Below are 225,712 nucleotides of genomic sequence, written 5' to 3' on the forward strand. Positions count from 1 at the left end.
ATCACGATTGCTTTCATTTTTTTCTCCTTCTCCAGATGTAGGCACTGACTACAGCAATTTGCGTACCAGTTCGCCGAAGAGAGGAAAACCGCCCGCCAGAGGCACAGCGACAGGTCATGGCGCACCACCTCGGTGCAATGTGATGCATTGGTTGCCTTTTTATGAATCAAAAGTTTCTGTATGTTGCATTAAGAATCTATCGTTTCATAAGCCTGGTTCAGCAGCGGAGGGAAGTGATGCATCATTCGAGTAATTTAAGCTTATGATTTTAAAGTGTTAATAAATTTATTCGTGCGCTTTTGTCGTCTCTGGCCTGCTTTGTGCAGTAGCCCATGCACTTCTCTTTGCTACGGGATAACACCATGTCTGACGAACATCACAGCGGCCTGCTTTACGGCCTTGAACAGCGGATCCCACCGCTTCCGGCCTTTTTTAGCGCCCTCCAGCATGTGCTGGCGGGTCTGGTGGGGATCATCACGCCGCCGCTGATCATCGGCGCCACCCTCGGACTTGGCGACTGGCTGCCGTATCTCATCAGTATGTCGCTGCTGGCTTCGGGTATCGGTACCTTTCTGCAGTCCAACCGGGTCTGGGGCATTGGCGCCGGGATGATCTGCATGCAGGGCACCAGCTTCGCCTTTCTGGGCGTGGCGGTAGCCGGAGGGATGTGGGTGAAAGCGCAGGGCGGCGGGCCGCAGGATATTATGGCGATGCTGTTTGGCGTTAACTTTGTCGCCGCCCTGGTGCCGGTGATTGTCAGCCGCTTTATCGAACCGCTGAAGAAAATCTTTACCCCTATCATTACCGGCAGCGTGATTGCGCTGATCGGCATCAGCCTGATCAAGGTCAGCGTCATTAACTGGTGCGGTGGGGAAAAGGCGCAGGATTTCGCCAGCATGAGCAATATCGCGCTCGGGGCGGGTACCCTTGGCGTTATCGTCCTGCTGAGCTGCGCCAAAAACCGCTGGCTGCGGCTCTCCTCGGTGGTGGTGGGCATTGCCGTGGGCTGTGTGGCGGCAGGGCTGAGCGGTCAGTTCCATCTTCACAGCCTGGGCGATACCCTGTTTCGCCTGCCAACGCTGTTCCCGTTTGGCTTTCAGTTTAACAGCGCGATATTTCTGCCGGTGGCGCTGGTGTCGCTGGTGTGTATTCTGGAGGCGGTGGGCGATCTGACGGCCAACTCGCTGATTTCACAACAGTCTGTTGACGATCGCGCTTTCCGCAACCGGCTGAAGGGCGGTATCCTGGCGGATGGCGTCAGCTGCATGGTGGCCGCAATGCTCAGCGCCTTTCCAAACACGACTTTCGCGCAGAACAACGGCGTGATCCAGATGACCGGGGTGGCCAGCCGCTATGTCGGACGCTACATTGGCGTAATTCTGATCCTGCTCGGGCTGTTCCCGCCGGTGGGCGAACTGTTGCGGCAGATCCCGGCGCCGGTGCTGGGGGGCGCTACGATGGTGATGTTTGGCTGCGTGGTGGCGGCCGGGATCCGGATCATTACCCAGAACCCGCTCACCCGACGCGATGTGCTGATCGTGGGACTGGCGTTTGGTGCGGGTCTTGGCGTGGAGTCGGTGCCGGCGTTTCTCAGCCATTTTCCGCCGATGGTCGGCGATCTGTTCGGTTCCGCGGCCACCAGCGGTGGGCTGGTGGCGATAGCGCTGAACCTTGTTCTGCCGCAGGAGCAGGCGGCGACGAAAACGATAAGGAGTCAGGATGATCGCGCTGAGTCAGTTTAACAGCCTGAGTGGCGATGAGGCAGGGGAGCTGCTGGCTCCCTGTGTGGCGATCCCGGCCTGGAGCGATAAGCTGGTGAACTTGCGTCCCTTCGCCAACCGTGAAGCGCTGCTGCAGGTTGCCCGGGAAGCGATGGGCGACTGGGGAGAGAACGATCTGAACGCGGCGCTCAGCGCCCATCCGCGGATCGGCGAAAAACCGAGCGGCAGCCAGGCGCACGCGACGATGTCGCGCCAGGAGCAGTCGGCGGTGGACAGCGATAATGAAAGACTGGCGCAGGCCCTGCGGGAGGGGAATGCCCGCTACGAAGCCCGCTTTGGCCGGGTGTTTTTAATCCGCGCCAAAGGGCGCAGCGGCGAAGAGATTCTGCAGGCGCTGACGCGCCGGCTGCAGCATACCGCTGACGAAGAAGTGGCTGAGGCGCTTGCCCAGCTGCGGGAAATTACGATGTTAAGACTGGAAGGAGCGATTGGCGAATGAGCACCCTGAGCACCCATATTCTGGATATTTCCACCGGCACGCCGGCTGAAGGCGTCGCGGTCAGCCTGAGCCGGGAGGGCGAGACCCTGGCGAACCTGGTGACCAACGCCCAGGGGCGTATCGCCAGCTTCAGCTCCGCGCCGCTGCCGGCGGGGCGCTACCGTTTAACCGCGGAAACCGGGGCGTGGTTTGCCCGTGCCGGGCGCGATAGCGTTTTTACCCGGGCGCAGATTGATTTTGTCATTGGCGAGGCGGCAGAGGACCATTTCCATCTGCCGTTTCTGATCGCCCCGGGCGGGTGGTCGACCTACCGCGGCAGCTAAGCCCGGCTGCGCGTTGCCCGAGTGACAGCCATTGCCGAGCGGTGCTGCGCTTGCCCGGCCTGGATGATGATGAAACTGGTAGCGACAGCCCGTAGGCCCGGTAAGGCGCAGCCGCCACCGGGCAGACCACGTTGCTCCGGCTGCCATCCCTTCTGCTTTATCCCTACGTAAGGATAATCATTGACCTATCCCCACCAGGGGATAAACTTGACATTATCCCTTGCAGGGTATAAAACCAGTTTTATCCCGATAGGGGGATAAATGATGGTGAGGAACAAGGCGATGAATTCCCCGCAGATATACAGTCCGGTTCAGCTGGCCAATTACCTGAAACTGCTGCGCCAGCAAAATCACTGGACTCAGGAGGCGCTGGCCAGCCGGATCGGCATTAAACAGGCGACGCTGTCCAATTTTGAAAATCACCCCGACAAAACCACCTTAACCACCCTGTTTAAGATCCTCCAGTCGCTGGGGGTGGTGATGACCCTGAACGCCAAACCGGCAGAGACGGCGATGATTCCCGATAACACCACGGATCTTGACTGGTAATGGCGACGCTCACCACCTGGATGAACAATGCGCGCGTGGGAACCTTAACCCGCCAGGCCAACGGGGCGCACAGTTTCCGCTATGATGAGGAGTGGCTGCGCAGCCCGCGCGCCAGACCGCTCTCCCTCTCGCTGCCGCTGCAGTATGGCAATATTACCGCCGACGCGGTGTATCACTATTTTGATAACCTGCTGCCCGACAGCCCGCAGGTCCGCGAGCGGATCGTCAGGCGCTATCAGGCGCGTTCGAAACAGCCGTTCGATCTGCTGGCCGAGGTCGGGCGGGACAGCGTAGGGGCGGTGACTCTGCTGCCGCCGGGGGAAGAGGCGCATCTTGCCGCGTTGCGCTGGCAGACGCTGGATGAGGCGCAGCTGACCGCTTTGCTGACCGCCTACCAGTCGGATATTCCTCTCGGGATGGTGACCGGCCAGGACGATTTTCGGATCTCGGTGGCCGGCGCTCAGGAGAAAACCGCGCTGCTGCGAATGGGCGAGCACTGGTGTATTCCGCAGGGCACCACCCCGACCACCCATATCATTAAACTGCCCATCGGCGAGATAAAGCAGCCCAATGCGACGCTGGATCTGCGTGAAAGCGTGGATAACGAATATCTGTGCCTGGCGCTGGCCAGGGCGTTGGGCCTGGCGGTGCCGGAGGCGGAGATTATCAACACGCCGCGGATCCGTGCGCTGGCGGTGACCCGCTTCGACCGGCGCTGGGCGCAGGAGGGGCGCGTGCTGCTGCGTCTGCCGCAGGAGGATCTGTGTCAGGCATTCGGCATACCGTCGTCGATGAAATATGAGTCTGACGGCGGGCCGGGTATCGCCGCGATCATGACCTTTCTGCTGGGCTCCAGTGAGGCCCTGAAAGATCGCTATGACTTTATGAAGTTCATGGTGTTCCAGTGGCTGACCGGGGCAACGGACGGGCATGCGAAGAACTTCTCGCTCTTTTTGCTGCCCGGCGGCAGCTACCGGCTCACGCCGTTCTACGACATTATTTCGGCATTTCCGGTGCTGGGCGGGACGGGACTGCATCTGCGCGACCTGAAGCTGTCGATGGGGCTCAATGCCACAAAAGGGCGGAAAACGGAGATTAACGCTATCTATCCGCGTCATTTTCTGGCGACCGCCAAAGCGGTTAACTTCCCCTGGGAGCAGATGCTGGCGATCCTGGGCGAGTTTGCCGACCGCGTGCCGCAGGCCATCGAAAGCGCCCGCCGGACGCTGCCGTCGGACTTTTCCGCCCACGTCTGGCGGGCCATCACGGAGAACATGCTTAAACTGCACGCCCGCCTGCAGCAAGGGCTGCTGGCGGGATAGCGAAGCCGGTTGGCGGTTAGCTCTGCGGCGGCCCCCAGCGGCTGCGCAGGTAGTTAACCGCCTGGCGGGTCTGCGGCTGATTGAGGTTGTTTTCGCGGAACAGGATGGTGCCCTGGATCTGCGGCAGGGACTCATTGAGGTCGAGCTGTTTTTTCAGCTCCGGCACGCCGCCATCCACCGTCCAGTCAGGTTCATTTTTGGACGGTTCACCCACCTTGTACAAGGCCACGCCGATATACAGCCGGGTATGCGTCGGCTTGACCACCTCGGCCCACCAGTTGGCCAGCACATCGTAGCGCGCCGCATCGCGGGCAAACGGCCAGTAAATCTGCGGGGCGATGTAGTCGAGCAGCCCCTGCTGCACCCAGCTGCGGGTATCGGCATAGGATTCATCATAGGCGGCCGCGCCACGGGTATCAGACCCCGCCGGATCGTGGGAGCGGTTGCGCCACACCCCGGCCGGGCTCACGCCAAACTCGACGTTCGGATTGAGTTTTTTAATGGTCGCGGAGACCTGGGCAATAAGCTGCTGAGTGTTATGCCGCCGCCAGTCGCCCTTCGAGGCATAGCCCTGCCCGTAACGACGGAAGGTCTCGTTGTCGTTAAGCGGGGAAGAAGCGGTTTCGGTGTAGAAATAGTCATCGAACTGCACGCCGTCAATCGGGTAGTTCTGCACCACTTCAGCGACAATGCTGGTGATCCAGTCACGCGCTTCGGGAATACCCGGGTCGAGAACAAAGCGATCGCTGGCGGTGCGGATCCAGTTACGGTGCAGGACGAACACGCTGGCCGGCACCTGAGTGAGGGTGTTGTTCAGCTCGGCAATCGTCGACGGTTTGGTGTTGACCGAGACGCGGTAAGGGTTAAACCATGCGTGGACCTTCATGCCGCGCTTGTGCGCTTCATCCAGCATAAACTGCAGCGGATCGTAGCCGGGGTATTCGCCGATTTTGCCGGTCAGCATATCGGACCACGGCAGAATATCCGACCGCCAGAGCGCCGTACCGTCCGGTTTCACCTGGAAAAAGACGGTGTTGATCCCCAGGCGCTGCAGATTATCGAGTTTGGCGATCAGCGCCAGCTTCTGCTGGGTGATGCGGCTTTCCGGCGTACTGGCGATAATTGACCCGACCGGCGGCCAGTCAAGGCGCGAGACGGTGGTCAGCCAGACGCCGCGTACCGGCTCCCGGTGCGTCTGACCGGCTTTAACGGCCGCGCTCTTCGGCGGCGTGACGAGGGATTTGGGGGCCTTACTGGTGCAGCTGAACAGCATGCCGGCGGCGATGAGCGCCGCGCCTGCCAGCGCCACTTTGCTGGCTAGGGGGAATCGACGAGAATGGCTGATGATGAACTCCCGTGTAATCAGATCGTCGCGTGTAGGCGCTATTCTCTTACGATTCGCCGGCCAGAGCAATTCCTTGATAGGACTGTTGACATCAGGTGGGAGAGGTCAGTCGGGCTCCCACGCCAGAATATCGCCAGGCTGACACTCGAGCGCCTCGCAGATGCGCGACAGGGTATCAAAGCGGATGCCTTTGACTTTTCCCGACTTGAGCAGCGACAGGTTCTGTTCGGTAATGCCTACAAAGGCCGCCAGCGCCCTGGACGTCATCTTTTTTTCCACCAGCAGTTTGTCCAGATTCACCACCACAGCCATCGTTAAATAAACTCCTTATTCTCTTCTTCCGCACGGATCCCGTGGAGCATGGCGTGAAATGTCACAAACAGCAAGCTTCCTGTCAGAAGCAGCACCCCGTCGCTGAGCAGAAACACCACCTGGTAATAAGGCTGCGGCCACCAGGCGAGCAGCGGGATCAGAAAGCGGCACACCGGCAACAGGATCCCCATGCCCACCATGGCCAGAGCGATGTAACGAACGCTGTGCGCCAGGGAGAGGCTGAGCACGCTGCGCTGGCGGACGCTACGGGTTACCTTCATGCCCTGCCAGATAGCGAACGCGAACAGCCCGGCCGGAAGATACAGCAGGGCCAGCAGCAACAAACGTCTCGCCATCCCCGGCGTCCGGGCCGGGTTGTCGGTTAACGGCACTTCAGCAAAGTGCAGCAGGGTGGAAAGAAAATATCGTTCGCCGGTAAAGAAAATCCACAGCGGCACGATCAGGGCGAGCATAAAAAAGAGGGGCAGTATGCCGCTAATAATAGCCAGACTCAGCCGGGTTCTGGATTGCTTCACAATTTACCTTCCTGATTGATGAGAATAATTAAAGCACCAGCCGCGTCAAGCATGACATAAGGGCCACGGCGAAGACAACGCTCATCGCCCGGACGCCGCGTCGACGGCTGGCAAACCACGGACGGGTCCAGACGCGGTAGAGGCTGAGGGTGATGAACGATGCCTGGATGGTCCAGGTCAGCATCCGAAACAGGTAGCCCATTTTGCCGAGATTCTGCAGGGTCTGGAAAACCTCGGCGAGATAAATAACCCCGGTCACCAGCAAAACATAATTGAGCAGGCGTATTTTTCGCTGCGCCAGCCAGTCGCCGGAAATAAACAGGATCACCGACAACAGCGTTAACAGCGCCCAGAGGATGTCAATTCCGTTCATTACGCGCCTCCTGTTCATCAGGGGTGGCAGCCAGTAAGAGCTTGATGGCAGGCCCGATCACCGGCCAGGCGGTATCGGAGAGGATCACTACCGCGGTCTGTCGCTGTCGGTCGAAGGCCATCATTGCCGCAAAGCCGCCACTCTGCCCGTCATGCCAGACGATCTCCCGTCCGCGGACGCGGGTAGTGAACCAGGCATAACCCACCCGGGAATCGGGATCATCGGTGGCGAACAGGGGGGGCATGCCTTCACTGCCCGCCAGGTTTCCTGCCAGCAGCGCCTGGGCATATTTCGCCATATCGACAATCGTGGCGCGTACGCCGCCGGCGGGGGCGAAGGCATCCATCACCCATGGCTGCTGAGGAAAACCAGAGACAGACCAGCCCGCGGCAAACGACGGCGAGGCTGGGGTATTCTGCCGGGCCACTTCCGCGCCCTGCATTCCGGCGGGGGCAAAGACCCGTTGCGCCATCAGTGTGGCAAAATCGCGATGAGACGCCCGCTCCAGCGCCAGTCCGAGCAGGGCAAACCCGGCGTTGGAATAATCAAACCATTTCGTCGGCTGCAGAGTGGCCTGGTTCATCATCGCGATCAGCGCGGGTCGATCGTAGCGCCAGGGATTCTGCCGCCGGGCAATGTCGCTCAGAATAGCCAACCGCTGCCCAACCGACGCGGTAAGCGGTGGCAGTCCTGAACGGTGAGAAACCAGTTGCTCCAGGGTAACGTCCCGAACCGGGCTGACAATCTCCGGGACCAGCGCCGACACCGGCGTCTGCGCGGTGACTTCGCCGCGGCGAATAGCCTCCAGCAGCAGGCTGGCGGTCATGGTTTTGCTCAGGCTGGCGATCTCATACTGCGTCGTATACTCGCTCCCCCACAGGCCGTAACGCACCCCCTGAGGCGTAATCAGCGCTGCGGCGACCTGTCCGCGGGCGCCATTGAGCAGGGGCGTTAATATCGAGACCAGCTGTTTATCCCCCGTCGTCCGGGAGCTGGGGGGATGAAAGCCGGGCTGCAGGGCGATCCCCGCCGCCACAATGACGGTAAAAACCAGCACGGCGGCAATGATCTGTCTGTCCCGGCGATAGCGGTTCCAGCGCATGTTTTCTCCTTAACGCGGTACGACATCCAGGTGAGGGAATACCGTTTCTCCCTGGTGTTAAAGTGAGCGCAGGTTAGCCTGGTGTTTATCGTTTTACAATAAATTTTTATCGTTTTATGATTAACTTTATGAGGAGTAAAGCAGACACACCCGGCGCGGTGTGGAGAACGCGGGGGGCAATAGAGGCCAGGGCATAAAGTGCGCTGACGAAGGGCGGTACTCGCCAGCGAGAAATGTCGGCTATGCCGATATACCGGGAGAAGAAAACTTAGCGGATCCGCGACTGCTCGTCGTCGCGTAGCGTCAGCACCTCAAATCCGTTGGCGGTGACGGCCACGGTGTGTTCCCACTGCGCGGAGAGTTTTTTATCGCGGGTGACGACCGTCCAGCCATCCTTTTTGGTCTTGATACGACTGTCGCCCTGGTTCACCATCGGTTCAATAGTGAATACCATGCCTTCCCGCAGCACCGCGCCTTCACCGGGCCTGCCGTAGTGCAGCACCTGCGGCTCTTCATGCATTTCCTGACCGACGCCGTGACCGCAGTATTCTCTGACCACGCTGTAGCCATGGTCCTCGACCCAGCGCTGAATGGCATGGCCGATGTCGCCCAGCGTCGCGCCAGGTTTCACCACCTCAATGCCTTTCCACATGGCTTCATAGGTGGTCTTTACCAGCCGGCGAGCCAGCGGGGAAACGTCGCCTATCAGGTACATCTTACTGGAGTCAGCGATCATGCCCGCTTTCTCGAGGGTGATATCGACGTTAACGATCATCCCGGAGCGCAGATGCTCGGTCGCCTTCGGGATCCCATGGCAGACCACATCGTTAATTGAGGTGTTCAACACATAGGGAAAGTCGTATTGCCCCTTGCTGGCCGGGCGGGCGTCCAGCTGGTTGACGATAAAATCTTCCACTCGATCGTTGATTTCCATCGTCGTCACGCCGGGGACGATAAAGGTATCCAGCATGTCAAACACCGATGCCAGCAGCTGGCCGGCATGGCGCTGGCGCGCGAGCTCATCGGCGGTTTTAATGATTATTGATGGCATTGATCACCTCCAGCAGACGGTCAGAGCCGGATTTCAGCATCAGCAGTTTGATCTGCTGGTGGTTAAGCTCGGGGTAGAGTTCGCTCATCATGCCCAGGCGGATCCAGTATTCCGCCTGGGCATTAACGGAGCGGGACATGGCTTTGCTGGCATCACGAATGTCATCGTGCAGCAGATCGGAGATTTTGACGATTCCCATAGAAACAGACCATATATGATTCGTAGATGTATCGTATACAAACCAGCTCGGGATGTCCTTGGCATTTTGTGGCGTGGGTGACGAGCGTCATGCAAAAAAGCCCGACCAGCGGGCTTATTTACCGTATTTTTACAGGTTAAAAATTCGCGCGGCTCACCATGGCGAAAATTACCCATTAGGTTATTGGTATGCGGAATGAAAATAACATGATGACGACGCATCAATATATTTTATGCAGGTGTTAATTTTGCGTATGAATATTCTCCCGTCAGGCCGGGAATCCGGGAAATTTACAGCGCGTCAGTGAGTTTATCCACCACCACTTTACCCGCATTATCGAACTGCGTAATGCGGAAGCTGTCGCTCCAGGAGCGGCGAGTGGTGAAGCGGTCAAACAGGGATACCCGGCCTTTACGCTGGCCATCTTTACTTAAAATAACCCATTCAGTTACCGAAGAATAATGCTGACTATTGTCATGACGACTCTGTTGTTCAACCAACCGATCTTCTTTTTCCACTTTTAAATAATCACGCAACATATTTAACCTCCATAGAAAGTATTATTAACATTACTCCTTTTATTTATTCTTTCAATCAAACTTTTTAATCAATAAAAGTAACTATTAGTGGGCGACCTAAGTGCGAAAATCGCCGAGGTTATCCCCCCGAAGATGGTCTGGCCCACTACGCTTAAAAGGAGTATCCGCCGCGCGATCGGCGGTTGTCCGGGCCGGAAAGGCGACCATAAAACACCTTAACCTTGTATTCATTATGGGCGTGATTCTGTTATATCTAATGCGTTTTGCCACGACCGAGCCACAGAGAGCGCTGTACCATGAGTAACGATCACCTGACGGACATTGCCTATCGCCACTTTATTGAAAGTGTTAAAGATTATGCCATCTATATGCTGAGCGCCGACGGGACGGTCATTAGCTGGAATGAGGGCGCCCGCCGGGCAAAAGGGTACCTGAGCGATGAGATCATCGGTCGCTACTTTGGTCTCTTCTATAGCGAAGCCGAACAACTCTCCGGGGTGCCGGCGAATAATCTGCAAATTGCCCTGCGTAGCGGGCAGTTCGAAGGCGAAGGCTGGCGGTATCGTAAAGATGGCTCCCGGTTCTGGGCGCATGTCATGATCAATGCCATCCGCGATGAGCAAAATAACCTGCTGGGCTTTGCCAAAATTACCCGCGACATCAGCGAACAGAAGGCGATCAATGACCGCATCGCGTGGATGGCGCGTTACGATGCGCTGACCGGTTTACCCAATCGGGTGGAGTTCTTTGAGCGGGTGGAAAAGCTAATCACCGGGAATGACGCCCGCCGCTTTGCCGTTTTCACCATCGATTTAGATAAGTTTAAAGAGATTAACGATCTGCAGGGCCATCTTATTGGCGATCAGCTGCTGCAGCGCGTGGCAGGCGCCGTACTCAAAACGCTGCAGAAGGAGGAGATGGTCGCCCGCTTCGGTGGCGATGAGTTTGTGGCCGTCAAACCTTTTGCCGATGAAAGCGAGGTGGACGCCTTTGCCGCCCGTCTCTGGCACTGCTTCAGCGGTAAGCAGACGTTTGCCGCGACGGAAGTGATCCTTTCCGCCAGCATGGGTATCTCCGTCTACCCGGAGGACGGGACGGATATTAATACGGTTCTGAGCAATTCCGATCTGGCCATGTATCGGGCAAAGAGCAGTCTCGACCACAAAATTTGCTGGTACGAACGCGAGATGGACGACAAGACGCGGCAGCGGAATATGATGGCCGCCGACATCCGCCGCGGTATTCAGGCGGGGGAGTTTTCGCTTCACTATCAGGCGATCCGCAATATTAAAGATCGTCGCATCACCGGTTATGAAGCGCTGTTGCGCTGGCAGCATCCTCAGCTGGGCGCTATTCCGCCGGACGTGTTTATTCCCATTGCCGAAGAGAGCGGCGCCATCGTGCCGTTAGGCTACTGGGTGCTGGAGCAGGTGTGTAACGAAGCGCTGGAAAAGGGTCTCAACAGAAAAATTTCGGTCAATATCTCGCCGGTGCAGCTGCGTCATCGTAGCTTTATCGAAAAAGTCCGCGAGATCCTGATGCGTACCGCCTATCCGGTCAGCCTGCTGGAGTTTGAGGTCACCGAGACGGCGTTTATCGTGAACAAGCAGCTGGCATTCAGCGTCCTGCATCATCTGCAAAAGATGGGGATCAGTATCGCACTGGATGATTTCGGCACCGGCTACTCCTCCCTGAGCATGCTGCGCGATTTTCATTTCGACGTCATCAAGCTCGACCGCAGCTTTATGCTGGATGTGGAGAGCAATCCCCAGGTCCGCTCATTCGTGCGGGCCATTATTTCGCTGGGCAACTCGATCAATACGCCGCTTATCGCCGAGGGCGTGGAAACCGCAGGACAACTGCAGATCCTCGAAGAGGAGGGATGTGACGAAATGCAGGGGTTCCTGTTCGGCGAGCCGGTCGATATTAAACACCTGCCCGATCAGCGCTGAATCGCCCGCCGTCCGCTGGTGGGCGCAAGGTCATCACTGATGCGCAAGCGCTGCCTGCCCGGAAAGGTGCAGCAGCGCGGAGCGCAGGGAGACCTCAAACATCTGACCATGGGTCAGCCCAGGGTAGCGCCAGAAGGCCACCCGCAAGCCGTTGTCCGCCAGTTGCTGTTGGGTCTGACGCAAAACCGCCAGGGAAGCCACGTGCCCGGACGGCTCTCCAGGGGCTTTGCCATCCCCCTCCAGCAGATACAGCGATTTCCCGACGAAAGCCGCGGCATCGATGTTGTTGCTGTCTTTAAGCGGAGACTCGAGTGCCTGGCCGAGCGACGGGCTGGTGGAATAAAAGATATGGAACAGGTCGCTCTTACGCCACGCGTCGAGTACAAACAGTCCGCCATAGGAGTGACCCCAAATAGCGCGCTGGCGGGGATCGATTTTCAGCTTAGCTTCTGCTTGCGGAACCATCGTTTCGCTCAGCAGCTGGCGAAACAGGTCATTACCCCCGGTTTTTCGCGGCGGCAGCGCGGATTTTCCGGCGCGAGGTTGATGCGTCTTAAGCGGCGGAGTGTAATCCCAGGCCCGGGCTGCGGTATCGAAGGGCAGCGCCGTCTGGTAACCAATAGCGACGATGACCGGCGGGGAACCAGCGGAGAGCTGTTGCAGAAACGCGTCGTTGAGTTTATCCATCACCGCGTTGCCGTCCAGCATATACAGCACCGGATAACCGGCGGCCGGCGGCGCTTTATCCGGCACCGCGGTCCACACCCGGTAATGGCGTTCGCCATCGGCAGAGTCGTACTGGCGCTGGGTAAAATGGTAGAAAGCTGACCCTTTGTCCGCAATATTCGGCCCCAGCGGCTGCAGATCCGGCCGGGCGAAACTGCCGCTGCTGTAGAAGAGCGCGGCGCCTATCGCCAGCGTCAGCAATCCGTGCGCCTGCCGCGCTGTGATGATCCCTGAATCCTGCTTCACCTCGTCTGTCCCCCATTTTCTGTCATCTGGCGTTTTGCCTGGGCTGACACGTTAGCATAGCTTCATTGATAATGGTTCTCATTTCTTTTCATGCGCGCTGTAGCAGGCTGCATGCCGCTAAGGCTGGTGGCGGAATCAGTCTAACAGGAGGAGAGATGGCCGCCTGTCGGCGGCCGTGAGAGAAAAGTCAGGACCGATCGTGAAGGGTGCTAAGCAGTTTTTTGACCAGCGGGGTAAGCGCCATAAACAGCAGCGCAATAATGACAATCAATAAGATAGTCAGACCTTTATGGTGATTGATAAGCACCAACAGCATTGCCAGCGTCATGGGCATGCTCCTTTAATAACGGTATTCAGCGCCGCTGAGGTGAATGAAATTCAGCAGAATGGTCATCACCACCCAGGCCAGCAGCAGAAAGCGTCGTCTGTCGCGTCGCGCTTCCAGGGCGGCGAAATAATTAGCGCTATACCAAGTCGATATAATAATAGCCAGCGTGATGATGACCTGCCAGACCGCCTGACGATAGCCTGTCACGATGCTTATCCCGCGAAAGCAGAGGACGATCGCGATACCATTAAGCGCGTTACACATCAGCCATCCCCACAGGCTTGCGGGCCGGCTAAATAAATATCCAAATCGTAAAACCAATGTCGTATACACCTTTCCAAAATAATCGCGCTGTAAAATGCATTTTAACGCTGGAGGCAGTATTGATATAAATCAAAACTAATGGGATAGCGCAGGAATCACTGGCGCACGGCACTCACGGCCTGAACAGCAAAGCAAAGGATGCAAAGACTTTTAATGGTTAAAATGCTGTTTTTATTGGTCATTTTCCCATATTGAATAAGATCTGTCGCATAATAAATAGAGTTGATAGCCATTCGATATGCGTTAATTTCCCCGGTTATTATTGTGAGTGACGTGATAACGGAGAAAATTAGATTTTTCGTAATGCTTGCTTTCTGCGAGACCAATAAAATAAGGCGATGGCCGGGGGCAGAGCCCCGGCCGGTGGCGCACTTAACGCGGTAGCGCGTTATGCTGGAGGATCTTCAGGAAGTCATTTTTGTCGGAGATTAATGACAACGCATTCGCGATCAGCTCATCGCTGAATATCGAGGCAATTTCTTTGAGCACGTCAATATGCTCTTTCTCTTTCGCAATCACGCCAATGGCAATAAACATCACGTTGCCGCGATCCCAGATAACGCCATCAGGAAACTGATAGATCTCAATCCCGGTTTTAAGAATGATATCCGTCGCTGATTTCGGCAGATGCGGCAGGGTGATGCCATTGCCCAAAAAAGTGGAAACCTGATGTTCACGCTCCAGCAGAAAGTGAACGCACTCCTGATTGACATAGCCTTTGGCTTTACACTCTGCGCCAATCATGGCGATGACTTCCGCTTTATTACTGGCCTTGCAGCCGATGTGGAGATTATCCAGCGTGATGTTATCGATCATAGCCAACCTCCCTGGTGAGACGAGTAGATTTTTTATCCTCATGATTCGCTGACAGCTCCGCTTCTAACTGCTCCAGCGATTTATTGGAGGTCTCCGGCAGGGCGAACACCACGAACAGAATCGCCAAATAGTTGATGGCCGCGAAGATAAAGAAGACCGGCCCAAGGCCCAGTTTCGCCTGCAGCAGCGGGAACAGGTAGCTGACCACCGCGTTCATGATCCACATGAAAAATACCGAGATCCCCATCGACAATCCGCGGAATTTCAGCGGGAACAGCTCGGCTAACACCACCCAGGTGATAAAGCCCATCGAACCCTGCATCACGCCGACGAACAGCGCACCCAGCAGCCAGATAGCGGTGGCTTTGAGGTCGCCCACGAGGGTGTAGTCGACTGCGGCGATAATCAGGTGCAGCGTGGCCATAATGGCGAAGCCGTAGATAATGATCGTCTTACGCTTAAAACGATCGACGAGAAACAGCACGCCAATCAGCATACCGCCGACGGAGAAGACGCCGTTCAGCACGTTACAGATCAGCGAGGTACGCTCTGAGAAGCCGGCGGCACTCAGGATTTCCGTGCCGTAATACATAATCACGTTCACCCCGGTGGTTTGCTGCAGCGCGGCCCAGGTAATGCCCACCAGCAAAATTTTGAGGATCCATGGCGTTTTGAGGATAGTGGTGAAGGTGTTCTGGGTGCTGAACTTATTGCCGGCTTCAATTTTGATCAGGGTGGAGATGTCGTCGAATTCTTTCTGCGCGCGTTCCGCCGGGCGGATCTGTTTGAGAATATGCAGCGCTTCCTCGTGGCGGTTTTTGCTGATCAGCCAGCGCGGACTTTCCGGCGCGCGCCACATGCCAACAAACAGGCAGATAGCGGGGATCGCCTGCACCAGCAGCATATAGCGCCAGACGTCCGGCAGATGGCCCCAGATGATGCCAATGATCGCGTTAATGGCAAACGCCGCCAGCTGGCCGATAACGATGGCGACTTCATTCAGGCCGGTCAGCTTACCGCGCATCTCGGTGGGCGCCACTTCAGAAATAAAGGTGGGGGCGGTGACCGAGGCGCCGCCGACGGCGTAGCCCAGCAGGGCGCGGGCAATCAGCAGGGTAGTGATATCGGGAGCCGCGGCGGAAAGCAGGGCGCCGATAAGAAAAACAAAGGAGAGGAAGAGCAAGTATTTGCGCCGGCCGAAGTAGTCGGCGAACTTACCGCCAAACACGCTGCCCAGCGCGGCGCCGATCAGCAGGACACTCATTACCAGCCCTTCGGTGGTCGGGGTCAGCGCCATGTACTGCTTCAGTGAGGAAAAGGCGCCGTTGATAACGCCGGTGTCGTAACCGAAAAGCAGGCCGCCGAAGGTGGCCACTAAGGTGATCTGATGAAGTCGTTTTCTCTGTTGCTGGTTCAGGTTTGTTATAAATGACATGGTAGTCCCTTTATTTTGTTGAACGACACAAGATAAAAATACATCTCCCCAGTCAGGATTTATCACGCCTGTGTTGTCGTATCTAACTGAATTAAATGATTTTCTTCTTTGTGTAATTGCTCAGCACAAGGCAGGGTACGCTAAGCAATGGCGGTCAAAGAGGTTTACGGCTTGGTGTTGGCATGGATGTCGTCGATATCCGTTCTCCTTTTCGGGTTAGCGGTCTTCAGTGCGTCGGCAGCGCCGACGTTGGCCGCAGGACAGCGCCCTGGTGTGGCACGTTGCTGTCGTTCCGGCGATTTACCGTGCTAAGAATATGGCACAAAGAAATGGAATGAGCATGCTACAAGATCACATTATGAAAATTTAATTTCAAATCGGTGTTGCAGGAAGGTAAATACATGAAGCGAATCACAATGGCATGCGGCAGTATATCCCTATGAAATGCGGGTTAAATTTGCGAGCTAGTAATAATGATGTTGTTTTCAGTGGGTTAATGTAACGCAGAGAATACAACGCAGATCACATTTTTACGCCATAATATCGAAGAATAGAATTTATATTTCATTACTCTGTTCAGGGAAAATAGTGGCTGGCGATGCTGTGATGTCAGTCTGGCCTGGCGTCGCGCAGGCCATTGACGCGTTGGCGCTGAGGGAGGCTATGGAAGGAGGTATCGCGGGATGGATGCCGGCGATAACCCTGCCGAGAGGGGCTCTCACGGCAGGGTTGTGGCAAAAAATCAGTGCAGCGCGGGCCAGTAACCTTCGTTGGCGACGATCAGCTCATCGAGAATCGCTTTCGCCACCGCGGCGCTGGGCACCGTTTTTGACAGGGTGATGGCCTGCCACAGTTTCTGGTAGCTTTTCTCAATCCAGGCGTCAACGACCAGCTTCTCCACCGCCACCTGCTGCTCCATCAGTCCTTTCTGGAACGAAGGGATTTTTCCCATCGCCAGCGGTTCCGGGCCGTTGACGCCCACCAGGCAGGGGACTTCCACCATCGCCGTCTCGTCAAAGTTGGCGATCGCCCCGTTGTTTTCCACGATCAACAGCATCCGCTCCTGGGTGTTAAAGGCGATGGCGCAGGCGAGGTCGACGATGAAGGTGGCATGGGCCCCGGCATGGAAATGCGCGCCTTCCGCGGTGCCGCGACGAGTGATCTCCCGGGCCATATCGAAGACCTCTTTTTCACGTCCGGCCATCACTTCGTTAGCCCGCGTAAAGTCCGGGTCAGAGTGGGCTACCTCGTAGTCAGGATAGAGGTAGTATTTCAGATAAGTATTAGGCAACGTCAGGGGATCGAGGGCAAACACATCCTTCACTTTTTTAAAGGTTTCGATCCAGCTCGGCGCTTTATGCTGAAAATCTTCTTTTGGGCTACTGTAACCCTGCTCCGCCACGTGACGCTTGAGCGCCGGCATCAGATCGTTACCGGCTTTATCGGTGATGCTGGTCCACCAGCCAAAATGATTGAGGCCATAGTAGCGGACGTTCAGCGCCTTACGCGACGGCAGACCGAGGATATCGGCAAACAGCCCCTCGATGGCCACCGGCATATCGCAGATGTTGATGATGCGCGCGTCGGGCCGCAGGCGACGGGTCGCTTCCGCGACGATGGCCGCCGGGTTGGAGTAGTTAAGCATCCACGCCCCCGGGGCGTACTGCTGCATATAATCGACCAGCTCCAGCACGCCGGCAATCGAGCGCATACCGTAGGCGATCCCTCCCGGCCCACAGGTTTCCTGACCCGGCACGCCATATTTCAGCGGGATTTTTTCATCCTTTTCCCGCATCTCATACAGGCCAACGCGAATATGCGCCATCACAAAATCCACGTCGGTGAAGGCCGCCTGCGGATCGGTGGTATAGCTGAATTTTACCTGCGGGAAGCGTTCCGCCACCAGAATGGCGCAGGCGTCGCCGATGGTCTTCTGACGCTCGTGATGGTTATCGTACAGACGGATCTCCCGCAGGGGAAAGCGCGCCATATTTTCCAGCAGCATCATGACAATCCCCGGCGTATAGGTACTACCGCCGCCGGCAATCGTGACCACAAAGTTATCTTTCATTTACCACCTCGTTATTCAGTTACACCCAGACTGGCGTTGACCGCCGTTCGAATTTTGTTAACCCCCAGGCCGTAGATCACCTGAACATGATTGCCTTTAATCAGCACGCTGCTCCCGCCGCTCTCTTTTAACAGCGTCTGCTGGATGAGTGCGGGGTCGCGCACATCGACCCGCAGGCGGGTAAAACAGTTTTCCACCGCACAAACATTTTCTTTGCCGCCCAACCCCGCAATCACCATCGCGCCTTTGTCAGACTCGCCATTTGCCGGATCCGTCTGTGGGGAACGCACCGCATCGGCAGCGGCTTCGCGCCCCGGGGTAAGCATTCGCAGGCGGGTAATACAGAAGGTGCCGACCAGGTACATGGTGGCGGTCTCCAGCAGCCCGAGGGCGACAAACACCGGCCAGCGCGTCACGCTAGCGCCGGCGGGCAGGTTATAGACGACAAAATCGATAAGACCGTTGGTGGCGCAGACCCGCACGTGAAGCAGCCAGGCCAGCATCTGGAAAAAACCGTCCAGCAGGGAGTAGATAAGCCACAGCAGCGGGGCGGTGAAGATGAAGAGAAACTCAAAAGGTTCGGTGATCCCCACCAGCACGGAGGTGACAATTAAGGGGATCAGCGTGACTTTGAGCCGCTGTTTATTCTCCGGTTTCGCCGTGCGATAGAAAGCGAGCGCCATACCGGCGGTGCCGAAAATCTTCACCATCCCATAGGTCAAAAACCGGGCGGAATCACTGAGCGCGTCAACGGGATGACGGGCGATTTCGGCGAGAAAAATAGGCTTGGCGCCAATGACGGTCTGGCCATCAATCAGCAACTGACCGCCGATAGAGGTAAAGACGAACGGCGACCAGATCAAATGATGCAGCCCGGTGGGGATCAGGAACCGGTTGAGAAAGCCGTACAGGAAGACCCCGATGGCGCCAAAGGATTTCATAAAGCCGGTCAGCGCCGAGATACCCAGCTCCACCACCGGCCAGAGATAGACGGTGGCGATAGCAAACAGGCCCACCAGCGGCAGCATCACGATCAGCACCAGCTTGCTGTTGCCGTAGATCGACAGCGCGCCGCGAAACTCAATGCCAACCACGCGATTGTGAACAAAGGCGACGGCGCAGCCAAGGATAATACCGAGGAACACGCCCATATCGATGACCTGAAAACCGAAGATATAGGTTTGTCCGCTGCCATATAGTTGCGCGTTGGTGGCTCCGGTCGCCAGACGATGGGTCAGGGTCAGCCAGCTGTTGTTCGCCGCCAGATAGACCAGCCAGGTCATGGCCGCCACGAAAGCGGCTTCGGCTTTGCGGGTTTTCGCCAGACCGCTGGCCAGTCCGAGGCAGAACAGAAACCCGAGATTGTTCATCAGCGCCCAGAGCATGCTGGAGACGAATTTCCCCAACAGATAGATTCCGCTGCTTTCATCCACCCACAGCCGGTTGGTGGTCATGCTGAACAGGGCGATCAACAGGCCGATAGCCGGCAGATACAGCACCGGCCCGATCATCGCCTTGGAAAAGTCCTGAAGCTTTTTCACGCCAATCATGGTTGTCCTCTCGTCTTCATCGCCCGCTGTCATCACCTGATCAATAGGCTTATCAGACTAGGAGCAGACCACCGGGATCCCGAGCAGGAAAAAGGCCATCTGTGACGAAAGTCATATATATTGTTGCAGGAGAGATATATAAATATAGCCATTTTTATAGATGAGTTAACGCTGCTTATGGCGCGTGAAAATTAATTTTTATGAATAAATACAATGCATTAAATGCAGCTGCATTTGACGTCACTCCTCTCGGTGAGACATCTAAAAGTGATTTATAAAAAGATTGCCACAGAACTGAAGGCCCGCATCAACAGCGACGACTATGCCGTCGGCGATATGCTGCCCAGCGAAAAAGCGCTGGCTGCGGAGCTGCAGGTCTCGGTGATGACGCTGCGCAAAGCGCTGGCGCTACTCGAGGAGGAAAAGCTGATCGCCCGGCGGCACGGCAGCGGAACCTGCATTGTGCGTAAAAGTAACTATCATGGCGGAGAGCTGGAGGGGTTTAACTACCAGATGCAGGTGGTGGGGGTCACCAACTACCGCAATAAGGTTATTGAGTTCACCTTGCTTGACGCCCCGCCGGCCATTGCCCAGCAGTTAAAGATCCAGCCGGGAGAAAAAGTCTACTACGTCAGGCGGCTGCGGCTGATTGATGAGGTCCCGATCCTGGTGGAGAACAGCTACATTCCCTACGCCGCTTTTCCGTGGCTCAGCGTGGGTAACCTTGAGCAGTCTAAGTTCAACTATTTCAAAAAAGAGTGCCATATCACCATTATTGAGAGCCACCGCAGCTATACCCCGGTGCTGGCGACCCGCGAGCAGGCGGAGCTGCTGCAGGTGGCGCCTAACAGCCTCCTGCTACGGGTGCAGTCTGTCAGCTACGCCCAGAACCGGGCGATCGTTGATTTCTCAGAGATCTACCAGAACACCAGTAAATACAATGTGAAGCACATTACCCGCCGCTAGGATGATTCCGCCAGCAACCCCCGGAGGACAAGCTCCAGCCCCAGCGCCAGCAGGAACAACAGAAAGCCCTGACGAAAGCGCTGCGGGCTGAGACGCGAGCGGATCCGCTGTCCCAGCCACATGCCGAGCAGCGCGGGCGCCAGCGCCAGCGCCGACAGCAGCAGCGAATCTGCGCGCCAGCCAGCGTGCAGAGAGAGGCCGGCCGCCATCGCCAGAGTGGACAGGGTGAACGACAATCCCAGGGCCTGGACCAGCTCGTCGCGACGAAAGCCCAGCGCCTGCAGCCAGGGCACCGCCGGAATAACAAATACCCCGGTCGCCCCGGTGATCACTCCGGTCAGTCCGCCCATCAGCGGCGACAGGCGCTTTTCCATGCGTGCAGAAACCTGCACCGCCGGACCACGGAGTGCGTATCCGGCATAAGCTATCAGCACGGCGCCCAGCGCTAGCGCCGACCACCGCGGGTTAAGATGGATGAGCAGTGACGATCCCGCCAGCGTGCCGATAATCATCCCGGTCATCATTAACCAGAGGCGACGCGCAATCTGCGCCAGCGCGGGGCCGGCCAGCAGCTGCCAGAGATTGGTCAACAGCGAGGGGAGCACCAGCAGGGCCGCCGCGGCCGGTGGCGGCATCAGCAGGCCAAGCAGGCCCATCGCCACGGTGGGCAGCCCCATACCGGTTACCCCTTTGACCAGGCCGGCGGCGATAAAGATCAGCAGTAAACAGAGAGTGTGGAGATCAAACATCATGGCTCACTTATCGGCTCAGAGAAGGGCATTGAAACAGCTGGTCGCGGGGGGGACAATGCGGTATGTTGCCCACAGGCTACGGTAAAACCGAAGGGAAGGAGGGCGCCATGCGACTGGATCTCGCCGATCTGCGGCTGTTTATCGCCATCGTGGATAGCGGCAGCATTACCGGCGGAGCGGCGGCGGCCCATCTGGCGCTGGCCTCCGCCAGCGAAAGGCTGCGCAAAATGGAGGCGGAGGTCGGGGTACCGCTGCTGCACCGTCATGCCCGGGGAGTGACAACGACCGAGGCCGGGGAGGTGCTGGCGCGCCATGCTCGTCCGTTGTTAGAGCAGCAGCGGCGTCTGCGCCAGGCGATGCACGCCTTCGCCCGCGGTCAGCAGGGAACGCTGCGCCTGTTTGCCAATACCTCGGCGATGTCGGCTTTTCTGCCGGGCAAACTCGCCGCGTGGATGGCAGCGCATCCCGGGATACAGATCGACACCGAAGAGCGCACCAGCGCGGATATTGTCAGCAGCATTCTGGCGGGCTTAGCGCAGGCCGGGGTGGTGTCCGATGCGGTCGATCCCGGGCCGCTGCGCCTGGAGCCCGTCGCGGAGGATCCCCTGGTGCTGATCGTGCCGCCGGCCCATGCCTTGCGTGAAACCGCCGAAGTGGCTTTCGCGACGATTATCCATGAGCCGCTGGTCGCGCTCTATCAGACCAGCGCGCTGCAGCAGCATATTGAAGAGCAGGCCGCCGGACTCGGCCAGGCGCTGAACGTCCGCATCAGGATGAGCCATTTTGAAGGGCTTTGCGAGATGGTGGCTCACGGTGCCGGCGGGGCGATCCTGCCGCGCGTTATTGCCGAACGCTATCAGCCGCGCTACCGGTTCACCGTTATCACATTACAGGATCGCTGGGCGCTGCGTCGGCTGTGCCTGTGCTATCAGGATGACGACCGCCTGTCGCCAGCAATGCGCCGCTTGCTGGAGTGGCTCCGCCAGCCCTGAGCCGCTATAAACATGGCCACGACGTAGTGACAGTGTCACTTTTTATGGCGGTTATTGCTACTGACTTCCGTGCCAGAGATGCGATAGTAGACGTCCGCCATTTATTAATACGCGAATCAGGACAGACAAGATGAGTACATTACCAAAGGTCGCGGTGCTGGGACTCGGCGCCATGGGACACGCTTTTGCCAGCAATCTACTGAAGAAGGGCTTTACCGTCGCGGGCTGGAACCGTTCGCCAGCGCGCGGCGAGGATTTACAGGCGCAGGGATTATCTCTGCACGCCACGCCGCAGCAGGCGGTGGCCGATGCTGAAGTGATCATCAGTATGCTCGCCGACGGTCAGGCTACCCTGGAGGTACTGGCGCAAATTGCGCCTGCCTGTCAGCCGCAGGCGATCTATTGCCAGATGGGCACCATTGGCCTGCCGGAGACCCAGCAGGCTATCGCCTTGCTGCGGGAGCTTCAGCCGGCGATGACCTTCGTCGATGCTCCGGTTTCAGGGACCAAAGCCCCGGCGGAGAAGGCGCAGATCCTGGTGCTCGCCAGCGGGGAGCGTGAAAAATGTGGCGCGGCGGAGCAGATATTTGCCGCTATCTCACGTGGGACGCAGTGGTTTGGTGAGGCGGGCAACAGCCAGAAAATGAAGCTGGTCCTCAATGCCTGGCTGATTTCGATGATGCAGGGCATCGCGGAAAGCGCTCAGCTGGCGAAGACGCTGGGCTTTACTCCCGACCAGCTGTGGAGCGCCCTGGAAGGCGGCCCGCTGGCCGCACCGTATGTCAAAGTCAAACTGGACGCCATCGCCAATGAGCAATTCGTGCCGCAGATGCAGCTGGCGCATGCGCTGAAAGATGCCCGGCTGGCGCTTTCCCTGGCCGAGCCGCACACCATGCCGGGGCTGGATAACATCGCCGAACTGTGGCAGCAGGCGGCGGACGCAGGATATGCCGGGCAGGATTTGTCCTCGATATATCAGTGGCTGTCGACGTCGGCGAAAGCGTAGTACCGCATCCTCAGGAAAAAGTGGCCGTGGTGGCCACTTATCCAGAGAAGAGTTATTTCCCGGAGAGAGCCGGGCGAGTGTCGATCCCTTCGTCAATGCGCTTGATCATATAGGGAAAAAACGGATTGGAAGACTGGCGCATCAGCGAGTCCAGGCCCACTACCAGCACAGAACGCTCGCCGCGAGCTGCAAAAGTGCCGAGGCTGATCCCGTATTGATTCAGCGGATGGGGATAGCGTCCGTACAGCGAATCGCTCAAGGGGAAGGGAAGCGCGACATGAGAAAGCGAATACACGTCCGGTAAATAATGCAGTCCCTGTAGCTTCTCCACCGTAGTGTCTGTTTTCCCGGCAGGTGTTGTTCGGATCTCCATCTCTGTACTGGCGGAATTGGCGTTAGTGATGATCGTGGTTTGATAAGCTCGCGGCGCTGCGGGCAGCAACCGCGCCAGCGCGGTGTAAGACGTCCGGCGTAATAATGAATTAAACCTGACCGCATGATTTAAATCGAACAGGACAATTTCACTGCCATTATCCGGCAAGCGGTTATACAGCGCCGTCACGATCGCCCGCGTACTGACCGTTGAATCCATGACGGACTGAAAGGTCAATACCGGCGGTAAGCTGTTAAGTTTCTGATTCCTCGCGTCAGCCACTATCTGCTTTTGCAGCGCTTTGGTCAGCAGGAAGGACTGCCGGGCGGCGTTCGTCGGGAAGGAGTTATATTTAAACGGATTAAATTCGGGCATGATGTTTAACCATGCGGCTTTCGAGAAGGCGGGGAGAAACGCGGGCCAGCCCGCGAGGCCGGAAAAACGCGCGAAGCTAGTAATGCCGATCATCGGAGAAATCAGGATCACCCGCTGGGGTTTTGCCAGTTCGGCATTATCCAGCGCGTCCAGCGAATACTTCATTGCCAGCGCGCCGCCGTTGGAAAATCCGACGATATGCAGGGGCGCATCTTTACCCGTCAGTCGTTTCGCTTCTCTCACCGCCAGGCGCGTGGCGGCCAGCCAGTCCTGCCAGTCCACGTCGGTCAGCCCGGCGGGAACCGTCCCATGGCCCGGTAATCTGATACCGATGGCGACATAACCCTGTTGGCGGTAATTTTCGGCGATATGCCGCAGGCTGTAGGGGGTATCTGTCAGACCATGCAGCAACACCACAGCACCTTGCGGTTTACCATCCGGCATCATGATGTATGACCGATTCCAGTTGGTGGGAAACGAGTCCGGATAGATGGGGCTGTGGCTGTAGTAACGATTCAGTTCGGTTTGCTGCTCAGCGTCCAGCTTATCGGTAACCTGGCGTTTTACCTCACTGAAGAGCGCATTCTCTTTTTTGATGTAATCGTTCCAGTCAGCATTGTCGATTTCATCCGCGTCCATCTCATGCGGAACCCAGGTATGCCAGAGCTGCAGATCGGGCCCGCGCTGAATGTCATAAAGGCGTAGTCCCAGAGCGCCAACGATCAACAGCAGCAGGGACAACACGATACGTTTTAACCAGGTTAGCCATTTCAATGCGTAGCTTCCTTTCTTAATGACATGTTTTCTGAGTATAAATAAACATGGTCAGGGAGATTTACTTTTTATTAGGTTTCCTGTTACCCAGGCGTTGCAGCAGCAGGTGAGCAAGTTCTTTGACTTGCAGCGAATAACCTGGCAACCCCCTGAGACGAGGATACGACGGCACGCCACTCATTTTTCACAAGTCTCGCCTGAGGACGTCATTCTCAGGTGTAACAACAGGCTTAACGATGCAGGTAAAACGGTCAGTGTAACCAGCGTGGCAATCAGTAGCCCCCCAATAATCGCATAGGCCATCGGTCCCCAGAATACCTGATGGGAGATGGGGATCATCCCCAGAATGGCGGCACAGGCAGTCAGGCAGATGGGGCGCGCACGATGCTCTGCGGCCGCAATAATGGCGGCATCGCTTGCCATCCCCTGAGCAAGATTGCTGTCAACCTCGCTAATTAGTATGACGGCGTTACGAATGATCATGCCAGCGAGCGCAATCACGCCAAGCAGAGCGACAAATCCCATCGGTGTTCCGCCAGGTAACATAGCCAGTACGATACCCGGTAAACCAAACGGGGCCATCAGTATAGCCAACGCCATACGGGAATAGTTGCGCAACTGGAGCATCAACAGCAAGAGCATGATGACCATTGTCACCGGCAGAACCGCATAGACCGAACTATTACCTTTTTCCGATTCAGCAACCGCGCCTCCTTCTTCAATGCTGTAGCCTTCAGGCAGTTCCGCGCGCAACCTGTCTACCGCTGGTCGCAACGCTGCGGATACTGCTTCAGCGCGAAGTCCCGGTGCGAGGTCAGTTTGCACGGTGATGAAAGGCAAACGCTGTCGACGCCAGATCACCGGATCATCCACGCCCCAGACTGGTGTGGCAAAGGCGCTGAGGGGGATTTGTTTACCGTCATTCCCCTGAATAGTCAGCGAAGAGAAGGTGGCGAGGTTAAGACGCTCATTGTCCCTGGCCCGGAGCACTACATCGACAAGGCGGTCATTTTCGCGAACCGACGTGACTATACTGCCGGACCAGACGGTATTGAGCATCCGGGCCAGACTTTCTGACGACACACCCGCAGCCCGGGCGGCGGTCTGATTGACCTTGAGGGTCATGACTCTCTCCGGCTCGCCTGCCATCTGATTAACCTCGCGGGAAGAGGGAGACCGACCAATGACATCACTCAGGCGATTCGCGATCGACCTGACCTTCAGATAGTCAGGCCCACTCACCCGATATTTGACTGGCCACCCGACCGGGGGCCCAAGTTCCAGGGGCGATACGCGCGTGATGATGTCGCTAAAGCGCGTAGCCAGTATCCTGTTTAACTGTCGATGAAGACGATCCCGCGCTTTAAGATCTTTAGCCACCACCACCATCTGGGCGATATTTTCATTTGCCAGAAGCACATCCATAGGCAGGTAAAAACGGATCGCTCCCGACCCAACGTATGTCGAAAAGCGCTCAACGTTGCGGTTGCCTGCCAGGGCCTTCTCCAGCTTTTCAACCCTATTTTGCGCTTCCGACTGCGAGGCATTTGCCGGTAGCGTCAGGCTTACCAGCAATTCTGGCCTGTCGGAGGCGGGGAAAAACTCCCCCTGCATAAAGGTTGTTCCGTATACGGACAGACCAAGCACAATGAGGGCAATACACACGGTGGCGAAGCGGTGACGCAACGCCTTGCGCAGTAGCCACTGGTATCCGCGGGCCATCCATCCAGGACCTTTCGCCTTCTGTCTGATGTTGTCAGATAACAGCCACGTGCCGGTTAACGGTGAAAACAGGATCGCGACAACCCATGAGCACAGCAGGGCGATGAGCACCACGGCAAACAGGGAAAAGCAATATTCACCGGCGCTGGACGCAGCAAATCCCACGGGAATAAACCCGGCAATCATCACAAGGGTGCCCGTCAGCATCGGAAATGCGGTCGTTTTAAAAGCCCGGGTAGCCGCCTGCCGGCGGGAATCCCCGGCTTCCAGACCAGAGACCATGGTTTCCACGGTGATCATGGCGTCATCGACCAGCAGGCCCAGCGCGATAATCAATGCGCCGAGAGAAATACGCTGCAGACCTATTCCTGCCAGCATCATTCCCGTAAAGGTCATGGCCAGAACCAGGGGGATGGCCGCAGCCACGACCAGTCCAGCTCGTAAACCCAGTGAGACAAACGAAACGGCCAGGACGATCGCCACGGCTTCGATAAGCACCCGGATAAACCCGCTTACGGCGTCGCTGACCACCGCTGATTGATCGGCAACCTTGACCATCTCAATACCGTGCGGCAGCGTGACGCTGATGGCATGCATTTTTGCATTCAGCGCGGCGCCGAAACGCAGCATATTACCCGTCGGCGCCATCGAGATAGCCAGCCCGATGGCGGGTTTGCCGTTGACCCGATAAACCGGTTGGGGAGGCTCGCCGTTTTCCCGGCTAACGGTGGCAATATCCGTCAGAGGAAGGTAACGATCGTTAATATGCAGCGTGACGGCACGTAAGCTCGCTTCAGATGTCAGCTCCCCGCTGACCTTTATCGCCATATTTTCCTGTCCGGTGCGGATTATACCTGCCGGGACAACCGCATTTTGTGCTCTGAGGGCATCCGCTACCTGCTGGATGTTCAGCCCCATACCTGCCAGACGCGCTGGAGAAAAAGAGAGGACTATCTGTTCCTGCTGCTCACCCAGCAGAGTGGTTTTTCCGATCTCCGGTAACGACATGAGTTCCCGGCGAATGGTCTCAACTTGGTCCCGGACCTCCCGTAGGGTATAGCCCTCAGGTATAAAGCCATAAATCGTACCGAACGTGTCATCAAACTCGTCGTCGACGGCGGGGCCCTGAACGCCTTCTGGCAACGACGGGGCAATGTCCTGCATTTTCTTGCGTACCTGATACCAGATATCCGGCACCTTTTCCGGCGGGGTATCGTCACGAAGATTGACATAAATAACGGTTCTCCCGGCACGGGATTCACTTTCGAGATAATCAAGCCAGGGGGTTTCCTGCAGCTTTTTTTCCAGCGTATCGGTCAGCAGTCGGGTGGTATCCGTTACGGATGCCCCGGGCCATTGCGCGGAAACGACAGCCGTTTTAATCGTAAACGCCGGATCTTCATTACGTGGCAGCTTCTCATAACAGAACGCGCCCATAGCAATGATCAGTAGCATGAAAAAACTGACCATCTGTTGATTATTTAGCGCCCAGGCGGAGAGGTTAACTTTCTCATTCAATACTGGTTTCATGATTCGCACTCCCCGGCAATCACCGGCTCGCCGGAGCGTAATTTACTCACGCCGGCGGTAATTACCCGGTCGCCTGGTTCAAGGCCGCCGGAGATAATGACCGAGGTGGCGGTATAGTATGCTGGCACCACCACGCGAAGCTGTGCCTGCGACTGCGGATTAATTACATAAACTGCCGGTTTGTCGCCGACGCGACTCAGCGCTGAAGCGGGAAGGGCGTATCCATGCGGGCCGGTTGCGGGTAACGTGACGGTGACGCTGGCGCCCAACACCATTGCCAGCGGCGGGTTTTGCAGAGTAGCCCTGACGCGCCATGTGCGGGTCTGAGGATCGGCCTGCGGGCTGATATCTCTTAGCGCGGCGGACGCTTGCACCGACGGGTCGCTGAGGAGGGACACTCGCAAGCCAGCCTGTTCCTGTGGCGGGATCGCATCGGGTTTAGCGATATCAAACACCACATCGCGGGCTTCACCGGTCGCCAGCGTCAACACCGACTGACCACCACTGACCACCTGACCTGCAGAGGCGCTTACTTCGGTGATCACGCCGCTTTGCGGCGCCATCAAACGCGTCCAGCCAAGGCTTTCCCGGGCATTACGCAATGCGGACTCGCTGTTTTTTAAACGCGCGCGGGCGACAAGCCAGTCTGCGCGGGCGGTATCGAGCTGCGTGCGGGCAATCGCGCCTGTTGGCATGAGCTTTTGCATTCGGTTGAGGTTAAGTGCAGCAACCTGAGCAGCGGCTTTGGCTCCTTCATAATCAGCCTGTGCGCCATCGAGCTGATTCTGACTGGTTGTATTTTCAAGCGTGGCCAGCAGTTGCCCTGCATTGACCCGATCGCCAATATCGACGCTACGCGTCACTATCCGGCCGCCGGTACGAAAGCTGAGAATCGTTTCATCGTGCGCATGGATCTCTCCGGTTCTTTCCAGCGCGGGAAGGGTTTGCGCTGAGCCAACAACAACGTAGCGCACCGTTCGCACAGGATCAGTCGTATTACCATGGTTGTCCCCGCATCCGGGCAGCAGAAAAATCACCACCGAAAGAATGGTCAGGGGAAGAAAGTGCAGCCAGGAAAGGGTGCGCGCCACGTCGTACAAATGGTGCAGACTGTGGCGGAGGGAGAGTAAAAATTCATCTGACATAACGCCGCTCCATAAAGGTTACGGCGTTATTAAATGCGCGCTTAGTCGAGAAAGATTCGACGTTTTGTCAAGGTATTATCAAGAGCGGCTATTTTCCATCTCAGACGACGTCCAGGGTAACAAAATGCTGACTGCGAGTCCGCCGGTTTCAGGTAACGACGCGCTGATACTGCCTCCATGAGCCTGACAGATCGCGCTAGCGATGGATAAACCGAGACCGCTGCCTCCGGAGTGGCGGGCACGCGACTGCTCCTCCCGGCTAAAACGGTTGAACATTTCCGGCAGGAACTGGGAGGATACCCCCGGGCCGTCATCGCGAAATTCGAGGTAATATTGCCCATTGGCGTAGTGCAGCGTGACATCAAGATGGCCGCCATCACGCCCGTAACGGAGGGCATTTTCCATAAGGATAGTAAAAACCTGGCCCATACGGAACGTATCGCCTTTGAAGGGACACGCCTGAGAATGATGAAGTCTGATGGTAAAACGATGTGCATCAGCCTGGGGCATGATCCATGTTGCCCGTTCCTTAAGCAGCTCATCCAGATAAAAGGGTTCGTTTTCCAGAACCAGATTCCCGGCATCAGACAGCGAGAGCAGATGAAGTTCATCGGTCAGGCGATTCAGGTGCTGAAGCTGTTTCATTACCATGGCCAGTTGCTCCGGGCTGGCATCAAACACGCCATCCAGCATGCCCTGTAAACGTCCAATAGCGGCAGTCAGGGGGGAGCGAAGCTCATGCGCCATGGCCACATGAGAGGTACGTAACTCTTTTTCATAGCGGGCCAGTTTTACCGTCATGGTATTAAAGTCACTCGCAAAGCTGACCATTTCAGCCGGCGCATTCCTGATGAGCTCTGCCTGGCGGCCAAATTGTCCTTCGGCGACGTCCTTTGCCGCATCACGCAGCCGGCTGAACTGCAGCGCCAGTGGCCTGGCATATCTCAATCCCATCACCACAATAAAAGGGATCATGACCAGGACCAGTAACGCCACGGTGACCCAGTCCGCCGAGGCGATGGATGGGGTTGAATAACTCAACCCCCACCAGGTATCGACGATTTGATGGAAGCGCGCCGGGTTGGCCTGCGGGTTCTGGCTGAGCGCAAGAAACTCTTGCCGGACCGATACCGGCATTCTGCCCAGGTTCCAGTAATTCTGCACCGCATAACGTAGCCACATACAGGTCGCAATGACAATTACGCTTCCGATGGCCAGCGCTAATATACGTGCGCAAATCCAGCGCCACAGGGAGGAGTAGCGATTTTTTGTCATGGTTGTCTGAACCGGTAGCCTACGCCGCGAACGTTAACCAGCACGCCGGAAATACCCGCCGCCTCGAGTTTTTTACGCAGGTTATAAATATGGGTATCCACCACGCGCTCCAGGGCTTCACTTTCCGGCAAACAGTGCTCCAGTAAATGCTGGCGGGAAAAAGGTCGTGAAGGAGAGCGCATAAGCGTGGTCAGTAGTGAAAATTCGGTTGGGGTGAGGTCTAACGTCCGCGGTGTGTTGTTCCCGTCGACAATACTCGCCACGATGGCCGTGACATCCACTTCAAGTGATTGCCAGCGAAGGATCTCTTCCTTTGTTTCTTTTTTATTGCTACGGCGCAGTACCGCCTGTACCCGAGCAACAACTTCTCCCGGATGGTAAGGCTTAACAACATAATCATCAGCGCCATAGCGCAGAGCGCCAATACGATCGGGAGTATCGCCCATGGCGGTGACCATGATCACCGGAACATCATTTTTGCGACGCAGGCCAGCCAGGACTTCGGTGCCGTTAAGCCCCGGAAGCATCACATCCAGCAGAATCAGATCGGGTTTCCACCGGTGCGCCATATCCAGCCCGGAAAGTCCATCTCCGGTAATGACGACATCGTAATTTTCACGGCATAAATAGGCTTCGAGCACGCCAGCCGCATCGGCGTCATCTTCAATAATCAGCACTCTTCTGGACAACATCCATTCACCTTGACCGTTTCTTAACACTATCCCGACGATTCATTGATTTTGCCAAAGCATACTGCGCCAACATTTTGTGGCAGCTCCTGCTTCAGGAGAAGCCGGCATCTGTTAGGAGAACAGTATGATAGCGATAAAAAAAGCCCTGTATATGACCGTACCGCTTTTGACGGTCATCACATCCTGCGTACAGGCAAATGATAACGCCTCTTCCGGCTCTTTCACTATCGGGCTGGGAGGGCGCTACGCTCCGCGATATTCAGGTTCAGACAAGCAGGTATGGCAGGTGGTTCCTGTATTGCAGGGTCGTAACGGCGCTTTCTTTATTGATTCGCAGAAAGGGGTAGGGTATGACCTGCAAAACACCAGCGGCTGGTACTTCGAACATACGCTGGGGTACGATCTGGGAAGGAAGGATAAAAACGCCAGCTGGCGGGCAGGGGCAAATAATTTGAAAGGGATGGGAGATATTGATGTTTCCCTGAATACAGCTCTTGCCGTCGGCTGGCAGGCTTTTTCCTGGCTCAGTGTTGAAGGTAAAGCGACGCTGCCTTTAACGGACAGCCAGGGGGTAAGCTACCAGGCATCCTTCACGTTTATTCCCGTACAAACTGGCCAGGACACGTTCGCCTTTCAAACGGCGGCCCTGTTTGGCGACAAGCGTTACCTGAATACCTGGTATGGCGTGAATTTGCAGCAGAGCCAGCGCTCAGCTTATAGCCGCTATTCAGCACCGGGGGGATTTTATGGCATAGACAACAGTCTGGTCTGGAGCCACCAGTTTGATGCCCACTGGGGCACGGTTTTGAGTGCTGACTATACCTGGCTTGGGGAGCATGCTAATGAAAGCCCGATCGTGTTACGACGTAACGAGGCGGCACTGACAGCAGCTGTCACATGGACATTTTAGGTCGGAAAGTATGGCGTGCGTTTTGCCGGGAAAGGTCAAAATTGAGTGAGTCGGCATTGTCTGGCAGATAGGCAACCAGAAGCGAGACCTGATGTTAACCGCGCCGGAAAGCCGGGTGCGGTCAGCGTGTCGCCGTCGGGCGTTCGCCTAATGAACCCAACGACGATCGAGAGCGCCATATGCGTGCCGGAGGAGTTTATGAAAAACGCCATCGCTGGTCCGCGGGAAGTTGTTGGACACGTGGTGCACGGTCGGCATCAGAGTACCGTGAGTGAAAACAGCGCGAGTCATATACAAACGAGTAAGCAGCCGGTGGAGGACAAGATGGAGCCTATGAATTTCATGGGGTAGAGTTGTAACTATGGTTGGGTTACGCGTCCTGATATTCTATTTAACATAATATACATTATGCGCACTCATATTGTGGTGGCTAAGTTGTTAGGTTTTCTCCTGGATAAGTTACTCGTAGATTCAGCATCGATAGATTCTGATGACGGCTCATGCGGCGGAGTTTTTTGGTTTGACGTTTACTGCTCAGTTATATCGCAACGGCGTCTGCCCAACAGCTGATAACAATTGTCGAGTCCACGGGTGGCGTGGCGCCCGAAAAATTTGATCCACACTGCCGCTTTCGACTACCTCGCCGTCTTTCATCACCGCAATACGATGACTCATATGCTGCACCACGCCCAGATCATGAGAGATAAACAGCATTGACAGATGCAAACGGCGTTGCAGCGCTACCAGCAAATCCAACACTTGCGCCTGGGTGGTGACATCCAGCGCCGACACCGGCTCGTCGCAAATCAGAATATCCGGCTCGCAGGCCAGGGCCTGGGCGATGGCGATACGTTGCCGCTGCCCACCGGAAAGCGTGGCCGGACGTCGCGTCAGCAGATCAGGACTTAAACCAACCAGCGCCAGCAACGCCTGCGCACGTGACAACCGGTCCGCGGCTGTGAGCGTCGTATGCAGGCGGAGAGGCTGTTGCAGCAATTGCGCCACGTTATATTGCGGATTAAATGAACCCAGCGGATCCTGCACAATCGTCTGGATACGCGACCGCAACGGCTGCCGCTGACGTTCTGTCAGCCTGCTCCATGGTTGCCCAGCGAGAAGGATCTCGCCCTGTTGCGGTGCCTGCAGCGCCAGCGCCAGTTTGCCTAGCGTGGTCTTCCCGCTACCGGATTCGCCCACAATGCCCAGCGTTTCGCCCTGCGCGACCTCTAACGTCACCTGATTGACGGCCTGCAAGCGACGGCCATCCGGCAGAACATACGCCAGTGATACGTTATCGGCAGCCAGCACGGGTGTGGTGCTGTCAGTACTGATGTTCTCCCGCACTACCGTTTGACCCAGCGGATCGTTTCCTGTTAACCACGTCCCACGCGTACCGGCAGAGGGAATGGCCGCCAGCAGACGGCGGGTATAAGGGTGTTGCGGCGCATGCAGCACCTGTCGCACCTTGCCGCTCTCCACTGCTTTGCCCTGCCGCATCACCACCACACGGTCGGCAATATCCGCCACCACCGATAAATCATGGGTGATCAGCAGCACGCCATGCCCGGCATCCGCCAGGGCCCTGAATACATTCAAAACTTGTTTTTGTACGGTGGCGTCCAGCGCGGTAGTAGGTTCATCGGCAATGAGTAATCGCGGCCCCGCCGCCAGCGCCGACGCGATGAGCGCTCGTTGGCGCAAGCCACCGGAGAGTTCATGTGCGTACTGCGCCATCCGGTTATGCGGATCGGGGATGCCGGTTTGCATTAACAGCTCCGCCACGCGTTCGCGAACTGCCGCCCCCCGTTCCAGGCGGTGCGTCAACAACGGCTCCGCGACTTCCTGACCAATCCGGCGCAGCGGGTCAAGCGAGGTCAGTGCATCCTGCAAAACAAAACCAATTTCGCGCCCGCGTAGTTGCTGCCAACGGCGGGCATCGCACGCCAGTAAATTCTGCGACAGGCCATCGTGCCCATGCAATATCAGGGACTCGGCGCGAACAGCCGCCCCTGCCCCCGCCAGCCCGACTAGCGTCCGGGCCGTGACGGATTTACCCGAACCGGACTCGCCTACCAAAGCCAGGACTTCACCGGCATGCACGTCAAACGATAAGGCGTTAACCGCCTCAATCAGCCCCTGCGGCGAGGGGAAGCTGACGCTCAGTTGCGCCACCTGTAACAGCGGTTGCTGGAAGGTCTCTGAAGTCATGCGATCCCGCCTTTGGCAATAAGGGTTTGAACACGTCGGCCCAGCAGCGTAATGGCAATCACCGACAGCGCGACAACGCTGGCGGGCAGCAGGCTGACCCATGGGGCGCTATCGAGAAAATTACGTCCCTCAGAGAGCAATGCGCCCCACTCCGCCGTCGGCGGAGTCACCCCAAGTCCAAGGAAACTGAGGGCCGAGGCGGATAATATGGAATACCCTATCCCCACCGTTGCCAGTACCAGCAGCGGGCGCAGCGTATTGGGCACAATATGGCGCAAAATAATCACCATTGGCGGCTCTCCCAACGCCACCGCATGCTGCACATACCCCGATAACCTGACCTGCAACACTTGCGCGCGCACCAGCCTGGCATAGCCAGCAATGCCGGCCAGTCCGACCGCCAGCAGGGTATTCTCTGGCCCACGCCCCAACACCGTGATAGCCAGCAGCGCCAACAGCAAATCGGGGAACGCCAGCATAATGTCCAGTAGCCGTACGAGTAACTGCCGTACCGCCCTGGGCGCAAGACCTGCCAGTGTCCCCAGCACAATACCGCCCGCGCTGGCAATCAGGGTCGCGCCGACCCCAATGCTCAGCGACAGCGAGGTGCCATACACCACGCGGGTAAACACATCACGCCCCAACTGGTCAGTACCGAACCAGTGTCTGAGGTCCGGCGGCTGCAAAATCGCGCTGAAATCCATCTGTTCGGGGGTGTACGGCGTGAATAGCGATGGAAAAAACACCGCCACCACGAGCAGTAGCACCAGTAACAACGGAATGCTGGTACCCGGCGCCAGCCACGGGTTACGATAGCGCCCCCCGTCGCGGCGGGCCACCCGCAGTAAAAGATCACTCATCAGCATGCCCTCGCAGACGTAGACGGGGATCGATCAGTAAATAAAGGGTATCAATCAGCAGGTTAATCACCACAAACAACAGCGCGGAGAACATCACCACCCCCAGCACCAGGGGCATGTCTCGGTTCTCAATCGCACCGAGAGTGATTTGCCCCAGCCCCGCCCGACCAAATACTGTTTCGGTCAGAATTGAGCCGCCTAATACGCTGGCCAGCAGCGTCCCCGTCAGCGTCGACACCGCCAGCGAGGCATGGCGCAACGCATGCCGTAAGCGCAGCGCAGTTTCACTCACCCCTCGCGTACGCACGGTCATGGCGAACGGCTGCGAAAGCGCCTCCTCCAGCCCATCACGCAGCACCTGGCTGAGTGTCGCAGCCAGCGGCAGGCTGAGCGTCACCACCGGCAGCACAAGGGCGATCCAGCCATCGTTACCGGTCACCGGAAACCATTGCAGTTTGAAACTGAAAATGCTCAACAACACGATGCCGATCCAGTACACCGGTGTGCTAAGCAGCATCAGCTCCAACCCGGCAAGCAGAGACCGCAGACGCGGATGACGTCCGGCTGTCAGTAATGCGTTAAATACCGCCAGTACCAGTGCCAGCGCCAGGGCGCTGACGGCCAGCGGCACCGTCTCTTTCAACGCTGCGCTAATCACCTGCACAACAGGCTGGCGATACTGATAACTCACGCCAAGGTTGCCCGTCAGCGCCTCGCCACAGTAGCGCAAATATTGCCACCACAGTGGCTTATCCAGGCCGAACTGGCGGGTCAGTGTCTCGCGAAAACTATCATCCACAACGCTGTTGGCGCTGCCTATCAGAATTGCCACAGGATCGCCGGGGATCAGTTTTACCGCAACAAAGGTCAGCGTTGCCGCACCCCACAGCACGGCGAAAATGGTCAGCAGGCGCTTGCCTGCTGCCAGCAGCTTAGCGTTGGATCCAGACATCATAGAAATTCGGCTTCGCGTTCGTGGCCCAGCTAATGCCCTGCACCTGTTTGGCTTTCCCTAACTGATATGCCGGGATGTAAATTGGCACCGCCCAGGCCTGATCGATAATCTGGTGCTGGATGGCATAGTAGATGCGTTTACGCTCGGCTTCGCTGGCACCGACAGCGGTTTCCAGTTGGCTATCCAGCGCTTTAACGCGGCTGAAGTTGTTCCCCTTCGGCGGAATATAATTGGAATGGAAAACGGTACGCAGGATGTCCGGCTCCGGGCGAACAAAATAGTTCGAGATAATGTCGTACTGGTTAGCCGCCGTGCGGCTGCTGAGAATGCCTGAATCCACCGGATCGAGTTTCAGTTCAAAACCGGCTTGTTTTACCTGGTATTGAATTGCCTGGAACAGCGTCACGTCAGCGGCTTCGACATCGTTTGAAGAATAGGTAAATTGCACAGTAAGGCGTTTACCCTCCTTGACCCGGTAGCCTTCGCTATCGGTTTGCTGCCAGCCGGCTTCATCCAGAAGACGGCGGGCTTTTTGCAGATCAAACCCCCACTGGCTCGCAATGGCCGGATCGTAATCCAGCGTAGCGGGTCCAAGAATATTGTCGGCAGGTTTCAGGATGCCAAAGAACGCGGCTTTAACGGCAGTAGTGCGATCGATGGCGCTCTGGAAGGCCTGCCGCACTTTCAGGTCGCTGAAGATCCCTGTGTCGCTATTCAAATAAAGGACGCGCGGAACGCCGGGGTTTTCCCTGGTGATCACATCCAGCTTCGGGTTATTTTTTACCTGCGCATAATTCACCGGCGGAATGGCATCGATCACCTGTACCTGCCCGCTATTCAGCGCGCCAAGACGTACCGCTGACTCCGGCAGGTACTTAAATTCGATCTTATCCAGCCATGCCGGGCCTTTATGGGTGGCATAGCCCGGACCCCAGTTGTAATCGGCGCGCTTGCTGAGTTTACTCCCGCTGCCTTTGACAAACGATTCGAGGATAAAGGGACCGGAACCGACCACGGTATTGCTGGTATTCGCCGTTTTCTGCAGATAAGCCGGTGACTGAATACCGAGATACGGCAAGCTCAGCCCCTGCAGCAGCGGTGCGAAAGGCGTTTTATAGCGGATCACCACGGTGTACTCATCTGGCGTAGTGATCGCGTCAATCGGCCCCAACAACGATTTGGAGTAACTGGAGGTGGTTTTCGGATCGAGTATGCGTTCAAAGTTATATTTTACCGCCGCAGCATCCAGTTTCGTGCCATCACTAAAAGTCACATCCTTGCGAAGATGGAAGGTGTATTCGCGGTTATTGTTTTTAATTTCCCAGCGTTCCGCCAGCCATGGTGTAAAGCTGTTATCTTCCGCCTGGCCGACCAAAGAATCCACCACGTTACGCGTAACCAGAGCGGTGACGGAATAAGCGGTAATAGAGGGGTCAATAATCGGGGTATCGCTGCCCAGAGCGACCGTCAGCACCCCCCCCGCGACAGGTTTATCCTGTGCGTGAGTGGTGAAGCTGGCAGTAAGCGTTAGCGCGGAAAGCAGACTGATGCGCAATAAACTGTTCTGTGAATAAATGCTTCGTTTCATCCCTTTTCCTTGGCCTGGTTTTTGTTAAATATCTGGCAATTAAAGTCCATTGTAGGGGGAGAGCCGCCGTCGAGTAACGATGGATAATTTATATCTATTTCTGAAAATAGCTTTTTCTTCAGGTGGGAAGAAAAGAAAAAAGAGAGCCCCGAGCTACAGGCCCGAATAAAATAACATAAATGCTCGCCCTCTATAATTTCTCTCAAAAGAGTCAGAAGGCAGCTAAATTAACCCTCCGACTTTATTAAGATAAAAATGTGAAATAAGAATCGGCATTAACGGTAATGGTAAGTTTCGCCAACAAGACGCAGAACGTCAAGATATAACCCGTATTCAGGAGACGCCGCGTCCGGCGCCCCCTGTGATCCACCTCGCGGCTACTCCTCGTACGCCGCGTGATGGAAATCAATTTCCCACTGCAGCACCTCGCCGTAAAGCGCCGATAACGCCTGCTTTTCGTCTTCACTCAGCGCCATGGCGCAGCGGTCGAGTTCGTTTTTTAGCCAGAGAGCCTGCTGATAAAATTCGTCCTCCGCGTGCATTTCCACCCAGCGTCGTAAATCAGCATCGCTCTGATAATGTTCGCTCGCCCGTCGGCACCAGAAATAGTACATCCATTCCGCACCGAACATCAGGGTCACAATCTGCTCATAGCTGCCCTCGTGGGCGGTCCGCAGCATACAGTCGCGAAAGCGCCGTACCCCGGGCAAATCATCCGGGTACTCAGCGGGATCGATCTGCCGCGCTGACAACACCTGTTCAAACCACGCGATCTGTATATCAACCAGGGCATTCAGCACGCCAATCAGCCAGCGCTGCTGTTGAATACCCGGCGCTTTGCTGACCCCGAGGGCAAAAATCGCGATCGCCGTCGCGACAAAGTTGCCCTCAAACACCAGATAGCGGTTGAAGACGACTGTCGGCAGACGATCCTGTTCGATATCAGTCACAAACGGGTGCTGCTGCATCGCCTGCCACGCCGGTTGATGTTCGCGCAGCAGGCGTTCGCTAAACGCTTCCATTAAGCTTCCTCCAGCGCGGCCTGCGCGACCGACATAAAATGTTTCACCCGGGCCAGCTCAACATCGTTCCACCAGACGCCATCGACCTTCATTGTACTGGCCACAATGACCCCCTGAGTCCGCCCGAGGATCTGCATCACGTTAGCCGGTGTCACCCCGGAGCCCACCAGGAGCGGTAGTTCCGTCGCCGCGCGGATCTCGTCAATTTCCGCCATCGTGGCGCTATCGCCCGTACGCTGGCCGGTGGCGATCACCGCGTCAGCCTCGAAGAAATCGACATCGCGCGTCAGTTCCTGAATCGAACGATCGGCGACAATGGCATGGCTACCGTGCTTAACGTGGCTATCGGCAAAAACGCGAATATGTTCAGCGCGCAGCATACTGCGGTAGCGCAGCGCCTTAGCGGCCGCCCCTTCTATAAATCCTTCGTTGGCGATATAGGCGTTGGCCCACTGGTTGACGCGGACGAAATCGGCGCCTCCCGCCAGGGCGATCGCCATTGCCGGGATCGCCGCGTTAGCCAGAACGTTAATGCCCAGCGGCACAGCAAAACGTTCACGAACTTTCTCGGTAATGACCGCCATCAGCGCTGAGGTTTCATGGCCGATATCCTCAGGTTTAGAGAAAGGAATATCGCCATGGTTTTCAATAATCAGACCATGAACACCGCCTGAAATATAATTTTCAGCATCACGAAGCGCACGTTCAACAATATCCGAGACTGATTTTCCTCGATATTTTGGCGAGCCAGGAAATGGGTCGCAATGAATAACACCAATAACAGCCTTGCTTCGTGAAAAAATAGCTTGTATTGCATTCGTTTTTTCTGCTGAGATAGCAACCATCTTATCCATCCTGTTAAGGGAACACTATGCGTGTTTACGTTACTGGTAATATTACCGTAGATGAAACCTGGTCCATTCCGGATATACCGAAAAAAGGAGCCTCCATTCACGGCGTTAAAGTGTCGCAGGATATCGGCGGTAAAGGCGCGAACCAGGCGATTATATTATCCCGCTGCGGAATAGAGACGCGTTTAATTGCCGCCACGGGAAATGACAGCAACGGCGCGTGGATCCGCCAGCAGATAAAAAATGAACCACTGACGCTACTACCCGACGGCCATTTCAATCAACATAGCGATACCTCGATTATTTTAAATAGCGCTGATGGCGACAACGCCATCATTACCACTACGGCGGCGGCCGATACATTCAGCCTGGATGAAATTATTCCGCATATGGCGGATGCCGTCGCTGGCGATATTCTGCTACAGCAGGGCAATTTCTCCCTCGATAAAACGCGGGCGCTGTTCCAGTACGCCAGAAGCCGCGGCATGACGACGGTATTCAACCCCTCACCTGTCAATCCTGACTTTTGCCATCTGTGGCCACTCATCGACATCGCTGTGGTCAATGAATCCGAGGCCGAGCTGCTCCAGCCATACGGGGTGAAAACCTTAGTGATTACCCAGGGTGCCGCAGGCGCCTGGCTGGTCCAGGAGGGCCAGCGTCAGTTTTGTCCCGCCGTGCCCGCCGAGGCGCTTGATACTACCGGCGCGGGCGACACGTTCCTCGCCGTCATGTTGGCTTCCGCCCTGCTGCGCGGCGTCGCGCCGGATGCGCTGGCGCTGGCGCACGCCAGTCGCGCTGCCGCCATTACCGTTAGCCGCCGGGGAACGCTCAGCGCGTTTCCCGGCAGCCATGAGCTCGCCGCCCTGTTAACCACGGGCGGCGCGCGCTGACCTACTTAAACAGTGGACGGTATGAATCGACGTTCGCTTTGGTTACCACCGTCGCCGGAACCAGAATGGTTTTCGGCACGGTTTTACCCGACGTGATGCTGTTCAGCGCATTCAGGGCTTCTGCGCCCATCTTTTCCGGGTCCTGCTGCAGTACGGCGGTGACGTAGCCGCCGTCAATACCGGAAATCGCCTTCGCCGTCAGATCCCAGCCAAAGACTTTAATATCCTTCTGCCGCCCCTGGTTTTCCACGGCGGCGATAGCGCCGAGCAGCGCGGGTTCGCCGGTGGCATAAATCGCTGTCAGATCCGGATTACCGGTGATCAGGTTTTCCGCCGCGGTCATCGCTTTATCCTGCACATTCTGCCCGTCGACCACGTTAGCGATAGTAATCTTCGGATTGCTTTTCAGCGTATCTTCGAACCCTTTCTGCCGCTGGTTCTGAATGGCCGAATTCAGCGCACCGACAATACCCAGTCGCGCCTGGCCGCCCATCTCTTTCTGCACGTAGTCTACGAAGTATTGACCAATAATTCTGCCGCCTTCAATATTATCAACGCCGACCTGAGCTGCCTGTGGCCCGGCCGGTAATACGGCATCAATCGCAATCACCGGAATGTTTGCGGCGGCGGCTTCTTTAACCGCTGGCATGATCCCGTTAACGTCGATAGCAGCAACCAGAATGCCTTTAACGCCTTGCTGAATATAGTTTTCTATCGCGTCGTTTTGCGCCACGGGATTATCGTTAGAGTTAAAAATAACTAAATCCTTGCCACTGGCTTTGGCCGCATCCTGTGCGCCTTTATTCATCAGATTAAAGAACAGCGCCTGTTGGTTGATTTGTACCAGCGCATAAGTCGGACCGGCAGCGCTGGCGGCAGAAATAAAACTCATTGATGCCAGCATGGTCGTGGCGACAGCAAGGAAACGCAGTTTTCCGGTGTGAAATAACATCATCAGTATCCTCGTCGGGAATAGTTGATAGCCAGCAGAGTTCCGCGCCGCATGCGAACGCAGAAGGATTATTTTTTTGGCGGGCAAATATCGTCTATATCGCCAGAACAATCATTGAACGTTCGGCGGATACCTGCTTAATGTCATCCCGGCAACCGGTCCGTGTCGGTGCGCGACTGGAATAACTTAAACGGGGTTGGGAATGACTTCCCGGATGATGCGGTAAACTGCCTATACAATTCTCTGCTGATTAAAATTTGTCAAGCATTTATTTTTGGTGATTGTTCGCAGAGAAATTGCTGTATCCACCGCGCTTAACTATGTTACAGATAGCCGATTCTGGCAGAAATGGCGCAGGAAATGAGTATAAAACGCGTATTGTTATCCGATGTGGCAAAGCTGGCGGGGCTGTCGAAGGCGACCCTGTCGCGCTATATGAACAACAGTATTGTGCTGCCGCAGGACACCATCGACCGCATCGAAACCGCCATTCGCGAACTGGACTATCGCGGCAATAGCCTGGCACGTCGTCTTAGCAAAGGCGGCAGCGAAACGCTTGGCCTGGTGCTTCCCGATATTACCAACCCCTTCTTTGCCGAACTGGCCGACGCTGCCGAAGAGGCTGCTTCTGCCAGCGGCTACAGCCTGGTGCTGTGTATCACCCGCAACAACCCGGAAAAAGAGTGCCAGTTCATTCGCTGGCTGGATACCTGCCAGGTCGACGGTCTGCTGTTCACCACCAACCGCCCCGATAATGGCCTGCTGCGCAAGGAAGTCCAGCGTCACGAACGCATTGTCCTGCTGGATGAAGATATTCCCGGCAGTAAGGTACCGAAAGTGTTTGCCGATAACGTCCAGGGCGGGCGGATCGCCACCGAAAAACTGATCGCCGCCGGGCATCGCCATATCGCTTTCGTCGGTGGCCCGGACAAGCTGATGAGCGTCCGTGAGCGCTATCAGGGCTTTTGCACCGCGATGGAGCAAGCGGGCCTGAGCTGGCCGCCCGAATGGGTGATGTATGGCGACTACCAGCGCGAGTTTGGCCAGCAGGCGCTGCGGTACCTGTTCAGCCAACCGGTTCGCCCCACCGCCGTCTTCGCGGCCAGCGACTATCTGGTGCTCGGCCTGCTCGATGGCTTGCGCGCCAGCGGGCTCCAGGCGCCGGAGGCGCTTTCGTTAGTCGGCTTCGATGACGCCAACTACGCCGATTTTACCCAGCCGCGGATCTCCACTATCCGTCAGCCCGCCCGCGAACTGGGCCGTACCGCGGTGAACATCATGATGCGCCTGCTAAACGACGATCCGGATATCCCTGCGGAAACCCGCCTGCCGGTTGAATGGATTGGCCGCGACTCGATCAAGATCTGTTAAGCCCGTTCCAAAATGGCGCAAAAGCGCCCGCTTTTGGCGCAAAAAACGATCAATTAACAATTTATTCACTATAATCAGTAAACCGGTTTACCGGATTTTATTCAATTAAGTGTATTGAATACATAAGGTTAAGTTACAGGGCTGCTGTGTGGTTCCTGCCCTGGCACGGATGCTGCAACGTTCTTACTGGCGAACAAATATCTTACATAGCGTTTGTCCTGACTGTACTGGCGAGGGCTCTATTCCGCAGGTAAACCGGTTTACTAGATTGTAAACCGTGTCGGATAGAGTCCCTCCCGCAGGATGGCGAACATTTTCCCGGCCACAGCGATGGGAGTTATCAGATGCAGCAGTCACAAACTACCCCGCCAAGGGTAGAGATGATCAATATCACCAAGACCTACGGGTCGATACGCTCATTGCGCGGAGTCAACCTTGAGCTGGCCCCGGGCGAAGTGCTGGGCTTAGTGGGCGATAACGGTGCGGGGAAATCCACCCTGACCAAAGTGCTCTCTGGCGCGGTGATCCCCTCCAGCGGCACGATTCGTATCGACGGTGAACAGCAACAGTTTACGAATCCGGCCGATTCGCGCCGTTGCCATATCGAGATGGTCTACCAGGATCTGTCGCTCTGCGACACGGTCGACGTCGCGGGCAATCTGTTTATGGGCCGTGAGCCGATGAAATCGGTCCTCGGCATCCCCTTTCTCGACGAGGCCAAAATGCACGCCGATGCCAGAGAGATGCTTAAAGGGCTCGGGATCTCCATTCCGGATACTCACCTGCTGGTGCGAAATCTCTCCGGCGGCCAGCGCCAGGCTATAGCCATCGCCCGCGCCGCGGCCTTTGACCCGAAAGTGCTGATTATGGATGAACCCACCGCCGCGCTGGCCGTCGCGGAAGTTGAAGCGGTTCTGGAGCTCATTCGCCGCGTTTCCGCTCGCGGGGTGAGCGTGATTCTGATTACCCACCGCCTGCAGGACCTGTTCCTGGTCTGCGACCGGATCATGGTGATGTATGAGGGTACGAACGTCGCCGACAGACGGGTGTCCGACACCAGCCTGAGCGATATCGTTAACCTGATTGTGGGCGAAAAATTCACCGCCCGCTCTGCGGCAGCACATTGAGGTAACAGGATGAGTATCATGAACTTAAGCAGCTCCCGCATGATCCAGCATTCGCTGCCGCGCCGCCTGCTGCATAACCACTCAGGCGTGGTCAGCATCGCGCTCTTTTTCGTCTTCTGCTGCGTGGTGTTTTCGCTGATCACCAGCAACTTTCTCACCGGCACCAACTGGCTCAACATTATCCGTCAGAGCGCCCCACTGCTGATCGTCGCGACGGCTATGACTCTGGTCATTACCACCGGCGGTATCGATCTGTCGGTAGGCTCCACCCTGGCGCTGGTCGGCGCACTCTCCGCTATCGCTCTGAATAACTGGGGGCTGCCGTGGCCGGTGGTACTCCTCGGCGGCCTGCTGCTCGGCGGATTCGTTGGCGCCATCAACGGCTTCTTTATTGCCTATGAAGGCATTCCGGCGTTCATCGTCACGCTCGCCACCCTGGCCGTAGTTCGCGGCATCGCGCTGCTGGTCACCCAGGGCTACTCGATTCCGGTACCGGCTGACAGCCTGTTTACCTTTATCGGACGCGCGTGGGTAGTTGGTATCCCCATGCCCGCGCTGATCGGCATGATGATACTGGTGATCGGGCATATCGTTCTCAACCATATGCGCTTTGGCCGCTACGTGACCGCTATCGGCGCCAACGCCGAAGGCGCGCGGCGCAGCGGCATTAACACCAAAGCGGTGACCATGAAGGTCTATATCATCAGCGGAATGGCCGCCGCGCTGGCGGGGATGATCATTACCGCACGCCTCGGCAGCGGCTCTTCCAACCAGGGCGAAGGCTTTGAACTGCAGGTCATTGCTGCCGTTGTGCTAGGCAGCACCAGTCTGTTTGGCGGCTTCGGGACTATTATTGGCACGCTGCTGGGCGCGCTGTCGATTGCGGTCATTCAGAACGGGCTGATCCTGTCGCATATTTCGCCGTTTTACACCCAGATAGCCACCGGCACCATTATCCTGCTGGCTATCTGGCTGAACACCCGCATTCTCAACCCGACGCGCTCCGCGGCAAAAGGATAGCTGATGAAAGGATCAATTTTTCGCCATCCCTCCCCGCTGCCGGTTGGCGTCAGCAGCGGTTATGTAATGACTGTGCTTGGCCCACTACCGATTAACGAAATGGGCGTTACTCTGATGCATGAGCATATTCTGCTGGATGCCTCCGGCAAATGGGTGCCACCCTGCTGCTGCAGCGATCGCCATCTTGCCGAAATGCCGGTGAAAATGGAAAACCTTGGCGAACTGTCGCTTAACCCGCTGATGAGCCGCGATAACTGTCAGCTGTTTGATGTCGACGTTGCGATTGACGAGCTGACTAAATATCGAGCCCTTGGCGGAGAAACGGTGGTCGACCCGACCAATATCGGCATTGGCCGCGATCCGAAAGCGCTGGCGCGCATCGCGCGTCTGACCGGTCTGAACATCATTATGGGTACCGGGCTCTATCTGGAAGCTTCGCACCCTGAGTGGGTAAAAATCAGCAGCGTCGAACAGCTGACCGAACGGCTGATTTACGATCTTGGCGGCGCGGAGGAGAAACCGGAGGTGCTCGCCGGGCTCATCGGCGAAATCGGTATCTCCAGCCGCTTTACGCCGGATGAGGAGAAATCCCTGCGCGCTGCGGGTCGGGCCAGCGCCGCGACCGGCGTGCCGATCGAGGTCCATCTGCCCGGCTGGGAGCGGCTGGGCCATCGGGTGCTGGATATTCTCGAGCAGGAAGGCGCCGATTTACGCCATACCGTGCTGTGCCATATGAATCCCAGCTTTGCCGATAAGCGCTACCAGCGCGAACTGGCACAGCGCGGGGCGTTTCTCGAATACGACATGATCGGCATGAGCTATTACTACGCCGACGAGTCGGCGCAGTCGCCCTCCGACGAGGAGAACGCCCGCGCGATCCGCGAGCTGATTGACGACGGCTACATCCAGCAAATTCTGCTGTCGCAGGACGTCTTCCTGAAAACCATGCTCACCCGCTACGGCGGCCACGGTTATGGCTACATACTCAAGCATTTTGTTCCGCGTCTGCGGCGCCACGGCGTCAGCGGCGAACAACTTGAAACCTTAATGATTGGAAACCCCCAGCGGGTCTTTGGCGGATAAAAGGAAACGTCATCATGCAGAAAAAAATCTTACTGGTCGGTGAGTCCTGGACCAGCACGTCAACGCACGTTAAAGGCTTCGACCAGTTTGCCACCGCCACCTGGCACACCGGCGCAACGGACTTTCTGGCCGCGCTCGCCGACAGTCCCTATGCCATTACCTATATGCCCGCCCACGCGGCGGCGACCGACTTTCCGCTGACGCTGGAAGCGCTGCAGGAGTGGGATGCGATTATTCTCTCGGACATTGGCGCCAATACGCTGCTGCTGCATCCGGACACCTGGCTGAAGAGCCGCCGAACCGCCAACCGTTTAACGCTCCTGCATGATTACGTGGCCGGCGGGGGGGCGCTGATGATGATCGGCGGCTATTACAGCTTCCAGGGAATCAACGGCGGCGCGCGCTACCGCCATACCGCGGTGGAGAAAGTGCTGCCGGTACGCTGCCTGGCCTGGGACGACCGCATTGAAACCCCGGAAGGCTGCTATGCCGAAGTGACGGAGTCTCACCCCCTGTTTAACGATATTCCGGGCGAATGGCCGTGGCTGCTGGGCTATAACGAAGTTGAAATGCACCCGGAAGGCAAACTGCTGGCGAGCGTGGCCGGTACCGGTCATCCGCTGTTGGCTGTTCGCGAATATCAGCAGGGTCGTTCGCTGGTGTGGACCAGCGACATGTCGGCGCACTGGCTGCCGGAAGAGTTTGCCAAATGGCCCGGCTATCGCCAGCTATGGATTAACTGCCTCGACTGGCTGACGGAACGCCGCTGATGACCACGACCCTTGAGCTCGCCCGGCAGCTGCTGGGCTTTAACACCATTAACCCGCCGGGCAGCGAAGCTGACTGCATGCGGTTCTTCGCCGACTGGCTTGACGATAGCGGTTTTGAGGTTTCGCTGTCGTCGTTCGGCGAGGGACGCTGCAATCTTATCGCCAGCCTTCCCGGGGCGAAGAGCGGTAAACCGCTGGCCTTTACCGGACATCTGGATACCGTCCCGCTGGGAAATGCCCGCTGGCAGTACGATCCTTTTGGCTCGCAGATGGAAGACGGGCGTCTTTATGGCCGCGGATCCAGCGATATGAAAGCGGCGATAGCGGCGTTTGCCGTCGCCTGCGTTCATCAGCGGGAAGCGATCCTCGCCGGACGCGGCGCGGTATTGCTGATAACCGGCGGAGAAGAGACCGGCTGCGACGGCGCGCGGGCGCTGATCGCCTCCGCAACGTTGCCGGAGGTGGGCGCGCTGATCGTCGGTGAACCCACCGCCAACTATCCGGTTATCGGCCATAAAGGCGCGCTCTGGCTGCGCTGCGAAACGCGGGGGAAAACCGCCCACGGCGCGATGCCGGAGCTGGGGATCAATGCTATCTATCTTGCGGCGGATGCGTTGGGTAAGATTCAGCATTTTTCGCCAGGCGCGCCGCATCCGCTAATGAAGCAACCCACCCTCAACGTCGGACGCATAGAAGGCGGACTCAATATTAATTCCGTACCGGACCGCACGCGTTTTGATGTCGATATCCGCAGCGCGCCCAATTTACAGCACGCCACTATCCGGGAGCGCTTGACGACGCTGCTTGGCGAAAGCGTCACCGTCTCCACGCTGGTCGACCTGCCCGCCGTCCTCAGCCGGGAGGATCACGCGTGGATTAAGCAGGTTTACCAACGCTGTCAGCCGCTGCACGCTGAGCCGATTGCGCCGCGCGTGGTGCCCTACTTTACCGACGCCTCGCTGCTGCTGCCTGCATTGGGCGATCCGCCCTGTATTATTCTCGGCCCCGGCGAGCCGTCGATGGCGCATCAAACCGACGAGTACTGCCTGCTCAGCCGACTGGCGGAGGCAGAACAGCTATACGGTGACATTATTCGCGACTGGATGGCATCACCGCCCGCGACGAAAGTAAAAAATGAGTGACACTGTCACTGAAAGCGCGTGCCATGCATTCAGCGTTTGAATAATTTCGCGGAATAACAGAGGATAACCGCCTCGTACACGACGGTATCCCCACCAGCAAGGAGGCTTAGCATGTCCGTGAAAACCAACGCTGTGCTCGTTTGCACCCTCTCTTTACTTCTTTCCGCCTGCTCGGGTGGTGCTTCTGCGCCGGACAGCGCCGAAGACGCTAAAATATCGGCTGAAGTGGATAAGATACTTCGCGATTATCAAACGGGTTCCGATACTTCACCCCAGGCCAATGCCTCACGCTATCTGGCGCGGATCCAGGCGGCTATATTCGCTAACATAGACCAGCCGGCCTCCTGGCAAGGGCAAAAATGCTCGGTGCGCTTTACGCTACAGCGTGACGGGACAGTGCAGGATCCGACGGTCGAGAGCGGCGATCGGCCATTCTGCGCGCAGGTGATGTCCGCGCTGAAAGTCGCCAAAATTCCGCCTACCCCCGATGAAAAAACTTATCAAACATTCAGCCATGTCGTTCTGGACTTGAAGGCCTGAGCTTGCCCTAGAAAGCGCCCCGGCCATCGCCAGGGCAATGGCTAAAAAGATAAGCTGACAGCCTCCTTAACAGACGCTTTTTGGCGATCGGCGAGGAGTGATTCAATGGTGCTTGAGTCGAGGTGATGAGCGGCAAGAGCGCCGGCTGAACGGGACAGCGCATCCAGGTGCGCTGATGATGGCCTCTTATTCATGACTCAATCTCTGATACATGAAATCAATAAGCCCTCTTGTTTTTGCCGGCAAATAACGCCGATCGGAATACAGGGCGAACAATTGCAAGGGGGCCGCCGATTGTTCAAATTCAATTTCGATTAACCGGCCATCGTCAATATAGGGCTGGCAGGCTTGTTTCGACAGGATGGCATAACCGACGCCTGAGATGGCCGCTCGCCCTGCCATCTCCCCGCTGTTGACCCGATAACGACCGTTAACTTTAATCGTCTCGAATCCGCCCTTTTTATTCACAAACTGCCAGGGAGCGCCTTTAAGCGCATTTACCGTTGTAATACAGGGCAATTCTTCAAATTGCTGTATACGAGAAGGCGTGCCATAACGCTGGATAACGGAGGGGGCCGCAACGATGGTGCAAGGGATGGTCACCAGATGACGGGCTATGTAGTCACTGTCATCCATCTGACCACGACTCACAATGACAGCGAGATCCAGATCATCGCGCAGGGATTCATAACCAGACAAATTGGTGACGCAACTTATCTCCAGGTCCGGATGCTGACAGGCGAAATCGGCAACAATAGCGCCCAGCAGTGCAGGACCGATTTCATTGGGAATACAGATACGTAGTGGCCCCTTGAATTGCATTTGCCGCAACGTTAATTCGGTTTCAGTTTGCTCAAGCGCTTCCAGTAATGGCTTCGCCCGGGTATAGAGTAGATGCCCCGCCTGAGTGAGTTTCATATGTCGGGTACTGCGTTCAATAAGCTGAAGATTCAGTTTGTCTTCTAGCTGAGCAATGCAACGGCTCACATTTGATGCCGGCATTTCAAGGGCTTTCGAAGCCCCAACAAAACTGTCTCTTTCAACTACAGCGATGAAGACTTTCAGCGCATTAAAATCAAGAACTGGCCGCATCAACTATCCCACATATGATAATAATGAGTGCCATTTTTACTATCTAATCGATAAGTTTGATAGTAGTTAAGCTAGGTTATCTTTCATCAACAGGTCGCTTGCTATGCCACGGGTCACCACAACATTTAATCAAAAGGCGCTGATACGGATAGCGCTGGTCATCGCTTTTGTGCAGTTTACTAACGCGCTGGAATATATGATATTCAGTCCTGTTTTTACATTTATGGCCGCGGATTTCGCTGTTCCCGTCTCCTTCTCAGGCTATGTATCCGGTATGTACACCTCTGGAGCCGTCCTGTCGGGAATTATCGCCTTTTACTGGGTTGACCGTTGCAATAAGAAGCGTTTTCTTATCGCTAATATGGTGCTGCTAGCCATAGCGACACTGTTGACAACATTCATAACCCGTTTTCCTCTTCTTCTTACCTTGCGATTCTTCGCAGGGCTGGTTGGAGGGACGACAATGGGTGTGGGGATCGGTATTTTGATAAACCACACGCCGGCTGACTTGCGCGGAAAAATGTTGGCGACGGTGATTGCGTCATTTTCGCTGGTAAGCGTTGTGGGGATGCCCGCTATATTATTTTTGTGTACTCATTACGGTTGGCATGTCGCGTTGTGGTTAATCAGCACGCTCTGTTTGTTGGCATTGCCATTCATCGTCACTGTCATCCCTCAGGACCCCGTCACTTTCGACACGTCTTACGCGCTGCCCCTCGATGTTGATACTTTACTGTTTGCTTCCGGTAATGCGCTGGTACAGTTTAGTCCAATGCTGATCATTCCTGTTCTGGCGCCGTTAATGACGCAGCTGTTGGGGGCTTCTGAAGGCCTGCTGCCCTGGCTGTTCTTCGGCGGGGGACTGGCGGGGTATCTGTCTACAAGAATGACAGGGGCATTAACCTCTCGTTTTTCTGCCTTGAGTTTGGCGACCGGGTCAACCCTCGTTTTTATTCTGAGCTTGCTGATACCCTTCCTGGGCTATCCGCATCCGGCGCTGTTTATGACGTTATTTCTCGGGGCAGATTACAGTCGTCTGGTTTCATCTTCGGCGGTTACGATTCAGTTTCCTGATAACAACCAACGAGCGGGATTCTCTTCATTACAGACGTCCATGATGTATCTGATGACGACTGCCGCATTTTTCCTGTCCGCTTTTCTGTTACCTGACCATCGCATGGCGCTCCAGAATATGGACACGTTGCTGGCGCTATGTGCAATTTCCGCATCAGGATCCCCAATTATTATCATCATTTTGCAAAAAAAACTGGCTAAGCGGACGATCCCGCCCGATCGGCACACCACTGGGTAGAACATGGCGCGCCCTGCCCTGGGCATTAAAAATTATCATTGACCCTGGTGTGGTCGCTAAATGGAGATGAGGGGCGTTTTTTTGTCTGACGGGGTCTGAATTTAGTACCTGGCGGGAAGCTTATGGATTTTAATGAGTCTTCCCTCTTCCATTTCGATAAAACCACCCGTTTTTAAATCTGCAAGTATGCGCATGACGCCGCTGCGAGAAAGATGGGTTTTCTCGCGGATATAGAGTTCCGCTGTGACTGCGGCGCGATAACTCTCATCTTCTTCAATTAAATTGAGCAACTGCTGGCGGATCATCTCGTACGCCGTCGGTGCGCCCTGCGGCATCACATTGTTGTAAAGTCGGCCATACACAAACATCAGTTGCTTTGAGAGCAGCCCCCATAACGACTTTTCTTTAATAATGTCATGAACACGAGCGGTGGAGATCTCGCCAATCACGCAGGAGTTGATAGTTTTAATGTAATCATCGAAGTAAATATCCGTCAGATTGGCAAGACCAAACACGGCGGGACTGCGCGCAGTGGACAGCATCATATTATCGTTTCGGCGATAAACCGCTACGGTTCCCTCAAGGATCAGGTAACACATCCCCTGGCCATTCACCTTGAAATCCAGTTGCTCCCCTCTTTCAGTTTTACGTGGCGTGCAATATGGCTGTAAGTGAGAAATCAGCTCTTGCGCGTAGGGTGAACCTTTGTGAGGTTTTGCTGAAGAGGACATAACCGATAACCTTAAGATTGACCTGTCTGATTATAGCCTGACTTCCTGTTGCGGGTATCCTCATCGTCAGTATTTTCGAGGCAGATGGTTGATATCAAGGAGTATACCCCGTTCCATCGTGATGTACTTCCCGGTTCGCAGCTCTGCCAGAATCCGCATAATCCCGCTCCGTGAAAGATAGGTTCGGCTTTTAATATAGGTTGCAGCCGTAATTTGTTGCCGTATCGCATCCGGCTCTTGCATAAGCTCAACCAGCTGAAAGCGGATGATGTCATAAGCCGACATCTGCGAGATTTGTGCGCAATGTTCATACACCCGGGAGGCCGTGTAAATCAGGAGTTTCGAAAAATGCTCCCATAGATCCAGTTGCGCCACGATGTGATTAAAACAATCCAGTGACACCCGGGCGATCTCTGACGTCTCCAGCGCTCTCACATAAAGATGCTCTGAGGAAAACTGACTACTCACGCCCAGAATAAACGGTGATGATTCAGAATTTAATACAATGCCATCGCCGCGACGGTGCAGCGCGACGCTACCTTGCAATAGTAAAAAACATTGCCGGATATCATCTTTATAATAATGCACGACCTCACCTCTGCCGATCACTACTCTTTCTGCTGCTGGCAACACATGTTTTATCAGAGTCTCGATGTGCCGGAATGGCTTTAATTCCAGGGTAATTGATTTATCTTGGTTTTCCGGGGTGGTTAAGCGCGTGTTCATATGCAGCCTCAATTCCTCAACTGTGATCGCTTTATTGATCGACCGAAGAATTATCTTAAAAATTAAGAAGCCGCGAAATATTGGCCTGGGGTCTAAAAGTAGACCGCTCAAAAGATGCATTCTAAGTTATTGATTTTGTGTCCCATGATCTTTGAGTCTAAAAATAGACCGGACCTTAATAAGCATGATAAAAAAGAAGAAATGTTGCTTATTCGTTAAGTGGGAGTCTACTTATAGACCCACAAAACATTTGAGTTTAAGAAAATGATTAGATAAATTTTAGCCAGTCAGCAGAACAGTTCATGGTCTTACCGTAATTATTTATGGCTGCCATGCTGCACAGTGAAAATTAAGGCACTGGTACAAAAAGAGTGTAACGCTCATCGGCACCCTATTGCCTGAATATAAATGGCAAACAAAGTTAATAAGGAAACAAAGTAATGAAAAAAAGTCTTGTTTTAGTTGCCTTGACCGCAACTGCAGCGCTGTCTATGTCTCACGCTTTTGCTGCCGCTGGCACCGTGAATTTCGTCGGCAATATTCTGGATACTGCCTGTGAAGTCGATGTGGCATCGCAAAACCAGCAGGTCAATCTCGGTAACTTTTATAAAACTGAATTTGCGAGCAGTGGCACAAAAGCGGCTGCAAAGGATTTTAATATCGTACTTAAAAACTGCCCAACCACGGTGACTTCGACCAAAGTACGCTTTGATGGCACCCCCGATCTGACCAACCCTAACCTGCTGGCTATTGATACATCAACCTCCAGTGCGGCGTCAGGGGTGGCGATTAACCTGATGACCGCCGATAAAGTCGACCTGCCTTTGCACGGTGAGAACAGCTATAACTACATACTTAGCAGTACCCAGGACAATACGCTGAAATTCTATGCGCAATATATCTCCACCACGGCATCAGTAACGCCGGGTACGGCCAACTCTGTTGCTAACTTCTCCATTGTATATAACTAATTTTCTTTCAAGAAATGCTGATGGGGTCGATACGGCCCCATATTTCAGAGGTCTAAAATGAATGTTCTTGGCAGTATCTTGCTTACCATCACGATATTGAGTATTGGCGTATCCGTTGCTCAGGCCGGTGTCGTTATTGGTGGTACGCGCGTCATTTTTGATGGTAATAAAAAAGAAGCCTCGATTGGCATAAATAACCCTGATAAAACCCCTTACCTTATCCAGTCGTGGATCGAAACACCTGGGGGGGGTGGCGAAAAGGCGCCTTTTATCATTACGCCACCACTATATCGACTAAATAATGGCCAACAAAACGTCGAGCGCATTGTTGCCACCGGAGCCTTACCTCAGGATAAAGAGAGCTTGTTTTGGCTTAATATAAAAGCCATCCCCTCCGCAGCTAAGGTTGACAATACGTTGCAAATTGCCATTAAAACCAGAATTAAACTTATCTACCGTCCGGCGGCGATGAAAGGCGCCTCCCCTGAAGAACAGGTCGATAAACTACGCTGGCAACGTGTTGGTAATAAGATACAGGTAAACAATCCGACTCAGCATGTCATGAATTTTAACGAGATTTCACTATCAGGTAAAAAATTACCAGATGTCAGTTATGTATTACCCGGCAGTACCGCGATGTTCGATTTACCCTCCGGCGTAACGGGCGGGCCAGTGACATTCAAAATTATTAATGATTATGGCAGTCCCGGGGCAGAACACAAAGCCAGTCTGTAGACCGGCGCAAAGACACTGAGTGGGATTTATGATGATGGCAATGGATTATATAAAAGCACGGTCTCCACGGTTGGCATTATTGATAACCATCGCGCTCTTCGGTAATACACAAAATAGCTATAGTCGCGATTTTTTTAACCCAGAACTGGTTGAACTGGATAATCCAGGGACAGAAAAAGTCGATCTTTCTGGTTTTGAATCTGGCGCGCAAGCCCCCGGGAATTATCATGTCGATGTCGTCCTGGACGATCGGTTAGTCGATACCCGCGATATCAGGTTTGTGTTGCTGAAAGAGCCTGGCGGTGATGATAAATTAGTCCCCTGTTTATCCATTGAGCAATTAGAAAGCTGGGGAGTCAAGACGGGCCTTTTTCCCGCGTTAAAGGGTGAAACATCCTGTGCGAACCTGTCCGCGATTCCCAAGGCTAGTACGGATTTCCAGTTTGCCATGCAACGTCTGGTATTGAGCATTCCGCAAGCGGCACTTTCAGCGCAAGCGCGCGGATCGGTGCCACCGGATCGCTGGGATCAAGGCATTAACGCCGCCCTGCTCAACTACAGTCTGAGTGGGGCGAATAACTGGGCCAAAAATAACAACAGCAGCACCAGCGATAATCAGTATGCCAACCTGCGTCCTGGTCTGAACATTGGCCCCTGGCGGTTAAGAAACTACACCACCTGGTCGCGAGATTCACAGGGTCATGATGCGTGGAAGACGGTTTATACCTATGCTCAACGTACGATAATCCCGTTAAAGTCTCAGCTCACGCTGGGTGACAGCTCTGCCCCGGCAGATGTGTTCGACAGTATGCCTTTCCGGGGAGGACAACTTGCTTCCGATGATGACATGCTGCCCGACTCCCTCAAGGGCTATGCCCCAGTGGTGCGTGGGATCGCCCGGACTAATGCCCAGGTGATAATTCGCCAGAATGGCTATCAGATATACCAGAGCTTTGTGGCACCGGGCGCTTTTGAAATCACGGACATGTATCCTACCGGAGGCGCCGGCGATCTTGATGTCACTATTAAAGAGGCTGATGGCAGCGAGCAGCACTTTAGCGTGCCATTTGCCTCCCTTCCCGTATTACAGCGTGAAGGCCGAATAAAATATGCGTTAACGGGCGGCCAATATCGTTCGTACAACGGCAGCGTGGACAAAACGCCCTTTGCTCAGATGAGCGTTATTCTCGGCTTGCCCTACGGCTTTACGTTTTACGGCGGATTGCAGGAGTCGAGTAAGTACCAGTCGCTCGCCGCGGGCGTCGGTAAAAACATGGGTGACTTTGGCGCTATCTCCAGCGACATCACCCAGGGCTGGTCCACGCCGCAAAATATGCCGAAAACCAGGGGGCAATCATGGCGGGCTCGATACAGTAAAAATTTTGCCGCAACGGGCACCAACTTCGCGATTGCCGGCTACCGCTATTCGACCAGCGGCTACTATGGCATGCAAGAGGTCCTGGATTCTTACGGTGACAGTCATGCGCTTCAGGACCGACGCCGCAACCGTGCTGAGCTGACGCTGAGCCAGGGGCTGGGAGACCGTCTGGGATCGTTGATGCTGAACGCCGCACGTGAAGATTACTGGAACTCAGGTAAGGCGATGGAATCATGGAGCGTTGGGTATAACAACTACTGGCACAGTATTAGTTATGGCCTGACCTGGACTCTGAGTAAGAATGGGGGCGCGGGAACGTACAGCGCACCCCAGAGCGACGATAAAAACCAGATGCTGGCGCTGAATATCAGTATTCCACTGGAAAAACTGTTGCCGCAGACATGGGCAAACTATGGCATGAATGCCAGCAAGAATAACGGTACGACACACAGCGCTGGGTTAAATGGTGTTGCTCTGCCGAATAATGCGCTCAACTGGAATATTCAACAGGGTTACGGCACTCACGACGTGGCCTATACCGGCAACATGAATGGTGATTATCGCGGCACCTATGGTGAAATCACCGCCGGGTACAGCTATGACAAAAATACCGATCGTCTGAACTATGGGATTCAGGGAGGCGTGGTTGCGCATGCCAATGGCGTGACGTTCTCTCAACCATTGGGCGAAACCAACGTGCTGATTGCCGCCCCCGGGGCTGCCGGCGTAGGCATCCAGAATATGACTGGAGCGACAACCGATTATCGCGGATATACGGTTGCCTCTAACTTAATGCCTTATCGCAAAAATGATGTGTCATTAATCACTGAAACATTACCGGCTAACGTTGAGTTAGAACAAACGGTCAAAACCGTGGTCCCTACGCGTGGCGCGATTGTCAGGGCGAACTATCGGGCAAGCGTCGGTGTTCGCATGTTGATGACCTTGACCCAGCGAAACGGCCAGTTAGTGCCGTTTGGCGCAATGGCCAGCATTGAAGGAGCAGAACCAAGCAGCTTTATCGTTGGTGATAGCGGACAGGTGTATTTGACGGGGCTCGATCCCCAGGTAAACCTGATCGTGAAATGGGGAAATCAATCCGCAAACACCTGCAGGGTCTATTACGCGATAAACATGACGAAGCAGAATAACGATGTGATTATCGATAATGCTGTTTGCCGTTAACGTTGAACCAAATTTTTAAATCAGGTGCATAGATATGCGACTTTTCCGATCTGCATTATTAATGCTGGCTTTGTTGTTTCCATTGACGGGCTTCTGTTGTGATTATACTTACATCGGCTCTCCCTATACCGTGGATTATGGCAATATTATTGTTCAGCGCGATGTTCCCGTTGGGCAAGCAATAAGCAATGAGATATATGGTTCCTTAGCACATGCTTATACCTGCGTCACCACCGGCAATGAAGGGTCAAGCTCAGGAATGAAAAGCGCTATTTTACCCTATGTCGCGACGTACGGCGCGCGGCGCGTTTATCAAACCAATGTGCCTGGGGTGGGTATTTCTTTTGGCTTTTACATGAACTCCAAAGCAGGCGCGTCGACGTTTAGCGGCACCGATTATATTGACCGCGGTAACGCTTCAATGTCCAGTTGGTCATCAAACCCTGGAGAACTGGTTATTCACGATTATCAGCCAGTTATACAATTCTGGAAGATTGGTGATATTACCTCTGGCTCAGTAACGGGGCAACTGGCATCGTTTGTCGCCTTTACGATGCAATATCTCGGCGGAGAACAAGCGCCTGAGATTCCCGTGAATGCGGGGGCCGGATCTATTACCCAGGTGGCATGTGCGGTGACAACATCGAATATTGTATTTGAACTGGGTGACGTTTTGGTCACTGAGTTTGGTTCTACGGTGGGATTAACCCCCGCTAATGCGCAGAAAACGCAGAATCTCATTCTGGACTGTGATGCCGGAGCCAATATTAACGTCATGCTCTCCGGCGCACAGAATCCTGACGTCAGTGATAATACCGTGCTGGCGTTAACCGGTCAGGGAAGCGCAGGCGTCGCACAGGGGGTTGGCGTGCAGCTGGTTTATAACAATACCCCTCTAATCCTTGGCAATAATCTTGTTCTGAAGAGAACCAATGGCGGCCAGGAGATGTTCCCGTTAACCGCACGCTACTATCAGACCAATACAACGGTAACCACCGGCATCGCAAATGCGTCCGCAACGCTGAGTCTTACCTATCAATAAAGGCTGTTAAATGAAGATGAATAAACTAATCTTGCTGATGGCATGCGCAATGGTATTACCTGCAATGTCCGCAGACAATGTAGATATCAAAGTCACCGGGCGTATTATCGCTGCGCCCTGCGTCTTTAACGGTGGTAGTGAAAATATGAATGTTGATCTTGGCAATATCCAAGCAACAAACATGTTCACCCCCGGGTCTTCTTCCGATCCGGTTACTTTTCATCTCCTGTTTACCCGCTGTCCGCCGGGCACGCTGAGCGTGACGACCCGTTTTAGCGGAACGCCTGACCCGGAAGCGGGCGTGAATTATTACCAAAACAGCGGCACGGCAACCCGCGTGGCCATTGCGATGTCTGATGCCACAACGGGTCTGTTGATGGGCAGCGGATCCAGCATCACGCAAAATATAGCTGAAGACAGAACGGCGACGATACCGATGAAAGCCATGGTGACCTCCGTGGCGGGAAGGCCGACACCAGGTTCCATTCGCGCCGTCGTCGTTTTAACAATGCAATACAACTGATGGGGCGCTGGCTATAGAGGGTCATAGGCGCGTTAGTCATCATCCCCTTCAGGAAGCTAACAGGGTGAAATAATGTGCTGCGTCTATCATTACCCGAATGCAGGAGCGCTTAATAAATATGTTTCGGTATGGTAAATGGTTAATATTGTAATAAAAGAGTCGGATACCCTCTTCCAATGTGGCCTGACCTTTTTTTTTAGTGATTTCTTTTCCCAACACAATACTACAGTTGATTTCAATTTTAACTTTACGTCAGAAAGCGTTCAGCTAGCAGACGTCATTGTGCTGGCATTATGTCCAGGCGAATGTTTTATTTGCTGCCCTGAACTACAGAAGCGAAAAAAAGGCATTGTGATTGGTTTTGTTGATGATGATATGCGAGCCTCTGCGCTCCCCTCTTGCTTTCAGGATATTATCTTTATCTCTCGCCGGCATTCCGTGAGACAGTTACGTAGAGCAGTACATACGGCCTGGCACCGGCTGCAGCAGACAAATTATCGACAGTCACCCGCGTCATGTTTTGACTGTCAGCCGACCAAATTGTCACCGCAGCAAATCCGCATCATGATCTGTTTATATGAGGGGATGTCGGTAACGCAAATTGCCGATGAGCTTATGATCAGTGAGAAAACGGTCTATGCGCATAAATATATGGTCATGAGTAAATTTAACTTACGCAACGATTATGAGCTAATGCTTCTGCTCAATAAACTGACAAAAAATAACGACTGGCCAAATGGCTTTATAAAAGTTAGCCAGTGATACCAATGCGCTGAGAAGGCAACTGACACAGGGGCGCGAGCCCCTGCATGGTTACCGCCGGCTCATGGCCAGCTTCGCGGCAAATACCAGAAACAGGCAGCCGGTCGTTCGATCCATCCATTTCACCACGGCTGGTTTTTTCAGGATATCGGCGGCATAGCGAGTGGCGGTAATCAGCGTTAACGACCGCAGCGTCCCAATCAATACATGGATAGTGACCAGCAGAAAGGTCCAACTGACGGGTGAATGCCCGGCGGGGATAAACTGAGGTAAAAACGAAACGTAGAAGACGCCCATTTTGGGATTAAGCACATTCCCCAACATCCCGCGCAGGAACCAGTTACTCGTGGAATTGGATTCGGTCGGGTGGGTGTTAAATTGCTGGCGTGGGCGCAGGAGCAGCTGGATGCCCAGCCAACAAAGGTAGCCCGCGCCGCACCATTTCAATAAGGTGTAAGCCAGTTCAGAAACCGCCAGTAGCGCGCCCAAACCAAAGGCCACCAGCGCGCCCCAGATAAAGCACCCGAGATCGATGCCTAACGCGGCATGCAAGGCTTTGCGTCCCCCTTCCGCGGTCGCCGTGCGCAGGATAAGAGCAGTATCCAGACCTGGCGTCAGGGTAAGCAGCGTGGCAGCGAGAGTGTAAGCAAGAAGTGAATCAGTGACGAGCATTTCCTGTCTCCGAAAGAGACAAGGCTACTGAAGCGTTCCCATTTTTGCAACAAGAATGATGAGCCATTCAACGTGGATGGCGTTCCGCCTGGATAACGGCAAGTCCCCTATGAGGCTCTCTATCCAACGCATACAACAACCGGACCTGTTGCTACCAATGGATCCGGTTGCCATCTGCCAGAGCGGAGAAGGCAACTTAACTGATGCTTGCCCTTTTGGCATTTAAAATTCTGTTCGCGCCATCAACAAACCCTTCACCACCTGGAAATTGACTTATCCAGCGCGGCAATGATGGTATAACTTGCGCTATGTCGTTGATCGTGTTCATTCCCAACGTTTTGCTGTAGTAGCTGAACATGGGGGCGTCATTGAGCGAATCACCACTGTAGAAAACCGATGCCTGTTCATCTGATTCTTCCAGTGCGTAAAAATGCTTTAACACCTTTCTGCTCATGACGAGTTTGTCATACCCCCCTAACCACCCCAGTACCCATAGATTATTAATGGTATAGCTGCATTTATTTTCCGCTAATTCGTCAATGAGCTGTCTGGTCTGCTCATGATTTTTGGGAAGTTTGAAAGCAATACTCGTCAGGCGAAAATCCTGATCGTCAGACACTTCAACCCAGGGGTATTTCTGGCGAATCTTGAGAAGAATGTGGCTGATTTTTTCTCGATTGAGAAGATATTTGTCTTCATGCCAGAAGTACCTGTTAATGCCATGTTCGATGGTATTTCTGGTAAGAAATAATCCTCCATTTTCAGCGATGACTCCATCAACAGGCCACATTCTCGCCATCTGATCGGCCCAGCCGGCAGAGGCCGCCGTTACCGGAATCACCTTAATGCCCGCATGTTGTAGCATTTCCAGACTCTGATAGGTTCTGGCCTGCAGCCTGCCTTTATAAGTCAGCGTTTCATCCATATCAGTTAAAACAAAACGAATATTCTGTAGCTCTTCACTCTTAACGTTATCAATTAAATTCATAATTCCTCCATGCTGGCGATATTAATGGCTTTTTTGATAAACGTTAATATCAATTTAGTATTTGTTATTCTTTATTAACTCGAGAGATTTGAACCTTCTTACTGCACGAAGAAAGTCAGCAGGGGCATTATCTGGCCGAAGATTAATTTATTGTTCCGTACTACTTCGAAGCCTTGTGCTTCCCCGCGCCATCGGCAACCCCTGCTTATCGCTTCAACTCGCCCTGCCACAGCGGGGATGACGCCAGCTGTTGGCATACCGTGTCGATAAATACCCGGGTATGCCGCCATCAAAGCGGTCTCTGCGCGGATGGCCGCGCGTGGACAAGGCGCGATCCTGCTAGCTGGCGGCATGAGCCATTGCCCGGACGTGTGGAAAAGACATCATCCATCGCTTGCTTTCCCTGTCACCTCGGATCAGGATACGTCGATATTCATGGAGGCTATGTGATGAAATATTTTATCGGTATGGCGGTGACGTTATTGTTGAGCACGCCGGGGCTGGCGGCGGGCGAGCTTGAGATTAACCAGTCTCCCCTGACGCTGGTACTGAGCGATCAGAATCAGGCACGGGTCTCCTCCTGTGCCGATTTCATTGCGCTGCGTAAAGCGGGAGAGACCGTCGACGCGCTGCCCGGACTTTCCGATCCGGATGGCCGTGCGGCGGAAGCGGCGTTATTTTCATGCTGGCTACAGGCCTACACCATCGATCACACGTTATTCCCCTCTGCCGCGCCGAAACCAACCCTGGCTGACGTGGTTCAGCACTTTCCTGCCAGCGCGGCGTTTATCGTCAGCGATGACGAAAAGCAGGACGTCGCCAAAAACTTTGTGGGGAAAACCATCGCCGATTATACCCCGGACCTGAAAGCAAGGGACGATCGTCTGGAATCAGCGGCCAGCGCCAGCGGCTATGTGCTGGATGAATATTATGCGTTTACCGATAAGCAAGGGCATCAGCTCAACATCGTCGCTCTGGTGGGCTACGCCATCGGCGGTACGGCAAGCGTGAAAAGCTACTATCGCATCAATGACACGCACGCCCGCGTCTGGAGCGTCACCCTGCTCGATGAGAACAGCCCGTTATAAGCGAGGGTTCCCTCTGCGGCGCTACCGCAGAGGGTTTCCCGTTTACCTGGCCAGCCACTGACGCCAGCCGCCCCAGGCGGTGATCTCTGTGGCCGCGCCCAGCCCTCCGGCTTCGCAAATAAAGCCTGTCACCCAGCGGCCGTCGGCCAGCTCAATCTGTCCCAGCCCCAGCGGCGCGGGGATGGCGACCAGCAGCGACCCCACCTCGGCGCTGGGGATCTCCCAGACTTCCACGGCTATCGCGTCCCCCTCTGGCTCGTCACGCACCATCGCCGGGCGCTTGCCATCCGGAAGGACATACAACCGATAGCGCGGCGCGCTGTGGGTCGCCTGCAGCAGCCTGCCGCCCCGCGCCAGCAATTGACCGTTCAGCGGCTGGCCGGACAGATGTGCGCCGCATACCGCGAGAGCCATCCGATCATGGCCCGCGGGATGCGCAGGCGGCGGGCTTTCCAGCCGCGCGCCGCCTGCCAGCGGTAGCCGCTCCGCGCGCTGGAAGGCGTCGGCCAGGCTCAGCAAATACTGATCGGTAAAGGCCCGGCCAAACAACGTGACGCCGGAGGGAAGTCCGTCGGGCATAAACCCGCACGGCACGCTCACCGCCGCATAGTCCAGCAGGTTCATAAAGTTGGTGTAGTAGCCCAGGTCGGCATTGCGGGCGATGGGCTCCACCGCCAGCTCGTCGAGCGTTACCGGGCGCGGAACGGTTGGCGTCAGCACGCAGTCCAGCGTCTCGAGAATGGCATCGCACTGCGCTTTATACCCCTGCAGCTGATACATCGCCTTAAAAGTCGCCGTCGCGTCGATATCAGGCGCTTTCGCCAGCACATCGCGAATGACCGGCAGCACGGCATCCGGCTGCTGCTCAATCAGCGGGCCAGCCACCGCATAGCGTTCAGCAACCCATGGTCCGTCATATAGCAGGCGGGCGGCGGCCAGAAATGGCGCGAAATCGATCGCTACCGGCACGCCGCCGAGCGCCGTCAGCCGCTGCACGGCCTCGGCGAACAGCGCTTCGCTGACGCGGCAGCCGAGGAAGTTAAGCTCCCGCGGGACGCCAAAGCGAAACCCGGCGGACGGCCTGCCGAAGGCCTGACGGCTGTTCCACTGGGGATTGCGGCGGCTGTAGCTATCCTGCTGATCGGATCGGGCAACCAGGGCCAGCAGCTGGCTGGCCTCGTCGGCGGTGGCGCTGAAAAAGGTCACGCAGTCCAGCGTCCGGCAGGCAGGTACCACTCCAGCGGTAGAGATCACCCCTTTCGTCGCTTTCAGCCCCACCAGGTTATTCAGCCCGGCCGGGACGCGACCGCTGCCGGCGGTGTCGGTCCCCAGCGCGAAGCTTGCCACGCCCAGCGCTACCGCCAGCGCGGAGCCGGCGCTGGAGCCGCCGGAGGGATAAGCGGGATGGTACGCGTTGCGGCAGCGGCCATACGGCGAACGGGTCCCGTTCAGGCCGGTGGCAAACTGGTCGAGATTGGTTTTGCCCACCGGCACCGCCCCCAGGGCAATCAGCTGAGCGACAATGGTCGCGCTTTGCGTCGGCCGGTAAGCAAACGCCGGACAGGCAGCGGTGGTGACGATCTCCGCAAGGTCAATATTATCTTTGATCGCGAACGGCACCCCGTACAGCGGGAGCGTCTCTGGCGAATGGCCTTCCAGCGCCGCCAGAAACGGCGCCTGCTCCGCTTCGCTCAGGAGATGAATAAACAGATTAAACTCGGGATTCAGCGCTTCCGCCCGCTGGCGGATCGCCGCCAGCAGGGCGCGCGGGGTGGTGTTGCCGATACGATAGTTCGCCGCCAGGGTCGCCAGGCGTAAATCAAACGTCTGCTGCATCATGCCTTCTCCTCAAAAATCACTGCCACCCGCTGCCCGGCACGCACCGCGCTGCCTGGCTGCACATTGACTTGCTGAACCCTGCCATCGCATGGCGCCAGCAGCGGGATCTCCATTTTCATCGACTCAAGCACCACCAGCACATCGCCGGCACGTACCTGGCGGCCCACCGCGGTCTGCACCTGCCACAGATTGCCGGATACCGGGCTTTCCACCCCCTGTTCCCCCGGCTGCAGCGGCGCATCGCCCGCCTCTTCTGTCGCGCTCTCCTGACTGTCGAAATGAGCCTGGCCGCTGGCGATCCAGCGCTCGCGCTCGTCGTTAAACGCCCGCTGCTGATGGTCGCGAAATGCGCTAATGCTCTGCGCCTCGCGAGCGAGAAACTGCTGGTACTCCGCCAGCCGCAGCGTGCTGTGCTCGATGCGCAGCGGGTAGCGTCCGAGCGGGAAATCGCGGCGAATCTCCAGCAGTTCCTCCGCCGAGACCGGATAGAAACGCAACTGGTCGAAAAAGCGCAGCAGCCAGGGCTTGCCAGCAAAATCAGCCACCTCGTGATAGCGACTCCACATCTGCAGGGTGCGGCCGACAAACTGATAGCCACCCGGGCCTTCCATGCCGTAAACGCACAGATACGCTCCGCCGATGCCCACCGAGTTTTCCGCCGTCCAGGTTCGCGCCGGGTTGTATTTGGTGGTGACCAGCCGATGGCGCGGATCAAGGGGGGTAGCCACCGGTGCGCCGAGATAGACATCGCCGAGCCCCATCACCAGATAGCTGGCGTCAAACACCGTTTGCCACACCGCCTGCTCATCCGGGAGATCGTTTATCCGGCGAATAAACTCGAGGTTGCTTGGGCACCAGGGGGCGTCCGGGCGGACGGTGGTCATATATTTGTCGATCGCCTTGCGGCAGGCGGGATCGTCCCAGGAGAGCGGGAGATGCACCACCCGTGTAGGCACCTGCAGATCGTCGCTCATGCAGACCGTGGCCCACTCCTCGCGGACCCACGCCAGCAGGGTCTCCAGCGCCAGCGTTTCCGGCTGGTAATGCAGCTGCAGGGAGCGGATCCCCGGCGTGATATCAATGATCCCTTCCCGGGCTTGCTCCTCAAGGGCCTGCATCAGGGCATGGATGCGAAAGCGCAGCACCAGATCCAGCTCCGCCTCACCGGCCTCCAGCAGCAGATGGGTATCGCCGGAGAGGCGCGCCACCAGGCGTTTGTCAGCGTCGCCGCAGGTCATCACCACCGGCGAGGTAAGCGGCACAGGCTGCCAGGCAACGTCCTGCGCCTGCAGGGTCGCCAGCTCCGCGCGACGGCCTGCCGCCAGCCGCCGGGCGGTGGGGACGTCCACCGCCACAAAGCGCACTTTATCCCCCGCCTTAAGCTGGCCCAGTTGCCAGAGATCGGCTTCGATCACCGTCACCGGGCAGACGAAGCCCCCGAGGCTTGGGCCGTCCGGCCCGAGGATCACCGGCATATCGCCGGTAAAATCCACGGCCCCCACGGCATAGGGGTTGTCATGAATATTCGACGGATGCAGCCCGGCTTCGCCGCCGCTGTCGCGGGCCCAGACCGGCTTGGGCCCGATCAGGCGCACGCCGGTGCGGCTGGAGTTAAAATGCACCTCCCAGTCGGTGGCAAAAAAGGTCGCCATATACGCCGGGGCAAAGAACTCCGGCGCGCCGTGGGGACCATAGATCACCCGCAGCGTTCGCACTGCCGCAAGCTCAGTGCGCAACCCTGCAGGAAGCGCCGCGCTTTCCGTGGTCTCAGCCGGAGGTGCAAGATGCAGCACGTCGCCGGCGCGCAGCGCCCGTCCGCCGTGGCCGCCAAACTGACCGAGGGTAAAGGTGCTTTTACTGCCCAAATAATCCGGCACCTGAATGCCGCCGCGCAGGCAGAGATAGCTTCTGACCCCTGGCCCGCTTATCGCCCCCAGCCTGAGGGTCGCACCCGCCGGAATAGTGAATACGCAGTCCATCTCCTGGTCGACGCCGTCGAGCGTTACGGCCAGCGGCGCGCCGCAGACCACCGCCTGTACGGCGGTATTAAATTTCAGGGTGGGTCCGCTAAGGGTGATCTCCAGCGCAGCGTCGCCCTCGGCATTGCCCAGCAGACGGTTGCCCAGGCGCAGCGCCCGGTCATCCATCGGTCCCGAGGGCGGTACACCCACCGCCCAGTACCCCAGACGTCCCGGGTAGTCCTGGACGCTGGTCTGGGTGCCGGCGCTCAGAACCTCCACGGTATCGGCCCGGTAGCGCAACTGCTCCAGACAGCGAGTCCAGGGTTCTCCGGCAGTAAACGGCGCAAAGCTGAGGATCTGCTGCAGGTACTGGCGGTTGGTTTCGACGCCGTACAGGCGGGTCTCTGCCAGAGCCTGCGCCAGGCCGGCGATCGCCTCATCGCGGCTGGGGCGCCAGACGATAGCTTTCGCCAACAGCGGGTCGAAAAACGGCGGCACCTCACACCCGGCCTCCACCCAGCGATCGATGCGCAGGGTGGCGCCGTCCGCCGGTGGAAACCAGACGTCGGTTAACAGTCCGGGAGAAGGCTGAAACTGGCGGCCAGGATCTTCGGCGTAAATTCGCGCCTGAATAGCATGGCCCCGGGGCTGTAGCCCGGCGGCCAGCTCGCTCAGCGGCGGTAAATCCCCTGCCGCCAGGGCGATCATCCAGTGCACCAGGTCCACGCCCCACACCTGCTCCGTCACGCCGTGCTCCACCTGCAGTCGGGTATTGACCTCGAGGAAATAGAAACGCTGCGCCGCGCTGTCGTAGACAAACTCCACCGTCCCGGCGCTGCGGTAGTTCACTGCTTTTCCAAGGGCAATGGCCGCGCTACACAGCGCCTGCGCCATCCCGTCCGGCAGATTTGGCGCCGGGGTCTCTTCAATCACTTTCTGGTTACGTCGCTGCAGCGAGCAGTCGCGCACGCCGAGGGCGATAACTTCCCCCTTCCCGTCGCCGAAGATTTGCACCTCCAGATGGCGGGCGCGTTCGATATATTTTTCGAGAAACACCCCGGCGTCGCTGAAGTTGTTTTGCCCCAACCGCTGTACCGTGGCAAACGCCTCGCTCAGTTCGCGGGCGTCGCGGCAGACGCGCATGCCAATCCCTCCGCCGCCCGCCGTGCTCTTGAGCATCACCGGGTAGCCCACCGCCTCAGCCGCCCGGCAGGCTTCCTCACTGTCGGCCAGCAGTTCGCTGCCTTCCAGCAGCGGAACGCCCTCCGCCTTCGCCAGGGCGCGGGCGGTATGCTTCAGGCCGAAGGTTCGCAGCTGTTGCGGAGTCGGGCCAACAAACGCCAGTCCCGCCGCCTCACAGGCTTCGGCGAAGGCGGCGTTTTCCGACAGAAAGCCGTAACCGGGATGGATAGCGCGGGCGCCGCTCTGCAGCGCGGCGGCAATGATCTTCTCTACCATCAGATAGGTTTGCGCTGCCGGCCCCTCGCCAAGGCTGAGCGCCTCTTCCGCTTCGCGGACGTGCAGACTGCTCAGGTCGGCTTCGGCGTAAACGGCGACGCCCTTCACCTGCATGGCGCGCAGGGTGCGCAGAATGCGGCAGGCAATCGCCCCGCGGTTAGCAATCAGTAAGGTATCAAACATAAGCGGAACTCACAGCGAAGCGGGTCGTCCCGCAATAATTCGTCTTCCCCTGAGGTCGTCCCCGGGAGAGCCAGCGCTTAAAGGTGGCGCGTCGGCGTGTGGTTCAGGCGGTCGGCGCGAACGGCGAACAGCCGAAAGGCCAGCAAACGCCAGCGCTGCCAGCGGGTCAGTTCCATACCAGCACCTCGGCGGGGGTCGGGTTCCAGCCGTTGCAGGGATTGTTGAGCTGCGGGCAGTTGGAGATCAGCACCATGGCGTTACACTCCGCGCGCAGTTCCACGTATTTTCCCGCCGCCGAGATGCCATCCTCGAAGGTCAGACCCCCCTCCGGCGTCACCGGCACGTTCATAAAGAAGTTAATGTTGGCGCCGATATCGCGTTTATGCAGACGGCCATCGTGCAGACAGGCGCAGAGAAAATTGTCCCGGCAGCTGTGCATATAGCGCTTGTCGAGAGCGTAGCGCACGGTGTTGCTCTCCTGGGCGCAGGCGCCGCCGAGGGTATCGTGCCGCCCGCAGGTATCGGCCACGATGGTCATCAGCGGATGCCCAAGGTTGGAATAGAGCACGCTGCCGGCGGTCAGGTAGGCGTTACCCTGGCGGCGCAGCGTGCGCTGCGCATCGTAGCGCTCGCGCGGGTTGTCGGCGTTGTAAAACAGAGTATCAATCGCCTGGTTGCCTTCAAGATCGAGCAGGCGCAGGGTTTGCCCTTTTTTTACCTCAAACAGCCACGGCTCCCCGGCGGGGATCACATGGCGATAGACGGCCTCTTCCGGGCGTCGGTTACTGGTGATAAGGGTCATAAACGCCTCCTTACAGGGCAAAAAGTTGGGTATTGCGGAACGCGCGCTGGTTCTCATCGCGGGTCAGGAGCGCCTGGGTGGCTGCGTCTTCATCGTCGGCCTGATACCAGCTCAGCTGCACCGGACGGGGGGCATACTCGGTGGCCGGATCCTGGGGATGCGGCAGCGCGGTGAGCACCAGCAGGACGTCCATCGGGGCATACAGTTCCACGTAATCCCCGGCGCGGCTGTTGCCGGAGACAAAGTGAAAGCGCCCCTCGTCATCGACGGTGACTTTGCTGAAGAAGTTGACCACCATCAGCAGATCTTCCAGACCGAGATCCCATTTCCCCATCTCCACCAGCAGGTTATCGACGCCGTTGCGGTAGAAGCCATTGCGTAATTCCTGGTAGCGTCCGGCGCCATATTTGTCGCGCGTCTCTTCGGCGTTAAGGACCCCGCCGAACGGATCGTGCCAGCCGCAGCTGTCGGCGACGATCCCGGCGAGCACCCGGCCCATATCGGAGTAGAAACAGTGCCCGGCAGTCAGACGCGCGGTATGCTGCCCCTTGAGGGTATCCGGCAGGTTCAGGCGCTCACTTTTCTCATGGGGGTTGAGCATCATCATGCTGACGTTCGCCCCGCCGTCGATATCGGTCAGGCGCAGGATCTGCCCTTTGCGCAAAATCAGCGAGGTGTGCGCCCCGCCGGGAAGCTGCTCTTCGCGCAGGCTGGGGGTGGAGTGAAGCAGTTCAGTCATCAATTTATCTCCTTAATGCGTAAACGTTGGTGTCGCTACCGGCGGCCAGCTGCGCCATCCGCGCTTCATTGAGCGGGATGTCGTAGGTAATACGCGCTCCCCAGGCGTTGGGCGCCTGCGGGTCGATGCGCACTTTGTCGAACACCAGCAGCCTCGTGCCGAGGTTGAAGCCTTCCGCCAGGTCGTGGGTGACCATAAACACCGTCATGCGCGTTTCGCTCCACAGCTGGAGCAGCAGCGCATGCATATCCTTGCGAATGCCGGGATCCAGCGCGCCGAAGGGCTCGTCCAGCAGCAGCACCCGCGGCTGCATCACGAACGCCTGGGCAATGGCCAGCCGCTGCTGCATCCCGCCCGAGAGCTGCGCCGGGTATTTATCCAGGGCGTGTCCCAGGCCCACTTTCTCCAGCATCCGCTGGGCCTGTTGCCGGGCCTCGCGCTTTCTGCCGCCAAACAGGCGCCCCAGCAGCGGGGACGCCGGCAGCTCCAGGCCGATGGCGACGTTATCCAGCACGTTGAGATGCGGAAACACCGAATAGCGCTGGAAGACCACACCACGACTGCGGTCCGGCTCCGCCGCCAGCGGCTGGCCGTCGAGCAGGATGGCACCACGGGTCGGTTTTTCCTGACCGAGCAGCAGGCGCAGAAAGGTCGATTTACCACAGCCGGACGCGCCGACCATCGAGCAAAACTCGCCCTCTTTCACCTGCAGATTGATGCGCTCCAGCACCACGTGGTCGCCGTACTCCTGCCAGATGTTTTTGATGTCGATAAAACTCATCCCCGACCTCCTTCCGCCCACGGGAAACAGGCCTTGTGCAGCTGGCGCAGCGCCAGATCCATCAGCCATGCCAGCAAAGTGATCCAGATGACATAGGGAATAATCACGTCCATCGCCATATAGCGCCGCACCAGGAAAATGCGGTACCCCAGCCCGGCGGTGGCGGAGATGGCCTCGGCGGAGATGAGGAACAGCCATGCCGAGCCCAGCAGCAGGCGCAGGGAGGTGATCAGCCGCGACAGCAGCTGGGGAAGCACCACCCGCAGCACCAGGGTCCAGCTATTGGCGCCGAGGGTCTGCGCCTTAATAAACAGCTCCGCCGGGATCTCCTGCGCCCGCTGCTCCAGGTCGCGCGCCAGCATCGGCGTAATACCGATGACGATCAGCATCACTTTCGACAGCTCATCCAGGCCAAAGACGATAAACAGCACCGGCAGGATCGCCAGCGGCGGGATCATTGACACCACCGTCAGCAGCGGCGACAGCGCCGCGCGGTACATCGGGAAGACGCCGGCGGCGATGCCGATGACGAGGCCGATCAGCGACGAGACGGCCAGGCCCGTCAGCAGACGGCTCAGGCTGATCAGCGTATCGGCCCACAGCAGATACTCGCCGCTGCGTTTGTCCGGGGTGAACGCCATCCGGTCAATGGCTGCCACCATCTGCGACAGGCCTGGCAGCAACTTGTCCTGCGGATTGGCTTCCAGCCGCACCGCCGATCCCATAAACCAGGCGGCGATCAGCACGACAAAAGGCAGCAGCATCAGCGTCAGGCGCATCCCCTTTTGGGGATAACGGTTAATGTGGCGCATGGCGTGGTCTCCCGGCGGCAATCATTAGAGCTGGCCCGCGGCGGCCAGCTTCAGGTAGCTGTCGTCAAAGCGCAGTTTGCGGTTGGCGGCATCGCCGAGGGTGACATTTCCCGGAAAGGTCATGCCGATAAAGTCCGCGCTCTGCGCCCCTTCACCCAGCAGGCCTTTATCGAACGAGAACTGCGCCACTCGCTGCATGGTTTTCGCCAGATCCGGCGAGGAGATAAACGCCAGGGTGTCGGCAGGCGTCCAGAACAGATGGGTGGTTTTCAGCTGCGCCTGATAGCCGGCGAGATCGGTACCGGCGTCGGCGGCCATGGCGCTCAGCACCTGGCTATCCCCGGCCTTCATTTTGGCCATCATTTCAAACCAGGCGCCGGTCAGGGCTTTGCCCAGCGCGGGGTTATCTTTCAGGGTCTGGGTATTCACCACCATCATGTCGATAAGCTCGCCGGGCACCTGCGAGGAGCTAAACACTTCGCTGGTTTGCGGGGTCTTTTTGATAACCGACAGCTGCGGATTCCAGGCCACCGCCGCCCGCACGCCGCTGGTGCCGAAGGCCGAGACGATATCGGCATCGGAGGTATTCACCACCTTGACGTCTTTTTCCTGCAGCCCGGCTTTTTCCAGGCCGCGCACCAGCAGATAGTGGGATACCGACAGCTCCGGGAGATACACCGACATTCCTTTCAGGTCGCTGAGCTTTTTATCCGCCCCTTTGAGGACCACCCCGTCGTTACCGTCGGAGTAGCTGCCGGTGATCAGCGCCGTACTGTCGACACCGCCCGCCGCCGGGATCGTCAACGCGTCCATGTTGGTCATCGTGCAGCCGTCAAACTGCCCGGCGGTGTACTGGTTGATGGATTCGATGTAATCGTTGAGCTGAACGATATTGATTTTGATGCCGTATTTGCTGGCCCATTTATCAATGATCTTTTCATTGCTGATGGCGCCCCAGGGCATCCAGCCGGCGTAGATGGTCCAGCAGACGTTGAACTCTTTTTTGACGGCGGCAAAGGACGGGACGCTGGTCAGCAGCGTCAGCGACAGGACGAGTGAGCGGAGGAGCGGCGATGTTTTCATGGTGGACCTCTGGTTAGCACGAGAAACGGAGCAGCGCGACACCCAACGGTGCTGCTGTCTCCCGGGCTTTTATCCCGCCGTGTAACCTCGCCGAGGTCGCCAGCTCTCGGACCAGACGTTCACCGCGGTGAACCGGAACCCTAGCCAGCTATTGTGTGATCTGAATTGTCTGTTGCGCTGCTTTCTGCCGATGTTCTTGCAAGCACCATGCCAGGAGCCAAATAGCCGTTCCATCAGCGATTTACCGCCAACCGGGGCATCGCCTCCCAAAAATGGGGAGTAAAAGTGGGGCATTGCATGGCTTTGGTGCAGAGGGAAAGCCAACCGCGTCCTGGCAAACAACCGGCCGTTGGTCATGGGGGATGAGTCCTGTAACTCATGATCATTGCGCGGGTAAATGTTTGCCATTACGCCGCTTCGATATTTGGGAAGTAGCAGGGACTTCTCCGCTGCCCCGTCGCCAGGGGGCGTTATCCTTATTTTTCCGCCTGTACGACCCGCCTGACGGTAAAGCATTTAAATGTTGAATACCTACTAACGCTAAATTTCCTGGTTGTGCGTTTTAACGCACGATGATAATATTGCGCCACGTTAAGGAGAGGGGAGGAATGAAATCACCATTCGTTAATCCAGCATGATTAGCCTGTTAAATACAAGTTAAAATCACGCCAATGTTATTTAACACAGAGAGGTTCCATGAAAATATTGCTGATGTTCCCCCCCCTTATTCTGTTAAGTGGTTGTGTGGATCTCGGGGATGTAGGCATACATCCGGAAGAAAAAACTTACTATGTTAATCAGGGAAAAAGCCAGGTGGTTGATTGCCTTCATTATGCAGCCACTAAAGAGAATTTATCACTGGAATATGATGACACTCTCCCTGAAAATGTTTATAAGTACAATCTAATAAATACTGAACCCACGGCTGTCGCGTGGGTTGAAATCAGCAAATTCAACAGCAGGCAGACTTCGGTAGAATTTTATTATGCGCCGCATGCGCCGGATATACATCGGTCGGTCACTGCCATTGCTGAACGGTGCACATAATGCGCAGATAAATAGCAACAGAATTAAGCTATCAGAGAACGAATGATGAAAAGATCTCTCCTTTTGCTAATAACAGTGCTGATGATATCTGGCGAGTTACACGCTGATACTGTTTTGTATCAGGATAGCATTTTTGTCGAGCGATCCCTTTTTTCAGGTGCAGTAAGCAAACCGAAGCACCCTAATAAATTTGCTATGAGTTTTGGCATATGCCAACTGAGAAAAATCATCAGGAGCGTCACGGATAGCGGAGCAAAAAAGACGCGTAAGATTGTCCAATAACTGGCCAGTGCATCCCCCTCCCGGCAGACGTATCTCCTCCGCGTAAAACCGAAATACGAGTGACCCTCTTCAGGTGAGCACGGTGCTTGTCACCACTGGTCTCTGCCTCGCACGCATCCTCATCATTCAGTTGGAATGTTCAGGTAAATAATAAGGTCTCGTAACACCTGACTGACGCCCGGTGTTACGCTAACATCATATAAGGCAGATCATCCACACTCTGGATGGTGGTTATTTTGTTAAGCACTCTTTACCGAAAGCAAGACGAACAAAAGGTATATTCAATATTTCAGGATCGGCGCTGCTGAATAACACGCTTCCGGTTCGGCTTTCAATGGGTTTGTATTTTTTCAGCATCTCCATTTGAATTCCGGTGCTCATAAATGATTTGCCATTTTTATCATACAAAAAGAAGCACATTTTGTTATCTTTGCCAGGTTCAATGCTTTTATTAGAATAATTATCAAGCGTAACTTTATAGAATATCAGATACTTCGCTTCGCCGGTAACGCTATCCCATTCACTTCCGGTGGACTCCTTTTGCGCAAAAATCTTGACCCCCGAAAAATAAGGATCATGATTCTTTTTCTCATCAGCCTGCACCATTCCTGAGGCAGCGATAGCTACAGCCAGCGCAATACCTTTCGTAATATAGTTATGCATTTCAACCTCATTAAATTCACTATTAAGCATGCGCTACCATAGATCATGATATTGGTATTATCAATGATATTATCCATGTTCACTCACTGATCAAAATTCAGCCTTCAAATATATTTAAACCTATAAATCAGCACATTGAGAAAATAACCATTAAAACAATTCTAATTTGAATTTAAAAAATTGTTACCAGTAACTTGTTGTTCACTTTTTTCTGCGTCATGTTTATGCACGGTTTATCTTTACTTTACCAGGATGCTATTTAAAGCCGTTCGCACCGGCCAGGTTAGCGCCCCCAGTATCCATGGCGTGAATATCATCAGCGATCCTGAACAGGATAAGCAGGAGAGTTCCTGTCCCCCGCTTGAATGCCATGTCTATTTTTCCATCAGACCTACCATCGACCTGGTGCCAGTCAGCAAGTGAAGCGCACAGCGATGACCCATTTGCACCGACTCAGTGCCGGCTGTTCACCATACTGAAGCCCATCAAATCCCGCATCGCCATGTTAACTGCATGTATATAAAGCACTATTTTAACTGGCACGTTTAATGCTGTGCGCTTGTATACCGCGATGTGGACAAGATCGTATGCCGTATGGCCACAACACGTCGTCACTCTGCGGTCGCCACCTTCCCCTTTCCGTGAGGCATCCAGGGTGAATGCGTTTCACGAAAGTCTGTTAACTGAAAACGGAGAACAACATGACGACACTCAGCGAACCGTTGGTTACCCCGAAATATGGCAAATGGCGCCAGCTGGTGCTGGGCTTGATCTGTATGGCCGCCATCTCCAGCCCGCAATATGTCTGGACGCTGCTGACGAAACCCCTGGCCGCCAGGCTGGGCGTCGGTCTGCCCGAGCTGCAGGTCACCTTCTCGCTGTTGATCATCCTCCAGACCTTCTTTTCGCCCTTCCAGGGGCGGTTAGTGGAAAAATTTGGCCCACGGCGGCTGATCGCTATCGGCACGGTGATGGCCGGAATGAGCTGGGTGCTTTCTGCGCAGGTGAAGAGCCTGGCGACGCTGTGGCTGGTTTATGGCTGCATGGGCGGCCTCGGGACCGGGATCGTCTATATCGGCGTTGTCGGCCTGATGGTTAAATGGTTCCCAAGGCAGCGGGGTTTTGCCGCCGGCGCGGTGGCGGCGGGCTACGGGATGGGGGCGATCATAACCACTTTCCCCATCTCCCTGTCGCTGACCACTAACGGCCTTGAACACACGCTGACAACTTTCGGGATCCTTTTCGCCCTCATCGGCTTCCTCGCCAGTCAGGGGCTGAAGCTGCCGCCGCCTGCTGTCTCCCTGCCCGTCAGCCAGACGGTGGCGCAGAGCAGCAGATCGTTTACCTCCCGGGAAATGCTGCGCCAGCCGCTGTTCTGGCTGATGTTTGCCATGATGGCAATGATGTCGACTTCCGGGCTGATGGTCACCTCGCAGATGGCGGTGTTCGCCGAGGACTTCGGCATTAGCCAGGCGGTGGTGTTTGGCATGGCGGCGCTGCCGCTGGCGTTAACGATAGACCGCTTCACCAACGGCTTAACCCGGCCGCTGTTTGGTTTTATTTCCGACCGCTTCGGCCGCGAGCAAACCATGTTTATCGCCTTTGCGCTGGAGGGAGTGGCGATGACGCTCTGGCTGGCGTGCCGGGAAGATCCGCTGCTGTTTGTCCTGCTCTCCGGGGTGGTGTTCTTTGGCTGGGGGGAGATCTTCTCGCTCTTTCCGTCGACGCTCACTGATACCTTTGGCAGCGAAAATGCCGCCAGCAACTATGGCTGGCTGTATATTTCGCAGGGCATCGGGTCAATCTTCGGCGGCCCGCTGGCGGCGCTGCTCTATCAGTACACCCACGGCTGGCATGTGGTTTTCAGCTGCGCGATTGGTCTGGATTTTATCACCGCCGCCCTCGCGCTGTGGGTGCTAAAACCGTGGCGCGCGCGCTTTATCCGCCAGCATAGCTGATCGCCCGGCCGGACAGAAGTGACGGCCATGCCGTCACTTCACTGATATTCGCTGCGCAGCAGCGCGTACAGATACTCATCGCCCCACTCGCCTTTAAAAAAGATATTCTGCCGGTAATGCGCCTCGCGACGAAAGCCCAGCCCTTCGAGGAGTTTGATCGCCCCGGTATTGCGAGTGTCTACCACCGCTATCAGCCGGTGATGGGCTAACTGCTCAAAGAGTAAGGCTATCACCGCCCGCATGGCTTCCCGGGCATACCCCTGATGCTGATATGCCGGGGAAAAGGTCATCCCCAGCTCGGCCTGTCTGCCCTGATCGAAAAAGTGGATCCCCACATCTCCCGCCAGCGCACCGTTGGCCTGGATCGCTACGGCAAGCTGGAACCAGCTTTCATCCTCAGCAAAGGCCAGCGAACGCTGTTGTTCATAGAAGGCTGTCGCCTCTGCCATGCTGTAGTGGGTCCAGCTCTGAAAGCGGGCCACCTCCGGCAGGTTGCGATAATGGCTGAAAGACGGCAGATCTTCCGTTCTGAACCGGCGCAGCAGCAGCCGGGGCGTGGTCAGGGGTAACATCATCTCTTCTCTTCTTCCTGGTGAGACGGGCAATCGCGCGCCATCTTAACCTGCGTAGCCTGGCGCTGCCAGGCTCATGGCGGAGCCTCATCCCAGCGATAGATTTTGGTGGTGGCCAGCGCCAGCATGGCGAAATCTTCCGGCGTATCGCCGTAGGCGAAGATCTCCTCGTAATCGGCCAGGGAGTAGTTCGCCAGGATACGCGCCTTTTTGGCCAGGCCGCTGCAGTCTCCCCCCTGATACTTTCCGGTCGCTGCCCCGTTTTGAAATTCCACTTCGCTGCACAGCAGCTCAAGATTATGCTGCTGGCACCACGGTCGAAGATAGACATCCAGCGAGGCTGAAACCACCACCACGGTGTCCCCTCGCGCCTGATGCCAGGCTATGCGCTGCATCGCGTTCTCCCGCAGTGTATAGGGAATAAATACCTGGCTATGATCGTTCCCGCGCTGCAGGATCTCAGGTTGCGATTTCCCGGCAAAAGCATAATGAAATACTTTTTGCCGGATGGCAGAGGCGGAAAGCCAGCCCATTTTCCAGGCGAGAATATACGGCAACAGCCGCAATTTGCCCTGACGAATGGCTTTCGCATCGAGGGACTGATAAATAAAAGGGGTAAACGTATCTTCGTGGGTGATCGTGCCATCGAAGTCAAAAAAGGCAATGTTCTTCTTCATCCTTGTAACCTTATACAGACACACCGGCGCCGCAAAGGTGCGGCTGATTTACTTTTTACCCGCCTGGCGGCAAGATCCGGCATAATGCACCGCTGTCGCAGGACGGCCGAGTCTCCGGCCGTCGTGACAGCGAACCAGTCGACAGGAAAACGCATGAAGCCAAAACAAGCGGACATTCTCCGCCACGCCAGCGCGCTGTTTAATCGCGAAGGATATCAGTCCCCCAGCATCGAGCGGATTGCTGAGCATGCCGGCATCTCCAAAATGACCTTCTACCGCTACTATGCCGATAAAGAGGCGCTCATTCTGGCTATCCTCCGGCAAAAAGAGAGCGAGTTTATGCAGGATCTGACGCAGATCACCGCGGATAAAGCCACCGCGCGGGAGAAGCTGTTCGCCGTGTTCGACTACTATCAGTGCTGGTTGACCTGCGAAACGTTCCACGGCTGCATGTTCACCCGCGCGCTATTCGAATATGGCGCGTCATCGCCGGCGATCCGGGAGCAGTGCTCCCGCTTCAAGTCGCGCCTGTGGCAGTTTTTCCGCGAAATCCTGACTCTGGTATTAAAACCAGAGCCTGCCGAACGGGTCGCTATGATGATGGTGATGCTCATCGATGGCGCCATCGCCGCCCAGCAGGCCGAGTCCGCCGAATGCCGGGAGATCCCGCCGGGGACGACCGCCTGGAGCGCGGCCAAAGCGCTTATTTACTCAGAAGGCGGTACGCTGTGAGATGATGCGCTGCCGTCCAGCGACTGCAGCGCCGCCAGCAGGCCATCATAGTAATCGTTGCAGGTTTGCAGGCGCAGCGCGGCGCCAAAGTAGACCTCCTCCATCGCCGCCGGATGTTTTTTGCCAATCGGCATAATGACATTATTCAGCCAACCGTCCGCATGGCCGATATCGACCGTGATATGTTCGGCATAGTAATGCACGTCGCGATCGGAAAGCCCAATCCGCCGACAGCCCGCCACCAGTTTTTCATACTGCGGCGGGTCGAGCAGTTCGGTCATCGCCATCACTCCCAGCGATTTGTAGTAATGCTGACGATTTACGCCGCCGACCATAAAGGCGTTATACCCGGCCAGCCCCTGCCACTCGTACAGATGGGCAAAATGGTTGTCCGGTAAGGCGATATTCCGCCGCTTCAGTAAATCCTTATACAGATTGACGTGGGTGATCTCAGTGCTGCCCTGACCTATCTCATCCCACAAATTCTGCGCAATCTCGGCGCGGGTTTCCGGCAACGAGCCCACCAGCCCCATCGCCACCAGATCGAAGAAAAGCAGATTCAGCGCGCTGTCGCTTTTGAAGAAATAGTCGATCTGCGCGGCGGAGGCCTCGCTGGCAAGGAAATCGAACAGCGGATGATGAGACGCCGGGTGCTGCTGGCATAGAGCGCGCAGTTCGTCGACGATATTGCCGGCATTGAGCACCGGTCGCTGGCGGTGGAAACGTTTGCTTTCCGCCCGCAGCCACTCAGACTCAATGTAATTTCGGATCCCGGAGAGCAGTGGATGAAACTGATTGGCAGCCGCCGGCGAGAGCGGGTCGGCAAGCCAGGACTGATAGAGGATGAACAGCGCATGGTGCGCGCGCTTTTTGGCCTGCGGGTCGTCAGCGGAGAAGGCGCGGATGCAGATATTCTCAGCCAGATGCCAGGCTCTGTCGGCGACCTGCGGATTGGCCGTCAACTTCAGCGACAGCGCGTTACTGTGCAGAAGCTGGTCAATTAACTCATCCAGCGCCAGCCTGGCCATCACCGCGGTTTGGTCACGACCAATGACCCCATTGTCGGTATTACGCATGAATTTATCCCTGTGAAATGCATGGCGACTATACGGTATAGTACCGCTCACAATGCGGCAACGTAAATTTCATTCATATTGATAACGTGCTGTTTTTTAGAGAATTTAAACTAAGAAAACAAAAACCACTAAAATATTATTGATATTATAAAAATAATAAAGTTACCATCAAGTACAGTGACAAACGACACAAGGAATCACTATGCCCTATCTGTTACTGACGCTGGCCGCTCTGTTCTGGGGCGGGAATTACGTTGTCGGTCACGTGCTGGTTCAGGGCGTGGATCCGATCCTGATGACCGAAGCGCGGTGGGCGCTGACGGCGCTGCTGCTGGGCCTGCTCTACCGCCGGCAGATTGCCGACAGTCGTCACCTGCTGCGGGAAAACGCCCCGGCGGTGCTGGTGCTCACCCTGTGCGGTCAGGTCAGTTTCCCGCTCACGCTCTATATCGGTCTGCAAACTACCTCCGCCCTCAACGCCGCCATCTATATGTCCGCCACGCCGAGCATGGTGCTGCTGATTAACCGGCTGATTTTTCGCGACCCGGTATCGGCCCGCAACTGGCTGGGGGTGGTCTTCAGCACTCTTGGGGTGATGATCCTCTTATTCCAGGGGAATCCGCTGCATGCCGCCTCGCTGCATACTTTTTCCGTCGGCGATTTGTGGGCGATGGGTTCGGCGCTGAGCTGGGCGCTCTATTGTTCGCTGTTACGTCTGAAGGACCGCCGCATCCCGGCGAATGGCTTTGTCGCCGTCAGCTCGCTGCTCGGCGCCCTGCTCCTGCTACCAATCGTCGCCTTCTGGCTGATGCGCCACCCGGCGCAGGACTGGACCGCCTGGCGCGAGCCGTTTTTCCTCAGCGGTCTGGCTTATCTGGTGATTTTCCCGTCGTGGCTGGCCTATCTTTTCTGGAATAAAGGTATCGCTACGATTGGCGCCACGCGGGGGGAAATTTACACCCATATCATCCCGCTCTCCGGCGGGGTGTTGAGCATCCTCTTCCTGCATACCCAGCCGCATGCCTGGCACCTGTTCAGCGCGCTGTTCATTATGCTGGGGATTGGCATCTGCTCGCTGGAGAAACGCCAGACGGCGACGGTTCGCCTGCGCGGTTAGCTTGTCTGCCGGGCGTCTGACAACGCCCGGCGTTAGCGCTTAACGGCTGGTGGAGAGCGGCTGGTGAGGCGCCGTCCCGGCGGGTTGCGTCATCCGGCCCTCACGGCCAAAGAAGGTCAGAATGGTAATGACGATCGCCACCGTCCCGGCCACCAGGGCCATCGCCAGGCCGTAGTTATGCCCGTGGTGCTGGGCAATGGAGGCCTGCAGGGTGGCATTCACCGAGGCCAGCAGGTTACCCAGCTGATAGACGAAGCCGGGCAGCACTGCCCGGGTGTTGGCCGGAACCAGTTCGTTGAGCCAGGTAGGGATCACCCCCCAGGCGCCCTGCACCATAAACTGCATCAGAAACGCCCCGGCCCCCAGCGCCAGCGAGCCGCTGGCGAATGCCCACAGCGGGATCACCGGCAGCGCCAGCAGGGCGGCGCTCATAATCGCTTTGCGCCGGCCAATCTTCTCCGACAGCGAGCCGAAGAAAACCCCGCCGATGATCGAGGCGATGTTGTAGCACACCGCGATAATGCTGACCGTTTTAGGCTCGAAGCCGTGCTGGACTTTCAAAAAGACCGGGTAGAGATCCTGCGTCCCGTGGGAGAAGAAGTTAAAGGCCGCCATCAGCACCACCAGGTACAGGCACAGCTTCCAGTGGCTACGCAACACCGGCAGCAGAGCCGTGCTCGCTTTACTCTGCCGTGCCGCCAGCCAGACCGGGGACTCCTCGACGCAGAAATAGATAAACGGCAACAGCAGCACCGGGGCGGCGCCAATGACAAACATCCCGCGCCAGCCGAGCTGAGTAAACAACAGCCCGTAGGCCACGGCCGCCAGCAGATAGCCGAAGGGATACCCCGCCTGGAACAGACCGGACATCAGGCCGCGCGAGCGGTCAGGGATCGTCTCCATCGCCAGCGACGAAGCCACGCCCCAGATCCCGCCCATCGCCACGCCGTACAGTACCCGCAGCAGAAAAAACAGCATCAACGACGGCGCCGCGGCGGAGAGCAGCTCAAAGGCGGAGAAGAAAACGATGTTGAGCATCAGGATCGGTTTGCGGCCAAACTTCTCCGCCGCCCGGCCGAAGATCAGCGCGCCAACGGGCCGCACGGCCAGGGTCAGCAGAATCGCCAGGGTGACCTCTTCAAGGTCGACGTGAAACGAGTGGGCGATATCGCTCAGTAAAAAAACCAACAGGAAAAAGTCGAAAGCATCGAGCGTCCAGCTTAAAAAACTGGCGATCGCCGCGTTGCGCTGTCGTGAAGTCCAGCCGTGCATCTTGTCATCCCTATCCCGACGGCGTTGCCGGGAGCTTGCGCGGCGTCCGGCAGAGCAGGCTGGTGCCACCGCTTGTGTAAATTGTTTGTATAGAAAGTTGCTCTTTTGTTAATTACACCCCTTTTCTGGCCGTCGGCAAGTTTATTAGCACGCTAATTTGTTTCAAATTGCGTGCGACGGCCCACCGGTTCGCTAATTTTCGACCAGAATTAAGGACAGGCTGGCTTCAGTGCACTGCCCCAGATGCCGCATCCACCCACAGGAAGGGAGAGAATCATGAAGAGAATCGCCATCGTCGGCGCCGGGCCGACGGGGATTTACACCTTGTATGAACTGGTGAAGCGCGGTGAGCCGCTATCGATCGCGCTGTTTGAAAAAGAGGCGCAGGCCGGGGTGGGTATGCCCTATAGCGACGATAATACCGCGGCGCAGATGCTGGCCAATATTGCCAGCATTGAGATCCCCCCTATTGACCTGACCTATCTGCAATGGCTGCAGCAGCAGAGCGACGACTGGCTGGCGGCGCGCGGTCTTGAACGGCAGGCTCTGCATGAGCGCCAGTTTCTGCCGCGGGTGATCCTCGGCGAGTACTACCGCGACCGCTTTCTATATCTTGTGCAACGGGCCAGAGACGCCGGCTTCGTGGTGAGCGTCTGCGAGTCCTGTGAGGTCACAGATATTGCGGTGCAGCCCGTCGGGATCGCCATCCACACCGACGGCGCGGCACAGCCGGTAATGGTCGATCTGGTGGTGATTGCCACCGGCCATTTGTGGCCTGAAGAAGAACGCGCCAGCCGGCAGTACTTCCCCAGTCCGTGGACCGGCCTGATGGAGGCCCGCATCGCCCCCTGTCGGGTCGGGATCCTCGGGACCTCCTTAAGCGCGATTGATGCCGCCGTGGCGGTGGTGGCCCGCCACGGCGTTTTCCATACTGAGCATGACAAAACCACCCATTTTTCCCTGCATCCCGGCAGCGACGCGCTGGAGATCACGCTGATGTCACGCAACGGCGTGCTGCCGGAGGCCGATTTTTACTGCCCGATCCCGTGGGAGCCGCTGGAGATCGCCACCCCCGCCGCCCTTGAGGCGGCCGTCGCTGAGGGCAGCGACGGCCTGCTGGATCGGGTGTTCCAGCTGATCGTCCATGAGCTGGAATATGCCGCCCCGGCCTGGTGCGAGGCGACGGGGCTGCGCCAGCTGACGCCTGACAGCATCGCCGACGCCTGGTTTGCCGACCGTCTCACCCATGACCCCTTCCAGTGGGCGCAGCACAATCTGCAGGAGGTGGAGCGCAATAAGCGCGAGCGCCACACGGTGCCCTGGCGCTATGCCATTCTCCGCCTGCACGAGGCGATTGAAACCGTGGTGCCGCAGCTCAACGACGAGGACAGCCGTCGCTTCCGCCAGGGGCTCGCCCGCGTGTTTATTGATAACTACGCTGCGATCCCGCCGGAGTCCATTCGCCGGTTGCTGGCCCTGCATCAGGCGGGCATTCTGCGAATTGTGGCGCTGGGTGAGGATTACGAGCTGCAGCGCGAGTCTGACCGGACGCTGATTGTCCATCATCAGCAGCGCTGTGAATTCGATGTCTTTATCGATGCCCGCGGACAGAAAGCATTGAAAACCCGGGATCTGCCCTTTCCTTCACTGCGCCAGCAGCTGCTGGCCTGCGGCGACGCTATTCCTGACGTTGGCGATGACTACACGCTGCAGGCGCCGGAGGCCGTGCGCGGCCGGGTCGCCTTCGGCGCTCTACCCTGGCTGATGCACGATCGCCCCTTTGTCCAGGGGCTGACGGCCAGCGCCGAGATTGGCAGCGCAATGGCCCGCGCGGTCTCCCAGCAGGCAACTGGCCGGCGGCGTCGTCTCTGGTTTATCGAATAGCAGGACGTTTAAACGCAATATCCGAATAAAGGGGGGCCAGCAGGCGTGCTATAAACAGTGGCTGTTCGCCCCCGTGCAAGACCACGTCTAACATTTACGAGGTACTCATGAGTCATCTTTTTAGCGCGACGCGTATTGGTCAGTTGACGCTGGATAACCGTATCGTTATCGCCCCCATGTGTCAGTATTCTGCCGACGAGGGGAAGGCAACCTCCTGGCACCGGATCCACCTCGGGCAGCTGGCGTTCTCCGGCGCCGGCCTGTTAATTCTGGAAGCCACGGCAGTAGAGCCGGCGGGACGTATCTCGCCTGGGGATCTGGGGCTGTGGGATGATGAAACCGAAAACGCCCTGCGTGCCGTGGTGGAGGATATCCGGGCCTGGTCACCGATCCCTCTGGGGATCCAGCTGGGGCATGCCGGGCGCAAGGCCTCCTGCGCGGCCCCCTGGCAGGGTGGCCATCAGCTGGCGCTCAACCAGGGCGGCTGGCAGACCGTCGCCCCCTCCGCGGTGGCGTTTCACGACGGCGACCGCGCCCCGGCCGAGCTGAGCCATGCCGATCTGGCACGCATCAAAGCGGCCTTTGTCGCCAGCGCGTTGCGCGCCCAACGCCTGGGCTTTGAGCTGATTGAGCTGCACGCCGCTCACGGCTATCTGCTGCACCAGTTTCTTTCACCGCTCAGCAATCAGCGCCGTGACGAGTATGGCGGTTCGCTGGAAAACCGAATGCGCTATCCGCTGGAAGTGTTTAAGGCAATCCGCGAGGCGGTGGGCAACGCCATGGCGGTGGGCGTCAGGTTGTCGGCGACCGACTGGGTTGAAGGCGGCTGGGACGGCGAGCAGTCCATTCAGTTCAGCCAGCAGCTGGAAGCGCTGGGCAGCGACTATATCCATGTCTCCAGCGGCGGTTTGTCGCCGCAGCAGGCCATCACCGTCGGTCCGGGCTACCAGTTGCCTTTCGCCCGCGACATTCGCGAGCAGGTAGCCATCCCGGTGATTGGCGTAGGGCTGATCACCGACCCGCAGCAGGCGGAAGCGGCGCTGGAGAATGGCGATGCCGACCTGATCGCCCTCGCCCGCGCGGTGCTCTACGATCCGCACTGGCCATGGCACGCTGCCGCCAGCCTCGGCGCCCAGGTTCGTGTTCCTTCGCAATATCTGCGCTCCGAGCCACACGGCCTGAAAGGCACCCTGCTGCCAAACCGTTGAACCCGCGGCGGGCATAAAAAAGGGGTATCGTAAGATACCCCTCAGCAGGATGTTATTGCGGTCCATATGCCGGGCGGCGTCGTCTTGCCCGGCCTACAAAAGGGTGATGCCCGGTCATTGCGCAGCCAACCCGCCCCCTGCGTAGGCCCGCGCAAGCGCAGCGCCGCCGGGCAATCTATCAGGCTCCGCTCCCTATATTTCCGGGCGACGGCCCGGCAAACACCGCGAGTTACTGCTGGGCGGGCGGTGGCGTGGTGTTCTGTTTATCCTTCGCGATACTGTCCTGAATGGCTTTGGTTTTGCTCGCCGCTTCCGCCGAAAGCTGATTGGCGTCACCGATGGCGTTGTCTTTAATCTGACCCGCCTCTTTGACTATGCGGTCACTTTCCTGCTTTGCGTTCTGCTTCACCGCATCGGCCTGGGCTTTCGCCTGCTGGGCGATGGCATCCGCTTTCTTGTCCGCCTCCGCCTTGATGGCGCTGGCCTGATCCTTCAGACGATCGGCCTCGGCGTCGGCCTGGCTTTTCAGCGTATCAATTTGCTTATCCGCATCCTGCTTAATCGCCTGGGCTTTGTCCGCCGCGGCATCCTTCATCTGCTCCGCATTATCTTTGGCCTTATCCAGTTTGTTATCCACTTTCGACGCATCGTCGCAGCCAAACAGGGTCAGGCAAAGGGCGGAAGCAAGCAGTGTTTTATTCCAGAGTTTCATCAGCATTCCCTTACAGGTTGAGTCATTATCCAGCCTTGTGATTTATTGCCTTAATAGCATTCACATTTTATATATAAACGCTCAGCCACCAGAGTCAAGGCGACACCGGTCGATCCAGCGTCGCCACCAGCCCCTGCAGCCACTCGGCAAACACCCGCACCTTATGCGAGAGATGCCGGTGCGGATAGAGCAGCGACAGTGGCCGACGCGGCGCCGGGAAGTCCGGCAGAATTTCTACCAGCTCCCCACTGTCGATATAGGGTTGTAGAAAGAATCGCATTCCCTGCAGCATGCCCAGCCCTGCCAGCCCGGCGGCGGTAAAAACTTCTGAGTTGTCCAGCACCAGTTTACCGGGGATGGCGATCTGCCTGATGCCCTCCGGGGTCTGGAATCGCCAGGGCATAATCTGTCGGCTGCTGCTGTTTACCCAGTTCACCGCCAGGTGCGACTGCAGTTCCTCCAGCGTGGCGGGCGCTCCATAGCGAGCCAGATACGCAGGACTCGCGCAGGTGGTTAACGCCACCTCCCCCAGCGAGCGCGCCACATAGTCGCCATCCTCCAGATCCCCCACCCGCAGCAGACAATCCAGGCCATCGCGCAGCATATCCCGGCGCACATCGGAGCTACTGAGGACAATTTCCACTTCCGGATGGGCCTGATAAAAATCCGCCAGATGCGGGATCACCAGCAGCCGCGCAAAAGCGATTGGCATATCGACGCGTAGCTGGCCGCGGATCGGCCGGTCCGGCGCGAACGACTCCAGCAGATCGTCGGCCTGGGAGAGCAGCGGTTTACTGCGCCGATAAAACTCTTCTCCTTCCGGCGTGAGATACAGGCGGCGGGTAGTGCGCTGCAGCAACCTGACACCGCTCTCCCGCTCCAGCTGCTGCAGCGCTTTGGTCACCGCCGGCCGGTGGATCTGCAAATTTTCCGCCGCCTGGGCAAAGCTACCGGCGTCGACGATTTCAATAAAGATTTTAATATTTTCAAACAGATTCATCTGCATAACGGCTCGCTCCCCGTCTCTTCGCCTGCCTCAATTATTACCAATTTAATAACAGTGATGAAAGTTTTTGCTCATTTTTTAAAACAATAAAGGCGCCTACACTGCCCTCATTGCCGCATCGCTGGGGCGAAGAAATTGATAACTCATTAACGTACAAGGAAAAATATCATGCAAACTAACCGTGTGGCCCGCATTTTGGGTATTGAAAAACCGGTAGTCCAGGGCCCGCTCTCCTGGCTGACCGATGCTCGTCTGGTGGCGGCCGTCGGCAACGCCGGTGGTCTCGGGGTGCTGGGCCCGAACGCCGGCCTGACGGCGGCAACCGCCGTCTCCACGCCGGAGGCGACGGCAGAGAAAATGCGCGAAGAGATCCGCAAAACCAAACAGCTGACTGAGAAACCCTTTGGCGTCAACCTGATCCCGACGGCGGAAAACGACATCTGGACGCCGGCGATCCTGCCGGTGATCAAAGAGGAAGGTGTTAAGGTGGTGGTCTACACCGGCTACGGAGACGGTTCGTTAAAACCGGCGCTGTTCGATGAGCTGAAAACCGCCGGGATCACCATTATCTACCGCGATATTAACCCGACGCCGGAGAACAGCCGTCGCGCGGAGCAGGCCGGAGCGGACATCATCGTCGCCACCGGCTTTGACGAAGGCGGCACGCTGCCGGCTACCGCAATGGGGACCTTCACTATCGTCCCGCTGATCGTTGACGCTGTTCAGCGGGTTCCGGTGATGGGCGCGGGGGGCATCACCGACGCCCGGGGAGCGCGCGCTGCTCACGCCCTCGGCGCGGAAGGCGTCTTCGCCGGTTCGGTATTCATCAGCACCGTCGAAAGTCGCGTTCCCGACTCGGTGAAAGCGAAAATTCTCGCCGCCAACGGCCTGGATCTGCGGCTGTTTCGTACGCTGCCGGACTACTACCGCGCCCTGCCTGGCAAACTGAGCGACAAGCTGGTGGCCATGGACCGGGCCGGAGCCTCAAAGGCCGAGCTGGCCCAGGCGATGGGCGGTCTGCGCGGAATGCGGCTGGGCATGCTGGAGGGGAATACCGATGAGGGGTATATCTCGCTGGGGGCGGGGATCGGCAACATCCATGCCATCGCCTCCGTCGCCGAGGTAGTCAACCAGCTGGCGGTGTGAAACCGCCAGCCGGGGCTCGGCAACCGGCGCGATCAGGCGTCAGCTACCTTCTCTACCGCCCGGGAGAACGCGTCGATAGCCAGCCCGACGTCGGCGGCGGTGACCGACTCCGCCGGGTGATGGCTGACGCCCCCCAGGCAGCGCACAAACAGCATGGCCGATGGCCAGCGCTCGGCGATGGCGATGGCGTCATGCCCTGCGCCGCTCGGCAGCGTCAGTGAACGCCCCTGCACCGCCGTCACCGCCTCGCTCAGAACCGCCTGCAGTTGACTGTCGCAGGCGGTGGCGGCGATACGGTAATACTCCTCGGCGGTGAAGCTCAGCTGGCGGCGCCCGGCAATGGCCTGCGCCTGCGCCAGCAGCTCTTCCAGCAGCGCCGCCAGCGGTGCATCCTGCGGGCCGCGAATATCCAGCGTCAGCTGCACCTCGCCCGGAATCACGTTCACCGCGCCCGGCGCACAGCGCAGGGTGCCGACCGTCGCCACCAGGTTGCCGCCGCGCTGCCGGGTCAGGCTTTCCACCTGCACCATCCATTCCGCCGCCGCGGCGAGCGCGTCCTTACGATGGAGCATCGGCACCGTGCCGGCATGGCCGGCTTCGCCGGTAAAGCGGCAGGTCAGGCGGCGGGCGCCGTTAATCGCCTCCACCACGCCGAGCGCCAGACCCGCCTGCTCCAGGCACGGCCCCTGCTCGATATGCAGTTCGAGATAGGCGGCGATATCCTGCGGGTTGCGGGCGGCATGGGCGATCCGCGCCGGATCGAGTCCGGCATTCACCAGCGCCTGGGCGACGCTCACCCCGTCGGCATCGCACTGTGACAGCCAGCTTTCGGGCCAGGTGCCGGTGACGCCGCGGCTACCCAACAGGGTGATGCCGAAGCGGGTACCCTCTTCATCGCCAAAGCCGACGATCTCGATAGCCTTCGCCAGCCGTCGCCCCTGCTGGTGCAGACGCTGAACCACCTCAATCGCCGCCAGTACGCCGAGCATGCCGTCGTAGCGCCCGGCGTTGCGCACGGTGTCGAGATGAGAGCCCAGCAGCACCGCCGGCGCGCCCTCCTGCACGCCTTCATAGCGACCGCAGATATTACCGACGCTGTCCTGCCACACCATCATGCCGGCGGCCTGCATCCACTGGCCCACCAGCTGGTTGGCCTGCAGATGCTCCGGCGACAGATAGACCCGGGTCAGGGCGTCGGCGGTTTCGCTGAGGGCGGCCAGCTGGTCGGCGCGCGCCATCACCCGGCTGGCGGCCGCCTCTCTCTCCGCCTGCTGGCGGACGGTATCACTCATAGGGTGGCCTCGGTGCGGTAGTGATCCCAGGCCGCCTGCATCGCCGCGCCCTGGGTGGTGGTGAACTTGAGGTAGTTCAGGACCGCCTCCAGCGCGCTGAGGGTCTGCATCACACAGTCTTTACGCGCGTTATAGCCCATGGTGCCAATGCGCCAGACTTTACCGTGCAGCGGGCCGAACGAGGTGCCAATCTCAATGCCGAAATCTTCCAGCATCAGCTTACGCACCTGATCGCCGTTGATCCCGTTGGGGATCACCACCCCCAGCACGTTATTCATTTTGTGCCGCAGGTCGCCAAAGGTCTCGAGCCCCATCGCCTGGATCCCTTTCAGCAGCGCATCGCCGTGCAGCTTGTGGCGGGCGATGCCGTTGTCGAGTCCCTCCTGAAGGATCAGGCGCGCGCACTCCCGGGCGGCGAACAGCGCTGAGGTCGCTTCGGTATGGTGGTTCAGGCGCTCCGGCCCCCAGTAATCCATCACCATGCCGAGATCGAAATAGTTGGAGTAGATCATCTCGTCGACGCCATCGTGGTGGGCATCGGTGCGGATCCCCTGCTCAATGCAGCGGCGGCGGCGGATGACCTCTTCCATCCGTGGGCTGAGGGTGATGGGCGAGGTGCCGGAGGGGCCGCCCAGGCACTTCTGCATCCCGGCGGACACCGCGTCCAGCTGCCAGGCGTCGGTTTCCAGCGGGTTGCCGCCGAGCGACGCGGTGGCGTCGGTATAGAACAGCACGTCGTGGCGACGACAAATCTCTCCCAGCTCCGCCAGCGGCTGCAGCATGGTGGTCGAGGTATCGCCCTGCACGGTGAGCAGCAGGCGCGGGCGCACGCGCTTGATCGCGTCTTCAACCTGGTCCGGGGTAAAGACTTCCCCCCACGGCACCTCGATGGTGTGTACTTCTGCCCGGCAGCGGCGCGCAATCTCGCACAGCAGATGACCAAACCGGCCGAACACCGGCACCAGCACCTTGTCACCCGGCCGGATCGCCGACACCAGAATCGCTTCGATACCGGCGCGGGAGGTGCCGTCCACCAGCATCGTCCAGCGGTTTTCGGTGCGAAATACGCCGCGGTACAACGCCATCACTTCATTCATGTAGTGGGTCATCGCCGGATCGTACTGACCAACCAGCTGGCTCGCCATGGCCCGCAGCACGCGCGGGTCGGCGTTGATCGGCCCCGGTCCCATCAGCAGGCGCTGCGGCGGGTTAATTTGCGAAAACTGAGTGATATCCATCTGCCATTCCTTACGTTAGTTAAGACCGCGCACCGAGGAGATAAACTGTTTCAGTTCGGTTGTCTGCGGACTGGCGAACAGCGTTTTGCTGTCGCCCTGCTCCCAGACGCGCCCCTGATGCATAAACACCACGCGGTCGCCCACTTCGCGGGCAAAATTCATTTCATGGGTGACGAGGATCAGCGTCATGCCTTCCGCCGCCAGCTGCTCCAGTACTTTCAGCACTTCGCCCACCAGTTCCGGGTCAAGCGCCGAAGTGATTTCGTCACAGAGTAAAACTTTTGGCGACATGGCCAGCGCCCGGGCGATGGCCACGCGCTGCTGCTGGCCGCCGGAGAGGTTGGCCGGATAGTAATCCAGACGATCGCCAAGACCGACCTTCTCCAGCATCCGCTGCGCCAGCTCGCGACATTCGGCCTGGGACTTCTTCAGCACCCGCCGCGGGGCCAGCATGACGTTCTCCAGCGCCGTCATGTGCGGAAAGAGATTGAAGTTCTGGAACACCATGCCGATAGAACGGCTGATCTCCCGGGCCTGGGAATCGCGGTCGGTGATGGTCATGCCCCCGAGCTTGATGCTCCCCTCCTGGTACCCCTCCAGACCATTGATGCAGCGCAGCAGGGTGCTTTTGCCCGAGCCGCTGCGGCCGATAATCGAGATCACTTCCCCCATGTCGATATCCAGATCGACGCCCTTCAGCACATGGTTGTCGCCGTAGTACTTCTGCATCTGATTAATGGTGATGAGAGGCATTGAATTTGTTCTCCAGATAACGGCTGTAGCGGGACAGCGGATAGCACAGAATGAAATAGCCCAGCGCCACCAGGGCAAACACTTTAAACGGCTGGTAAGTGACGTTGGTCAGCATGGTTCCCGCCTTGGTCAGCTCCACAAAGCCAATAATCGACGCCAGCGCCGTGCCTTTGATCACCTGCACGGCGAACCCCACCGTCGGCGCGATGGCGATGCGCAGCGCCTGCGGCGCCACTACCCGGTACAGGGTCTGGCCGAAGCTCAGCCCGAGACAGCGCGAGGCTTCCCACTGGCCTTTCGGCAGCGCGCGAATGCTGCCGAACCAGATATCCAGCAGAAAGGCGCTGGTATAAAGCGTCAGAGCCACCGACGCCGCGGTCCATGCCGAGACGTCGATGCCGAACAGCGCTACGCCGAAAAATGCCAGAAACAGCTGCATCAGCAGCGGCGTCCCCTGAAACAGTTCGACGTAGCCGCGGATCAGCCGTTTCACCTGCCGTCCGCCAGTCAGGCGCAGCAGCAGCAGCGGTAAGGTCACCAGCGCCCCGCCGGTGAACGCGACCAGCGACAGCAGCACCGTCCAGCGACCGGCCAGCAGCAGGTTGCGGATAATGTCCCAGTCGGTAAAGGTGGTCATCATGCCTGCACCCCCAGCCATTTACGCCCCGCCGCCATCAGCAGCTGGCGCATCGCTATCGATAACGCTAAGTAGATCCCGGTGGTCACCAGATAGACCTCAAAGCTCAAAAACGTCCGCGACTGGATCAGGTTGGCGGCGAAGGTCAGCTCCTCATAGGAGACCTGCGACACCACCGACGAGCCGAGCATCACGATGATGCACTGGCTGACCAGCGCCGGATAAATCCGCTGCAGCGCCGGGGGCAGCACCACGCGAACGAAAGTTTGCGTCCGGCTGAGCCCGAGCACGCGTCCGGCCTCCCACTGGCCTTTCGGCGTCACCTGGATGCCGGCGCGCACGATCTCGGTGCTGTAAGCCCCAAGGTTAACCACCATCGCCAGCAGCGCCGCTTCGCCGGCGGTCATCTTCAGTCCCAGGTTCGGTAAACCAAAAACGATAAAAAAGAGCTGCACCACGAACGGCGTGTTACGGATGATTTCCACATATCCGCCCCAGATCCGGCTGAGGACGCCCGGGCGGCCGCTGCGGATCGCCGCCCCGAGGATCCCAATCGCCAGTCCGCCGATCGTCGCCAGCACCGTCAGCTGCACCGTCACCCACAGACCGGCCAGCAGCTCCGGCCAGTGCGGCCAGAGCTCAGAAAAATGAAGTTGCTCCGTCATCCACAGACCTTACGCGCCGAGGCTGGCAGGCAGCGGCGCTTTCAGCCACTTCTCAGACAAACCGTTGAGGGTGCCGTCCTTAATGCCCTGCTCGATCAGGGTATCCACTTTCGCCTTCAGCGCCGGTTCGTTCTTTTTCAGCCCGATAAAGCACGGCGAGTCCTTCAGCATAAAGCTCGGCACCGGCGCTTTGTCAGCGTTCTGCCGGGAGATGGCCGCCACCACCAGGTTACCGGTGGCGACATACTGCACCTGGCCCGACAGATAGGCCGACAGCGTGGTGTTATTGTCCTCGTAGCGCTTAATCTGCGCCGCCTGCGGCGCCACGCTGGTCAGCACCATATCTTCCACCGCCCCACGGGTCACGCCGACGCTTTTACCGCTCAGCGCGGCCGCGTCCTTCAGCTCCGCCCCTTTCGGGCCAAACACCCCGAGGAAGAACGGGGCGTAGGCGCGGCTGAAGTCGATCACTTTCTCTCGCTCGGCGTTTTTGCCGAGGCTTGAGATCACCAGGTCCACCTTATCGGTCTGCAGATACGGCACGCGGTTGGCGCTGGTCACCGGGACCAGCTGCAGCTTGAGCTTCATCGACTTCGCCAGATAGCGCGCCATATCGATGTCATACCCCTGCGGCTGCAGGTCAGTCCCCACCGAGCCGAACGGCGGAAAATCCTGGGGCACGGCAATGCGGATGACGCCGCGTTTTTCAATATCCTGGAGCTGGTCAGCCTGCGCGGCAGAAACAGACGAAAGGAGACAAGCGGCCCCGGCCAGTGCGATCAACAGTTTCTTCATGATGTTTACCCGTTACGTTAGCATGAAACAAAAGATTCTTTGAATCTGTTTTTGCAACTAATGTGCCAGATACGGTCGATGCGCGGGTTGGCGAGGAATTTAAGCTAAAAGTGAGAAAGGACAGGCAGTAAGGAGCCGAAGAACAAAAAACGACGGCGCCAGAACGCGGAACAATATGCACCATATTGATGCACAGCACCACGCTGGCGCCCCATCAGCGTTGTTCCAGCTCGTCCAGCTGATGGTAAAGCGTAGCGATATCGTGAATGCGTGGACGACCGCTATCGAGCGTTTCGTGCAGAAAGGCATTGGCCAGCAGATTGATCAGGCTGTTGACCGAGGCATAGCTGTCGTAAGCCGAGACGCTGTCCAGCGGCGCGCAGAGCTGCCAGCGGGAGAGCGGGAACAGACTGTGGGCCTGCGGCTCGCACATTAACAGGACCGGCACACCATCGCGCTGCAGCTGCTGCAGGAGCGGGCGGACGATCCGCGGCCGCCGGCGAAATGCCATCATCACCACCAGATCATCGGCGGTCAGATCGACCAGCTCTTCGCTGAGACTCTGCCCAGGCTGGGGCAGCACCAGCACCTGACCGCGGGCCTGCAGCAGCTGCTGGCGCAGGTGCAGCGCCGCCGGATAGGCATTGCGCATGCCAATCACCACAATACGACGCGCGGCCACCATCGCCGTCAGCGCCTCGGCGAACTGGCGCGCGTCAAGGGCGTTGACCCATTGGGTGAGGTTCGCCATCTCCTGCTTATAATGACGCGCCAGCAGCGTGTTACCCTGCACCGCGTCGCGCTGATCAGTCAGCGGCATCCCGCTCTGGCGCAGGGTTCGCAGCTCATCGCGCATGTCCTTATATTTGTCATAGCCCAGGCGCTTGAACAGCCGGCTGACGGTGGCTTTCGATACACCGCTCAGCTGCGCCAGCTCGGCGCTGTTGTAGCTTATCAGGTCGTCAAAGTGGTCAAAGATGAAATCCGCCACCCGCTGTTCCTGCGGCGACAGCGAGGCGTATTGCCCTTTCAGTCGTTCATCGAGTTGTTGCATAGCGCCCCTGTAACTTTCGTTTCATCGTCCATCCCTCATCATACTGTATCTGCTATGCCTTACACATAGCGTGCCAGCGGGAAAATTCCGGTCATTGTTTTTATCAATGAAACGAAACGTTCAGAGCTGGAACAGCTTTTGCAGTGTTCTGCGGGTGATTCGTTCAGAAAGGATAATTTATGCACAGTAGCAACGTTTCGACCCACGGCATGGCGGTCGCTCCCCACCACCTCGCCAGCCAGAGCGCGCTGGCCATCTTGCGCGAGGGCGGCAGCGCCATTGAAGCGATGGTGGCTGCCGCGGCGGCCATCGCCGTCGTCTATCCCCATATGAATGGCCTGGGTGGGGATGGTTTCTGGCTGATCGTGCCGCCTGAGGGAGACCCCATCGCCATTGACGCCAGCGGGGCCGCCGGGTCGCTGGCGACCCTCGAGGCCTACGCCGGACAGCAGCATATTCCCCACCGGGGACCGCAGGCCGCGCTGACCGTCGCCGGCACCGTCAGCGGCTGGGACGAGGCGCTGCGTATTTCTCGGGACTTAACCGGCCGCGCGCTGCCGGTGGCCCGCCTGCTGGCCGATGCTATCGGTTATGCCGAAGACGGCATTCCGGTCACCGCCTCGCAGGCCCACGCCACCGCCAGCAAACTGGAAGAGCTGCGCCATCAGCCAGGCTTCAGCGAAACCTGGCTGATGGCGGGCGAGCCCCCCCGGACCGGCAGCCGCTTTCGCCAGTCCGCCCTCGCCGGAACGCTGCGCATGCTGGCCAGCGACGGTCTCGACAGTTTCTATCGCGGCCCGCTGGCTGAACGTCTAGCCCAGGGGATGGCCGCGCTGGGGATGCCCGTCACCCTCGGCGACCTGCAGGCCCACCGCGCCCGGCGTCCGGCGCCGCTGACCCTTCAGCACCGGCAGGGCACGCTGTGGAACCTCGCCCCGCCCACACAGGGGCTGGTGTCGCTGGCGATCCTCGGCATCACCGACCGTCTGAACATGGCCGACGCCGACGAGGCGCAAACGGTGCACCGTATCGTCGAAGCCACCAAGCGGGCGTTTGCCCTGCGCGATGCACATATCACCGATCCGCGCCATCTGGATGTGGATGTTCAGGCGTTGCTCACCCCGGAAGCCCTGCAGCCGCTGGCCGACAGCATCGACGACGCCAGCGCTTCTCCCTGGGGCGGCGGCAAAGGACCGGGCGATACCGTCTGGATGGGCGTCGTGGATAACAGCGGACTGGCAGTGTCGTTTATTCAGAGCATCTATCACGAGTTTGGCAGCGGCGTGGTGATCCCGGACACCGGGATCGTCTGGCAAAACCGCGGGGCGGCCTTCAGCCTCGATCCGCAGCATCTCCTGGCGCTGGCCCCTGGCAAACAGCCGTTCCATACCCTCAACCCCGCCGCGGCGCGCCTGAACGATGGCCGGGTGATGGTCTATGGCTCGATGGGCGGCGACGGTCAGCCGCAGACCCAGGCCGCGCTGTTTACCCGCTATATCCTGCAGGGGGCGCCGCTGCAGGAGAGCATCTCCCGTCCGCGCTGGCTGCTGGGCCGCACCTGGGGCCAGTCCTCGGATTCACTGAAGCTGGAGGGACGCTTTGCCCCCGCCTGCATCGCGCGTCTGCGCGATCTGGGGCACGAGGTGGAAGTGCTGGCCGATTTCAGCGAGGCGATGGGCCACGCCGGGGCCATTGTCCGCCATCCCAATGGCCTGCTTGAAGGGGCTACCGATCCACGCAGCAACGGCGCCGCCGCCGGATACTAAGGAGCAGACCATGACCACACAGCCTGACTGGAGCGAGTATCTGACGCAGATGACTCACCTTTTTGATATGGAGCTGGAGGCGCCGCGCCGTGAGGAGCTGGAGCGCCAGTTTTCCCGCATCGCCGCCATGGCGCAGCCGCTGATGGACTATCCCCTCGGGCCGCGCGACGACATTGCGGGGGTGTATAAAGCATGACACTTCACCATTTCACCATCGCCGAGATCCAGCGTGCGCTGCACGATGGCGAACTGAGCGCCCGGGAGATCGCCTGCCAGACGCTGGACGATATCGCCCGCGTGAATCCGCAGATCAACGCCTGGACCGAGGTCACCGCCCAGCGCATGCTGGCGGAGGCCGACAGCATCGACGCCCTGCGCCGGGAAAAGCGCCCCCTGCCGCCGCTGGCAGGCATTCCCTATGCGGTGAAAAATCTGTTTGATGTCGCCGGGTATACCACCCTCGCCGGGGCGGAGCTGCTGAGCGACCGGCCGCCGGCCGCCAGCGACAGCTGGGCGGTGCGCCAGCTGCACAGCGCCGGCGCCCTGCTCAGCGGGATGCTCAATATGGATGCCTACGCCTACGGCTTCACCACCGAAAACAGCCACTATGGCGCGACGCGTAACCCGCACGATCTGACGCGGATCGCCGGCGGTTCCTCCGGCGGTTCGGCCGCAGCGGTGGCCGCCGGACTGGTCCATTTCAGCCTCGGCAGCGACACCAACGGCTCGATTCGCGTCCCCGCGTCGCTGTGCGGGATCTTTGGCCTGAAACCCACCTTCGGCCGCCTCTCCCGCTCCGGCAGCCATCCGTTTGTCGCCAGTCTGGATCATATTGGTCCCTTTGCCCGCCGGGTGGCCGACCTCGCCGCGGTGTATGACGCCCTGCAGGGGCGCGACCCGGCCGATGACTTTCAGGCCGATAAAGCCAGCGAGCGCACCGGCAACCTGCTGGAGCGCGGACTGGAGGGGCTGCGCTGCGCGCGGCTGGGGGGCTATTTCACCACCTGGTGCGATGACGACGCCCGGGCGGCCGTGGATCGGGTCGCCCACGCGCTGGGCGCCGACAGCGAGCTGCAGTTCGCGGATGCCGCCCTGGCCCGCTCGGCAGCCTTTATCATCAGCGCCAGCGAAGGCGGCAATCAGTATCTGCCGGATCTTCGCCACTCGCCCGAGCGCTTTGAACCCCACTCCCGCGAGCGGCTGCTGGCCGGGGCGATGATCCCCTCGGCGTGGTATCTGCAGGCCCAGCGCTTCCGCCGTCATGCCCGTCTGGCGATCAAATCCCTGTTCAGTCAGGCCGACGTGCTGATTGCCCCGGCCACCCCATGCAGCGCCACGTCGATAGGCGCCGAGGAGATGGTGATTAACGGCCAGCCGCTGCCGGTGCGCGCCAGCATGGGCATGCTGACCCAGCCGATCTCCTTCCTCGGGCTGCCGGTGGTGACCGTGCCCCTGCGTACCGCCAGCGGCAAGCCGATTGGCCTGCAGCTGATAGCCGCGCCGTTTAACGAACAAGCCTGTCTTCGCGCCGCGCGGGCGCTGGAAGCGATGGGCGTTACCGATGCCCGAGTGGCGGAGAGTGCAGCATGATCAATCTGGACAATGTAGACCGCCCGGCGATCCTCGCCGAGGTGACGGCGGCGTTTTATCAGTATGAAGAGGCGCTGGTCAGCAATAACATCGAGGCGCTGGACGCGTTGTTCTGGCACGATCCGCGCACCGTGCGGCTGGGGGCCGGCGAAAATCTGTATGGCATTGAGGCGATCCGCGCCTTTCGCGCCGCCCGCCCCGCCGCCGGTCTGGCCCGCGACCTGCGCCATACCACCATCACCACCTTTGGCGCGGACATGGCGGTATGCAGCACCGAGTTTACCCGCGAAGGCAGCGCGCGCCTTGGGCGTCAGCAGCAAACGTGGGTGCGCTTTCCCTACGGCTGGCGGATTGTCGCCGCCCAGGTCAGTCTGATGGACTGAGAGGCATACACTGACGCGGGCCGGGGGAATGTGGCTATCCACCGGCCCGCACCCGCCCGGTATCAATACGTGAGGAGACGATGGTCATGGTGTTAATCAGGGCTGCTGAATCAAAAGATATCCCCGCGCTGAAAACGCTATTTCTGCAGCTGGGCTATCAGACGGAGACGGCGATCTTAGCGCAACGCATTACTGAACCCCAAAGTATGATGCATACGCTGGTGGCTGAAGCAGAAAACACCGTGTGTGGCGTGGTCGTTATCAATTTTATCTTACCGGTACATGAAAACCGATTGTGGGCATTAATTTCCGCGCTGGTGATAGAGGAATCGTCACGGGGTTCAGGGATAGGCCACCAGCTTCTCCATGCCGCAGAGCGCCTCGCCCACGATAAACAATGCGCTCATATTGAGCTTTCAAGCAGTGAAAAAAGAATCAGAGCGCATCAATTTTATGAAAATAACGGCTACAAGGAGGTTCGCAAACGCTTCGTTAAACATTTGTCTTAACCGCCTGCGCGCGAGGGCTTTCCCCGGATGACCGTAACTATATTTTGCCCAGCAGGATATTTAACATGCGGCGCAGGGGTTCCGCCGCGCCCCATAATAGCTGATCGCCAACCGTTAACACCGAATAGACGGGTTCATTATTTAGCGACATTTTCTTGTAGCGGCCAATTCCTACCTGCAACGAACCACTAATAGCAGCCGGGGTCAATTTACTGACACTCTCTTGCTTATTATTGGGGATATAGTTTACCCACGGATGGGAATGGGTCACTAATTCAGCGAATTCCGCTTCGCTGACCTCACGTTTCAGTTTAAGGGTAATGGCAGCGCTGTGGCAGCGGATTACGCCGACCCGAATGCATAAGCCATTGACCGGGATGGTGCCGGGTGCAAGGCCAAGAATTTTATTGGTTTCCGCCTCGCCCTTCCATTCTTCGCGGCTATTTCCATCGCCAAGATCGCTGTCGATCCACGGAATGATGCTGCCCATCAGTGGGACGCCAAAATTCTCCACCGGCATGCCGGCGCTATTAATCAACTCACTCACTTTATTGACTAAAGGCAGCACGGAACCTGATGCCGTCAGTTCATCCGCAGATAAATGCTGACTGATATACGCGCTTTGCGCGATGAATTCCCGCACCTGTTTGGCGCCCGCCCCGGAGGCAGACTGATAGGTCATCACGCTCATCCATTCAATCAGGTCAGCCTTGATCAGCCCGGCCAGCCCCATCAGGCTCAGCGTGATGGAGCAGTTGCCGCCGACAAACAGTTTCATTCCCGCTTTCACCGCGCGATCGATATTATCGCGGTTGACCGGGTCGAGAATAATGCAGGCGTTGTCATCCATCCGCAGCGCCGAAGCGGCGTCAATCCAGTACCCTTGCCAGCCAGAGTTAATTAACGCAGGATAGATGGCTTTGGTATAATCCCCGCCCTGACAGGTTATAATAATATCCATTTCGGCGAGGGCGCTAAGGGAATTCGCATCTTTCAGTTTGTCGCTTTTACCTTTAATAACCGGACCAGCGGCACCCGCACTGGAGGTACTAAAAAAATGCGCTGAAATATCGTCGAAATCATTTTCTTCGATCATGCGCTGCAACAATACTGAGCCAACCATGCCCCGCCAGCCAACAATACCCACCTGCTTCATTTATTTAACCTTAAAAAGTTATGAGAATTTTAATTTGAGTGTCGCCATACCTTATATCGTATCCCCCAATAAAGGTCATTACCCAGCACATCGATTTTTATCATTATTAAAATGTTTCATCTGCCATCAGCGATAGTTATCTCTTATTACGGTCAGGCAGATATAAGGCGGCGGAGACTGTTCAAAGGGAGAAACGACGTAGCGGAACGGCAGCGGCTTCTCCCCTGGCTGCCATGAATAGTCACTTGCATTTTGATAGTGACTATGTCAATTTGCTGGCAAAAGCCACCTGCTACCTGGACCGCCCATGAAAAATGAACCGCTTTGCCACGCTCCCTGCCCCATCGCCCGCAGCCTGGGCCGCATCGGCGACAGCTGGAGCATCATGATCTTGCGCGACGCCTTTGCGGGCTTTACCCGCTTCGACGAATTTCAGAAAAGCAGCAACGTCGCGCCCAATATTCTGTCGCGCCGCCTGAAGGCGCTGGTCGACGACGGCCTGCTGGAGAAGGTGTGCTACAGCAGCACGCCGCCGCGCTACGAATACCACCTCACCCCGCGCGGCCGCGATTTCCGCATGGTGCTGCTGGCGCTGGCGGAATGGGGTAACCGCCACTTCGCTCCAGAAGGCCGTCAGATGCAGCTGGTGGAAACCGCCACCCAGCGCCGGGTGGAGCCAGTCATGGTGGATAAAGCGACCGGGGAAGAGATTATCCCGGGTAAATACGCCATGGTGCCGGGCCCCGCCGCCTCGCCGCTGATGCAATATCGTCATGAATATCTGCTGCGCAAACGCGAAGGCGATAGCGGGCAAAAATTCCAGCCTGAACCCTACAGAGATGCCAACCATGAAGCTGGCCAATAAGAAAAGCGTCCTCGTCCTGGCGGCCCTCTCCGCCGTTCTGGCGGCAGCGAGCTACGGCGCGTACTGGTGGCATACCGGACGTTTTCTGCAGACCACCGATGACGCCTATGTTGGCGGCGACATTAGCGCCATCTCCAGCAAAGTCTCCGGCTATATCCAGCAGCTGGCGGTGCAGGACAATATGGCGGTGAAAAAAGGTGACCTGTTGATCCGCATTGACGACCGCGATTACCGCGCCGCCCTTGCGAAAGCCGCCGGAGAAGTGGCGGCGCAGCAGGCCGCGCTGGCCGATATCCAGGCTACCCGCCAGCTACAGCAGGCGACCATTGCCGGCTCTACGGCCTCGTTACTGGCCGCCACGGCGGCAACCGAAAAACTGGCTAACGACAACCGACGCTATAACGCCCTGGCCGCGTCGAGCGCGATTTCCGCACAGATCCGCGATAACGCCTCCGCCGATTATCGCCGGGCGCATGCCGAGCAGGAGAAAGCCAAAGCGGATAAAACCGTGGCCGAACGTCAGCTGACGGTGCTGGATGCTCGCCAGCAGCAAACCCTGGCTGCCCTGGCGCAGGCCCAGGCTAACCTCGAGATGGCGAGGCTGAACCTCAGCTATACCGACATTCGCGCGCCGTTCGCTGGGGTGATTGGCAACCGCCGCGCGTGGTCCGGCTCCTTCGTCAGCAGCGGCACGCAGCTGCTCTCCCTGGTGCCCGCGCACGGCCTGTGGATCGACGCCAACTTTAAGGAAAACCAGCTGGCGCATATGCGCGCCGGCCAGGCGGTGACCATCGTCGCCGATGTGCTGCCGAACCATACCTTTAAGGGCCATGTCGCCAGCCTGGCGCCGGCGACCGGCTCACGCTTCAGCATTCTGCCGGCGGAGAACGCGACCGGGAATTTCACTAAAATCGTGCAGCGGGTGCCGGTCCGCATTGCGCTGGAAGGTGACGGGGCAAAGCTTGACGTCCTGCGCCCGGGACTGTCGGTGATCGTCACCGTGAATGAAAAGAGCCCTCGATGAGCACCGCTCAGGCGCTGTCCGCCCCGCAAAGTCTGTCGATGCCGACGGCGAAGAAAATCTTTGCCTTCGCCAGCATGTGCGTGGGGATGTTTATCGCCCTTATCGACATCCAGATTGTCTCCGCCTCGCTGCGGGATATCGGCGGTGGCCTGTCGGCGGGCGACGATGAGACCGTCTGGGTACAAACCAGCTACCTGATCGCCGAGATCATTATTATCCCGCTTTCCGGCTGGCTGGCCCGGGTCATGTCGACCCGCTGGCTGTTTGCCGCCTCCGCGGCGGGCTTCACGCTGATGAGCCTGCTGTGCGGCTGGGCGTGGAACATCCAGAGTATGATCGCCTTCCGCGCCCTGCAGGGGCTGGCGGGCGGGTCGATGATCCCCCTGGTGTTCACCACCGCTTTCGCCTTTTTTCAGGGCAAACAGCGGGTCATTGCCGCGGCGACAATCGGCGGCCTGGCCTCCCTCGCCCCGACGCTGGGCCCGACGGTGGGCGGCTGGATCACCGAAAACTACAACTGGCACTGGCTGTTCTTTATCAACGTTGTTCCGGGGATTTACATCGCGGTGGCAGTGCCGCTGCTGGTGAAAGTAGACAGCGCCGACCCCACTCTGCTGCGCGGCGCCGACTATCTCAGTATTCTGCTGCTGGCCGTGTCCCTCGGCTGCCTGGAATATACCCTCGAAGAAGGTCCTCGCTGGGGCTGGTTTGATGACGCGACCCTGACGACCACCGCCTGGGTCGCCCTGCTCTGCGGCGTGGCTTTTGTTATCCGCACCCTCCGCCATCCGCAGCCGGTGATGGATCTGCGGGCCCTGCAGGACCGAACTTTCAGCCTCGGCTGCTATTTCTCGTTTATGGCAGGCGTCGGCATCTTCGCCACCATCTATTTAACTCCGCTGTATCTCGGTAGCGTGCGCGGTTTCAGCGCGCTGGAGATCGGCCTGGCGGTATTTTCCACCGGCTTGTTCCAGGTCATGTCTATTCCGTTTTATTCGTGGCTGGCCAACCGCGTTGACCTGCGCTGGCTGCTGATGGCCGGGCTGATCGGCTTTGCGGTGTCGATGTACAGCTTCGTCCCGATAACCCATGACTGGGGGGCGGACCAGTTGCTGCTCCCTCAGGCGTTTCGCGGACTGGCGCAGCAGTTTGCCGTCGCGCCAACGGTGACCCTGACGCTGGGCAGCCTGCCGCCCGCGCGCCTGAAGCTGGCCTCCGGGCTGTTTAATCTCATGCGCAACCTCGGAGGCGCCATCGGCATCGCCCTGTGCGGCACAGTGCTTAACGACAGAACCAATTTGCACTACAACCGCCTGGCGGACCATCTGAATAACGCCAACCTGGCAATGAGCGATTTTGTTCAGCGCAGCGCGGCAAACTTCACCGTCCAGGGGATCTCGCCGGATGCCGCGCAGACGGCGGCGCTGAAAAATCTTTCCGCGCTGGCGCTGCGGGAGGCGCGAACCCAGGCCTTTTCCGATGCTTTCTACCTCATCATGATGGGTTTTTTGCTTGCCGCGCTGCTGGTTCCCTTGATGAAAAAGCCGCCGGCACACTGATACTACAGGAGAGTAAACTATGGGCGTTTCCGTTAAACGCATTGTCGTCACCGGGATGGGGATTGTCAGCCCGCTGGGCTGCGGCGTACAGCACGTCTGGCAGTCGCTGCTGGCAGGAAAGTCAGGGATCACCCGACTCAGCGAGCAGCTGGTCGCGGATATTCCCTGCAAAGTGGCCGGCCAGGTGCCGTCCATTGAAAGCGATCCGCTGCACGGCTTCGACCCGCTGGCGACCATCCCGGCGAAAGAGCGCAAAAAGATGGATCGCTTTATCGAGTTTGCGCTGGTCGCCGCCCGTGAAGCGCTGACCCAGGCCGGCTGGTCGCCAGCATCTGCGGCCGAACAGGAACGTACCGCCACGGTGATCGCCACCGGGATCGGCGGCTTCAGCGAGATCGCCAATGCGGTACATACCACCGATGAACGCGGGCCGCGTCGCCTCTCGCCGTTCACTATCCCCTCTTTTCTGGCCAACCTGGCCGCCGGGCATGTGTCTATCGCTCACGGCTTCCGGGGCCCCATCGGCGCGCCGGTCACCGCCTGCGCAGCGGGTGCCCAGGCCATTGGCGATGCGGCGCGGATTATCCGCAGCGGCGAGGCGGATATTGCCCTCTGCGGCGGCGCGGAAGCGGCAATTCATCGCGTTAGCCTGGCCGGGTTTGCCGCGGCAAGGGCGCTCTCCAGCGCCTCCAACGACCAGCCGGAAGCCGCTTCCCGCCCCTTTGACCGCGGCCGCGATGGATTTGTGATGGGAGAAGGCGCGGGGCTTATCGTGATCGAGTCGCTGGAGCACGCGCTGGCGCGCGGCGCCACGCCGCTGGCCGAGCTGGTCGGCTACGGCACCAGCGCAGATGCTTATCACCTGACCGCAGGCCCGGAAGACGGGAACGGCGCGCGTCGGGCCATGGAGACCGCTATTCGCCAGGCCGGGGTGACCGTCGACGAGATTGACCATATCAACGCCCACGCCACCTCGACGCAGGTCGGTGATAAAGGTGAGCTGGCGGCGATTAAAACGCTGTTTGGCGCGCATCCGGTCGCCATTACCTCGACGAAATCCGCCACCGGCCATCTGTTAGGCGCGGCCGGCGGGATTGAGGCCATCTTCACCATTCAGGCGCTGCGTGATCAGGTGGTGCCGCCGACGCTGAACCTGCATCACCCCGATGAAGAGGCGGCAGGCATGAACCTGGTGGCGCTGCAGGCCCGCCCGCAGAAGATGCGCTATGCGCTGTCGAACGGTTTTGGCTTCGGCGGGGTTAATGCCAGTCTGCTGCTGAAACGCTGGGAATAATCGTCAACTCCCCCCCGGCGATGGCTGGCGGGGGATTTTCGCCGTGGCAGCTTTTGCCCTGCTGCTGGAGTAAATGAAGAACAGCGCGATACCCAGGCAGACAATGGCGCCGATTCGGCTCATCGAGAATGGAATCGACGCATTGCCCAGCCAGCCGAAGTTATCGATCAGCATGCTCATGGTTAACTGGCCAAAAATGACAGCGACCGTAGCCACTGCCGCGCCAATACGCTGGACGGCCAGTACCATAATAACGATATAAGGCACACCAAACATTGCGCCCAGCAGTTGCCATTTAGGCACGTCCATCAGCGTCAGGGTGTGTTTGGGTTCGAAGAAAAAGATCAGCAGCCCCGTCACCAGGGCGCCGACAGAAAATGTCAGGAACGCGCTTTTGAATACGCCGACCTTGCTGCCCAGCTGGCCATTGATAGCCGCCTGGATACTCAGCATGGCGCCACCGGCGACGGCGAGCAGAATCATGATAATAGTCATAATGTTACTTTACCCCTGTGCAACCATAACCAGCGCTGCAATAATGAAAATCAGCGCAATGATACGTTTACTGTCAATTTTCCTGCGTGACGTACCGAGCAGACCGAAGTGATCAATAATCAGGCTCTTGAACACCTGGCCTGCCAGGATGCCGATCATCGTCATGGCGATGCCGATTGCCGGCGTTACCACGGTCAGGATGATGACGTAAATCGGCCCAAGCACGCCGCCAAGCAGCTGCCACGCAGGTTGCGCAAAGAACGACGGGCTGTTGCGCGGGCTGAAAAAAAGCATCAGCAGAAAGGTCAGCGCCGCACCCACGCCGAATATGCTAAAGGTAGCCCAGAGGTCACCGACCTCCCCACCCAGTGGCCCGAGCAATCCTGCCTCTATGGACAGTCCCATGCCTCCGGCAATGACGATAAAAATCAATATTAGCTGCATAACAATCATCTCCAGTAGTCCAGGCGGAGGAGATTACGGCTTAATATGGATGAGAAAAATGCCATAATGAGATAAACACCTGTGCAGGATATGCATTAATGAATGAGCTTGGGAACATCAGTATTCGCGCCCTGCTGATTTTTATAGACGTCTATGAGACGCAGAATTTCTCTGTGGTGGCCCGGCGGGAAGGGATATCGGCCTCTCAGGTATCGCGGGTCATCCATCAGATGGAGGATGTGCTCGGCCAGCAGCTTTTTTACCGCAATACCCGGGCGATAATCCCGACCGAAAGCGGCCATCTTTTTATCCGCTATGCACGAGCCATGACTGGCAGCATGGAGGAGGCGCGGCGGGAACTCAACGAGAGAACCCTTGAGCCTTCCGGAATGGTCCGCATAAACGCACCCGTATTCTTTGGACAGCGCCATGTCGCACCCGCGTTACCGGGCCTGACGGAGCGATATCCGAAGCTCAGCATTGAGCTTACGTTGACTGATGATTACATCGATCCGCACCGTGAGCCGGCTGACGTGATTTTCCGGATTGGCGTGCTGACGGATTCCGCATTTCATGCGCGCGTGTTTGGCCAGCAGTGCTATCATCTTGCCGCGTCACCGGATTATATCCGCCGGCACGGCATGCTGGGATCGCCCGAAGAGCTCGCCCGGCATAAATGCCTGGTCTACCGCGGTTCGTCAGGACCAAACCAATGGCTGCTGCGCCGGCACGGAGAGGAATGGGTGCACTACCCTGTCTCACCCCTGATGTCATCGAATAATGCTGAAACCCTGCTGATTGCCGCACTCGGAGGGATGGGGATTGTGCTGTTTCCTGACTGGCTGATTGGAGACCGGCTAAAGAGCGGCGAACTTATCGAACTGCTGCCGGAGCTGGATAGGTCCATAAAAACGGAGCCACAGCATATCGCGGCAATCTATCCGAATGCCCGCCACCCTCCGCTGAACGTGCGGGCGATTATCGATTACTACATCGACGCGTTCGGTTCACCGCTTTACTGGCAGTCTGAATAAGACAGGCGACTTTATGGTTCGTCTTGAAGTTAACTGCCGTTTCTGGCGCAGAGCAAACGCGTTCAATGCCCTTAAGGTCCGTTTTGAGCGAAAAACGGACCACACTATCTAAAGAAAGATATCGCTGATAATGTTGGGACCGCTCATGTTAAAAAGGTATGCCATTTCTTTTCATTGACGATAACGAAGGGATTTTCATGGTTGAGGTTGAGGAAATAAAAAAGAAGTATCCCGGCGCAGATGCCTGGCAAATGGGTGACAGTCCGGAGCTGGCTAACGAGCTTGCTGACCTGATCAAAAAAGGGATAAAAACGGCCTCTTGCGGATCTTTTGCCTCTTACCAGCAGGAAAAAGCTGCCCCGAGGATAGGGAGTTATCACATTATTCTTGATGGCAAGAATGTTCCAGTTTGCGTGATCAGACTGATTTCGATGCAGCTGGTTCGTTTTTGTGATGTGACTGAAGCATTCGCCCGCAAAGAAGGTGAAGGCGATTTAAGCCTTGAATACTGGAAGAAAGAGCATCAGAGATTTTTCAGCTCCGAAGGCCATTTTTCTGAGGATATGGAGTTGATCGCAGAAGAATTTGAAGTGGTTGAGGTGCTGTGAGACAAGGTCAACGGGCTGACGTTTTATCAATCGCCACTGATAACACTGTTCGCTTCTGGCGCGGAGCGGACAAGCTATCGAGCTAAAGGTCCGCATTGAGCAAGGAGCGGACGTGCCAGCTATAATTGGTAATAAAATGAGAGTAGAGCTATTCTAATTTGTTTATAAAGAACATTTTTACATCCAAGGGCGAAATATTTTTTATGCTATCTTACATGCTATCTCAATATGCCAGGCTACCTGTGCCTGAATTTACCCTACGTTCATGGCTAAAACAATGGTTGTCAGAGCAGGAATCGATGTGTACAGACAGAAGTTTCTCGGCGCGATTTCCCTGGAGAGAAACTGGATTATGTCAGGAATATTTTTTACAACGAAAACTCAAAATTGATGGAAAGCAATTTCTTACTGGCCCCCGTTATCAGGGCGGAAATATTAACAAACCTTTTATTGATATTGTAGGTATGGATTCTGACCTAAATCATACTGCATTAGAACTCATTAGTAAGGAATGGTCACAACTCAGAGCTCAGTATGTTCGCATTCTTGTACCCGGCCAGTCCTTCCCGCAGGGTATTCCCGACCAGTATATATACGCCACCTCTTTTTCTGAACCCCCTGAATTCAATGATAAATCTCTTACTTTGCAAGTGGCGACATACGAAGATTTTGACTGGTGTTGTCAGGCTCTGGGCGATGCCTATAAGCATACATGGCAGACAGTTCGCGAACTTTCTGCAAACAATTTGGTAGCAGTTGATGACGAAGAGTTGTGTAACCATATTTCTGAGAGAGAAGTATATATTATCTATGAAAACGACGTTCGCGCCGGGTTGCTAATATGCCAGAAAGGAAACATCGCTTTTCTGCGAGGATATCGTATTACTGACAAAGTAATACTTCCTGCTTTTCGTGGTCGATCATTGTCAGCCCGAGCGCAACGCCTGCTGTATCGATTATTAACTCATTCCGATTCTGAACTATCTTTGTATATGGGCACAATTATTCCGGAGAATATCCCCTCGATGAAAACTGCAGAAAGAGCGGGACGAACTTGCATCCTAAGTTATCAATTTCTACCCATCTGCAGAACCCACGACTAACAGCAATGCGAATTTATCTTCAGCCTACTTCCGCTTTTGGCACAGAGCGGACGAACCAACTGAGGTTAAGTTCCAGTCTGAACGAGAAGAGGACAGCGGGTTTACAGGTTGTATATACCTTAACGGGCTGATGTCGATACTATGCCGGCCCGCTAAACATCATGCGGATGACAACGCCTGTACACCGTTCCTGCCATTTGATATCGCCCGGGTGTTAAGAGCCGTTTCCAAACGTCCTTGATGCCATCGCGACTGAACCCAGGGAAACCATTCCAGCCCGCTTTTTTGATACTCCCCAGAACAAGCAATTGCAACCAGACCGGACCCGCGACGGGAACGACAAACTGAGGAAGAACAGCAAACATGAACAGCAGGAATCTGGGGTAAGTCAGACTGTTTAATCCAGGTGACGTAAATGCGTCGCGATCCCCCATTTTAGGGCGGTACATCTTCCATTAATCAGTTCGAACACGGAGTAACTCGCGTTGGGTTGTGCATACCGGTGAAAATCATCCACAGCACCACTTTTTAGCATCGCAAGCACGCCCTGAATGACCTGTCCGTGAGACACAATACATATTGTTCGATGATGACGTTTTTTTTCCAGATTGGTTAAAAAATGCATAATTCGCTGCGAAGCATGTGAGAGAGACTCACCCTCTGGCGGACAATACTCTGCATCAAGGTTGAATAACGCTTCTGCGGCGTCTGGATTATTCTGCAGGAGCTCTATGGTTGTCATACCTTCAAACTGACCAAAAGCCTGTTCTTTCAGCGCTGGTTCAGATATCACTGAACAATAAAAACGCTCAGCCAGGCGCTGTCCCATTTGCCAGGCCCGGCCAAGCGGAGAAGCGTAAACACATTCTACCCGGTAATCACTCGCTACAAACGCTGCCAGCAAGGCTGCTGTTTGACGCTCCCCACGGAGCGTCAAGGCGCTATCACTGTGTCCCTGAATAATACCTTTTACATTCCACTCTGTTTCCGCGTGTCGAACCAGTATTACTTGCATCATTGAAGAGTCACATATGCTGTTGTTTAAAATGTTACAAACTACAAACACCCCGTTTATATGCTGGCAAGTTCTCAGCTCTCAACGAAAAACAGGAACACGTGTCGCTGACACGGATTATGTTCAGTAGCCCCTGCCGGCGGCCTCTATCTCAGTAAAACCTGAATCAGCTGTACGAAGATATACACTCCCGCTACCACTTGTATGATCCGAAAACCCCATCTGAAATAACGCCATTGATAACGTTCTCTGGCATCAGCCGCTTCAATGGCAGGATCAAAACGTTTTCTTTTCCTGGTTCTGAATGTATCGAATACCCACAGGACGAGAATGAAGATGATGATGACTTTTTCAAAGATTAGATGGTTCACAAAGAGAGATTCCGGTCTTCTCATGGTTACAGGCAGAATAGATAAACCGCATCGAGGTAGCCACCACTAAATGTTGGGGTACCTGAAGACGCAAGCCAGGTGTCTGTCTTATGGCTGCGTTAATGCATAGCAACGCCATGAAAGTGACATTCATTGCCGACACATGCTGCCGGGAGCCCCCTTCCCCTGAGCATCAGGCTGGATGATAAAACGACGGCGGTTGCCCGGTCACGCGGCGGAACATGGTGGCGAAAGAGGACGCATTGTCGTATCCAAGGGATAAGGCCACTTCGTTCACCGGTTTCCCTGCTATCAACCATGCCAGGGCGCTCACCACGCAGGCTCGCTGTCGCCAGGCGGAAAATGACAGGCCCAGCTGCTTCAGGAAATGGCGACGAAAGGTACTAGGACTCATAAACAGCGCCCCGGCCCAGCGCGCCGCAGGATCATGGATAGTGGGGTTAAGCAAAAAAGCCTGACAAAGCGCCAGCAGCGCCGGATGCTGCGGCAACGGAATATCAAATTCGCGGACCGGCATGCCGGCCAGTTCCAGCAACATCAACTGTATCAGCATGCGATCGCGTGGGCTGTCGTACAACGGTGGTAAATCCACAGCCTCCAGCAGTAGCTGGCGCAACAGCGGCGAGACGCTGATCACTTCGCAACGCCGGTGTTTAATGCAAGCGGCCACACAATCTGGCTCAATATACAAGCTGCGCGTGGTCACCCCCGCAAATCTGACGGCGTGCACGGTTTCAGGGGGGATCCAGACAGCGTGTTGCGGAGGAACCACCCATTCTCCGTCCTGCGTGGTGACATACATCAGTCCGGTCGCGCCGTACAGCAGCTGTGCGCGACGATGCTGGTGCGGGGGCAGAATATACCCTTGCGCATAGTCATTGCCTAACGCCACCACTTCGCGATCGAGCCGATCGACCTCGTCAATTTTTACGTTGCGCACACCTGTCTCCCTTTGACCGATTTACAAAGGTAATTGAGCGCTGTGCAAATGGGAAGCTGTACGCGACCGGTATAAGCTGCTCGCTCATTTTCAGGGCGGGGATATTCTGTTGAATGATATCGTTATTATTGCACTGGCAGGCTTGACTACCGGCATTACCACGGTGCTGTTCGGCTTCGGGGGCGGCTTTGTGGTGGTGCCATTTGTCTATCAACTGATGCTCCGCCAGCCGGAACTCACGGAAAACGCTATGCACGTCGCGGTGGCTACCTCAACGGCGGTGATGATATTTAACGCCGGCTGGATCAGCTATCGTAACTGGCGGGCGGGCAAGCTTGCCGCACAGACGCTATTTCCGTTGATATGGTTTATTGCCATTGGGGCAGTAGCAGGCTCCTGTCTGGCGGGGATATTTAGCGAGAATATCGTTCGCGCGCTGTTTATTCTCTATATGCTGGCAACCATCAGCGATTGTTTGTTGCGCAAGGGATTTTTCACGGGCAGCGCTCGGCGTCGGCTGTCACTGCCAATGGTCACCGGCGGCGGTGTGGTTATCGGTACGATTGCCGCATTGCTGGGCGTGGGCGGCAGCGTCATGACGGTGCCCCTGCTACGGCGACACGGGTATGCGATGCAGGAGTGCGTTAGCGCATCCAACCCGCTTTCTTTGCCCGTGGCGCTATGCGGCGCTGTGACCTATGCCATCATTGGCTGGCACACCATTCCGTTGAGCGGATTTCTGGGTTTTATCAGCCTGAAAATTCTAGGCCTGCTCGTCCTGACCGGCTGGGCCGGGATAGCGTTTAGCCGCCGGGCTATCCCTGCGGTACCGGATGTATGGTATGCACGCATCTATGTCCTGCTACTGTTCCTGGTACTCCTCGCCATGCTGATTCAATAATCACGATTCATCACGGCGTCTTTCAGGGTTTATCGGTGCAAGAGTCGCGATCGGGTGATGCCCTCTCCCCGGGGAGAGGGCCAGGAAAAGGGGCAGCAGGCTACCCGCGATACGGATGAACCTCGCGCCAGTGGTCGGCGATCTGCTGCCGGGTGCAGACCCACACCTTGTCGTGCTGCTGGATATAGTCGAGGAATCGCTGCAGCGCGCGGAAACGCCCCGGACGCCCAAGCAGCCGGCAGTGCATCCCCACGGACATCATCTTCGGCGCGGTTTCTCCCTCGGCGTACAGTACGTCAAAGCTGTCTTTCAGATAGGTATAAAACTGCTCCGCGGTGTTGAACCCCTGGGCGGTGGCAAAGCGCATGTCGTTGGCGTCGAGGGTATAAGGCACGATCAGGTGCGGTCGGCGGCTGCCGTCGCTGCAGGCCACTTCGCTCCAGAAGGGTAAATCATCACCGTAATAATCACTGTCATAGTCAAAGCCGCCGTGCTCCACCACCAGCTGGCGGGTGTTGGGACTGTCGCGGCCGGTATACCAGCCGGTGGGCGGCTTGCCGAACAGGTCGGTCAGCACCTGCACCGCTTTGTGCAGATGCTCGCGCTCCTCGGCGATATCCATGTGCTGATAGTGGATCCAGCGCCAGCCGTGGCTGACCACATCGTAATCCGCCGCCTTGATCGCCGCCACAATCTCCGGATGACGCGCTAGCGCCATCGCCACGCCGAAAACCGTCAGCGGCAGCCCTCGCTGGCTGAATTCGCGATGGATCCGCCAGAACCCGGCCCGACTGCCGTACTCATAGAGCGAGTCCATCGACATATGACGCGCCGGATAGCTGGCGGCGCCGATGATATCTGACAGGAACTGTTCCGAACCCGCATCGCCATGCAGGACGTGATTCTCCGCGCCTTCCTCATAGTTGAGGACGAACTGCACCGCGATCCGCGCCCCGCCCGGCCAGCGCGCGTGCGGCGGCTGCCCTGCATAACCTCGCAGATCGCGAGGATAGTGTTCCTGGTTCTCAACCATCTTCTGCCCCTTTTAAAATGGATTTAACGACTGAAATTGCCCGCTTAACGCCTTTTTCTCCGGGAACGCTAAGTCCCCGTGCTTGCTGGTCGCCAGGCCCAGCGCGACCAGCGACTCCACCATCTTCACCGCCGCGCTGACGCCATCGATCACCGGCACCCGCAGCTCGCGGGTCAGCTCCTGCGCCAGGGTCGCCATCCCGCCGCAGCCAAGGACTATCGCCCCGCTGCCATCCTCTTTCAGCGCGCGAATGCAGCGCTCGCGCACTTTCTCCTGCGCCAGGCCACTGCCGTCTTCCAGCGCCAGTACCGGCAAATCAATGGCGTGCAGCGCCGCGCAGTGTTGATGAAATCCGTACTGGTGCAGTAAATGACGGGCGATGATCAGCGTGCGCGGCAGCGTGGTCACAATGGAGAAACGGGTGGCGACCATCGTCGCCATATGCATCGCCGCTTCCGCAATGCCGATCACCGGCCCCTGGGCCAGTTCGCGCGCTGCCAGCAGCCCCGGGTCGCCGAAGCAGGCGATCACATGTCCATCCACCCCCTGCTCGCGTCCGGCCCTGATCTGCTCCAGCACACCGACCGCTGCGATGGCTTCGTCAAAATGGCCCTCAATTGACGGCACGCCGGCGCGAGGACAGACCGCAAGGATCTCGGTGCCCGGCGCGGCGACCGCGCGCGCGGCGGCGCCTATCGTTTCGGTCATCGCCAGGCTGGTGTTGGGGTTTATCACTTGTATACAAACAGAAGACATCACGACTCCTTGTGACCGGCGAACAGCCGGGAAAAATCGGGCAGGCTGACGCCATCGCGCTCGAAGAACAGGCTGGCGACAATATGATCAAAATGGTGCATCAGCGCCTCGCTGAGCGGCTGCAGGGCTTTATCCCGCAGCAAACCGACCAGCTGCTGGTGATCGTCGCAGCGACAGCCCTGGCGCCAGGGTGCGCCCCAGGCGGCAATCACTAACGAGGAGCGCTGGCTGAGGCGGGTCACCATCTCAGTGAGCACCGGGTTGCCGGAGATAGCCTGCAGCTGAATGTGAAAGTCAGCGGAGTGGCGGATGGCCGCCGGGCCGTCGTGCGCCTCATGAGCCTGCTGCTCACGCTGAATAATGTTCTCCAGCGCCGCCAGATGCGGCGGCTGACAGCGCGCGATCACATCGGGCAGATTCGCGACCTCAAGCAGCGCCCGGGTGCGAAAGATCGCCTGGGACTCTTCCACGCTCGGGCTGGCGACGTGTGCACCACGTTTGGGCGTTAATGTGACCAGTTGCACAGCGGCGAGTCGTTGCAGCACTTTTCTGATGCCGGTGCGGCTCACGGCGAATACTTCCGCCAGCGCCTCTTCCGGCAGTTTGCTGCCCGGCGGCAGCTGATGTTCGACGATAGCCGTCATCAGCGCCTGGTAAATGCTTTCGTCCTTATCCTGCAGCGCTGGCGCGGCCTGGAGGCGATGTTCATTATTCATTAACCCACTCCGGTTTCACTTATCGATAGCAGATCGTATACATAAAATTTATTTTTTGTATACAAGATTCATCATTCTGGCCTGGATCCTGCAATAGCCTCAGCAATCCATATAAAAAGGGTTTTCATTCAGAGGAGCAGGTTTCATGCCACATTCATCCCACACGCAGCAGACGAAGACTCACGAGGCGGCCGCCAGCTACAGTCCGCGGCTATGTAATGACGATCTGGCGCCCACCCGCGACCAGAACTGGAGCTGGTACAATATCTTTTCATTCTGGATGTCGGACGTGCACAGCATGGGCGGCTACGTGGTGGCGGCAAGCTTTTTTACGCTTGGCCTGGCCAGCTGGCAGGTTCTGCTCTGCCTGCTGGTGGGCATCTGTATTGTGCAGCTGTGCGCTAACCTGGTGGCGAAGCCCAGCCAGATGGCCGGGGTGCCTTACGCGGTGATCTGTCGTCAGGCGTTCGGTGTCTTCGGCGCCAATATCCCCGCGGTGATCCGCGGGCTAATCGCCTTCGCCTGGTACGGTATTCAAACCTATCTGGCGGCGAACGCCCTGATGCTGGTCCTGCTCAAGTTCTGGCCCTCCCTTGCCGCGCTGACCAGCAGCAGTTTCCTCGGGCTGTCGACGCTCGGCTGGCTCTGCTTCGCCACCATGTGGCTGCTGCAGGCGATGGTGTTCTGGCACGGCATGAACGCCATCAAGCGTTTTATCGATATCGCCGGTCCGGCGGTGTATGTGGTGATGTTGGCCCTGGCCGGCTGGATTGTATACAAGACCGGTCTGGATGGGATCTCCTTTACCCTCGCCAGCAAATCCCTCAGCGCTGGCGAGCAGACCTGGCAGATGATCACCGCCACGGCGCTGGTCGTCTCTTACTTCTCCGGGCCGCTGCTCAACTTCGGCGACTTTTCCCGCTACGGCAAAAGCATGGGCGAGATCCGCCGCGGCAACCGCTGGGGGCTGCCGTTCAACTTCCTGCTGTTCTCGGTGGTCACCGTGGTGATAGTCTCCGGCACCCAGTCGCTGTTCGGCAAAATGATCACCGATCCAATTGAAACCGTCAGCCGCGTTGGGAACGATCTGGCGGTGGCCATCGGCCTGCTGACCATGATCACCGCCACTATCGGTATCAATATCGTGGCTAACTTCGTCTCGCCAGCCTTCGATTTTTCCAACTGCGCGCCGCAGAAAATCAGCTTCCGCGCCGGCGGGATGATCGCCGCGGTGGGCTCGATACTCCTGACGCCGTGGAACCTGTTTAACTCACCGGAGCTGATCCACTATACCCTCGACGTGCTGGGTGCCTTTATTGGCCCGCTGTTTGGCATCCTGATCGCCGACTTCTACCTGATCAAACGCGGCCGGGTGTCGGTGGACGACCTGTTTGACGATACGCCGAAGGGTAAATACTGGTACCGCAACGGCTTTAACCCGAAAGCCATTGCCGCCCTGCTGCCGTCGGTGGGCCTGGGGCTGATTATCAGCTTTATTCCGGCCCTGCATGAAGTGGCGAACTTCAGCTGGTTTATCGGCGTCTTCCTCGGCGCGACCACCTACCGCTGGCTGGCTCGCGACGAGCGCGAAGTGCAGGCGAAAGCCGCCTTCCGCTCCGGCGCGGTGGCGCAAAAAGAGTAACCTTCCCCCTTCTGCCGCGGCGTCTGGCCGCGGCAGGCTGCAAACTGGCACCAATCTTGCTGTTTATCACTATTCCCAGAGCGTTAAGAGAAGGCAGGTTCGATGATGGATTACCAGACCGCGGTGCGCGGTGCATTTTTTGATATCGCCGGCGTGGCGGAGACCCCGGATGAGGTGGCCGCCCAGGCCCGCTATCTCGATGATGGCCTGTTGTTCTTGCAGGACGGAAAAATTGTCGCGCTGCTGCCATGGCAGGAGGGTGAAGCCTTTCTGCATCCGCTGAAGGGCTATGTTGACCTGCGGGGTAAACTGCTGTTGCCGGGGTTCGTCGATGCCCACGTCCACTATCCGCAGACCGAGATGATCGGCGCCTTTGGCGAACAGCTGCTGGAGTGGCTTACCACTTACACCTTCCCGGTGGAGAGCCAGTTTGCCGATGCGGAGTATGCCCAGGAGATAGCGCAGTTTTTTGTAAATCAATTGATAAGCCATGGAACCACCACCGCGCTGGTGTTTTGTACCCTGCATCCGGCCTCGGTGGAGGCGTTATTCAGCGAAGCGCTGCGCCTCAATATGCGCCTGATCGCCGGGAAAGTGATGATGGATCGCCATGTGCCCGACTACCTGTGCGAAACCGCCGGGGAGAGCTACGAGCAGACCCGGGGGCTGATCCGCCGCTGGCATCAGCGCGGCAGGCTGGGGTATGCCATTACCCCGCGCTTTGCTCCCACCTCGACGCCGGCGTTGCTGGAGGCGGTGCAGCGTCTGCGGGCCGAGTTTCCCGATACCTGGCTGCAGACGCATCTCAGTGAAAACCGCGAGGAGATCGCCTGGGTTAAGCAGCTGTGGCCGGAGCATGCGCGCTATCTGGATGTCTATCATCACTATCAGCTCACCGGCGAACGCAGCGTATTTGCTCACGGGATCCATCTTGATGATGCCGAGTGGCAGTGCCTGCATGACACCGGTTCCGCAGTCGCCTTCTGTCCGACCTCGAATCTGTTTCTCGGCAGCGGGTTGTTTCGCCTGCCCGCCTGCTGGCAGCACAAGGTGCGGATGGGTATCGGCAGCGACGTCGGGGCCGGGACCACCTTCAGCATGCTGCGGACGCTGGGCGAGGCCTACAAGGTAGGACAACTGCAAAGCTATCGCCTGCGCGCCAGCGAGGCCTTCTATCACGCCACCCTCGGCGGCGCGCGCGCCCTGCGGCTGGAAGAGAAGATTGGCAATTTTCAGCCGGGCAAAGAGGCCGATTTTGTGGTGATTGACCCGGCGGTCACTCCGCTGCAGCGTCTGCGGATGGGCCGCTGCCATGATATTTATGAGCAGCTGTTCGTACTGATGACCCTGGGTGATGAGCGTAATATCAGCGAGACGTGGGTGAACGGCGAGCGGGTGTGGTGTCAGGATTAACCCTCACCCTGGCCCTCACACTGGGGGGAGAGGAAACCGTCTGGCTGCGGAGACGGTTATGGACCCCCTTCGCCCTGGTCTCTCCCGGGGGTAAGAAGGCGCTGGCCGGCGGCAGCTGGGTTAATGGCCTTCAAAAACTCATCGCCAGTCCAACGCCATAGCCCGTGGTGTTATTGCCGAACATATAGCGCGCCACCAGCCGGGTGCGGGTGATAAAGACCGGGTATTTACTGCTGTCCAGCTCGAGTCCAATCCCCAGCGACGTTAAACCGGAGAAGCCCAGCGCCCCTCGCTGTTCGCCCAGATATGCAGTATGCGCCCCTTCCAGCACGTAGCGCAGCGGGTTGCCCAGCAGCGTCCAGTCAGCGATCGGCGCGCGGCGGCGCAGATACAGACCGAGATTCTCCGCGCTGGCCTCCCCCTGCACCACCTCAGCGCTGCTGCCGAAACTTTGCAGATGCATATAGGAGTAACGCAGCTCGGCATCAATATCCTGGGTGGCGGAGAAGCGTTCATAATCCAGCATCAGCGCTCCGCCGAGCCCCCATGCATTGAACCGACCGCCGTCGAGGAACTGCAGTTCGGCGTTGGTTTTTCGCTCAATTACCCAGCTGCCGAGGCGCGCATCGCTGGCCAGGGTGCCGAGCATCACATTGACGATCGGCCGCAGCACCAGGTTGCCGCCAAAGCGATCCCGGTGCAGCGAAAAATCCCAGCCGACGCCGCCGGTGGTGGTCAGGCTGTTCCACTTGGTGGGCACATTCCGCGTCTGTTCGCCATTGCTGACCACAAAACGCGGGTCGTAACGGCTGTAGCCCATCGTTCCTTCGAGATAGAGAGGAAACGACTCGCTCAGGGTCGCCCCGCCGCCAAACTGGGTAATGGCCAGGTTGTGTTTGTCGTTGCTCCCGGAGCCAATATTGAGATCGCTGGCGGTCACGTCGGGGACCACGGTATAGCTCATCAGGGTCAGAACAGCATCGGCACGCTGCTTGATGGCGTGACCGTTCGCCGCCAGCGTCGCCGGCGCAGAAAGAGAAACTACCGACAGGACAACGAGAAAACGCACCATGAGTCGCATGCCACCTCAGCCGCAGGCAAACAAGATTACCGCCCGAATCAGCAGGCAGGACTCTCCTGAGTATAGCCGGCGAGTCTGCCTGCGCATCAGACGGCGATAAATAGCGCCACCTCTATTCTGACCGCCCGGAATGGGCCGCTACGTTTTCCGACGGCAAGCGCGTTACCCGGTTGCGCCCGTCATTTTTCGCCGCATATAGCGCTTTATCGACGCGGTAAAACAGCTGATCAATCGCTTCGCCATCATGATGCTCGGCAACGCCAATGCTGACGGTGACCGACAGCGTCTGATATTCGCTGATCGCCTGACGGATAGCCTCCGCCACCATCAGCGCGCGGGCGATCGGCGAATGAGGCAAAAAGAGCAGAAACTCCTCGCCTCCCCAGCGATATATCTTATCTTCGCGGTCCACCGAGGTTTCCAGAATGCGGGAGATCACCAACAGGACTTCATCGCCTTTTTGATGACCGTGAATATCATTAATACTTTTGAAATGATCGATATCGATTAACAGCAGACAAAAGCCATGGCCGATAAACGACGGCGCATCGACGAGCCGGTAAAATTCGCGGCGATTGAGCAGTCCGGTTAAGGGATCGTGGGCGGCGGAAAATTCCAGCTCTTTTTTCAGAAGCACTTCTTCGGTGATATCGTGAATGATGCATAACATCAGCCGAATATTATATAGCACCACCGGCCCGGCATAGGTTTGAACATGGCGCAGCGAGCCGTCAGCCAGAATATGAGTAAAATTAAGCGGCTTATGCCCGCCGGGCATATTGGCAATGTTATTCATAATAGGGATCACATCCCGGCCCAGGGTATTAATTTGCCAGGTATGTTTATTGCGCATTTCCTCATCGGAATAATGATAAAAGCGCAGTGCGGCAATATTGGCATCGACAATCAGGCCCTCTTTCTGAGGATCGATCAACAGCATTGGCGCGGTATTGGTCATAAAAAAACGGGCAAAAAAACCATTGTTACGCCGCTGGTAGCGGCGGGAGCCGGTATGAATCGACTGATTTTGCGCGAGCAGCTTCACCGCTTCAAATAACAGTAAGGGGCCGCAGTCCTCGGTCTCGACCAGGGTGGTTTTACAATATACCGACTGCAACCCTTTGGCGGTCTGCAGCGTCCAGACTTCAAATATCTCAGTCATCGCGTCGAGATAGCGCAGATAATGCTGCAGCTGCGTTTCCGGGCAGGTGGAATAGATACCGTTGCGCATCTCATTCAGCGACATATCGCCGCTCAGCGTCCGGGAAGCCTGATTGGCATAGACCACACACTCTGTAAAAGGATGGACTACCCAGATCGGCGTGCTTAATACATCAAAAACAGCCAGCTCTTTTAATAACATACAGGCCCCAAACCGACCCACTCCCGGCGCGGAACGGCACATTATTCAGTGCAGCCCTGACGCTGGCATAAAGTGATAGCAAAAAGTCATCGAGTAAACGTCATTACGCGCGTGCGCGGCAAGTATAGTCGGTTACAGGCCCAGCGACGCCCATCCGGAGCGACTTTGCGCACGGTTTAACCGACAAAGACGACACTGCCTTTATTATTAATTTTATTTCAATAGCATAGCAGCAATGCCAGAACAGGTAGTCGCTTTTGATCACAGACTGTGTATACCCGTCACACTTTACGCGGCAGGAGCGCAGGCTTGTCCTGTGGCACGCAGATTGTCGCTGTTCTGCGCAGGGTTACCGTGATAGTTTCTATCATAACGCTCATTTTTAATGGTCATCACAGTGAAAAAATCCACCAGCAAAATCACGCTTTCCGACATTGCGCGTGAAGCTAACGTCGGCGTGGCCACCGTCGACCGGGTACTCAACAAGCGCGCGGCGGTGAAGGAATCGACCGCGTACCGCGTGCTGGAGGCCGCCCGGCGGCTGGGGTTTACGCTCGAACAGCCGCACTATCGCCTGGCCGCCGGCAAAGCGCCGGTTACCGTCAGAATGGGCTTTATTCTGCTGCAGGAGACCCACTCCTTCTACCTGCCGCTGGCAAGGGCGCTGGCAAGAGAGGCCGCGCCGTGGCTACCGGCAGGCGAGACACCGGCGATCCTGCATTTTGCCATTGATGCGGTGGAAGCAATGGCCCAGGCCATTCACCGGCTCAGCGATGAGGTGGAGGTGCTCGGCCTGGTGGCGCTGGATCACCCGCTGATTCGCCATGCGGTGGGCCGGGCCGCCGCCCGCGGCGTTCGCGTATTCACTCTACTTTCAGATCTGTCGGTTCCCCAGCGCAGCGGCTATATCGGCCTCGATAACCAAAAAGCCGGGCGCACCGCCGCCTGGTTTATCGACCGCTTATGCCGTGGCGAAGGCGAAATAGCCATTATCATTGGCGATAATCGTTTTACCTGTCAGGAAAGCTGTGAGATCAGCTTCCGCTCCTGCCTGCGTGAGCAGGGTAAAGGGCAGCAGATCCTCGAGCCGGTTCGCAGCCACGAACGGGCGGATGTCGCCAGAAGCGTAACGGAAAAGCTGCTCAGCCAGTACCCGGCCCTGCAGGCGATCTATGCTCCCTGCGGCGGCGTCGAAGGAATTGTCGGGGCGCTGCGCGACAGCGGCCGCCAGCAGGCCGTCACCCTGGTCTGCCATGGCCCGCTAAGCGGCAGTGAACTGGCGCTGATCGACGGCACCATCGATGTCATTCTCAACCACCGGCTGGATGACCTGGCCGCCGCCACCCTGCGCGCCATGACGGAAGCCGTTTCGCGGCCGCCCAGCGACGTGATTTCGCACCCTCAGCCTTTCGATATCATCACCAAAGAAAATATGTAAACGCTCGCCCCGTCGCCAACGGGGCTGCCTCACGCCTGAACCACGCCTCGCCTCATTTTGATAAATAACTATCAAAAATAACCTCAATACAAATCATGATGGCCATCATAAAATCATCATTCCAATATTGTTGGCTATGAAATTTTCATTCAATACTCTGCGGCATCCCCTGTGAAAAAAGGAAGCCGACATGACACATCCTATCGCCAACGCCCCCTGCAGCTGGGGTGTGGATGACCCGAAAAACCCTGACCTTCCCGCCTGGGCTACCGTGCTGAAGGAGGCGGCGCAGGCCGGGTATCGCAGCATCGAGCTCGGCCCGTGGGGCTACCTGCCCACCGACCCGTCCAGCCTGCGCGCGGCGCTGGACCAGCATCAGCTGTCGCTGGTCGCCGGGACGATCTTTGACGATCTGGTGAGCGAGGCCCATTACCCCACTCTGGAGGCGCTGACCCATCAAATATGCCGCAATCTGTCTCAGGTTCCGGCCGCCGAACCTATCCCGGGGCACCCTTTCCAGCCGCCCTATCTGGTGATTATCGACTTCGGCAACCCCGAGCGGGCGCGATTTGCCGGACGCAGCGCGCTGGCTCCGCGCCTCAATGACCAGGACTGGCAGCGGATGATGGCGCACATTACCGCCCTCAGCACCCTCGCCTGGCGGGAGTACGGTGTGCGGGCGGTTATTCATCCCCACGCCGGGGGCTGCATCGAATTTGCCGATGAAATCGAGCGGCTGGCCAACGATATCCCGCACGACGTGGCGGGGTTGTGTCTGGATACCGGGCATCTCTACTACGCCGGAATGGATCCGCTCACCTGGCTGGATCGCTATTACGCGCGGCTCGACTACCTGCACTTCAAGGATGTGGATCCGCAGGTTTACCAGCGCGCCATCGCCGAAGGCATCGACTTTTTCACCGCCTGCGCCGAAGGGGTGATGTGCCCGCTCGGCAGCGGCGCCATTGACTACCCGGCCATTAACGATTTCCTTGCCCGCCGCGGCTATCAGGGCTGGATAACCATTGAACAAGAGCGTGATCCGCGCCATGCCGCAGGCAGCCTGCAGGCGGTCACGGAGAGCCTGCGCTATCTGCGCGACGTTGGATTCTGACAGGAGACGCAACATGATTAACGGTTTAAGACCTCTCGATCGCACCCTGCGCTGGGGCATGGTCGGCGGCGGCTGCAGCAGCCAGATCGGCTATATTCACCGCTCTGCCGCCCTGCGCGATAACACCTTTGCGCTGCTGGCAGGCGCCTTTGATATTAATGCCGAACGCGGGCGCCAGTTCGGCCAACAGCTGGGGGTGGATCCCGATCGCTGTTACGCCGACTACCAGAGTCTGTTTCGCGGCGAGGCTGCCCGCCCGGACGGTATTCAGGCCGTGTCGATTGCCACGCCGAATAACACCCATTATGCCATCTGCCGGGCGGCGCTGGAGGCCGGGCTGCACGTGGTGTGCGAAAAGCCGCTGTGCTTCAGCAGCGAAGAGGCGGACGACCTGGTGGCCCTCAGCCAGCGGCAGCACAAAATCATCGGCGTGACCTACGGCTATGCCGGTCATCAGCTTATCCTCCAGGCCCGGCAGATGATCGCCGACGGACTGCTGGGCGACATCCGTATCGTCAATATGCAGTTTGCTCATGGCTTCCACGCCCAGCCGGTGGAGCAGGAAAACGCCAGTACCCGCTGGCGGGTCGATCCCCGCTTCGTCGGCCCCAGCTATGTGCTGGGGGATTTAGCCACCCACCCGCTGTTTCTGGTCGAAACCATGGCCCCGCAGCTGAAGATCGCCCGGCTGATGTGCGCCAGACAAAGCTTCGTCAAAAGCCGCGCGCCGCTGGAGGATAACGCGCAGGTGCTGATGGAGTATGACAACGGCGCCATCGGCTCGCTGTGGAGCTCCGCCGTTAACTGCGGCTCCATGCACGGGCAAAAGGTGCGCATCGTGGGAGAAAAGGCCAGTCTCGAATGGTGGGATGAACAGCCCAACCAGCTGCGTTACGAGGTGCAGGGCGAACCAGCGCGCATTCTGGAGCGCGGCATGGATTATCTTGATCCGCTGGCGCGTCAGGATGATCGCATCGGCGGTGGTCACCCGGAGGGGCTGTTCGAGGCCTGGTCGAATCTCTATCGCCGCTTCGCCATTGCTATGGACGCTGCGGACCGGCGCGACGAAGCGCTGCTGGCCGACTTCTGGTATCCGGACGCCCGCGCCGGGGCGTTCGGCGTCCGCTGGGTGGAAAACTGCGTGCGCTCGGCCGACAACGGCGCCTGCTGGGTCGACTTCCGCTAACTCGCCGGCTCAGGGCCTCGCCCTGAGCCTTCCACGTTACTTTTCAATGCGCGCCAGCTGGGTTTTATCGGCCTCGCGGGCGCGATCGGCCAGCCCCTGAAACGCTGCGGCGCCATAGTATTGCTCGGGCGCCGGTAGAGCCTGCATATCGTGCCCCGGGTAGATCTGCAGCTCGCCGAGGTCGCGCAAGCGGAACCCCGCCACCTGCGAGGGCATGGTCAGGCGATATGGCGGCATGGTTTCGAAAGGGACCGGCGTCGGCAGCCGGTTTTCCTGCAGGTCGTAATTACGCTTCAGCACCAGAAATTTATCCGGCACCCGTCGGCGACTGTTCCACCAGTCGCCATCTATCCGCTGGAACATCGCTTCCGTCTCCCCTCGCGTGGCCACCATCAGCCGGGTCAGCGCCTTTTTCAGCGCCGCCTCCATGGCCTGGTTATACGCTTCCACTGACCCGCCATGGCCGCTAAGGATGACGTTAATCGCCAGCCTGGCGCCCAGTAAATTGGAATAGAGATCTTCCGGCGAAAACGCGGAGATCTCCTCAGAAAACCCCGGCACCGACTGGAAGCCATACCACTGGGCGATCTCATGCCACTGGGCGATTTCGAAGGCCAGATGCCCGGCGAGCCAGGCCGCCAGCTGATAGCGCTGCCTGACGCCCGGCGGCGGCGTAAAGGCATTCAGCTGAACGCGGCGCACCCCCAGCTCTTCGCTGTAGAATATGCGCCCCGCCTGGCCCAGCGTCGGCGAAATGCGATTGAACAGATAAAAGGTGTAATCCGCCGTGTCGCGCACATGGGCAATATCGATAAACCCGCCGCGACGGGTATAAATAAGCCCGTTTTGCTCCTCGCTCAGTCCCAGCAGATTTTTCACCGCCCCGAGCGCGCTGTCGTTGTAATGGTGCTTGCCCAGAGAATCCAGAGTCAGCACGTTACCAATCTGGTACACCGGGATGGGGATGCCCACCGCCCGCACGTGCAGGTCGTAACCAAAGGCGCAGCATGGCCGCAGCGATTCCGGCGGCGACAGCTCGCCCAGGGTGGGAACCGGATGGATCGCCGTCACCGCGGGCAATACCGGGTCCTGCGCCAGCGCCGGCAGCGCCAGCGCGAATAACAGCCATAAGGCTTTACGCATCAACAGCCTCTCCACAGCAACAAAAGAACGCGCATCTTACCGGCAGACGGCGCCTGCAGGTTTAGTTAAAAGCGGTATTCACCGGAGACAAAGAAGCTATTGCGGTCGTTAAAACCGAATTCAGTCAGCACGTTAAAGTTTTTGGTGACTTCATACTGGGCGCCAATCAGCATATTCCACGGCGAGGTCAGCTTTTGCTTAACGTCGAATTTGCCCTCGCCGTCTTTATTGACCGCGGCAATTAGGGGCTGCAGCTCTGGCGGCATGTGCAGGTCGGCGAGATCGCCCTTAAACTCCTGCTGCACGTCCTGATACATGCTGCCGACCCACAGGCTGAGATGGGACGGCCCGTCGATCCCCTGAAAACTGAAGCGGTAGCCGACGCGCGGCGAGACGGTGACCGCCGAAATGCTGCCGTCGAGGATATCGAAGTCGGTGCGGGTGTAGTTAGTATCCACCAACCCAAACCAGTTGCCGTAGCCGCCGGCGAGCGTAAAGCCGGTCCCCCAGGTGGTGCCTTTAAAATCAAGCGTAAAATCAATATTCTGCAGTTTTCCGCTTTGATAAAGCTGATGAACCGCGCCGGCGATGACCCGGTCCAGACCGCGAAACTGCGACGGATCGGAATCCACTGAGACCTGGGAGACGGACGACCCGCGGGTATGCCCCACCAGTCCGTATACGTTGAGGAACGGAAAGACCCACATATCAAGGCGCAGGTTTTCGGTTTTGCTCTTCTCGCGGGTGTGCCCGGCATCGATGGCGAACATATCGCTGGGAATGGGATGGTTGCCGAGCTTAAGCCCGGAAAAGGTAATACTGTCGACCATGATATCCTGTCGGATATTCATATAGCTCAGGTTGACGCCGTAAGGTAACGGAATGGAATATCCCCTGGCGCGAGCCTCCTCGCCCCAGATCGGAAAATAGCTGTCGCTCTGGTCCGGCTCCGCAGCCGACGTGCCCCAGGCCGCTAACAGCAGCGTTAACACCGCGCCGGATGATCTCATTTTTGTTCTCATGTGTAGTTATAAACCCGAACCGACATTGAAATAGACCGCCTGTTCATGCTCGCTGAACGCCATGTCAATCCCGGTACGTAAACCGTACTGTCGCGCGATCAGGTATCGAAAACCGGCCCCCCATGCCACCTCTGACTCTTCCCATAGCGTATCCGCCGCGTCAGCGGCGCTCCCGGCGCCAACGAATCCCTGCAGGATCCAGCGCGGAGTAACCGCCCAGGCCAGCTGGGTTTGCGCCGTGGCCACGTAGTCGCCCTGATAGCGGTAGCGCGAAATCCCGCGCAACGCGATATAAGGACGCGCCATCGGCATCAGATGCTTATCATGGTGGGTTAAGGACTGATAATTGCCCGCGACCGCCAGGGTCAGCGTCTGGCTGAGCGGAATAAACACCTTTCCGTCCAGCGAAAAAGTGTTGTAGTGATAATCGCCCCCGAGCAGCGAACGGAAAAACCGATATTCACCCTTCAGCGCTAACCCACTCTGAGGATAGAAAATATTATCGGTAGTGTCATATTCCGCCACCACCCCCAGCGCCGAAGAGGTGCTGTTTTGCCCGAGCACCTGCTGCCACACCCGGTTGAGCCGTGGATTATCGGTAGAGACATCCGCCCGGGCATACACCTGGGAGGCCCCGAGGAACACCGGCGTGTCGCCCAGGCGAAACAGCAGCTTTTGCAGCGCGGCGACGCCTTTGGTCTGCGTCTGCACCGGTTTAGCATGGCTGAAGCCGCCGGTGTCGCCGGAATAGATATCCAGATTGACGTTAGCGTAGCCGGCGCCCGCCAGGTAACGAATGCGATCATGCTGCCAGGTGTGACGATGACCGCCGCCAATAAACCAGGTGCCATTCTGCGTGGCGGCCCCGCCAAAAGCGGTGAGCGGCGGAGGAATAAACTGCCCGCCCTCCCGGCTACCTTTGCCGTGTAAAAACAGGCCAAACAGTCCGCCACCATAGCCGATGGCCGGCTCGGTTATCGCCAGCGGCACCGGCAGAAAACCGTAACGGTTTTCCGCCAGATACTGACTCATGTCGAGCATGCCATCTTCCGCATCGAAGAGATCGGCGGCATCGCCAGGCGGGCACAACAGGAACAGAAGCGCCAGCGTGGACAGCGGGAATTTCATGCTCACTCCAGGGCGTTGGGGCGCGCACGACACGCGTGGCGAACAGGATTATTACAACGGAATAAGGAAAATATAACGTAACCGGAGAACCCTCACCAACGCGCAGTGGCCTGTTTTTTGGGTATTTTTGGATAAAAAAGAGCTGGCCGTCACAGAAAGCCGCCTTCGCTCCGCCGGACGGCGCGATGATTGTATTCATAAGGTGAATGTCGTATAACATAGCGCTACCGAGGGGTGTCCCGTGAGGGCTGAGATGGCGCAAGCCGAACCCTTTGAACCTGATCTGGGTCATGCCAGCGAAGGGACGGGTCGGCAATTTTGCCAGCATTACCGCCATTGCCTGTTCACACCCCTGCACGCCCGGATCTCCCCTGCACAACTGGAGGTCCTGTGATTGTTCCCGCGTTTAGCCAAGGTCTTTATGGCCGTTTACGCCAGCTGGCCGCCGCTGACTGGCAGCACTATGTGGCGCACCCTTTCGTCCGGCAGCTCGCCGAAGGTACCCTTGCTGAAAGCGCATTTCGTCGCTATCTGACCCAGGATTATCTGTTTCTGATCCATTTCGCCCGCAGCTACGCGCTGCTGGTGAGTAAACTGCGCACGCTGCCAGAGATGCGCGCCGCGGCCGCCTCCATGAACGCCATTCTTAACGAAGTGCCGCTGCACGTCGGCTACTGTGCCCAGTGGGGCATTAGCGAACCGGAGATGGCCGCCCAGCCCGAAGCGCCGGAAACCATCAACTATACCCGCTACGTGCTGGATATCGGCCATGCAGGCGACGCGCTGGATCTGCTGGTCGCTCTAATGCCCTGCGTAGCGGGTTACGCCGAAATCGGTCTGGGCCTGCTGCATCACCCCACCACCCGACTGGACGACAATCCTTACGCCTCATGGATCCGCAACTACGGCGATGAAGGCTATCTGCAGGGCGTCAGCGCCGCGCTGGCGCTGCTGGAGACCGTGTGGCAACAGCGTGGAAGCGAGACCCGTATCACTGAACTGAGCGACATCTTCACCACCGCCACCCGCCTTGAGGCGCAGTTCTGGCAGATGGGGCTCAACGCCGCGGTGGAGTCCCGGGCGTGACGGCGCCAGGTATCGAGGTCCGCAATCTGAGCCTCCATTTCGGCGACCGCCGCCTGTTCGACAATCTGTCGCTGACGGTCCCCGGCGGCCAGTGGGTGTCGCTGCTCGGCGCCAGCGGGGCCGGAAAAACCAGCCTGCTGCGGGTCATGGCCGGCCTGGCCCCCGCCACCTGCGGGGAAGTGGTCGCCAGCGACGGCAAGCCGATACCCGGCCGCCTGGCGTGGATGGGGCAGAAAGATCTGCTTTATCCCTGGCTGAGCGTTCGGGAGAACGTCGCCCTCGGCGCGCGGCTGCGCGGTGAGAAAGTGGATCACGCCCGGGTCGCCACCCTGCTGGAACAGGTGGAGCTCGCCTCGTGCGCCGACGCCCGGCCGGCGACGCTCTCCGGCGGGATGCGTCAGCGCGCCGCGCTGGCCCGCACCCTGTATGAGGACCGGCCCATCGTGCTAATGGATGAGCCTTTCTCGGCGCTGGACACCCTCACCCGCACGCGCATTCAGACCCTCGCGGCCACTCTGCTGGCGGGGCGGACGGTGGTGCTGATCACCCACGATCCGCTGGAAGCCTGCCGGCTGAGCCACCGTCTGCTGGTCCTCTCGGCCGCCGACGGGGAGATCGACGACAGCCATCACCTCACCGGCGCGCCACCGCGCGCGCCGGACGCGCCCGAGCTGTTGAACGCCCAGGCGGCGCTGCTGCAGCAGTTGATGAGGGCCCACTCATGAGCGGACGTCTCTGGCGCGGCGGCATGGTGTTCTGCGGACTGATGCTTCTCTGGGGGCTGGCCAGCCGCAGCGGCATTCCGCGCTTTCTTTTACCTTCCCCGGCGGCGGTCGCCGAGGCGCTGTGGGTCAACCGCGCCTATCTCGGCTGGCACACGCTGATTACCCTCAGCGAGATCCTCAGCGGCCTGGCGCTGGGGGTGGCGCTCGGCGTCACGCTGGCGCTGGGCATGATCCTCTCCCCGCGCCTGCAGCGCTGGCTGATGCCGCTGGTGCTCACCAGCCAGGCGATCCCGGTCTTTGCCCTCGCCCCGCTGCTGGTGCTGTGGCTGGGGTTTGGCATGAGCGCCAAAGTGGCGATGGCGGTGCTGGTGATTTTCTTTCCCGTCACTTCCGCCTTCTTTGACGGCTTGCGACGGGTCAACCACGACTATCTCGATCTGGCGCGCAGCATGAACGCCTCCTTTGGCGCTCAGCTACGGCATGTCCGCCTGATGGCCGCCCTGCCGGCGCTGGGCTCGGGCCTGCGCATGGCGGCGGCGGTGGCCCCCATCGGCGCCATTATCGGCGAATGGGTCGGCTCGGCCGAGGGACTGGGCTACGTCATGCTCAATGCCAACGCGCGGCTGCAAACCGATATCTGCTTCGCCGCGCTGTTTATTTTAGTGCTGCTGACCCTCTTCCTGTGGCTGGCGGTAGACACCCTGCTGCACCGGCTGATCGACTGGTCGCCGGAATAATCATGAAGTAATAAAGGAAAACAGATGAAAACGTCGCTTTTCGCCGGGGCAACCCTGACGGCGCTGCTCAGCGGTCACGCGCTGGCCAATGAACCGCTCACCCTGGTGCTGGACTGGTATATTAACCCCGACCATGCGCCGATTATGGTGGCCGAGCAGATCGGCGCCTTTAAGGCCCAGGGTCTGGACGTCAAGATTGTCCCTCCGTCGGATCCGGCGCTGCCGCCCCGTATGGTGGCCGCCCGTCAGGCAGACCTGGCCATCACATATCAGCCGCAGGTGCACTTCTTCGCTGACGAAGGATTACCGCTGGTGCGCGTGGGCACCCTGATCAACTCGCCGCTGAATACGGTGATCGCCCTCGATAAGCAGATCAAAACCCCGGCGGATCTGCAAGGCAGGAAGGTGGGTTACTCGGTCAGCGGCATTGAGCAGGCCACCCTGGCGACCATGGCACAGCATTCGGGGATCGATCCGGCCAGTATCAAGCTGGTCAACGTCAATTTTCAGCTGACCAGCGCTCTGCTGGCAGGCCAGGTGGACGCGGTCATCGGCGGCTACCGTAATATAGAAGCGCAGGAGCTGAAGCTGCAGGGCAAAACGCCGGTAGTGATGAACGTCGAAGATTACGGCGTGCCGGCCTATGACGAGCTGGTGATTGTCGCCCACCGCGACGCGATTCATGAGGCGAAAATCCGTAAATTCCTCACCGCCCTGCAGGCCGGGGTCAGCTACCTGCGCGCCCATCCGCAGGAGAGCTGGGAGGCGTTCGCCGCCGCCCACCCGGAGCTGAAGACCGAGCTTAACCATCAGGCGTGGCTGCAAACCGTGCCGCTGTTCGCCACCGATCCGGCGGCGCTGGATAAAGCGCGCTATGACACTTACGAACAGTTTTTATATAACAATAAGTTGGTGAAAAAAGTTACACCTTTAACAAATTATGCGGTTGAGCTGCATTGACTCTTGCTATCGCTGACGGAAGGCTTTCCGTCAGCGCTTTAACGCAGCGGCAATAAAAATATAGAGACTTTCTCACTAATAATTACACTTTAAAGGGTTATCGTTACCTTGGGTTGTTTTATTATAATTCAGCAGGTTATGTTAATTTTTACCCCGGTAAGAATAGCGTCAAAATAACGCAATCAATAAAACGTTGAATGCGGATTTAAAAAGCCATATATTGTGCGCGCTTTATGAATGCCAATTCAATTCCTTACACCAATTATTCAACCAGCGTTCAACCGCAATGCTGGTTGTGGGAGTGATATGATGACGGATAAAGTCCGTATTGATACTTTACGTGCTGATTTATTAGACGCAAACAACGAAACCTTTTTGGCCCGTCAGGCCGAATTTGAATCGAATGTCAGGAGTTACCCGCGTAAGTTACCGCTGGCTATCACTAAAGCTGAAGGCGTGTGGCTGACGGATGCGGATAACAAACAGTACCTGGACTGCCTCGCCGGCGCCGGTACTCTCGCTCTGGGCCACAACCACCCTGATGTATTGCAGAGCATCCAAAGTGTCATTACCAGCGGCTTGCCGTTACATACTCTCGATCTGACTACCCCGTTAAAAGATCGTTTCTCCGAATACCTGCTCTCTTGCCTGCCGGGCGAAGGGAAAGAGTATTGCCTGCAGTTCACCGGTCCTTCCGGCGCTGACGCCGTGGAAGCGGCGCTGAAGCTGGCGAAAAAATACACCGGCCGTTCCGCGGTGATCAGCTTCTCCGGCGGCTATCACGGGATGACCCACGGCGCACTGTCGGTCACCGGCAACCTGTCGCCGAAAGCGGCGGTCAACGGCATGATGCCGGAAGTCCAGTTTATGCCTTACCCGCACCTGTACCGCTGCCCGCTGGGCATCGGCGGCGAAGCCGGCGTCAAAGCGCTAACCTACTACTTCGAAAACCTGATCAACGACGTGGAGAGCGGCGTCCGTAAACCGGCGGCGGTTATCCTCGAAGCCGTTCAGGGCGAAGGCGGCGTGAACCCGGCGCCGGTCGAGTGGCTGCAGCGCATCCGCAAAGTGACCGAAGAGCACGGCATTCTGCTGATCGTCGATGAAGTGCAGGCTGGCTTTGCCCGTACCGGTAAATTCTTCGCCTTCGAACACGCCGGTATTCAGCCGGACATCATCGTGATGTCGAAAGCGGTTGGCGGCGGTCTGCCGCTGGCGGTGCTGGGCATTAAAAAGCAGTTCGACGCCTGGGAACCGGGTCACCACACCGGCACCTTCCGCGGCAACCAGCTGGCGATGGCTACCGGCCTGACCACCCTGCGTCATCTGCGCGACAACAAGATTGCCGACAAAGTCGCCGCCCAGGGCGAGTGGCTGAAAGGCAAACTGGCGGAGCTGCAGAAACGCTACCCGGTCATTGGCCACGTACGCGGTCTCGGTCTGATGATCGGTATCGAAATCGTCAAGCCGAACGAAGCGCAGGATCACATGGGTTGCTACCCGGCTGACGGCGAACTCTCTGCCCTGCTGCAGAAGAAATGCTTTGAAGCGGGCCTGATTCTGGAGCGCGGTGGTCGTCACGGCTGCGTGCTGCGTCTGCTGCCGTCCCTGCTGATCAGCAACGCGGAACTGGATGTGTTCCTCGACAAATTCGAACAGGCCCTGCTGGCCGCCGGCGTAAAACCGGTCTGAGTGGAGTAAGTGACCACCATGTCCACATTGAATCCGATTCTTGCTGGTTCGGCGCAGAGCGTTGAGGCCTATCAGCAGGTTATCGAGCAGACCAGTCAGGCCGTTGTGCAGTGGCTGAAGCAACCTGAGATGTATCAGGGGAAAAGCGTTGACGAACTGCGTGAGCGTATCTCCCTTGAGTTTAACGAACAGGGTTTGGGTAACCAGGCGGCGATTGACCGTGCAATCGAGTACTTCCTGAAAGACAGCCTGTCGGTGCATCACCCACAGTGCGTGGCGCACCTGCACTGCCCGAGCCTGGTGATTAGCCAGGCGGCGGAAGTGTTGATCAACGCCACCAACCAGAGCATGGACTCCTGGGACCAGAGCCCGTCGGCGACCATCATTGAGATGAAGCTGATCGAGTGGCTGCGCGCCCGGGTCGGCTATCCGGCAGGCGATGCCGGCGTCTTCACCAGCGGCGGCACCCAGAGCAACCTGATGGGGCTGATGTTGGCGCGCGACGCCTTCTTCGCCCTTCAGGGACACTCCATCCAGCAGGATGGGCTGCCGGGGGATATCCGCAAGTACAAAGTACTGTGCTCCGAAAACGCCCACTTCTCGGTGCAGAAGAACATGGCGCTGATGGGGCTTGGCTACCGCTCAGTCACGCTGGTGAAAACCGACGAATTCGCGCGGATGGACGTGGCCGATCTGCAGGCGAAGATTGCGCAGGCGCAGGCTAACGGCGAGCAGATCATGGCGATCGTCGCCACCGCCGGGACCACCGACGCGGGGGCTATCGACCCGCTGCGCGACATCGCCGGTATCGCCGCGGAGCATCAGATCTGGCTGCACGTTGACGCAGCATGGGGCGGCGCGCTGCTGCTGTCTGAGCAGTATCGCGACTATCTTGACGGTCTGGAGCTGGTGGATTCCGTTACTCTGGACTTCCACAAGCAGTTCTTCCAGACCATCAGCTGCGGTGCCTTCCTGCTGAAGGATGCCCGCCATTACGAGCTGATGCGTTATCAGGCGGCCTATCTCAACTCCGAGTTCGATGAAGAACACGGCGTGCCGAACCTGGTGTCCAAATCGCTGCAGACCACCCGCCGCTTCGATGCGCTGAAGCTGTGGATGGGCCTCGAAGCGCTGGGCCAGAAGCAGTATGCGGCGATCATCGATCACGGCGTCACCATGGCGAAAAACGTCGCGGAGTACGTGAAGTCTCAGCCGACGCTGGAGCTGGTGATGCAGCCGCAGCTGGCGAGCGTGCTGTTCCGTTCCCGTCCGGCGCAGATGGCGCAGAGCGACGCGGCGGCAATTGCCCTGCTCAACCAGCGCGTCGGCGACGCCCTGCTGGCTTCCGGCCGCGCTAACGTCGGCGTGACCGAGCACAACGGCGTTACCTGCCTGAAGCTGACCCTGCTGAACCCGGTGGTGACGCTGGATGATGTGAAGGTCCTGCTGAGCCTGGTAGAGCGCACCGCTCAGGAGCTGCTGGCGCAATAATCTGCCTGAGCGAGGCGGCGCCTGTCGCCCCGCTCAGCGGCCAGCCCAGCCTGCACTAAGCCGATAAGTTCTCTTATCGGCTTTTTTTATGCCTGCCTGCGCTACCGACGCGCTTCTACTCTTCTCGCCGTAGGTCCGTTGACGCCTGCCCGCCGCGATGCCACAGTATGGTCCCGATAATGGCAATCGCCAGAATCTAACGTCCCGGTAATAAGGATGATAATGGAGAAACGCTTACCCGGCCTCGATCTCGACGCCCTGCGCAGCTTTGTGACCGGCATGGAGTGCGGCAGCTTCGCCCTGGCGGCGCAGCGTCTGGCGCGCTCCACCTCCGCCGTCAGCGCCCAGCTTAAAAAGCTGGAGGGCCAGTGCGGCGCAGCGCTGGTGGTTAAGCAGGGGCGGCACCTGGCGCTGACCGCGGAAGGCGAAAAGTTAATGAGCTACGCCAGACGGCTGCTGGCGCTCAATGATGAAACCCTGCGCGCGCTGCAGGGCGAGCGGCTCACCGGCGAAATTCACCTTGGCATGCAGGAAGATTTTGGCGAATCGCTGATGCCGGGGATCCTTGGGCAGTTTACCCGCCACCATCCGCAGGTGCGGATGGTCGCGAGGGTGGATCGCAATGGCCCGCTGCGCCAGGCGCTGGCGGAGGAGACGCTGGATCTGGCGCTGCTGTGGCAAACCGAAGATCAGGGTCCGGGGCTGGGCCGCTGTTCGCTGGCGTGGATTGCGCATCCTGACTTTGACGTTCGCGCGCTGCTGGCGTCCGGCGAGCCGCTGCCGCTGGTGATGTTCGACAGCCCGTGCCTGATGCGTTCCCGCGCCATTGCCTGTCTCGATGCCGCTGGGATCCCCTGGCAGGTGGTGTTCGTCAGCCACAGCCTGAGCGGCATCTGGGCGGCGGTGCAGGCTGGCCTGGGGCTGACGGTTCGCACCCGCATCGGCATGCCCGGCAATCTGCGCCCCGCCGGCGGACTGCTGCCATCCCCTGGCAGTCTGGCCGTCAGTCTGCAACAAACCCCGCGTCAGGAACCCCATTCCGCCGCGGTCGCGCTGCTCGGCAAACTGATGACCGAGGCCCTACAGGAGTGGGTTGAAAGGTGACAGTGTCACGTAAATTTCCCTCACCCTAGCCCTCTCCCGGAGGGAGAGGGAACCGTTCGGCAGTCACCGGCAATGGATATTTTGCGCCGTTCCCGCTTCGATGCCCGGTGGCGGCTGCGCCTTACCGGGCCTACACGCGGCTCCGTAACCCCGTAGGCCGGGCAAGCGCAGCGCCGCCCGGCATCAGGTATAAGGCCTGGAGGGATCCATCCGCCAGAGGCCTGCGCCGCGGGTCAGGCTTTGCTCTCCTGCAACAGCTGCTGGATCACCTGCTCCTGGCGGGCATAATCCCCTTCGCCGAAGGCGGTATAGCGAAGCTGCCCGCGAGCGTCGAAAATGTAATGCGCCGGCCAGTATTGATTGCCGAAGGCGTTCCAGATGCTGTACTCATTATCCGCTACCACCGGGTAGGTTATTCGCCACTCCTTCACCGCCTGGCGCAGCAGCGGCAGCGAACGCTCCCAGGGATATTCAGGGGTATGGACGCCAATCACCACCAGCCCGGCCGCGCGGTATTTGTTCGCCCAGTCGCGCACGTAAGGCAGGGTATGCTGGCAGTTGATGCACTCCCGGGTCCAGAAATCCACCAGCACCACTTTGCCCTTCAGACGCTCCGGGGTTAACGCCGGGCTATTGAGCCATGCGCTGCCCCCCACCAGCGAAGGCATGGCGCTGCTGGGCTTGGGCATAGCGATCGGTTGCAGAACCGTTTTCTGCGTCGGCTGCGGCAGACGGGCGGCCAGCCGCTGCTCCAGCGCCTGACTCCACCCTCCCGCGCTTTGCAAATAGCGGTCGCCGCCGCTGGCGATCAGCGCCACCGAGGCCAGCATCGCCACCCCCGCCAGCCGGCGCAGCCGTTCGCCGAACGCCAGCCCGCGACGCAGACGGGCAATCAACGCCGCGCCGCACCACCCGAGCAGGAATAACATCACCGCCCCGCCGCTGCCGTAGGCCAGCAGCAACCCGCCGGTGGTCGCCTGGCCCGGATGCACAAAGCCCAGGCTCAGTATTGCCCCCAGTACCGGCCCGGCGCACGGCGCCCACAGCAGACCCACCGCCAGCCCGGCCAGCAACGAACCGATCCAGCCGCGCTGGCGTGAGCTGGCGTCGTTAAGCTGATTCCCCAGCGCCACCAGCGGTGAAGTCAGCCGCTGTGCGATGCGCTGCGAAAGCAGACTCAGCCCGACAAGGGCGAAGAACGCCAGCGCCAGGCCGCGCCCAACCAGAGTCAGATTGACCACCCAGCCGCTGGCGACCGTCACCAGCCACGAGACAGCGCCAAACATCAGCGCCATTCCCGCCAGCATGATCGCCAGCTGCCCCCGGCGGCCCCGGACGCTGGCGAACAGCAGCGGGATCACCGGCAGCGTACAGGGGCTCAGCAGGGTTAACATCCCGCCGAAAAATGCAATGAATATCGACATCGCCTTCTCCTCATTGTGTCGTCGCTGCCGGGAGTGGCAGCCACGACATTACAGCAAGGAGATGTAGGGCGGATGTGTCAGGAAAGCGGGAGAATTGTCGGCTTAGTTTTCCAACTGCGCCGGAGATACAGCAGGATACAATCCCTGCGCGGCGAGACGCACGCTGGCGTCCAGGCCGCCCTGCGGGCGGTTGGCCAGGCGCAGCGTGCCGTTTATCTGGCTGACAAGCTGCGCGGCGATCGCCAGTCCCAGACCGGTGCCGCCGGTATCGCGATTGCGCGAGTCCTCCAGGCGAAAAAAGGGCTGCAGCACCGCCTGCAGCGACGCCTCAGGGATCCCCGGCCCCTCATCCAGCACATGGATAGTGATATCCCCGGCGGCGTCGCGGGTCAGGGTTACCGTTACCGTGGCGCCGAATTTCAGCCCGTTATCGATAAGGTTAGTCATCACCCGGCGCAGGGCCTGCGGTGGGATCCACACCACCCCGGCGCTCTCCTCGGGGCAAAACCGCACCGGCCGGCCAACGTCGGCATAATCGCAGGCGATACTGTCGAGAAAGGCGTCAAGGTTCAGCCGCTGGCGCGCCTCCGCCAGCGGCTGCGAGGTGCGGGCGAAGGCGATACCTTCGCGCACCAGGCGGGTCATATTGTCGAGATCCTGCAGCAGTTTGTCGCGCAGTTCCGGCTGGTCGGCCATCTCCACCCGCAGCTTCATCCTGGTGATCGGCGTTTGCAGATCGTGGGAGATGGCGGCGAGGATCCGCGCCCGCTCCTGCAGATGATCGTGGATGCGGGTCTGCATCGCATTAAACGCGCGGGCGGCACGGCGCACCTCCTCCGGCCCCTGCTCGGCCATGGTTCCCGCCGTGTCGCTGGCCGGCTCAAGCGCATTCACCGCATGGGTAAAACGGGTGATGGGCAGCAGTACCTGGCGAACCGCGTACCAGGCGCAGGCCAGCAGGAGGACAAACTGAGCGATCAGCACCACCGGTAGCCAGCGGGCGATGGGCGGTAGCTTTGGCCACAGGTCGAGGGTCAAGGGGGCGCCATCGTGGAGGGTAATATGGGCCTGGATATGCTGACGCGGACCGGAGATCGCCACAATACTCACCGGATATTGCGCGCTCAGCGCCTCCTGCAGGGAGCGCGCCGCGTCCCGGGCGCGCCAGCTGTCCGGGTAGTCGCCGCGTTCGCCGGCGTCCAGCTGATAGCGGTAGTTGCCGCGCGCCAGCTTCGGCAGCCATTGCGGGCGTTCAGCGGGCGGCAGACGGTCGAGGATCGCCACGCTGGTGGCGACATCAGACGCCAGATTGCCCAGCATCACACTGCGGGCGCTGCTCATTCGCTCATAAAACAGCAGCGACAGGGTTAAGGTGTTCGCCAGCAGCAGCGCCAGAAACAGCAGCGCCATCAGCCTCGACTGCAGCGAGACGGGCCAGAACCTCATTCATGCCTCTCGCGGATGGAGACCGGGACCGACAGCACATAGCCTTCGCTGCGCACCGTCTTAATATAGGCCGGCTCCCGGGCATCCTCCCGCAGGCGCTGACGCAGTCGGCTCACCAGCAGGTCGATTGACCGTTCGAACAGTTCGGCGTCGCGTCCCTGGGTCAGATTAAGCAGCTGATCGCGGTTCAGCACCCGCTGGGGATGGTCGAGAAACACCCGCAGCAGTCGATATTCCGCCCCGCTGAGGGCGACAATCGCCCCGCTGTCGTCCAGCAGATGGCGGGCGGCGGTATCGAGCAGCCAGTCGCCAAACGCGATCAGCCTGCCCGCCTCGGTGATCTGCAGGTTGGGCGGCAGCGCCCGGGTGCGGCGTAAAATGGCCTTGATGCGCGCCAGCAGTTCGCGGGCCACAAAGGGCTTCACCAGATAGTCGTCCGCCCCCATCTCGAGGCCGAGGATCCGGTCGCTGTCGTCGGTGCGGGCAGTGAGCATCAGCACCGGAATGTCCTGCTGCGGGTTAGCGCGCAGCTGGCGACAGAGCGTTAAGCCATCCTCGCCCGGCATCATGATATCCAGCACAATCAGGTCGATTTGATGGTTTTTGAGCACCGACCACATGGCTTTGTCGTTCGCCGCGCCGCTGGCGCGATATCCCGATTTTTCCAGATAGTCGACAATCAGTTCCCGGATGTCGCGGTCGTCATCGACGACCAGGATGTGGTCAACACGCTCCAAAGGCTGCTCCTGCGGCAAAATAAACTCTTCACAAGCATAAGCCGTGTTGCCGGAAGCGCAACGTCGCGCCGCCGGCAAGTCGCGGGTTACAACCGATCGGCGTCCACCACCGCCTGCACAAACGCCGTCGGATCCTCCTGCGGCGGGTTATGGCCTACCGCCCCCGGCAGCTCCCGGTGCTCATATTTACCGGTAAATTTGGCCCGGTAGCTGGCCGGAGCCGGATGCGGCGCGCCGTTATTCGCCCCTTCCAGAGTGATGGTGGGCACGGTTATCGGCGGCAGCGCCGCCAGCCGTTGTTCATAGCCGGCATACTTCGCTTCCCCCTTCTCCAGCCCCAGGCGCCATCGGTAGTTGCTGATGGTGATCGCCACGTGGTCCGGGTTATCCAGCGCCCGGGCGGTTTTGGCAAAGGTCGCGTCGCTGAATTGCCACTGCGGAGACGCCTGATGCCAGATAAATTTCGCAAAGTCGTGGGTGTTCTGCCGGTAACCGGCTTCGCCGCGCGGGGTGGCAAAATAGAACTGATACCACCACGACAGCTCCGCCTGCGGCGGCTGCGGTTTTTCGCCAATCTGCTGACTGCTGATCAGATACCCGCTCACCGAGACCAGGGATTTCACCCGCTGCGGCCACAGCGCGGCGACGATATCCGCCGTGCGCGCCCCCCAGTCAAAGCCGGCCAGATCTGCCTGCCTGATGTTCAGGGCGTCCATCAAATGGACAATATCGGCCGCCATCGCCGACGGCTGACCATTACGCGGCGTTTTCGCCGACAGGAAACGGGTGGCGCCGTAGCCGCGCAGATACGGCACAATCACCCGGTAACCCTTCTGCGCTAAAGCCGGCGCCACCTGGGCATAGCTCTGAATATCGTAGGGCCAGCCGTGCAGCAGAATCACCGGCTGGCCGTCCCGCGGACCGATATCCACGTAGCCAATATTCAGATCGCCAGCGTGGATCTGGTGGATGTTGTCGAACGCCCCCGCGTCTTCAGCGGCGCAAACGGCGGCGGACCACAGGGTGGATAACCCCAGCGCCGCGGCGCTGGTATACCGGATCAGGGATAATCTGTTCATCGCTTTCTCACCTTTTATCTTCGTCAAGAGAGTACGTGACCAGTTAAGCGGAAATTTGTATCCGCCATGTGCCCGACCGGGGCCATTTTTATCTCTTAATGTCAGGGACCCGCCGCGGGATACAGTGTGATACACAGTTCACGTTGGCAATTGTTGCGGGCTTGTGAATTTCTGCTTGCCCCCGGGCATAAATCCGCTACCGTGTCAGCCATTTTTACCACCTGATAACCCAGGAGCCCGCTATGGCGATTTTTGATGGTCACAATGACCTGCTGCTGAATCTCTGGCTTCACCATCGCGAGGATCCGGTGACCGCCTTCTTTGCCGGGATAGAGAACGGCCACCTCGATTATCCGCGTATTCTCCAGGGTGGTCTGGCCGGCGGCCTGTTCGCCCTCTTTGTGCCGCCGCAGGAGTACATCGCCCGTATGGCGCCGCAGTACGCCAGCCAGGCGTGGGATCCCTTAACGATCCTCTGGCAGCAGCTGGCTATTCTCAAGGCGATTTGCGCCCATGACGCCAGCCGCGCCCGGCTGTGCCTGAGCGCGGCGGATATCGAACGCTGTCGTCAGGATAAGGCGCTGGCGATGGTGGCGCACATCGAAGGCGCCGGCGGGTTCGACGCGCAAGGCGACGATCTGCAGGACTTTTATCGCGCCGGGGTGCGCAGCATCGGTCCGTTCTGGAATATCGCTAATCGCTTCGGCTGCGGGGTCACCGGCGCCTTTCCCGGCAGCCCGGACAGCGGGCCGGGTCTTACCGGCGAGGGCATCGCGCTCATCGCCCAGGCCAACGCCCTGAAGATGCAGATCGATGTTTCGCACATGAATGAACAGGCTTTTTGGGATACCGCCCACCATTCCACCGCCCCGCTGGTGGCCACCCACTCCAATGCCCACGCCCTGTGCCCGCAGCCGCGCAACCTGACCGATCGGCAACTGCGGGCGATCCGCGACAGCGGCGGCGTAGTGGGCGTCAATTTCGGCAACGCCTTCCTGCGCGCCGACGGACGGCGCGATAGCGACACGCCCATCGCCACCATCGTACGGCATATCGACTATCTTATTAACATAATGGGTGAGGATCATGTGGCCCTCGGTTCGGATTTTGACGGCGTCACCCTGCCGGACGCGCTGGGGGATGTGGCCGGCTTACCGCTGCTAATCAATGCCTTGCGTGACAGCGGCTATGATCAATTGGTGCTGGATAAGCTGCTGTGGCGTAACTGGCTGCGGGTATTAAAACATGTTTGGCAACAATAGGTTATATTGTAAACATAAAGTTAAATCCTTACAGATTCCGGGTTGATCTCTCACCCTGTGAAGCGCAATATGCGGCGGCCGTCACAGATCCTGCATTATCCGTGAGGCCTGTGGTCATTTTTAAGAGGAACAAAACATGTGGAAGAAACCTGCTTTTATCGATTTACGTCTCGGTCTGGAAGTGACGCTGTACATTTCTAACCGCTAATCGCCCCGCCCGCCGTTCGCGCGGGCATCTTTTTACATTACCCGGTCCGTCTTCATGTTCATTAAAGTCCTCGGTTCCGCCGCCGGCGGCGGTTTCCCGCAATGGAACTGCAACTGCGCCAACTGCCAGGGTCTGCGCGACGGCACGATCCAAGCCAGCGCCCGCACCCAGTCGTCGATCATCGTCAGCGATAACGGTCAGGAGTGGGTGCTGTGCAACGCCTCGCCGGATATCAGTCAGCAGATCGCCCACACGCCCGAGTTAAATAAAGCCGGCGTGCTGCGCGGAACGCATATCGGCGGCATTATTCTCACCGACAGCCAGATCGACCACACCACCGGGTTACTGAGCCTGCGCGAAGGCTGCCCGCACCAGGTGTGGTGCACCCCGGAGGTCCATGAGGATCTCTCCACCGGTTTCCCGGTGTTTACCATGCTTCGACACTGGAACGGCGGCCTGGTGCATCACCCCATCGCGCCGCAGCAGCCTTTTACCGTTGACGTCTGTCCTGATTTGCAGTTTACCGCGGTGCCTATCGCCAGCAACGCGCCGCCCTATTCACCGTATCGCGACCGGCCGCTGCCGGGCCATAACGTGGCGCTGTTTATCGAAAACCGCCGCAACGGGCAGACGCTGTTCTACGCACCGGGGCTCGGTGAACCGGATAAGACCATTCTGCCATGGCTGCAAAAAGCGGATTGTCTGCTGATCGATGGCACCGTCTGGCAGGATGACGAACTGCAGGCCGCCGGCGTTGGGCGCAATACCGGCCGCGATATGGGCCACCTGGCGCTCGGTGATGAGCACGGGATGATGGCCCTGCTGGCCTCCCTGTCGGCAAAACGTAAAATTCTTATTCATATCAATAACACCAACCCGATCCTTAACGAGCGGTCTCCCCAGCGCCAGGCGCTGACGCAACAGGGGATTGAAGTGAGCTGGGACGGGATGGCTATCACCCTTCAGGATACCGCATGCTGATCACCGACACGCTGTCGCCGCAGGCCTTTGAAGAGGCCCTGCGGGCCAAAGGCGCCTTCTACCATATTCACCACCCTTACCACATTGCCATGCATAACGGCGACGCGACCCGCGAGCAAATTCAGGGCTGGGTGGCGAACCGGTTCTACTACCAGACCACCATTCCGCTGAAAGACGCGGCGATCATGGCCAACTGCCCGGACGCGCAGACCCGGCGCAAATGGGTACAGCGGATCCTCGACCATGATGGCAGCCATGGCGAGGACGGCGGGATTGAAGCCTGGCTGCGGCTGGGAGAAGCGGTCGGTCTGAGCCGCGACGATCTGCTCAGCGAGCGCCACGTCTTGCCCGGCGTGCGCTTCGCGGTGGATGCCTATCTTAACTTCGCCCGTCGCACCTGCTGGCAGGAGGCGGCCTGCAGCTCTCTGACCGAGCTGTTCGCCCCGCAGATCCATCAGTCGCGCCTCGACAGCTGGCCGCAGCACTACCCGTGGATCAAAGAGGAAGGCTATTTTTACTTCCGCAGCCGTCTGAGCCAGGCCAACCGCGACGTGGAGCATGGCCTGGCGCTGGCGAAGGCCTACTGCGACAGCGCTGAAAAACAGAACCGGATGCTGGAGATCCTGCAGTTTAAGCTCGACATTTTATGGTCGATGCTTGACGCCATGACCATGGCCTATGCCCTGCAGCGCCCGCCCTATCATACGGTCACCGACAAGGCGGCCTGGCACACGACCCGACTGGTGTAACCATGCAAAAAACCTCCATCGTCGCCTTTCGCCGCGGCTACCGTCTGCAGTGGGAAGCTGCCCAGGAGAGCCATGTGATCCTCTATCCGGAGGGAATGGCCAAACTCAATGAGACCGCCGCGGCGATCCTCGAGCTGGTGGACGGCCGGCGCGACGTCGCGGCAATTATCGCCGTGCTCAACGAACGCTTTCCGGAAGCCGGAGGCGTCGATGACGACGTCATCGAGTTCCTGCAGATAGCCTGTCAACAGAAGTGGATCACCTGCCGTGAGCCAGAGTAAACCCGCCGTCAATCCGCCGCTGTGGCTGCTGGCGGAGCTAACCTACCGCTGCCCGCTGCAGTGCCCCTACTGTTCGAATCCGCTGGACTTCGCCCAGCAGGACAAGGAGCTGACCACCGAACAATGGATCGAGGTCTTTCGCCAGGCGCGGGCGATGGGCAGCGTACAGCTGGGCTTTTCCGGCGGCGAGCCGCTGACCCGTAAAGATCTGCCAGAGCTGATCCGCGCCGCGCGCGACCTCGGATTCTATACCAACCTGATCACCTCCGGCATAGGGCTGACGGAGAGCAAACTCGACGCCTTCAGCGAGGCCGGGCTGGACCATATCCAGATTAGCTTCCAGGCCAGCGATGAGGTGCTCAACGCTGCGCTGGCCGGTAACAAAAAAGCCTTCCAGCAGAAGCTGGCGATGGCCAGGGCGGTAAAAGCGCGCGACTACCCGATGGTGCTCAACTTCGTTCTTCACCGGCACAACATCGATCAGCTGGATAAAATTATCGCGCTGTGCATTGAGCTGGAAGCGGATGACGTTGAGCTGGCCACCTGTCAGTTCTACGGTTGGGCGTTCCTCAATCGCGAGGGGCTGCTGCCGACCCGGGAACAGATCGCCCGCGCCGAGCAAGTGGTCGCCGACTACCGGCAGAAAATGGCCGCCAGCGGCAATCTCACCAACCTGCTGTTTGTCACCCCGGACTATTACGAAGAGCGGCCGAAAGGCTGCATGGGCGGCTGGGGATCGATTTTCCTCAGCGTTACCCCGGAAGGCACCGCCCTACCGTGCCACAGCGCGCGTCAGCTGCCGGTGGCGTTTCCGTCGGTGCTGGAGCAGAGCCTGGAGTCGATCTGGTATGACTCGTTCGGCTTCAATCGCTACCGCGGGTATGACTGGATGCCGGAGCCGTGCCGCTCCTGTGATGAAAAAGAGAAAGACTTCGGCGGCTGCCGCTGCCAGGCCTTTATGCTGACCGGCAGCGCCGATAACGCCGACCCGGTGTGCAGCAAATCGCCGCATCATCACAAAATCCTCGACGCCCGGCGCGAAGCGGCCTGCAGCGACATAAAAGTTAGCCAGCTGCAGTTCCGCAACCGTACCCGCTCGCAGCTGATCTACAAAACCCGGGACCTGTAATGACGCTGGCGACCCGCACCGTCACGTTGCCGGGCGGCCTGCAGGCCACTCTGGTCCATCAGCCGCAGGCCGATCGCGCCGCGGCCCTGGCGCGGGTCGCCGCCGGCAGCCACCACGAACCATCGCGCTTTCCCGGTCTGGCGCACCTGCTGGAGCATCTGCTGTTTTACGGCGGCGAGCGCTACCGGGATGATGACCGGCTGATGGGCTGGGTGCAGCGCCAGGGCGGAAGCGTGAATGCCACCACCCTGGCCCGCCACAGCGCGTTCTTTTTCGAGGTCGCCGCCGGGGATCTGGCTGACGGTGTCGCGCGTCTACAGGAGATGCTGCAGGCGCCGCGGCTGCTCAGGGAAGATATTCAGCGCGAAGTGGCGGTGATTGACGCCGAGTACCGCCTGATCCAGCAGCATGAGCCGTCGCGCCGGGAAGCCGCCGTGCGCCACGCCGCCAGCGCGCCCGCGGCCTTTCGCCGCTTTCAGGTAGGCAGCGCCGACGCGCTGGCGGGCGATCTCCCTGCACTGCAGGCGGCGTTACGTGATTTTCACCGCACCCATTACGTCGCCCGGCGGATGCAGCTCTGGCTGCAAGGGCCGCAGTCGCTGGAGGCGCTCGGCGAGCTGGCGGCCCGTTTCGCCACCGGGCTTGACGCAGGCGAGGCTCCGCCGCCGGCGCCACCGCTGCGCCTGGGCGAATCCACTGCACTGCAGCTGGCGGTCTCCAGCCAGCCCGCGCTGTGGCGCTGCCCGCTGATCGCCTTAAGTGACAACGTCACGTTAGTGCGCGAGTTTTTGCTTGATGAAGCCCCTGGCAGCCTGATGTCCGGGCTGCGCCAGCGTGGCCAGGCGCAAGAGGTGGCGCTGAGCTGGCTGTATCAGGATCGGCACGTCGGCTGGCTGGCGCTGGTCTTCGCCAGCGACCGGCCGGAACAGGTCGACCAGCAGATAACCCACTGGCTGCAGGCGCTACGGCAGACGACGCCAGACCAGCAGCAACACTACTATCAGCTGTCCTGGCGCCGTTTTCAAACGCTGTCGCCCCTCGATCAGCTGCGCCAGCGGGCATTCGGCTTTGCCCCCGGCGGGCCGCCCGTCGGGTTCACCGATTTTTGCGCCGCCCTGCAGGCCGCCCCCACGGTCAGCCTGGCCTGCCAGACCATTTCCCCAGGGGAGCCTGTTGCCACCCAGGGCTTTAGCCTGCCGCTTAGCCGGTGGTGGCGCCGCCCGGTCTCTGACCCGGCGCTGGAATTCGCTTTTTATCCGCAAGCCGCTGGCGGCCTCGCCGCGGAAAACCCGGAGAAAGCTGCGCCGCTGCTCCATCTCCCGTCACCGGGCGAGCCGCCGAGGCTCCTGCTCCGACCGCCCTTCTACTGCTCGTCCGATCTGGCCGAAGGGCTGGCGCGCGGGGAACAGCTGCGCCCGCTGCTCGCCGCGCTCCGCCACGCCGGGGGCCGCGGCGAGTGGCATCGCGTCGACGGCAGCTGGCAGTTGCTCCTGCAGTGGCCAGCGTCCGGCCAACGGCCGGCGGCGATTCTGCAGGCCATTGTGCGGCAGCTCGCACTCCCGGTCGCCCCGCTGGCCCCGCCGCCGGAGAGTATTGCTATCCGTCATCTCATGGCTTTGCTCCCCGATCGGTTGGGCGCATCAGGGCTTCAGGAAGGTTGGCTGGCGGCCCTGACCGGCGGCAGCGCAGAGGATGCGCAGTGGATCGCGCGCCAGCTGAGCCTGCTTAGCGCCCGGGTTAACCCGCCGGGCAACCTCCCCGTCCCCTGCCGCCGCGGCGTCGAACGGCTGACTTTCCCCGGGGGCGATACAGCGCTGCTGGTCTTTATTCCGCTGCCGGAAGGCGCCTCGCTGGCGGCCCTGCGGGTGCTGGCGCAGCGCTGTGAGCCACTCTTTTTCCAGCGCCTGCGGGTGGAGCAGCAGATCGGCTATGTGGTGAGCTGCCGCTATCAGCGCGTCGCCGATCGCGACGGGCTGCTGATGGCGCTCCAGTCCCCGGATCGCCGCGCCGTGGCGCTGCTGCGCTGTTGCAACACCTTTCTGCGCCAGCTGCCGCCGCTGGATGAAGCGACCTTCAGGCCGCTACAGCAGCGCCTGGCCGCACAGGTTCGCACCCGGACGCCGCCCGAGGCGCAAGCGCTGGCCGTCCTGCGTCAGAAGTATGGTTTAGCGGAGCTGACGCCGCAGGCGGCTGACGCGCTGCGCGTTGAAGAGGTCGACGACCTGGCCTACGAGATGTCCCGCCGTCGTCGCCGCTGGCGGGTACTGTTCACTGCCGGGGATTAATGGCCGGGGGCATCAGGGGGCAGATAGGCACTGACGAAGCGCGAGAGGATCGCCGCGGCCTGCGGGCTCTCCTGCACTTCATCGTGTAATCGTTTCGCGTCGATGCCCTCCGCCTGCAGCACCGCCTCCCGGTAGCGGATCAGCGAGCGGGCAATCGGCGCGGTGAATTCCGGGTGAAACTGCGTGGAGACCGCGTGCGGCCCGTAGCGCACGATCTGGTGGGGATCGTGGGAGGTTGCGGCCAGCACCGTGGCCCCCTCCGGCAGACGGGTCACGGTTTGCAAATGGCTCAGATGCGCGGGAAATGCGGCCGGCAGGCCCCGCAGCAGCGGGTCGTCGACACCCCACGGCGATAGCGAAACAGTCTGGCTGCCGCTTTCCCGTCCGGCGGGATGATACGCCACCTCGCCCCCCAGGGCATGAGCCATCAGCTGATGGCCATAGCAAACGCCGAACAGCGGCATGCCGATAGCCACCGCCTGACGGATCCAGTCGGCGGTCCGTTCGCTCCATGCCAGACGGTCGGTCACCATCGCCCAGGAGCCGGTCAGCACCGCCACCGTCTGGCGATCCGGCGCCGGCAGCGGCTCGTCCTCAAACACCCGTACCGCGGTGAGCTGCGCCTGCCACGGCGCCAACAGCGTGCGGAACCAGCGCGGCAGATCGCCATGCTCCTCACGGATGGCTGCCGGCGGCGTCCCGGTCTGAACCAGCAATAATCGGTTACGTGTCACCCTTCCTCCTCGTTCGTCATGTTCCCTAAAATACTATGCCGCCGGGAAGATGATGGGACAAATAACCAATTTCTATGAACGATGCGCCTGCGGAATAAGTCCAGCCGCTTACTGGGCGTCCGAGCTCTCCCGCTGCGGCACGTCGGCTGCAGCCGCCGGCGCCTGCTGCGGGACAAATATATGGTCCAGAATGGCGCGCGCCGTCGGTCCGGCCACCACCCCATCCCCGCCGCCGTTCTCCAGGATTAGCGCCATCGCCACCTTCGGATGCTGATAAGGGGCAAACAGGGTATAGAAGATGTGATCCCGCAGACGCACCGGGATCATTTTGGCGTTATAGGTCTGGTTTTGCTTCAGACTGAACACCTGCGAAGTCCCGGACTTCGCCGCAATCTGGTACGGCGCGGTATGGAACAGCTTGTAGCCGGTGCCGTTGGGCAGATTCGCCATCCCATACATGCCGTTGCGCACAATGCCCCAGTACGGGGATTTTGGATCGCCCACCTGCGGCAGGTTCGCCGGCTGCTGATAGCGTTCCACATGATTGCCCTGCTTCATCGAATAGAGCAGATGCGGGTCCTGCACCTTACCGTTGTTCAGGAGCGTGGTGAGCGCTTTCACCATCTGGATGGGGGTGGCGATCCAGTATCCCTGGCCAATACCGACGGAGATGGTATCCCCCTGGTACCAGGGCTTTTTATGCACTCGCTGTTTCCACTCCCGGCTGGGCAGCACCCCGCTATACTCCTCATTGAGATCGATGCCGGTGGACTGGCCGTAGCCGAACTTGCTCAGCCATTCATGGATCCGGTCAATGCCCATCTCGAAGGCGACCTGATAGAAAAAGGTGTCCGCTGACTCTTCGATGGCTTTAGTCACGTTGAGCATGCCGTGGCCGGTTTTCAGCCAGTCGCGGTAGCGGCGTTGCGTGCCCGGCAGCGTCCACGTCGGCGCCCCGAAGAAGGTGGTGTTCGGGGTGATGACCCCAGCGGAGAGCGCCGACAGCGCCATATAGGGTTTGACCGTCGAAGCCGGAGGATATAGCCCCTGGGTGACGCGGTTGATCAGCGGCCGGTCCGGATTCTCCAGCAGCGATTTATAGGCCTGATAGCCGATACCTTTGACGAACGGATTAGGATCGTAGCTGGGACTGGAGACCATCGCCAGCACCCCGCCATCCCGGGGATCGACCACCACCACCGCCGCGCGCTGCCCCTTCAGCACCGACTCAATATACTGCTGCAGGTGCAGGTCAAGGGTCAGATAGAGGTTTTTCCCGGCCACCGGCGGTACTTCTTTCAACAGACGCACCACCCGGCCGTGGTTGTCCACCTCCACCTCCTGGTAGCCGGTGGTGCCGTGGAGCGCTTTTTCGTAATAGCCCTCGATCCCCTGCTTGCCGATATTGTGGTCGGCAGCATAGTTCTCCTCTTCGCCATCTTTCGCCAGCCGCTGCAGGTCGCTGTCGTTGATTTTCGACACATAGCCCACCACGTGCGCCAGCTCTGCGCCGTAGGGGTATTCACGCTGCTGATAGCTCTCCACCGTCACCCCGGGGAAACGGAATTCGTTGACCGCGAAGCGGGCCACCTCCACGTCGCTGAGGTCGGATTTGAGGGTAACCGCTTTATAGCGGCTGCTGTGGTGCATATCGTCGCGGAAGCTGGCGATGTCGTCCGGCGTCAGGTCGACAATCGGCGTCAGGGTTTGCAGCAGCGCGGCCATATCGGGAATTTTGCTCGGGATCACCTGCAGGCGATACAGGGTAATATTCTGCACCAGCGGTATGCCGTTGCGATCGAATATCAGCCCGCGGCTGGGGGCGATGGGCAGCATTTTAATATCGTTTTGGTTGGAGCGGGTCTGGTAGAAATCGTGCTGCTCCACCTGCAGATGGTAGAGGTTGAAAATCAGCACGCCAAAGCAGACCACCACCAGCAGAAAGGCGATTGCGGCCCGGCGGATAAACAGCATCTCTTCCGCGGAGTGGTCGCGAATTTCATCTCTCAAAAGGGGCATTAGCGGTACATCACCTGGATCACGGGAAAAGCCAACGGCGTAACGGCCGGGAAGCATAGCCTTATCGCGGCGTTAGCCCTACTGAAAGGTTGCTAATGATCTGGCAGAAATGTTTCAGCATGTTAGAGCCTGGAGAGCCTTTCTCTGTGGCAGAAAGGCGTCAGGGTGCGAGGTTAGCCAGCGACGGATATCGCTGGCCTCCCTTTTCCCGACAAACCCGGTTATTTTCTGGCCTCAAAAGCGATCTTAACCGCCATTCCGGCCAGTACCGTCGCCATCAGCCAGCGTTGAAATTGTTGCCAGCCCGGCCGCCGGCTAAGAAATAACGCCACCTGCCCGGCCAGCAAGATAATCAGGCCGTTCACCGCCACACTGATTAATACCTGAGTACAGCCTAACATTAACGACTGGCTGAGCACGCTACCGAGTCCGGGGGTGACAAACTGCGGCAGCAGGGACAAATAGAGGATAGCAACCTTGGGGTTCGCCAGGCTGGTGATAAATCCCATCAGAAACAGCTTACGCCCACTGTCCGCAGGTAATTCACGCACCGCGAATATCGGCCTCCCTCCTGGTTTTATCGCCTGCCACGCCAGATAGAGCAAATAAGCGACCCCGCATAAACGCAAGGCATCGTAGGCATAAGGGACCGCGAAAACCAACGCGGTAATGCCGAAAGCGGCACACAGCATATAGAAGAAAAAGCCCACGGCAACCCCGGCAAGGGAGATAAAGCCAGCGCGTTTTCCCTGGCAAATCGAACGCGAAGTGAGATACATCATATTGGGGCCGGGGGTTAACACTAATCCCAGCGCCACCGCGGCAAAGGCCATTAATGAAGCGAATTCAGGCATAACTTATCTCCAGATAGCGGTAATGCCCAGGCGCGCGGCGACGTCGACCATGCTCCCCAACAGTATTCTGTCTTTAGCGCCAGTCACATGGTGTCTAAGTATTAGCTTATTCTGTGTCCGCCAACAACCCCTGCGCCGGGCATTCGTTACGCTCGCTCAGCGGAAAACCCTCATCCTTTTCTCATAGTAAAATTGTCATATCTCAAACAATTAGCATTCCTTCGGCCCGATTGACGCAGATCGTTTCCTTTGCCGTCTCGTTACGTCTATGGTTAATGGTGAGGTGTATTTTTTACCCCTGGATCCGCCAGGTCATATAAGAGGGTGTTTCGCCCTTCGTTGAACGGAATTAGCTATTAAATCCGTAGACTCATTCAAATATCGCTTATTGGTAGCAGTGTATATCGTAACGGCATTCACAAAAGCAAACGGAGCCTGATATGAGCACGTCTAACGACCCATCCAACAACGCATCCGCCGGAAAGTGCCCTTTCCACGCCGAGACGCCCAAGCAGAGCGCCGGCAGCGGCACCGGCAACCGCGACTGGTGGCCTAACCAGCTGCGTGTCGATCTGCTGAACCAGCACTCCAGTCGTTCCAACCCGTTGGGTGAGGATTTTAACTACAGGGAAGAGTTTAAAAAGCTCGATTACTCCGCGCTGAAGGCTGACCTCAGAGCGCTGCTGACCGATTCGCAAGAGTGGTGGCCAGCAGACTGGGGCAGCTATATCGGTCTGTTTATTCGTATGGCCTGGCACGGCGCCGGCACCTACCGCACCGTTGACGGTCGCGGCGGCGCGGGTCGTGGGCAGCAGCGCTTTGCGCCGCTGAACTCCTGGCCTGACAACGTCAGCCTAGATAAGGCCCGCCGTCTGCTGTGGCCGGTGAAACAGAAATATGGCCAGAAAATCTCCTGGGCCGACCTTTACATGCTGGCGGGTAACGTGGCGCTGGAAAACGCCGGCTTCCGCACCTTCGGTTTTGGCGCCGGTCGTGAAGATGTCTGGGAACCGGATCTGGACGTTGACTGGGGCGATGAGAAAGAGTGGCTGGCCCACCGTCACCCGGAAAGCCTGGCGAAACAGGCCATCGGCGCCACCGAAATGGGGCTGATTTACGTTAACCCGGAAGGACCGAACGCCAGCGGCGAGCCGCTGTCCGCCGCCGCGGCCATTCGCGCCACCTTCGGCAATATGGCGATGGACGATGAAGAAATAGTCGCGCTGATCGCCGGCGGCCACACGCTGGGTAAAACCCATGGCGCCGCAGAAACCAGCCACGTCGGCGCCGAGCCGGAAGCCGCGCCGCTGGAAGCACAGGGCCTGGGCTGGCACTCCAGCTACGGCAGCGGCGCAGGCGCGGATGCCATTACCTCCGGTCTGGAAGTGGTCTGGACGCAGACGCCCACCCAGTGGAGCAACTATTTTTTCGAGAACCTGTTCAAATACGAATGGGTGCAGACCCGCAGCCCGGCGGGCGCTATCCAGTTCGAAGCCAAAGACGCCCCGGAAATTATCCCGGATCCGTTTAACCCGGGGAAAAAGCGCAAACCGACCATGCTGGTCACCGACCTGACCCTGCGCTTCGACCCGGAGTTTGAGAAGATCTCCCGTCGCTTCCTCAACGACCCGCAGGCTTTTAACGAGGCCTTCGCCCGGGCGTGGTTCAAGCTGACCCACCGCGATATGGGGCCGAAATCCCGTTACCTCGGGCCGGAAGTGCCAAAAGAAGATCTGATTTGGCAGGATCCGCTGCCGGCGGCCACCCATCAGCCGAGCGCGGAAGACATCGCCAGCCTGAAAACCGCCATCGCCGGCGCCGGCCTGTCGGTGAGTGAGCTGGTATCGGTGGCCTGGGCCTCTGCCTCCACCTTCCGCGGCGGCGATAAGCGCGGCGGCGCCAACGGCGCGCGTCTGGCGCTGGCCCCGCAGAAAGACTGGCCGGTCAATGCTATCGCCAGCCGGGTGCTGCCGACCCTGCAGGCGATCCAGCGCGCTTCCGGCAAAGCGTCGCTGGCCGATATCATCGTGCTGGCTGGCGTGGTCGGCGTTGAGCAGGCTGCGGCGGCGGCCGGCGTCAGCGTCAACGTGCCGTTTACCCCTGGTCGCGTCGACGCCCTGCCTGAGCAGACCGACGTCGAGTCGTTTGACCTGCTGCAGCCGCTGGCGGATGGCTTCCGCAACTACCGTCGCATCGAGGGCGGTGTGTCGACGGAAACGCTGCTGATCGATAAAGCGCAGCAGCTGACCTTAACCGCTCCGGAGATGACGGTTCTGGTGGGTGGACTGCGCGTGCTGGGCGCCAACTACGACGGCAGCAAACACGGGGTGTTTACCGACCGCGTCGGCGTGCTCAGCAATGACTTCTTCGTCAACCTGCTGGATATGGCCACCGTCTGGAAACCGGCCGATGATCGGGCGGAGCTGTTTACCGGCAGCGACCGTAAAACCGGCGAAGCGAAGTACAGCGCCACCCGCGTGGATCTGGTGTTTGGCTCCAACTCGGTCCTTCGCGCCCTGGCGGAAGTGTACGCCTGCGCCGACGGGCAGCAGAAGCTGGTGCATGACTTTGTCGCCGCCTGGACCAAGGTGATGAACCTCGACCGTTTCGACCTGTGATCCCCTCGCCCCGGCACCCGCCGGGGCTTTTTTTTATACCGCCCGCGGCAGCTGTTGCAGGCGGCTCCGCGTTCGCTGAATATCCTCCAGTTCCACCCCGGCCACCAGCGTCTCCAGGTCGCAGCGGGTCACCAGCAGCAGGCGGATCTGCTTTTCATACAACACATCAATCACGTTGATAAAGCGCTGCTGGGCCGCCGGCCCAACCGTGGCTAGCGGCGGCACCTCGTCCAGCAACCAGACGGCATAACGTTCGCTGAGCGCCAGATAGTCCATCACCGCCGTGGCGGCCTGGCAGAGCTGGGCAAAAGAGAAATGGAGCAAGGCGGGTGACGCCGCGGCCGCCTGCAGCGTGCGGTAGCCTACCTCCAGCGGGACCGGTTCGGCAGGCAGCGAGGGCAGCTCGTACAGCTGACGCTGTGATTCGCCCGGGTTAACCCACAGCCGCCCGCTGCAGAAGGCGTTATCCTGGCTCAGATGCCGTTCGCGATAATCCTCCTCGCCGTTAAGCGCGACGACCGCCAGGTGGGCGCGGATCAGCGCGATCGACGGTAAAAAGCGATCGTGATACAGCGGATTAGGCAGCAGCATCTCCGGCGGGTAGTTAGAGGTAGCCAGCAGCACGATGCCCCGTTGAAAAAGGTGTTCCAGCAGCGCCTTCATCAGCATGGCGTCGCCGGGGTCGTGAAGATGAAATTCGTCGAAACACAGCAGGCGGCAGCCGGAGGTCATCTGCATCATCACCGTCTGCAGGCCAGGCGCGCCGGGGGCATTCAGCCGCTGGTGCAGTTCGCGGAAGAAGTGATGAAAATGGACCCGACGCCGGGCGGCAAGCGGCAGGCTGGCAAAAAAGTGGTCGAGAATATAGCTTTTCCCTCGCCCGGTGCGTCCCCAGACGTACAGTCCCTGCGGCGTGCCGAGCGCGGACAACAACTGCTGGCCCAGGGCGTCCAGGCGAGCGATGAGCGACAGCTGATCGTTGTCCAGCGTCAGACGGGCACGCGCCGCCTGCTCGGCCATCACGCGGGTAAAGCGAAAATCAGCCGTCGTCATAGTCTGGCCAGATTCCGACGGCACACATCCATTATTTAACATTCTTATAACCTCCGGCAGGAGGCCATTCTAGCCGCTTTCCCACGGGTTGGCGAATCGCGCGGCCAGCGGCCGTTTCCGCTGCCCCGCCGCCTGTCTCTATGCTTCTCCGACGCGCCAGTGTACCGAGGTGACGTTCTGCTGAACGCCAACCTGCGCCATAATCTGCGCCAGCGTTTTCTGATGCTGCTTATGGCTAATCAGCTCCGCGCAAATCTCCAGCTGATCAGCCGTGTCTGCTGCCGCCGACTGTAATCCCTGCAGGGTGAACCTCTGCTGCTGAGCAATATTCAGCAGCAGCTGACGCACGGCCTTTTCATGCTCGCGCAAACAGGTGACGCGTAAGATATAGCGTTTTTCTTCGTCACCGGCGCCCGGCAAGGCATGAATACGCTGCGCCGCTTCGCGGAGCAGGATGTTGGCGCACAGAATAATCAGCGTCGCCGCCGTCGCGTTCCAGAACTGCCCCAGGCCGCAAAGGACACCGATACCGGCCGAGCACCACAGGGTAGCGGCGGTATTGAGGCCGCGAACGTTCATGCCATCGCGCATAATCACTCCCGCCCCCAGGAAGCCGATACCGGAGACGATCTGCGCCGCAATGCGCCCCGGGCTGTCCGGCGAGGCCGACATCGCGCTAAGAATAAACACCGCCGCGCCGGTGGCCACCAGCGCATTGGTCCGCAAACCGGCCATACGTTGCCGCCATTGTCTTTCCGCGCCGATCAGCGCTCCCAGCAGCATTGCCGCGAGTAAATGTGTCATATAAGGAAATACCATCGCGCCTTCCTCCAGATAACAGAAAGCAATAAAAATGTATTGATGTCGCGCTCAGCCGCGCCGGGCAATTAGCGGGCGGATGATGGTGGAGGAAATAAGGTGGTGGGAAACAGAAACATAACGATGCCTCTCGCGTTCGGTCGCGAATCACTACATTCAGGGAGGCAATCCGGTAATCAAAGATTGCTGCCCGCCGGTTCGGCAAGCAGCGAAAATAGTCGCGTTAACTTGCCGGAGAATAACAATAAGGATGACTGTCCAACGCATGACTCCTGTATGAAAGTGGGCACATTATAGCCCGGCGCAATAGCGGGTAAAGCGGGAAAACGCCGCCAGTGAGGATTCGTTTACTCTGTCTGGCCCTGGGCCTGGCCCTGCGCAGCGCGACATCGCCTGGCGGAGAACATTGCCGCCCACGGTGATTTACTTCAATTCTTCCCTTAGCGTGCGGCGAAAAGCAGCAGGAATATCATCTTTTACCCTGCATGGCGCGATCTTGCGCTAAAGATTGCCGTTAACGCTAAAGATTAAAAATTTAAAACTATTAACAATCACTTAACATTAGCAGGCAAACCATTCTTCCTGAGGAACACAACACCATGTCTACCACCCAGGTTCTCGGCGAATCGCCCTATGCATCGCCAGGACAACCGCACGCCAGCTTAACCGGACGCATTGACGCGCTGCCCGCCTCCTTCGGGTTATGGTCGTTTATCACCCTACTCTCCCTCGGCGGCTTCTTTGAGCTCTACGATTTGTTCCAGACCGGGTACATCAGCGCGGGCCTGCTGGCGGAGGGTATTTTCCACACCGGCGCGGCGGGGATCTTTGGCATCGCCGATCAGGCGGCCTTTGCCTCCGCCACCTTTATGGGGCTGTTTATCGGCGCGAGTCTGCTGGCGCCGCTGGCGGACAAGCTAGGGCGCCGCCTGACCTTTATGGTGGCGCTCGCCTGGTACGGCTTTTTCTCGCTGCTGATGGCGACCCAGAGCAGTGCGGAAGGGGTGATCTTCTTCCGCTTTCTGGTGGGAATCGGCCTCGGCATTGAGCTGGTGACCATTGACACCTACCTCAGCGAATGGGTACCTACCCACCTGCGCAATAAAGCCTTCGCCTTTGCCTTCTTTATTCAGTTCTTGTCGGTTCCGGCGGTAGCGCTGATGTCCTGGATATTGGTGCCAACCACCCTCTTCGGCCTCAGCGGCTGGCGCTGGGTGATCATCTTCGGTGCGCTGTTCTCGCTGGCGATCTGGTTTATCCGCAAAAAGCTGCCGGAGTCAGCCCGCTGGCTGGAAACCAAAGGGCGGCATGATGAAGCGCATGCGGTGATGTGCGCCATGGAAGCCCGCTGCGGCCTGACGCCGTCGCCGAAGCATGCGCAGGCGGCACAGAGCGTCGTCAAACGCGGCACCTTCGGCGAAATCTGGGCGCCGCAGTATCGGCAGCGCACCCTGATGCTGATGGTGATGAATTTCTTCCAGGCGATCGGTTTCTTCGGCTTTGGCAACTGGCTGCCGGCGCTGCTCTCCGGTCAGGGGGCCAGTATCACCCACAGTCTGCTGTACGCCTTCTTTATCACTCTCGCCTATCCGCTGGGCTGCCTGTTCTGCACCCGCTTCGTGCATCGCTTTGAGAACAAGTGGCAGATCGTACTCTCCGCGCTGATGACCGTCATCTTCGGCACCCTGTTTGCGCTGCAAAACAATCCTATCCTGCTGGTGATCTGCGGGTTTATGATCACCTGGTCCAACGCCTGGCTGACCATCAGCTACCACGCCTACCAGGCCGAGGTCTTCCCGACCCATATTCGCGCCCGCGCCGTCGGCTTCTGCTACTCGTTCAGTCGTCTCTCGACCGCGGTGACCAGCATCCTGATCGGCATTATTCTGCAATATGCCGGCACGCCGGGGGTGATTAGCTTTATCGTCGTCAGTATGCTGATGGTGATGCTGTCGGTGGGGATCTTCGGCCCGAGAACCCGGGGCATTCGACTGGAGAATATCTGAGGCTGGCCTCAGCCAAAAATCCCCTGCGCCTCGGCGAAGCATTTTTCCGCCAGGGACGAGACCGGCTCCTGCTGGCGCATAATCAGCGCCAGCTGCGAATCGACCTGGCTTTCGGCGATGGGCAGGATCTCAAGATTATCGCTTAGCGCTTCGAGGCCGTTGTTAAGCGGCATAATGGCGCAGCAGATCCCCGCCTGCACCGCCTGGATAATCTGAAACGTTGAATCGCTTTCAAAGACAGACGTCGGGGTTAGCCCTTTGGCCTTAAAGCTGATTTCAATGGATTCCCGGTAGTACATTCCCTTGGTCAGAAAGCCAAGGGGCAGCGCCGCCAGCGTATCCCAGCCCGGCGTCCCGGCGCTGAAGTCGAAATGGCGTTTATCGTGCAGCAGTCCCATCCGGGTTTGCGGCAGCCGGGCGATCTTAAACAGGCGTTCATCCAGATGCTGCAGGTAACAGATCCCCAGGTCCAGCTGGTTGCGGCTAACGCCATCGATAATCTGCTCCGAGGTCATTGACAGCAGGCTGAACTGCAGCGCCGGGTACTTCTCCGCGAGGGGTTTAATCAGCTGCATCGGGTTGAGGCTCGCCAGTGGCACCATACCAACCCGCAGCTGGCCGACCATCTGCCCGCGACAGATGGCCGCCTCCGCCGCCAGGCCGTCATGGGCGGCAAGCACCGCTCGCGCCCAGGCGAGGATCCGCTCCCCCTCCGGGGTAAAACCTTCAAAGCGCTGCCCGCGCTGGATAAGGGTCAGGTTCAGCTCCTCTTCCAGATTACGAATGCGCATGGAGAGGGTCGGCTGGGTAATATGGCAGGCTGCCGCCGCCTGGCCAAAATGGCGCGTCTGATCGAGCGCGATCAAATACTTGAGTTGCTTAATATCCATTCTCTTTCCCGTTTGAACCCCGCCGTTCACCCCCGGGGCCGCGCACAGGTTACCAGAATGTTAGTTTCATCACCGATAAATTCAAGCGAGGACAGGAGGGGCGACGGGGCGCAGGACGGCGCAACGCCGCCCAACGCCCTGCTTCTTTAACGCACGCCAGCCAGCGGGCGGATCTCTTTCGAGCGCAGCGTCAGGCGGACAGGAACTGACTTATAGGAGGGCGTACCGCTCTCTTCATCCAGATAGTTCAAGGGCACCAGCACGTTGGCTTCCGGATAATAGGCGCCGACGGTGCCGGGCGCGATGCCGTAGGCCACCACGGTGATATCTCTGAGCGTCAATGCGCTGCCCGGCAGCGCGGTGTGGATATCCACCCGATCGCCATGCTCCAGGCCCTGGGCGGCCATATCCTGCTCGTTCATAAACAGCACGTCGCGACGGCCAAAAACGCCGCGGTAACGGTCATCCATAGCGTAGATGGTGGTGTTGTACTGGTCGTGGCTGCGCAGGGTCACTAAGCGCATCACATCCTCGCCCTCCACCACCACGTTCTCATGCACGCCTTTGAAAACCGAGAACATGGCTTTGCCGGTGGCGGTAGGCCAGATGCGCTCGGTCGGCGGCAGCGGCATGCGAAAGCCCCCTGGGTGACGAATGCGCTGGTTGTAATCCTCGAACCCCGGAATGGTCTGTTCGATCAGATCGCGAATGCGGTCGTAATCTTCCACCAGATACAGCCAGTCGACTTTGCTGGCCGGCAGTGTGGCCTTCGCCAGACCGGCGACAATCGCCGGCTCCGAGCGCAGCGTCGGCGAGGCGGGCTTAAGCTTGCCTGAGGAGGCATGTACCATCGACATCGAATCCTCGACGGTGATCGACTGTCGGCCGCTGGCCTGCAGGTCAAGCTCGGTGCGGCCCAGACACGGCAGAATAAAGGTCTCTTTCGCCGTCAGCAGGTGCGAGCGGTTGAGCTTGGTGCCGACGTGAACGCTGAGCTCAAGGTTGCGCATCGCCGGGAAAGCGCGTTCGTGATCCGGCATCGCCACGGCGAAGTTGCCCCCGAGGCAGATCAGGGCTTTGGCGTCGCCAGCGATCATGGCCTCCAGCGCCTTCACCGCATCGTGACCATGATGCCGCGGCGGCACGATCCCCATCACCCGCTGCAGGCTGTCGAGGAAGGCCGCAGTGGGTTTTTCGCTGATCCCGACGGTGCGGTTTCCCTGCACGTTTGAATGGCCGCGTAATGGGCAGATCCCGGCTCCTGGCTTGCCGATATTGCCGCGCATCAGCAGCAGGTCGGCAATCAGCCGGACGTTGGAGGTGCCTTTATTATGCTGGGTGATGCCCATGCCGTAGGTGACGATGGTGGCCGTGGATTTGGCGTAGGCCACGGCGACCTGGGTTAGCGACTCGCGCGTCAGACCGGACTCCTGCTCAATATCCTGCCAGCGGGTGGCGTGCAGATCCTCGGCGAAGGCGGCGAACCCCTGGGTATGTTGCGCAATAAACGCGTGGTCGAGCACCTGGCCCTGCTCCTCCTCCAGCTGCAGCAGCGCTTTGGCGATCCCTTTCAGCGCCGCCGCGTCGCCGCCGGCCCGTACCTGGTAGTAGGTCGACGCGATCGGCGTCGAGCGATATGTCGCCATCTCCATCACGTTCTGCGGGTCGGCAAAACGCTCCAGCGCCCGCTCACGCAATGGGTTAAAAACGATAATCGGCACACCCCGGCGGGAAAGCTCATGCAGAGTGCCCATCATCCGCGGATGGTTGGTGCCCGGATTATGGCCGATGGAGATCACCAGCTCGGTCTGGTCAAAATCGTCGAGGGAGACGGTGCCTTTGCCAATGCCGATCGACTGCGGCAGGCCCACGCTGGTGGATTCATGGCACATGTTAGAGCAGTCGGGAAAGTTATTGGTGCCGTACTCGCGGGCAAACAGCTGAAACAGCCACGCCGCTTCATTGGAGGCCCGTCCGGAGGTGTAGAATTCAACTTCATCTGGCTGCAGGCCGCGAAGGATCTCGCCGATACGGGCGAAGGCCGCCTCCCACGCCACCGGTCGCAGGGTATCGCTGGCGCGGTCGTAGACCAAAGGATGGGTTAAGCGGCCATAGCCCTCCAGTTCAAAATCGCTTTTCGCCAGCAGGGAGGTCACGGTGTTAGCCGCGAGGAACGCTGGCGTCACCCGTTTGGTGGTCGCCTCCCAGGTAACGGCTTTGGCGCCATTTTCGCAAAACTGAAAAGTGGATTTATGCTCTTTATCCGGCCAGGCGCAGCCCGGGCAGTCAAACCCATCCGGCTGGTTAGTTCGCAGCAGCGTGGCGGGCGCCTCGAAGGCATCCATCTGGGTACGCACGGCAATGGCCGTGGCCTTCAGCGCGCCCCACCCGCCTGCCGGACCGTCATAGGGGTGAACACCGGGAACCGCGCGTCTTTTATTGGTCATCTTTTTACTCCTGCTGCTCTGTTCTGGCCGCCGCCGGCCGAAAAAAAGCGTGCGACGACCCCGGCGACGAGGCGTGGTGTGCGCGGCGTCACCTGATAAGAATGCTGTTTCTCAAGGATAGTACGATGGGAAAGCGTAGGTACTGCGTTTGTTAACCGAATAATAACATACGCCACAAATCTGTATAATTGATGTTATCTATCGGGTGTTAAATTTAACTTATTTGCAAATTTTGCCTTTATCGCCGCCCTCTGCGCGGCGGGTCACGCGGGGACGGGAAAGTGATGACCGGGCAGCGGAAACTGCCCGGCGCGCAGGGGTTCAGGTCAGGTTGAAGTAACGGTCCGGACGCAGCGTCTCCGGCAGCGGATGTTGACCGGTCATGTCGAGCAGATTGCGCTCAATGGTGTTGCACATCGCGTTCAGCGGCAGGTCGTTGGCGGCGGTGCCGAAAGGATCCTCCAGCTCTTCCGCCAGCGAATCCCAGGATAAAAAGGTGTAGGAGATAAAGACCGAGACAAACGGCGTCATGTAGTGAAGATCCCCGACCAGGGCGAACGGCAGCAGCGTGCAGAACAGGTACACGGTGCGCTGCAGGATCAGGGTATAGGCGAACGGCACCGGGGTGGTGGCCAGCCTTTCGCAGCCGCCCAGCACGTGCGCCAGCTCATCAAGCTTATTGTCCATCAGCCCGTAGGTGATGTCGCTCAGCTTGCCCGCCTCGCGCAGCTGGCCAATTTCGTTACCGGCCAGCAGCAGGATCCGGTTGGTGGGCATCGAACTGGCGAGGATCTCCATCACCCTCTCCTCGGGCAGCAGCCGCCGCAGGTCAGCCGTCGGATCGGTTTTGCGCAGCTGGTGCTTCAGGCTCCAGCTGAAGGCCACCAGATAGCTGACGATGCGCTGATGGGCATCGTGTTCCGCCGGCAGGATATTGCGCAGCTGGCGCACCAGGGTACGTTCGGCGATAAGCACCGTCCCCCACAGATTGCGCGCCTCGACGAAGCGGCTATAGCTGGCGCTGTTGCGAAAGCCGAGGAAAATCGCTATCGCGATGCCCAGCAGACTGAACGGCGCCACCGTTAAGTGGATCCCCAGCTGCGCGTACCATTGATAGCTGATAATGGCGATGATGGACATCAGCACATTAAGCAGCAGACGAAAGATGATTTTTGACAGCACGGAGCCGTGCCAGTCAAATAGGCGAAGAAACCAGTGTTGTTCTGGCCGAATGATCATTGTCTGACTTCCTGAATTACCGCTCTGGTCATTATCTCGAAATAAAGAATAGAGATTATCTATGAACCGATTGGTTTATTTTATCGTTAACTGCAACGGGCAGATCTGCGCCATTATTTAGCGATGGTAATGGCCGGCTCAGTATGAGCCTTATTTATCGTTCAGGCAATCAATGCGCGGGCGGAAGGCGCGAGGAATAATGGCTCAGGGATAAAATAACCGCTGAGCCAGTCTATTTTCCGCTTATGACGTCAGGCAGTTTGCCTCCTCCGGCGAACTGGCAACCGCCGCGCAGGGATCGAGATGCACCATCACATTAAGCACCGGATGCTGCGCCATGACCCGCTCCCGCGCCTGCCGGGCAATCTGATGCCCTTCAGCGACCGACAGCTCTCCGGCTACCTCGAGATGGACATCCACCAGCACCAGATCCCCCGCCTTACGGGTTTTCAAATCGTGCAGACCCGCCACGCCCGGCGTGGCCCGCAGCGTGCCGGCGATTGCCCGCTGCGTCTCTTCATCGACAGCGCGGTCCATTAAATCGTGCAGCGCGGTGGCGGCGAAACGATAGCCCATCCGCGTAATCACCAGCCCTACCGCCAGCGCGGCGAGCGGGTCGAACCAGGCGAACCCGGCCAGATTACCGATAATCCCCAGCGCCACCACCAGTGATGACGCGGCGTCGGAGCGGGCATGCCAGGCGTTGGCGATGAGCAGCGAGGAGTTCAGCCGCCTGGCGGCCGCCAGCATATAGCGAAACAGCCCCTCTTTGACCACCAGCGCCGTCAGCGCCATCCACAGCGCCACGCTGTGCACCGGCGGAATCGTCTGCGGTTGCGCGAGATGACCCGCGGCAGACCACAGCATACCGACCCCGACCAGCACCAGAATCGCGCCGAGGACCAGAGAGGCGCCGTTCTCATAACGCCAGTGGCCATAATGGTGATCGTGGTCAGACGGTCGGCGACTCTTTTTATTCGCCACCAGCACGACGCCATCGGCGAGCAGATCGGAAAAAGAGTGCATGCCATCGGCAATTAACCCCTGGGAACCAGAATATATTCCCACCGCAATCTGCAACGCGGAGAGAAAAATATTGACCACCACGCTAACCAGGGTACTCCTTCGCGCCTGCTCAGAACGCTGATGATATTTATTATCATTTTCAAAATTATGTTGTGCCATTATTTCTCTCCCTCAGTGAGCGGGAAGAATAAACTGACAAGCTGAGTTTATGCTTAACAATATAAAAGCCATTGCCTTGCTGTTTAACGAAATCGCTGCGGTCGTTAATTACTGTATTCTGAAAGTGTGGCCCCGGAGGTACAACCGCGCGCGGATGGACTATCTTTTCACTGGCGACCAACAGGTCGGGCCACCTTCTCTTAGCCACCACAGGAGTCAGCGATGTCAGCAATCACACCATCCCGGCTGCGTTTTGCCATTAATCTGGGCAATGCGGTACTGGCCCATCCTGGAGAAAACGGCGAGCCGACAGGCATTACCCCCGAGCTCAGCCATCGACTGGCGCAGCGCTGGGGCGTCGTCGCCGAGTTCGTCACCTATCCTGCCGCCGGTAAAGTGGTGGCCGACGCCGGCGGCGAACGCTGGGATATCGCCTTTCTGGCCATCGACCCGGCGAGGGAGGCGACCCTGCGCTTTACTTCTCCCTATATCACCATTCAGGGGACCGCGCTGGTGAGAGCCGGTTCGCCCTGCCAGAGCGTGGCCGATATGGATCGCCCGGCAACCACGATTAACGTCGGGCAAAACGCCGCCTACGATCTGTGGCTCACCCGCCATCTGCAGCACGCCAGCCTGAATCGTCTCCCCTCCTCGCAGGAGGCCATCGACGCCTTCCTCGCCGGTGAAGGGGATATGGTCGCTGGCATCCGTCAGCCGCTGGAGGCGACAGCGCGCCGCCATCCGGGGGTGCGGGTCTTAGCGGATAATTTTACCGAGATCCAGCAGGCCATCTGCGTCGCCCGGGATGATGTGGTCCGCTTTAGCGCGGTGAATGACGCGTTGGACGAATGGCGGGCGGACGGTAGCCTGGAGGCGCTGATTGCCCGGCACCTGGGCAAGGCGGGCTGAATCACGCCTCCGCCATCCGGCGCATGGCGCAATGCCAGGCGCCGTTACGTACCGAGGCGCGCAGCACGCGGGCGATGGCCAGTACCATCAGACGCGTCGTGCGCCGCTGCAGCGGCGTCAGCGACAGTCCCAGCATCTCCTGCGCCCATGGCGGCAGAAGATCGATCCCGGCCCGCATCATCACCTGGCCAACCGGCTGACTCAGGCGACCCGGCAGACGGGTGGTGAGCAGCACCTCGGCTACCTCCCGGGTACGTTCGTCACAGCGCAGCTGCGGCCGCATCGCCTCAAGATAGTCCGCGACCTCATTCGGCGTCTGGGGAATATCTTTGGCTCCCAGCCGACGAGCGATCTCCGCCGACTCGCGAAAATAGTCCTCCTGGCGCTGGACGCTGACCACCGTCCGCTTGTAGCGCAGGTGGGAGGCCATAAAGCGGCTGCACTCAGCGACATGCACCCAGGTCAACAGCGCCGGGTCGCTTGCCTGATACGGCGTGCCGTCCTTGTCCACCCCGGCGATCCGCTGATGGATCCCCTGCACTTTGGCGATCAACCGCTCGGCGTCGGGGGTGGCGGCGAAGGTGGTAGCGGAGATAAACTGACTGGTGCGACGCAGGCGGCCAAAGATATCCTCGCGGAAACGGGAGTGGTCCCAGACGCCGGCCAGCGCCAGGGGGTGCAGCATCTGCAGCAACAGCGCGCTAATGCCGCCGCACAGCATTGAGGTAAAATCGCCATGCACCTGCCAGATGGCTGATTGCGGACCAAAAAGCCCCGGCTCCCCTTTGGGCTGTTCAAAATCAATCTCTTTTAGCGCCATGCCGGTCAGGCCGAGCACCTGCGCCTCGATCATTCCGCGAATGCCGATCATTCTGGAGTCCCTTACGTTTACCAAAGGACCAAAGATACCACTATTGCGCAACGTGGGCAGTGACAGGGAGAGAGATCGCGGGAACGGTGCCCGCAGAGTGCGGGCACAACAGCTTATGGATTTAGCTGGTAGTCAAGGGTGATATTGGCTTTCAGCACCTGTGATACCGGGCAGCCGGCCTTCGCTTTCTGGATGATCTTATCGAACGCCGCCGGCGCAACGCCGGGCAGGACAATCTGGCTTTGCAACGCGATGTCGGTTATTGCAAACCCACCGTCGGTTTTATTAAGGGTGACCACTGCGGTGGTGTCGATGGACGTCGCGGTATAGCCCTCTTCGCTGAGCATCAACGATAGGGCCATCGAGAAGCAGGCGGCATGTGCGGCGCCGATCAGCTCTTCGGGGTTGGTGCCTTTCACCCCTTCAAAACGGGTATTAAAGCCGTAGGGCTGCTGGCTCAGCGCCCCGCTCTCCGTCGACACGGTGCCTTTGCCATGCTTGAGATCGCCTTCCCAGTGCGCCAGCCCTTTCTTATGAATCGCCATATGACTCCTCCTGTGATGATGTCGAACAAAAAGTATAGTGCCTGATGCTGAACCTGCTTCTATTCTGCGGCCCGCCGCATCAGCGTTCCCAAAAGGTTCCCGTTGCGGATGACGCTAACGGCCATCGTGAGGATGGTAAGGATCGGTTTTGTCATCCTCGCTGTCGTCCCGTTTACGCGGCACTTCGCCATGTTCGTCAGGCGCCTCGCGCGCAGGGTGTTTCCCGCGCTCCTCGTCATGCGGGTGGGATGTTGTGCTCATACCGGTAAGCTCCCCTTACTTAGGCGACTGTTTGAGCAGGCGATCGATACGTACTACCGGCGGCGTCATTTTGCGATCAAGGCTGCCGTTAATACTGACCAGATCGTCAGGCTCTACGTGCTGTTCATTAAACGCGGCAACCGGAATAATGGCGGTGATGGTGCCGCTTTTATCGCGAAACTGATAACGGTCATCCCCCTGTCGGGTGAGCAGATTGCCGCGCAGGGAAACCGTGGCGCCGTCGTGCATGGTTTTCGCCTGCTCAACGGTCATGATCCGCCCCTCCTCGACGCCGCGATAGCCGTCATCGAGTTTGTGCGGCGGCGGCGGCGCGGCATCCTGGCTAAAACCGCCTTTATCGTCCGCCTGCGCGACCGCGGCGGCAAACAAACAGGCCATGGCCAAGGCTAATTTTTTCATCATGCCTCCTTGTTTTTGCTGATGAACAGATTAAAGCCTGGCTGAGGCTGGCCATTTTTACAAAGTCAATTGTTCTGATATCGTCTAATATAAGAATGTCCTTATCGTTACGCTGATGGCGAAACGAAACGCGGGGAAATAATAATGACTGAGAATCAACAACCTTGTCACATCGTCGACGAGAATGAACAGGCCCTCCGCTTTGAATATCGCTTCAGGCGCTATGGGATAATTGTTCTCAGCCTCATCATTCTTACCGCATTAAGCGGCCTGTGGTCCTCCGGATATTTCAGTGAGGCGCACCGGGAAAGCCCTGAAGGTGAATTACGCGTCGATTACCAGCGTTATGCCAGACTGATGAGTGAAACCGAACTGAATATTCAAATCAAACCCACGCAGGAAAATGATACGACGATCAGTTTCGCCGCCACGTTATTAACCCGTTACCAGGTTGGCGATATCCGCCCGCAGCCGGATAAGATGTACAGTGCCGACGGGAAATTACATCTGGTGTATCAGCGGACAACCAGCCGCTCGCCGCAATCGGTATGGTTATCTATTACCCCCAAAACGATAGGCAATATTTCCCTGCAGGCGGCAGTCAACGATCGCCCTGCCGTCAGCTGGCAACAGTTTGTCTATCCGTAGGAGTCGCGATGGAAATGGTCCTCAGAGCCGCAGCAATCTATCTGATCCTGCTGATTATTTTCAAGATTGCCGGTAGACGAACCCTGATGCAGTTAACCAATTTTGACCTGATACTGCTGCTGATTATCAGTGAAGCGACCCAGCAGGCGATGCTCAGCACAGACTATTCCGTTACCGGTTCGATGCTGACTATCGTCACCCTGGTCAGTATTGATATTTTATTCGGCTATATTAAGAAAAAATTTGCCCAGGCGGAAAATTTTCTGGATGGCACGCCGGTTATCGTAGTGGAAAATGGTGCTGTCATCGATGAGAAAATGAAGCTCGTCAATATTTCTGTCGATGATATTCTGCTGGCGGCCAGGCAGCACCATGGGATTTATGAACTGAAAGCGATAAAATTCGCTATTCTCGAACGTAACGGCCAGATATCCATTATTCCGGAACAGGAATAACACCGGCTTAGCTATTTATCGCGCTCCGGTTGTTTATCCCCCGATTCCGGGGCGCGGGTGGCGTCGTCCTCTTCTTTTTCAACGCTACGCGTGTTTACTGTCAACATTTTTCCTCCTCGCGGGTTGTCAAGTATCTTACAGATTATAGAACCTTAACGTCTGCTTATGCAGAAACAGGCCAGAGTCATCAGGATATGTCGCCTGATTCACACTGCGCTTATTCCAGGATATTTCCCACCTCACCGTCGTTATTTATGCTTAATAATGATTAGATCCGTGCAGCTTAAATTTACGATAGCGAAACAATTAATGAGGTCACTATGTCCGTGATGGTTATTACCGGCGGAACCGCCGGGGCAGGAAAAGCCACCGCGCTGCGTTTCGCCCGCGCAGGGTATCACGTGGCGCTGATCGCCCGCGATGAAACGGGTCTGCAGGAGACGCAGCAGGCTTGTGAACGTTTCGGCGTCAAAACGCTGGCGATTAGCGCCGATGTCGCCGATGCCGGGGCCGTGCAGCGCGCCGCCGCCGAGGTGGAAGCCACCCTCGGCGCCATAGACGTCTGGATCAATAACGCCATGACCACCGTGCTGGCGCCCTTTCGGCAGATGAGCGACGACGAATTTCGCCGGGTGACGGAGGTGACCTATCTCGGCTATGTCAACGGCACCCGCGCGGCGCTCGAGGTCATGACGCCCCGGGATCGGGGGGTGATTATTCAGGCTGGATCGGCGCTGGCCTGGCGCTCGATCCCCCTGCAGTCGGCCTATTGCGGCGCGAAAGCGGCGATCCGCGGCTTCACCGATGCCGTGCGCACCGAGCTAATGCATGAGGAAAACCACATCCAGTTGACCATGGTCCAGCTGCCGGGGATGAACACTGCTCAGTTTGGCTGGGCGCGCAACAAAATGGAGCAGGCCATGCAGCCGGTACCGCCGGTCTATCAGCCGGAGGTCGCCGCTGAGGCCATCTACAGCGTGATCCAGCGGCCGGTGAACGAGCTGTGGGTGGGGAAAAGCACCATCCAGTCGATCCTCGGCCAGATCTTCTTCCCCCGTCTGCTTGATCGGCTGATGGTGAAAAAAGCGTGGGAGGAACAGTTTACCGGCCAGCCGAAGCCGGCAGAACATCAGGACGACCTGTTCACGCCAGTGCGCGGCAATCATCCCGGACACGGCCCCTTTAACGATGGCGCGCGGCGTAAAGCGGTGACCATCAGCGCCGATCTTCCGGGTAAAGTGGCTGCCGGCGTCGGTGTGGCGGTGGCGACGATGGCCCTGCGGGCATTGTTCCGCCGACCAGGAAGACGGCGCTAAAGCAGGCTGCGGCTGAACCAGCGGTAACCATAGCCGGAGAGCGCCAGCCGCGCCTTTTCTCCGCCGTATAGCCCGTCCTGGTAGAACTTATCTTCCAGGATCGGGCTCCAGTAACCCTCGGCCAGCGGCGGGAGCTGGACCTCCACCGCCTGCTGGCTGCAGTTCGCCAGCATCAGCACCTCCCGCGATTCGCTGCGATAGCACAAGCCCAGCACCGCGGCTGGCTTCACCGTAATAAGGGTAAAAGGGATGGATCCCGGTTCAGTATATTCCGTGCGCGCCAGCACCATATTGCGTACCCGATGCAGTAGCGACCGGGGGTGGCGCAACGCCGCTTCGACATTGATCCGCTGGTAGCGAAACCGTCCACTGGCCACCGGTTTCACCGGCAAATCATCCGGCGCCGCCCGGGAAAAGCCGCCGTTGGGCGCGCCCGACCACTGCATCGGCGTTCGGACCGCGTAGCGCTCCGGTAAGCGCAGATCGTCGCCCATACCAATCTCGTCGCCATAGCGCATCACCGGCACGCCAGGCAGCCCGAGCAGGATGGCATGAGCCAGCGCGATGCGTCGGGTATCGCCATCCAGCATCGGCGCCAGCCGCCGGCGCACGCCGCGCTGGTAAACGGACATCGATTTATCAGGGGCAAAGGTGCGGATAACCTGGCGTTTGTTGCGTTCGCCAATCCCCTCAAGGTCCAGTTCATCATGGTTACGCAGCCAGTTGACGAAGCAGCATCCGTCCGGCGGGGCCACCATTGCCTGCAACGCCTTCACTACCGGGGTGGCGCGCTGCTGCGCCAGGCTGACATAGAGATATTTATTAAGCCAAAAATTGAGCACCATCTGCAGCCGATCGCCGCGGCCGAAATAATGGCGATAATCTTCCACTTCCACGTCCACTTCACCCAACAGTATCGCGTCGGGATTGAGGCGCTGCACGACCTGCCGGAGATGCGTCAACAGCGGGTAGCCCCGCGCCTCGTCGCCCTTCCCGGCCTGCTTCACCAGATGTGACGCCGCATCGAGGCGAAATCCTGACACCCCGGCCTGCAGCCAGAAGGTGATGATGTTTTCAATTTCAGCGATCACCGGCGGATGAGCGAGATTCAGGTCGGGCTCATGGCGATAAAACATATGTCGATAGTATTGTCCGGCCTGGTCGTCCCAGCTCCAGACGCTCTCCTCGACGCCGGGAAACATGGGAGGATCGTCGTTCTCCGGGGGCCGATCGGCCCAAAGATAGTATGGCCGCCACGGCGACCGGGGATCGCGTCGCGCCGCCTGAAACCACGGGTGCTGGGCAGAAGTATGCTGGATAACCAGCTCAACAATCACCCGCAGCCCCAGCTCCCGGGCGCGGGCAATCAGCTCAATCACGTCGGCGATGGTCCCGAAACGGGGATCGGGCTGCAAATGGTCGCTGATATCATAGCCATCATCCTGCAGTGGGGTAAGATAGAAAGGGGTCAGCCAGAGCACCGTCGCCCCCAGGCTACGAATGTAGTGCAGCTTTTGGCGTATACCGGCAAGATCGCCAAACCCATCGCCGTTGGCGTCGTAAAACAGAGCACTGTCAACCTGATAGATGACCGCTCTGTGAAACCACTCTTCCTGTTGCATCACTATCACCTTGCGTTCTGCCCGCCACTGTCAGCGTCCTCAGCGCGCCCTGCTGGTTTTCGTGCGCGTTTTGTCGACTGGCGATACGGGGTCGTGCTCTGCAGGTGGCACCCTGTTCGCCACCGCGTCCACCAGCGCCTGCTGCCTGGCGGTTAATTTCAGCGGAACCGCTTTGTCTGTGGCGAGGATCGCGATGGTGTGGCGCTTAACCATGATTGACTCCGGCGGCTTATTGTCCGGACTCAACGCCGGGCAGAGAGTTATGCATCAGATATTGTCCGGTCAGCGCCGGCAGATGATGCAGCAGCCAGTCAGCCATCCCTCTCTCTTCGGCAAGGATCCCTTCCAGAGTCGGCATCGCGCTATGGTCCCCCACGCGCTTCGCCGCCGTTAATAAAGCGGTATAGCAGGCGACCTCAAAATGGGCAAAAACGTAGGCGGTGATAATGAGTTTAATGAGCTCATCGCCGGGTAGCATGATGCCGATAGTCTGGCCCAGGGCTGCGACCCGGCTCATCGCATCCTTCAGCGCCGAGCGGGAAATATGGTTGCGGGCGATAAGGTCCTGCAGAGCGGACAGTTGCCGACGAGTTTCATAAAGATGTTGTTCAAGGCGGGTTCGCAGTTGCGGTTCATTATCGAGGCGTCTGATGGTGGCCATAAGCAGTGACTCGGCCTGTTTTTCCATGGCATGGGCATCGCGAAGCCAGTTGTGGTAATTTTCACTATCCGTCATATACACCTCTGATCGTTAATTATTTATTTTGACGGGGAATCTTCATTCTCTTCCGCCGCCTGGTCAGCTCGCGCTGCGCTATATCCGGATAAATGTCCAACAATATTGGCATAAATACTGATGAGAATGACCCACAGGACGCTGTCTTTCCACCAGATTAACGAGGGTATCGCCAGGCCCACCCACATAACGGCGGCCACAAGATGACAGCGCTTAATAAATACCGGCGTCAGTTTCATTTTATTACCTTAGATCTGAACAATATTTAGCAAGCGGATGTGTTGCTACCCGCCCCTGGCGTCCGACGATTGACACCAGGCTTAAAATAGCTTACTTATGCACAGCGATAAAAAGCAGTACTGTTACGGATTGCTCCGAACCGTTATTTACTCACTCTTAGCGCTTCGCCGGCACAATGCCGTTGCGGTAATCAGTATTTAATTGTTAAGATGGCTGTAATTAAATTATTCTGCACCTCTTTTCCCGTCGCGGAGAATAGACAATAGCTGAGGGAAGCGTTTGCAAATAAACAGAAACCTGCGGACCCACAGGCCCACAGGTTTCTTTCCCGACACCGTCATAACGGCGTCACGGGTCATCAGTCATCAGCTGTCGCCGGATTTACGGCCGCCGCCATGGCTGTTCTTACCACCCTTTTTACCGGCTTCGGATGCACGCTCAGGATCATTTTTGAAGTTCCCGCCGCTGTGCTGCCCACCTTTACGCCCGGCTTCGGATGCTTTTTCACGATCTTCTGCAAAATTACCTGAACCGCCTCTATGCTCTGCCATAATTTTCACCTTTGGTTTGATCAATATCGGTTGGTAAATGGAAAATGACCCTGTTACAAATCATCGCCCTCGATATCTAACACTAGAGGAATACCCGCAGGAGTCAAATTAATTTTGGCCATCACCCAGCGCATCGACAAAATAAATTAACCACAGCGAAGCGGCAATAAAAATTAATTTTTACGCAACTCCCTTATTCGCTTTGGGTTATATGTACCTTGTGAACTGTACTGTGGACATTGGTTCACGTTTGTAAACTAATGAAAATAATCTGATGAATAAATGTTTCTACTAATCCCGGGCTGCCACCCTTCCAAAAATTAACACCAAAGAGGTATACCATTATTATCCATGCGTAGCGGATTACCCTATTATTCCCCTTTTCACTTTGTCTCCCTCTCTGCCTTTAAAAAATCTCCGCCGCGCAGCAAATAAAATAGCCAGCCCGCATTAAGTCATGATGGAATAATCCTAATTTAACCCCGGCAATGATAACGCAGCGCTATTTGCTTAAATACGCCGGGGATCAGTCGGTTAAGGAATAACAATGCGTCTTTTCGCGGCCATTCACTGGCCCTGGGTGAGTCATCCGGGGTCTGGCGATGGGGGAACCTGACCTATCCTTACAGCTGGCCCGTTCTGTCTGAAGGAGATGACTATGCAAGATGAAAAACCGCCCATGAAGAAACTACCCACCTCCATGTTGCCAGAAGAGACGGCTCCACGTCCGGAGTTCCCGGAGCAAGAACAGAACCCGCCGGGTCTGGATGCGGAAATGGAGCCGTCACCGGACCATGGGGAAACCAGCTACACCGGCACCGGGCGGCTGGCCGGTAAGAAAGCGCTAATTACCGGCGGCGACTCCGGCATTGGCCGCGCGGTGGCGATCGCCTTTGCCCGCGAAGGGGCCGATGTCGCCATAAGCTATCTGCCGGAGGAGCAAGAGGACGCCGATGAAGTCATCGCTCTGATCAAAGCCGAAGGCCGCACCGCGGTGGCCCTGCCGGGGGATATTCGCTCCGAGTCCTTCTGTCAGTCGCTGGTGGCCGACGCGGTGCAACAGCTGGGTGGCCTGAGCATCCTGGTCAATAACGCCGGACGTCAGCAATATTGTGAGACCCTTGAGGAGCTGACCACTGAAGACTTTGACGCCACCTTTAAGACCAATGTCTACGCGCCGTTCTGGATCACCCGCGCCGCGCTGCCCCATCTCCAGGCCGGGAGCGCGATCATCAACACCACCTCGGTGCAGGCCTATAAACCCAGTCCGATCCTCCTCGATTACGCCCAGACCAAAGCCTGCCTGGCGATCTTCACCAAATCGCTGGCCAAACAGGTGGCAAAACGCGGCATTCGCGTTAACGCCGTAGCCCCCGGCCCTTACTGGACGGTGCTGCAGTCCAGCGGCGGTCAGCCGGACGAGAAAGTGAAACAGTTCGGGAAAGACACGCCGATGGGGCGCCCGGGGCAGCCGGTCGAGATCGCCCCGCTGTACGTCACCCTGGCATCCGATGCCTGCTCATATACCTCCGGCCAGGTGTGGTGCTCTGACGGTGGAGACGGGGTAGTCTAAGCCTCCTGGCAGACCGGCGTGCGGCATCGCGCGCCGGTTTTACCCTCCGTCCCCCGGGGAGCGATATCTGCCCTCTCGCCTCGCCGCCGCAGCGATTTTTCCTCTCCTGCAGCCGACCGGCTGCGTGCTATGATACTCGCCCGCCGCTGTGCGCTAACCCCGGCCCTGACGCCAATCCTGAGGACGACAGATGAGTAACGACATTCCCCTGAAATTTTATGACATCGTGGACGAATACGAGACCGAAGCGGCTGCCCCGGTTAAGGATGAGGAACGCGATGCGCTGGCGCGCTATTTTCAGCTGCTGATTGCGCGATTAACCAACAACGAAGAGATCGATGAAGAAGCGCAGCAGGAGATGGCCCGCGAGGCGGCCATTGACGAACGCCGTATTGACGATATCGCCAACTTCCTTAATCAGTGGGGCAATGAGTAAGGTTGATCCTTGGCTTTCCGGCAGGGCAACCGCCCGCCGGCGCTGCCGCTGAAGGCGGCGCCGTTGCTCAGGCATCGGCGAGCGTCTCCCCCAGCCGTCGCTGCAGCTCATCCAGAAACAGCGGCAGCCCATCGGGCTGATAGTCGCGGGAAAGATAGATGCCGTAAACGCTCAGCGCCTTCGGCGTCCAGTCAGGAAGCACCACCTCCAGCGCGCCGCTGGCAATCGCGCTCCGCGCCTCCAGTTCGGGGAGCATCGCGATGCCGCACCCCGCGACCGCCGCCTCCAGCAGTAAGGAAGAGATCCCGGCGCTCAGATTACCGTTCACTGCCACCGACGCCTCCTGACCCTGTGCATCGCTGAATTGCCAGCGCTGGCCGGCAAAATGACTGTATAACAGGCAGTTATGCTGTTGCAGATCGTCAAGGGTCGTCAGCGGACCATGCTGGCGGAGCCAGCGCGGCGCAGCGCAGAGTAGCGACCGGCACACGCCGAGGCGGCGAGCGATAGCCCCCGCCTCCGGATTATCGGTAATGCGAATAGCCACGTCGATGCGCTCGCCGATCAGGCTGACCGGATGGTTATTGATATCCAGCTCCAGACGCAACAGCGGATAACGGGCAAGAAAATCCGGCAGCAGCGGGGAGATCAGCTGCATCGCGGTAAAATGCGCGCACGCCACCCGCAGCGTGCCGCTGGGGTCGGCACGCTGGCGTTCGCCGGCGATTTCATCGGCGATCCGCGTCAGGCCGCGGGTCTTGAGCAATACCTTCTCCCCGGCCGGGGTCAGCGTCAGCCGCCGGGTTGAGCGATGGATCAGCCGGGCGCCGGCCCAGCTCTCCATCTGTTCCAGATAGCGGCTGACCATCGGGCGCGACATCCCCAGCGCGCGCGCCGCGGCGCTGAGGCTTCCCAGCTCGCAAATTCGCAGATACACCTGCGCCGCAATTACCCTGTCCATCACGCCCCCTTTATCTGCACGATTTATGAAACTCAGCATCTCTTATTTCAGGAATTCTATCAAATGGCGAAATCCGTACAATGCTACGCATTCCCCTGTCATTGAGAATGAATCATGAAATTATCTGCTCTTGCTATTGCCACCGCCCTGTTCAGCGGCGCGGTCTTCGCGGCGCCGCTGACGCTGCAGACTTACAACCCTCAGGAGAAAGGTCTTTTTGCCGTCAACTCCACCCTCGTTTCCGGCCCGCATGAAGCGGTGCTGTTTGACGCCCAGTTCAGCGTCAAAGACGGCGAAAAGCTGGTAGACATGATCAAGAAAAACGGCAAACCGCTGTCGCGGATTGTGATCACCTCCGGCGATCCTGACTTCTATTTTGGCCTTGAGCCGCTGGTGAAAGCCTTCCCGCAGGCGGAAGTGGTCGCCACGCCGGAAGTGGTTAAACATATTGCAGCCACCAAAGCGGCAAAGCTGGCGTACTGGGGACCACAGATGAAAGACGGTGCGCCGACGCAGGTATACGTCCCGCAGGCGCTGAAAGCCAACAGCTTTACCATCGATGGCGAAAAAGTGACGATTATGCAGCCCCATGACTACGCGGCGTTCGTTTGGATCCGGGCGAACAAAACGATCCTCGGCGGCACCGGCGTGGCCTGGGGCATGCATCTCTGGACCGCCGACACCCAGACGCCGGCCAGTCGACAGCAGTGGCGCACTACGCTGGACCAGATGATTGCTCTGCACCCGCAGCTGGTGATCCCGGGACATTACCTCGGCACGCCGCCGGAGGGTGACAGCGCGGTGCGCTTTACCAAAACCTACCTCCAGCAGTTTGAGCAAGCGCTGAAGACACATAAGGACTCCGCCGGGGTGATCAAGGCAATGGAGACACAGTGGCCAGGGCTGGCGGAAACCAGCTCGCTGGAGCTCAGCGCCAAAGTTAATACCGGCGAGATGAAGTGGTAACGCCGGCGCTGCGCGAGGGAGACTGTTCTTAATCTGGCGCACTGAGGTTGCTATTGCCCTGAAAATGGACCACCCTACCTGTGGCCGCATAAAAAACGTGCGGCCAACTTTGGGTTACATTTCATCCGGTCACCACCGGGTTTGCCCTTGAAACCAGAACAGGATAAAGGAGTCAGAATGAAATCGAACCATCAGGCACGTCATCTTCTCGGTCTGAACTACAAGCTTTCCCAGCAGAAAAAAGTGGTGCTGGAAGGCGATGAAGCAACCACCCTCAACCATATCCATGCTACCGGCCGCAAACGCCGCGGTGGTTAATTTTCAGCCTGAGTGATGATAAACAACACCGTCCTGTTGCCAGGATGGTGTTTTTTTATGGCAATTGACGGCTTGTTTACCCGCTTGAAGACCTTCTGCTCTATACTCTGCCCGCTGCTTTTCCACCCGCCCTTCGCTTATCGCCGCGCCGGGACTGTGGACACGATCAAGGAGTTAGTGCGATGCAATTTACCCATAAGAAAAACCGTTCCCTGTACATCCCCTACGCGGGTCCCGTTCTGCTTGAATTCCCCCTGCTCAACAAGGGCAGCGCCTTCAGTATGGAAGAGCGCAGCAGTTTCAACCTTCTTGGCCTGCTGCCGGAAGTGGTTGAAACCATTGAAGAGCAAGCGGAACGCGCGTGGATCCAGTATCAGGGATTCAAAACAGAAATCGACAAACACATTTACCTGCGTAACATCCAGGACACCAACGAGACCCTTTTCTATCGCCTGATTGGCAACCATCTCGAAGAGATGATGCCGGTTATCTATACCCCGACGGTAGGCGCCGCCTGCGAACGTTTCTCCGAGATTTACCGTCGCGCCCGCGGCGTCTTTATCTCCTACCAGAATCGCCATAATCTTGACGACATTCTGCAGAACGTACCGAACCATAACGTCAAAGTGATTGTGGTGACCGATGGCGAGCGTATCCTCGGCCTCGGCGACCAGGGCATCGGCGGGATGGGGATCCCGATCGGCAAACTGTCGCTGTACACCACTTGCGGCGGCATCAGCCCGGCTTACACCCTGCCCATCGTGCTGGACGTCGGAACAAACAACCAGCAGTTGCTGGACGATCCGCTGTATATGGGCTGGCGCCACCCGCGTATTACCGATGACGAGTACTACCAGTTCGTTGACGACGTGATCCAGGCGATTAAGGCCCGCTGGCCGGACGTGCTGCTGCAGTTTGAAGACTTTGCGCAGAAGAACGCTATGCCGCTGCTCAACCGCTACCGCAATGAGATCTGCTCCTTTAACGACGATATCCAGGGTACCGCGGCGGTGACCGTCGGGACGCTGATCGCCGCCAGTCGCGGCGCCGGCAGCCAGCTGAGCGAACAGAAAATTGTCTTCCTCGGGGCGGGCTCCGCCGGCTGCGGCATCGCCGAGCAAATTATCGCCCAGATCGTCCGCGAAGGACTCAGTGAAGAAGAGGCCCGCCAGCGTGTGTTCATGGTTGACCGCTTTGGCCTGTTAACCGACGGCATGCCTAATCTGCTGCCGTTCCAGAACAAGCTGGTGCAGAAGCGCGAACATCTGCAGGGCTGGGATACCACTAACGATGTGCTCTCCCTGCTCGACGTGGTGCGCAACGTGAAACCGAACATCCTGATCGGCGTTTCCGGTCAGCCGGGGCTGTTCACGGAAGAGATTATCCGCGAGATGCACAAGCATTGCCCGCGGCCAATCGTGATGCCGCTCTCCAACCCAACGTCACGGGTGGAAGCCACGCCGCAGAATATCCTGAGCTGGACCGACGGCGAGGCGCTGGTCGCCACCGGCAGTCCGTTTGCCCCGGTTACCGTCAAAGGCAAACAGTACCCCATCGCCCAGTGCAACAACTCCTATATCTTCCCGGGCATTGGTCTGGGGGTGATCGCCTCCGGCGCGTCGCGGGTCACCGACGAGATGCTGATGGCCGCCAGCGAAACCCTGGCGAAACACTCGCCGCTGGTGAACAACGGTGAAGGTCCGGTGCTGCCGGAGCTGAAGGATATCCAGACCGTCTCGCGGGCGATCGCCTTCGCGGTCGGTAAGGTGGCTCAGGAGCAGGGCGTGGCGGTGAAAACCTCCGCAGAAGCGCTGCTGCAGTCCATCAGCGATAATTTCTGGCTGCCGGAATATCGTAATTACCGCCGCACCTCAATTTAATCGCGCTCACCGGGCCGAACGATCGGCCCGGTTATTAATAGCGTCCGGATAATATTTCCCACCACAGAAACGCCTTTTCCGCCCATATTCATTTATCGTAAAAATAGAAAACGGATAGCATTTGCCGCGCGCCCTCCGCTGTGCAAAATAGTTGTTTCTCACCCCCTCACAACGGAATGTGAAATGCAAAAATTAACCCCTGACGCGAATAAAGCGAAGGCTATTCTGATCCGGATTGTCTTACTCCTCACGGGTAGTATCGCCATCATCGCCGGCCTGTGCCTCTCTGGCGGCGATATGTGGATGCTCACCCCGCGCGCTGAGCAGTATCAGCCCGCTACCGGCGATCTGGTGGACATCGTCATCTATACGCCGAGTAAATTCTTCTTCGCCCTGCTCTACGTGTTGTTTCTGACTCTGGTCTGGCTGTTGGCGGTGCGTAATATTCCCTGGCGGCCGATACAGCATCCGCTATTCCCGCTGATGGTACTGATTGCCGCCGGGATCTTTATTTTCCTCCATCCGGAGGTCACCCCCGGACGGGATGCCAGTATTCAGTACGGGAAACACAACGTTTATTACACTGCCATTTTCTGGATGAAGACAAATTCTAACCAACGTATCACTCAGCCCTCTAAATATGAGATTTTTGTTGAAGCGAAAGATCCGCGCTGGCCTGTCGACAGGGATAATCTTCATCGCGCCTGGCGCTGTGAAGTGCAGCGGCACAGCCAGTTTTACACCCTGTCATTCAATGAGGGCTGGTTTCCGAACGGCGATCCGCAGGTCATGGCTCGCCAGTGCGCTCCGGTAAACGATCTTAACGCACTCAGCGACACGGCAATCATGATTGCCCGCCCGATCGCCCCTCTCCCTGGTGAGGTAGCCTAAATGAGCCAGCAAAAAATCGTTCTGCAACCGCTATTACGGGTCTGGTTGGGGCTCTTTAGCGGGCTGCTGCTGGTGAGCGCCATCAGCGCCTTTCACGGCGAGTACTGGTATTTCGGCGATAAGCAGGCGCTTTACGCGGCAAAAGCCGGCGAGGTGTCGGTGCATGAACTCTACACGCCGGCGAAAATCCTCTTCGCTGTTATCGTCAGCCTGATCCCGCCGCTGCTCTGGCTGCTGCTGGTTAACCGTCGGGCGCCGCGGCCGCTGACCCACCTTCTCCCGCCATTGCTACTGCTGCTGGCGGGACTGGCTTTTTTCTTCCTGAGACCCGACGTGATTCCCGGCGGGGAGACCACCGTCTATCGCTACGGCGAGCGGGAGCGCTACTACCAGACGGTCCGCTGGCAGAAACCGGAGCCGGGCGCGTGGCGGGGTACCCGTTCTGAGTACAAAGTGTATATCGAATATCGCGATCCCAAGGGATATCGCAAAGCCGACAATATTAAAAACGCCTATACCTGTGAAACCCACCGGGAGTCTCGCTTTTTTACCTTAACCACCGAGGAAGATTGGTATCCGGATGCGTATCCGAATATTCTCGACGCCCCCTGCCAGGCGATAAAGGATCCCCAGGCGATGACGGAATATACCCGCGACCACGCCCGCTGGTTTCCTATCATGTTCTAGCAAACACATAAGACCTCTGCGCCAACCCGGCTTCGTAGGCAAAAGTGGCGCCGGCGAAAGCTGGCGGGGACGCCCCCTGCCAGTTTTGTCACTGGCGCGCTTTTCCTTTCCCCACTACACTGCCATCACCCATTCACTAACTGAATATAAAAGGAGGCCCCCCATGCTGTATTGTGAAATGTTTATTGTTTCACATGCCTTAGGCAATGGCGCCAGCTCAAGCGTTATCGGTATCGTGCTGCGATAACTTTGGCTTGAGCGAAGACCCTTCACAGAATCCCTTCTCTCCGGCTTACCGGGTTATCGTCAGCGAGTTTTGACGAGGCATTCGCATGCCTGTAACTCTTGAGTAAGTTGACTATGAGTACATTACTAACTGCCCATGCGCTCCACGTGGAGACGGCTTTTGGGCCGCTGTTTAACACCCTCTCCTTCACCCTGAAGAAAGGCGACCGTATCGGTCTCATTGGCCATAACGGTTGCGGCAAAAGCACCCTGCTGCAGGTGCTGGATGGCACTCTCGCGCCCACCTCGGGCAGCGTCTCGCTCGCCGGTCAGTGTCTGATGGCCCGCGTTGAACAGCATCTGCCGGAGGCGCTGCGTTCGCAGTCACTGCTGCAGGCGGTGCTGGCCCCGTTACCCGCCGACGCCCGGGAAGCACAGCGCTGGCTGGCCGAACGCCTGCTGGCGCAGATGGGCTTCACGCCGGCGGTGATGGCGCAGCAAACCAGCACCCTAAGCGGCGGGCAGCACACGCGCCTGCTGCTGGCCCGGGCGCTGATCCGCCAGCCTGACCTGCTGCTGCTGGATGAGCCCGGCAACCATCTCGATCTACCCACCCTGTTGTGGCTGGAAAGCTTCCTGCAAACCTGGCAGGGGAGCTTCGTGCTGGTGTCACATGACAACACCTTACTGGATGCTGTAACTAATGCCAGTTGGATCCTTCGCGACCAGACGCTGCACAGCTTCGCCTTGCCCTGCAGCGCTGCCCGTCAGGCACTGCAGGAGCAGGATGAAAGCGCCGCATTACGTCATAAGGCCGAGCAAAAAGAGATCGACCGGGTCAGCGCCAGCGCCCGGCGGCTGGCCACCTGGGGTCGGGTGTATGACAACGAAGATCTCGCCCGCAAAGCCAAACAGATGGAGAAGCAGGTCGCCCGCCTGAAAGACGAGCAGACTGAGCTCAGCGTCGGCCCGCCGTGGCGCCTGGTGTTGCAAGGGGACGCCCTGCCGGCGGACCGCCTGCTGGAGATGGACAGGCTGCCGGTGGCCCCCGCGCCGGGACTGCCGGCCCTGTTTACCACCGGCGTGGCGCGACTGCGCAGCGGAGATCGCGTGGCCATCATGGGGCGCAACGGCGGCGGTAAATCGTCCTTGCTGCGCCTGCTGTGGCAGCAGATGAACGACGCATCGCCTCTTCCGGGGCTGCGTCTGCACCCCCGGCTTCACCCCGGGTATTACGACCAGACGCTGGCGCAGTTGCCGGACGATGCCAGCCTGCTCGACGCCCTGACGCCGTTCGCCCCGTCGGCGGACACCCGGAAACGGGCGCTGATCGCCGCTGGATTTGGCTGGGCGAGGCATGGTCAGAAGGTCAGCACTCTCAGCGGCGGTGAGCGGTCGCGGCTGCTGTTCGTCGGCCTGTCGCTGGCGCGCTACAGCCTGCTGCTGCTGGATGAACCCACCAACCATCTTGATATGGAGGGCAAAGCGGCGCTGGCGCAGACGCTCCGCGACTACCCCGGCAGCGTGCTGCTGGTTAGTCATGACCGCCAGCTTATTAGCGAAAGCTGTAACCGCTTCTGGCTGATCGACCGCGCCGGGCTAACGGAGTGGCACAGTCTGGAAGAGGTTTATGCCCGTCTGCAGGCGCAGCCCTCCACCCCGACGGTGGCCTACTCACCTCAGGAGCCGTCACTCGCGGCTGATGATGAAGAGGCGCTGCTGGCGCGCCTGATCGCTCTGGAGCAATGGCTGGCGGACGACATGGCCCGTAAGCCGAAACATCAAAAGCCTGCGCTGCAGGCGCAGTGGCGAGAGGAGATCGCCCGGCTGCTTAATCAACTGGGGTAATCTTCGCCCCCCGCCGGCTAAGGCACCCCGCCCTTAGCCGGCGTTGCCTGGCCGGGTAAACTGCTGCTCGGTCATCACCTTTCCCCACTGTTCCCCCTGCCATTCGCAGGTTAACGTGAAGCCAAAGGACTCATACAGTTTGCGGGCCGCGTCCAGACCTTTAAACGTCCACAGCTGAACGGCGCTGAACTGACGACTATCGCAGAAAGCCATCGCCTCACTGAGGAGCCGCCTGCCAATGCCGGTTCCCCGACAGCTGTCATCGAGAATGAACCAGCGTAGATGCGCCTGCTGCTGGCCGAGATCCTCGCCATCGATCGCCACCGAACCGACAATCTTCCCCTCGCGCATCGCCAGCCAGATCTGGTTGGCCGGCGAGGAAAGCCGGGTGGCAAATTCCGCCACGCCGCTGGCGACCTTGCCTTCAAAAAAAGCGCCGAAGTCATGGTGCCGGGCGTAATACTCCCCGTGCATCTGGGCTATCCGGCCGATCATCCCCGGCTGATAGCCGGTCACCAGCGAAATCTGCGGGGTCGTATCCGCCAGCGCGATATCCCGACACTGCGCCAGCGCCTGCGCATAGGCCGCCAGTCCGCTGGCGACGGTCCGCTGCTGCGGCTCATCCAGATGGCCTAACGCCTCCACCACCCGGCGGGTAGCCCACGCGTTGATCATCGCCACCGTATCGTGCCCCTTGGCGGTCAGCGCCAGCGATTTAGACCGCGCATCCTCCGCGCAGGGACGTTCCTCCAGCTCCCCGGCCGCCAGCAGACGGGCAACCATCCGGCTGACGCTCGATTTTTCCAGGCCCAGCAAAGTCACCAGCTGGGCGGCGGTCATCGCCCCTCTCACCGACACTTCGAGCAGGGTATGCACCGCCGACGGCGAATAGTGGGTGGCGGCCAGCGTGGTGTTCATAAAACCCAGCTCGCGCACCATTAACCGTGAGGCGGTACGGATCTGTTGGATTAAGGAGGTGTCAGCCATAGCGATGCGTCCAGATCAAGATATAGTTGTATTATACAACCATCTATCGCAGGACGCGTCAAGAGGATAACCCCTCCAGTACGGCTGGGTAGCGTATCGGATGATGGAATGCTGCGGGCGCCGGACTCCGCCCGCGATAAATATTATTGCGGGTTCTTCCCCTTCCAGGCTTCCCAGGCCGATTTGATCTCCTGCTTCGCGGCGGCGGCATCATTAAACCCAGCTAGCTCGACCTTTTTCCGCCCCTCCGGCAGTTCTTTATAGACCCGGAAGAAGGCCTCCAGCCGCTGCTGCTCGATTTTCGGCAGATCGGCGATGGTCTTGATATCGTCATAGGTGGGATCAATTTTGCTGGCCGGCACGGCGATGATTTTGTCGTCTTTCTCACCGCCGTCTACCATCTTAAGGACGCCGATCGGCCGCAGCTTAATCAGCGTGCCCGGGGCCATTGGCGCGCGGGTGTAAAACACCACGTCCAGCGGGTCGCCATCCCCGGCCAGCGACTGGGTTAATGAACCGTAGTTTGCCGGGTAAGCCACCGGCATCGACTGAAAGCGGTCGGCGATGATAAATCCTGTTTTGGCGTCGGTTTCATACTTAATGATCCCGCCAGCCGGGATCTCGGTAACCGCGTAAAACTCTTCGGGATTGTTTTCCGGCTGCGGGAATTCCAGCACATTGTGAGCCTGTGCGGCGGCGGAAAAAAGCAGACCGGCAGTGAGGAGCGTTTTGACCAGATGCATTGTTGTATCACTCTGTTGTTATAAGAAATTGATGCGCAAAACAATAGTGTTGAGTGATGAAGAAAACATGACCATTCAGTGACGCTATTATTACCTACCAAAATTAGAGGTATTGTCTGAATTTTGTGCTATCGTTGTAGCAAAAAACCACATCCTGTACTAAAGCGCCTTGTTTTTTTCCCCATAGCGTCTAATCCTTATTAGGTAGTATTGCATTAATAAAATTAATCATTCCCCTCACAAGGAGACAGGCATGAAGGCAGCTGTTGTTACCCACGACCATCAGGTTAACGTTACGGAAAAAACGCTGCGCCCGCTGGAATACGGCGAAGCGCTGTTGAAAATGGAATGCTGCGGCGTGTGTCATACTGACCTGCACGTGAAAAACGGCGATTTTGGCGATAAAACCGGCGTTATTCTTGGTCATGAAGGGATCGGGGTAGTACAAAAAGTCGGCCCTGGCGTCACCTCCCTGAAGCCGGGCGATCGCGCCAGCGTGGCGTGGTTCTTCGAAGGCTGCGGCCACTGCGAATACTGTAACAGCGGCAACGAGACGCTGTGCCGCTCGGTGAAAAACGCCGGTTATACCGTCGACGGCGGCATGGCGGAAGAGTGCATCGTCACCGCCAACTACGCGGTTAAAGTCCCGGACGGCCTCGACTCCGCCGCCGCCAGCAGCATCACCTGCGCCGGGGTCACCACCTACAAAGCCGTTAAGGTCTCCCACATCAAACCGGGCCAGTGGATCGCTATCTACGGCCTCGGCGGCCTGGGCAACCTGGCGCTGCAGTATGCCAAGAATGTCTTTAACGCCAAAGTGATCGCCATCGACGTCAACGACGGCCAGCTGGAGCTGGCGGCCTCGATGGGCGCCGATCTGACCATCAACTCGCGCAATGAAGATGCGGCGAAAGTGATTCAGGAAAAAACCGGCGGCGCGCATGCTGCCGTGGTGACCGCGGTTGCTAAAGCGGCCTTTAACTCGGCGGTGGATGCCGTTCGCGCCGGCGGCCGCGTGGTGGCGGTAGGCCTGCCGCCGGAAGCAATGAGCCTCGATATTCCACGTCTGGTGCTCGACGGCATCGAAGTGGTCGGCTCGCTGGTCGGTACCCGTCAGGATCTGGTGGAAGCCTTCCAGTTCGCCGCCGAAGGCAAAGTGGTGCCGAAAGTCACCCTGCGCCCGCTGGAAGATATCAACGCCATTTTTAAAGAGATGGAGCAGGGTCAGATCCGCGGCCGTATGGTTATCGATCTGCGTAGCTAATCGCCAGCGCCTCTCCCGCCCGGGAGAGGCGCTTCCCCTCGCTTCCCCCCGCGAAAAGTAAATGCAATTTCCGCAAATGCTTAGCGCAATTCCTTGGTTCCTTTGTTTTTAGTCGCGCCCGATGATGGCAACACAATAGATAACAAAGGAATTCACCATGCATCGTCATTTTCGCCTGCCCGCGCTGGCCGCGCTGTTTCTTTCCGGCGCCTTCTCCGTCTGGGCCGCCGACACGCCGGTTAAAGGCGGTACCTTAATTTATCTGGAGCAGCAACCGCACACCAATCTCTATCCACCCGCCGGCGGCTTTTATCCAAACGGCGGCATTCTCAATCAGATCACCGACAAGCTGACCTGGCAGAACCCGAAAACGCTGGAGATTGAGCCGTGGATCGCCGAGAGCTGGACCAGTAATGCCGATAAAACCGAGTACACTTTCCACCTGCGCAAAGGGGTCACCTTCTCGGACGGTACGCCGCTGGATGCCGCCGCCGTCGCCAAAAACTTCGACACCTATGGGCTGGGCGATAAAGCCCACCGCCTGCCTGTCTCGGAGGTGATCAATAACTACCAGCGCAGCGAAGTGATCGACCCGCTGACGGTGAAATTTTACTTCAACAAACCGTCGCCGGGCTTCCTGCAAGGGACCGCCACCATCGGCTCCGGTCTGGTGTCCCTCAGCACCCTGCAGCGCAATTTTGAGGAGCTGGGCGATGCCCGGCATATCATCGGCTCCGGTCCCTTTGTGGTGCAGGATGAAAAACCGGGCCGCGAGCTGACGCTGGTGGCGCGCAAGGATTATCAGTGGGGGCCGAAAAACATCGCCCAGCAGGGGCCCGCCAACCTCGACGGCATCACCTATATTGTGACCCCGGAAGACAGCGTGCGCATCGGCGCGCTGCTGGCCGGCCAGGCGGGCTTTATTCGCCAGGTGCAGGCCTACGATGAAAAGCAGGCGACCGATCAGGGATTTAAGGTCTACGCCGCCCCTACCCGCGGGGTCAACGACAGCCTGAGCTTCCGCCCGGATAACCCTCTGGTCGCCGACCTGCGGGTGCGCCAGGCCCTGCTCCATGCCACCAACGCCAAACAGGTGGTGGAGACGCTGTTCTCCGCTAACTACCCGCAAGCCACCTCCGTGCTGGCCAGCTCTGCCGCCGGCTATGTCAATCTGAGCGATAAACTGACCTTCGACCAGGCCAAAGCCCGGCAGTTGCTGGATGAGGCCGGCTGGAAAGCGGCCGCCGACGGGATTCGCAGCAAAGACGGGCAGCGGCTGGCGCTGACGGTCTATGAGTCGCTCCCGCAGCCGCAGAATAAAGAGGTGCTGCAGCTGATCGCCCAGCAATGGCGCCAGGTGGGAGTCGCGTTAACGGTCAAAGCCGGGGATGCCGGCAGCCGTACGCTTGACAACCTCGACCCGCAGAAAACGCCGCTCACCGTTTCGGAAGTGGGCCGCGCCGATCCGGATGTGGTAAAAAGCATGTTTTTCCCCAACAACCGCGACGCGCTGCTGCAGAAAGGCGGCTCCAGCGATAAAGTACAGCACTTCCGCGATGATAAGCTGAACGATCTGCTGACCGGCATCTCCGCGGCGGTGGAGCCACAGCAGCGCCTGCAGTTAACCGGCGATGCCCAGCGCTATCTGATCGATAACGCCTATGTGATCCCGATTTTCGAAGAGCCGCAGGTGTTCGCCGGCGCGCCCTGGGTGAAAGGCGTCAGCTTCGAGGCCGTCGGTCGTCCGTCGTTCTACAGCGCCTGGCTGGATAAACATTAAGAGGCCGGATATGAGCGCTTATCTTCTGCGACGGTTCGGTCAGGGGCTGCTGGTCCTGTGGGCGGCCTTTACCCTCACCTTTTTCCTGCTGCAGGTGCTGCCAGGGGATGCGGTGCTGATCAAGTTTCAGAACCCGGACCTCGGTCTGAGCCCGGCGCAAATCGCCGACATGCGGCTGGCCTACGGCGCCGACAGCCCGCTGTGGCGCCAGTACCTGCACACGCTACTGGCAATGCTGCACGGCGACTTTGGCTATTCCCTGCAGGCGGGTCTGGCGGTCAGTAGCCTGATTGCCAGCAACCTGCCGGATACCTTAAGCCTCGCCCTGCCGGCCTTCCTGCTGGCCGTGATCCTGGCGTTCACCCTCGCCTTCGCCTCGCGTCTGCCGGGGCTGCGCTGGCTGAGCAACCTCCTGCAGTCGCTGCCGGTGCTGTTTATCTCGCTGCCCACCTTCTGGCTGGGTATCGCCCTGATCCAGCTCTTTTCGTTTCAGTTGCGCTGGATCCCGGTGATCAACCCCGGTCCGCTGGAAGGGCTGATTTTACCGGTTATCGCCGTCGCGCTGCCCATCTCCGCCCCGCTGGCGCAGATCCTGATGCGCAGCATGGATCAGGTGGCGGTTCAGCCCTTCGTCGCGGTCGCCCGCGCCAAGGGAATGAGCGAGACCGGCGTCCTCTGGCGCCATGTGATGGGTAACGCCCTGCTGCCTGCGCTGAACATAGCCGGGCTACTGCTGGGCGAGCTGATTGCCGGGGCGCTGATCACCGAGACCGTCTTCGGCCGCAGCGGCCTCGGGCAGCTGACCCAGCAGGCGGTGAATAACCAGGATATTGCTGTGCTGCAGGCGGTGGTGATGATCTCCGCCCTCGGTTTCGTCCTGATCAACCTGCTGGTCGACGTGGTCATGCCGCGGCTGGATCCCCGACTCCAATTACAGACCGGAGGTGTGAAATGAGCCTGGTCGACTATGCCATCGCGGTTCGCCGCCGCCCGGAGTGGCGCAGAGTGCGTCTGCAGCCAGGCCTGTGGCTGGCGTGGGCGGTGATGATCACCGCCCTGTTAATGGCCCTTGCCCCACAGTGGTTTACCTCCGCTAACCCACTGGAAGGGATCCCCGGCGCTCAGCGCCTGGCGCCGCAGGCGCACTACTGGCTGGGCACCGACCAGTTGGGCCGCGACCTGTGGACGCGGGTGGTTTACGGCGCGGTACATTCTCTGTCGGCGGCGCTAATCGCCGTGGCCATCGGCCTGGTGGTCGGCACCGCCCTTGGCACCCTCGCCGGGGCACTGGCCGGACGCGTGGAATCCACCCTCATGCGCCTGGTGGATGTCCTGCTGGCCATCCCCTCGCTGCTGCTGCAGCTGACGGTGATCATTCTGCTGGGTTTTGGCACGGTGAATGCGGCGGTGGCGGTCGGCGTCGCGGCTATCGCCAGCTTCGCGCGCCTGGCGCGGGCGGAAGTGGTGCGCGTGCGCCACAGCGATTACGTCGAAGCGGCCCGGGGCAGCGGCGGCACCTTTCTCGCCATCTTCTGGCGTCATATCCTGCCCAACTCGCTCACCGCGGTGCTCGCCTTCGCAACGCTGCAGTTTGGTCAGGCGATGCTGGCTCTGGCCACCCTCAGCTTCCTCGGCTACGGCACCCCGCCGCCGGTCCCGGAGTGGGGATTACTGATCGCCGAAGGTCGTAATTACCTGTCGACCGCCTGGTGGCTGACCACCTTCCCCGGCCTCGCCGTGGTCGCGGTGGTCCTTGCCGCCAATCGTCTTAGCCGCCAGTGGAGTGGAGTACGCCCATGAACGTTCTGTCTGTTGAAGATCTGCGCATCAGCTACCGCTCGCGGGGCGAATGGCGCGAAGTGGTGCATAACGTCAGCTTTTCCATTCAGCGCGGCGAAATGCTGGCCTTCGTTGGGGAATCTGGCTCGGGGAAAACCACTACCGCGCAGGCGATTATCGGCCTGCTGGCGGATAATGCCCGCCGCGACGCCGGGCGAATTATTCTCAATGGCGAAGTGATTAGCGACTGGTCGGCAAAACGCCTGAACCGCCTGCGCGGAGTGAGCATCAGCCTGGTGCCGCAAGACCCAGGCAATTCGCTTAACCCAGTAAAAACCATTGGTCAGCAGGTGGAAGAGATTCTGCAACTGCATCAATCCCTCTCCGCCGCCGAACGCCGGCAGCAGGTCCTCAACCTGCTCGCTAAAGTCGGGCTCAGCCACCCGGAACAGCGTCTTGACCAGTACCCGCATCAGCTGTCGGGCGGGATGAAGCAGCGGGTGCTGATCGCCATCGCCATTGCCCTGCAGCCGGATCTGATTATTGCCGACGAGCCTACCAGCGCCCTTGACGTCACGGTGCAGAAGCGCATTCTCGACCTGCTCGATATCCTGCGTCGCGAGTCGGGAACCGCCGTGCTGTTTGTCACCCACGATCTGGCGCTGGCCGCCGAACGCGCCGACCGGATCATGGTGTTTCGCCAGGGCGAGATTCAGGAACAAGGCGCCACCGAGACAATTGTCCGGCGTCCGCAGCACCCTTACACCCGCCAGCTGCTCCGCGATCTGCAGGACGCGCCGCTGAGGCTGACGGCGGATCGTCCTCGTCCGCTGGCCACGCCGGCCATTCGCGTCGACGGGATCAGCAAACGCTTCTCGCTGGGCAAACAGGCGCTGCAGGCGCTCGACAGCGTCAGCTTTGAGGTCAGGCGCGGCAGCACCCATGCGCTGGTGGGCGAGTCCGGCTCCGGGAAAACCACCCTGGCGAGGATCCTGCTGGGCTTCGAGCGCGCCGACGCCGGACAGGTGACCATCGACGGTATTGACGCCGGGCATCTTAGCCGCGAGGCGCAGCGTCAGCTGCGGCGCAAAATCCAGTTCGTCTATCAGAACCCCTTCGCTTCGCTCGACCCGCGCCAGACGCTGTTCGCGATTATCGAAGAGCCATTAAAAAACTTTGAGCGCCTCAGCGCGGCGACGCGTCGCCAGCGTGTGGAGAGCGTCGCCGCGCGGGTGGCACTGGCCCCGGAGCTGCTGTCGCGGACGCCGCGGGAGCTTTCCGGCGGCCAGCGGCAGCGGGTGGCGATTGCCCGGGCGCTGATCCTCGAGCCGGCGATCCTGGTCCTTGACGAAGCGACCTCGGCACTCGACGTCACCGTTCAGGCGCAGATCCTCGCCCTGCTAGAGCAGCTACAGCAGCAGCTTGGTCTGAGCTATCTGTTCATTACCCACGATCTGGCGACGGTGAGGCGGATTGCCGACAGCGTCACGGTGCTGCGCGCCGGCCAGGTGGTGGAGCATGGCGACGTTGGCCGCCTGTTCGCCGCCCCGCAGCAGGCCTACACCCGCGAGCTGATCGCCGCTATCCCCCAGGTTTCCCCCCGCTTAGCGCAGCCCTATACGGAGAACGCATAATGCCTAAACGCCTCGGCTTTTTTACCCGTCTGCTCGACCAGGGCTCTGCGCAAACGCGCTACCGGCTGGCGGCCGAACAGATCCGCCACGCGGAGCGCGTCGGCTTCGACAGCGCATGGATTGCCCAACACCATTTTCATGAACAGGAAGGCGGCCTGCCTTCCCCGCTGGTGTTTCTCGCCCACGTCGCGGCGCAGACTGACCGCATTCGCCTCGGCACAGCCATTATCACGTTGCCGATGGAAAATCCGCTGCGCGTCGCCGAAGACGCGGCGGTGCTGGATTTACTCACCGACGGGCGTCTGGAGGTGGGGTTTGGCTCCGGCGGCACGCCAACCTCATTTCTGCCCTTCGGCCTGACCAGCGAGCAGCGCGGAGCGGTGTTTGCTGACCATCTGCACCTGATCCACAGCGCCTGGCGCGGCGACACCCTCAGCCACCCGGACAACCATCTCTATCCGCCGGCGCCGCAGCTGGCGGCGCGAATCTGGATCGCCACCTTCTCGGTGGAGGGCGCCATCCGTGCCGGTCAGGCGGGACACGGGCTGATGCTGTCCCGCACGCAGCCTCGGCCGCCCAGTGAGCCGCGCCTGCCGCTGGACGCCATTCAGAACCCGATCATCGACGCCTATCTGTCGGCGCTGCCGGACGGCGTTGCGCCGCGGATCCTCGCCTCGCGCACCGCCTTTGTCGCTGACAGCCACGCCCACGCCCTGCAGATCGCCGAACCCGGCCTGCGCAAACAGGCGGCACAGCACCGGGAAGCGGGTCATCGGATAGAAGGTGACAGTGTCACCGACTATCTGCAGCAGCTGGATGCCCACGTCGGCGATCCTGAGCATGTTATCGCCTCCCTGGCGCAAGACAGCGTGCTGGCCCGCGCTACCGATATTTCGTTTCAGGTGCACTCGGTGGAGCCTTCGCACCGGGATACGCTGCGTTCCATTGAGCTGATCGCCCAGCATATTGCCCCCCACATCAGATAAGGAGTCACCATGACGCTGAGTCAGGATATTCTGGCCGAACTGGCGGAGATCGCCATCGGTTCCCCGCTCGATCAGGCGCGCGCAATCCGCGACGCCGCCACCCGTCACGCCCAGGGAAGTTATGAAGTGCTGTTCAGCCAGCAGGATACTGACTTTCCTCTTGATGAACGCTTCGCCGTGGCCGCGAAGGTGGCGAAATTGCACCAGGCGGACGCGCTGGCGGCGCACTATGCCGGCTTCGGCCTTGCCGACCCGACCACGGACCGTCTGGTTCCGGCGCTGGCCTTTGCCCGCCTGCTGACCTTCACTCCTGTCGAAGCGACCCCCGCCGCGCTGCACGCTCTGACAAAAGCAGGCTGGAGCCTGCGGGGCATCGTCACCCTGGCGCAGCTGGTGGCCTTTATCGGCTTCCAAAGCCGCCTGCTGCTGGGCCTGCGGGCGCTCAACCATCAGCCCATCGTCAGCGCCGACACGCCGGTGGTGGCCGGGTACTGGCACACCACCCCACAAACTCAGAGCGGCAAAGCGGCCCCGGTGCGTTTCACCCGTGATGAACTGCATTGGGAACCCTGGCTGGCGGATAAACCGCTGGCGGAATTTAGTCCTGAAGAACAGGCGATCCTGGCAAAATATGGCCATAGCGATTCGCCTTACTTCCGCCTGCTGGCGCGCAACCAGCCAGTGCTGGAGCAGCGGACGCTGACTGATAAAGGCATTTTCTATACCCCAGGGGGATTGCCGCGCGCCGAACGTGAACTGGCCGCCACGGTGGCCAGTAAAATCAATGGCTGTATTTACTGCGCCTCGGTGCATGCCCGCAAAGCGGCGCAGCTGGCGAAGGACGAGACCGCCGTCGACACGCTGCTGGCGGTGACGCCGGGAGAAGATCTGCGCGGCGGGCAGTCGCCGCGCTGGCAGGCGGAGATCGATGCCGCCGCCGCGCTGTCGGTGACGCCGCCCGCACTGAAAGCCAGCCATCTGGCTGCGCTTGATGAGCAGGGCTTAGATACCCTGGCCCAGCTGGATCTGCTGCAGTCAGCGGCCTTTTTCGCCTGGGCCAACCGGCTGATGCTGACGCTCGGCGAACCCTGGCGTGAGTAAGCGTCGTTAGCAAACCTGTCGGCGCTGATGGCGACCGTAGATGAGCAAGGCGCTCATCGCCAGAAACGACAGCGTGGCGGCGGGAAGCGCCACGCTGTTCCAGCCGAAGCCCTGGGCAATCATCATTCCGCCGCAGAAGGCGCCGATGGCGCTCCCGAGGTTAAAGGCGATCTGCCCCCCTGCCGCCCCCAGCATCTCGCCGCCTTTGGCGTTCTGCAGCAGCAGGATCTGCAGCGGCGCCGACAGGGCAAACAGCCCGGCACAGCAGAAAAACGCCAGCGTCAGCGAAGCGACTTTATGCTCCCCGAAGGCAAAGATCAGCAGTAGCGTCACGGCGATCGCCCCGTCAGTCATGGCCGCGATGCGCAGCGGACTGTAGCGCCCGGAAATTTTACCGCTGAACAGATTGCCAACCACCATACCCAGCCCCGCCAGCATCATAATCAGCATCATCCGGCTTTCGGCAAAGCCGGAGACGTTGAGCATAAAGGGCTTGATATAGCTGAACCACGCGAACACCCCGGCGTTACCGAACATGGTGGCGGCAAAAATCAGCCACGGCGCCGGGGAAGCCAGAAAACGGAACTGCTCGCGCAGCCGCGTGCTGGCACGGTCATACAGCGTGGGCACCCAGCAGAAGATGGCCAGAAACACCGCGACGTTAAACACCGCGATAAGCGCGAAGGTATAGCGCCAGCTAAAGTGATGCCCAAGCCAGGTGCCACCCGGGACGCCCACCAGATTAGCGATCGTCATGCCGCCAATCATCCCGGCCACCGCGGCGGTCACCTTCCCTGGCGGCGCGATTTTCGACAGGATAATCGCGCCGACGCCAAAGAACGCCCCGTGGGGAAACCCGGAAACCAGCCGGCCTAGCGCCAGCATGGCGTAGCTACTGGAGAAGGTAAACAGGGTATTGCCGAGAATGCACAGGGCGGCGAGAAACAGCATCACCGATTTCAACGAAAACCGACTGGAGAGCAACGCCATGATCGGTGCGCCGATCACCACGCCGAAGGCATACCAGGCAATCATATTGCCGGCGGCGGGAATGGATATTCCGACATCGCGCGCCATGTCCGGCAGCACGCCCATAATGCCAAATTCCGCCATGCCGAGTCCGAAAGTGCCCAGCGCCAGTGAAAAAATCGTTTTTTTCATACATCTTTTAGGGGTATTGAGAGACGGCCGGCATTATTGACCATCCCGCCTCGCCACACCAGCTAAAAACGCCCGACGGCAGTATCCTCCATACAACGGCCTGATTCGTTCATGCGCTCGCCAGCGCCACTGTTGGCTTTCCAGCCGACGGCAGAGGCGCCTGGCGGTGGATAATCCCCTGTAAAAATTGGTGGGCACGCAGGGATACATCGCGGATTGATCTCAAGTTAACTTGAGGTTGTAAAGTCGAGACATCGTTCACCTCGGGAGAATCATCCATGCAAAATGTTGATGTCGGCTTTACCCATGTCGCCTTTACCGTCCGCTGTCTGGCCAGCAGCATCGATTTTTATACCCGCTATACGGCGATGACCGTTATTCACCAGCGCGAACCCGACCTCCCCTCGGCGCGTAAAGTGGCGTGGCTCAGCGATCGCACCCGACCTTTCGCCCTGGTGCTGGTGCAAAGTGATGACCCTGCCGACACGCCGCTGGGTCCGTTCGGCCATCTCGGCGTCGCCTGCGCCACCCAGGCGGAGATCGATGAGAAAGTCGCGCAGGCGCGGCGGGAAGGCGTTTTGCGTCGGGAACCGGAGCAGTTGGGCGATCCGGTAGGCTATTTCGCTTTCTTTGCCGACCCGGACGGTAACACCCTTGAGCTGTCGTGGGGGCAGCGGGTGGGACTGGAAGTCATCGCCGCGGGGAGCGCCCGCTAGCCCTCCCGGGCGGAATATTTTCCACCGCCTCGCCGGTGAAGGATTACACTTCAAAGGGATACCTCGGCAACACGGAGCATGGCGATGGGTAATAAGAAAAGCGGTAATCCGGTCGACGCGGCGGTGAAGATCGCCCCGCTTGACAATAAAGCGTATGAGAAGGCGTTGCGCAAGCTCCACGTGGAGCTGGTGAAACTGCAGCGCTGGGTGGTGCATAAAGGGTTGAAGGTGTGCATCGTCTTTGAAGGCCGGGACGGCGCCGGCAAAGGCGGCACCATTAAGGCGATCACCGAGCGCGTCAGCCCGCGTATCTTCCGGGTCGTCGCCTTACCCTCGCCCACCGAACGCGAGAAAAGTCAGCTCTATTTTCAGCGCTATATCAAGCATCTCCCGGCGGCTGGGGAAATCGTGATTTTCGATCGCAGCTGGTACAACCGCGCCGGCGTCGAACGCGTGATGGGCTTTTGTACCCCGGAGGAGGTGCAGAAATTTCTCGACGGCGCGCCGATGGTGGAGCGCGGCATGGTCGAGTCGGGCATTATCCTGCTCAAGTACTGGCTGGAGGTCTCCCCGCAGGAGCAGGAGCGGCGCCTGCGGGATCGCATCGACGACGGGCGCAAGATCTGGAAGCTCTCGCCGATGGACATCAAGTCTTTCAACCGCTGGGATGAATATACCGCCGCCCGCGACGCCATGTTCGCCGCCACCGACACCGCCTGGGCGCCGTGGTTCGTCGCCCGCTCCGAGGATAAAAAGCGGGTGCGTCTGAATATCATCACCCACCTGCTGTCGCAGATACCCTACGAAGCCTTGCCAGTGGAGCATGTCACGCTGCCGAAGCGCAAAATTGGCAAAATGAAACAGACCAATTTCCCCTTCCGCTTTATTCCGGAGAAGTTCTGATTATTTCCCGCCGCGCTGGTTAATACCAGCGCCGGGTTTATTACTATAACCATTAATATTTCAGGCGGTTACTTTCCTGTGGAAACTGCCTCGCAAAATAAATATTAAAATTACTGCTGGCATTTATCTTTTAGTGAGTAAAGTGAATAATCACAGAACCAACCGCAAGGAACCTATGATGAAAAGTAATACGCTACGTAAAAGACCCACTGACGTACCCGTCCAGAAGGCGTCAGTACAGCCAGGTAAGGATTTACGAGAAGCAGATAAACAGAGACAGCACAAGGAATTCATTGCCGCAATGAATGAATTTATTGCAAAAGGAGGCACTCTTACTGATGATGAATTTTTCAGGGTACTATGATGCTTGAACAATTCAATGTTTATCGAAATTGTTCTGCTCAGACAAATAAAACCCTGCCATATTATATGATTGTGCAGAATGATTATTATGCAGACCTGGCCACGAGAGTCATTATTCCTTTAATGCGACCACAACAGTTACCACGCTGGCATCAGCATGTCGTACCAAGGATAAATATTGAATTTGACAGCTTTTTACTTTGTACGCCAATGATCAGTAACTTAAATAATAAACGGATCCAGCCACAGGATTTCGTCTGCAATCTGAGTCATGCGCGCCAGGGCGTTATCGATTCAATCGATACACTTATCACGAACTGCTGACTGCCGGGAACCCGCTCCGACATCTCCGGAGCGGGTTTCGCGCCGTGAAGGCTTACTTCATCCCTTCGCGACTCTCTTTCATCGCTTCAAGGCGTTCGACATCGCGATACCAGCGCGGGTGGTGTTTCTTCGCCCAGCGGCGGCTGACTTTGCCTTCAATCATCCCCTTAATCGACCCCTTCACCCAGAACGCCATATACATATGGATAAGGATGGCGTGGATCAGAATAATGGCCGAAGTGGCGTGTATCAGCAGGCTATAGCGAATCACCGGAATCGGGAAATATTGGGCAAACCAGGGCCGCCAGATAATCACCCCGGTCACCAGCAGCACGAAAATCATGCTCATGATGGTCCAGAACATCATCTTCTGCCCGGCGTTATATTTACCGACGCGCGCCACCTTATGCTCGTTGCCTTTCAGCACCTCGACGATACCTTTCAGCCACGGAATATCCTGTTTATCCGGGATGTTGTGGTGGACAAAACGAACGAACATAAACATCAGGGCGACAAAAATCAGCACGCCAAAGAAGGGGTGCAGAATACGCCCCATCTGCGGGGTACCGAAGGTTTCGGTCAGCCACTGCAGCGTCGGGAAGAAAAACGATATTCCCGACAGCGCCACGAGGAAGAAACAGATAACCACCGTCCAGTGACAGGCGCGATCGATAAAGGTCGTGCGCACTATCATCTTCGATTTACTCATCATGTTTCTCCTCATCGTCGTCAACTTCCTTGTTCGGCCCGATACCGATGTAGTGATAGATAAGCCCGGCAAAGGTGGCGATAAAGCCCGCCGCCGACAGCGGCTTCAGCGCCCCCTTCCACAGATTGATACTGGTATCGATCTGCGGTTCCTTCGGCAGCTTGTGATACAGCTCGGGCTGGTCGGCATGATGCAGGACGTACATCACGTGGGTGCCGCCGACGCCCTGCGGGTTGTAAATCCCGGCCCTGGCATAACCGCGTTTTTTCAGCTTAGCCACCCGCTCCTCGGCCACCTCCAGCATCTCTTTCTTCGTACCGAAGTGGATCGCGCCGGTAGGACAGGTTTTCACGCACGCCGGTTCCTGACCGATGCTGACCCGGTCCACGCACAGGGTGCATTTATAGACCCGGTTATCCTCTTTATTGAGACGCGGTACGTTAAAGGGACAGCCAGCAATGCAGTAGCCGCAGCCGATGCAGTTTTCCTGCTGGAAATCGACGATGCCGTTGGCGTACTGAATAATCGCCCCGGCGGATGGGCAGGCCTTCAGACAACCCGGCTCTGCGCAGTGCATACAGCCATCCTTGCGGATAAGCCACTCCAGCTTGCCGTTCTGTTCGGTCTCGCTAAAGCGCATTACCGTCCAGGATTTGGCGCTAAGATCCGCCGGGTTATCGTACACCCCGACGCAGTGCCCCACGTCATCGCGGATGTCATTCCATTCGGAGCAGGCCACCTGGCAGGCTTTACAGCCCACGCAGGAGGAGACATCGATAAGCTTGGCGACTTCCGCTTTATGGTCCCGCGCGCGCGGCGCGGGGGTGATCGGGTTGGTCGCGGAGCGTTTAATAATGTCTTGTGTTTCCATCGCCATTGAATCGCTCCTTACGCTTTCTCGATGTTGACCAGAAACGCCTTATATTCCGGCGTTTGCGAGTTGGAATCGCCAACGTTCGGCGTCAGGGTGTTAGCGATATAGCCTTTGCGAGCCACGCCTTCAAAACCCCAGTGCAGCGGGATCCCGACGGTCTCCACCTGCTGGCCGTTGACGTTGAGCGTTTGCAGGCGACGCGTCACCACCGCTACCGCGCGAATAAAGCCGCGCTGGCTGCTGACTTTAACCCGGTCGCCGTTGGCAATCCCTTTCGCTTTTGCCAGCCCTTCGCTAATTTCGACAAACTGTTCCGGCTGCGCGATGGAATTGAGCAGCGCATGCTTGGTCCAGGTATGGAAATGCTCGGTCAGACGATAGGTGGTCCCGACATACGGGAACTTATCCTTCTTACCTAAGCGGATGGCGTCCTCTTCATACAAACGCACCACCGGGCTGGAGATCACCTTCGGGTGCAGCGGGTTAGTGCCAAGCGGGGTTTCCATCGGCTCGTAGTGTTCCGGGAACGGTCCTTCCGCCAGCTTATCCAGCGCGAACAGGCGACCCAGCCCCTCCTGCTGCATGATAAATGGCCCGGTGTTACTCCCCGGCGGCGCGGTATTGAAGTCCGGAATATCATTCCCGACCCACTTGCTGCCGTTCCACTGGATCAGCATCCGCTTCGCATCCCACGGCTTGCCGTTGATATCGGCCGAAGCGCGGTTATAGAGCACCCGGCGATTAAGCGGCCACGCCCAGGCCCAGCCCAGCGTATTGCCCAGACCCGAAGGGTCGGCATTATCGCGATTTGCCATCTGGTTGCCCTGCTCCGTCCAGCTGCCGGCATAGATCCAACAGGAAGACGCCGTCGTCCCGTCGTCACGCAGCAGCGCGAAGCTGTTCAGCAGCTGGCCTTTTTTCGCCACCAGGGTGCCGTTGGCGTCATAAAGATCCGCCAGTGCGTAGCCGTTGTTCTCTTTCGCGACTTCTTCCGATTCCGGATGGTCCGGCTGCTTATAGCGCCAGCTCATCTTCAGCAGGGGTTCCGCACCCTTCCCGCCTTCGGTGCGGTACAGTTCGCGCAGGCGATGGTAAATCCCGGCCAGGATCTCGCCGTCGTTACGTGCTTCACCTGGGGCATCCTGACCTTTCCAGTGCCACTGCAGCCAGCGGCCGGAGTTGGCGATCGAACCGTCCTCTTCGGCAAAGCAGGTCGATGGCAGGCGGAAGACTTCCGTCTGAATCGTCGACGGGTCGACGTCATTAGACTCGCCGTGGTTCTGCCAGAAAGTGGAAGTTTCGGTGACCAGCGGATCGATAACCACCATATACTTCAGCTTGCTCAGGCTGCGAACCACTTTGTTTTTGTCCGGGAAGGACGCGACCGGGTTAAAGCCCTGGCAGATATAGCCAGTGACTTTGCCGTTATCCATCATGTTGAAGTATTTGATAACGTCGTAAGCCTGGTCCCACTTTGGTAACCACTCAAAGCCCCAGTCGTTCTCTTTTTGCGCCGCCTCGCCGTAGAAGGATTTCATCAGGCTGACAAAGAATTTCGGGTAGTTGCTCCAGTAGTTCACCTGGTCCGGCAGGGTCGCTTTTGGCGTGTTGGCCGCCAGGTACGTCTGCAGATCCGGCTGCTTTTCAGAAGGCAGGGTCAGGTAGCCTGGCAGGCTGGTAGACAGCAGGCCAAGGTCGGTCAGCCCCTGAATATTAGAGTGACCGCGCAGGGCATTCACGCCACCGCCGGCCATGCCCATATTGCCGAGCAGCAATTGGATCATCGCCATGGTGCGAATGTTCTGCGCGCCGACGGTGTGCTGCGTCCAGCCCAGGGCATACAGGAAGGTGGTGGTGCGATCGGCGGCGCTGGTTGAGGCCAGCACATCGCACACCTTGAGGAAGTCCGCTTTCGGCGTACCGCAGATGTTTTCGACCACCTCTGGCGTGTAACGGGAAACGTGCTGCTTCAGCAGGTTCCACACGCAGCGCGGATGGCTTAGCGTCTCATCGCGTTTGGCGTAGCCGTTTTCATCGAACTGGTAGTTCCAGGACGATTTATCATACTGGCGTTTGTCCGCATCATAGCCGCTGAACAGCCCCTCTTCGAAGGCAAAATCATCCCGCACCAGCAGGCTGGCGTTGGTGTAGTGCTTCACGTACTCTGCATTGATTTTGTTATGTTCGATCAGGTACAGCAGCACCCCCGACAGGAAGGTAATGTCGGTACCGGAGCGAATCGGCGCATAGATATCGGCCACCGACGCAGTGCGCGTAAAGCGCGGGTCGACGACGATAAGCGTGGCGTCGTTGTTGTTTTTCGCCTCCATCGCCCAGCGGAATCCCACCGGGTGGGCTTCCGCGGCGTTACCGCCCATCACCACCACGACGTTCGCGTTTTTGATATCCACCCAGTGGTTGGTCATCGCACCGCGACCAAATGTTGGAGCAAGACTTGCTACCGTTGGTCCGTGTCAGACGCGCGCCTGGTTGTCTACCGCCAGCATGCCGAGCGATCGCACAAATTTTTGCGTCAGCATGCCGGTCTCATTACTCGCCGCCGAGGCGCACAGCATACCGGTGGAAAGCCAGCGGTTAACCGTCGCGCCCTGCTCGTTCTTTTCCATAAAGTTGGCGTCGCGGTCGGCTTTCATCAGCCGGGCAATGCGGCTGAAGGCTTCATCCCAGGAGAGTCGCTGCCATTTATCGGATCCCGGGGCGCGGTACTCCGGGTAGCGCAGGCGGTTATCACTGTGGACATAGTCCAGCAGGCCGGCGCCTTTCGGGCATAGCGCGCCGCGGCTCACCGGATGGTCCGGATCTCCTTCGATATGGTAAATCGCTTCTTTAGCGTTTTTCGCGCCGTCGCCGAGGCTATACATTAATAGCCCGCAGCCAACGGAGCAGTAAGTGCAGGTGTTGCGGATCTCTTTCGCACGCAGCAATTTGTAGTTGCGTGCCTGAGCCAGCGCCATTTTGGGGGCAAAGCCCAGGGCGGCAGCTGTGGTTCCGGCCATACCGCCTGCGCAGATCTTAAAGAACTTTCTGCGGCTGACGTCCATTGCATTCCTCCATGCAGGATGTTGATTCATCGCGCGGAGGAAACTAACAGTAAAATCCCGGGAAAATTTGCGTCAAATCAAGGAGCAAAACCCACTCCCCCTTAATCGCCAGCCGCGGCCGTTTTCACTAATCCCCAGGGGTTACCCATGGCGGAAAATTTCGCCCCGCGGCGGTCAAAAGATGATATATATGCCGGCTGCATTCGCGTAACCCTCAGGATAAGCATGGAGAAAAAGAAAGCCACGACCATCGGCTTCGCCGCCATTATTTTATGGAGCACGATGGTCGGATTGATTCGCGGCGTCAGCGAAGGACTGGGACCGGTCGGCGGCGCGGCGATGATTTACAGCCTCAGCGGCCTGCTGCTGATTTTTACCGTCGGTTTCCCTAACCTGCGCCAGATCCCGCGCCGCTATCTGCTGGCCGGCAGCGTGCTGTTCGTCAGCTATGAAATCTGCCTCGCGCTGTCCCTGGGCTATGCCGCCAGCCGTCAGCAGGCCATTGAAGTGGGGATGGTCAATTACCTGTGGCCCAGCCTGACCATTCTGTTCGCCATCCTGTTTAATGGTCAGAAAAGCAGCTGGCTGGTGATCCCCGGTTTGCTTCTCGCCCTGCTTGGCGTCGGCTGGGTGTTGGGGGGTGAGCACGGCCTGCAGCTGGAGGAGATTATCAGCAACGTCATCTCCAGTCCGCTCAGCTATCTGCTGGCCTTTATCGGCGCCTTTATCTGGGCGGCCTACTGCACGGTAACGGCCAAATATGCCCGTGGCAAAAATGCCATTACCCTGTTCGTCCTGTTAACCGCGCTGACGCTATGGCTGAAGTTTCTCGCCACGCCGCAGCCGCCGATGGTCTTTAGCTGGCCGGTCAGCATCAAGCTGCTGACGGTAGCGGTGGCGCTCGGTCTGGCCTACGCCGCGTGGAACGTGGGGATCCTCCACGGCAACGTCAGCCTGCTGGCGGCGGCCTCCTACTTCACCCCGGTGCTCTCCTCCGCGCTGGCGGCGATCCTGCTTAGCGCCGCGCTATCGTGGTCGTTCTGGCAGGGGGCCGGGATGGTTTGTCTCGGCTCCCTGCTCTGCTGGTACGCGACCCGCCGTTAGCCGAGATCGCCGCCCGCTACCGGGAGGGTGACGCCGGTGATATAGCTGGCCTCATCGCTGGCGAGGAACAGGATCGCGTTTGCCTGTTCCGCCAGCGTGCCGTAGCGGTGCATCAGACTGCTGACCACCGTCTGATCGACCACCTGCTGATACCACGCCTTCTCCTGTTCACTGGGCTGCTCGTCGTTACGCGGCGTCAGGCGCGGCGGCGCCTCCGTCCCGCCCGGCGCGACGGCATTGATGCGGATGCCGCTGCCGCTGTACTCCATGGCAATCGACCGGGTCAGCGCATTCACACCTCCCTTCGCCGCCGAATAAGGCACCCGGTTGACCCCCGCCGTCGCCACCGACGAGATATTGACGATGCAGCCTTTGCCCTGCTTCAGCATCCACGGCAGCGCCGCGCGGCAGCCCCACAGGGTGGGAAACAGCGAGCGGCGGATCTCTCTCTCAATCTGCTCCGGTTGGTATTCGGCAAACGGCCGCGCCCAGATGGTCCCCCCGACGTTATTGATTAACACATCGATGCGGCCAAAATGCGCCACCCCGTCGGCAAACGCCTGCTCGGCGCTCGGCCACTGTTCCAGGTCCGCCTCCAGCGCCAGCACCTGACTGCCGGACTGAGCCAGCGTCGCCGCCAGCTCATGCACCCAGGGCGAACGATCGATGAGCAGCAGAGCCGCGCCTTCCGCAGCCGCCTGCTCCGCGGTTTGTCGGCCAATGCCCTGAGCCGCGCCGGTGATGGCGACCACTTTATCGCTAAAACGCATACTGCCTCCTTATGCCGCCGCGCTCTGGCTGGCGATAAATTTCTCGTACCAGAAGCCCGCCGGGGTGATCCCTCGCTCGCGCAGCGCCGTGGCGACCGCGTTGACCATCGGCGGCGGGCCGCAAAGGTAGATATCGACCTCGCCATTATTCAGCATGGCGTCGTCAAGATGATCGGTGACGAAGCCGCGCTGCGGGCAAGGACTGTTTTCCTCCGCCACTACCGGCAGCCAGCGAAAGTGGTTTAACTGCTGACGGAATGCCTCCAGCGCCTCGGTCTTCACCAGGTCCGCGTCGCGCGTGACGCCATACATCAGGGTCACCGGGCGCGCGGCGTTCTGCGCCTGCAAGGTCTCGAGCATGGAGAGCAGCGGCGCCAGCCCGGTACCGCCGGCCAGCATCAGCAGCGGACGTTCGCCGTGGCGCAGATAGAAGCTGCCCATCGGGCCGCTGAGGGTAAGACGATCGCCGGGCCGCGCCTGCAGGGTTAACCACTGGCTCATCATGCCGCCGGGCACGTTACGGATCAGGAAACGCCCTTCTGCCGAGCCTGGCCGTGAGCTGAAGGAATAGGCGCGAACGTGCGGCGTGCCTGGCACCTGAATGTTGACGTACTGCCCCGCCAGGAAGTCCAGCGGCTCATCGAGGGCGACCACCAGCTCGATGGCGGTATCGGACAGACAATTCACCTGTCGCACCTGCGCCCCGGTGTTCGTCAGGGCGGTTTTACACTGCGCGGCGGCCACCGGCACATCGACAACGCAGTCGCTGGTCGGCACCATCTGGCAGGTCAGCACCTGGCGGGCCTGCGCTTCCTCATCGCTTAACGCCTCGTCAAGATACTCCTCGCCGAGATCGTATTCCCCGCTGGCGCAGTGGCATTTGCAGGTGCCGCACACGCCGTCCGAGCAGTCCATCGGCAGATTCACCTTCTGCCGATAGGCAGCATCCAGGACTTTCTCTCCGGCATGGCATTGAATAAAGCGGGTGATACCGTCCTCAAAATTAAGAGCAATAGTGAAGGTCATAGGCGCCTCTTAAATGTGGTAAACGTCAATCACCTGACGGATATAGTCGTTATTCAGGCGCACGGTTTTGCGCACGATCTGCGGCCGGCCGTCCTGCTCGGTCAGCGTGCAGCAGGTGGCGCCGAAAAAGGCATCGGTGTGCTGATAGCGGTGGCTCCAGGTCACCCAGCTGTAACGCACCTCCAGTCCCTCGTCGCTCTCCCCCAGCAGTTCGACGTTGCTGATGATATGGGTGGTCCGCGGCTCCGGCGTGCTGGCCCCGGAGCGCTCGGTTTTAATGCGGTAGACGCGATCCTCCAGCCCTTCCCGGTTGGGATAGTAGATAAGCGAAATCTCTTTTTGCGGGTCGCGCGTCAGCTGATCGTCGTCGCCCCACGCCGGCATCCAGTAGATCACCTGCGGGCTGTAGCAGCTGAGCCATTCATCCCACTGACGGTCATCCAGCAGACGGGCTTCGTGATAGAGAAACTGGCGTACCTGTTCGAGGTTCAGCATCAGGCCACCTCCACACGCTGGGTGATCGACTGGTCATAGCGCTGCTGCTCTTGTTCAATCGCCGCGAGCATCAGCGTCTGCCAGTGATGGTGATGGGCGATGTACAGCGCCTCGTCCTCCGATTTCACGCCGCTTAAGCGCGGATTAAATCCGGCGTGCTGCGCATGCTCATCCGGACCATCGACCCAGCGCAGCGCGCCGCGGCTGAGATCGCTCCACGCCAGATTTTCACCGAGATAGCCGCGCTGACAGGCGCTGAACTCTTCGAGATCGTCCGGGGTGCCCATCCCGCTAACGTTAAAGAAATCTTCATACTGGCGGATACGCAGGGCCCGCGCCTGGTCGGATTCCCCCTTCGGGGCAAAGCACCAGATAGTGACTTCGGTTTTGTCGACCGCAATCGGGCGGATTACGCGGATCTGGGTAGAAAACTGATCCATCAGGTAGACGTTGGGATACAGGCACAGGTTGCGGGTTTCGTTGACCATCTGGTCGGCGCGCCGTTCGCCGAATTCCGCCTGCAGACGCTCGCGATGGGCATACACCGGGCGCACCTCCGGATTCAGCGCCCGGGTCCACAGCAGCATATGGCCGTTATCAAATCCGTAGCCGCCGCCGAGGCTTTTTGACCAGCCGTTGGCGTCCACCGCATGGGTGCCTTGCGCTTCATAGTTGCGTCGCGACATGGTGGAGGCGTAGTTCCAGTGCACCACGCTGACATGGTAGCCATCAGCGCCGTTCTCCGCGCCCAGCTTCCAGTTGCCTTCGTAAACGTAGCTCGACGAACCCTTGAGCACTTCCAGCCCCTCCGGCGCCTGGTCGACGATCAGATCGATGATTTTACAAGTTTCCCCGAGATAGGCTTCCAGCGGCTGCACGTCGGCATTGAGGCTGCCGAATAAAAAACCGCGATAGGACTGAAAACGCGGCAGCTTTTGCAGGTCGTGAGATCCTTCCTGTTTGAAGGTGTCAGGATAAGCGCCGGTGCTTTCATCTTTAGCTTTTAATAATTTGCCGTTATTGCTGAAGGTCCAGCCGTGAAACGGACAGGTAAAAGAGTTTTTATTCCCGGTTTTCCTTCGACATAACATGGCGCCGCGATGAGCGCAGCTGTTAATTAACGCATGCAGCTCATGCTTTTTATCGCGGGTAATAATCACCGGCTGACGCCCCAGCGTCAGGGTATAATAATCACCCGGTTCGGCAATTTGGCTTTCATGGGCGAGAAATACCCAGTTACCTTCGAAGATATGCTTCATTTCAAATTCAAACAGCTGCGGGTCGGTAAATATCGACCGATGGCAGCGGTAAATATGATTTTCACGATCGACAATTAAGGCGTTGTTAATTTTGTCTTTAAGCGCTGATAGCGTTTTTTGCATGAGTCAGTCCCTCCTGCAGTATTCAGGATGAAATAAACCGGGTGAATTGTTAGCTTTCAGGTGCAATGTCTGGCCCGGGCAACCGCGTGCACGGGGCCGTTACAGCAGATTACGCTTTGGCGCGCAGGCGGGCGCCGCGCTGCTCTTCGTCGGCGCTGAGCGCTTTACACAGGGTGAAATCAAAACAGACCTCAGTGTGCTCTCCCTCAAGGTCGCGCTGCGCGATAGTCTCGCGGTCCGTCACTTTAATCGGGTCGGCAATCAGACCGTCGCGGGTGGCGAAGGCAAAATCATCCCACAGGTATTTATCGCCGCTGAGGTTGATCTGGCTGGTGAGATGTTTATGCCCCGGCGCGGAGACGAAGAAGTGAATATGCGCCGGACGGTTGCCGTGGCGGCCTAACTGATCCAGCAATTTCTGCGTTGGTCCATCCGGCGGACAGCCGTAGCCGGAAGGCAGGATGCTGCGCACGCTATAGCGGCCATCGGCGCCGGTACGGATCCGACGGCGCAGGTTGTATTCGCTCTGGCTCGGGTCGAAGAAGGAGTAATTGCCGAGGGTATTGGCGTGCCAGATATCGACGATGGCGTTGGCCACCGGCCGGCCCTCCGTATCTTTGACCTGGCCATGCAGCCACATCACTTCCCCTGGGTCGGCGCCATCATCCATCCGGGCGTGACCTTCGGCCAGCGGCGCATTGGCCACATACAGCGGCCCTTCGATGGTGCGCGGGGTGCCGGTTTCCCGGCGCGCCGCTGCGTCAATGGCATCCTGACGCAGGTCGAGGAAATGCTCCAGACCCAGCCCTGCCGCCAGCAGCGCCGCCTCCTGACGACCACCCAGCGCATGCAGATAGTTCACCGCATGCCAGAACTCTTCTTCGGTGATGTTATAGTCGTCGATCAGCGTACAGATATTCTCCAGCAGACGGTGAATAATGGCTTTAAAACGTTCGTTTCCGCCAGGGACATGTAAACCCGCCCCTTCACGTAATAATTTCTGCACGGCTTCTTGTTGTACGAAAGCATTACTCATTATTATTCTCTCTTATCGTTGTAGGGTATTTACCGGGTCACCCCGGCATGAGGTCAGGTGTTATTATTAGCTATCATCGTCACGAACAGACGAGGGATGGCGGCACAGCGCCTCGACGCGAATATCCATAAAAGGATACAGCGGCAATCCCATTAATATTTGATGTAACTCTTCGGTATCTTTGACATCGAAAATACTGACATTGGCGTAAAGACCGGCGACGCGCCAGATATGTCGCCATTTGCCTTCCCGCTGTAATTGTTGCGAATAGGCTTTTTCGCGTTGTTTTATTTCCTCCGCTTCGGCGACGGGAAAGCCGAGCGGTATATTCACGGTCATATCCACTTTAAATAGCATCTGTTTCTCCTGTTTCCCGCTACGCCTGGCGGGTGTAAAAACGCAGTTTGTCTTCATCCAGCTCGACGCCAAGACCCGGGATTTGCGGGAGCACCACCTCGCCGTCGGCAAAGGAGAGCGGTACGCTGACGATATCGTCTTTCAGCAACAGCGGGCCGAACATTTCGGTGCCCCACTGCAGCGGCAGCGTCGACCAGGCGTGTAGCGAGGCGACAGTCCCGACGGTCCCCTCCAGCATGGTGCCGCCATACAGGCCAATACCCGCCGCCTGGGCGACGCGGGCCAGCGCCAGTACGCTGTTCGGTCCGCCGGCCTTGGCGATTTTCAGCGCGTAAGCGCCAGTAAAGCCCTGCTGCGCCAGTTGATAGCCATCGTAAGCGGTGGCCACCGCTTCGTCGGCGAGGATCGCGGTTTCAATATGCTGGCTTAACCGCACCAGCGCCGCGTTGTCGTGGGCGCTGACCGGCTGTTCGATGAGGTCGACGCCCATCGCCGCCAGCTCGCGGCAGCCTTTCGCGCCGGTTGCGGCGTCCCAGGCCTGATTGACGTCGACGCGGATGCTGGCGCGATCCCCTAGCGCCTCCACAATGGCGCGAGTATGGCGCAGGTCGGTCGCTAATTCGCGTGCGCCAATTTTCAGCTTGAAAGCCTGATGGCGCCGCTCGGCTAACAGTTTTTCCCCTTCGGCAATATCTTTCGCGGTATCGCCGCTGGCTAACGTCCACAGCACCGGCAACGCCGTTTGCAGCGCGCCGCCGAGCAGCGCCGACACCGGCAGCCCCAGCGCTTTGCCCTGGGCATCCAGCAGCGCGGTTTCAATGGCGGACCTGGCAAAAGTGTTGCCTTTAATGGCGCTGTTCATGCGGGCGGTCAGCGCATTCAGGTTATCAGCCGGTTGCCCCAGCAGCAGCGGCGTCAGGTAATGCGTTATCGCCGACGAGATAGTCTCCGGGCTCTCGACGCCATAGCTCAAGCCGCCGATGGTGGTGGCCTCGCCAATGCCGCAGATGCCGTCGGAGCGGGTAAGGCGCACGATCACCAGCGTCTGACATCCCATGGTGGTCATCGACAATTTATGTGGCCGGATGGTTGGGACATCCACAATCCAGCTCTCAATACGTTCTACGGTGGCAGTCATTTTCGCTTCCTGATGAGATGTATAACTTTTTGTACCCACATCCATAACGGGGAGGGCTATGCCATTGACAATAGGGTTCGGCCTGGCGGATGGTCAACGGCGATAATCGAAATGTTGTGCGATTATCGACGCGTTTGTTAAAAGACGGTTATTAATGTGATCGTGGTGGTAAAACCGGCACAATTCAGCGCGCCCCATTTTGCGCAAGGTATAGTGATCTGCCGTGAGCTTTACGCTGCAACGGAGAAGGATGCGATGAGCGACAATATCCCCAATACGCTGAGCGCCAGGCAGGCCGAGCACGATCCCAACTTTATGCTGTCTCTGGCCCGCGGTCTGGAGGTGCTTAACGCCTTCACCCCACAGCGTCAGCGGCTGACCATTTCCCAGTTAAGCCAGAAAACGCAAATTTCCCGCGCGGCGGTACGCCGCTGCCTGTATACCCTCGCCGCGCTGGGCATGGTCCATAGCCCGGATGGCCGCCATTATGAGCTGCTCCCCCGGGTGCTGGCGGTGGGCCATGCCTATCTCGCCGGCACCCCGCTGGCGAAAGTGGCGCAGACGGCGCTGGACAGCCTCGGCAAAGCCCTCGGCGAATCCTGTTCGGCGGCGACGCTCGACGGGGATAACGTGCTCTATATTGCCCGCGCGGCGGTGAATAATTTATTGAGCGTCGATATCGGACGCGGCAGTCGCCTGCCGGCGTGGGCGACGTCGATGGGTCGGGTATTGCTCAGCGCGCTGCCGGAAGAGCAGCTGGAGGTGACACTGTCACGTGCCGTGCTCATTCGCTACACCCCACACACCCTGTGCGATATGGCCGGGCTACGCGCGGAGATTGATCGGGTGCGCATGCAGGGCTATGCCCTCGCCGACCGGCAGATAGAGGTGGGCCTGTGCTCGCTGGCGGTGCCGGTGCTGTCGCGTCATGGCCAGGTGGTGGCCGCGCTGAATGTCGGGGTGCCGGCCGCGACGGTCAGCGCCGCGGCGTTAAAAGAGAAGGCCCTCGCCCCGCTACGCCGCGCGGCGATGGACCTGTCGCTACAGCTATAGCGCCGACTACGGCTTCTTCACGGTGGCGAGGCTGCGCCAGATCCCGGCGGCCAGCAGCAGAAGCATGACACCCGCTGTCGCCAGCACCAGACTGTGCGCCTGGGTAAAGGCCGCCTTCGCCGCCGCCATCAGCGCCTCCGCCACCACGGCGGGTAGCGCCTGGGTCAGGCTAACCGCCTCGCCGATCGATGACGACGCCCGCTGCGCCATGGTCTCATTCAGCCCGGACGGTAGCACAATGGTGGCGCTGTAGCTGCGGGTCAGGATCAGGCCGAACAGGGCAATGCCGAGGCCAGCGCCCAGCTCATAGGCCATGGTTTCGATCGCCCCGGCCGCCGCCGCTTTCTCCTTCGGCGCCGCCGCCATAATGGCGGAGCTGGAGGCCAGCAGCGCGCTGGCGACGCTAAAGCCCAGCAGCGTCATCAGCCCCCAGGCCAGCCATTGCTGAGTGCTGAAATCGGTCAGCGCCAGGCCCAGAAAGCTGAAGGCGCTGAGCAACATCCCGCCGGTCGCCACCTCGCGCAGCCCGAGCTTCGACACCAGCATCCCGGCAATCGGCCCGCTAAAGCCGCTGGCCACCATCACCGGCAGCATAAACATCCCCGCCTCGAACGGCGTTTTCTGATGCACAAACTGCAGCTCCTGAGCCATCAACAGCTCAAAACCCACCAGGGTAATCAGGGCGGTCATCGCCATCATCACCCCGCTTAAAATAATGCGATGAGTGAACAGTCGCATATCCACCATCGGCCGGACCGCCGACAGCTGTTTGCGGATAAACCAGGTGAGCATCGCCGCCCCGCCGATCGCCACCAGCGCGGTGAGCCACAGCGCCAGCTGGCCCTTCAGGGCCGATTTGGCGCTAAACACCAGCATCAGGATCGCCGCAATCAAAATGAGCGCCTGCAGCAGGTTCAGCGGCTGGTCGCGGCGCGCGGGCTGACGCGGCACCACTTTGGCGTTAATGGCGATAACCACCAGCACAATCGGCACGTTGATCAGGAACACCGATCCCCAGTAGAAATGCTCCAACAGCATGCCGCCCACCAGCGGGCCAAAGGCCGCGCCGCCGGAGCCCACCGCCGCCCACAGCCCCAGCGCCATATTGCGCTGGCTGGCCTCGGCAAAGGTGCTGCGGATCCCGGCCAGCGTCGCTGGCACGATCATCGCCGCCCCCACCGCCAGCAGGGCACGGGAGGCAATCAGCGTCAGAGCCGTCGGCGACAGTGCGGCGCACAGCGAGGCGACGCCAAAAATAGCGCTGCCGAGCAGCAGCAGACGTTTAAAGCCGATTTTATCGCCAAGGGCGCCCATCGGCAGCACCATCCCGGCCATCACCAATGAATAGATATCAATGATCCACAGCAGCTCATTGCCGCTGCTGCCCAGCGCGACGCTGAGGGTCGGCGCTGCCACATGCAACACCGTGGCGTCAATCGCCACCGGAATATAAACCAGCAAAATCGCCATCAGCGTCATCCATTGCCGTGACATAGCTTGTACCTCAATGTTAGAACTTGGACACACGTCCAGGATGGCGATCCTGCCGGATTGTTGAACGCATGTCCAACTTTTTGTTACACTCGGCCAAAGCCAGATATCAGCGGGGTTCTATGCACTATTTACAGCGGGATGAGCGACGGGAAGGGATTATGCAGGCCGCCATGCGCCTGGCGCTGCGCGGCGGCTTCAGCGCCATGACCGTGCGGCAGATCGCCCGCGAAGCGCAGGTGGCCGCCGGGCAACTGCACCACCACTTCGCCTCCATCGGCGAGCTGAAGTCCCAGGTGTTCATCCGTCTTATCCGCGAGATGCTCGACATGCCGCTGGTGGCCGAGGACGCCAGCTGGCGCGAGCGGTTATTCTCGATGATCGGCAGCGAGGATGGCCGGCTGGAACCCTATATCCGCCTGTGGCGGGAAGGCCAGGTTCTGGCCGACAGCGACCCGTACATCAAAGCGGCCTACCTGCTGACCATGACCATGTGGCATGCCGAGACCGTGGCGATCGTGGAACAGGGTCTCGCCTGCGGAGAGTTTCACTCGAGCGAGCCGCCGGGGGATATCGCCTGGCGTTTTATCGCCCTGGTGTGCGGCCTCGACGGAATTTACGCCCTCGGCACCCAAACCCTGGACGAGACGGCGTTTAGCCGTTATTTGAATAAGATGATTACTCTGGAATTGTTTTAGCTGACTTTGACATTACGACGATAACGATCCTCTATGGCGCGGCGTAGTTCCATCGCAGGCATTGGCTGCTGGCGGAAGCCATTTAACGCGTTGTGCCGTTAGTTTACCGGATCGCGGCTACGCCTTACCCGGCCTACATAAACGCTTCTATCTCCCTTCGATATCTTTCCCCAGGCCCGGTCAGCGCAGCGCCGCCGGGCATGAGGAAATTTACTTCCCGGCTTCCGGATGCGTATCGAAAGCCGCCATCACCGCCGCCAGCGCCGCTTCGCTGAAGCCATGTTTAGGATCGTCCACGCCCAGGCCGAAGCGGGTTTGCAGCCCTTCGTACAGCGCGGAGACATCGGCAAAATCGACCTTCTCCACCACGTGGTTATTTTCCCAGTGGGTAAAGTGGAAATTGGTAAGGGTCATTTTGCCGCCGTCCGGCAGATGACGACACATCAGCAGGTGGTGACGAAAGTGTGACTGCGGCCAGTGCGCCGACCAGAAGTTACCCATCACATAATCAGACGCATACTGGCGACCTAAATCGAAATGGTACATCGACTGCCAATGCTCGTGATGGTTGAACTGCAGCGTCCACTCATCCCCTTCATGCACCAGACGATAGCTGCCGTGCGGCGTCTGCTGCGGGATATCGGCCAGCAGCTTAATCGGCGCGGTCAGCGTCTGGCCGCCGAAGCCAACGTCGGCGATCCAGCGCTCACCCGCCACTTCCACCAGCAATAAACGATGGGTGCGCGGCGGCATCTGCGGCGGATTGGCCAGCACCACCCGGCCCAGCAGGCTGCGGACATTAAAACCTATTTCGCGTAGCGCGCGCTCCAGCAGGCCATTTTGTTCAAAACAATACCCCCCGCGTCGGCCGGCGATCAGCTTCGCTTCCAGCGCCAGGTCGTCAAGATGGATCTCGCGCGGCAGCAGGACGTCGAGGTTTTCGAAAGGGATAGCGCTGTTATGCTGCAGATGCAGTTGGCGCAAGGTATCAATAGAAACATCAGGCTCTCCCGTCCAGCCCAGACGGGAAAAATAGGCGCGTAAAAAGGGACTCATCAGGGTCTCCAGCTGTTGGTGTCCGACATTTATAGCCTATATTCCCGCGCCGACCCTCTTTTTTGTGCGCTTGTCGTTAACCGCGCGTGCTGCGCTGCATCAGCGCCAGCGCCGTCAGCATCAGGAGCAGACCGGTCAACAGCGTCAGGCTGGCCATCGCCATGCCCTGACCAACGGATCCCTGTTCGAACTGGCGCCAGATAAACACCGCCACGGTCTGCGTGCCGGCGGGCGCCAGCAGCAGCGAGGTCACCAGCTCCCGGGACGCCACCGCAAACACCATCAGCATCGCCGCCAGCAGCGCCGGAAAGACCAGCGGCAGAACAATTAGCCGCAGCGCCTGCAGCGGCGACGCGCCGTGCACCCGGGCGGCGGGCTCAAGATTGGGGCCGAGTTGGCGCAGCGCGCTGCCGACATAGCGCACCGGCCAGGGCAGCAGCAGGCAACAATAGGAGAGCAGCAGCATCCACAGCGTGTTGTAGGGCGAGCGCGGCCAGAAGGGCTGGTTCCACAGCAGGATCAATCCCACCCCCACCACCACGCCCGGCAGCGCCGCCGGCATCAGCGACAGCGCATCCACCACCCCGCGCCCTTTGATCTTCTGCACCATCACCAGCCAGGCGGCCAGCAGCCCCAGCGCGCCGACGATCAGCGCCGAACCTAGCGCCAGAGACAGGCTGACGCCGAGGGCCGACAGGGCATCGCCCTGCTGGTCGAATAGCGCCGCGAAATGACGCAGCGTGACATTCTCCAGGCTGACTCCGCCCGAGAGGGTGCCCATCAGGCTGGTGAGCATCATCGAGGCGGCGGGGACCCCGACCGCCAGGCCGCCGACGGCCGCCATCGCCAGCAGCGCGGGCAGCGTCATCCAGCCCAGCGACGTCCCACGGTTTTCTCCCGGTTTGCCGGTGACGCTGGTGACCTCCTTCTCCCCCACCAGCCGCGTTTGCAGCCACCAGGCGAACAGCGCTACCGCCATCAGCAGCAGCGACAGCAGCGCAGCACCGGTGAGATCCACCGGCCAGTCGGCCAGCTTTTTCTCAATGCCCACCGTCAGCATCACCACTCCCGCCCGGCTGCCCAGCGCCGCCGGTACGCCAAACTCCTCGATGGCGAGAGTAAACGCCAGCAGCATCCCCGCCGCCAGCGCCGGGGAGAGCATCGGCAGCGTCACGTGCCAGAAGGCGCGCCAGGCGCTGGCGCCATGGACCCGGGCGACCATCGCCAGCCGTTGCCCGCTCGCCAGCAGGCTGCGGGAGACGGCAAAGTAGACCACGGGAAAAATATTAAAGGTCATCACCAGCACGATCCCGCTGCGGCTGAATAGCAGATCGTTTAGCTGCCAGCCGGTCAGCTGCTGCAGATAGCCCTGGCGTTGCAGGGCCAACATCCACGAGAGCGCCGAGATATAGGGCGGCGTCAGAAAGGGGATCAAAAACAGCAGGTCCCATAGCCGGGGCAGCGGCAACGAAAACATACCGCGCAGAATGCCGAGCGGCAGGCCAATGAGGACGCTGGCCAGCGCCACGCCGCCGGCGATCCACAGCGTACCGCCGAGCATCGACATCAGCTGAGGGTCCGCCAGCAGCGGCGAGACGCCGCCAAAGGCGTCATGGAGCGAACCGGCGCTAAAATGGGGAAAAATCGCCTGCAGCAGAATAAACAACAGCGGTAACGCGACCAGCAGCGTCAGGGCAGCAAGGGTCACGCCGGAAAGGAATTTTTGTTTCACAGCGGTTCCTGAAACGAAGCGTTCTCCGGCGGCCAGCGCCGGAGAACCGTGTCAATTATTGGGCATACAGCTGACTGAAGCGGGTCAGGACGGCGCTACGCTCGCTACTCCCCTCGCCGCTGGTGGGCAAGACCTTCAGCGCGTCCAGCAGCGGGCGTTTAGCGGCCACATCGCGGCGAGCGGGCATCAGCCAGGCGTCGGCGACCCGCGCCTGACCTTCCGGCGACAGCACGTAATCGATAAAGGCTTTGGCGTCGTCGGCATGCTGGCTGGTTTTGAGGATCATCATCGGGCGTGGGGCAATCACCGTCCCGCTGGCCGGGAAGATCACTTTCAGCGACTCGCCCTGCTGAATATTGCCGTAGGAGACATAATCCACCGCGCCGAACACCGCCGCTTTCGCCCCCTGCATCACCGGCGTCACCGCCTGGGCGTTGGGGCCGCTGACCACCATGCCGTTCTTTTTCAGATCGTCAAACAGCTGCCAGGCCTGGTCGCCCATGCTGTTTTGCAGGCCAATCAGCAGATCCAGCGACGCGCCGGAGAGCGCCGGGTCAGGCGTCGTTACCTTATCTTTAAACGCCGGCTGGGTGAGATCCCGCCACTCTTTCGGCTCCGGAGTGCCGCTTTTGCTGTTCCAGACGATGCCAAGCGCCGAGACCCCCTGGGCGATATAGTCCGCCGATTTCAGATTAGCCGGTACCTTGTCGGCGTTGGCGCTGTGAAAAGGCAGCAACCAACCCCGCTGGTGCAGATCCTCCGCGGTATCCCATGAAGCGGAGATCAGCACATCCGCCTGTGGGTTGGCCTGCTCGGCCTCCAGACGGGCCATCACTTTGCCGGTGGTGGCCTGGAAAACGGTCACCTTCACCCCGGTCTGTTGTTCAAAACCGCTGGCCAGGCTTTTCGCCAGCGAGCCAGGGCCGGCGGTGTAAACGGTCAGCGCATGGGCGCTTGAGAGCATCATGGCGGAGAGAGCCATCGCGAGTACCACTCCTTTCTTAACGGTCATAACGGTGTTCATACAACGTCCCCTGAGGTTGGCGTAACGGCGCGGACAGCGGCCACGCGGCCCGCGGATAAATGGACTATCCGGTCGGCTAACAGCTCGGCTTCACGGCGGTCATGGGTAACATACACGGCGGTGATGCCGAGCTGGCGCAGCAGGCGGCTCATTTCGCCACACAGCGATTCGCGCAGTTCGCTGTCCAGGTTGGAGAGCGGCTCATCAAACAGCAGCACCCGCGGCGCGGCGACGATCGCCCGCGCCAGCGCCACCCGCTGCTGCTGGCCGCCGGAAAGGCCTGAAGGTTTACGTTCGGCAAAGCCGTCGAGGCCCACCCGCGCCAGCGCCTCGCTCACCCGGCGCTCGCGTTCGGCGCGGGCAATGCCGCGCATGCGCAGCGGAAAGGCGACGTTCTGCGCCACGCTCATATGCGGCCAGAGGGCGTAATCCTGGAAAACCATGCCGATATCGCGTTGTTCCGGGGGCAATCCCCAGCCTGCGCTGGCCACCAGCCGATCGCCAAAGCGGATTTCACCGCTGGCCGGCACGCTCAGCCCCGCCAGCAGGCGCAGCAAGGTGCTTTTGCCGCAGCCGGACGGGCCCAGCAGCGCCACAATGCTGCCGGGTTCGATATGCAGCGAGAAGCGATCGAGAATGGGGGTCTCTGCGAAGGCGAATGAGACCGCCTGCAGAGTGATAGGGGTCAGCGCGCGCATTGTCGCCCTCCCTTGCGGGAAAGCAACCCCTGCCCGGCGGTCGACATCCGACGGGGCGCGCTCACCTGGGATAACATCAGGGGAGCCAACATATTGTGATCCTCTTTGGGACTTTGTGCTGGCGACTATAGTCAGACGAGATGACGTATTGATTACATTTTCATTGCGGCTTAACGTATTACCCGCCAACCGACCCATTACTCAAGGAACGCCTATGAGCCGCTTTCGCCACGTGGAACTGCAGTATGCCAGCCGCCTGCTCAACCACGGTCCGACCATTTTGATCACCAGCTACGACGCTGCGTCCGACCGGCGCAACGTCATGGCCGCCGCCTGGTCGATGCCGGTGGAATTCGCCCCACCGCGGGTGGCTATCGTGGTGGATAAAAGCACCTGGACGCGGGAAATCATCGAGCGCAACGGCACCTTCGGCATCGTGGTTCCCGGCGTGGCCGCCGCCAGCTGGACCTACGCCGTCGGCAGCGTCAGCGGCCGCGATGAAGACAAATTCAATGCTTACGGAATTCCGGTGGTGACCGGTCCGGAGCTGGGCCTGCCGCTGATCGAGGAGAAGTGTCTGGCATGGATGGAGTGCCGCCTGCTGCCGGCGACGGCGGCCCAGACCCAGTACGACACCCTGTTCGGGGAGGTGGTGTCTGCCGCCGCCGATGAACGCGCATTCGTCACCGGACGCTGGCAGTTCGACGACGATAAGCTCAATACCCTGCATCATCTTGGCACCGGCAATTTTGTCGCCAGCGGTCGTCATGTGCGGGCAAACTCCCTCGACGAATAAGCGTGACCTGCCGCGGGTGGCAGATTTTTCCCCTGCCCGGCCTGCGGCCCCCCCTTTTAACCCGGTGGGTGGCGGCGATCGGCGCTTGGGGTCAGGCCAAACACTTTTTTATACAGGGTGGTAAAGTGGTTGCTGTTGGCGAAGCCGCACAGATAAGCCACTTCGGTAATGGTCATCTCCGTTTCGCGTAATTTGACCCGCGCGGAGACCAGTCGCAGACGTTTCAGATAATTATCCGGCGTTAATCCGGTGGCCTCTTTAATATGGCGAAACGCCGTGCGGGTGGTGAGATGAAATTGCTCCGCCAGCTGCTGCCAGTTATGTTCTTCGAAACAGTGCTCCTGCAGCCAGGTGAGTAATTTATGCAGTTTATAGCGGGTGCTGCTATATTCGGCTTCCGACTCGGCTGTGAGAATGGTGGTCACCAGCTGGAAAAAGAGAGACTCCCGTTGCGGGGTATTATCCGCCGCCCTCAGCGCCGGGGAAAATATCTTTTCCACCAGTTCCCGACAATAGCTGCGGGTCTCCGGTGCCAGCCAGCCATAGCAGGCGGCGCGCTGCGCCGATAATTGCTGCAGCAATCCCTCCATCTGCTGTAAATAGCGAAAGGCCACCGCCGGATTAATTAAGACATTAATCAACTTCAGCGTCCCCAGCTCATCATAATAGTGGACATCGCCAGGCTGGACATAAAATACATCGCCCTGCTGGATATACAGCGGGCGGCCATTAATAACGTGTAATCCATGCCCCTCCTCGACGATCACCAGCTCGGCAAACTCGTGGCCATGTTCCTGGCTATTATCTTCCGGGTCGCTGGCGTACATGCCGAGCTTATCCTGGGGGTGGGTGAAATAATACTCAACGGTCAGTGTCATCATTACAGCAAATCCTGAACAGCCTGGTGCGCAGGGGCACGATAATCTATTCCGGCCCTCGGCACGCGCCCGATGTGCGGATTTGTGATCGCCAGCGCCCCCACCTCATTATTCCTGCCATTTTCACTGACGGTTTGGCATTGCCAGAGTGGTGGTGCCGCCGGACGACGGCCTATGCTGCACCTAACCTAATGGAGAGGACGCAGTATGTCACAGGCAATTCAATACAATTCCAGTGTGGCGATGACCCGCCATCCGCATTTATTAGAGCGTGCGGCCGCCCTAACGCCCGCGCTACATCGTCAGCGCCAGGCGCCGCAGGCCATCGTCGAGGCCGTCGCCGATCCGGCGGCGCTGAACGGCTGGCGGGGACACACCGTCTGCACGCCTGAGCAGTTTTATCAGCAGCCGCTTCGCGTCGGCGACAGCATTATCATTGACTTTGGCAGCCATTTTGTTGGCTACCTGCAGTTCAGCTGCCGCAGCGTCGGCAGCCCGCCGGATGCCCCGGCCCATCTGCACTTCACCTTCGGCGAAACGCTGAGCGAAGTCTGCGAGCCGTTCAGCGAGTACCAGGGGTGGCTGAGCAGTAGCTGGTTGCAGCAACAGGATCTGTGGCTCGACGTCCTGCCCGCCCGGGTTGACCTGCCGCGTCGCTACTGCCTGCGCTACCTGAAGGTGGAAATCAAAGCGCTGTCGCGCAAATTTCGTCTGCAGTTCGATGAGATAGCCCTGGAAACCGTTACCTCAGCCGGCAGCCCGCAGCCGGCGGTCATCGCCGATTCGGAGCTGAAAGCCATTGATGACGTCGCGGTTCGCACCCTGCAAAACTGCATGCAGGAGGTGTTTGAGGATGGGCCGAAACGCGACCGTCGGCTGTGGCTCGGCGACCTGCGCCTGCAGGCGCTGGTCAATGACGTGACCTTCGGCCACCACGATCTGGTCCGCCGCTGCCTGTACCTGTTTGCCGGCCATACCCGGGAAGATGGCATGGTCTCCGCCAATGTCTTTGTTCAGCCTGACGTGCGTGCCGATGACACATTTCTCTTTGATTATTCATTATTTTTTGTCGACGTACTCTATCACTACCTGCAAAGCACTGGCGACATGGAAACCGCCCGTGAACTGTGGCCCACGGCGCGACGGCAAATCGAGCTGGCGCTGACCCGCTGCGATCCCCAGGGTCTGGTGCGCGACAGCGATGACTGGTGGGTATTTATCGACTGGCAGGCAGAGCTGAATAAACAGTCGTCGGCGCAGGGGGTGCTTATCTACTGCCTGCAGCGTGCCCTCTGGCTGGCGCAGCGTGTTGAACCGCAGCGGGTAGCCGACTACACCGCTACGCTCGCGCAGCTGAAAGAGGCCGCCCTCCGCCACCTGTGGGACAGCGAGCGGCAGGTGTTTATCAGCGGCGCCGCGCGCCAGGTCTCATGGGCATCGCAGATCTGGCTGGTACTGGCGGAGGTTGGCACCGCCGGGCAGCGGCAAGCGCTGATGCGCCGCCTGCAGCAACATCCGCCCGCCATTGCCATGAATACCCCGTACTTGCGCCATCATCACATTGTCGCCCTGCTGCAATGCGGCCTGCGCGAGGAGGCGGTAGCGGAGATCAAGGCCTACTGGGGAGCGATGGTCGACTACGGCGCCGACACCTTCTGGGAAATTTTCGATCCGCAGCATCCTGACTTTTCCCCCTATGGCAGTAAGCTCATCAATAGTTACTGCCATGCGTGGAGCTGTACGCCGGCCTGGTTTATTCGCCAGTACGGACTTTAACAACAACGATAAGCGAGTGATTTATGGCAGAAACAACGTTTACCCTGTGGCGGCAGCGCCTTGGCTATGGCATTGCCGATCTCTCCTGCAACCTTGTGTGGCAGATGATCTCTCTGTATCTGATGTTTTTTTACACCGACGTGATGGGCCTCCCGGCCTATTACGTCGGCCTGATGTTTCTGGTCACCCGACTGGTGGACGGCGTGGCCGACGTGCTGATGGGGCTGGTAATCGACAATACCGCCACCCGCTGGGGGCGCTGCCGTCCGTATCTGCTGATTGGCGCGATCCCCTTTGGACTGCTGTGTATTCTGGCCTTCTACGTGCCCGATTTCGGCACCACCGGTAAGCTGATCTACGCTTTTGTCACCTATTTGTGCCTGTCGTTTCTCTATACCCTCGTTAATATTCCATTCTGCGCCATGCTGCCGTTTCTGACGAACGACTCGCGAGAGCGCACGACGCTGTCGGCAGTGCGTATTCTGCTCGGCTCGCTCGGGGCGACCATTGTCGCGGTCGCCACTCTGCCGCTGGTTGGCGCGCTGGGGAAAGGCAATCAGGAGCACGGCTTCTTCTATACGGCGGTAGTTTTCGGCGTTATTGCCACCTTTTTTCTGCTGGTGAGCTTCCGGAACGTTAAGGAAAATATCAGCATTACTCAGGAGCGCATGACCTTAAAACGCGCCTGGGTCAGCCTGCGCGCCAATCGACCGTGGTTCGTCTTCGCCATCAACATTTTCCTGATGTGGGGCGCGTTTTTCTTTCAAACCGGGGCGCTGGTGTACTTCTTCCATTATTACGTCGGCAATAACGAACTCACGGCGGTCGTCGCCGGAATCTCCACCTTCGTTCCCCTGCTGGGCACCCTCACCGTGCCGCTGCTCGCCAGCCGAATGAAAAAGCGCCACGTGTATCTGGTCGCCAGCGCGATCAACCTGGTCGGCATGGGTATGATGATGGCGGCAGGCGTTAATAGCTGGGGTCTGGTTGCCGGAGCGGTCGTGTTATCGCTTGGCGCCGGACAGCGCACGGCAATTTACTTTTCCATGCAGGCCGATCCGGTGGATTACGGGGTATGGAAAACCGGCATCAATACCGCCGGCATTTTAACCTCCATCAACGGCTTTCTTGGCAAGGTGGCTATGGCGGGCGCAGGAGCCATTACCGGGGTACTGCTCTCATCCGCCGGTTATATCGCTAACCAGACGCAAAGCGACGGCGCGATGCTGGCGATAAAAGCCTGCTACCTCTATATCCCCGCGCTGCTGATTGTGGCCTCAATGTTGTGGATGGGTCGCTTCTACCGCCTCGACGACCAGTACGAGCAGATCCGCGCTGACCTTGACGCTGGACGCCGTGCGCCGTCGAACGCATCGTCTGTTGGTGGAGAAAACCACGCCCTGTAAGGCGCAGCACACCCTTCATACCTCTGAAAAAATAAGGATTGATATGCGTATCTCTTTGATAAGCGCAGCGGTTTGCTGCGCCCTTTTTTCGGCTTACGGCGCGAGTGCGGCCCCACTCACTGTCGAGCAACGGCTGGCTCTGTTGGAGGCCCGGCTAAATCATGCGGAGCAGGAGGCGGGAGAAGCTAAACGCCGGGCGCAGCAGGCGGAGCTGCGCACCAGCGCCGCGGAACAGCGCGCGGCGGCAGCGGAAAAGCAGGTGCAGGCGCTCAGTCAGCGCACCGCAGCGACCGAGCAAAAGCAGCAGGACACCGACAAACAGTTGGCGAAAAGCAGCCTCAGCGATGGCTTCGAGTTCAACGCCTACGCCCGCTCCGGAATGTTAGTCAACAGCCACGGCAAAGGCGCCCGCGGCGGGCCAGGTATCTCCCCGGCCAGTTCGCTCAACGGCGATGCCCACGTCGGCCGTCTCGGCAACGAAAAAGATAATTACGCTGAGCTGAGCTTTGGCAAAAAGCTTACCTTCAACGATGGCTCATGGGCGCGCTTTAAGACCATGCTCGCCGACGGGGCCACCAACCCGGATCCGTGGGTTCAGGATAACGACAGCCACCATCTGAACATTCGTCAGCTGTACGTCGAGATGGGCGACTTCGCCGAGTTCACCGGGCCGTTAAAACGCGCCTCGATCTGGGCTGGCAAGCGCTTCGATCGGGATAACTTCGATATCCACTTTACCGATAGCGACATCATGTTCCTCGGTGGCACCGGCGGCGGGATCAATGATGTCGACTGGGGAAGCGGCCTGCGCGGCGATTATTCGGTGTATGCGCGTAACTTCGGCGACCTTGGCAGCGATAATTACGCGGATAATGACATCCAGAATCTGCTGTTCACCGCAAACCATTTTTACGGAAACTGGCAGCTGATGACCACGGTGATGACCGCCCAGGGCAACGATGACCTGAAAGATAATACCTCGACCACCGGGAGCTATGCCCTGCGCAGCGATAACACCGCCAAAAACGGCTACTACGCGATGCTGGCCCTCCACGACAAACAGCAGTTCTACGGCCTGGCGCCGGGGGTGTCGGAAAGCGCCCTGCAGTACGGCGTCGGGCTGGGCGCCGAAGCGCGTCAGCCGGGGAGCGATGGCGACCTGACCGAGAACGCGGCCTCCCTACGCTTTGCGTCGTACGGGATCCTGCCGCTGGGGAAAAACTGGCAGCTGGCGCCGTCGGTGATCGCCCAGCACAGCGAAGACCGCTATCGCGACGGCGACCGCTACGACTGGGCGACGTTTAACCTGCGGGTATCGCAAGGGATCTCCGCTCACTTCGCCCTGCTGTATGAGGCCTCGTGGCAGTATATGGATCTCAATCCGAACGGGCGCAGCTATCGCTATAATGACAACGTTTATCAGTATCAGGCGGTGCGCGGTGATTTCTACAAGCTGACCTTCGCCCCCACCTTTAAAGTGGGCGATGTGTTTGATATCAAAGCGCGGCCGGAGATACGTTTCTTTGTCACGTGGATGAACTGGGATAAAGACCTGGATCGTTATGCGATCAACGATGATTTCGGCAGCAAAGGCTTTACCGCTGGCGGGACATGGAACTTCGGCGTGCAGACGGAGATTTGGTTCTGACCGAGCGTCACTGGCGGGCATCATGCCCGCCAGTGGCAATTACATGCTATAACCCGGCTTCTTAATCAACTGCGCCATCTGCGGGGCGATCTCACTATCCCACACCGCCTGCCACGCGTCCGGCTCAACCTGGGTGAGCGCGACGCTGACCGCGCTCTCTTTGCTGTTCAGATGACGGATCAGCACCTCGGTAATGTCGGCGGCCAGTGCGGTTTTTTGTTCGTCAGTCAGTTCACGGGGAAAACATTTAATATCTACATGCGGCATAGCAAAGACTCCTTGTGGTCAGAGCCATAACGCTACCACACAATGGCCGTTATGGTTGGCATCGCGTGCGTTAAATCAGCTTGTTACGGCGCAGCGCCGCGGCCAGCTCCGGCCGCTGGTAGACCGCCCGGGCGACGGCGGCGAATTTTGGCGCGTGGTCGTCAAACCACGCCTGCCGCGGCCCCCAGCTGTACATCGCCGCGATATAACAGTCCAGGAGGGTAATCGACGCGCCCAGTGCCCACGGCCTGGCGGCCAGTTGCTGTTCGAACCAGAGATAGAGGTTGTTCCGGTACTGGCGACAATTCTCCACCAGCTGCTCCGCTGCGGCGGGCGCCCAGCGTTCCGGATAATCGGCATAGGTAAAGGTGGGATAGACATTAGCCACCAGCCAGACCAGCAGGCGCTGAAACTGCTGACGCTGCGGCGTCCCCGGCGCGGGGGCCAGGTCGGGACGCTGGTCGAGGATCATCAGCGCGATGGCGGCGGTTTCGGTCATGATGTTGCCGTCGGCCAGCCTCAGGGTGGGCACCTGACACAGCGGGTTAATCTGCCGCAGGCGCTCGCGCGCCGGGCCGGGCTGGTCAAAGCCCTCAACGTCAACCACCTCGTAGGGAATATCGGCCAGGGAGAGCATCAGCTCGCTAATCGTCGAGCCCCATCCCGGCACGCCATAAACGGTAATCATGGTCTGCCTCCAGGATAAAGCCTAAGTGTAGGCAGAAAATTACCGCTCACCCAACCGGCACACCATGGCCCGGGTGGTTAGTAGGTGATCCCCGGCGGGTTGACCACCGACTGCGCCACCGCCTCGCCCTGCTCTCCCCAGCGCGCCAGCACCTGCTGATATTCACCGCGGGCAATCGCCCCGTCGAGGGCTGCCTGCAGGGCAAAGACCAGGCCGTTGCCTTTTTTGGTGGTTGTCGCCACCCACGCTTTTTTCGGCCCCAGGCCTACCACCCGGGTCTGGCCATTAAGGGCCGCTTTATAGGCGGCCACCGACTGCGGGCCGAAAAAGATATCCGCCCGCCCGGACTGGATATAGAGGTTGCCGGAGGCATCATCGGTCAGGTAGACCGGCTGGGCCGGCGGCCGCCCGGCGGCCCGGTTGTCCTCATTCCAGCCCAGCAGGATCCGCTCCTGGTTGGTGCCGGACCCGACGATCACTTTGCGCCCGGCGAGGTCGGCGGGTCCGTTTACCGCGGCGATGTCGCTGGTGGATTTCACCGAGAAGGCCAGGGAGTCCACTCGGTAGGTGGCGAAATCGAACTTCTCTTTGCGCTTCTCGGTTACCGCGATATTAATCAGCGCCACATCGTAGCGGCCGGCGGCGATGCCCAGCGGCCAGTCCTCCCACGCGGTGGGCACCAGCCTGAGTTTCAGGCCAAGGCTTCCGGCCAGCAGGCGGGCCATATCCGGGTCGCTGCCGATCCGCGTGCGGTTGTCGCTGGCCAGCAGCGCCAGCGGCGGCGAATTGAGCGCCGAGATCGCCACCGTCAGCGTCCCCGGTTCCACGAAGCGATAGCCCGGTGGAATTTTCGCGATCGCCTGCGGGTCGCGGGTGACCGGCAATGGCTGCTCATTGGCGCGCAGATCCAGCGCCGCGTGAGCGTCCAGCGCCAGGGCGCTGAATACAAGGGTCGCTATCGCTCTGTTCATGACGGCAGCACCCTGGATAAAAACTGCCGGGTACGCGGATGCTGAGGATGGTTGAGCACCTCGTCGCTGCTGCCCTGCTCGACGATCCTGCCGTCGACCATAAACACCACCTGATCGGCCACCTCGCGGGCAAAGCCAACCTCGTGGGTGACCACCACCAGAGTGGTGCCAGAGCGCGCCAGCTTCTTGATGACATCCAGCACCTCGCCCACCAGCTCCGGATCCAGCGCCGAGGTGGGCTCATCAAACAGGATCACCCGCGGGTCCAGCGCCAGCGCCCGGGCAATCGCGATACGCTGCTGCTGGCCGCCGGAGAGATGCCGCGACCAGGCATCTGCTTTATTGCGCAGTCCAACCACGTCCAGCAGCTCCCAGGCACGGGCAATGGCCTCTTTGCGCGTGGCCTGCTTGTGGGCGATCGGCGCCTCTATCAGGTTCTCCAGCACCGTCAGGTGCGGAAACAGGTTAAAGTTCTGAAACACGTAGCCGACGTTGATCCGCTGGCGGAGGATCTCCTTCTCTTTCATCTCATACAGCTTGTCGCCTTTGCGGCGATAGCCGATATAGTCGCCATCAATCTGAATAAACCCCTCATCAACGCGCTCGAGGTGATTAATGGTGCGCAGCAGCGTGGACTTGCCCGAACCGGAAGGGCCGAGGATCACCGTCACCGTGCCCGGAAGTATCTCCAAGGACACATCGTCCAGCGCTTTGTGGCGGCCATAGTATTTGCTGACGCCGGTGATAGAGATATGGCCATTACGAGAGCTGGGCATGGACGGCCTCCTGGGGCTGTGGTTGACGTGCGGGTTGATTCAGACGGCTGCTGCGGGCGCTGTTCACCGCCGAGCGGCGCTCGCTGCGCGCCAGTCCACGTTCCACCAGGTACTGAATGGCGGAGAGAACGCTGGTGATCGCCAGATACCAGGCGGCGCCGACCATCAACAGCGGGATCACCTCCTGGGTACGGTTGTAGATCATCTGGATGGTGTAGAACAGCTCCGGCATCGCCAGGACATACACCATCGCCGTTCCTTTCGCCAGACTGATGATCTCATTGAAGCCGGATGGCAGAATGGTGCGCAGCGCCTGCGGCAAAATAATGCGCAGCGTGCGTCGCCAGGCGGGCAGCCCCAGCGCGGCAGCGGCCTCATACTGCCCATGGTCAACGCCGAGGAAGCCGCCGCGAATAATCTCCGCGGTATAGGCGCTCTGCACCAGGGTCAGGCCCACCACCGCCGTGGAGAATTGCCCCAGCACGTTTATCGTCTGGTAGCTGGCCCAGGTGACGCCGGTAAACGGGATCCCCAGCGACAGGGTGTCGTAAAGATAGGAGAAGTTGTACAGAATGATCAGCACTACAATCAGCGGCAGCGAGCGAAACAGCCAGATATAGCTCCAGGCGAGGCTGCTGAGCAGCCAGGATGAGGACAAGCGGGCCAGCGCCAGCAGGCCGCCGAAGATCACGCTCAGCACCGTGCCGAGCAGGGTCAGAAGCAGGGTTTGTCCCAGCCCTTCGAGGATCACCGGGTCAAAGAACCAGCGGGCGAAGACGCCCCACTCCCAGCGCGGGTTGAAGGCCACCGACTGGATCACTACCGCCAGCACCAGCAGGGCCACCAGGGCTCCCACCACCCGCAGCGGATAGCGCGCCGGCACCACTTTTATCGTTTCAGATGTATGCATAATGCCTCCTCAGGCGCTGTGGCTAAAGGCGCTCACCGCCAGCGCTTTAGTGAACCGCAGCCGGCCATCGTAAGGCGGCTGACTGTACTCTTCCGGGTCTCGCGCGAGGTCAAACTGCGCCTCATACCCCTGGCTGAGATAGAGCTTTACCGCCTCCGGCTGGCGGAAGCCGGTGGTCAGGTAGATATGGCTGTACCCGGCCAGCACCGCCCGCCGCTCCAGCTCCTGAACTACTTTCGCCGCCAGCCCCTGCTGGCGCAGACGGCGGTGCGTCCAGATACGTTTGATCTCTGCGGTGTGGCGATCCTTAGGTTTATAAGCGCCGGTGGCGATAATTTCGCCCTCACGCTCAAGGACGATAAACAGCCCCTGCGGCGGCAAATACCACTCGCTCAACTCCACTTCCGCATCGCGGGAAAAATAGTCGCCGTAGCGGGCGGCGTATTCAGCAAACAGCCCGCTAATAATCGGCTGCAGCTCCGGGGCGTCCGGAGAAATATCGCGGAATGCTTCGCTCATCGCGCCTCCTGTCAGTCGCCCAGCCCGGGCGGGTTGATTTCCGATTGCGGTATGCTTTCCACCCCTTCTCCCCAGCGGTTAAGCACTTTGGCGTAGTCCCCGCTGGCGATAGCGCCGTTCAGCGCCGCCTGGACGGCATTCACCAGCCCGCTGTCTTTTTTCAGCGTTACCGCGATATGCGCCGCTTTCGGCCAGCCGCCATCGACGCTGCCCACCAGTTTGGTTTTGCCGGTCAGCGCCGCCTTCCATGCGCCAATTACGTTAGGGCCGAAAAAGGCGTCGGCTCGCCCGGTCTGCAGCGCCAGCGTCTGGGCGGCATCATCCTTGGTGTAAACCGGGGTAAACGGCTTCAGCCCCTTCTTGACGTTCTCCGCGTTCCACGCCAGCAGGATCGCCTCCTGGTTAGTACCGGAGCCGACGATAATCTTCAGCCCGGCGATGTCCTCCGCCTTGTCAATTTTGTTCAGCGGACTGGTGCTTTTGACGTAGAAGCCCAGCGAATCTTTGCGGTAGGTGGCGAAATCGAACTTCTCTTTTCGCTCTTTGGTGACGGTAATATTGCTGATCGCGGCATCATATTTGCCGGAGGTGACTCCCAGCGGCCAGTCTTCCCAGGAGGTGGGAACTACGTTCACCTCCAGCCCGAGACTCTCCGCCACCAGCCGGGCGATATCCGCCTCGCTGCCGAGCAGGGTTTTGTTGTCATCGGCGAAGACCGTCAGCGGCGGTGAGTTCAGGGCCGCCACCGCGACGGTGAATTTCCCCGGCACCGCCAGATGCAGATCTTTCGGCAACAGGGCAATGGCCTTCGGGTTTTTCGCTGTGTGAATCGGCGTTTTGTTGGCCTCCAGGCTTACCCCGGTGCCATTGATCTTGACGTCCTGTGCCCACGACGAGGCGCTAAATGCTAACGCGACGGCCAGCAAGAGTGTTGTTTTCTGCATAGCGTGATTCTCTTTTCTTATTTTTGGAATTGATTAGCGGGTAGCGCCAGGCCCAGACTTTCCCGCAGGGTGGTGCCCGGATAGTCGCGACGGAACAAACCGCGCGCTTGTAACAGAGGCACCACCTCGTCAACAAAGCGCGGGAAGGTTTCCGGCGTGCCGCCCTGAATGATGAAACCGTCCGCCGCGCGCTGTTCGAACCACAATTGCAGGCCATCGGCGACATCGCTGGCGGTGCCGGTAAAGCGCGGACGTGGGCTCGCGGCCTCCAGGGCCACCTGGCGCAGGGTTAATCCCCGCTCGCGGGCGTGACGTTTAATCTCGTCGGTGGTGCTGCGGAAGCTGTTTTGTCCCAAGTCGCCAATATCCGGGAACGGTTCATCAAGCGGATACTGCGAAAAATCATGGTGTTCGAAATAGCGCCCAAGATAGTTCAGCGCATCCTCGATGGAAACCAGCGCCGCGGTAGTCTGGTACTGACGTTCCGCATCCTCGGCGTCATCCCCGACGATGACGCTGACGCCCTGGAAGATATGCAGTTGGTCCGGGGTGCGCTGATATGCGCTGAGTTGGCTTTTGACATCCTGATAAAATGCCTGCGCCTCGGCCAGCGATTCCTGATGGGTAAAAATGGCATCGGCGTGGCGTGCGGCTAATTTCTTGCCGTCGTCCGACGCGCCGGCCTGGAAAATAATCGGCCGTCCCTGTGGCGTGCGGGCAATATTTAGCGGCCCGGCCACTTTAAAGAAATCGCCATGGTGATCGAGCGTATGCAGTTTATTTTTATCAAAGAACTGGCCAGTCTCCTTATTGCGCACAAAGGCGTCCTCTTCCCATGAATCCCATAAGCCTTTCACCACCTGCAGATATTCATCGGCAATGCGATAGCGCAGCGCATGATCCGGATGCTGGGCCCGGGAGAAGTTTTTCGCCGACCCTTCCAGCGGCGAAGTGACCACGTTCCAGCCCGCCCGCCCCTGGCTTAAATGGTCAAGGCTGGCGAACTGTCGGGCGGTGGTAAACGGCTCGCTGTACGAAGTGGATAAGGTCCCCACCAGCCCCAGCCGCCGGGTAACCGCGGCCAGCGCGGAAAGCACCGTTAAGGGCTCGAAGCGATTTAAAAAATGGGGAATCGATTTTTCATTAATATATAAACCGTCGGCGACAAAAATAAAATCCAGCTTACCCGCTTCCGCTTTTAACGCCGTCTCTGTAACAAAATCAAAATTAATACTGGCGTCGGCCTGGGCCGCCGGATGACGCCATGCGGACATATTTCCCGATGCACCATGTAATATGGTTCCCAGACGCAATTGTCGATTTTCAGACATAGCTACCCCTTCCCCTGCCATCCGTTAAATGTGTTGTAACGCTTCTTCCGCGAGCCGGGCGAAATAATGTGCCGCGGGCGCAATCAGCCGTTCATCCGGATTAAATGCCGGATGGTGCAGACCATATTCGCTGGCGCTGCCGATGCTGACGAACGCCCCGGGAATATGCTGAAGATAGACCGCAAAATCTTCGCCACCGAGATGCAGATCGGCGTAGTGAGTGCGATACCCGGCCTGAGCTGCCACCTCGCTGGCGAAGTCGGCCCAGCGGGCGTCGTTGACCAGCGCCGTCGGGCCGGCGTACCAGAAGACGTCAATCTGCGCGCCAAAGGCGCTGGCGAAACCGGCCGCAATCTCGCTGACCCGGGCTTTGACACGCTGTTGCACTTCACTGCTGTGGGTGCGCAGCGTCCCCTCCAGTTCGACGCTCTCCGGCAGCACGTTCCAGGTATTGCCTCCCTGGATCCGCGTCACGCTGAGCACCACCGAGTCGAGGGTGTTCACTTCCCGGCTGGCTACGCTCTGCAGCACCGTCACCAGCTGGCTGGCCAGCAGGATCGCATCCTTTCCTTCATGTGGGCGGGCGGCATGCGCCCCCTTCCCGGTCACTTTGAAAACGAAGCGATCGACGTTGGCGTAGAACGCGCCGCCGCGGGTGGCAAATTCGCCCACCGGCAGGCCGGGCTCATTGTGCATACCAAAGATCGCCGACACGTCCTCCAGCGCCCCGGCGCGGATCAGGGTTTTCGCGCCGCCAAAATTTTCCTCCGCCGGCTGAAACA

General features: G+C 58.8%; 214 protein-coding genes, 4 pseudogenes and 3 riboswitches (2 of these 221 only partly in view). Of the genes and pseudogenes, 97 read left to right on the forward strand and 121 right to left on the reverse strand.

The window, feature by feature from the left end:
* Positions 1-17, reverse strand: the start of a protein-coding gene (hpxO, locus tag ACLEXF_RS03785) for an FAD-dependent urate hydroxylase HpxO (RefSeq protein WP_094333832.1). Its footprint begins 1,138 nt before the window's first position; the window shows 17 of its 1,155 coding nt (coding positions 1-17); it begins with the start codon at positions 15-17; its stop codon lies off the left edge, out of view.
* A gap of 345 nt (positions 18-362) precedes the next feature.
* On the opposite strand from hpxO, the gene ACLEXF_RS03790 reads away from it, so the two are divergent.
* The 5 genes from ACLEXF_RS03790 to ACLEXF_RS03810 all read left to right on the forward strand — a co-directional run bounded on the left by ACLEXF_RS03790 (position 363) and on the right by ACLEXF_RS03810 (position 4,414).
* Positions 363-1,742 carry a nucleobase:cation symporter-2 family protein gene (locus tag ACLEXF_RS03790; RefSeq protein WP_017900377.1) on the forward strand — a complete coding sequence of 460 codons (1,380 nt, stop codon included), beginning with the start codon at positions 363-365 and terminating at the stop codon, positions 1,740-1,742.
* Positions 1,720-2,220 carry a 2-oxo-4-hydroxy-4-carboxy-5-ureidoimidazoline decarboxylase gene (uraD, locus tag ACLEXF_RS03795; RefSeq protein WP_017900378.1) on the forward strand — a complete coding sequence of 167 codons (501 nt, stop codon included), beginning with the start codon at positions 1,720-1,722 and terminating at the stop codon, positions 2,218-2,220. Before ACLEXF_RS03790 ends, uraD begins: the two co-directional genes overlap by 23 nt.
* Positions 2,217-2,543: a hydroxyisourate hydrolase gene (uraH, locus tag ACLEXF_RS03800; RefSeq protein ID WP_053810395.1), complete on the forward strand. Its 327-nt coding sequence runs from the start codon at positions 2,217-2,219 to the stop codon at positions 2,541-2,543. Before uraD ends, uraH begins: the two co-directional genes overlap by 4 nt.
* A 282-nt stretch (positions 2,544-2,825) precedes the next feature.
* The gene (gene hipB / locus ACLEXF_RS03805; RefSeq protein ID WP_004205921.1) at positions 2,826-3,092 is read left to right on the forward strand and encodes a type II toxin-antitoxin system antitoxin HipB; all 267 of its coding nucleotides are present in this window, start codon (positions 2,826-2,828) and stop codon (positions 3,090-3,092) included.
* Positions 3,092-4,414 carry a type II toxin-antitoxin system HipA family toxin gene (locus tag ACLEXF_RS03810; protein WP_407259798.1) on the forward strand — a complete coding sequence of 441 codons (1,323 nt, stop codon included), beginning with the start codon at positions 3,092-3,094 and terminating at the stop codon, positions 4,412-4,414. The genes hipB and ACLEXF_RS03810 overlap by 1 nt, the downstream gene beginning before the upstream one ends.
* A 16-nt stretch (positions 4,415-4,430) precedes the next feature.
* Here the strand turns inward: ACLEXF_RS03810 and ACLEXF_RS03815 are convergent, their stop codons facing one another.
* The 8 genes from ACLEXF_RS03815 to ACLEXF_RS03850 all read right to left on the reverse strand — a co-directional run bounded on the left by ACLEXF_RS03815 (position 4,431) and on the right by ACLEXF_RS03850 (position 9,871).
* Positions 4,431-5,723 carry a glycoside hydrolase family 10 protein gene (locus ACLEXF_RS03815; RefSeq protein ID WP_023318214.1) on the reverse strand — a complete coding sequence of 431 codons (1,293 nt, stop codon included), beginning with the start codon at positions 5,721-5,723 and terminating at the stop codon, positions 4,431-4,433.
* A 141-nt stretch (positions 5,724-5,864) separates the two neighbouring features.
* Complete coding sequence (locus ACLEXF_RS03820; protein WP_004205917.1) at positions 5,865-6,071, reverse strand: helix-turn-helix domain-containing protein; 207 nt, start codon at positions 6,069-6,071, stop codon at positions 5,865-5,867.
* A gap of 2 nt (positions 6,072-6,073) precedes the next feature.
* Positions 6,074-6,607: a DUF2975 domain-containing protein gene (locus tag ACLEXF_RS03825; protein ID WP_407259797.1), complete on the reverse strand. Its 534-nt coding sequence runs from the start codon at positions 6,605-6,607 to the stop codon at positions 6,074-6,076.
* 28 nt (positions 6,608-6,635) lie between these two features.
* Positions 6,636-6,980 (reverse strand): hypothetical protein, encoded by a 345-nt coding sequence (locus ACLEXF_RS03830; protein WP_004205915.1) that lies wholly within the window; start codon positions 6,978-6,980, stop codon positions 6,636-6,638.
* On the reverse strand, positions 6,967-8,082 hold the full coding sequence (locus tag ACLEXF_RS03835) for a serine hydrolase domain-containing protein (RefSeq protein ID WP_048294850.1): 1,116 nt from the start codon (positions 8,080-8,082) through the stop codon (positions 6,967-6,969). Before ACLEXF_RS03835 ends, ACLEXF_RS03830 begins: the two co-directional genes overlap by 14 nt.
* A 268-nt stretch (positions 8,083-8,350) precedes the next feature.
* Entirely contained in the window at positions 8,351-9,133 is a 783-nt protein-coding gene (gene map / locus ACLEXF_RS03840) for a type I methionyl aminopeptidase (RefSeq protein WP_049093365.1), read from the reverse strand.
* Positions 9,114-9,332: a ParD-like family protein gene (locus ACLEXF_RS03845; RefSeq protein WP_002904808.1), complete on the reverse strand. Its 219-nt coding sequence runs from the start codon at positions 9,330-9,332 to the stop codon at positions 9,114-9,116. Before ACLEXF_RS03845 ends, map begins: the two co-directional genes overlap by 20 nt.
* A gap of 290 nt (positions 9,333-9,622) precedes the next feature.
* Positions 9,623-9,871 carry a hypothetical protein gene (locus ACLEXF_RS03850; RefSeq protein WP_004205912.1) on the reverse strand — a complete coding sequence of 83 codons (249 nt, stop codon included), beginning with the start codon at positions 9,869-9,871 and terminating at the stop codon, positions 9,623-9,625.
* 296 nt (positions 9,872-10,167) lie between these two features.
* On the opposite strand from ACLEXF_RS03850, the gene ACLEXF_RS03855 reads away from it, so the two are divergent.
* On the forward strand, positions 10,168-11,823 hold the full coding sequence (locus ACLEXF_RS03855; RefSeq protein ID WP_017900386.1) for a putative bifunctional diguanylate cyclase/phosphodiesterase: 1,656 nt from the start codon (positions 10,168-10,170) through the stop codon (positions 11,821-11,823).
* Between the two features lie 33 nt (positions 11,824-11,856).
* Here the strand turns inward: ACLEXF_RS03855 and ACLEXF_RS03860 are convergent, their stop codons facing one another.
* The 7 genes from ACLEXF_RS03860 to ACLEXF_RS03890 form a co-directional block, all read right to left on the reverse strand.
* Positions 11,857-12,795 carry an alpha/beta hydrolase gene (locus tag ACLEXF_RS03860; protein WP_032426155.1) on the reverse strand — a complete coding sequence of 313 codons (939 nt, stop codon included), beginning with the start codon at positions 12,793-12,795 and terminating at the stop codon, positions 11,857-11,859.
* Positions 12,796-12,982: 187 nt separating this feature from the next.
* Positions 12,983-13,123: a hypothetical protein gene (locus ACLEXF_RS03865; protein WP_004205909.1), complete on the reverse strand. Its 141-nt coding sequence runs from the start codon at positions 13,121-13,123 to the stop codon at positions 12,983-12,985.
* A gap of 12 nt (positions 13,124-13,135) precedes the next feature.
* Positions 13,136-13,387 carry a hypothetical protein gene (locus ACLEXF_RS03870; RefSeq protein WP_004205908.1) on the reverse strand — a complete coding sequence of 84 codons (252 nt, stop codon included), beginning with the start codon at positions 13,385-13,387 and terminating at the stop codon, positions 13,136-13,138.
* 432 nt (positions 13,388-13,819) lie between these two features.
* The gene (locus ACLEXF_RS03875; protein ID WP_004205906.1) at positions 13,820-14,263 is read right to left on the reverse strand and encodes a PTS sugar transporter subunit IIA; all 444 of its coding nucleotides are present in this window, start codon (positions 14,261-14,263) and stop codon (positions 13,820-13,822) included.
* Entirely contained in the window at positions 14,253-15,698 is a 1,446-nt protein-coding gene (locus ACLEXF_RS03880; protein WP_004205904.1) for a sugar porter family MFS transporter, read from the reverse strand. Before ACLEXF_RS03880 ends, ACLEXF_RS03875 begins: the two co-directional genes overlap by 11 nt.
* A 742-nt stretch (positions 15,699-16,440) precedes the next feature.
* Complete coding sequence (locus tag ACLEXF_RS03885) at positions 16,441-17,769, reverse strand: 6-phospho-alpha-glucosidase (RefSeq protein ID WP_004205902.1); 1,329 nt, start codon at positions 17,767-17,769, stop codon at positions 16,441-16,443.
* Positions 17,770-17,780: 11 nt separating this feature from the next.
* Positions 17,781-19,319, reverse strand: coding sequence for a PTS transporter subunit EIIC (locus ACLEXF_RS03890; protein ID WP_004205900.1), 1,539 nt, complete (start codon positions 19,317-19,319; stop codon positions 17,781-17,783).
* A 267-nt stretch (positions 19,320-19,586) separates the two neighbouring features.
* On the opposite strand from ACLEXF_RS03890, the gene ACLEXF_RS03895 reads away from it, so the two are divergent.
* Positions 19,587-20,285 carry a GntR family transcriptional regulator gene (locus ACLEXF_RS03895; RefSeq protein WP_004205898.1) on the forward strand — a complete coding sequence of 233 codons (699 nt, stop codon included), beginning with the start codon at positions 19,587-19,589 and terminating at the stop codon, positions 20,283-20,285.
* Here ACLEXF_RS03895 and ACLEXF_RS03900 read toward each other — a convergent pair.
* Positions 20,282-21,034 (reverse strand): sulfite exporter TauE/SafE family protein, encoded by a 753-nt coding sequence (locus tag ACLEXF_RS03900; protein WP_025999256.1) that lies wholly within the window; start codon positions 21,032-21,034, stop codon positions 20,282-20,284. The two genes, ACLEXF_RS03895 and ACLEXF_RS03900, sit on opposite strands and share 4 nt — an antisense overlap.
* Before the next feature lie 110 nt (positions 21,035-21,144).
* Between ACLEXF_RS03900 and ACLEXF_RS03905 the strand changes: the two genes are divergently transcribed.
* Together ACLEXF_RS03905 and ACLEXF_RS03910 are read left to right on the forward strand one after the other, a co-directional pair.
* Positions 21,145-22,029, forward strand: a complete 885-nt coding sequence (locus ACLEXF_RS03905; RefSeq protein ID WP_114506220.1) for a LysR substrate-binding domain-containing protein — start codon at positions 21,145-21,147, stop codon at positions 22,027-22,029.
* A gap of 130 nt (positions 22,030-22,159) precedes the next feature.
* A complete protein-coding gene (locus ACLEXF_RS03910; RefSeq protein WP_017900395.1) occupies positions 22,160-23,035 on the forward strand; it encodes an NAD(P)-dependent oxidoreductase in 876 nt (291 codons plus the stop codon).
* 52 nt (positions 23,036-23,087) lie between these two features.
* Here ACLEXF_RS03910 and ACLEXF_RS03915 read toward each other — a convergent pair whose 3' ends face one another.
* The 5 genes from ACLEXF_RS03915 to ACLEXF_RS03935 all read right to left on the reverse strand — a co-directional run bounded on the left by ACLEXF_RS03915 (position 23,088) and on the right by ACLEXF_RS03935 (position 30,921).
* Positions 23,088-24,557, reverse strand: a complete 1,470-nt coding sequence (locus ACLEXF_RS03915) for an alpha/beta hydrolase (protein WP_004205892.1) — start codon at positions 24,555-24,557, stop codon at positions 23,088-23,090.
* 177 nt (positions 24,558-24,734) lie between these two features.
* The gene (locus ACLEXF_RS03920) at positions 24,735-27,809 is read right to left on the reverse strand and encodes an efflux RND transporter permease subunit (RefSeq protein ID WP_423265728.1); all 3,075 of its coding nucleotides are present in this window, start codon (positions 27,807-27,809) and stop codon (positions 24,735-24,737) included.
* On the reverse strand, positions 27,806-28,954 hold the full coding sequence (locus ACLEXF_RS03925) for an efflux RND transporter periplasmic adaptor subunit (RefSeq protein ID WP_423265729.1): 1,149 nt from the start codon (positions 28,952-28,954) through the stop codon (positions 27,806-27,808). The genes ACLEXF_RS03920 and ACLEXF_RS03925 overlap by 4 nt, the downstream gene beginning before the upstream one ends.
* A 78-nt stretch (positions 28,955-29,032) precedes the next feature.
* Entirely contained in the window at positions 29,033-30,229 is a 1,197-nt protein-coding gene (locus ACLEXF_RS03930) for a sensor histidine kinase (RefSeq protein ID WP_407259794.1), read from the reverse strand.
* Entirely contained in the window at positions 30,226-30,921 is a 696-nt protein-coding gene (locus ACLEXF_RS03935) for a response regulator (RefSeq protein WP_048294862.1), read from the reverse strand. Before ACLEXF_RS03935 ends, ACLEXF_RS03930 begins: the two co-directional genes overlap by 4 nt.
* 124 nt (positions 30,922-31,045) lie before the next feature.
* Between ACLEXF_RS03935 and ACLEXF_RS03940 the strand changes: the two genes are divergently transcribed.
* Entirely contained in the window at positions 31,046-31,831 is a 786-nt protein-coding gene (locus ACLEXF_RS03940; protein WP_043519566.1) for a MipA/OmpV family protein, read from the forward strand.
* Positions 31,832-32,365: 534 nt separating this feature from the next.
* Here ACLEXF_RS03940 and ACLEXF_RS03945 read toward each other — a convergent pair.
* From ACLEXF_RS03945 to ACLEXF_RS03970, 6 genes are all read right to left on the reverse strand, one after another.
* Positions 32,366-34,039, reverse strand: coding sequence for a dipeptide ABC transporter ATP-binding protein (locus ACLEXF_RS03945; RefSeq protein WP_242391397.1), 1,674 nt, complete (start codon positions 34,037-34,039; stop codon positions 32,366-32,368).
* A complete protein-coding gene (locus tag ACLEXF_RS03950; RefSeq protein WP_012968221.1) occupies positions 34,036-34,899 on the reverse strand; it encodes an ABC transporter permease in 864 nt (287 codons plus the stop codon). Before ACLEXF_RS03950 ends, ACLEXF_RS03945 begins: the two co-directional genes overlap by 4 nt.
* Positions 34,892-35,854: an ABC transporter permease gene (locus ACLEXF_RS03955; RefSeq protein WP_008804871.1), complete on the reverse strand. Its 963-nt coding sequence runs from the start codon at positions 35,852-35,854 to the stop codon at positions 34,892-34,894. Before ACLEXF_RS03955 ends, ACLEXF_RS03950 begins: the two co-directional genes overlap by 8 nt.
* Positions 35,832-37,442, reverse strand: a complete 1,611-nt coding sequence (locus ACLEXF_RS03960) for an ABC transporter substrate-binding protein (protein ID WP_008804870.1) — start codon at positions 37,440-37,442, stop codon at positions 35,832-35,834. The genes ACLEXF_RS03955 and ACLEXF_RS03960 overlap by 23 nt, the downstream gene beginning before the upstream one ends.
* A gap of 377 nt (positions 37,443-37,819) precedes the next feature.
* A complete protein-coding gene (locus ACLEXF_RS03965) occupies positions 37,820-38,464 on the reverse strand; it encodes a TenA family protein (protein ID WP_064150037.1) in 645 nt (214 codons plus the stop codon).
* Positions 38,464-39,309: a BtpA/SgcQ family protein gene (locus ACLEXF_RS03970; RefSeq protein ID WP_032740651.1), complete on the reverse strand. Its 846-nt coding sequence runs from the start codon at positions 39,307-39,309 to the stop codon at positions 38,464-38,466. The genes ACLEXF_RS03965 and ACLEXF_RS03970 overlap by 1 nt, the downstream gene beginning before the upstream one ends.
* Before the next feature lie 26 nt (positions 39,310-39,335).
* Here ACLEXF_RS03970 and ACLEXF_RS03975 point away from each other — a divergent pair, with 26 nt between their 5' ends.
* Positions 39,336-40,208 carry a PfkB family carbohydrate kinase gene (locus ACLEXF_RS03975; RefSeq protein ID WP_032456053.1) on the forward strand — a complete coding sequence of 291 codons (873 nt, stop codon included), beginning with the start codon at positions 39,336-39,338 and terminating at the stop codon, positions 40,206-40,208.
* A gap of 1 nt (position 40,209) precedes the next feature.
* Here ACLEXF_RS03975 and ACLEXF_RS03980 read toward each other — a convergent pair whose 3' ends face one another.
* Positions 40,210-41,163 (reverse strand): substrate-binding domain-containing protein, encoded by a 954-nt coding sequence (locus ACLEXF_RS03980; RefSeq protein ID WP_049138059.1) that lies wholly within the window; start codon positions 41,161-41,163, stop codon positions 40,210-40,212.
* 345 nt (positions 41,164-41,508) lie between these two features.
* Between ACLEXF_RS03980 and ACLEXF_RS03985 the strand changes: the two genes are divergently transcribed.
* The 7 genes from ACLEXF_RS03985 (at position 41,509) to ACLEXF_RS04015 (ending at position 48,213) form a co-directional block, all read left to right on the forward strand.
* Positions 41,509-42,531 carry a LacI family DNA-binding transcriptional regulator gene (locus ACLEXF_RS03985; RefSeq protein ID WP_004190069.1) on the forward strand — a complete coding sequence of 341 codons (1,023 nt, stop codon included), beginning with the start codon at positions 41,509-41,511 and terminating at the stop codon, positions 42,529-42,531.
* Between the two features lie 380 nt (positions 42,532-42,911).
* Positions 42,912-43,658 (forward strand): ATP-binding cassette domain-containing protein, encoded by a 747-nt coding sequence (locus ACLEXF_RS03990; protein WP_074186512.1) that lies wholly within the window; start codon positions 42,912-42,914, stop codon positions 43,656-43,658.
* An 18-nt stretch (positions 43,659-43,676) separates the two neighbouring features.
* A complete protein-coding gene (locus tag ACLEXF_RS03995; RefSeq protein ID WP_016161045.1) occupies positions 43,677-44,678 on the forward strand; it encodes an ABC transporter permease in 1,002 nt (333 codons plus the stop codon).
* Between the two features lie 3 nt (positions 44,679-44,681).
* Complete coding sequence (locus tag ACLEXF_RS04000; protein ID WP_032417129.1) at positions 44,682-45,761, forward strand: phosphotriesterase family protein; 1,080 nt, start codon at positions 44,682-44,684, stop codon at positions 45,759-45,761.
* A 14-nt stretch (positions 45,762-45,775) separates the two neighbouring features.
* Positions 45,776-46,531 carry a glutamine amidotransferase gene (locus ACLEXF_RS04005; RefSeq protein WP_023297626.1) on the forward strand — a complete coding sequence of 252 codons (756 nt, stop codon included), beginning with the start codon at positions 45,776-45,778 and terminating at the stop codon, positions 46,529-46,531.
* Positions 46,531-47,673 (forward strand): M20 family metallopeptidase, encoded by a 1,143-nt coding sequence (locus ACLEXF_RS04010; protein ID WP_023297627.1) that lies wholly within the window; start codon positions 46,531-46,533, stop codon positions 47,671-47,673. Before ACLEXF_RS04005 ends, ACLEXF_RS04010 begins: the two co-directional genes overlap by 1 nt.
* Before the next feature lie 111 nt (positions 47,674-47,784).
* Entirely contained in the window at positions 47,785-48,213 is a 429-nt protein-coding gene (locus ACLEXF_RS04015; protein WP_423265730.1) for a cell envelope integrity TolA C-terminal domain-containing protein, read from the forward strand.
* A gap of 186 nt (positions 48,214-48,399) precedes the next feature.
* On the opposite strand, the gene ACLEXF_RS04020 is transcribed toward ACLEXF_RS04015, so the two are convergent.
* Complete coding sequence (locus tag ACLEXF_RS04020; RefSeq protein WP_049092257.1) at positions 48,400-49,305, reverse strand: LysR family transcriptional regulator; 906 nt, start codon at positions 49,303-49,305, stop codon at positions 48,400-48,402.
* Positions 49,306-49,408: 103 nt separating this feature from the next.
* Between ACLEXF_RS04020 and ACLEXF_RS04025 the strand changes: the two genes are divergently transcribed.
* A complete protein-coding gene (locus ACLEXF_RS04025; RefSeq protein WP_335895177.1) occupies positions 49,409-50,617 on the forward strand; it encodes an MFS transporter in 1,209 nt (402 codons plus the stop codon).
* A 101-nt stretch (positions 50,618-50,718) separates the two neighbouring features.
* Here ACLEXF_RS04025 and ACLEXF_RS04030 read toward each other — a convergent pair whose 3' ends face one another.
* Together ACLEXF_RS04030 and ACLEXF_RS04035 are read right to left on the reverse strand one after the other, a co-directional pair.
* Positions 50,719-51,348, reverse strand: coding sequence for a helix-turn-helix domain-containing protein (locus tag ACLEXF_RS04030; RefSeq protein ID WP_049092259.1), 630 nt, complete (start codon positions 51,346-51,348; stop codon positions 50,719-50,721).
* Between the two features lie 66 nt (positions 51,349-51,414).
* Positions 51,415-52,074: a winged helix-turn-helix transcriptional regulator gene (locus ACLEXF_RS04035; protein ID WP_049092266.1), complete on the reverse strand. Its 660-nt coding sequence runs from the start codon at positions 52,072-52,074 to the stop codon at positions 51,415-51,417.
* A 440-nt stretch (positions 52,075-52,514) separates the two neighbouring features.
* Between ACLEXF_RS04035 and ACLEXF_RS04040 the strand changes: the two genes are divergently transcribed.
* From ACLEXF_RS04040 to ACLEXF_RS04065, 6 genes are all read left to right on the forward strand, one after another.
* Complete coding sequence (locus tag ACLEXF_RS04040; RefSeq protein WP_049092260.1) at positions 52,515-53,045, forward strand: fimbrial protein; 531 nt, start codon at positions 52,515-52,517, stop codon at positions 53,043-53,045.
* Between the two features lie 57 nt (positions 53,046-53,102).
* Complete coding sequence (locus ACLEXF_RS04045; protein WP_032456061.1) at positions 53,103-53,780, forward strand: fimbrial biogenesis chaperone; 678 nt, start codon at positions 53,103-53,105, stop codon at positions 53,778-53,780.
* A gap of 28 nt (positions 53,781-53,808) precedes the next feature.
* Complete coding sequence (locus ACLEXF_RS04050) at positions 53,809-56,343, forward strand: fimbria/pilus outer membrane usher protein (protein ID WP_080841461.1); 2,535 nt, start codon at positions 53,809-53,811, stop codon at positions 56,341-56,343.
* 34 nt (positions 56,344-56,377) lie between these two features.
* The gene (locus ACLEXF_RS04055; protein ID WP_032456062.1) at positions 56,378-57,385 is read left to right on the forward strand and encodes a fimbrial protein; all 1,008 of its coding nucleotides are present in this window, start codon (positions 56,378-56,380) and stop codon (positions 57,383-57,385) included.
* A 10-nt stretch (positions 57,386-57,395) separates the two neighbouring features.
* Positions 57,396-57,908 (forward strand): fimbrial protein, encoded by a 513-nt coding sequence (locus ACLEXF_RS04060; RefSeq protein ID WP_032456063.1) that lies wholly within the window; start codon positions 57,396-57,398, stop codon positions 57,906-57,908.
* Between the two features lie 135 nt (positions 57,909-58,043).
* Entirely contained in the window at positions 58,044-58,670 is a 627-nt protein-coding gene (locus ACLEXF_RS04065) for a helix-turn-helix transcriptional regulator (RefSeq protein WP_032456064.1), read from the forward strand.
* A 51-nt stretch (positions 58,671-58,721) separates the two neighbouring features.
* Here ACLEXF_RS04065 and ACLEXF_RS04070 read toward each other — a convergent pair whose 3' ends face one another.
* Together ACLEXF_RS04070 and ACLEXF_RS04075 are read right to left on the reverse strand one after the other, a co-directional pair.
* Positions 58,722-59,342: a LysE family translocator gene (locus ACLEXF_RS04070; protein WP_423265731.1), complete on the reverse strand. Its 621-nt coding sequence runs from the start codon at positions 59,340-59,342 to the stop codon at positions 58,722-58,724.
* Positions 59,343-59,538: 196 nt separating this feature from the next.
* Positions 59,539-60,330 (reverse strand): HAD-IIB family hydrolase, encoded by a 792-nt coding sequence (locus tag ACLEXF_RS04075; RefSeq protein WP_053810378.1) that lies wholly within the window; start codon positions 60,328-60,330, stop codon positions 59,539-59,541.
* A 449-nt stretch (positions 60,331-60,779) separates the two neighbouring features.
* On the opposite strand from ACLEXF_RS04075, the gene ACLEXF_RS04080 reads away from it, so the two are divergent.
* The gene (locus ACLEXF_RS04080; RefSeq protein WP_135683720.1) at positions 60,780-61,418 is read left to right on the forward strand and encodes a hypothetical protein; all 639 of its coding nucleotides are present in this window, start codon (positions 60,780-60,782) and stop codon (positions 61,416-61,418) included.
* 42 nt (positions 61,419-61,460) lie between these two features.
* Here ACLEXF_RS04080 and atzF read toward each other — a convergent pair whose 3' ends face one another.
* The 7 genes from atzF to ACLEXF_RS04115 form a co-directional block, all read right to left on the reverse strand.
* Positions 61,461-63,257: an allophanate hydrolase gene (gene atzF, locus ACLEXF_RS04085; protein WP_407259792.1), complete on the reverse strand. Its 1,797-nt coding sequence runs from the start codon at positions 63,255-63,257 to the stop codon at positions 61,461-61,463.
* Positions 63,254-66,859 (reverse strand): urea carboxylase, encoded by a 3,606-nt coding sequence (gene uca / locus ACLEXF_RS04090; RefSeq protein WP_407259791.1) that lies wholly within the window; start codon positions 66,857-66,859, stop codon positions 63,254-63,256. The genes atzF and uca overlap by 4 nt, the downstream gene beginning before the upstream one ends.
* 166 nt (positions 66,860-67,025) lie before the next feature.
* Positions 67,026-67,661 carry an urea amidolyase associated protein UAAP2 gene (locus ACLEXF_RS04095; RefSeq protein ID WP_017900291.1) on the reverse strand — a complete coding sequence of 212 codons (636 nt, stop codon included), beginning with the start codon at positions 67,659-67,661 and terminating at the stop codon, positions 67,026-67,028.
* Between the two features lie 10 nt (positions 67,662-67,671).
* Positions 67,672-68,400, reverse strand: a complete 729-nt coding sequence (locus ACLEXF_RS04100) for an urea amidolyase associated protein UAAP1 (RefSeq protein ID WP_124989253.1) — start codon at positions 68,398-68,400, stop codon at positions 67,672-67,674.
* A 4-nt stretch (positions 68,401-68,404) separates the two neighbouring features.
* Positions 68,405-69,181 (reverse strand): ABC transporter ATP-binding protein, encoded by a 777-nt coding sequence (locus ACLEXF_RS04105; RefSeq protein ID WP_004205863.1) that lies wholly within the window; start codon positions 69,179-69,181, stop codon positions 68,405-68,407.
* A complete protein-coding gene (locus ACLEXF_RS04110; protein WP_043519578.1) occupies positions 69,178-69,993 on the reverse strand; it encodes an ABC transporter permease in 816 nt (271 codons plus the stop codon). Before ACLEXF_RS04110 ends, ACLEXF_RS04105 begins: the two co-directional genes overlap by 4 nt.
* A 24-nt stretch (positions 69,994-70,017) precedes the next feature.
* Complete coding sequence (locus ACLEXF_RS04115) at positions 70,018-71,076, reverse strand: putative urea ABC transporter substrate-binding protein (RefSeq protein WP_407259790.1); 1,059 nt, start codon at positions 71,074-71,076, stop codon at positions 70,018-70,020.
* A gap of 56 nt (positions 71,077-71,132) precedes the next feature.
* A riboswitch (guanidine-I (ykkC/yxkD leader) is annotated at positions 71,133-71,231 on the reverse strand.
* Between the two features lie 541 nt (positions 71,232-71,772).
* Here ACLEXF_RS04115 and ACLEXF_RS04120 point away from each other — a divergent pair.
* Positions 71,773-72,123: a hypothetical protein gene (locus tag ACLEXF_RS04120; protein WP_071996704.1), complete on the forward strand. Its 351-nt coding sequence runs from the start codon at positions 71,773-71,775 to the stop codon at positions 72,121-72,123.
* Between the two features lie 513 nt (positions 72,124-72,636).
* Here ACLEXF_RS04120 and ACLEXF_RS04125 read toward each other — a convergent pair.
* Positions 72,637-73,068, reverse strand: a complete 432-nt coding sequence (locus ACLEXF_RS04125; RefSeq protein ID WP_004205857.1) for a DUF4354 family protein — start codon at positions 73,066-73,068, stop codon at positions 72,637-72,639.
* Between the two features lie 701 nt (positions 73,069-73,769).
* Between ACLEXF_RS04125 and oxlT the strand changes: the two genes are divergently transcribed.
* Positions 73,770-75,026: an oxalate/formate MFS antiporter gene (oxlT, locus tag ACLEXF_RS04130; protein ID WP_136022945.1), complete on the forward strand. Its 1,257-nt coding sequence runs from the start codon at positions 73,770-73,772 to the stop codon at positions 75,024-75,026.
* Between the two features lie 38 nt (positions 75,027-75,064).
* Here the strand turns inward: oxlT and ACLEXF_RS04135 are convergent, their stop codons facing one another.
* The gene (locus tag ACLEXF_RS04135) at positions 75,065-75,601 is read right to left on the reverse strand and encodes a GNAT family N-acetyltransferase (RefSeq protein ID WP_017900284.1); all 537 of its coding nucleotides are present in this window, start codon (positions 75,599-75,601) and stop codon (positions 75,065-75,067) included.
* Between the two features lie 71 nt (positions 75,602-75,672).
* Complete coding sequence (locus tag ACLEXF_RS04140; protein ID WP_043519580.1) at positions 75,673-76,275, reverse strand: HAD-IB family hydrolase; 603 nt, start codon at positions 76,273-76,275, stop codon at positions 75,673-75,675.
* Positions 76,276-76,428: 153 nt separating this feature from the next.
* Here ACLEXF_RS04140 and ACLEXF_RS04145 point away from each other — a divergent pair, with 153 nt between their 5' ends.
* On the forward strand, positions 76,429-77,007 hold the full coding sequence (locus ACLEXF_RS04145; RefSeq protein WP_407259789.1) for a TetR/AcrR family transcriptional regulator: 579 nt from the start codon (positions 76,429-76,431) through the stop codon (positions 77,005-77,007).
* Here ACLEXF_RS04145 and ACLEXF_RS04150 read toward each other — a convergent pair.
* Positions 76,983-78,083, reverse strand: a complete 1,101-nt coding sequence (locus tag ACLEXF_RS04150) for an iron-containing redox enzyme family protein (protein WP_043519581.1) — start codon at positions 78,081-78,083, stop codon at positions 76,983-76,985. The two genes, ACLEXF_RS04145 and ACLEXF_RS04150, sit on opposite strands and share 25 nt — an antisense overlap.
* A gap of 202 nt (positions 78,084-78,285) precedes the next feature.
* Here ACLEXF_RS04150 and ACLEXF_RS04155 point away from each other — a divergent pair, with 202 nt between their 5' ends.
* Positions 78,286-79,200 (forward strand): DMT family transporter, encoded by a 915-nt coding sequence (locus ACLEXF_RS04155; protein WP_101993425.1) that lies wholly within the window; start codon positions 78,286-78,288, stop codon positions 79,198-79,200.
* A 39-nt stretch (positions 79,201-79,239) separates the two neighbouring features.
* Here the strand turns inward: ACLEXF_RS04155 and ACLEXF_RS04160 are convergent, their stop codons facing one another.
* The gene (locus ACLEXF_RS04160; RefSeq protein WP_004205848.1) at positions 79,240-80,472 is read right to left on the reverse strand and encodes an MFS transporter; all 1,233 of its coding nucleotides are present in this window, start codon (positions 80,470-80,472) and stop codon (positions 79,240-79,242) included.
* 276 nt (positions 80,473-80,748) lie between these two features.
* Here ACLEXF_RS04160 and ACLEXF_RS04165 point away from each other — a divergent pair, with 276 nt between their 5' ends.
* Complete coding sequence (locus ACLEXF_RS04165) at positions 80,749-82,356, forward strand: FAD-NAD(P)-binding protein (RefSeq protein ID WP_060655847.1); 1,608 nt, start codon at positions 80,749-80,751, stop codon at positions 82,354-82,356.
* Between the two features lie 107 nt (positions 82,357-82,463).
* Complete coding sequence (locus ACLEXF_RS04170) at positions 82,464-83,564, forward strand: NADH:flavin oxidoreductase/NADH oxidase (protein ID WP_023289748.1); 1,101 nt, start codon at positions 82,464-82,466, stop codon at positions 83,562-83,564.
* A 229-nt stretch (positions 83,565-83,793) separates the two neighbouring features.
* On the opposite strand, the gene ACLEXF_RS04175 is transcribed toward ACLEXF_RS04170, so the two are convergent.
* Both ACLEXF_RS04175 and ACLEXF_RS04180 read right to left on the reverse strand, forming a co-directional pair.
* Positions 83,794-84,282 (reverse strand): hypothetical protein, encoded by a 489-nt coding sequence (locus ACLEXF_RS04175; protein ID WP_004205841.1) that lies wholly within the window; start codon positions 84,280-84,282, stop codon positions 83,794-83,796.
* 88 nt (positions 84,283-84,370) lie between these two features.
* A complete protein-coding gene (locus ACLEXF_RS04180) occupies positions 84,371-85,276 on the reverse strand; it encodes a LysR family transcriptional regulator (RefSeq protein WP_072206860.1) in 906 nt (301 codons plus the stop codon).
* Between the two features lie 174 nt (positions 85,277-85,450).
* Here ACLEXF_RS04180 and ACLEXF_RS04185 point away from each other — a divergent pair, with 174 nt between their 5' ends.
* Positions 85,451-86,428 (forward strand): NAD(P)H-dependent flavin oxidoreductase, encoded by a 978-nt coding sequence (locus tag ACLEXF_RS04185; protein WP_065877637.1) that lies wholly within the window; start codon positions 85,451-85,453, stop codon positions 86,426-86,428.
* 32 nt (positions 86,429-86,460) lie between these two features.
* On the opposite strand, the gene hpxK is transcribed toward ACLEXF_RS04185, so the two are convergent.
* The 7 genes from hpxK to hpxU form a co-directional block, all read right to left on the reverse strand.
* On the reverse strand, positions 86,461-87,720 hold the full coding sequence (hpxK, locus tag ACLEXF_RS04190; protein ID WP_004205837.1) for an allantoate amidohydrolase: 1,260 nt from the start codon (positions 87,718-87,720) through the stop codon (positions 86,461-86,463).
* The gene (locus tag ACLEXF_RS04195) at positions 87,717-88,958 is read right to left on the reverse strand and encodes a pyridoxal-phosphate-dependent aminotransferase family protein (protein ID WP_004205834.1); all 1,242 of its coding nucleotides are present in this window, start codon (positions 88,956-88,958) and stop codon (positions 87,717-87,719) included. Before ACLEXF_RS04195 ends, hpxK begins: the two co-directional genes overlap by 4 nt.
* A 15-nt stretch (positions 88,959-88,973) precedes the next feature.
* Positions 88,974-89,711, reverse strand: coding sequence for an amino acid ABC transporter ATP-binding protein (locus tag ACLEXF_RS04200; RefSeq protein ID WP_002905293.1), 738 nt, complete (start codon positions 89,709-89,711; stop codon positions 88,974-88,976).
* The gene (locus ACLEXF_RS04205) at positions 89,692-90,348 is read right to left on the reverse strand and encodes an amino acid ABC transporter permease (protein WP_002905295.1); all 657 of its coding nucleotides are present in this window, start codon (positions 90,346-90,348) and stop codon (positions 89,692-89,694) included. Before ACLEXF_RS04205 ends, ACLEXF_RS04200 begins: the two co-directional genes overlap by 20 nt.
* Positions 90,348-91,013 (reverse strand): amino acid ABC transporter permease, encoded by a 666-nt coding sequence (locus ACLEXF_RS04210; protein WP_002905296.1) that lies wholly within the window; start codon positions 91,011-91,013, stop codon positions 90,348-90,350. The genes ACLEXF_RS04205 and ACLEXF_RS04210 overlap by 1 nt, the downstream gene beginning before the upstream one ends.
* A 9-nt stretch (positions 91,014-91,022) precedes the next feature.
* Positions 91,023-91,808, reverse strand: coding sequence for a transporter substrate-binding domain-containing protein (locus ACLEXF_RS04215; RefSeq protein ID WP_002905298.1), 786 nt, complete (start codon positions 91,806-91,808; stop codon positions 91,023-91,025).
* A 214-nt stretch (positions 91,809-92,022) separates the two neighbouring features.
* Positions 92,023-92,862 (reverse strand): MurR/RpiR family transcriptional regulator HpxU, encoded by an 840-nt coding sequence (hpxU, locus tag ACLEXF_RS04220; RefSeq protein WP_117130024.1) that lies wholly within the window; start codon positions 92,860-92,862, stop codon positions 92,023-92,025.
* 179 nt (positions 92,863-93,041) lie between these two features.
* On the opposite strand from hpxU, the gene hpxW reads away from it, so the two are divergent.
* The 5 genes from hpxW to ACLEXF_RS04245 all read left to right on the forward strand — a co-directional run bounded on the left by hpxW (position 93,042) and on the right by ACLEXF_RS04245 (position 97,110).
* On the forward strand, positions 93,042-94,628 hold the full coding sequence (gene hpxW, locus ACLEXF_RS04225) for an oxamate amidohydrolase (RefSeq protein ID WP_407259787.1): 1,587 nt from the start codon (positions 93,042-93,044) through the stop codon (positions 94,626-94,628).
* 10 nt (positions 94,629-94,638) lie between these two features.
* Positions 94,639-94,824, forward strand: coding sequence for an oxalurate catabolism protein HpxX (gene hpxX, locus ACLEXF_RS04230; protein WP_407259786.1), 186 nt, complete (start codon positions 94,639-94,641; stop codon positions 94,822-94,824).
* Positions 94,821-96,218 (forward strand): AtzE family amidohydrolase, encoded by a 1,398-nt coding sequence (locus ACLEXF_RS04235; RefSeq protein ID WP_257322932.1) that lies wholly within the window; start codon positions 94,821-94,823, stop codon positions 96,216-96,218. The genes hpxX and ACLEXF_RS04235 overlap by 4 nt, the downstream gene beginning before the upstream one ends.
* Positions 96,215-96,601 carry an oxalurate catabolism protein HpxZ gene (gene hpxZ / locus ACLEXF_RS04240; protein WP_002905421.1) on the forward strand — a complete coding sequence of 129 codons (387 nt, stop codon included), beginning with the start codon at positions 96,215-96,217 and terminating at the stop codon, positions 96,599-96,601. The genes ACLEXF_RS04235 and hpxZ overlap by 4 nt, the downstream gene beginning before the upstream one ends.
* Before the next feature lie 86 nt (positions 96,602-96,687).
* On the forward strand, positions 96,688-97,110 hold the full coding sequence (locus tag ACLEXF_RS04245; RefSeq protein ID WP_407259996.1) for a GNAT family N-acetyltransferase: 423 nt from the start codon (positions 96,688-96,690) through the stop codon (positions 97,108-97,110).
* A 37-nt stretch (positions 97,111-97,147) separates the two neighbouring features.
* Here ACLEXF_RS04245 and asd read toward each other — a convergent pair whose 3' ends face one another.
* Entirely contained in the window at positions 97,148-98,266 is a 1,119-nt protein-coding gene (asd, locus tag ACLEXF_RS04250; protein ID WP_064183374.1) for an aspartate-semialdehyde dehydrogenase, read from the reverse strand.
* A 307-nt stretch (positions 98,267-98,573) separates the two neighbouring features.
* Between asd and ACLEXF_RS04255 the strand changes: the two genes are divergently transcribed.
* From ACLEXF_RS04255 to fabF, 4 genes are read left to right on the forward strand one after another with little or no spacing between them, the layout of a single operon-like run.
* Positions 98,574-99,131 (forward strand): winged helix-turn-helix transcriptional regulator, encoded by a 558-nt coding sequence (locus ACLEXF_RS04255; protein WP_032426151.1) that lies wholly within the window; start codon positions 98,574-98,576, stop codon positions 99,129-99,131.
* On the forward strand, positions 99,115-100,155 hold the full coding sequence (locus ACLEXF_RS04260; protein ID WP_407259785.1) for an HlyD family secretion protein: 1,041 nt from the start codon (positions 99,115-99,117) through the stop codon (positions 100,153-100,155). Before ACLEXF_RS04255 ends, ACLEXF_RS04260 begins: the two co-directional genes overlap by 17 nt.
* Entirely contained in the window at positions 100,152-101,714 is a 1,563-nt protein-coding gene (locus ACLEXF_RS04265) for a DHA2 family efflux MFS transporter permease subunit (RefSeq protein ID WP_053810365.1), read from the forward strand. The genes ACLEXF_RS04260 and ACLEXF_RS04265 overlap by 4 nt, the downstream gene beginning before the upstream one ends.
* Positions 101,715-101,733: 19 nt before the next feature.
* Positions 101,734-103,008, forward strand: coding sequence for a beta-ketoacyl-ACP synthase II (fabF, locus tag ACLEXF_RS04270; RefSeq protein ID WP_423265732.1), 1,275 nt, complete (start codon positions 101,734-101,736; stop codon positions 103,006-103,008).
* 3 nt (positions 103,009-103,011) lie between these two features.
* On the opposite strand, the gene ACLEXF_RS04275 is transcribed toward fabF, so the two are convergent.
* Together ACLEXF_RS04275 and ACLEXF_RS04280 are read right to left on the reverse strand one after the other, a co-directional pair.
* Positions 103,012-103,503, reverse strand: coding sequence for a DMT family transporter (locus ACLEXF_RS04275; protein WP_064177806.1), 492 nt, complete (start codon positions 103,501-103,503; stop codon positions 103,012-103,014).
* Positions 103,504-103,512: 9 nt separating this feature from the next.
* A complete protein-coding gene (locus ACLEXF_RS04280; protein ID WP_004151877.1) occupies positions 103,513-103,947 on the reverse strand; it encodes a DMT family transporter in 435 nt (144 codons plus the stop codon).
* A 98-nt stretch (positions 103,948-104,045) separates the two neighbouring features.
* Between ACLEXF_RS04280 and ACLEXF_RS04285 the strand changes: the two genes are divergently transcribed.
* The 3 genes from ACLEXF_RS04285 to ACLEXF_RS04295 all read left to right on the forward strand — a co-directional run bounded on the left by ACLEXF_RS04285 (position 104,046) and on the right by ACLEXF_RS04295 (position 106,692).
* Positions 104,046-104,981 (forward strand): LysR family transcriptional regulator, encoded by a 936-nt coding sequence (locus ACLEXF_RS04285; RefSeq protein ID WP_002905496.1) that lies wholly within the window; start codon positions 104,046-104,048, stop codon positions 104,979-104,981.
* Between the two features lie 251 nt (positions 104,982-105,232).
* A complete protein-coding gene (locus ACLEXF_RS04290) occupies positions 105,233-105,589 on the forward strand; it encodes an ASCH domain-containing protein (protein WP_074377618.1) in 357 nt (118 codons plus the stop codon).
* Positions 105,590-105,792: 203 nt separating this feature from the next.
* Positions 105,793-106,692, forward strand: a complete 900-nt coding sequence (locus ACLEXF_RS04295) for a hypothetical protein (RefSeq protein ID WP_074377625.1) — start codon at positions 105,793-105,795, stop codon at positions 106,690-106,692.
* A 119-nt stretch (positions 106,693-106,811) separates the two neighbouring features.
* On the opposite strand, the pseudogene ACLEXF_RS04300 reads toward ACLEXF_RS04295, so the two are convergent.
* The 4 genes and pseudogenes from ACLEXF_RS04300 to ACLEXF_RS04315 all read right to left on the reverse strand — a co-directional run.
* A pseudogene (locus ACLEXF_RS04300) lies at positions 106,812-107,096 on the reverse strand (LysE family translocator); the annotation flags it as partial.
* Positions 107,090-107,710 (reverse strand): histidine phosphatase family protein, encoded by a 621-nt coding sequence (locus tag ACLEXF_RS04305; protein WP_071845746.1) that lies wholly within the window; start codon positions 107,708-107,710, stop codon positions 107,090-107,092. The pseudogene ACLEXF_RS04300 and the gene ACLEXF_RS04305, both read right to left, overlap by 7 nt.
* Before the next feature lie 143 nt (positions 107,711-107,853).
* Entirely contained in the window at positions 107,854-108,078 is a 225-nt protein-coding gene (locus ACLEXF_RS04310; RefSeq protein ID WP_004202530.1) for a hypothetical protein, read from the reverse strand.
* A gap of 193 nt (positions 108,079-108,271) precedes the next feature.
* Positions 108,272-109,039: an AraC family transcriptional regulator gene (locus ACLEXF_RS04315; RefSeq protein ID WP_289429069.1), complete on the reverse strand. Its 768-nt coding sequence runs from the start codon at positions 109,037-109,039 to the stop codon at positions 108,272-108,274.
* 109 nt (positions 109,040-109,148) lie between these two features.
* Between ACLEXF_RS04315 and ACLEXF_RS04320 the strand changes: the two genes are divergently transcribed.
* Positions 109,149-109,940, forward strand: a complete 792-nt coding sequence (locus ACLEXF_RS04320) for a sulfite exporter TauE/SafE family protein (RefSeq protein ID WP_130971852.1) — start codon at positions 109,149-109,151, stop codon at positions 109,938-109,940.
* Between the two features lie 100 nt (positions 109,941-110,040).
* Here ACLEXF_RS04320 and puuE read toward each other — a convergent pair whose 3' ends face one another.
* The 3 genes and pseudogenes from puuE to ACLEXF_RS04335 all read right to left on the reverse strand — a co-directional run bounded on the left by puuE (position 110,041) and on the right by ACLEXF_RS04335 (position 112,445).
* Positions 110,041-110,940: an allantoinase PuuE gene (gene puuE, locus ACLEXF_RS04325; RefSeq protein WP_223171644.1), complete on the reverse strand. Its 900-nt coding sequence runs from the start codon at positions 110,938-110,940 to the stop codon at positions 110,041-110,043.
* Positions 110,858-111,729 (reverse strand): annotated as a pseudogene (gene hpxA / locus ACLEXF_RS04330) (allantoin racemase). The gene puuE and the pseudogene hpxA overlap by 83 nt, the downstream one beginning before the upstream one ends.
* Entirely contained in the window at positions 111,729-112,445 is a 717-nt protein-coding gene (locus ACLEXF_RS04335; RefSeq protein ID WP_407259784.1) for a GntR family transcriptional regulator, read from the reverse strand. Before ACLEXF_RS04335 ends, hpxA begins: the two are co-directional and overlap by 1 nt.
* Before the next feature lie 145 nt (positions 112,446-112,590).
* On the opposite strand from ACLEXF_RS04335, the gene ACLEXF_RS04340 reads away from it, so the two are divergent.
* Positions 112,591-114,087, forward strand: coding sequence for an NCS1 family nucleobase:cation symporter-1 (locus ACLEXF_RS04340; RefSeq protein WP_017900250.1), 1,497 nt, complete (start codon positions 112,591-112,593; stop codon positions 114,085-114,087).
* Positions 114,088-114,189: 102 nt separating this feature from the next.
* Positions 114,190-115,500 (forward strand): guanine deaminase, encoded by a 1,311-nt coding sequence (gene guaD / locus ACLEXF_RS04345; RefSeq protein ID WP_259596646.1) that lies wholly within the window; start codon positions 114,190-114,192, stop codon positions 115,498-115,500.
* Between the two features lie 130 nt (positions 115,501-115,630).
* Here the strand turns inward: guaD and ACLEXF_RS04350 are convergent, their stop codons facing one another.
* Entirely contained in the window at positions 115,631-116,572 is a 942-nt protein-coding gene (locus tag ACLEXF_RS04350) for a hypothetical protein (protein ID WP_065904303.1), read from the reverse strand.
* A 121-nt stretch (positions 116,573-116,693) separates the two neighbouring features.
* A complete protein-coding gene (locus ACLEXF_RS04355) occupies positions 116,694-117,944 on the reverse strand; it encodes a sensor domain-containing diguanylate cyclase (RefSeq protein WP_004202549.1) in 1,251 nt (416 codons plus the stop codon).
* A 397-nt stretch (positions 117,945-118,341) separates the two neighbouring features.
* Between ACLEXF_RS04355 and ACLEXF_RS04360 the strand changes: the two genes are divergently transcribed.
* The 3 genes from ACLEXF_RS04360 to ACLEXF_RS04370 all read left to right on the forward strand — a co-directional run bounded on the left by ACLEXF_RS04360 (position 118,342) and on the right by ACLEXF_RS04370 (position 121,682).
* A complete protein-coding gene (locus ACLEXF_RS04360) occupies positions 118,342-119,382 on the forward strand; it encodes a LacI family DNA-binding transcriptional regulator (protein WP_043519606.1) in 1,041 nt (346 codons plus the stop codon).
* Positions 119,383-119,572: 190 nt separating this feature from the next.
* Entirely contained in the window at positions 119,573-120,496 is a 924-nt protein-coding gene (locus tag ACLEXF_RS04365) for a TIM barrel protein (RefSeq protein ID WP_049003889.1), read from the forward strand.
* Positions 120,497-120,509: 13 nt separating this feature from the next.
* On the forward strand, positions 120,510-121,682 hold the full coding sequence (locus ACLEXF_RS04370) for a Gfo/Idh/MocA family protein (RefSeq protein WP_194007351.1): 1,173 nt from the start codon (positions 120,510-120,512) through the stop codon (positions 121,680-121,682).
* Positions 121,683-121,718: 36 nt separating this feature from the next.
* On the opposite strand, the gene ACLEXF_RS04375 is transcribed toward ACLEXF_RS04370, so the two are convergent.
* From ACLEXF_RS04375 to ACLEXF_RS04385, 3 genes are all read right to left on the reverse strand, one after another.
* The gene (locus tag ACLEXF_RS04375; RefSeq protein ID WP_004202562.1) at positions 121,719-122,825 is read right to left on the reverse strand and encodes a DUF4056 domain-containing protein; all 1,107 of its coding nucleotides are present in this window, start codon (positions 122,823-122,825) and stop codon (positions 121,719-121,721) included.
* Positions 122,826-122,890: 65 nt separating this feature from the next.
* Positions 122,891-123,835 (reverse strand): hypothetical protein, encoded by a 945-nt coding sequence (locus tag ACLEXF_RS04380; protein WP_064177796.1) that lies wholly within the window; start codon positions 123,833-123,835, stop codon positions 122,891-122,893.
* An 18-nt stretch (positions 123,836-123,853) separates the two neighbouring features.
* Positions 123,854-124,975 (reverse strand): BamA/TamA family outer membrane protein, encoded by a 1,122-nt coding sequence (locus ACLEXF_RS04385; RefSeq protein ID WP_048324287.1) that lies wholly within the window; start codon positions 124,973-124,975, stop codon positions 123,854-123,856.
* A 220-nt stretch (positions 124,976-125,195) separates the two neighbouring features.
* Positions 125,196-125,297: riboswitch (TPP riboswitch) on the forward strand.
* 68 nt (positions 125,298-125,365) lie between these two features.
* On the opposite strand from ACLEXF_RS04385, the gene ACLEXF_RS04390 reads away from it, so the two are divergent.
* From ACLEXF_RS04390 to ACLEXF_RS04420, 7 genes are all read left to right on the forward strand, one after another.
* Positions 125,366-126,061 carry a TenA family protein gene (locus ACLEXF_RS04390; protein ID WP_043519610.1) on the forward strand — a complete coding sequence of 232 codons (696 nt, stop codon included), beginning with the start codon at positions 125,366-125,368 and terminating at the stop codon, positions 126,059-126,061.
* Positions 126,058-126,786 carry an ABC transporter ATP-binding protein gene (locus tag ACLEXF_RS04395; RefSeq protein WP_043519611.1) on the forward strand — a complete coding sequence of 243 codons (729 nt, stop codon included), beginning with the start codon at positions 126,058-126,060 and terminating at the stop codon, positions 126,784-126,786. Before ACLEXF_RS04390 ends, ACLEXF_RS04395 begins: the two co-directional genes overlap by 4 nt.
* The gene (locus ACLEXF_RS04400; protein WP_043519612.1) at positions 126,783-127,523 is read left to right on the forward strand and encodes an ABC transporter permease; all 741 of its coding nucleotides are present in this window, start codon (positions 126,783-126,785) and stop codon (positions 127,521-127,523) included. Before ACLEXF_RS04395 ends, ACLEXF_RS04400 begins: the two co-directional genes overlap by 4 nt.
* 24 nt (positions 127,524-127,547) lie before the next feature.
* The gene (locus tag ACLEXF_RS04405) at positions 127,548-128,483 is read left to right on the forward strand and encodes an ABC transporter substrate-binding protein (protein WP_043519613.1); all 936 of its coding nucleotides are present in this window, start codon (positions 127,548-127,550) and stop codon (positions 128,481-128,483) included.
* 306 nt (positions 128,484-128,789) lie between these two features.
* A complete protein-coding gene (locus ACLEXF_RS04410) occupies positions 128,790-130,175 on the forward strand; it encodes a diaminobutyrate--2-oxoglutarate transaminase (protein ID WP_004202575.1) in 1,386 nt (461 codons plus the stop codon).
* A gap of 9 nt (positions 130,176-130,184) precedes the next feature.
* On the forward strand, positions 130,185-131,666 hold the full coding sequence (locus ACLEXF_RS04415; protein ID WP_165572494.1) for a pyridoxal phosphate-dependent decarboxylase family protein: 1,482 nt from the start codon (positions 130,185-130,187) through the stop codon (positions 131,664-131,666).
* Positions 131,667-131,876: 210 nt separating this feature from the next.
* Positions 131,877-132,770 (forward strand): LysR substrate-binding domain-containing protein, encoded by an 894-nt coding sequence (locus ACLEXF_RS04420; protein WP_043519615.1) that lies wholly within the window; start codon positions 131,877-131,879, stop codon positions 132,768-132,770.
* Between the two features lie 233 nt (positions 132,771-133,003).
* Here the strand turns inward: ACLEXF_RS04420 and ACLEXF_RS04425 are convergent, their stop codons facing one another.
* From ACLEXF_RS04425 to ACLEXF_RS04440, 4 genes are all read right to left on the reverse strand, one after another.
* On the reverse strand, positions 133,004-134,194 hold the full coding sequence (locus ACLEXF_RS04425; protein ID WP_043519616.1) for a cytochrome c biogenesis protein/redoxin: 1,191 nt from the start codon (positions 134,192-134,194) through the stop codon (positions 133,004-133,006).
* Between the two features lie 102 nt (positions 134,195-134,296).
* On the reverse strand, positions 134,297-135,640 hold the full coding sequence (locus ACLEXF_RS04430) for a sensor histidine kinase (RefSeq protein WP_043519617.1): 1,344 nt from the start codon (positions 135,638-135,640) through the stop codon (positions 134,297-134,299).
* On the reverse strand, positions 135,637-136,377 hold the full coding sequence (locus ACLEXF_RS04435; RefSeq protein WP_043519618.1) for a response regulator: 741 nt from the start codon (positions 136,375-136,377) through the stop codon (positions 135,637-135,639). Before ACLEXF_RS04435 ends, ACLEXF_RS04430 begins: the two co-directional genes overlap by 4 nt.
* 86 nt (positions 136,378-136,463) lie before the next feature.
* Entirely contained in the window at positions 136,464-137,456 is a 993-nt protein-coding gene (locus ACLEXF_RS04440) for an alpha/beta fold hydrolase (RefSeq protein WP_043519619.1), read from the reverse strand.
* A 242-nt stretch (positions 137,457-137,698) separates the two neighbouring features.
* On the opposite strand from ACLEXF_RS04440, the gene ACLEXF_RS04445 reads away from it, so the two are divergent.
* From ACLEXF_RS04445 to pqqF, 7 genes are all read left to right on the forward strand, one after another.
* The gene (locus ACLEXF_RS04445) at positions 137,699-138,718 is read left to right on the forward strand and encodes a dipeptidase (protein WP_064187191.1); all 1,020 of its coding nucleotides are present in this window, start codon (positions 137,699-137,701) and stop codon (positions 138,716-138,718) included.
* A 136-nt stretch (positions 138,719-138,854) separates the two neighbouring features.
* Complete coding sequence (pqqA, locus tag ACLEXF_RS04450) at positions 138,855-138,926, forward strand: pyrroloquinoline quinone precursor peptide PqqA (protein WP_002905689.1); 72 nt, start codon at positions 138,855-138,857, stop codon at positions 138,924-138,926.
* Positions 138,927-138,980: 54 nt separating this feature from the next.
* Positions 138,981-139,907 (forward strand): pyrroloquinoline quinone biosynthesis protein PqqB, encoded by a 927-nt coding sequence (gene pqqB, locus ACLEXF_RS04455; RefSeq protein ID WP_064149979.1) that lies wholly within the window; start codon positions 138,981-138,983, stop codon positions 139,905-139,907.
* On the forward strand, positions 139,901-140,656 hold the full coding sequence (gene pqqC, locus ACLEXF_RS04460; protein ID WP_064149977.1) for a pyrroloquinoline-quinone synthase PqqC: 756 nt from the start codon (positions 139,901-139,903) through the stop codon (positions 140,654-140,656). The genes pqqB and pqqC overlap by 7 nt, the downstream gene beginning before the upstream one ends.
* 2 nt (positions 140,657-140,658) lie before the next feature.
* A complete protein-coding gene (gene pqqD, locus ACLEXF_RS04465; RefSeq protein WP_004202592.1) occupies positions 140,659-140,937 on the forward strand; it encodes a pyrroloquinoline quinone biosynthesis peptide chaperone PqqD in 279 nt (92 codons plus the stop codon).
* Positions 140,924-142,066, forward strand: coding sequence for a pyrroloquinoline quinone biosynthesis protein PqqE (gene pqqE, locus ACLEXF_RS04470; protein ID WP_023318333.1), 1,143 nt, complete (start codon positions 140,924-140,926; stop codon positions 142,064-142,066). The genes pqqD and pqqE overlap by 14 nt, the downstream gene beginning before the upstream one ends.
* Positions 142,066-144,351, forward strand: a complete 2,286-nt coding sequence (pqqF, locus tag ACLEXF_RS04475; RefSeq protein ID WP_043519623.1) for a pyrroloquinoline quinone biosynthesis protein PqqF — start codon at positions 142,066-142,068, stop codon at positions 144,349-144,351. Before pqqE ends, pqqF begins: the two co-directional genes overlap by 1 nt.
* Here pqqF and ACLEXF_RS04480 read toward each other — a convergent pair.
* The 3 genes from ACLEXF_RS04480 to ACLEXF_RS04490 all read right to left on the reverse strand — a co-directional run bounded on the left by ACLEXF_RS04480 (position 144,348) and on the right by ACLEXF_RS04490 (position 147,958).
* Positions 144,348-145,085, reverse strand: coding sequence for a glutamine amidotransferase (locus ACLEXF_RS04480; RefSeq protein ID WP_017900545.1), 738 nt, complete (start codon positions 145,083-145,085; stop codon positions 144,348-144,350). The two genes, pqqF and ACLEXF_RS04480, sit on opposite strands and share 4 nt — an antisense overlap.
* 108 nt (positions 145,086-145,193) lie before the next feature.
* Positions 145,194-147,104: a penicillin-binding protein 2 gene (gene mrdA / locus ACLEXF_RS04485; RefSeq protein WP_043519624.1), complete on the reverse strand. Its 1,911-nt coding sequence runs from the start codon at positions 147,102-147,104 to the stop codon at positions 145,194-145,196.
* Between the two features lie 221 nt (positions 147,105-147,325).
* Positions 147,326-147,958, reverse strand: coding sequence for a LysE family translocator (locus tag ACLEXF_RS04490; protein ID WP_043519625.1), 633 nt, complete (start codon positions 147,956-147,958; stop codon positions 147,326-147,328).
* A 17-nt stretch (positions 147,959-147,975) separates the two neighbouring features.
* Positions 147,976-148,055, reverse strand: a riboswitch (ZMP/ZTP riboswitch).
* A 343-nt stretch (positions 148,056-148,398) separates the two neighbouring features.
* On the opposite strand from ACLEXF_RS04490, the gene katG reads away from it, so the two are divergent.
* Positions 148,399-150,576 carry a catalase/peroxidase HPI gene (gene katG / locus ACLEXF_RS04495; protein WP_004202604.1) on the forward strand — a complete coding sequence of 726 codons (2,178 nt, stop codon included), beginning with the start codon at positions 148,399-148,401 and terminating at the stop codon, positions 150,574-150,576.
* Between the two features lie 33 nt (positions 150,577-150,609).
* Here katG and zapE read toward each other — a convergent pair whose 3' ends face one another.
* Positions 150,610-151,671 carry a cell division protein ZapE gene (zapE, locus tag ACLEXF_RS04500; protein ID WP_156234393.1) on the reverse strand — a complete coding sequence of 354 codons (1,062 nt, stop codon included), beginning with the start codon at positions 151,669-151,671 and terminating at the stop codon, positions 150,610-150,612.
* 96 nt (positions 151,672-151,767) lie between these two features.
* Complete coding sequence (locus ACLEXF_RS04505; protein WP_004202612.1) at positions 151,768-152,448, reverse strand: MgtC family protein; 681 nt, start codon at positions 152,446-152,448, stop codon at positions 151,768-151,770.
* Positions 152,449-153,047: 599 nt separating this feature from the next.
* On the opposite strand from ACLEXF_RS04505, the gene ACLEXF_RS04510 reads away from it, so the two are divergent.
* Positions 153,048-154,454: an MFS transporter gene (locus ACLEXF_RS04510; RefSeq protein WP_043519626.1), complete on the forward strand. Its 1,407-nt coding sequence runs from the start codon at positions 153,048-153,050 to the stop codon at positions 154,452-154,454.
* An 8-nt stretch (positions 154,455-154,462) separates the two neighbouring features.
* On the opposite strand, the gene ACLEXF_RS04515 is transcribed toward ACLEXF_RS04510, so the two are convergent.
* The 4 genes from ACLEXF_RS04515 to ACLEXF_RS04530 form a co-directional block, all read right to left on the reverse strand.
* Entirely contained in the window at positions 154,463-155,344 is an 882-nt protein-coding gene (locus ACLEXF_RS04515; protein WP_023318340.1) for a LysR family transcriptional regulator, read from the reverse strand.
* A gap of 146 nt (positions 155,345-155,490) precedes the next feature.
* Complete coding sequence (locus tag ACLEXF_RS04520; RefSeq protein ID WP_043519627.1) at positions 155,491-157,791, reverse strand: FdhF/YdeP family oxidoreductase; 2,301 nt, start codon at positions 157,789-157,791, stop codon at positions 155,491-155,493.
* Between the two features lie 321 nt (positions 157,792-158,112).
* Positions 158,113-159,030 carry a bestrophin family protein gene (locus ACLEXF_RS04525; protein WP_153678631.1) on the reverse strand — a complete coding sequence of 306 codons (918 nt, stop codon included), beginning with the start codon at positions 159,028-159,030 and terminating at the stop codon, positions 158,113-158,115.
* A gap of 243 nt (positions 159,031-159,273) precedes the next feature.
* A complete protein-coding gene (locus ACLEXF_RS04530; protein WP_017900540.1) occupies positions 159,274-160,215 on the reverse strand; it encodes a cation diffusion facilitator family transporter in 942 nt (313 codons plus the stop codon).
* Between the two features lie 222 nt (positions 160,216-160,437).
* Here ACLEXF_RS04530 and ACLEXF_RS04535 point away from each other — a divergent pair, with 222 nt between their 5' ends.
* Positions 160,438-161,124: an ABC transporter substrate-binding protein gene (locus tag ACLEXF_RS04535; RefSeq protein WP_017900539.1), complete on the forward strand. Its 687-nt coding sequence runs from the start codon at positions 160,438-160,440 to the stop codon at positions 161,122-161,124.
* Position 161,125: 1 nt separating this feature from the next.
* On the opposite strand, the gene ACLEXF_RS04540 is transcribed toward ACLEXF_RS04535, so the two are convergent.
* From ACLEXF_RS04540 to ACLEXF_RS04555, 4 genes are all read right to left on the reverse strand, one after another.
* Entirely contained in the window at positions 161,126-161,995 is an 870-nt protein-coding gene (locus ACLEXF_RS04540; protein ID WP_017900538.1) for an oxygenase MpaB family protein, read from the reverse strand.
* Positions 161,996-162,108: 113 nt separating this feature from the next.
* Positions 162,109-162,540 (reverse strand): OsmC family protein, encoded by a 432-nt coding sequence (locus tag ACLEXF_RS04545; RefSeq protein ID WP_043519629.1) that lies wholly within the window; start codon positions 162,538-162,540, stop codon positions 162,109-162,111.
* Positions 162,541-162,654: 114 nt separating this feature from the next.
* Positions 162,655-162,801 carry a hypothetical protein gene (locus tag ACLEXF_RS04550; protein WP_017900537.1) on the reverse strand — a complete coding sequence of 49 codons (147 nt, stop codon included), beginning with the start codon at positions 162,799-162,801 and terminating at the stop codon, positions 162,655-162,657.
* Positions 162,802-162,816: 15 nt separating this feature from the next.
* On the reverse strand, positions 162,817-163,221 hold the full coding sequence (locus tag ACLEXF_RS04555) for a YdeI family stress tolerance OB fold protein (RefSeq protein ID WP_004202632.1): 405 nt from the start codon (positions 163,219-163,221) through the stop codon (positions 162,817-162,819).
* 144 nt (positions 163,222-163,365) lie between these two features.
* On the opposite strand from ACLEXF_RS04555, the gene ACLEXF_RS04560 reads away from it, so the two are divergent.
* The 3 genes from ACLEXF_RS04560 (at position 163,366) to ACLEXF_RS04570 (ending at position 165,640) form a co-directional block, all read left to right on the forward strand.
* Positions 163,366-163,869: a hypothetical protein gene (locus ACLEXF_RS04560; RefSeq protein WP_004202633.1), complete on the forward strand. Its 504-nt coding sequence runs from the start codon at positions 163,366-163,368 to the stop codon at positions 163,867-163,869.
* A gap of 8 nt (positions 163,870-163,877) precedes the next feature.
* Positions 163,878-164,324 carry a DUF421 domain-containing protein gene (locus ACLEXF_RS04565; protein ID WP_004202634.1) on the forward strand — a complete coding sequence of 149 codons (447 nt, stop codon included), beginning with the start codon at positions 163,878-163,880 and terminating at the stop codon, positions 164,322-164,324.
* 320 nt (positions 164,325-164,644) lie between these two features.
* Entirely contained in the window at positions 164,645-165,640 is a 996-nt protein-coding gene (locus ACLEXF_RS04570; protein WP_043519630.1) for an SDR family oxidoreductase, read from the forward strand.
* On the opposite strand, the gene ACLEXF_RS04575 is transcribed toward ACLEXF_RS04570, so the two are convergent.
* The 5 genes from ACLEXF_RS04575 to ACLEXF_RS04595 form a co-directional block, all read right to left on the reverse strand.
* A complete protein-coding gene (locus ACLEXF_RS04575) occupies positions 165,637-167,262 on the reverse strand; it encodes an alpha-amylase family protein (protein ID WP_423265733.1) in 1,626 nt (541 codons plus the stop codon). The two genes, ACLEXF_RS04570 and ACLEXF_RS04575, sit on opposite strands and share 4 nt — an antisense overlap.
* A gap of 39 nt (positions 167,263-167,301) precedes the next feature.
* On the reverse strand, positions 167,302-167,475 hold the full coding sequence (locus tag ACLEXF_RS04580) for a hypothetical protein (protein ID WP_043519631.1): 174 nt from the start codon (positions 167,473-167,475) through the stop codon (positions 167,302-167,304).
* Between the two features lie 16 nt (positions 167,476-167,491).
* Positions 167,492-167,998, reverse strand: a complete 507-nt coding sequence (locus ACLEXF_RS04585; RefSeq protein WP_004202639.1) for a ferritin-like domain-containing protein — start codon at positions 167,996-167,998, stop codon at positions 167,492-167,494.
* 23 nt (positions 167,999-168,021) lie between these two features.
* Positions 168,022-168,237, reverse strand: a complete 216-nt coding sequence (locus ACLEXF_RS04590; protein ID WP_004202641.1) for a hypothetical protein — start codon at positions 168,235-168,237, stop codon at positions 168,022-168,024.
* Between the two features lie 366 nt (positions 168,238-168,603).
* On the reverse strand, positions 168,604-168,789 hold the full coding sequence (locus tag ACLEXF_RS04595; RefSeq protein ID WP_004143718.1) for a general stress protein: 186 nt from the start codon (positions 168,787-168,789) through the stop codon (positions 168,604-168,606).
* 658 nt (positions 168,790-169,447) lie between these two features.
* On the opposite strand from ACLEXF_RS04595, the gene ACLEXF_RS04600 reads away from it, so the two are divergent.
* Together ACLEXF_RS04600 and ACLEXF_RS04605 are read left to right on the forward strand one after the other, a co-directional pair.
* Entirely contained in the window at positions 169,448-170,362 is a 915-nt protein-coding gene (locus tag ACLEXF_RS04600) for an SDR family oxidoreductase (protein WP_004202642.1), read from the forward strand.
* Positions 170,363-170,552: 190 nt separating this feature from the next.
* Complete coding sequence (locus ACLEXF_RS04605) at positions 170,553-170,798, forward strand: YmjA family protein (protein ID WP_004202643.1); 246 nt, start codon at positions 170,553-170,555, stop codon at positions 170,796-170,798.
* Between the two features lie 67 nt (positions 170,799-170,865).
* Here the strand turns inward: ACLEXF_RS04605 and ACLEXF_RS04610 are convergent, their stop codons facing one another.
* Positions 170,866-171,759, reverse strand: coding sequence for a LysR family transcriptional regulator (locus ACLEXF_RS04610; protein WP_065802456.1), 894 nt, complete (start codon positions 171,757-171,759; stop codon positions 170,866-170,868).
* Positions 171,760-171,873: 114 nt separating this feature from the next.
* Between ACLEXF_RS04610 and ACLEXF_RS04615 the strand changes: the two genes are divergently transcribed.
* Both ACLEXF_RS04615 and sra read left to right on the forward strand, forming a co-directional pair.
* Positions 171,874-172,725, forward strand: a complete 852-nt coding sequence (locus ACLEXF_RS04615) for a Vmh family MBL fold metallo-hydrolase (RefSeq protein ID WP_065877602.1) — start codon at positions 171,874-171,876, stop codon at positions 172,723-172,725.
* Positions 172,726-172,902: 177 nt separating this feature from the next.
* A complete protein-coding gene (sra, locus tag ACLEXF_RS04620) occupies positions 172,903-173,043 on the forward strand; it encodes a stationary-phase-induced ribosome-associated protein (RefSeq protein ID WP_004202647.1) in 141 nt (46 codons plus the stop codon).
* Here the strand turns inward: sra and ACLEXF_RS04625 are convergent.
* On the reverse strand, positions 173,040-173,147 hold the full coding sequence (locus tag ACLEXF_RS04625; RefSeq protein ID WP_032425875.1) for a hypothetical protein: 108 nt from the start codon (positions 173,145-173,147) through the stop codon (positions 173,040-173,042). The two genes, sra and ACLEXF_RS04625, sit on opposite strands and share 4 nt — an antisense overlap.
* Positions 173,148-173,225: 78 nt before the next feature.
* Between ACLEXF_RS04625 and ACLEXF_RS04630 the strand changes: the two genes are divergently transcribed.
* From ACLEXF_RS04630 to ACLEXF_RS04645, 4 genes are all read left to right on the forward strand, one after another.
* Positions 173,226-174,923 carry an NAD-dependent malic enzyme gene (locus tag ACLEXF_RS04630; protein WP_004202648.1) on the forward strand — a complete coding sequence of 566 codons (1,698 nt, stop codon included), beginning with the start codon at positions 173,226-173,228 and terminating at the stop codon, positions 174,921-174,923.
* 183 nt (positions 174,924-175,106) lie between these two features.
* Entirely contained in the window at positions 175,107-175,814 is a 708-nt protein-coding gene (locus ACLEXF_RS04635) for a hypothetical protein (protein WP_004202649.1), read from the forward strand.
* Complete coding sequence (locus tag ACLEXF_RS04640; protein WP_004202651.1) at positions 175,815-176,501, forward strand: hypothetical protein; 687 nt, start codon at positions 175,815-175,817, stop codon at positions 176,499-176,501.
* A 360-nt stretch (positions 176,502-176,861) separates the two neighbouring features.
* A complete protein-coding gene (locus tag ACLEXF_RS04645; RefSeq protein ID WP_065877596.1) occupies positions 176,862-178,574 on the forward strand; it encodes an ABC-F family ATP-binding cassette domain-containing protein in 1,713 nt (570 codons plus the stop codon).
* A 33-nt stretch (positions 178,575-178,607) separates the two neighbouring features.
* Here ACLEXF_RS04645 and ACLEXF_RS04650 read toward each other — a convergent pair whose 3' ends face one another.
* Both ACLEXF_RS04650 and ACLEXF_RS04655 read right to left on the reverse strand, forming a co-directional pair.
* Positions 178,608-179,561 (reverse strand): bifunctional helix-turn-helix transcriptional regulator/GNAT family N-acetyltransferase, encoded by a 954-nt coding sequence (locus ACLEXF_RS04650; RefSeq protein WP_048294916.1) that lies wholly within the window; start codon positions 179,559-179,561, stop codon positions 178,608-178,610.
* A gap of 106 nt (positions 179,562-179,667) precedes the next feature.
* A pseudogene (locus ACLEXF_RS04655) lies at positions 179,668-180,304 on the reverse strand (inorganic diphosphatase); the annotation flags it as partial.
* A gap of 253 nt (positions 180,305-180,557) precedes the next feature.
* On the opposite strand from ACLEXF_RS04655, the gene adhP reads away from it, so the two are divergent.
* The 7 genes from adhP to ACLEXF_RS04690 all read left to right on the forward strand — a co-directional run bounded on the left by adhP (position 180,558) and on the right by ACLEXF_RS04690 (position 188,848).
* Positions 180,558-181,568 carry an alcohol dehydrogenase AdhP gene (gene adhP, locus ACLEXF_RS04660; RefSeq protein WP_004202657.1) on the forward strand — a complete coding sequence of 337 codons (1,011 nt, stop codon included), beginning with the start codon at positions 180,558-180,560 and terminating at the stop codon, positions 181,566-181,568.
* A 157-nt stretch (positions 181,569-181,725) separates the two neighbouring features.
* Positions 181,726-183,348, forward strand: coding sequence for a TIGR04028 family ABC transporter substrate-binding protein (locus ACLEXF_RS04665; protein WP_048324359.1), 1,623 nt, complete (start codon positions 181,726-181,728; stop codon positions 183,346-183,348).
* Between the two features lie 10 nt (positions 183,349-183,358).
* Entirely contained in the window at positions 183,359-184,303 is a 945-nt protein-coding gene (locus ACLEXF_RS04670; protein WP_407259782.1) for an ABC transporter permease, read from the forward strand.
* On the forward strand, positions 184,300-185,148 hold the full coding sequence (locus tag ACLEXF_RS04675; protein WP_017900524.1) for an ABC transporter permease: 849 nt from the start codon (positions 184,300-184,302) through the stop codon (positions 185,146-185,148). Before ACLEXF_RS04670 ends, ACLEXF_RS04675 begins: the two co-directional genes overlap by 4 nt.
* The gene (locus ACLEXF_RS04680) at positions 185,145-186,761 is read left to right on the forward strand and encodes a dipeptide ABC transporter ATP-binding protein (protein ID WP_017900523.1); all 1,617 of its coding nucleotides are present in this window, start codon (positions 185,145-185,147) and stop codon (positions 186,759-186,761) included. Before ACLEXF_RS04675 ends, ACLEXF_RS04680 begins: the two co-directional genes overlap by 4 nt.
* Positions 186,761-187,747: a putative FMN-dependent luciferase-like monooxygenase gene (locus tag ACLEXF_RS04685; protein WP_423265734.1), complete on the forward strand. Its 987-nt coding sequence runs from the start codon at positions 186,761-186,763 to the stop codon at positions 187,745-187,747. Before ACLEXF_RS04680 ends, ACLEXF_RS04685 begins: the two co-directional genes overlap by 1 nt.
* Before the next feature lie 9 nt (positions 187,748-187,756).
* Positions 187,757-188,848, forward strand: coding sequence for an alkylhydroperoxidase domain protein (locus ACLEXF_RS04690; RefSeq protein WP_004202667.1), 1,092 nt, complete (start codon positions 187,757-187,759; stop codon positions 188,846-188,848).
* Positions 188,849-188,854: 6 nt separating this feature from the next.
* Here the strand turns inward: ACLEXF_RS04690 and araJ are convergent, their stop codons facing one another.
* Entirely contained in the window at positions 188,855-190,009 is a 1,155-nt protein-coding gene (araJ, locus tag ACLEXF_RS04695; protein WP_043519638.1) for an MFS transporter AraJ, read from the reverse strand.
* A gap of 278 nt (positions 190,010-190,287) precedes the next feature.
* On the opposite strand from araJ, the gene ACLEXF_RS04700 reads away from it, so the two are divergent.
* From ACLEXF_RS04700 to ACLEXF_RS04715, 4 genes are all read left to right on the forward strand, one after another.
* Positions 190,288-190,725, forward strand: coding sequence for a VOC family protein (locus ACLEXF_RS04700; RefSeq protein ID WP_004202671.1), 438 nt, complete (start codon positions 190,288-190,290; stop codon positions 190,723-190,725).
* A gap of 84 nt (positions 190,726-190,809) precedes the next feature.
* Complete coding sequence (ppk2, locus tag ACLEXF_RS04705) at positions 190,810-191,628, forward strand: polyphosphate kinase 2 (protein ID WP_004202673.1); 819 nt, start codon at positions 190,810-190,812, stop codon at positions 191,626-191,628.
* A gap of 178 nt (positions 191,629-191,806) precedes the next feature.
* Complete coding sequence (locus ACLEXF_RS04710) at positions 191,807-191,992, forward strand: hypothetical protein (protein WP_057215496.1); 186 nt, start codon at positions 191,807-191,809, stop codon at positions 191,990-191,992.
* Positions 191,989-192,315 (forward strand): CcdB family protein, encoded by a 327-nt coding sequence (locus tag ACLEXF_RS04715; protein ID WP_004202676.1) that lies wholly within the window; start codon positions 191,989-191,991, stop codon positions 192,313-192,315. Before ACLEXF_RS04710 ends, ACLEXF_RS04715 begins: the two co-directional genes overlap by 4 nt.
* A 52-nt stretch (positions 192,316-192,367) precedes the next feature.
* Here the strand turns inward: ACLEXF_RS04715 and fdnI are convergent, their stop codons facing one another.
* From fdnI to fdnG, 3 genes are read right to left on the reverse strand one after another with little or no spacing between them, the layout of a single operon-like run.
* On the reverse strand, positions 192,368-193,024 hold the full coding sequence (gene fdnI, locus ACLEXF_RS04720) for a formate dehydrogenase-N subunit gamma (protein ID WP_004202678.1): 657 nt from the start codon (positions 193,022-193,024) through the stop codon (positions 192,368-192,370).
* Positions 193,017-193,901, reverse strand: coding sequence for a formate dehydrogenase subunit beta (gene fdxH / locus ACLEXF_RS04725; RefSeq protein WP_064149950.1), 885 nt, complete (start codon positions 193,899-193,901; stop codon positions 193,017-193,019). Before fdxH ends, fdnI begins: the two co-directional genes overlap by 8 nt.
* Before the next feature lie 11 nt (positions 193,902-193,912).
* On the reverse strand, positions 193,913-196,960 hold the full coding sequence (gene fdnG / locus ACLEXF_RS04730) for a formate dehydrogenase-N subunit alpha (RefSeq protein ID WP_087847514.1): 3,048 nt from the start codon (positions 196,958-196,960) through the stop codon (positions 193,913-193,915).
* 225 nt (positions 196,961-197,185) lie between these two features.
* Between fdnG and yddG the strand changes: the two genes are divergently transcribed.
* Positions 197,186-198,064 (forward strand): aromatic amino acid DMT transporter YddG, encoded by an 879-nt coding sequence (gene yddG, locus ACLEXF_RS04735; protein WP_048295818.1) that lies wholly within the window; start codon positions 197,186-197,188, stop codon positions 198,062-198,064.
* Here the strand turns inward: yddG and benD are convergent.
* The 7 genes from benD to ACLEXF_RS04770 form a co-directional block, all read right to left on the reverse strand.
* Positions 198,061-198,834 (reverse strand): benzoate diol dehydrogenase BenD, encoded by a 774-nt coding sequence (benD, locus tag ACLEXF_RS04740; RefSeq protein WP_094311963.1) that lies wholly within the window; start codon positions 198,832-198,834, stop codon positions 198,061-198,063. The genes yddG and benD overlap by 4 nt on opposite strands.
* 9 nt (positions 198,835-198,843) lie before the next feature.
* Complete coding sequence (gene benC, locus ACLEXF_RS04745; RefSeq protein ID WP_004202691.1) at positions 198,844-199,860, reverse strand: benzoate 1,2-dioxygenase electron transfer component BenC; 1,017 nt, start codon at positions 199,858-199,860, stop codon at positions 198,844-198,846.
* A 9-nt stretch (positions 199,861-199,869) separates the two neighbouring features.
* Positions 199,870-200,355 (reverse strand): benzoate 1,2-dioxygenase small subunit, encoded by a 486-nt coding sequence (benB, locus tag ACLEXF_RS04750; protein ID WP_004202692.1) that lies wholly within the window; start codon positions 200,353-200,355, stop codon positions 199,870-199,872.
* Positions 200,355-201,737 (reverse strand): Rieske 2Fe-2S domain-containing protein, encoded by a 1,383-nt coding sequence (locus tag ACLEXF_RS04755; protein ID WP_062914239.1) that lies wholly within the window; start codon positions 201,735-201,737, stop codon positions 200,355-200,357. Before ACLEXF_RS04755 ends, benB begins: the two co-directional genes overlap by 1 nt.
* A 109-nt stretch (positions 201,738-201,846) precedes the next feature.
* The gene (catA, locus tag ACLEXF_RS04760) at positions 201,847-202,773 is read right to left on the reverse strand and encodes a catechol 1,2-dioxygenase (protein WP_004202696.1); all 927 of its coding nucleotides are present in this window, start codon (positions 202,771-202,773) and stop codon (positions 201,847-201,849) included.
* Positions 202,774-202,839: 66 nt separating this feature from the next.
* Positions 202,840-203,130: a muconolactone Delta-isomerase gene (catC, locus tag ACLEXF_RS04765; protein WP_004202698.1), complete on the reverse strand. Its 291-nt coding sequence runs from the start codon at positions 203,128-203,130 to the stop codon at positions 202,840-202,842.
* Between the two features lie 19 nt (positions 203,131-203,149).
* Positions 203,150-204,313, reverse strand: coding sequence for a muconate cycloisomerase family protein (locus tag ACLEXF_RS04770; RefSeq protein WP_072140466.1), 1,164 nt, complete (start codon positions 204,311-204,313; stop codon positions 203,150-203,152).
* A 117-nt stretch (positions 204,314-204,430) separates the two neighbouring features.
* Here ACLEXF_RS04770 and ACLEXF_RS04775 point away from each other — a divergent pair, with 117 nt between their 5' ends.
* Positions 204,431-205,321, forward strand: a complete 891-nt coding sequence (locus tag ACLEXF_RS04775; RefSeq protein WP_072140467.1) for an IclR family transcriptional regulator domain-containing protein — start codon at positions 204,431-204,433, stop codon at positions 205,319-205,321.
* A gap of 6 nt (positions 205,322-205,327) precedes the next feature.
* On the opposite strand, the gene kmrA is transcribed toward ACLEXF_RS04775, so the two are convergent.
* Entirely contained in the window at positions 205,328-206,815 is a 1,488-nt protein-coding gene (gene kmrA, locus ACLEXF_RS04780) for an efflux MFS transporter KmrA (RefSeq protein ID WP_407259781.1), read from the reverse strand.
* 119 nt (positions 206,816-206,934) lie between these two features.
* On the opposite strand from kmrA, the gene ACLEXF_RS04785 reads away from it, so the two are divergent.
* Entirely contained in the window at positions 206,935-207,510 is a 576-nt protein-coding gene (locus ACLEXF_RS04785; RefSeq protein ID WP_180241923.1) for a TetR family transcriptional regulator, read from the forward strand.
* 210 nt (positions 207,511-207,720) lie between these two features.
* Here the strand turns inward: ACLEXF_RS04785 and nhoA are convergent, their stop codons facing one another.
* The 4 genes from nhoA to ACLEXF_RS04805 all read right to left on the reverse strand — a co-directional run bounded on the left by nhoA (position 207,721) and on the right by ACLEXF_RS04805 (position 212,020).
* On the reverse strand, positions 207,721-208,566 hold the full coding sequence (gene nhoA, locus ACLEXF_RS04790) for an N-hydroxyarylamine O-acetyltransferase (RefSeq protein ID WP_004202712.1): 846 nt from the start codon (positions 208,564-208,566) through the stop codon (positions 207,721-207,723).
* A gap of 76 nt (positions 208,567-208,642) precedes the next feature.
* A complete protein-coding gene (locus ACLEXF_RS04795; protein ID WP_032456128.1) occupies positions 208,643-210,298 on the reverse strand; it encodes an ABC transporter permease in 1,656 nt (551 codons plus the stop codon).
* A 55-nt stretch (positions 210,299-210,353) separates the two neighbouring features.
* Positions 210,354-211,322 (reverse strand): ABC transporter substrate-binding protein, encoded by a 969-nt coding sequence (locus ACLEXF_RS04800; RefSeq protein ID WP_023318383.1) that lies wholly within the window; start codon positions 211,320-211,322, stop codon positions 210,354-210,356.
* Positions 211,319-212,020: an ABC transporter ATP-binding protein gene (locus tag ACLEXF_RS04805; protein WP_017900507.1), complete on the reverse strand. Its 702-nt coding sequence runs from the start codon at positions 212,018-212,020 to the stop codon at positions 211,319-211,321. Before ACLEXF_RS04805 ends, ACLEXF_RS04800 begins: the two co-directional genes overlap by 4 nt.
* 214 nt (positions 212,021-212,234) lie before the next feature.
* Here ACLEXF_RS04805 and ACLEXF_RS04810 point away from each other — a divergent pair, with 214 nt between their 5' ends.
* A complete protein-coding gene (locus tag ACLEXF_RS04810) occupies positions 212,235-212,816 on the forward strand; it encodes a flavin reductase family protein (RefSeq protein ID WP_032456131.1) in 582 nt (193 codons plus the stop codon).
* Positions 212,817-212,872: 56 nt separating this feature from the next.
* On the opposite strand, the gene ACLEXF_RS04815 is transcribed toward ACLEXF_RS04810, so the two are convergent.
* Positions 212,873-213,697, reverse strand: coding sequence for a helix-turn-helix domain-containing protein (locus tag ACLEXF_RS04815; protein WP_122542364.1), 825 nt, complete (start codon positions 213,695-213,697; stop codon positions 212,873-212,875).
* A gap of 204 nt (positions 213,698-213,901) precedes the next feature.
* Between ACLEXF_RS04815 and ACLEXF_RS04820 the strand changes: the two genes are divergently transcribed.
* The 3 genes from ACLEXF_RS04820 to ACLEXF_RS04830 are packed head-to-tail and all read left to right on the forward strand — an operon-like array spanning position 213,902 to position 218,524.
* Positions 213,902-215,470 (forward strand): family 78 glycoside hydrolase catalytic domain, encoded by a 1,569-nt coding sequence (locus ACLEXF_RS04820; protein WP_017900504.1) that lies wholly within the window; start codon positions 213,902-213,904, stop codon positions 215,468-215,470.
* 23 nt (positions 215,471-215,493) lie between these two features.
* Positions 215,494-216,876, forward strand: coding sequence for a glycoside-pentoside-hexuronide (GPH):cation symporter (locus ACLEXF_RS04825; RefSeq protein ID WP_043519650.1), 1,383 nt, complete (start codon positions 215,494-215,496; stop codon positions 216,874-216,876).
* Between the two features lie 43 nt (positions 216,877-216,919).
* Positions 216,920-218,524: a carbohydrate porin gene (locus tag ACLEXF_RS04830; RefSeq protein ID WP_043519651.1), complete on the forward strand. Its 1,605-nt coding sequence runs from the start codon at positions 216,920-216,922 to the stop codon at positions 218,522-218,524.
* Between the two features lie 39 nt (positions 218,525-218,563).
* Here the strand turns inward: ACLEXF_RS04830 and pptA are convergent, their stop codons facing one another.
* The 8 genes and pseudogenes from pptA to ACLEXF_RS04870 form a co-directional block, all read right to left on the reverse strand.
* Positions 218,564-218,791 carry a tautomerase PptA gene (gene pptA, locus ACLEXF_RS04835; RefSeq protein ID WP_002906690.1) on the reverse strand — a complete coding sequence of 76 codons (228 nt, stop codon included), beginning with the start codon at positions 218,789-218,791 and terminating at the stop codon, positions 218,564-218,566.
* Between the two features lie 70 nt (positions 218,792-218,861).
* On the reverse strand, positions 218,862-219,479 hold the full coding sequence (locus ACLEXF_RS04840) for a glutathione S-transferase family protein (RefSeq protein WP_004202727.1): 618 nt from the start codon (positions 219,477-219,479) through the stop codon (positions 218,862-218,864).
* A 77-nt stretch (positions 219,480-219,556) separates the two neighbouring features.
* Positions 219,557-220,408, reverse strand: a complete 852-nt coding sequence (locus ACLEXF_RS04845) for a transporter substrate-binding domain-containing protein (RefSeq protein WP_072140557.1) — start codon at positions 220,406-220,408, stop codon at positions 219,557-219,559.
* Between the two features lie 38 nt (positions 220,409-220,446).
* The gene (locus ACLEXF_RS04850; protein WP_004202729.1) at positions 220,447-221,226 is read right to left on the reverse strand and encodes an amino acid ABC transporter ATP-binding protein; all 780 of its coding nucleotides are present in this window, start codon (positions 221,224-221,226) and stop codon (positions 220,447-220,449) included.
* Entirely contained in the window at positions 221,210-222,136 is a 927-nt protein-coding gene (locus ACLEXF_RS04855) for an amino acid ABC transporter permease (protein ID WP_004202730.1), read from the reverse strand. The genes ACLEXF_RS04850 and ACLEXF_RS04855 overlap by 17 nt, the downstream gene beginning before the upstream one ends.
* 9 nt (positions 222,137-222,145) lie before the next feature.
* Entirely contained in the window at positions 222,146-222,655 is a 510-nt protein-coding gene (locus ACLEXF_RS04860; protein WP_004202731.1) for a GNAT family N-acetyltransferase, read from the reverse strand.
* A gap of 11 nt (positions 222,656-222,666) precedes the next feature.
* Positions 222,667-224,930: pseudogene (locus ACLEXF_RS04865) on the reverse strand (NtaA/DmoA family FMN-dependent monooxygenase).
* Between the two features lie 24 nt (positions 224,931-224,954).
* Positions 224,955-225,712: the 3' portion of a M20 peptidase aminoacylase family protein gene (locus ACLEXF_RS04870; protein ID WP_043519653.1), read on the reverse strand. It continues 364 nt past the right edge of the window; the window shows 758 of its 1,122 coding nt (coding positions 365-1,122); its start codon lies beyond the right edge, outside the window — the gene reads right to left on this strand; it ends in the stop codon at positions 224,955-224,957.

This window comes from Klebsiella pneumoniae complex sp. WS1778, from assembly GCF_049472055.1.
Lineage (GTDB): Bacteria > Pseudomonadota > Gammaproteobacteria > Enterobacterales > Enterobacteriaceae > Klebsiella > Klebsiella quasipneumoniae.

Bases quoted from the DNA above. Each gene is read 5' to 3' on its own strand.
- ACLEXF_RS03790 (WP_017900377.1), top strand. From the start codon at position 363: ATGTCTGACGAACATCACAGCGGCCTGCTTTACGGCCTTGAACAGCGG.
- uraD (WP_017900378.1), top strand. From the start codon at position 1,720: ATGATCGCGCTGAGTCAGTTTAACAGCCTGAGTGGCGATGAGGCAGGG.
- uraH (WP_053810395.1), top strand. From the start codon at position 2,217: ATGAGCACCCTGAGCACCCATATTCTGGATATTTCCACCGGCACGCCG.
- hipB (WP_004205921.1), top strand. From the start codon at position 2,826: ATGAATTCCCCGCAGATATACAGTCCGGTTCAGCTGGCCAATTACCTG.
- ACLEXF_RS03810 (WP_407259798.1), top strand. From the start codon at position 3,092: ATGGCGACGCTCACCACCTGGATGAACAATGCGCGCGTGGGAACCTTA.
- ACLEXF_RS03820 (WP_004205917.1), bottom strand. From the start codon at position 6,071: ATGGCTGTGGTGGTGAATCTGGACAAACTGCTGGTGGAAAAAAAGATG.
- ACLEXF_RS03830 (WP_004205915.1), bottom strand. From the start codon at position 6,980: ATGAACGGAATTGACATCCTCTGGGCGCTGTTAACGCTGTTGTCGGTG.
- ACLEXF_RS03835 (WP_048294850.1), bottom strand. From the start codon at position 8,082: ATGCGCTGGAACCGCTATCGCCGGGACAGACAGATCATTGCCGCCGTG.
- map (WP_049093365.1), bottom strand. From the start codon at position 9,133: ATGCCATCAATAATCATTAAAACCGCCGATGAGCTCGCGCGCCAGCGC.
- ACLEXF_RS03845 (WP_002904808.1), bottom strand. From the start codon at position 9,332: ATGGGAATCGTCAAAATCTCCGATCTGCTGCACGATGACATTCGTGAT.
- ACLEXF_RS03850 (WP_004205912.1), bottom strand. From the start codon at position 9,871: ATGTTGCGTGATTATTTAAAAGTGGAAAAAGAAGATCGGTTGGTTGAA.
- ACLEXF_RS03855 (WP_017900386.1), top strand. From the start codon at position 10,168: ATGAGTAACGATCACCTGACGGACATTGCCTATCGCCACTTTATTGAA.
- ACLEXF_RS03865 (WP_004205909.1), bottom strand. From the start codon at position 13,123: ATGACGCTGGCAATGCTGTTGGTGCTTATCAATCACCATAAAGGTCTG.
- ACLEXF_RS03870 (WP_004205908.1), bottom strand. From the start codon at position 13,387: ATGTGTAACGCGCTTAATGGTATCGCGATCGTCCTCTGCTTTCGCGGG.
- ACLEXF_RS03875 (WP_004205906.1), bottom strand. From the start codon at position 14,263: ATGATCGATAACATCACGCTGGATAATCTCCACATCGGCTGCAAGGCC.
- ACLEXF_RS03880 (WP_004205904.1), bottom strand. From the start codon at position 15,698: ATGTCATTTATAACAAACCTGAACCAGCAACAGAGAAAACGACTTCAT.
- ACLEXF_RS03885 (WP_004205902.1), bottom strand. From the start codon at position 17,769: ATGAAAGATAACTTTGTGGTCACGATTGCCGGCGGCGGTAGTACCTAT.
- ACLEXF_RS03890 (WP_004205900.1), bottom strand. From the start codon at position 19,319: ATGATTGGCGTGAAAAAGCTTCAGGACTTTTCCAAGGCGATGATCGGG.
- ACLEXF_RS03900 (WP_025999256.1), bottom strand. From the start codon at position 21,034: ATGTTTGATCTCCACACTCTCTGTTTACTGCTGATCTTTATCGCCGCC.
- ACLEXF_RS03905 (WP_114506220.1), top strand. From the start codon at position 21,145: ATGCGACTGGATCTCGCCGATCTGCGGCTGTTTATCGCCATCGTGGAT.
- ACLEXF_RS03910 (WP_017900395.1), top strand. From the start codon at position 22,160: ATGAGTACATTACCAAAGGTCGCGGTGCTGGGACTCGGCGCCATGGGA.
- ACLEXF_RS03920 (WP_423265728.1), bottom strand. From the start codon at position 27,809: ATGAAACCAGTATTGAATGAGAAAGTTAACCTCTCCGCCTGGGCGCTA.
- ACLEXF_RS03925 (WP_423265729.1), bottom strand. From the start codon at position 28,954: ATGTCAGATGAATTTTTACTCTCCCTCCGCCACAGTCTGCACCATTTG.
- ACLEXF_RS03930 (WP_407259794.1), bottom strand. From the start codon at position 30,229: ATGACAAAAAATCGCTACTCCTCCCTGTGGCGCTGGATTTGCGCACGT.
- ACLEXF_RS03935 (WP_048294862.1), bottom strand. From the start codon at position 30,921: ATGTTGTCCAGAAGAGTGCTGATTATTGAAGATGACGCCGATGCGGCT.
- ACLEXF_RS03940 (WP_043519566.1), top strand. From the start codon at position 31,046: ATGATAGCGATAAAAAAAGCCCTGTATATGACCGTACCGCTTTTGACG.
- ACLEXF_RS03945 (WP_242391397.1), bottom strand. From the start codon at position 34,039: ATGACTTCAGAGACCTTCCAGCAACCGCTGTTACAGGTGGCGCAACTG.
- ACLEXF_RS03950 (WP_012968221.1), bottom strand. From the start codon at position 34,899: ATGAGTGATCTTTTACTGCGGGTGGCCCGCCGCGACGGGGGGCGCTAT.
- ACLEXF_RS03955 (WP_008804871.1), bottom strand. From the start codon at position 35,854: ATGATGTCTGGATCCAACGCTAAGCTGCTGGCAGCAGGCAAGCGCCTG.
- ACLEXF_RS03960 (WP_008804870.1), bottom strand. From the start codon at position 37,442: ATGAAACGAAGCATTTATTCACAGAACAGTTTATTGCGCATCAGTCTG.
- ACLEXF_RS03965 (WP_064150037.1), bottom strand. From the start codon at position 38,464: ATGGAAGCGTTTAGCGAACGCCTGCTGCGCGAACATCAACCGGCGTGG.
- ACLEXF_RS03970 (WP_032740651.1), bottom strand. From the start codon at position 39,309: ATGGTTGCTATCTCAGCAGAAAAAACGAATGCAATACAAGCTATTTTT.
- ACLEXF_RS03975 (WP_032456053.1), top strand. From the start codon at position 39,336: ATGCGTGTTTACGTTACTGGTAATATTACCGTAGATGAAACCTGGTCC.
- ACLEXF_RS03980 (WP_049138059.1), bottom strand. From the start codon at position 41,163: ATGATGTTATTTCACACCGGAAAACTGCGTTTCCTTGCTGTCGCCACG.
- ACLEXF_RS03985 (WP_004190069.1), top strand. From the start codon at position 41,509: ATGGCGCAGGAAATGAGTATAAAACGCGTATTGTTATCCGATGTGGCA.
- ACLEXF_RS03990 (WP_074186512.1), top strand. From the start codon at position 42,912: ATGATCAATATCACCAAGACCTACGGGTCGATACGCTCATTGCGCGGA.
- ACLEXF_RS03995 (WP_016161045.1), top strand. From the start codon at position 43,677: ATGAACTTAAGCAGCTCCCGCATGATCCAGCATTCGCTGCCGCGCCGC.
- ACLEXF_RS04000 (WP_032417129.1), top strand. From the start codon at position 44,682: ATGAAAGGATCAATTTTTCGCCATCCCTCCCCGCTGCCGGTTGGCGTC.
- ACLEXF_RS04005 (WP_023297626.1), top strand. From the start codon at position 45,776: ATGCAGAAAAAAATCTTACTGGTCGGTGAGTCCTGGACCAGCACGTCA.
- ACLEXF_RS04010 (WP_023297627.1), top strand. From the start codon at position 46,531: ATGACCACGACCCTTGAGCTCGCCCGGCAGCTGCTGGGCTTTAACACC.
- ACLEXF_RS04015 (WP_423265730.1), top strand. From the start codon at position 47,785: ATGTCCGTGAAAACCAACGCTGTGCTCGTTTGCACCCTCTCTTTACTT.
- ACLEXF_RS04020 (WP_049092257.1), bottom strand. From the start codon at position 49,305: ATGCGGCCAGTTCTTGATTTTAATGCGCTGAAAGTCTTCATCGCTGTA.
- ACLEXF_RS04025 (WP_335895177.1), top strand. From the start codon at position 49,409: ATGCCACGGGTCACCACAACATTTAATCAAAAGGCGCTGATACGGATA.
- ACLEXF_RS04030 (WP_049092259.1), bottom strand. From the start codon at position 51,348: ATGTCCTCTTCAGCAAAACCTCACAAAGGTTCACCCTACGCGCAAGAG.
- ACLEXF_RS04035 (WP_049092266.1), bottom strand. From the start codon at position 52,074: ATGAACACGCGCTTAACCACCCCGGAAAACCAAGATAAATCAATTACC.
- ACLEXF_RS04040 (WP_049092260.1), top strand. From the start codon at position 52,515: ATGAAAAAAAGTCTTGTTTTAGTTGCCTTGACCGCAACTGCAGCGCTG.
- ACLEXF_RS04045 (WP_032456061.1), top strand. From the start codon at position 53,103: ATGAATGTTCTTGGCAGTATCTTGCTTACCATCACGATATTGAGTATT.
- ACLEXF_RS04050 (WP_080841461.1), top strand. From the start codon at position 53,809: ATGATGATGGCAATGGATTATATAAAAGCACGGTCTCCACGGTTGGCA.
- ACLEXF_RS04055 (WP_032456062.1), top strand. From the start codon at position 56,378: ATGCGACTTTTCCGATCTGCATTATTAATGCTGGCTTTGTTGTTTCCA.
- ACLEXF_RS04060 (WP_032456063.1), top strand. From the start codon at position 57,396: ATGAAGATGAATAAACTAATCTTGCTGATGGCATGCGCAATGGTATTA.
- ACLEXF_RS04065 (WP_032456064.1), top strand. From the start codon at position 58,044: ATGGTTAATATTGTAATAAAAGAGTCGGATACCCTCTTCCAATGTGGC.
- ACLEXF_RS04070 (WP_423265731.1), bottom strand. From the start codon at position 59,342: ATGCTCGTCACTGATTCACTTCTTGCTTACACTCTCGCTGCCACGCTG.
- ACLEXF_RS04075 (WP_053810378.1), bottom strand. From the start codon at position 60,330: ATGAATTTAATTGATAACGTTAAGAGTGAAGAGCTACAGAATATTCGT.
- ACLEXF_RS04080 (WP_135683720.1), top strand. From the start codon at position 60,780: ATGAAATATTTTATCGGTATGGCGGTGACGTTATTGTTGAGCACGCCG.
- atzF (WP_407259792.1), bottom strand. From the start codon at position 63,257: ATGATGCAGCAGACGTTTGATTTACGCCTGGCGACCCTGGCGGCGAAC.
- uca (WP_407259791.1), bottom strand. From the start codon at position 66,859: ATGTTTGATACCTTACTGATTGCTAACCGCGGGGCGATTGCCTGCCGC.
- ACLEXF_RS04095 (WP_017900291.1), bottom strand. From the start codon at position 67,661: ATGACCCTTATCACCAGTAACCGACGCCCGGAAGAGGCCGTCTATCGC.
- ACLEXF_RS04100 (WP_124989253.1), bottom strand. From the start codon at position 68,400: ATGACTGAACTGCTTCACTCCACCCCCAGCCTGCGCGAAGAGCAGCTT.
- ACLEXF_RS04105 (WP_004205863.1), bottom strand. From the start codon at position 69,181: ATGAGTTTTATCGACATCAAAAACATCTGGCAGGAGTACGGCGACCAC.
- ACLEXF_RS04110 (WP_043519578.1), bottom strand. From the start codon at position 69,993: ATGCGCCACATTAACCGTTATCCCCAAAAGGGGATGCGCCTGACGCTG.
- ACLEXF_RS04115 (WP_407259790.1), bottom strand. From the start codon at position 71,076: ATGAAAACATCGCCGCTCCTCCGCTCACTCGTCCTGTCGCTGACGCTG.
- ACLEXF_RS04120 (WP_071996704.1), top strand. From the start codon at position 71,773: ATGAAAATATTGCTGATGTTCCCCCCCCTTATTCTGTTAAGTGGTTGT.
- ACLEXF_RS04125 (WP_004205857.1), bottom strand. From the start codon at position 73,068: ATGCATAACTATATTACGAAAGGTATTGCGCTGGCTGTAGCTATCGCT.
- oxlT (WP_136022945.1), top strand. From the start codon at position 73,770: ATGACGACACTCAGCGAACCGTTGGTTACCCCGAAATATGGCAAATGG.
- ACLEXF_RS04135 (WP_017900284.1), bottom strand. From the start codon at position 75,601: ATGATGTTACCCCTGACCACGCCCCGGCTGCTGCTGCGCCGGTTCAGA.
- ACLEXF_RS04140 (WP_043519580.1), bottom strand. From the start codon at position 76,275: ATGAAGAAGAACATTGCCTTTTTTGACTTCGATGGCACGATCACCCAC.
- ACLEXF_RS04145 (WP_407259789.1), top strand. From the start codon at position 76,429: ATGAAGCCAAAACAAGCGGACATTCTCCGCCACGCCAGCGCGCTGTTT.
- ACLEXF_RS04150 (WP_043519581.1), bottom strand. From the start codon at position 78,083: ATGCGTAATACCGACAATGGGGTCATTGGTCGTGACCAAACCGCGGTG.
- ACLEXF_RS04155 (WP_101993425.1), top strand. From the start codon at position 78,286: ATGCCCTATCTGTTACTGACGCTGGCCGCTCTGTTCTGGGGCGGGAAT.
- ACLEXF_RS04160 (WP_004205848.1), bottom strand. From the start codon at position 80,472: ATGCACGGCTGGACTTCACGACAGCGCAACGCGGCGATCGCCAGTTTT.
- ACLEXF_RS04165 (WP_060655847.1), top strand. From the start codon at position 80,749: ATGAAGAGAATCGCCATCGTCGGCGCCGGGCCGACGGGGATTTACACC.
- ACLEXF_RS04170 (WP_023289748.1), top strand. From the start codon at position 82,464: ATGAGTCATCTTTTTAGCGCGACGCGTATTGGTCAGTTGACGCTGGAT.
- ACLEXF_RS04175 (WP_004205841.1), bottom strand. From the start codon at position 84,282: ATGCTGATGAAACTCTGGAATAAAACACTGCTTGCTTCCGCCCTTTGC.
- ACLEXF_RS04180 (WP_072206860.1), bottom strand. From the start codon at position 85,276: ATGAATCTGTTTGAAAATATTAAAATCTTTATTGAAATCGTCGACGCC.
- ACLEXF_RS04185 (WP_065877637.1), top strand. From the start codon at position 85,451: ATGCAAACTAACCGTGTGGCCCGCATTTTGGGTATTGAAAAACCGGTA.
- hpxK (WP_004205837.1), bottom strand. From the start codon at position 87,720: ATGAGTGATACCGTCCGCCAGCAGGCGGAGAGAGAGGCGGCCGCCAGC.
- ACLEXF_RS04195 (WP_004205834.1), bottom strand. From the start codon at position 88,958: ATGGATATCACTCAGTTTTCGCAAATTAACCCGCCGCAGCGCCTGCTG.
- ACLEXF_RS04200 (WP_002905293.1), bottom strand. From the start codon at position 89,711: ATGCCTCTCATCACCATTAATCAGATGCAGAAGTACTACGGCGACAAC.
- ACLEXF_RS04205 (WP_002905295.1), bottom strand. From the start codon at position 90,348: ATGACCACCTTTACCGACTGGGACATTATCCGCAACCTGCTGCTGGCC.
- ACLEXF_RS04210 (WP_002905296.1), bottom strand. From the start codon at position 91,013: ATGACGGAGCAACTTCATTTTTCTGAGCTCTGGCCGCACTGGCCGGAG.
- ACLEXF_RS04215 (WP_002905298.1), bottom strand. From the start codon at position 91,808: ATGAAGAAACTGTTGATCGCACTGGCCGGGGCCGCTTGTCTCCTTTCG.
- hpxU (WP_117130024.1), bottom strand. From the start codon at position 92,862: ATGCAACAACTCGATGAACGACTGAAAGGGCAATACGCCTCGCTGTCG.
- hpxW (WP_407259787.1), top strand. From the start codon at position 93,042: ATGCACAGTAGCAACGTTTCGACCCACGGCATGGCGGTCGCTCCCCAC.
- hpxX (WP_407259786.1), top strand. From the start codon at position 94,639: ATGACCACACAGCCTGACTGGAGCGAGTATCTGACGCAGATGACTCAC.
- ACLEXF_RS04235 (WP_257322932.1), top strand. From the start codon at position 94,821: ATGACACTTCACCATTTCACCATCGCCGAGATCCAGCGTGCGCTGCAC.
- hpxZ (WP_002905421.1), top strand. From the start codon at position 96,215: ATGATCAATCTGGACAATGTAGACCGCCCGGCGATCCTCGCCGAGGTG.
- ACLEXF_RS04245 (WP_407259996.1), top strand. From the start codon at position 96,688: ATGGTGTTAATCAGGGCTGCTGAATCAAAAGATATCCCCGCGCTGAAA.
- asd (WP_064183374.1), bottom strand. From the start codon at position 98,266: ATGAAGCAGGTGGGTATTGTTGGCTGGCGGGGCATGGTTGGCTCAGTA.
- ACLEXF_RS04255 (WP_032426151.1), top strand. From the start codon at position 98,574: ATGAAAAATGAACCGCTTTGCCACGCTCCCTGCCCCATCGCCCGCAGC.
- ACLEXF_RS04260 (WP_407259785.1), top strand. From the start codon at position 99,115: ATGAAGCTGGCCAATAAGAAAAGCGTCCTCGTCCTGGCGGCCCTCTCC.
- ACLEXF_RS04265 (WP_053810365.1), top strand. From the start codon at position 100,152: ATGAGCACCGCTCAGGCGCTGTCCGCCCCGCAAAGTCTGTCGATGCCG.
- fabF (WP_423265732.1), top strand. From the start codon at position 101,734: ATGGGCGTTTCCGTTAAACGCATTGTCGTCACCGGGATGGGGATTGTC.
- ACLEXF_RS04275 (WP_064177806.1), bottom strand. From the start codon at position 103,503: ATGACTATTATCATGATTCTGCTCGCCGTCGCCGGTGGCGCCATGCTG.
- ACLEXF_RS04280 (WP_004151877.1), bottom strand. From the start codon at position 103,947: ATGCAGCTAATATTGATTTTTATCGTCATTGCCGGAGGCATGGGACTG.
- ACLEXF_RS04285 (WP_002905496.1), top strand. From the start codon at position 104,046: ATGAATGAGCTTGGGAACATCAGTATTCGCGCCCTGCTGATTTTTATA.
- ACLEXF_RS04290 (WP_074377618.1), top strand. From the start codon at position 105,233: ATGGGTGACAGTCCGGAGCTGGCTAACGAGCTTGCTGACCTGATCAAA.
- ACLEXF_RS04295 (WP_074377625.1), top strand. From the start codon at position 105,793: ATGCTATCTTACATGCTATCTCAATATGCCAGGCTACCTGTGCCTGAA.
- ACLEXF_RS04305 (WP_071845746.1), bottom strand. From the start codon at position 107,710: ATGATGCAAGTAATACTGGTTCGACACGCGGAAACAGAGTGGAATGTA.
- ACLEXF_RS04335 (WP_407259784.1), bottom strand. From the start codon at position 112,445: ATGAATAATGAACATCGCCTCCAGGCCGCGCCAGCGCTGCAGGATAAG.
- ACLEXF_RS04340 (WP_017900250.1), top strand. From the start codon at position 112,591: ATGCCACATTCATCCCACACGCAGCAGACGAAGACTCACGAGGCGGCC.
- guaD (WP_259596646.1), top strand. From the start codon at position 114,190: ATGATGGATTACCAGACCGCGGTGCGCGGTGCATTTTTTGATATCGCC.
- ACLEXF_RS04350 (WP_065904303.1), bottom strand. From the start codon at position 116,572: ATGGTGCGTTTTCTCGTTGTCCTGTCGGTAGTTTCTCTTTCTGCGCCG.
- ACLEXF_RS04355 (WP_004202549.1), bottom strand. From the start codon at position 117,944: ATGTTATTAAAAGAGCTGGCTGTTTTTGATGTATTAAGCACGCCGATC.
- ACLEXF_RS04365 (WP_049003889.1), top strand. From the start codon at position 119,573: ATGACACATCCTATCGCCAACGCCCCCTGCAGCTGGGGTGTGGATGAC.
- ACLEXF_RS04370 (WP_194007351.1), top strand. From the start codon at position 120,510: ATGATTAACGGTTTAAGACCTCTCGATCGCACCCTGCGCTGGGGCATG.
- ACLEXF_RS04375 (WP_004202562.1), bottom strand. From the start codon at position 122,825: ATGCGTAAAGCCTTATGGCTGTTATTCGCGCTGGCGCTGCCGGCGCTG.
- ACLEXF_RS04380 (WP_064177796.1), bottom strand. From the start codon at position 123,835: ATGAGATCATCCGGCGCGGTGTTAACGCTGCTGTTAGCGGCCTGGGGC.
- ACLEXF_RS04385 (WP_048324287.1), bottom strand. From the start codon at position 124,975: ATGAAATTCCCGCTGTCCACGCTGGCGCTTCTGTTCCTGTTGTGCCCG.
- ACLEXF_RS04400 (WP_043519612.1), top strand. From the start codon at position 126,783: ATGAGCGGACGTCTCTGGCGCGGCGGCATGGTGTTCTGCGGACTGATG.
- ACLEXF_RS04405 (WP_043519613.1), top strand. From the start codon at position 127,548: ATGAAAACGTCGCTTTTCGCCGGGGCAACCCTGACGGCGCTGCTCAGC.
- ACLEXF_RS04410 (WP_004202575.1), top strand. From the start codon at position 128,790: ATGATGACGGATAAAGTCCGTATTGATACTTTACGTGCTGATTTATTA.
- ACLEXF_RS04425 (WP_043519616.1), bottom strand. From the start codon at position 134,194: ATGTCGATATTCATTGCATTTTTCGGCGGGATGTTAACCCTGCTGAGC.
- ACLEXF_RS04430 (WP_043519617.1), bottom strand. From the start codon at position 135,640: ATGAGGTTCTGGCCCGTCTCGCTGCAGTCGAGGCTGATGGCGCTGCTG.
- ACLEXF_RS04440 (WP_043519619.1), bottom strand. From the start codon at position 137,456: ATGAACAGATTATCCCTGATCCGGTATACCAGCGCCGCGGCGCTGGGG.
- ACLEXF_RS04445 (WP_064187191.1), top strand. From the start codon at position 137,699: ATGGCGATTTTTGATGGTCACAATGACCTGCTGCTGAATCTCTGGCTT.
- pqqB (WP_064149979.1), top strand. From the start codon at position 138,981: ATGTTCATTAAAGTCCTCGGTTCCGCCGCCGGCGGCGGTTTCCCGCAA.
- pqqC (WP_064149977.1), top strand. From the start codon at position 139,901: ATGCTGATCACCGACACGCTGTCGCCGCAGGCCTTTGAAGAGGCCCTG.
- pqqD (WP_004202592.1), top strand. From the start codon at position 140,659: ATGCAAAAAACCTCCATCGTCGCCTTTCGCCGCGGCTACCGTCTGCAG.
- pqqF (WP_043519623.1), top strand. From the start codon at position 142,066: ATGACGCTGGCGACCCGCACCGTCACGTTGCCGGGCGGCCTGCAGGCC.
- mrdA (WP_043519624.1), bottom strand. From the start codon at position 147,104: ATGCCCCTTTTGAGAGATGAAATTCGCGACCACTCCGCGGAAGAGATG.
- ACLEXF_RS04490 (WP_043519625.1), bottom strand. From the start codon at position 147,958: ATGCCTGAATTCGCTTCATTAATGGCCTTTGCCGCGGTGGCGCTGGGA.
- katG (WP_004202604.1), top strand. From the start codon at position 148,399: ATGAGCACGTCTAACGACCCATCCAACAACGCATCCGCCGGAAAGTGC.
- zapE (WP_156234393.1), bottom strand. From the start codon at position 151,671: ATGTTAAATAATGGATGTGTGCCGTCGGAATCTGGCCAGACTATGACG.
- ACLEXF_RS04505 (WP_004202612.1), bottom strand. From the start codon at position 152,448: ATGGTATTTCCTTATATGACACATTTACTCGCGGCAATGCTGCTGGGA.
- ACLEXF_RS04510 (WP_043519626.1), top strand. From the start codon at position 153,048: ATGTCTACCACCCAGGTTCTCGGCGAATCGCCCTATGCATCGCCAGGA.
- ACLEXF_RS04515 (WP_023318340.1), bottom strand. From the start codon at position 155,344: ATGGATATTAAGCAACTCAAGTATTTGATCGCGCTCGATCAGACGCGC.
- ACLEXF_RS04520 (WP_043519627.1), bottom strand. From the start codon at position 157,791: ATGACCAATAAAAGACGCGCGGTTCCCGGTGTTCACCCCTATGACGGT.
- ACLEXF_RS04525 (WP_153678631.1), bottom strand. From the start codon at position 159,030: ATGATCATTCGGCCAGAACAACACTGGTTTCTTCGCCTATTTGACTGG.
- ACLEXF_RS04530 (WP_017900540.1), bottom strand. From the start codon at position 160,215: ATGGCACAACATAATTTTGAAAATGATAATAAATATCATCAGCGTTCT.
- ACLEXF_RS04535 (WP_017900539.1), top strand. From the start codon at position 160,438: ATGTCAGCAATCACACCATCCCGGCTGCGTTTTGCCATTAATCTGGGC.
- ACLEXF_RS04540 (WP_017900538.1), bottom strand. From the start codon at position 161,995: ATGATCGGCATTCGCGGAATGATCGAGGCGCAGGTGCTCGGCCTGACC.
- ACLEXF_RS04545 (WP_043519629.1), bottom strand. From the start codon at position 162,540: ATGGCGATTCATAAGAAAGGGCTGGCGCACTGGGAAGGCGATCTCAAG.
- ACLEXF_RS04550 (WP_017900537.1), bottom strand. From the start codon at position 162,801: ATGAGCACAACATCCCACCCGCATGACGAGGAGCGCGGGAAACACCCT.
- ACLEXF_RS04555 (WP_004202632.1), bottom strand. From the start codon at position 163,221: ATGAAAAAATTAGCCTTGGCCATGGCCTGTTTGTTTGCCGCCGCGGTC.
- ACLEXF_RS04560 (WP_004202633.1), top strand. From the start codon at position 163,366: ATGACTGAGAATCAACAACCTTGTCACATCGTCGACGAGAATGAACAG.
- ACLEXF_RS04565 (WP_004202634.1), top strand. From the start codon at position 163,878: ATGGAAATGGTCCTCAGAGCCGCAGCAATCTATCTGATCCTGCTGATT.
- ACLEXF_RS04570 (WP_043519630.1), top strand. From the start codon at position 164,645: ATGTCCGTGATGGTTATTACCGGCGGAACCGCCGGGGCAGGAAAAGCC.
- ACLEXF_RS04575 (WP_423265733.1), bottom strand. From the start codon at position 167,262: ATGCAACAGGAAGAGTGGTTTCACAGAGCGGTCATCTATCAGGTTGAC.
- ACLEXF_RS04580 (WP_043519631.1), bottom strand. From the start codon at position 167,475: ATGGTTAAGCGCCACACCATCGCGATCCTCGCCACAGACAAAGCGGTT.
- ACLEXF_RS04585 (WP_004202639.1), bottom strand. From the start codon at position 167,998: ATGACGGATAGTGAAAATTACCACAACTGGCTTCGCGATGCCCATGCC.
- ACLEXF_RS04590 (WP_004202641.1), bottom strand. From the start codon at position 168,237: ATGAAACTGACGCCGGTATTTATTAAGCGCTGTCATCTTGTGGCCGCC.
- ACLEXF_RS04595 (WP_004143718.1), bottom strand. From the start codon at position 168,789: ATGGCAGAGCATAGAGGCGGTTCAGGTAATTTTGCAGAAGATCGTGAA.
- ACLEXF_RS04600 (WP_004202642.1), top strand. From the start codon at position 169,448: ATGCAAGATGAAAAACCGCCCATGAAGAAACTACCCACCTCCATGTTG.
- ACLEXF_RS04605 (WP_004202643.1), top strand. From the start codon at position 170,553: ATGAGTAACGACATTCCCCTGAAATTTTATGACATCGTGGACGAATAC.
- ACLEXF_RS04610 (WP_065802456.1), bottom strand. From the start codon at position 171,759: ATGGACAGGGTAATTGCGGCGCAGGTGTATCTGCGAATTTGCGAGCTG.
- ACLEXF_RS04615 (WP_065877602.1), top strand. From the start codon at position 171,874: ATGAAATTATCTGCTCTTGCTATTGCCACCGCCCTGTTCAGCGGCGCG.
- sra (WP_004202647.1), top strand. From the start codon at position 172,903: ATGAAATCGAACCATCAGGCACGTCATCTTCTCGGTCTGAACTACAAG.
- ACLEXF_RS04630 (WP_004202648.1), top strand. From the start codon at position 173,226: ATGCAATTTACCCATAAGAAAAACCGTTCCCTGTACATCCCCTACGCG.
- ACLEXF_RS04635 (WP_004202649.1), top strand. From the start codon at position 175,107: ATGCAAAAATTAACCCCTGACGCGAATAAAGCGAAGGCTATTCTGATC.
- ACLEXF_RS04640 (WP_004202651.1), top strand. From the start codon at position 175,815: ATGAGCCAGCAAAAAATCGTTCTGCAACCGCTATTACGGGTCTGGTTG.
- ACLEXF_RS04645 (WP_065877596.1), top strand. From the start codon at position 176,862: ATGAGTACATTACTAACTGCCCATGCGCTCCACGTGGAGACGGCTTTT.
- ACLEXF_RS04650 (WP_048294916.1), bottom strand. From the start codon at position 179,561: ATGGCTGACACCTCCTTAATCCAACAGATCCGTACCGCCTCACGGTTA.
- adhP (WP_004202657.1), top strand. From the start codon at position 180,558: ATGAAGGCAGCTGTTGTTACCCACGACCATCAGGTTAACGTTACGGAA.
- ACLEXF_RS04665 (WP_048324359.1), top strand. From the start codon at position 181,726: ATGCATCGTCATTTTCGCCTGCCCGCGCTGGCCGCGCTGTTTCTTTCC.
- ACLEXF_RS04670 (WP_407259782.1), top strand. From the start codon at position 183,359: ATGAGCGCTTATCTTCTGCGACGGTTCGGTCAGGGGCTGCTGGTCCTG.
- ACLEXF_RS04675 (WP_017900524.1), top strand. From the start codon at position 184,300: ATGAGCCTGGTCGACTATGCCATCGCGGTTCGCCGCCGCCCGGAGTGG.
- ACLEXF_RS04680 (WP_017900523.1), top strand. From the start codon at position 185,145: ATGAACGTTCTGTCTGTTGAAGATCTGCGCATCAGCTACCGCTCGCGG.
- ACLEXF_RS04685 (WP_423265734.1), top strand. From the start codon at position 186,761: ATGCCTAAACGCCTCGGCTTTTTTACCCGTCTGCTCGACCAGGGCTCT.
- ACLEXF_RS04690 (WP_004202667.1), top strand. From the start codon at position 187,757: ATGACGCTGAGTCAGGATATTCTGGCCGAACTGGCGGAGATCGCCATC.
- araJ (WP_043519638.1), bottom strand. From the start codon at position 190,009: ATGAAAAAAACGATTTTTTCACTGGCGCTGGGCACTTTCGGACTCGGC.
- ACLEXF_RS04700 (WP_004202671.1), top strand. From the start codon at position 190,288: ATGCAAAATGTTGATGTCGGCTTTACCCATGTCGCCTTTACCGTCCGC.
- ppk2 (WP_004202673.1), top strand. From the start codon at position 190,810: ATGGGTAATAAGAAAAGCGGTAATCCGGTCGACGCGGCGGTGAAGATC.
- ACLEXF_RS04710 (WP_057215496.1), top strand. From the start codon at position 191,807: ATGAAAAGTAATACGCTACGTAAAAGACCCACTGACGTACCCGTCCAG.
- ACLEXF_RS04715 (WP_004202676.1), top strand. From the start codon at position 191,989: ATGATGCTTGAACAATTCAATGTTTATCGAAATTGTTCTGCTCAGACA.
- fdnI (WP_004202678.1), bottom strand. From the start codon at position 193,024: ATGAGTAAATCGAAGATGATAGTGCGCACGACCTTTATCGATCGCGCC.
- fdxH (WP_064149950.1), bottom strand. From the start codon at position 193,901: ATGGCGATGGAAACACAAGACATTATTAAACGCTCCGCGACCAACCCG.
- yddG (WP_048295818.1), top strand. From the start codon at position 197,186: ATGGAGAAAAAGAAAGCCACGACCATCGGCTTCGCCGCCATTATTTTA.
- benD (WP_094311963.1), bottom strand. From the start codon at position 198,834: ATGCGTTTTAGCGATAAAGTGGTCGCCATCACCGGCGCGGCTCAGGGC.
- benC (WP_004202691.1), bottom strand. From the start codon at position 199,860: ATGACCTTCACTATTGCTCTTAATTTTGAGGACGGTATCACCCGCTTT.
- benB (WP_004202692.1), bottom strand. From the start codon at position 200,355: ATGCTGAACCTCGAACAGGTACGCCAGTTTCTCTATCACGAAGCCCGT.
- ACLEXF_RS04755 (WP_062914239.1), bottom strand. From the start codon at position 201,737: ATGCAAAAAACGCTATCAGCGCTTAAAGACAAAATTAACAACGCCTTA.
- catA (WP_004202696.1), bottom strand. From the start codon at position 202,773: ATGAGTAATGCTTTCGTACAACAAGAAGCCGTGCAGAAATTATTACGT.
- catC (WP_004202698.1), bottom strand. From the start codon at position 203,130: ATGCTATTTAAAGTGGATATGACCGTGAATATACCGCTCGGCTTTCCC.
- ACLEXF_RS04770 (WP_072140466.1), bottom strand. From the start codon at position 204,313: ATGGATGTGGGTACAAAAAGTTATACATCTCATCAGGAAGCGAAAATG.
- kmrA (WP_407259781.1), bottom strand. From the start codon at position 206,815: ATGTCACGGCAATGGATGACGCTGATGGCGATTTTGCTGGTTTATATT.
- ACLEXF_RS04785 (WP_180241923.1), top strand. From the start codon at position 206,935: ATGCACTATTTACAGCGGGATGAGCGACGGGAAGGGATTATGCAGGCC.
- nhoA (WP_004202712.1), bottom strand. From the start codon at position 208,566: ATGAGTCCCTTTTTACGCGCCTATTTTTCCCGTCTGGGCTGGACGGGA.
- ACLEXF_RS04800 (WP_023318383.1), bottom strand. From the start codon at position 211,322: ATGAACACCGTTATGACCGTTAAGAAAGGAGTGGTACTCGCGATGGCT.
- ACLEXF_RS04805 (WP_017900507.1), bottom strand. From the start codon at position 212,020: ATGCGCGCGCTGACCCCTATCACTCTGCAGGCGGTCTCATTCGCCTTC.
- ACLEXF_RS04810 (WP_032456131.1), top strand. From the start codon at position 212,235: ATGAGCCGCTTTCGCCACGTGGAACTGCAGTATGCCAGCCGCCTGCTC.
- ACLEXF_RS04815 (WP_122542364.1), bottom strand. From the start codon at position 213,697: ATGATGACACTGACCGTTGAGTATTATTTCACCCACCCCCAGGATAAG.
- ACLEXF_RS04820 (WP_017900504.1), top strand. From the start codon at position 213,902: ATGTCACAGGCAATTCAATACAATTCCAGTGTGGCGATGACCCGCCAT.
- ACLEXF_RS04825 (WP_043519650.1), top strand. From the start codon at position 215,494: ATGGCAGAAACAACGTTTACCCTGTGGCGGCAGCGCCTTGGCTATGGC.
- ACLEXF_RS04830 (WP_043519651.1), top strand. From the start codon at position 216,920: ATGCGTATCTCTTTGATAAGCGCAGCGGTTTGCTGCGCCCTTTTTTCG.
- pptA (WP_002906690.1), bottom strand. From the start codon at position 218,791: ATGCCGCATGTAGATATTAAATGTTTTCCCCGTGAACTGACTGACGAA.
- ACLEXF_RS04840 (WP_004202727.1), bottom strand. From the start codon at position 219,479: ATGATTACCGTTTATGGCGTGCCGGGATGGGGCTCGACGATTAGCGAG.
- ACLEXF_RS04850 (WP_004202729.1), bottom strand. From the start codon at position 221,226: ATGCCCAGCTCTCGTAATGGCCATATCTCTATCACCGGCGTCAGCAAA.
- ACLEXF_RS04855 (WP_004202730.1), bottom strand. From the start codon at position 222,136: ATGCATACATCTGAAACGATAAAAGTGGTGCCGGCGCGCTATCCGCTG.
- ACLEXF_RS04860 (WP_004202731.1), bottom strand. From the start codon at position 222,655: ATGAGCGAAGCATTCCGCGATATTTCTCCGGACGCCCCGGAGCTGCAG.